Source organism: Buchnera aphidicola BCc, from assembly GCF_000090965.1.
GTDB classification, from domain to species: Bacteria; Pseudomonadota; Gammaproteobacteria; order Enterobacterales; family Enterobacteriaceae; genus Buchnera_F; species Buchnera_F aphidicola_F.
Genome location: NC_008513.1, coordinates 1 through 230,686 on the forward strand (window position 1 = coordinate 1; position 230,686 = coordinate 230,686).

Annotated in this window: 184 protein-coding genes, 11 tRNA genes, 1 rRNA gene, 2 other RNA genes and 2 pseudogenes (1 of these 200 cut by a window edge); 119 read left to right on the forward strand and 81 right to left on the reverse strand. The window is 20.4% G+C overall.

Translation table 11 applies throughout. The annotated features are described in order from the left end of the window. A complete protein-coding gene (gene mnmG / locus BCC_RS00040) occupies positions 1 to 1,905 on the forward strand; it encodes a tRNA uridine-5-carboxymethylaminomethyl(34) synthesis enzyme MnmG (protein ID WP_011672406.1) in 1,905 nt (634 codons plus the stop codon). Positions 1,906 to 1,980: 75 nt separating this feature from the next. Here the strand turns inward: mnmG and gyrB are convergent, their stop codons facing one another. The 3 genes from gyrB to dnaA all read right to left on the reverse strand — a co-directional run bounded on the left by gyrB (position 1,981) and on the right by dnaA (position 6,960). Then, positions 1,981 to 4,374, reverse strand: a complete 2,394-nt coding sequence (gyrB, locus tag BCC_RS00045; RefSeq protein WP_011672407.1) for a DNA topoisomerase (ATP-hydrolyzing) subunit B — start codon at positions 4,372 to 4,374, stop codon at positions 1,981 to 1,983. 160 nt (positions 4,375 to 4,534) lie between these two features. Next, positions 4,535 to 5,641: a DNA polymerase III subunit beta gene (dnaN, locus tag BCC_RS00050; RefSeq protein WP_011672408.1), complete on the reverse strand. Its 1,107-nt coding sequence runs from the start codon at positions 5,639 to 5,641 to the stop codon at positions 4,535 to 4,537. A 5-nt stretch (positions 5,642 to 5,646) separates the two neighbouring features. Next, positions 5,647 to 6,960 carry a chromosomal replication initiator protein DnaA gene (gene dnaA, locus BCC_RS00055; RefSeq protein WP_011672409.1) on the reverse strand — a complete coding sequence of 438 codons (1,314 nt, stop codon included), beginning with the start codon at positions 6,958 to 6,960 and terminating at the stop codon, positions 5,647 to 5,649. A gap of 259 nt (positions 6,961 to 7,219) precedes the next feature. On the opposite strand from dnaA, the gene rpmH reads away from it, so the two are divergent. The 4 genes from rpmH to mnmE all read left to right on the forward strand — a co-directional run bounded on the left by rpmH (position 7,220) and on the right by mnmE (position 10,425). Next, positions 7,220 to 7,354, forward strand: a complete 135-nt coding sequence (rpmH, locus tag BCC_RS00060) for a 50S ribosomal protein L34 (protein WP_011672410.1) — start codon at positions 7,220 to 7,222, stop codon at positions 7,352 to 7,354. A 22-nt stretch (positions 7,355 to 7,376) separates the two neighbouring features. Further along, positions 7,377 to 7,721: a ribonuclease P protein component gene (gene rnpA, locus BCC_RS00065; RefSeq protein ID WP_011672411.1), complete on the forward strand. Its 345-nt coding sequence runs from the start codon at positions 7,377 to 7,379 to the stop codon at positions 7,719 to 7,721. A 407-nt stretch (positions 7,722 to 8,128) separates the two neighbouring features. Beyond that, complete coding sequence (gene yidC, locus BCC_RS00070; protein WP_011672412.1) at positions 8,129 to 8,986, forward strand: membrane protein insertase YidC; 858 nt, start codon at positions 8,129 to 8,131, stop codon at positions 8,984 to 8,986. A gap of 74 nt (positions 8,987 to 9,060) precedes the next feature. Continuing rightward, complete coding sequence (gene mnmE / locus BCC_RS00075; protein ID WP_011672413.1) at positions 9,061 to 10,425, forward strand: tRNA uridine-5-carboxymethylaminomethyl(34) synthesis GTPase MnmE; 1,365 nt, start codon at positions 9,061 to 9,063, stop codon at positions 10,423 to 10,425. Positions 10,426 to 10,465: 40 nt separating this feature from the next. Here mnmE and BCC_RS00080 read toward each other — a convergent pair. After that, positions 10,466 to 10,538 (reverse strand) — tRNA-Phe (locus tag BCC_RS00080). 215 nt (positions 10,539 to 10,753) lie between these two features. Between BCC_RS00080 and BCC_RS00085 the strand changes: the two genes are divergently transcribed. From BCC_RS00085 to efp, 3 genes are all read left to right on the forward strand, one after another. After that, on the forward strand, positions 10,754 to 11,047 hold the full coding sequence (locus tag BCC_RS00085; RefSeq protein ID WP_011672414.1) for a co-chaperone GroES: 294 nt from the start codon (positions 10,754 to 10,756) through the stop codon (positions 11,045 to 11,047). 54 nt (positions 11,048 to 11,101) lie between these two features. Then, complete coding sequence (gene groL / locus BCC_RS00090; RefSeq protein ID WP_011672415.1) at positions 11,102 to 12,754, forward strand: chaperonin GroEL; 1,653 nt, start codon at positions 11,102 to 11,104, stop codon at positions 12,752 to 12,754. Between the two features lie 138 nt (positions 12,755 to 12,892). Further along, on the forward strand, positions 12,893 to 13,465 hold the full coding sequence (efp, locus tag BCC_RS00095; protein ID WP_011672416.1) for an elongation factor P: 573 nt from the start codon (positions 12,893 to 12,895) through the stop codon (positions 13,463 to 13,465). A gap of 18 nt (positions 13,466 to 13,483) precedes the next feature. On the opposite strand, the gene dnaC is transcribed toward efp, so the two are convergent. Both dnaC and rsmD read right to left on the reverse strand, forming a co-directional pair. Beyond that, entirely contained in the window at positions 13,484 to 14,221 is a 738-nt protein-coding gene (gene dnaC, locus BCC_RS00100) for a DNA replication protein DnaC (protein ID WP_011672417.1), read from the reverse strand. Between the two features lie 204 nt (positions 14,222 to 14,425). Next, the gene (gene rsmD, locus BCC_RS00105; protein WP_011672418.1) at positions 14,426 to 14,992 is read right to left on the reverse strand and encodes a 16S rRNA (guanine(966)-N(2))-methyltransferase RsmD; all 567 of its coding nucleotides are present in this window, start codon (positions 14,990 to 14,992) and stop codon (positions 14,426 to 14,428) included. A 75-nt stretch (positions 14,993 to 15,067) separates the two neighbouring features. On the opposite strand from rsmD, the gene ftsY reads away from it, so the two are divergent. The 3 genes from ftsY to metE all read left to right on the forward strand — a co-directional run bounded on the left by ftsY (position 15,068) and on the right by metE (position 19,610). After that, a complete protein-coding gene (ftsY, locus tag BCC_RS00110; RefSeq protein WP_011672419.1) occupies positions 15,068 to 16,108 on the forward strand; it encodes a signal recognition particle-docking protein FtsY in 1,041 nt (346 codons plus the stop codon). A gap of 99 nt (positions 16,109 to 16,207) precedes the next feature. After that, positions 16,208 to 17,056 (forward strand): RNA polymerase sigma factor RpoH, encoded by an 849-nt coding sequence (gene rpoH, locus BCC_RS00115; protein ID WP_041749147.1) that lies wholly within the window; start codon positions 16,208 to 16,210, stop codon positions 17,054 to 17,056. A gap of 271 nt (positions 17,057 to 17,327) precedes the next feature. Then, positions 17,328 to 19,610: a 5-methyltetrahydropteroyltriglutamate--homocysteine S-methyltransferase gene (gene metE / locus BCC_RS00120; protein WP_011672421.1), complete on the forward strand. Its 2,283-nt coding sequence runs from the start codon at positions 17,328 to 17,330 to the stop codon at positions 19,608 to 19,610. Positions 19,611 to 19,823: 213 nt separating this feature from the next. Here the strand turns inward: metE and rpoC are convergent, their stop codons facing one another. The 12 genes from rpoC to BCC_RS00180 form a co-directional block, all read right to left on the reverse strand. Further along, on the reverse strand, positions 19,824 to 24,056 hold the full coding sequence (rpoC, locus tag BCC_RS00125; RefSeq protein WP_011672422.1) for a DNA-directed RNA polymerase subunit beta': 4,233 nt from the start codon (positions 24,054 to 24,056) through the stop codon (positions 19,824 to 19,826). 81 nt (positions 24,057 to 24,137) lie between these two features. After that, entirely contained in the window at positions 24,138 to 28,169 is a 4,032-nt protein-coding gene (gene rpoB / locus BCC_RS00130) for a DNA-directed RNA polymerase subunit beta (protein ID WP_011672423.1), read from the reverse strand. 226 nt (positions 28,170 to 28,395) lie between these two features. Then, the gene (rplL, locus tag BCC_RS00135; protein WP_011672424.1) at positions 28,396 to 28,764 is read right to left on the reverse strand and encodes a 50S ribosomal protein L7/L12; all 369 of its coding nucleotides are present in this window, start codon (positions 28,762 to 28,764) and stop codon (positions 28,396 to 28,398) included. Between the two features lie 51 nt (positions 28,765 to 28,815). Further along, positions 28,816 to 29,301 carry a 50S ribosomal protein L10 gene (gene rplJ / locus BCC_RS00140; RefSeq protein ID WP_011672425.1) on the reverse strand — a complete coding sequence of 162 codons (486 nt, stop codon included), beginning with the start codon at positions 29,299 to 29,301 and terminating at the stop codon, positions 28,816 to 28,818. 171 nt (positions 29,302 to 29,472) lie between these two features. After that, positions 29,473 to 30,156 carry a 50S ribosomal protein L1 gene (gene rplA, locus BCC_RS00145; protein WP_419177184.1) on the reverse strand — a complete coding sequence of 228 codons (684 nt, stop codon included), beginning with the start codon at positions 30,154 to 30,156 and terminating at the stop codon, positions 29,473 to 29,475. Next, positions 30,156 to 30,590 (reverse strand): 50S ribosomal protein L11, encoded by a 435-nt coding sequence (gene rplK / locus BCC_RS00150; RefSeq protein WP_011672427.1) that lies wholly within the window; start codon positions 30,588 to 30,590, stop codon positions 30,156 to 30,158. The genes rplA and rplK overlap by 1 nt, the downstream gene beginning before the upstream one ends. Positions 30,591 to 30,640: 50 nt before the next feature. Beyond that, positions 30,641 to 31,183: a transcription termination/antitermination protein NusG gene (gene nusG, locus BCC_RS00155; protein WP_011672428.1), complete on the reverse strand. Its 543-nt coding sequence runs from the start codon at positions 31,181 to 31,183 to the stop codon at positions 30,641 to 30,643. Between the two features lie 2 nt (positions 31,184 to 31,185). Further along, positions 31,186 to 31,578, reverse strand: a complete 393-nt coding sequence (gene secE / locus BCC_RS00160) for a preprotein translocase subunit SecE (RefSeq protein ID WP_041749130.1) — start codon at positions 31,576 to 31,578, stop codon at positions 31,186 to 31,188. Positions 31,579 to 31,769: 191 nt separating this feature from the next. Further along, positions 31,770 to 31,843: transfer RNA gene (locus BCC_RS00165), tRNA-Thr, on the reverse strand. A gap of 53 nt (positions 31,844 to 31,896) precedes the next feature. Beyond that, positions 31,897 to 31,968 (reverse strand) — tRNA-Gly (locus BCC_RS00170). 12 nt (positions 31,969 to 31,980) lie between these two features. Continuing rightward, positions 31,981 to 32,062, reverse strand: a tRNA-Tyr gene (locus tag BCC_RS00175). A gap of 10 nt (positions 32,063 to 32,072) precedes the next feature. Next, a tRNA-Thr gene (locus BCC_RS00180) sits at positions 32,073 to 32,145 on the reverse strand. A 393-nt stretch (positions 32,146 to 32,538) separates the two neighbouring features. Between BCC_RS00180 and BCC_RS00185 the strand changes: the two genes are divergently transcribed. The 4 genes from BCC_RS00185 to argH all read left to right on the forward strand — a co-directional run bounded on the left by BCC_RS00185 (position 32,539) and on the right by argH (position 37,040). Next, positions 32,539 to 33,420 carry a methylenetetrahydrofolate reductase gene (locus tag BCC_RS00185; protein WP_011672430.1) on the forward strand — a complete coding sequence of 294 codons (882 nt, stop codon included), beginning with the start codon at positions 32,539 to 32,541 and terminating at the stop codon, positions 33,418 to 33,420. Positions 33,421 to 33,602: 182 nt separating this feature from the next. Further along, a complete protein-coding gene (locus tag BCC_RS02045; RefSeq protein ID WP_011672431.1) occupies positions 33,603 to 34,397 on the forward strand; it encodes a hypothetical protein in 795 nt (264 codons plus the stop codon). Between the two features lie 28 nt (positions 34,398 to 34,425). Beyond that, the gene (locus BCC_RS00195) at positions 34,426 to 35,625 is read left to right on the forward strand and encodes an argininosuccinate synthase (protein WP_011672432.1); all 1,200 of its coding nucleotides are present in this window, start codon (positions 34,426 to 34,428) and stop codon (positions 35,623 to 35,625) included. Between the two features lie 32 nt (positions 35,626 to 35,657). Next, on the forward strand, positions 35,658 to 37,040 hold the full coding sequence (argH, locus tag BCC_RS00200) for an argininosuccinate lyase (RefSeq protein WP_011672433.1): 1,383 nt from the start codon (positions 35,658 to 35,660) through the stop codon (positions 37,038 to 37,040). A 415-nt stretch (positions 37,041 to 37,455) separates the two neighbouring features. Here argH and rpoD read toward each other — a convergent pair whose 3' ends face one another. The 3 genes from rpoD to rpsU form a co-directional block, all read right to left on the reverse strand. Further along, positions 37,456 to 39,297 (reverse strand): RNA polymerase sigma factor RpoD, encoded by a 1,842-nt coding sequence (gene rpoD, locus BCC_RS00205; protein ID WP_011672434.1) that lies wholly within the window; start codon positions 39,295 to 39,297, stop codon positions 37,456 to 37,458. Between the two features lie 164 nt (positions 39,298 to 39,461). Further along, a complete protein-coding gene (gene dnaG, locus BCC_RS00210) occupies positions 39,462 to 41,234 on the reverse strand; it encodes a DNA primase (protein ID WP_011672435.1) in 1,773 nt (590 codons plus the stop codon). Positions 41,235 to 41,305: 71 nt separating this feature from the next. Next, complete coding sequence (rpsU, locus tag BCC_RS00215; protein ID WP_011672436.1) at positions 41,306 to 41,521, reverse strand: 30S ribosomal protein S21; 216 nt, start codon at positions 41,519 to 41,521, stop codon at positions 41,306 to 41,308. A 190-nt stretch (positions 41,522 to 41,711) separates the two neighbouring features. On the opposite strand from rpsU, the gene tsaD reads away from it, so the two are divergent. Further along, positions 41,712 to 42,743, forward strand: coding sequence for a tRNA (adenosine(37)-N6)-threonylcarbamoyltransferase complex transferase subunit TsaD (gene tsaD, locus BCC_RS00220; RefSeq protein ID WP_011672437.1), 1,032 nt, complete (start codon positions 41,712 to 41,714; stop codon positions 42,741 to 42,743). Positions 42,744 to 42,862: 119 nt separating this feature from the next. Further along, a complete protein-coding gene (locus BCC_RS00225) occupies positions 42,863 to 44,107 on the forward strand; it encodes a tRNA CCA-pyrophosphorylase (RefSeq protein ID WP_011672438.1) in 1,245 nt (414 codons plus the stop codon). Positions 44,108 to 44,145: 38 nt separating this feature from the next. Here the strand turns inward: BCC_RS00225 and BCC_RS00230 are convergent, their stop codons facing one another. Continuing rightward, positions 44,146 to 44,586, reverse strand: a complete 441-nt coding sequence (locus BCC_RS00230; RefSeq protein ID WP_041749131.1) for a hypothetical protein — start codon at positions 44,584 to 44,586, stop codon at positions 44,146 to 44,148. Between the two features lie 157 nt (positions 44,587 to 44,743). Between BCC_RS00230 and ligA the strand changes: the two genes are divergently transcribed. Beyond that, positions 44,744 to 46,507, forward strand: coding sequence for an NAD-dependent DNA ligase LigA (gene ligA, locus BCC_RS00235; protein WP_011672439.1), 1,764 nt, complete (start codon positions 44,744 to 44,746; stop codon positions 46,505 to 46,507). Positions 46,508 to 46,535: 28 nt separating this feature from the next. Here the strand turns inward: ligA and BCC_RS00240 are convergent. Next, a tRNA-Lys gene (locus tag BCC_RS00240) sits at positions 46,536 to 46,608 on the reverse strand. 17 nt (positions 46,609 to 46,625) lie between these two features. Beyond that, a tRNA-Val gene (locus BCC_RS00245) sits at positions 46,626 to 46,698 on the reverse strand. 159 nt (positions 46,699 to 46,857) lie between these two features. Here BCC_RS00245 and gltX point away from each other — a divergent pair. Then, the gene (gltX, locus tag BCC_RS00250; protein ID WP_011672440.1) at positions 46,858 to 48,282 is read left to right on the forward strand and encodes a glutamate--tRNA ligase; all 1,425 of its coding nucleotides are present in this window, start codon (positions 46,858 to 46,860) and stop codon (positions 48,280 to 48,282) included. A gap of 207 nt (positions 48,283 to 48,489) precedes the next feature. Here the strand turns inward: gltX and BCC_RS00255 are convergent, their stop codons facing one another. Continuing rightward, positions 48,490 to 48,774: a flagellar hook-basal body complex protein FliE gene (locus BCC_RS00255; RefSeq protein ID WP_041749132.1), complete on the reverse strand. Its 285-nt coding sequence runs from the start codon at positions 48,772 to 48,774 to the stop codon at positions 48,490 to 48,492. Between the two features lie 127 nt (positions 48,775 to 48,901). Here BCC_RS00255 and fliF point away from each other — a divergent pair, with 127 nt between their 5' ends. The 10 genes from fliF (at position 48,902) to BCC_RS00305 (ending at position 57,262) form a co-directional block, all read left to right on the forward strand. Further along, positions 48,902 to 50,371: a flagellar basal-body MS-ring/collar protein FliF gene (fliF, locus tag BCC_RS02050; protein WP_011672441.1), complete on the forward strand. Its 1,470-nt coding sequence runs from the start codon at positions 48,902 to 48,904 to the stop codon at positions 50,369 to 50,371. Next, positions 50,368 to 51,342, forward strand: coding sequence for a FliG C-terminal domain-containing protein (locus tag BCC_RS00265; protein WP_011672442.1), 975 nt, complete (start codon positions 50,368 to 50,370; stop codon positions 51,340 to 51,342). The genes fliF and BCC_RS00265 overlap by 4 nt, the downstream gene beginning before the upstream one ends. Positions 51,343 to 51,356: 14 nt before the next feature. After that, entirely contained in the window at positions 51,357 to 52,046 is a 690-nt protein-coding gene (locus tag BCC_RS00270; RefSeq protein WP_011672443.1) for a FliH/SctL family protein, read from the forward strand. Positions 52,047 to 52,051: 5 nt separating this feature from the next. After that, positions 52,052 to 53,425 (forward strand): FliI/YscN family ATPase, encoded by a 1,374-nt coding sequence (locus tag BCC_RS00275; RefSeq protein WP_011672444.1) that lies wholly within the window; start codon positions 52,052 to 52,054, stop codon positions 53,423 to 53,425. A 245-nt stretch (positions 53,426 to 53,670) separates the two neighbouring features. Next, positions 53,671 to 53,892, forward strand: a complete 222-nt coding sequence (locus tag BCC_RS00280) for a hypothetical protein (protein WP_041749134.1) — start codon at positions 53,671 to 53,673, stop codon at positions 53,890 to 53,892. Between the two features lie 139 nt (positions 53,893 to 54,031). Beyond that, positions 54,032 to 54,646, forward strand: a complete 615-nt coding sequence (locus BCC_RS00285) for a hypothetical protein (RefSeq protein WP_041749135.1) — start codon at positions 54,032 to 54,034, stop codon at positions 54,644 to 54,646. A gap of 200 nt (positions 54,647 to 54,846) precedes the next feature. Then, the gene (locus BCC_RS02055) at positions 54,847 to 55,251 is read left to right on the forward strand and encodes a FliM/FliN family flagellar motor switch protein (RefSeq protein ID WP_011672445.1); all 405 of its coding nucleotides are present in this window, start codon (positions 54,847 to 54,849) and stop codon (positions 55,249 to 55,251) included. A 164-nt stretch (positions 55,252 to 55,415) separates the two neighbouring features. Beyond that, entirely contained in the window at positions 55,416 to 56,150 is a 735-nt protein-coding gene (gene fliP, locus BCC_RS00295; protein WP_011672446.1) for a flagellar type III secretion system pore protein FliP, read from the forward strand. A gap of 39 nt (positions 56,151 to 56,189) precedes the next feature. Next, complete coding sequence (gene fliQ, locus BCC_RS00300) at positions 56,190 to 56,456, forward strand: flagellar biosynthesis protein FliQ (protein ID WP_011672447.1); 267 nt, start codon at positions 56,190 to 56,192, stop codon at positions 56,454 to 56,456. A gap of 65 nt (positions 56,457 to 56,521) precedes the next feature. Beyond that, positions 56,522 to 57,262 carry a flagellar biosynthetic protein FliR gene (locus BCC_RS00305; RefSeq protein WP_187284226.1) on the forward strand — a complete coding sequence of 247 codons (741 nt, stop codon included), beginning with the start codon at positions 56,522 to 56,524 and terminating at the stop codon, positions 57,260 to 57,262. Between the two features lie 124 nt (positions 57,263 to 57,386). Here BCC_RS00305 and rpmG read toward each other — a convergent pair whose 3' ends face one another. The 5 genes from rpmG to rsmI form a co-directional block, all read right to left on the reverse strand. Continuing rightward, positions 57,387 to 57,551, reverse strand: a complete 165-nt coding sequence (gene rpmG / locus BCC_RS00310; protein ID WP_011672449.1) for a 50S ribosomal protein L33 — start codon at positions 57,549 to 57,551, stop codon at positions 57,387 to 57,389. A gap of 11 nt (positions 57,552 to 57,562) precedes the next feature. Next, positions 57,563 to 57,784, reverse strand: coding sequence for a 50S ribosomal protein L28 (rpmB, locus tag BCC_RS00315; protein WP_011672450.1), 222 nt, complete (start codon positions 57,782 to 57,784; stop codon positions 57,563 to 57,565). A 114-nt stretch (positions 57,785 to 57,898) separates the two neighbouring features. Continuing rightward, on the reverse strand, positions 57,899 to 58,438 hold the full coding sequence (gene ppa / locus BCC_RS00320) for an inorganic diphosphatase (RefSeq protein ID WP_011672451.1): 540 nt from the start codon (positions 58,436 to 58,438) through the stop codon (positions 57,899 to 57,901). Between the two features lie 1,183 nt (positions 58,439 to 59,621). After that, positions 59,622 to 59,969, reverse strand: an RNA gene (gene rnpB / locus BCC_RS02080) — RNase P RNA component class A. After that, positions 59,958 to 60,785 carry a 16S rRNA (cytidine(1402)-2'-O)-methyltransferase gene (gene rsmI, locus BCC_RS00325; protein WP_011672452.1) on the reverse strand — a complete coding sequence of 276 codons (828 nt, stop codon included), beginning with the start codon at positions 60,783 to 60,785 and terminating at the stop codon, positions 59,958 to 59,960. Before rsmI ends, rnpB begins: the two co-directional genes overlap by 12 nt. Positions 60,786 to 61,083: 298 nt before the next feature. Here rsmI and BCC_RS00330 point away from each other — a divergent pair, with 298 nt between their 5' ends. From BCC_RS00330 to dapE, 4 genes are all read left to right on the forward strand, one after another. Beyond that, the gene (locus BCC_RS00330) at positions 61,084 to 62,307 is read left to right on the forward strand and encodes a beta-ketoacyl synthase N-terminal-like domain-containing protein (protein ID WP_011672453.1); all 1,224 of its coding nucleotides are present in this window, start codon (positions 61,084 to 61,086) and stop codon (positions 62,305 to 62,307) included. Positions 62,308 to 62,503: 196 nt separating this feature from the next. Beyond that, complete coding sequence (gene tal / locus BCC_RS00335; protein WP_011672454.1) at positions 62,504 to 63,460, forward strand: transaldolase; 957 nt, start codon at positions 62,504 to 62,506, stop codon at positions 63,458 to 63,460. Positions 63,461 to 63,506: 46 nt separating this feature from the next. Next, positions 63,507 to 65,504 (forward strand): transketolase, encoded by a 1,998-nt coding sequence (gene tkt / locus BCC_RS00340; RefSeq protein ID WP_011672455.1) that lies wholly within the window; start codon positions 63,507 to 63,509, stop codon positions 65,502 to 65,504. 89 nt (positions 65,505 to 65,593) lie between these two features. Next, on the forward strand, positions 65,594 to 66,724 hold the full coding sequence (dapE, locus tag BCC_RS00345) for a succinyl-diaminopimelate desuccinylase (RefSeq protein WP_011672456.1): 1,131 nt from the start codon (positions 65,594 to 65,596) through the stop codon (positions 66,722 to 66,724). Positions 66,725 to 66,877: 153 nt separating this feature from the next. Here the strand turns inward: dapE and dapA are convergent, their stop codons facing one another. Both dapA and aroC read right to left on the reverse strand, forming a co-directional pair. Beyond that, positions 66,878 to 67,771: a 4-hydroxy-tetrahydrodipicolinate synthase gene (gene dapA, locus BCC_RS00350; RefSeq protein WP_011672457.1), complete on the reverse strand. Its 894-nt coding sequence runs from the start codon at positions 67,769 to 67,771 to the stop codon at positions 66,878 to 66,880. 255 nt (positions 67,772 to 68,026) lie between these two features. After that, the gene (aroC, locus tag BCC_RS00355) at positions 68,027 to 69,088 is read right to left on the reverse strand and encodes a chorismate synthase (RefSeq protein ID WP_011672458.1); all 1,062 of its coding nucleotides are present in this window, start codon (positions 69,086 to 69,088) and stop codon (positions 68,027 to 68,029) included. A gap of 273 nt (positions 69,089 to 69,361) precedes the next feature. Between aroC and smrB the strand changes: the two genes are divergently transcribed. From smrB to metG, 11 genes are all read left to right on the forward strand, one after another. Next, positions 69,362 to 69,898 (forward strand): endonuclease SmrB, encoded by a 537-nt coding sequence (smrB, locus tag BCC_RS00360; protein WP_011672459.1) that lies wholly within the window; start codon positions 69,362 to 69,364, stop codon positions 69,896 to 69,898. 288 nt (positions 69,899 to 70,186) lie between these two features. Further along, a complete protein-coding gene (gene hisG, locus BCC_RS00365; protein ID WP_011672460.1) occupies positions 70,187 to 71,086 on the forward strand; it encodes an ATP phosphoribosyltransferase in 900 nt (299 codons plus the stop codon). 7 nt (positions 71,087 to 71,093) lie between these two features. Continuing rightward, positions 71,094 to 72,389: a histidinol dehydrogenase gene (gene hisD / locus BCC_RS00370; protein WP_011672461.1), complete on the forward strand. Its 1,296-nt coding sequence runs from the start codon at positions 71,094 to 71,096 to the stop codon at positions 72,387 to 72,389. 35 nt (positions 72,390 to 72,424) lie between these two features. Next, a complete protein-coding gene (gene hisC, locus BCC_RS00375; RefSeq protein WP_011672462.1) occupies positions 72,425 to 73,486 on the forward strand; it encodes a histidinol-phosphate transaminase in 1,062 nt (353 codons plus the stop codon). Between the two features lies 1 nt (position 73,487). Continuing rightward, positions 73,488 to 74,555, forward strand: coding sequence for a bifunctional histidinol-phosphatase/imidazoleglycerol-phosphate dehydratase HisB (gene hisB, locus BCC_RS00380; RefSeq protein WP_011672463.1), 1,068 nt, complete (start codon positions 73,488 to 73,490; stop codon positions 74,553 to 74,555). Continuing rightward, positions 74,556 to 75,146: an imidazole glycerol phosphate synthase subunit HisH gene (gene hisH, locus BCC_RS00385; protein ID WP_011672464.1), complete on the forward strand. Its 591-nt coding sequence runs from the start codon at positions 74,556 to 74,558 to the stop codon at positions 75,144 to 75,146. It abuts the gene before it with no gap. Positions 75,147 to 75,150: 4 nt separating this feature from the next. Next, positions 75,151 to 75,888, forward strand: coding sequence for a 1-(5-phosphoribosyl)-5-[(5-phosphoribosylamino)methylideneamino]imidazole-4-carboxamide isomerase (gene hisA, locus BCC_RS00390; protein ID WP_011672465.1), 738 nt, complete (start codon positions 75,151 to 75,153; stop codon positions 75,886 to 75,888). Beyond that, a complete protein-coding gene (hisF, locus tag BCC_RS00395; RefSeq protein WP_011672466.1) occupies positions 75,870 to 76,646 on the forward strand; it encodes an imidazole glycerol phosphate synthase subunit HisF in 777 nt (258 codons plus the stop codon). Before hisA ends, hisF begins: the two co-directional genes overlap by 19 nt. After that, the gene (gene hisIE, locus BCC_RS00400; protein ID WP_011672467.1) at positions 76,640 to 77,257 is read left to right on the forward strand and encodes a bifunctional phosphoribosyl-AMP cyclohydrolase/phosphoribosyl-ATP diphosphatase HisIE; all 618 of its coding nucleotides are present in this window, start codon (positions 76,640 to 76,642) and stop codon (positions 77,255 to 77,257) included. The genes hisF and hisIE overlap by 7 nt, the downstream gene beginning before the upstream one ends. Before the next feature lie 64 nt (positions 77,258 to 77,321). Next, entirely contained in the window at positions 77,322 to 78,734 is a 1,413-nt protein-coding gene (gene gnd / locus BCC_RS00405; protein WP_011672468.1) for a decarboxylating NADP(+)-dependent phosphogluconate dehydrogenase, read from the forward strand. A gap of 194 nt (positions 78,735 to 78,928) precedes the next feature. Continuing rightward, on the forward strand, positions 78,929 to 80,572 hold the full coding sequence (gene metG / locus BCC_RS00410; protein ID WP_011672469.1) for a methionine--tRNA ligase: 1,644 nt from the start codon (positions 78,929 to 78,931) through the stop codon (positions 80,570 to 80,572). Here the strand turns inward: metG and tilS are convergent, their stop codons facing one another. Together tilS and BCC_RS00420 are read right to left on the reverse strand one after the other, a co-directional pair. Then, positions 80,573 to 81,880, reverse strand: coding sequence for a tRNA lysidine(34) synthetase TilS (gene tilS, locus BCC_RS00415; protein WP_011672470.1), 1,308 nt, complete (start codon positions 81,878 to 81,880; stop codon positions 80,573 to 80,575). Between the two features lie 25 nt (positions 81,881 to 81,905). Further along, positions 81,906 to 81,978 (reverse strand) — tRNA-Val (locus tag BCC_RS00420). 160 nt (positions 81,979 to 82,138) lie between these two features. On the opposite strand from BCC_RS00420, the gene tyrS reads away from it, so the two are divergent. After that, a complete protein-coding gene (gene tyrS / locus BCC_RS00425) occupies positions 82,139 to 83,425 on the forward strand; it encodes a tyrosine--tRNA ligase (RefSeq protein WP_011672471.1) in 1,287 nt (428 codons plus the stop codon). 40 nt (positions 83,426 to 83,465) lie between these two features. Here tyrS and BCC_RS00430 read toward each other — a convergent pair whose 3' ends face one another. Beyond that, the gene (locus BCC_RS00430; protein WP_011672472.1) at positions 83,466 to 83,822 is read right to left on the reverse strand and encodes a HesB/IscA family protein; all 357 of its coding nucleotides are present in this window, start codon (positions 83,820 to 83,822) and stop codon (positions 83,466 to 83,468) included. Between the two features lie 490 nt (positions 83,823 to 84,312). Here BCC_RS00430 and BCC_RS00435 point away from each other — a divergent pair, with 490 nt between their 5' ends. From BCC_RS00435 to BCC_RS00470, 8 genes are all read left to right on the forward strand, one after another. After that, entirely contained in the window at positions 84,313 to 85,365 is a 1,053-nt protein-coding gene (locus BCC_RS00435) for a 3-deoxy-7-phosphoheptulonate synthase (RefSeq protein ID WP_011672473.1), read from the forward strand. Between the two features lie 140 nt (positions 85,366 to 85,505). After that, positions 85,506 to 87,434 (forward strand): threonine--tRNA ligase, encoded by a 1,929-nt coding sequence (gene thrS / locus BCC_RS00440; RefSeq protein WP_011672474.1) that lies wholly within the window; start codon positions 85,506 to 85,508, stop codon positions 87,432 to 87,434. Positions 87,435 to 87,437: 3 nt separating this feature from the next. Beyond that, positions 87,438 to 87,974 carry a translation initiation factor IF-3 gene (gene infC, locus BCC_RS00445; protein WP_011672475.1) on the forward strand — a complete coding sequence of 179 codons (537 nt, stop codon included), beginning with the start codon at positions 87,438 to 87,440 and terminating at the stop codon, positions 87,972 to 87,974. Between the two features lie 61 nt (positions 87,975 to 88,035). Then, positions 88,036 to 88,233, forward strand: coding sequence for a 50S ribosomal protein L35 (rpmI, locus tag BCC_RS00450; RefSeq protein ID WP_011672476.1), 198 nt, complete (start codon positions 88,036 to 88,038; stop codon positions 88,231 to 88,233). Between the two features lie 43 nt (positions 88,234 to 88,276). After that, complete coding sequence (gene rplT / locus BCC_RS00455; protein WP_011672477.1) at positions 88,277 to 88,636, forward strand: 50S ribosomal protein L20; 360 nt, start codon at positions 88,277 to 88,279, stop codon at positions 88,634 to 88,636. Positions 88,637 to 88,746: 110 nt separating this feature from the next. Next, positions 88,747 to 89,748 (forward strand): phenylalanine--tRNA ligase subunit alpha, encoded by a 1,002-nt coding sequence (gene pheS / locus BCC_RS00460; RefSeq protein WP_011672478.1) that lies wholly within the window; start codon positions 88,747 to 88,749, stop codon positions 89,746 to 89,748. Positions 89,749 to 89,763: 15 nt separating this feature from the next. Beyond that, positions 89,764 to 92,154 carry a phenylalanine--tRNA ligase subunit beta gene (gene pheT, locus BCC_RS00465; protein WP_011672479.1) on the forward strand — a complete coding sequence of 797 codons (2,391 nt, stop codon included), beginning with the start codon at positions 89,764 to 89,766 and terminating at the stop codon, positions 92,152 to 92,154. A 6-nt stretch (positions 92,155 to 92,160) separates the two neighbouring features. Continuing rightward, positions 92,161 to 92,475, forward strand: a complete 315-nt coding sequence (locus BCC_RS00470; RefSeq protein ID WP_011672480.1) for an integration host factor subunit alpha — start codon at positions 92,161 to 92,163, stop codon at positions 92,473 to 92,475. A gap of 407 nt (positions 92,476 to 92,882) precedes the next feature. On the opposite strand, the gene glyS is transcribed toward BCC_RS00470, so the two are convergent. Both glyS and BCC_RS00480 read right to left on the reverse strand, forming a co-directional pair. Continuing rightward, on the reverse strand, positions 92,883 to 94,823 hold the full coding sequence (glyS, locus tag BCC_RS00475) for a glycine--tRNA ligase subunit beta (RefSeq protein ID WP_011672481.1): 1,941 nt from the start codon (positions 94,821 to 94,823) through the stop codon (positions 92,883 to 92,885). A 3-nt stretch (positions 94,824 to 94,826) separates the two neighbouring features. Continuing rightward, on the reverse strand, positions 94,827 to 95,708 hold the full coding sequence (locus BCC_RS00480) for a glycine--tRNA ligase subunit alpha (protein WP_011672482.1): 882 nt from the start codon (positions 95,706 to 95,708) through the stop codon (positions 94,827 to 94,829). A gap of 196 nt (positions 95,709 to 95,904) precedes the next feature. Between BCC_RS00480 and nfo the strand changes: the two genes are divergently transcribed. The 3 genes from nfo (at position 95,905) to rsmA (ending at position 98,515) form a co-directional block, all read left to right on the forward strand. Continuing rightward, the gene (gene nfo / locus BCC_RS00485) at positions 95,905 to 96,774 is read left to right on the forward strand and encodes a deoxyribonuclease IV (RefSeq protein ID WP_041749155.1); all 870 of its coding nucleotides are present in this window, start codon (positions 95,905 to 95,907) and stop codon (positions 96,772 to 96,774) included. Positions 96,775 to 96,892: 118 nt separating this feature from the next. Then, positions 96,893 to 97,189, forward strand: a complete 297-nt coding sequence (gene rplY / locus BCC_RS00490; RefSeq protein ID WP_011672484.1) for a 50S ribosomal protein L25 — start codon at positions 96,893 to 96,895, stop codon at positions 97,187 to 97,189. 498 nt (positions 97,190 to 97,687) lie between these two features. Further along, on the forward strand, positions 97,688 to 98,515 hold the full coding sequence (rsmA, locus tag BCC_RS00495) for a 16S rRNA (adenine(1518)-N(6)/adenine(1519)-N(6))-dimethyltransferase RsmA (RefSeq protein WP_011672485.1): 828 nt from the start codon (positions 97,688 to 97,690) through the stop codon (positions 98,513 to 98,515). Positions 98,516 to 98,636: 121 nt separating this feature from the next. On the opposite strand, the gene carB is transcribed toward rsmA, so the two are convergent. From carB to ileS, 4 genes are all read right to left on the reverse strand, one after another. Beyond that, positions 98,637 to 101,855 carry a carbamoyl-phosphate synthase large subunit gene (gene carB, locus BCC_RS00500; protein ID WP_011672486.1) on the reverse strand — a complete coding sequence of 1,073 codons (3,219 nt, stop codon included), beginning with the start codon at positions 101,853 to 101,855 and terminating at the stop codon, positions 98,637 to 98,639. Next, positions 101,834 to 102,964, reverse strand: a complete 1,131-nt coding sequence (carA, locus tag BCC_RS00505) for a glutamine-hydrolyzing carbamoyl-phosphate synthase small subunit (protein ID WP_011672487.1) — start codon at positions 102,962 to 102,964, stop codon at positions 101,834 to 101,836. Before carA ends, carB begins: the two co-directional genes overlap by 22 nt. Positions 102,965 to 103,046: 82 nt before the next feature. Beyond that, positions 103,047 to 103,868, reverse strand: a complete 822-nt coding sequence (gene dapB, locus BCC_RS00510) for a 4-hydroxy-tetrahydrodipicolinate reductase (protein WP_011672488.1) — start codon at positions 103,866 to 103,868, stop codon at positions 103,047 to 103,049. A 150-nt stretch (positions 103,869 to 104,018) separates the two neighbouring features. Beyond that, on the reverse strand, positions 104,019 to 106,844 hold the full coding sequence (gene ileS / locus BCC_RS00515) for an isoleucine--tRNA ligase (protein ID WP_011672489.1): 2,826 nt from the start codon (positions 106,842 to 106,844) through the stop codon (positions 104,019 to 104,021). Between the two features lie 336 nt (positions 106,845 to 107,180). Here ileS and rpsT point away from each other — a divergent pair, with 336 nt between their 5' ends. Beyond that, positions 107,181 to 107,441, forward strand: coding sequence for a 30S ribosomal protein S20 (gene rpsT, locus BCC_RS00520; protein WP_011672490.1), 261 nt, complete (start codon positions 107,181 to 107,183; stop codon positions 107,439 to 107,441). Between the two features lie 76 nt (positions 107,442 to 107,517). On the opposite strand, the gene dnaJ is transcribed toward rpsT, so the two are convergent. Together dnaJ and dnaK are read right to left on the reverse strand one after the other, a co-directional pair. Next, positions 107,518 to 108,684, reverse strand: coding sequence for a molecular chaperone DnaJ (gene dnaJ, locus BCC_RS00525; protein ID WP_011672491.1), 1,167 nt, complete (start codon positions 108,682 to 108,684; stop codon positions 107,518 to 107,520). A 133-nt stretch (positions 108,685 to 108,817) separates the two neighbouring features. Continuing rightward, positions 108,818 to 110,734: a molecular chaperone DnaK gene (gene dnaK, locus BCC_RS00530; protein WP_011672492.1), complete on the reverse strand. Its 1,917-nt coding sequence runs from the start codon at positions 110,732 to 110,734 to the stop codon at positions 108,818 to 108,820. A gap of 387 nt (positions 110,735 to 111,121) precedes the next feature. On the opposite strand from dnaK, the gene BCC_RS00535 reads away from it, so the two are divergent. The 13 genes from BCC_RS00535 to BCC_RS00595 all read left to right on the forward strand — a co-directional run bounded on the left by BCC_RS00535 (position 111,122) and on the right by BCC_RS00595 (position 126,111). Then, complete coding sequence (locus tag BCC_RS00535; protein ID WP_011672493.1) at positions 111,122 to 111,493, forward strand: NADH-quinone oxidoreductase subunit A; 372 nt, start codon at positions 111,122 to 111,124, stop codon at positions 111,491 to 111,493. Positions 111,494 to 111,617: 124 nt separating this feature from the next. Continuing rightward, positions 111,618 to 112,295: a NuoB/complex I 20 kDa subunit family protein gene (locus BCC_RS00540; protein ID WP_011672494.1), complete on the forward strand. Its 678-nt coding sequence runs from the start codon at positions 111,618 to 111,620 to the stop codon at positions 112,293 to 112,295. Positions 112,296 to 112,366: 71 nt separating this feature from the next. Further along, entirely contained in the window at positions 112,367 to 114,202 is a 1,836-nt protein-coding gene (gene nuoC, locus BCC_RS00545; RefSeq protein WP_049760635.1) for an NADH-quinone oxidoreductase subunit C/D, read from the forward strand. Between the two features lie 4 nt (positions 114,203 to 114,206). Further along, on the forward strand, positions 114,207 to 114,704 hold the full coding sequence (nuoE, locus tag BCC_RS00550) for an NADH-quinone oxidoreductase subunit NuoE (RefSeq protein WP_041749136.1): 498 nt from the start codon (positions 114,207 to 114,209) through the stop codon (positions 114,702 to 114,704). Then, positions 114,701 to 116,017, forward strand: coding sequence for an NADH-quinone oxidoreductase subunit NuoF (gene nuoF / locus BCC_RS00555; RefSeq protein WP_011672497.1), 1,317 nt, complete (start codon positions 114,701 to 114,703; stop codon positions 116,015 to 116,017). The genes nuoE and nuoF overlap by 4 nt, the downstream gene beginning before the upstream one ends. Positions 116,018 to 116,139: 122 nt before the next feature. Continuing rightward, on the forward strand, positions 116,140 to 118,878 hold the full coding sequence (gene nuoG / locus BCC_RS00560; protein WP_011672498.1) for an NADH-quinone oxidoreductase subunit NuoG: 2,739 nt from the start codon (positions 116,140 to 116,142) through the stop codon (positions 118,876 to 118,878). 26 nt (positions 118,879 to 118,904) lie between these two features. Then, positions 118,905 to 119,843: an NADH-quinone oxidoreductase subunit NuoH gene (gene nuoH, locus BCC_RS00565; protein ID WP_011672499.1), complete on the forward strand. Its 939-nt coding sequence runs from the start codon at positions 118,905 to 118,907 to the stop codon at positions 119,841 to 119,843. A 15-nt stretch (positions 119,844 to 119,858) separates the two neighbouring features. Beyond that, positions 119,859 to 120,404: an NADH-quinone oxidoreductase subunit NuoI gene (gene nuoI, locus BCC_RS00570; RefSeq protein ID WP_011672500.1), complete on the forward strand. Its 546-nt coding sequence runs from the start codon at positions 119,859 to 119,861 to the stop codon at positions 120,402 to 120,404. Between the two features lie 16 nt (positions 120,405 to 120,420). Next, on the forward strand, positions 120,421 to 120,906 hold the full coding sequence (locus BCC_RS00575; RefSeq protein WP_011672501.1) for an NADH-quinone oxidoreductase subunit J: 486 nt from the start codon (positions 120,421 to 120,423) through the stop codon (positions 120,904 to 120,906). A gap of 35 nt (positions 120,907 to 120,941) precedes the next feature. Continuing rightward, the gene (gene nuoK, locus BCC_RS00580) at positions 120,942 to 121,244 is read left to right on the forward strand and encodes an NADH-quinone oxidoreductase subunit NuoK (RefSeq protein WP_011672502.1); all 303 of its coding nucleotides are present in this window, start codon (positions 120,942 to 120,944) and stop codon (positions 121,242 to 121,244) included. Next, positions 121,241 to 123,106, forward strand: a complete 1,866-nt coding sequence (locus BCC_RS00585; RefSeq protein ID WP_011672503.1) for an NADH-quinone oxidoreductase subunit L — start codon at positions 121,241 to 121,243, stop codon at positions 123,104 to 123,106. Before nuoK ends, BCC_RS00585 begins: the two co-directional genes overlap by 4 nt. A gap of 260 nt (positions 123,107 to 123,366) precedes the next feature. Beyond that, a complete protein-coding gene (locus tag BCC_RS00590) occupies positions 123,367 to 124,650 on the forward strand; it encodes a complex I subunit 4 family protein (RefSeq protein WP_268869293.1) in 1,284 nt (427 codons plus the stop codon). A gap of 15 nt (positions 124,651 to 124,665) precedes the next feature. After that, positions 124,666 to 126,111, forward strand: coding sequence for an NADH-quinone oxidoreductase subunit N (locus tag BCC_RS00595; protein WP_011672505.1), 1,446 nt, complete (start codon positions 124,666 to 124,668; stop codon positions 126,109 to 126,111). 87 nt (positions 126,112 to 126,198) lie between these two features. Here the strand turns inward: BCC_RS00595 and BCC_RS00600 are convergent, their stop codons facing one another. Beyond that, positions 126,199 to 127,143 carry a ribose-phosphate pyrophosphokinase gene (locus BCC_RS00600; protein WP_328283811.1) on the reverse strand — a complete coding sequence of 315 codons (945 nt, stop codon included), beginning with the start codon at positions 127,141 to 127,143 and terminating at the stop codon, positions 126,199 to 126,201. A gap of 276 nt (positions 127,144 to 127,419) precedes the next feature. Here BCC_RS00600 and prfA point away from each other — a divergent pair, with 276 nt between their 5' ends. The 5 genes from prfA to pta all read left to right on the forward strand — a co-directional run bounded on the left by prfA (position 127,420) and on the right by pta (position 132,594). Further along, positions 127,420 to 128,493 (forward strand): peptide chain release factor 1, encoded by a 1,074-nt coding sequence (gene prfA / locus BCC_RS00605; RefSeq protein WP_011672507.1) that lies wholly within the window; start codon positions 127,420 to 127,422, stop codon positions 128,491 to 128,493. 22 nt (positions 128,494 to 128,515) lie between these two features. Next, positions 128,516 to 129,349 carry a peptide chain release factor N(5)-glutamine methyltransferase gene (prmC, locus tag BCC_RS00610; RefSeq protein WP_011672508.1) on the forward strand — a complete coding sequence of 278 codons (834 nt, stop codon included), beginning with the start codon at positions 128,516 to 128,518 and terminating at the stop codon, positions 129,347 to 129,349. 38 nt (positions 129,350 to 129,387) lie between these two features. After that, positions 129,388 to 130,197 carry a tetratricopeptide repeat protein gene (locus tag BCC_RS00615; protein WP_011672509.1) on the forward strand — a complete coding sequence of 270 codons (810 nt, stop codon included), beginning with the start codon at positions 129,388 to 129,390 and terminating at the stop codon, positions 130,195 to 130,197. Between the two features lie 99 nt (positions 130,198 to 130,296). Further along, entirely contained in the window at positions 130,297 to 131,517 is a 1,221-nt protein-coding gene (locus tag BCC_RS00620; RefSeq protein WP_011672510.1) for an acetate/propionate family kinase, read from the forward strand. Between the two features lie 90 nt (positions 131,518 to 131,607). Beyond that, positions 131,608 to 132,594, forward strand: coding sequence for a phosphate acetyltransferase (gene pta / locus BCC_RS00625; protein ID WP_011672511.1), 987 nt, complete (start codon positions 131,608 to 131,610; stop codon positions 132,592 to 132,594). 106 nt (positions 132,595 to 132,700) lie between these two features. Here pta and gyrA read toward each other — a convergent pair whose 3' ends face one another. Together gyrA and BCC_RS00635 are read right to left on the reverse strand one after the other, a co-directional pair. After that, entirely contained in the window at positions 132,701 to 135,184 is a 2,484-nt protein-coding gene (gene gyrA / locus BCC_RS00630; RefSeq protein ID WP_011672512.1) for a DNA gyrase subunit A, read from the reverse strand. Between the two features lie 195 nt (positions 135,185 to 135,379). Further along, entirely contained in the window at positions 135,380 to 135,982 is a 603-nt protein-coding gene (locus BCC_RS00635) for a peroxiredoxin (protein WP_011672513.1), read from the reverse strand. Between the two features lie 143 nt (positions 135,983 to 136,125). Here BCC_RS00635 and ung point away from each other — a divergent pair, with 143 nt between their 5' ends. Continuing rightward, positions 136,126 to 136,809, forward strand: coding sequence for a uracil-DNA glycosylase (gene ung, locus BCC_RS00640; protein WP_011672514.1), 684 nt, complete (start codon positions 136,126 to 136,128; stop codon positions 136,807 to 136,809). 36 nt (positions 136,810 to 136,845) lie between these two features. Here the strand turns inward: ung and grpE are convergent, their stop codons facing one another. Together grpE and ssrA are read right to left on the reverse strand one after the other, a co-directional pair. After that, positions 136,846 to 137,358 (reverse strand): nucleotide exchange factor GrpE, encoded by a 513-nt coding sequence (grpE, locus tag BCC_RS00645; protein ID WP_011672515.1) that lies wholly within the window; start codon positions 137,356 to 137,358, stop codon positions 136,846 to 136,848. A 170-nt stretch (positions 137,359 to 137,528) separates the two neighbouring features. After that, positions 137,529 to 137,895, reverse strand: a transfer-messenger RNA (tmRNA) gene (gene ssrA, locus BCC_RS02085). 218 nt (positions 137,896 to 138,113) lie between these two features. Here ssrA and grxD point away from each other — a divergent pair. Continuing rightward, positions 138,114 to 138,425: a Grx4 family monothiol glutaredoxin gene (gene grxD, locus BCC_RS00650; protein WP_011672516.1), complete on the forward strand. Its 312-nt coding sequence runs from the start codon at positions 138,114 to 138,116 to the stop codon at positions 138,423 to 138,425. 45 nt (positions 138,426 to 138,470) lie between these two features. Here grxD and rnt read toward each other — a convergent pair whose 3' ends face one another. Continuing rightward, a complete protein-coding gene (gene rnt, locus BCC_RS00655; protein ID WP_011672517.1) occupies positions 138,471 to 139,136 on the reverse strand; it encodes a ribonuclease T in 666 nt (221 codons plus the stop codon). Between the two features lie 434 nt (positions 139,137 to 139,570). On the opposite strand from rnt, the gene pth reads away from it, so the two are divergent. Together pth and ychF are read left to right on the forward strand one after the other, a co-directional pair. After that, positions 139,571 to 140,149, forward strand: a complete 579-nt coding sequence (pth, locus tag BCC_RS00660; RefSeq protein ID WP_011672518.1) for an aminoacyl-tRNA hydrolase — start codon at positions 139,571 to 139,573, stop codon at positions 140,147 to 140,149. Between the two features lie 55 nt (positions 140,150 to 140,204). Then, on the forward strand, positions 140,205 to 141,248 hold the full coding sequence (ychF, locus tag BCC_RS00665; RefSeq protein WP_011672519.1) for a redox-regulated ATPase YchF: 1,044 nt from the start codon (positions 140,205 to 140,207) through the stop codon (positions 141,246 to 141,248). Between the two features lie 79 nt (positions 141,249 to 141,327). On the opposite strand, the gene thrC is transcribed toward ychF, so the two are convergent. From thrC to pcnB, 4 genes are all read right to left on the reverse strand, one after another. After that, entirely contained in the window at positions 141,328 to 142,620 is a 1,293-nt protein-coding gene (gene thrC, locus BCC_RS00670) for a threonine synthase (protein ID WP_011672520.1), read from the reverse strand. Beyond that, positions 142,607 to 143,554 carry a homoserine kinase gene (gene thrB, locus BCC_RS00675; RefSeq protein ID WP_011672521.1) on the reverse strand — a complete coding sequence of 316 codons (948 nt, stop codon included), beginning with the start codon at positions 143,552 to 143,554 and terminating at the stop codon, positions 142,607 to 142,609. The genes thrC and thrB overlap by 14 nt, the downstream gene beginning before the upstream one ends. A 19-nt stretch (positions 143,555 to 143,573) precedes the next feature. After that, complete coding sequence (gene thrA, locus BCC_RS00680; RefSeq protein ID WP_011672522.1) at positions 143,574 to 146,036, reverse strand: bifunctional aspartate kinase/homoserine dehydrogenase I; 2,463 nt, start codon at positions 146,034 to 146,036, stop codon at positions 143,574 to 143,576. Between the two features lie 401 nt (positions 146,037 to 146,437). Further along, positions 146,438 to 147,661 (reverse strand): polynucleotide adenylyltransferase PcnB, encoded by a 1,224-nt coding sequence (gene pcnB, locus BCC_RS00685; RefSeq protein WP_011672523.1) that lies wholly within the window; start codon positions 147,659 to 147,661, stop codon positions 146,438 to 146,440. A gap of 662 nt (positions 147,662 to 148,323) precedes the next feature. On the opposite strand from pcnB, the gene truA reads away from it, so the two are divergent. The 5 genes from truA to lpdA all read left to right on the forward strand — a co-directional run bounded on the left by truA (position 148,324) and on the right by lpdA (position 157,988). Continuing rightward, the gene (gene truA, locus BCC_RS00690; RefSeq protein ID WP_011672524.1) at positions 148,324 to 149,133 is read left to right on the forward strand and encodes a tRNA pseudouridine(38-40) synthase TruA; all 810 of its coding nucleotides are present in this window, start codon (positions 148,324 to 148,326) and stop codon (positions 149,131 to 149,133) included. Between the two features lie 336 nt (positions 149,134 to 149,469). Further along, positions 149,470 to 152,064 (forward strand): preprotein translocase subunit SecA, encoded by a 2,595-nt coding sequence (secA, locus tag BCC_RS00695; RefSeq protein ID WP_011672525.1) that lies wholly within the window; start codon positions 149,470 to 149,472, stop codon positions 152,062 to 152,064. 485 nt (positions 152,065 to 152,549) lie between these two features. Continuing rightward, positions 152,550 to 155,210: a pyruvate dehydrogenase (acetyl-transferring), homodimeric type gene (gene aceE / locus BCC_RS00700; protein WP_011672526.1), complete on the forward strand. Its 2,661-nt coding sequence runs from the start codon at positions 152,550 to 152,552 to the stop codon at positions 155,208 to 155,210. Between the two features lie 11 nt (positions 155,211 to 155,221). Continuing rightward, positions 155,222 to 156,475, forward strand: coding sequence for a 2-oxo acid dehydrogenase subunit E2 (locus BCC_RS00705; RefSeq protein ID WP_011672527.1), 1,254 nt, complete (start codon positions 155,222 to 155,224; stop codon positions 156,473 to 156,475). A gap of 85 nt (positions 156,476 to 156,560) precedes the next feature. Further along, the gene (lpdA, locus tag BCC_RS00710; protein ID WP_011672528.1) at positions 156,561 to 157,988 is read left to right on the forward strand and encodes a dihydrolipoyl dehydrogenase; all 1,428 of its coding nucleotides are present in this window, start codon (positions 156,561 to 156,563) and stop codon (positions 157,986 to 157,988) included. 303 nt (positions 157,989 to 158,291) lie between these two features. Here the strand turns inward: lpdA and erpA are convergent, their stop codons facing one another. From erpA to map, 8 genes are all read right to left on the reverse strand, one after another. Continuing rightward, positions 158,292 to 158,627 carry an iron-sulfur cluster insertion protein ErpA gene (gene erpA / locus BCC_RS00715; RefSeq protein WP_011672529.1) on the reverse strand — a complete coding sequence of 112 codons (336 nt, stop codon included), beginning with the start codon at positions 158,625 to 158,627 and terminating at the stop codon, positions 158,292 to 158,294. A gap of 188 nt (positions 158,628 to 158,815) precedes the next feature. Next, positions 158,816 to 159,976, reverse strand: a complete 1,161-nt coding sequence (gene ftsZ / locus BCC_RS00720; RefSeq protein ID WP_011672530.1) for a cell division protein FtsZ — start codon at positions 159,974 to 159,976, stop codon at positions 158,816 to 158,818. Positions 159,977 to 160,041: 65 nt separating this feature from the next. Continuing rightward, a complete protein-coding gene (gene ftsA / locus BCC_RS00725; RefSeq protein WP_011672531.1) occupies positions 160,042 to 161,292 on the reverse strand; it encodes a cell division protein FtsA in 1,251 nt (416 codons plus the stop codon). Between the two features lie 474 nt (positions 161,293 to 161,766). Beyond that, positions 161,767 to 162,690: a 16S rRNA (cytosine(1402)-N(4))-methyltransferase RsmH gene (gene rsmH, locus BCC_RS00730; RefSeq protein WP_011672532.1), complete on the reverse strand. Its 924-nt coding sequence runs from the start codon at positions 162,688 to 162,690 to the stop codon at positions 161,767 to 161,769. 148 nt (positions 162,691 to 162,838) lie between these two features. Continuing rightward, positions 162,839 to 163,321, reverse strand: a complete 483-nt coding sequence (gene ilvN, locus BCC_RS00735) for an acetolactate synthase small subunit (RefSeq protein ID WP_011672533.1) — start codon at positions 163,319 to 163,321, stop codon at positions 162,839 to 162,841. 9 nt (positions 163,322 to 163,330) lie between these two features. Continuing rightward, positions 163,331 to 165,055, reverse strand: a complete 1,725-nt coding sequence (gene ilvB, locus BCC_RS00740; protein ID WP_011672534.1) for a biosynthetic-type acetolactate synthase large subunit — start codon at positions 165,053 to 165,055, stop codon at positions 163,331 to 163,333. 158 nt (positions 165,056 to 165,213) lie between these two features. Continuing rightward, a complete protein-coding gene (dapD, locus tag BCC_RS00745) occupies positions 165,214 to 166,041 on the reverse strand; it encodes a 2,3,4,5-tetrahydropyridine-2,6-dicarboxylate N-succinyltransferase (protein ID WP_011672535.1) in 828 nt (275 codons plus the stop codon). Between the two features lie 140 nt (positions 166,042 to 166,181). Further along, positions 166,182 to 166,973 carry a type I methionyl aminopeptidase gene (map, locus tag BCC_RS00750; RefSeq protein ID WP_011672536.1) on the reverse strand — a complete coding sequence of 264 codons (792 nt, stop codon included), beginning with the start codon at positions 166,971 to 166,973 and terminating at the stop codon, positions 166,182 to 166,184. Positions 166,974 to 167,329: 356 nt separating this feature from the next. Between map and rpsB the strand changes: the two genes are divergently transcribed. The 7 genes from rpsB to dnaE all read left to right on the forward strand — a co-directional run bounded on the left by rpsB (position 167,330) and on the right by dnaE (position 176,424). Further along, positions 167,330 to 168,055, forward strand: coding sequence for a 30S ribosomal protein S2 (rpsB, locus tag BCC_RS00755; RefSeq protein ID WP_011672537.1), 726 nt, complete (start codon positions 167,330 to 167,332; stop codon positions 168,053 to 168,055). Positions 168,056 to 168,111: 56 nt separating this feature from the next. Continuing rightward, positions 168,112 to 168,942, forward strand: a complete 831-nt coding sequence (tsf, locus tag BCC_RS00760; RefSeq protein WP_011672538.1) for a translation elongation factor Ts — start codon at positions 168,112 to 168,114, stop codon at positions 168,940 to 168,942. 97 nt (positions 168,943 to 169,039) lie between these two features. Then, entirely contained in the window at positions 169,040 to 169,759 is a 720-nt protein-coding gene (pyrH, locus tag BCC_RS00765; RefSeq protein ID WP_011672539.1) for a UMP kinase, read from the forward strand. A 54-nt stretch (positions 169,760 to 169,813) separates the two neighbouring features. Next, positions 169,814 to 170,371 carry a ribosome recycling factor gene (gene frr, locus BCC_RS00770; protein ID WP_011672540.1) on the forward strand — a complete coding sequence of 186 codons (558 nt, stop codon included), beginning with the start codon at positions 169,814 to 169,816 and terminating at the stop codon, positions 170,369 to 170,371. A gap of 172 nt (positions 170,372 to 170,543) precedes the next feature. Further along, complete coding sequence (locus tag BCC_RS00775; protein WP_011672541.1) at positions 170,544 to 172,259, forward strand: BamA/TamA family outer membrane protein; 1,716 nt, start codon at positions 170,544 to 170,546, stop codon at positions 172,257 to 172,259. 69 nt (positions 172,260 to 172,328) lie between these two features. After that, the gene (fabZ, locus tag BCC_RS00780; protein ID WP_011672542.1) at positions 172,329 to 172,778 is read left to right on the forward strand and encodes a 3-hydroxyacyl-ACP dehydratase FabZ; all 450 of its coding nucleotides are present in this window, start codon (positions 172,329 to 172,331) and stop codon (positions 172,776 to 172,778) included. 127 nt (positions 172,779 to 172,905) lie between these two features. Further along, on the forward strand, positions 172,906 to 176,424 hold the full coding sequence (gene dnaE / locus BCC_RS00785) for a DNA polymerase III subunit alpha (RefSeq protein WP_011672543.1): 3,519 nt from the start codon (positions 172,906 to 172,908) through the stop codon (positions 176,422 to 176,424). A 17-nt stretch (positions 176,425 to 176,441) separates the two neighbouring features. On the opposite strand, the gene proS is transcribed toward dnaE, so the two are convergent. Then, a complete protein-coding gene (gene proS / locus BCC_RS00790) occupies positions 176,442 to 177,710 on the reverse strand; it encodes a proline--tRNA ligase (RefSeq protein WP_011672544.1) in 1,269 nt (422 codons plus the stop codon). A gap of 421 nt (positions 177,711 to 178,131) precedes the next feature. Here proS and BCC_RS00795 point away from each other — a divergent pair, with 421 nt between their 5' ends. Both BCC_RS00795 and BCC_RS00800 read left to right on the forward strand, forming a co-directional pair. Then, complete coding sequence (locus tag BCC_RS00795; RefSeq protein WP_011672545.1) at positions 178,132 to 179,247, forward strand: EscU/YscU/HrcU family type III secretion system export apparatus switch protein; 1,116 nt, start codon at positions 178,132 to 178,134, stop codon at positions 179,245 to 179,247. 81 nt (positions 179,248 to 179,328) lie between these two features. Then, positions 179,329 to 181,356 carry a flagellar biosynthesis protein FlhA gene (locus BCC_RS00800; protein WP_236607829.1) on the forward strand — a complete coding sequence of 676 codons (2,028 nt, stop codon included), beginning with the start codon at positions 179,329 to 179,331 and terminating at the stop codon, positions 181,354 to 181,356. An 11-nt stretch (positions 181,357 to 181,367) separates the two neighbouring features. On the opposite strand, the gene argS is transcribed toward BCC_RS00800, so the two are convergent. Then, positions 181,368 to 183,083 carry an arginine--tRNA ligase gene (gene argS, locus BCC_RS00805; protein WP_011672547.1) on the reverse strand — a complete coding sequence of 572 codons (1,716 nt, stop codon included), beginning with the start codon at positions 183,081 to 183,083 and terminating at the stop codon, positions 181,368 to 181,370. A gap of 404 nt (positions 183,084 to 183,487) precedes the next feature. On the opposite strand from argS, the gene BCC_RS00810 reads away from it, so the two are divergent. From BCC_RS00810 to tadA, 8 genes are all read left to right on the forward strand, one after another. Beyond that, a 16S ribosomal RNA gene (locus BCC_RS00810) occupies positions 183,488 to 185,039 on the forward strand. A gap of 56 nt (positions 185,040 to 185,095) precedes the next feature. Beyond that, a tRNA-Ile gene (locus BCC_RS00815) sits at positions 185,096 to 185,169 on the forward strand. Positions 185,170 to 185,182: 13 nt separating this feature from the next. Then, positions 185,183 to 185,255 (forward strand) — tRNA-Ala (locus BCC_RS00820). Positions 185,256 to 185,342: 87 nt separating this feature from the next. Next, positions 185,343 to 186,038, forward strand: coding sequence for a DNA polymerase III subunit epsilon (dnaQ, locus tag BCC_RS00825; RefSeq protein WP_011672548.1), 696 nt, complete (start codon positions 185,343 to 185,345; stop codon positions 186,036 to 186,038). A gap of 89 nt (positions 186,039 to 186,127) precedes the next feature. Further along, positions 186,128 to 186,202 (forward strand) — tRNA-Asp (locus tag BCC_RS00830). A 159-nt stretch (positions 186,203 to 186,361) separates the two neighbouring features. Then, positions 186,362 to 186,913: a nucleotide exchange factor GrpE gene (locus BCC_RS00835; protein WP_041749137.1), complete on the forward strand. Its 552-nt coding sequence runs from the start codon at positions 186,362 to 186,364 to the stop codon at positions 186,911 to 186,913. A 139-nt stretch (positions 186,914 to 187,052) separates the two neighbouring features. Continuing rightward, positions 187,053 to 187,448: an SsrA-binding protein SmpB gene (gene smpB, locus BCC_RS00840; RefSeq protein WP_419177183.1), complete on the forward strand. Its 396-nt coding sequence runs from the start codon at positions 187,053 to 187,055 to the stop codon at positions 187,446 to 187,448. A gap of 45 nt (positions 187,449 to 187,493) precedes the next feature. Next, positions 187,494 to 187,955 carry a tRNA adenosine(34) deaminase TadA gene (gene tadA, locus BCC_RS00845; protein WP_011672551.1) on the forward strand — a complete coding sequence of 154 codons (462 nt, stop codon included), beginning with the start codon at positions 187,494 to 187,496 and terminating at the stop codon, positions 187,953 to 187,955. Positions 187,956 to 187,970: 15 nt separating this feature from the next. On the opposite strand, the gene acpS is transcribed toward tadA, so the two are convergent. From acpS to lepA, 5 genes are all read right to left on the reverse strand, one after another. After that, complete coding sequence (gene acpS, locus BCC_RS02065; RefSeq protein WP_011672552.1) at positions 187,971 to 188,351, reverse strand: holo-ACP synthase; 381 nt, start codon at positions 188,349 to 188,351, stop codon at positions 187,971 to 187,973. Then, on the reverse strand, positions 188,326 to 189,219 hold the full coding sequence (gene era / locus BCC_RS00855) for a GTPase Era (RefSeq protein ID WP_011672553.1): 894 nt from the start codon (positions 189,217 to 189,219) through the stop codon (positions 188,326 to 188,328). The genes acpS and era overlap by 26 nt, the downstream gene beginning before the upstream one ends. Positions 189,220 to 189,224: 5 nt before the next feature. Then, complete coding sequence (gene rnc / locus BCC_RS00860; protein ID WP_011672554.1) at positions 189,225 to 189,905, reverse strand: ribonuclease III; 681 nt, start codon at positions 189,903 to 189,905, stop codon at positions 189,225 to 189,227. An 83-nt stretch (positions 189,906 to 189,988) separates the two neighbouring features. Further along, the gene (lepB, locus tag BCC_RS00865; RefSeq protein WP_011672555.1) at positions 189,989 to 190,846 is read right to left on the reverse strand and encodes a signal peptidase I; all 858 of its coding nucleotides are present in this window, start codon (positions 190,844 to 190,846) and stop codon (positions 189,989 to 189,991) included. A gap of 20 nt (positions 190,847 to 190,866) precedes the next feature. Beyond that, the gene (lepA, locus tag BCC_RS00870) at positions 190,867 to 192,657 is read right to left on the reverse strand and encodes a translation elongation factor 4 (RefSeq protein ID WP_011672556.1); all 1,791 of its coding nucleotides are present in this window, start codon (positions 192,655 to 192,657) and stop codon (positions 190,867 to 190,869) included. A gap of 306 nt (positions 192,658 to 192,963) precedes the next feature. On the opposite strand from lepA, the gene mnmA reads away from it, so the two are divergent. The 5 genes from mnmA (at position 192,964) to lipA (ending at position 198,948) form a co-directional block, all read left to right on the forward strand. Then, positions 192,964 to 194,085 (forward strand): tRNA 2-thiouridine(34) synthase MnmA, encoded by a 1,122-nt coding sequence (mnmA, locus tag BCC_RS00875; RefSeq protein ID WP_011672557.1) that lies wholly within the window; start codon positions 192,964 to 192,966, stop codon positions 194,083 to 194,085. Between the two features lie 231 nt (positions 194,086 to 194,316). Then, positions 194,317 to 195,081: an enoyl-ACP reductase FabI gene (locus BCC_RS00880; protein ID WP_011672558.1), complete on the forward strand. Its 765-nt coding sequence runs from the start codon at positions 194,317 to 194,319 to the stop codon at positions 195,079 to 195,081. Between the two features lie 210 nt (positions 195,082 to 195,291). Beyond that, positions 195,292 to 197,238 carry an exoribonuclease II gene (locus BCC_RS00885; RefSeq protein WP_011672559.1) on the forward strand — a complete coding sequence of 649 codons (1,947 nt, stop codon included), beginning with the start codon at positions 195,292 to 195,294 and terminating at the stop codon, positions 197,236 to 197,238. A gap of 83 nt (positions 197,239 to 197,321) precedes the next feature. Continuing rightward, positions 197,322 to 197,939: a lipoyl(octanoyl) transferase LipB gene (gene lipB / locus BCC_RS00890; protein WP_049760643.1), complete on the forward strand. Its 618-nt coding sequence runs from the start codon at positions 197,322 to 197,324 to the stop codon at positions 197,937 to 197,939. Between the two features lie 76 nt (positions 197,940 to 198,015). Then, the gene (gene lipA, locus BCC_RS00895; protein WP_011672561.1) at positions 198,016 to 198,948 is read left to right on the forward strand and encodes a lipoyl synthase; all 933 of its coding nucleotides are present in this window, start codon (positions 198,016 to 198,018) and stop codon (positions 198,946 to 198,948) included. A gap of 102 nt (positions 198,949 to 199,050) precedes the next feature. Here the strand turns inward: lipA and sppA are convergent, their stop codons facing one another. The 3 genes from sppA to BCC_RS02125 all read right to left on the reverse strand — a co-directional run bounded on the left by sppA (position 199,051) and on the right by BCC_RS02125 (position 202,375). Beyond that, positions 199,051 to 200,916: a signal peptide peptidase SppA gene (sppA, locus tag BCC_RS00900; RefSeq protein WP_011672562.1), complete on the reverse strand. Its 1,866-nt coding sequence runs from the start codon at positions 200,914 to 200,916 to the stop codon at positions 199,051 to 199,053. A gap of 176 nt (positions 200,917 to 201,092) precedes the next feature. Then, on the reverse strand, positions 201,093 to 201,521 hold the full coding sequence (gene yciA / locus BCC_RS00905) for an acyl-CoA thioester hydrolase YciA (protein WP_011672563.1): 429 nt from the start codon (positions 201,519 to 201,521) through the stop codon (positions 201,093 to 201,095). Between the two features lie 101 nt (positions 201,522 to 201,622). Further along, the gene (locus BCC_RS02125; RefSeq protein ID WP_011672564.1) at positions 201,623 to 202,375 is read right to left on the reverse strand and encodes a YciC family protein; all 753 of its coding nucleotides are present in this window, start codon (positions 202,373 to 202,375) and stop codon (positions 201,623 to 201,625) included. A 412-nt stretch (positions 202,376 to 202,787) separates the two neighbouring features. Between BCC_RS02125 and BCC_RS00915 the strand changes: the two are divergent. Next, positions 202,788 to 203,518: pseudogene (locus BCC_RS00915) on the forward strand (pseudouridine synthase). A gap of 86 nt (positions 203,519 to 203,604) precedes the next feature. On the opposite strand, the gene BCC_RS00920 reads toward BCC_RS00915, so the two are convergent. After that, positions 203,605 to 204,426: an inositol monophosphatase family protein gene (locus tag BCC_RS00920; RefSeq protein WP_011672566.1), complete on the reverse strand. Its 822-nt coding sequence runs from the start codon at positions 204,424 to 204,426 to the stop codon at positions 203,605 to 203,607. A gap of 145 nt (positions 204,427 to 204,571) precedes the next feature. On the opposite strand from BCC_RS00920, the gene BCC_RS00925 reads away from it, so the two are divergent. The 3 genes from BCC_RS00925 (at position 204,572) to glyA (ending at position 208,376) form a co-directional block, all read left to right on the forward strand. Then, positions 204,572 to 205,651: a bifunctional tRNA (adenosine(37)-C2)-methyltransferase TrmG/ribosomal RNA large subunit methyltransferase RlmN gene (locus tag BCC_RS00925; RefSeq protein WP_011672567.1), complete on the forward strand. Its 1,080-nt coding sequence runs from the start codon at positions 204,572 to 204,574 to the stop codon at positions 205,649 to 205,651. A gap of 81 nt (positions 205,652 to 205,732) precedes the next feature. Next, complete coding sequence (hisS, locus tag BCC_RS00930) at positions 205,733 to 207,010, forward strand: histidine--tRNA ligase (RefSeq protein WP_011672568.1); 1,278 nt, start codon at positions 205,733 to 205,735, stop codon at positions 207,008 to 207,010. Positions 207,011 to 207,122: 112 nt separating this feature from the next. Further along, positions 207,123 to 208,376, forward strand: coding sequence for a serine hydroxymethyltransferase (gene glyA, locus BCC_RS00935; RefSeq protein WP_011672569.1), 1,254 nt, complete (start codon positions 207,123 to 207,125; stop codon positions 208,374 to 208,376). A 176-nt stretch (positions 208,377 to 208,552) separates the two neighbouring features. On the opposite strand, the gene BCC_RS00940 is transcribed toward glyA, so the two are convergent. Next, positions 208,553 to 209,539, reverse strand: a complete 987-nt coding sequence (locus BCC_RS00940; RefSeq protein WP_011672570.1) for a beta-propeller fold lactonase family protein — start codon at positions 209,537 to 209,539, stop codon at positions 208,553 to 208,555. Positions 209,540 to 209,598: 59 nt separating this feature from the next. After that, positions 209,599 to 211,650: a transcription-repair coupling factor gene (gene mfd / locus BCC_RS00945; RefSeq protein WP_011672571.1), complete on the reverse strand. Its 2,052-nt coding sequence runs from the start codon at positions 211,648 to 211,650 to the stop codon at positions 209,599 to 209,601. 426 nt (positions 211,651 to 212,076) lie between these two features. Between mfd and gap the strand changes: the two genes are divergently transcribed. Continuing rightward, positions 212,077 to 213,084, forward strand: coding sequence for a type I glyceraldehyde-3-phosphate dehydrogenase (gene gap, locus BCC_RS00950; protein WP_187284228.1), 1,008 nt, complete (start codon positions 212,077 to 212,079; stop codon positions 213,082 to 213,084). A 140-nt stretch (positions 213,085 to 213,224) separates the two neighbouring features. Here gap and fldA read toward each other — a convergent pair whose 3' ends face one another. Further along, complete coding sequence (gene fldA, locus BCC_RS00955; RefSeq protein ID WP_011672573.1) at positions 213,225 to 213,764, reverse strand: flavodoxin FldA; 540 nt, start codon at positions 213,762 to 213,764, stop codon at positions 213,225 to 213,227. A 326-nt stretch (positions 213,765 to 214,090) separates the two neighbouring features. Between fldA and BCC_RS00960 the strand changes: the two are divergent. From BCC_RS00960 to pfkA, 5 genes and pseudogenes are all read left to right on the forward strand, one after another. After that, positions 214,091 to 214,839 (forward strand): annotated as a pseudogene (locus BCC_RS00960) (Nif3-like dinuclear metal center hexameric protein). 54 nt (positions 214,840 to 214,893) lie between these two features. Beyond that, on the forward strand, positions 214,894 to 217,695 hold the full coding sequence (locus BCC_RS00965; protein WP_011672575.1) for a 2-oxoglutarate dehydrogenase E1 component: 2,802 nt from the start codon (positions 214,894 to 214,896) through the stop codon (positions 217,693 to 217,695). Between the two features lie 5 nt (positions 217,696 to 217,700). Then, complete coding sequence (sucB, locus tag BCC_RS00970; RefSeq protein ID WP_011672576.1) at positions 217,701 to 218,897, forward strand: dihydrolipoyllysine-residue succinyltransferase; 1,197 nt, start codon at positions 217,701 to 217,703, stop codon at positions 218,895 to 218,897. 289 nt (positions 218,898 to 219,186) lie between these two features. Further along, the gene (gene gpmA, locus BCC_RS00975) at positions 219,187 to 219,879 is read left to right on the forward strand and encodes a 2,3-diphosphoglycerate-dependent phosphoglycerate mutase (protein ID WP_011672577.1); all 693 of its coding nucleotides are present in this window, start codon (positions 219,187 to 219,189) and stop codon (positions 219,877 to 219,879) included. Between the two features lie 121 nt (positions 219,880 to 220,000). After that, a complete protein-coding gene (gene pfkA / locus BCC_RS00980) occupies positions 220,001 to 220,963 on the forward strand; it encodes a 6-phosphofructokinase (protein ID WP_011672578.1) in 963 nt (320 codons plus the stop codon). Between the two features lie 163 nt (positions 220,964 to 221,126). Here the strand turns inward: pfkA and tpiA are convergent, their stop codons facing one another. The 6 genes from tpiA to serS all read right to left on the reverse strand — a co-directional run bounded on the left by tpiA (position 221,127) and on the right by serS (position 228,110). Further along, positions 221,127 to 221,891 carry a triose-phosphate isomerase gene (gene tpiA, locus BCC_RS00985; protein WP_011672579.1) on the reverse strand — a complete coding sequence of 255 codons (765 nt, stop codon included), beginning with the start codon at positions 221,889 to 221,891 and terminating at the stop codon, positions 221,127 to 221,129. A gap of 108 nt (positions 221,892 to 221,999) precedes the next feature. Next, positions 222,000 to 222,293, reverse strand: coding sequence for an integration host factor subunit beta (gene ihfB, locus BCC_RS00990; RefSeq protein ID WP_011672580.1), 294 nt, complete (start codon positions 222,291 to 222,293; stop codon positions 222,000 to 222,002). A 48-nt stretch (positions 222,294 to 222,341) separates the two neighbouring features. Further along, a complete protein-coding gene (gene rpsA, locus BCC_RS00995) occupies positions 222,342 to 224,012 on the reverse strand; it encodes a 30S ribosomal protein S1 (protein WP_011672581.1) in 1,671 nt (556 codons plus the stop codon). A gap of 239 nt (positions 224,013 to 224,251) precedes the next feature. After that, a complete protein-coding gene (aroA, locus tag BCC_RS01000; protein ID WP_011672582.1) occupies positions 224,252 to 225,559 on the reverse strand; it encodes a 3-phosphoshikimate 1-carboxyvinyltransferase in 1,308 nt (435 codons plus the stop codon). A 66-nt stretch (positions 225,560 to 225,625) separates the two neighbouring features. Further along, positions 225,626 to 226,714, reverse strand: a complete 1,089-nt coding sequence (gene serC / locus BCC_RS01005; RefSeq protein WP_011672583.1) for a 3-phosphoserine/phosphohydroxythreonine transaminase — start codon at positions 226,712 to 226,714, stop codon at positions 225,626 to 225,628. A gap of 94 nt (positions 226,715 to 226,808) precedes the next feature. Further along, complete coding sequence (serS, locus tag BCC_RS01010) at positions 226,809 to 228,110, reverse strand: serine--tRNA ligase (RefSeq protein ID WP_011672584.1); 1,302 nt, start codon at positions 228,108 to 228,110, stop codon at positions 226,809 to 226,811. A 286-nt stretch (positions 228,111 to 228,396) separates the two neighbouring features. On the opposite strand from serS, the gene trxB reads away from it, so the two are divergent. The 3 genes from trxB to aspS all read left to right on the forward strand — a co-directional run. Further along, positions 228,397 to 229,386, forward strand: coding sequence for a thioredoxin-disulfide reductase (trxB, locus tag BCC_RS01015; protein ID WP_011672585.1), 990 nt, complete (start codon positions 228,397 to 228,399; stop codon positions 229,384 to 229,386). Between the two features lie 14 nt (positions 229,387 to 229,400). Then, positions 229,401 to 229,616, forward strand: a complete 216-nt coding sequence (infA, locus tag BCC_RS01020; RefSeq protein ID WP_011672586.1) for a translation initiation factor IF-1 — start codon at positions 229,401 to 229,403, stop codon at positions 229,614 to 229,616. 61 nt (positions 229,617 to 229,677) lie between these two features. Next, positions 229,678 to 230,686: the 5' portion of an aspartate--tRNA ligase gene (gene aspS / locus BCC_RS01025; RefSeq protein WP_011672587.1), read on the forward strand. The gene runs 707 nt beyond the window's last position; 1,009 of the gene's 1,716 nt are visible here — the first part of the coding sequence; its start codon is at positions 229,678 to 229,680; its stop codon lies beyond the right edge, outside the window.

Here is a 230,686-nt window from a genome sequence, read left to right on the forward strand (position 1 = left end):
ATGTTTTTTTATGAAAAATTTGATATTATTGTTATCGGAGCTGGACACGCTGGTACAGAAGCGGCTTCAGCGTCTTCAAGAATGGGTCAGAAAACTTTATTAATTACACAAAAAAGAAGTACTATAGGAACACTTTCATGTAATCCAGCTATAGGAGGTTTAGGTAAAAGTCAATTAGTTAAAGAAATTGATGCATTAGGTGGTTTGATGGCAAAAGTTATTGATTATTCAGGTATTCAATTTAGAATACTAAATTCTAAGAAAGGATATGCTGTACGTTCTACACGAGCACAAGCAGATCGATTTTTGTATCAAAAAAATATGAATTATTTTTTAAATAATCAAAAAAATTTAACAATTTTTGAACAAGAAGTTTCAGATATAATAATTAAAAATTATCAAGTTCAAGGAATTATTACTAGTGATGGAAAAATTTTTAAAAGTTCTATTGTTATTTTAACTGCTGGGACATTTTTAAATGGAAAAATGTATATTGGTTCTGATGTTTTTGATGGTGGAAGAAGAAATGATGTATCAGCATCAATATTAGCAAATAATTTAAAAAAATATTTTTCAAAAATAGGTCGATTAAAAACTGGTACACCACCGAGATTAAAAAAAAAAAGTATAAATTTTGATATTTTAAAAAAACAATATGGAGATTATCCTACACCAGTTTTTTCTTTTTTAGGTAAAATAGAACAACATCCAAAACAAGTACCTTGTTATATTACATATACAAATGATCATACTCATTCAATTATTAAAAAAAACTTACATTTAAGTCCTTTATATAGTGGTTCTATTACAGGCATAGGTCCAAGATATTGTCCATCTATTGAAGATAAAATAATTAAATTTCCAGACAAAATTAGTCATCAAATATTTTTAGAACCTGAAGGTATTAATAGTGAAATTATTTATCCTAATGGAATATCTACTAGTTTACCAAAAGATATTCAAGTAGATCTGATACAATCAATTTCTGGATTAGAAAATGCTCATATTGTTCATTCTGGTTATGCCGTTGAATATGATTATTTTGATCCTCGTGATTTAAAAATGACTTTAGAATCAAAAAAAATTAAAAACTTATTTATGGCTGGACAAATTAATGGGACTACTGGATACGAAGAAGCAGCTGCACAGGGTTTAATTGCTGGTTTAAATGCAGCTTTAAAGATTCAATGCAAAGATACTTGGTATCCTAAAAGAAATGAGGCTTATATTGGAGTATTAATTGATGATTTATGTAGTAAAGGAACATCTGAACCATATCGTATGTTTACTTCTAGAGCAGAATATAGATTATTATTAAGAGAAAATAATGCTGATGAAAGATTAACTACTATTGGTTATAAATTAGGTTTAATAGATGATTTCCGTTGGAAAATTTTTTCTAAAAAACAAGATAGTATTTCAAGAGAACGTAATCGTTTAAAAAATATTATATTACAACCAAAAACTGTTTTTTTTTCTTCTAATAATAAAAAAACAATATATTTAAAAAAAAAATGTACTGCATTTGATCTTTTACGTAGACCAGAAATTTCATATAATGATTTAATTTTGTTTCTTAATTCTTTTTTAAAAAAAAAAATTGTTATTAAAAATAAAGAAATTACTGAAGAAATTGAAACTCAAAGTAAATATTTTGGATATATTCAACGACAAGAAAAAGAAATAAAAAAATATAAATATTATGAAAATAAAAAACTTTATTGTATAAAAGATTATAGAGAAATTTTAGGTTTATCTAATGAAGCAATTATTAAATTAAATAAATATCGTCCATCTTCAATTGGGCAAGCTTTGCGTATTTCAGGAATAACTCCAGTTACAATTTCAATATTATTAATATTTTTAAAAAAAAGAAAAAAAAAAAAGTTTTATTTTAAAAAATAAATATTTTATTTTTCGTTTTTTGGCAGGTTTAAAAACGTTAATACCTGCCGAAAGTAAATATTTTTAATGTTTTTTCTAAATATCTATATTTTTTGCATATAAAGCATTTTTTTTAATAAAATTTCTTCTTGGTTCTACTAAATCTCCCATTAATATACTAAATAATTGATCGGCGGATTTAGCATCATTCATAGTAACTTGTAGCATTTTTCTAGTTTTTGGATTCATTGTAGTCATCCATAATTGTTCAGGATTCATTTCTCCTAATCCTTTGTATCTTTGTATATTCAAAAAATCGTTTGTTTCTTTAATTAATAATGTAATAATTTTATCTATATTATTAAATATAAATTTTTTATTATTCAGTTTTATATACGCATTATGTTGAATTAAAAAATTAATTTTTAATATAAATTTAATAAATTTTTTATATTTTTTTGTTAATAAAAATTCATTTTTTAGATGATAAGAATAAAAATTATTATTACTACTAATATTTAATATTGGTTCATAGTTTTTTTGATTTTTTTTTATTTGATATGAATATATCTTTTTTTTTTCTTTTTTTTGTAAATTTTTTATTAATAATTTTATCCAATTTTTTACTTTGTTTTTTTTTTGTAAATTTTTTAATGGAATTATATAGATCATTATTTTAAAAATAAAACTTGGTATTATATATTTTTTTTTTAAAAATAATTTATTAATTTTATTATATTGAAAAATTATTTTAGAGAAAGTTTCTTCTTTTTTTTCTTGTTTTATTTTATATACTAAATAACATTTTTTTTGTATTAATTGATATTGATATTTATATAATTCATTAGTATCTGTTAAATATTTTTCTTTTTTTCCTTCTTTTATTTTATATAAAGGAGGTTGAGCAATATATATGTGTCCTTTTTTTATAATTTCAGGCATTTGTCGAAAAAAAAATGTTAATAATAAAGTTCTAATATGTAATCCATCTACATCAGCATCTGTCATAATTATTATATAATTATATCTTAATTTTTTAAGATCATATTCTTCTTTTCCAAATCCGCAACCTAATACAGTTATTAATGTTACTAATTCAGAAGAATTAATTATTTTTTCTAATCGTGCTTTTTCTATATTTAAAATTTTTCCTTTTAAAGGCAAAATTGCTTGGTTTCTTCTATTCCTTCCTTGTTTAGCAGACCCCCCAGCTGAATCTCCTTCAACTAAATATATTTCTGAAAATAAAGGATCTTTTTCTTGGCAATCTGATAATTTTCCTGAAAGGTTTGTGCTTTCAATTGTTCCCTTTTTTCTTGTTATTTCTCTAGCTTTTTTAGCTGCTTCTCTTGATCGAGCTGATTGTATGATTTTAGTAATTATAGGTTTAGATTCTTTTGGGTTTTCTAATAAAAAATTCATTAAATGTTCATTTAATAATGTTTCGACAACTGACTTTACTTCTGAAGATACTAATTTTTCTTTAGTTTGTGACGAAAATTTTGGATTAAACATTTTTATTGAAATTAATGCTATTAATCCTTCTCTTGTGTCATCTCCAGTAATTGTAATTTTGTTTTTTTTATTTGATTTTTCTCGATCAGAAAAGTTATTTAATGTTCTTGTTAATGCGGCACGAAAACCAGATAAATGACTACCTCCGTCTTGCTGGGGTATATTATTAGTAAAACATAAAATTTTTTCTTGAAATGTTGAATTCCATTGCATAGCAATATTTACTTCAATATTTTTTTTTTTTTTTTTAAAAATAAAAATTTTATTATGTATAGGTATTTTTGAATTATTTAAAAATTTTATAAAATTTTTTATACCACCTTTATTTAAGTATTGAAAATATATTTTATTTCTCATATCTGTTAATTTGATTAACAAATTAGAATTTAAAAATGATAATTCTTGTAATCTTTTTTGTAAAATTTCAGACTGAAAATTATTTTGATTTGTAAAAATTTTTTCGTTCGGCCAAAATCTAATTTTTGTACCTTGTTTTTTTGTTTTTCCTATACATAATAAAGATTCTTTAGGATTTCCATGGAAATATATTTGTCGAATTTTGCTATTTCTATAAATATAAAGTTTTAGTTTTTTTGATAATGCATTAACAACTGAGATTCCTACTCCATGCAATCCTCCTGAAACTTTATATGAATTTTCATCAAATTTTCCTCCTGCATGTAAAACTGTCATTATAACTTCTGCTGCTGATATTCCTGCTTCTGGATGTATATCTATCGGTATACCTCTTCCATTATCACTGATGGATACAGAATTATCAGAATGTATTTTTACATTTATTGTATTACAAAATCCAGCTAAAGCTTCATCTATTGAATTATCAACTACTTCAAAAACCATATGATGTAAACCGGTTCCATCATCTGTATCTCCAATATACATTCCAGGTCTTTTTCTAACTGCATCTAATCCTTTTAAAATTTTTATATTTGATGAAGTATATAAATCTGACATAAAATTTCCTTTTTTATAAAAAAATTTTTTGTTTTATAAGATTTTTATTTAAATCTCTTTTAAAAAAGAGATTTTTATAAATTAATAATTTTAAGATATGGTAATTAAAATTTAATATTTATTTAAAACATAATATTTTTATGTACTTAATATTTTTATATTATAATTTTAAAGGCATTATTATATATAATATTTCTTTTTTTTTATCTGATTGAATTTGAATGCTAGAAATAGGAATTCTAAATGATATAGTAATAACTTCAACATCTAATACATTAAGAATATCTAATAGATAAAACACATTTATATGAAAAGAGATTTTTATTTTTTTATTATCAATAATAAATGAATCATATGATTTTTCGTCTTCTTGATTTTTTGATGTAATTATTAATTTATTTTTTAAAAAATTTAAACAAACACCTTTAAATATAGTATTGCATAATATTGATGTTTTTGATAATGATTTTTTTAATGGTTTTGTAGGTATTAAAATAGAATATTTTTTTTTTTTTAAAATTACGTCGTTATAATTAGGAAAGTTTCCGTCTAATATTTTTGTTTTTAATAAAATTTCATTTATTTTAAATGCAACATAATTATTATTAATAATTACTTTTACTTTTTTGTTTGTGTAATTAATTAGTCTAAATAATTCTAGTATACTTTTTTTATTAATAATAATAGAAAAATTTTTTATATTTAAATTTATTGCAATTTTGTATACTGATAATCGATATCCGTCTGTTGTTACACCATATAAATTATTTTTTTTATATTCTATAAGTATTCCATTTAACACATTTCTAATATCATTATTTGCTATTGAAAAAAATATTAATGAAATAATTTCTTTTAATATTTTTTCAGAAATAAAAAATTCTTTTTTTTTTATAAAATCATTAAAAATAGGAAAATTAGTACAAATCATAGTATTTAATTCAAATAAACTATTTAGTATACAAATACGCATTTTTTTATTTATAATTTTAAAATGTAATATTGCATCTTTAGATATATTACGACAAATATTTAAAATTTTTTTTCCAGAAATTGCAACACATCCAGATTTATATAAAATAAAAAATTTTTTATCTATATACGCATTTAATTCTACTTCTAAATTTGAACTAGTTAATTTTAATTTTTTTTCGTTAATTTTAATAATTATGTTTTCTAATATTGGAAATATTGGATTTTTTGTAATAATTCTATTCATTTTTTTAAATGAGTTAAAAAAATCATTTTTTTTAATTTTAAATTCCATAAATTTTATGCATTTAATTGGTTAAAGAGATATATAAAATCAGAATAAATTTCTGTTTTTTTTTTTTTAAGTTGATTTATTTTTTTATAAGCATATAAAACAGTAGTATGATCTTTTTTTCCAAATGCTGTTCCAATTTCTGAAAAGCTATAATGTGTTAGTTTTTTAGCTAGTGTCATAGCTATTTGTCTAGGATGTACAATTGATTGAGATCTTTTTTGAGAGATCATATCAGATATTCTAATATTAAAATATTTAGCAACAATTTTTTGAATATATATAATATTTATGTTTTTTTTCTTTTTTTTTATTTTATTTAAAATTTTTTTTACTAAATTAATAGTTATCTTTTCTTTATTTAATATAGATAATATTTGTATTTTTTTTAAAATACCCTCTAACTCTCTTACATTAGAAAATATTTTTTTTGCAATATATTTAGCTACTTCATAAGATAGAAGAATTTTATTTTCATATGCTTTATGCAATAAAATTTTAATTCTAGTTTTTAATTCTGGAGGATTTATTGAAATTGTTAACCCCCATTTAAATCTTGATTTTAATTGTTCAGTAATACCAGAAATATATTCAGGATAACAATCAGCTGTTAATACAATTTTTTGTTGTTTATTAAATAAGGTATTAAATGTATTGAATAATTCTTCTTGTGATTTCTTTTTATTAGAAAAAAACTGAATATCATCTAATAAAAGTACATCAATAGATCGATAGTAATTTTTGAATTTATCTATAGAATTATTTTTTAATGAATTTACCATATTTTGAATAAAATTTTCTGAGTGTATATAAATTACTTTTTTTTTTTTATTTTTTATTAAAAATTTATTACCAATTGCGTGTAGTAAATGAGTTTTTCCAAGACCAGTATTACCATATAAAAATAATGGATTATAAAAATTTTTTAAATTTTTTGTAAATTTATAAGAAGAATAGTAAGCTAGTTGATTTGATTGACCTTGAATAAAATTATGAAATTGATATTTTTTATTGATTTCTGAATGTAAATATATTTGAATATTTTTTTTTTTGTATATACATTTTTTTTTTTCTAGTTTTTTTTTTTCTATATTAATAATAATTTTTGGTGGATTATTACTGCATATTTTATATAATATTTTTTTAAAAATATTTACATATTTTTTTTTAATCCACCTAAATATAAATAGATTAGGAGTGTATATATAAATTATATTATTTTTAATAGTTACTTTTAATGGTAAAATCCATAAACTAAATTCTACCGGTGATAACTTTATTTGTAATTGTATTAAACATTTTTTCCATATTGGAAATATCATATATTAAATATCCATAATATAATAAATTATTAATAATAATTAATAAACATATTAAATTTGATTTATTAATATTGTATTTTTAATAAATATAAATAATATAAAAATTTTTAGTTATATATTTTTTAATAAAAATTAAATTTTATTTATTTAAACAAAATTATTTTTTTTAAAAACAATTATTGATAATAAATTTTATAACTGATATTTTATATTATAAAATAATTTTTTATTTATTAAAAATTTAGAAGGGAAATATAGTATGAAACGTACTTTTCAACCATCTAATATTAGACGTAATCGTACACATGGTTTTCGTGCTCGCATGTCATCTAAAAGCGGTCGAAATATAATATCACATCGACGTTCAAAATTACGTTCAGTTTTATGTGTTTAGTTATTAAATAAATATTTTAAAAATGTCACAATTTTCTTTTCATAAAAAATTACGTTTTATATCAAATACTAAATTTTATTTTACATGTAATAAAAAAAATAAAATTTATACAAAAAATTTTGTTTTATTAGCTAATTTTAATTTTTTAAATTTTCCACGATTAAGTATTTCTATTTCTAAAAAAAATATCAAAAAATCACATGATCGTAATAGAATTAAACGTATTATTAGAGAAAGTTTTCGTTTGTTTCAAAATAATTTAAAATATATGGATTTTTTTTTTGATTGTAAAAAAAATGTACATTTATATGATAATAAAATTATTTTTTATTTTTTACGAAAATTATGGTTTATGAAAAAAAATTAAGTTAATTTAAATAAATTATATCATGTATTAATATATAATAGATATATTTTTTGTTTTATTTTTTAATTATAGTTGATAAAATTTTTATAATATATATATAATATTTTATTTTTTAAATATTTTAAATTTTTTTTATTTTTAAAAATGAAAAATTTTTTAAAATGTTTTTCTAATTTTAATTAGAATATTTATTATAAAATAGTAGTTTTATATAATTTTGATTGTAATTTTTAATAAATTATAAGAATTCATATTTTATTATATTTAAATAGTTTTTAAATAAATATTAAATAAAAAAAAATTTATATTTATATATTTTATAAACAATTATAAATAATTAGAAAATATAATTTTTAATATAATGATTATAAAAGAAAATAATAATAAATTAAAATAGGTAAATTACTATGTTACAAAAATATTTTTTCACTACTAGAATATTAAAATATCTAAAATTATATACTTTTTATTCACATCAATTAAATGATTTTTTTTCTTCTTTTAATTTTATTTCTAAGTTGTCTTATTTTAAATCGTATATTTTATATAATATATTTTCTAATTTTTTATGTAAATTAGAAATGCAAATAAATTTATCAAAAATTTCTGATAATTTATCATTAATAAATCGATATGGAAAATTACATATTATTGCTTATCCTTTATTTCACTTATTAAATTTTTTTTATAAATTTTTTAATAATTGGGGAATAGCAATTATTTTTGTTACTATTCTTATTAAAATTATTATATATCCTTTGACTAAATTACAATATACTTCAGTTTTACAAATGAAATTATTACAACCAAAAATTGATATATTAAAAAATAAATATGCTGATAATAAAGATAAAATGAATAAAAAAATTTTAGAATTATATTCTTCTAAAAAATTTAATCCATTTAATAGTTTTTTTTCATTTTTAATTCAAACTCCTATATTTTTAGCTTTTTATTCTGTTTTGTCTTCTTCTGTAGAATTAAAAAATGCACCTTTTTTTTTATGGATTAAAGACTTATCTAGTTATGATCCATATCATGTATTACCATTACTAATGGGTATTAGTATTTTATTAACACAAATAAGTGAGATTGATGATAAAACTACTAGAAAAAGAAAATTTTTAAGTTTTTTTTCTGTTTTTTTTGCAGCCTTTTTTTTATGGTTTCCGTCTGGATTAATTTTATATTATATTACAAGTAATATAGTTACATTAATACAGCATTGGTTTATACGTATACAGTTTTTCAAAAAAAATACTTAATTTTATTAAAATTTTTTTTTTATTTTATTAAATTATTTAAAAAAGAGTTTTATTATATATGGAATAAAATAGTTATGAAATTTTTTGATACTATAGTTTCTCCAGCTACTGTGATCGGTCGTTCAGGTATAGGAATTATAAGAATTTCTGGAATTTCAGTATTAAAAATAATAAAAAAATTTTTAAAAATTTCTATGAAAGAAAGATTCGCATATTTTTCATCTTTTTATGATGTTAAAAATAATTTATTAGATCAAGGAATAGCTTTATTTTTTTTAGCTCCTAAATCTTTTACAGGAGAAAATATTTTAGAATTTCATAGTCATGGAAACCCTATTATATTAGATTTATTAATTAAAAATATTTTAACAATTAAAAATGTTAGGATAGCGAATCCAGGTGAATTTTCAAAAAGAGCATTTTTAAATAATAAAATTGATTTAGTTCAAGCTGAAGCTATTAATGATATAATAAATGCTGAATCACATTTATCAGTTAAAGCGGCTTTGTCTTCATTAAGGGGTACTTTTTCTAAAAAAATAAATAAAATTTTATTTAATTTAAAAGATATATATTCTGAAATTGAAGCTATTATTAATTTTCCTGAAGAATTAAACGATTTAAATATACAAAAAAATATTAAAAAAAAATTATCTTTTATTATAAAAATGATAACTAATTTATTAGATGAAACACATAAAAATTATATATTTTCTAATACTATCAAAATAGTTATTGCTGGACCTCCAAATGTAGGTAAATCTAGTTTATTAAATTTTCTATCAAAAGAAAAAGTTTCTATAGTTACTAATATTCCAGGTACTACTCGTGATGTTATACATAAAAATATATGGTTTAATGGCGTATGTTGTGAATTTTTAGATACTGCGGGATTACAAAAAAGTCAAGATATTATTGAAGTAATAGGTATTAAATTAGCAAAAAAACATATTAAATCTTGTAATCATATTTTTTTAATGTTTGATGTTACAAAAAAAAAAATGATTAATAATAATTTTATAAAAAATATTGTTAATAACTTAAAAAAAAATCAAAATATTACTTTTATTTTTAACAAAATTGATTTAATTAATAAAAAACCATATATAAGTATTATTTATAAAAAATTTGAATGTATTTATTTATCTCTTAAAAAAAATATTGGTATAGAATATTTAAAAAATAAAATTTTAGAAATTACTACATTACATAATAATGTAGAAAGCACATTTTTAGCAAAAAAAAGACATATATCAGCATTAAAAAAATCATTGATGTATTTAATTAATGGTAAAAGAAATTGGATGAAAAATTTATATTTAGAATTATTATCTGATGATATTCGTTTATCTATAAAATATTTATTAAAAATAACAGGAAAATTTAATAGTGAAGATTTATTAGATAAAATTTTTTCTAAATTTTGTATTGGAAAATAATTTTGGTATTAAAAAAAATATTTAAAAAATATATAGATTTTGCCCGGAGGCGGAATTGAACCACCGACACGGGGATTTTCAGTCCCCTGCTCTACCGACTGAGCTATCCGGGCGTTAAAAATATTAAACATGAAATTAATAGTTTTGTCAATGTTTTTATATTATTTAATATATATATTAAAATAAAAAAATAAAATTTAAATTTCCCCTTGAAATTCTTTCTTAAGGTCCATATATTCTTAAAATATAAGAGTTGAATAAAATAAATTTCTCTTAGTAATTATTTAATAGATATTATTTAGATTTAAATTGAAAAAAGGATTATTATATGAAGCTTCGTCCATTGCATGATAGAGTAATTGTTAAACGCAATGAAGTAGAATTAAAATCTGCTGGAGGTATTGTTTTAACAGGTTCAGCAGCTGGAAAATCTACTCGTGGAGTTGTTTTATCAGTTGGTAAAGGTCGAATTTTAGATAATGGTAGTATAAAAAAATTAGATGTAAAAGTTGGAGATATTGTTATTTTTAATGAAGGTTATGGAGCAAAAACAGAAACGATTAATAATGAAGAAGTATTAATTCTTACAGAAAATGATATTTTAGCAATTGTTGAAAAATAAAATTATATAAAAATTTATTTTTAATTATTTATTAAATACTGTGAGGATATTAACATGGCTGCAAAAGATGTGAAATTTGGTAATGAAGCTCGAATTAAAATGTTACATGGAGTAAATGTTTTAGCAGATGCTGTAAAAGTAACATTAGGTCCTAAAGGAAGAAATGTAGTTTTAGATAAATCATTTGGACCACCAAGTATTACTAAGGATGGCGTATCAGTAGCTCGAGAAATTGAATTAGAAGATAAATTTGAAAATATGGGTGCGCAAATGGTCAAGGAAGTAGCTTCTAAGGCAAATGATGCCGCAGGTGATGGAACAACAACAGCTACATTATTAGCGCAATCTATTGTAAATGAAGGTTTAAAAGCAGTAGCTGCTGGAATGAATCCTATGGATTTAAAAAGAGGAATTGATAAAGCAGTAATAGATGCTGTAGATGAATTAAAAAAATTATCCGTACCTTGTGCAGATTCTAAAGCAATTACTCAGGTTGGTACTATTTCAGCTAATGCAGATGAAAAGGTTGGTTCATTAATTGCAGAAGCTATGGAAAAAGTAGGAAATGATGGTGTTATAACTGTTGAAGAAGGGACAGGATTACAAAATGAATTAGAAGTAGTAAAAGGTATGCAATTTGATAGAGGTTATTTATCTCCATACTTTATTAATCAACCTGAAACAGGATTAGTAGAATTAGAAAATCCGTATATTTTAATGGTAGATAAAAAAATTTCTAATATTCGTGAATTATTACCTATTTTAGAAGCTGTTGCTAAATCTAGTAAACCATTATTAATTATTTCAGAAGATTTAGAAGGTGAAGCTTTAGCTACTTTAGTAGTAAATTCTATGAGAGGAATAGTAAAAGTTGCAGCTGTTAAAGCTCCAGGTTTTGGAGATCGTAGAAAAGCAATGTTACAAGATATTTCTATTTTAACTGGTGGTTCTGTAATTTCTGAAGAATTAGCTATGGATTTAGAAAAATCTTCTTTAGAAGATTTAGGGCAAGCTAAACGTGTTGTCATTAATAAAGATACAACAACAATTATTGATGGTAATGGAAATAAAGAAGCTATTAAAAGTCGTATTAGTCAAATTAGACAAGAAATAAATGAAGCTACATCAGATTATGATAAAGAAAAATTAAATGAACGTTTAGCAAAATTATCTGGTGGTGTAGCAGTATTAAAAGTAGGTGCAGCAACTGAAGTAGAAATGAAAGAAAAAAAAGCTCGTGTTGAAGATGCTTTACATGCTACTAGAGCTGCAGTAGAAGAAGGTGTTGTTCCTGGTGGTGGTGTTGCTTTAGTTCGTGTTGCAGAAAAAATTTCCCGTATTAATGGTCAAAATGAAGATCAAAATGTTGGAATTCGTGTTGCTTTACGTGCTATGGAAGCTCCTTTACGTCAGATTGTAGCTAATTCTGGAGAAGAACCTTCAGTAGTAACAAATAATGTGAAAGATGGTCATGGTAATTATGGTTATAATGCAGCTACAGATGAGTATGGTGATATGATATCTTTTGGTATTTTAGATCCTACAAAAGTTACTAGATCTGCATTACAATATGCTGCTTCTGTTGCTGGATTAATGATAACAACAGAATGTATGGTAACAGATTTGCCTAAAGATGAAAAATCTTCATCTGAACTAAATTCAGCTCCTGGAAATGGAATGGGTGGCGGAATGGGTGGAATGATGTAATTTTTTGTTTTTATGTTATATGTCAATATATAAAAAGAGTTATTATACTTTATTTAGTATACTTCATAATTTCCTTGTTCTCTTTTTCGTTCTTTGAGAACAAGGGATTTCATATTTTATATGTGAGAGATAATTAATATGAAAGAATCTTATAGTGGCAATTCTTTAAAATCAGGTTTAAAAATTTTAATACAAAATCAACCTTATGAAATTCTTTTTAGTGAATTTATCAAACCAGGAAAAGGACAAGCTTTTGTTAGAATAAAGTTAAAACAATTATTAACTGGAAAATTGTTTCATCAAACAGTAAAAGCAACAGATATTTTTTATTCTGCTGATATTACAGAAATTAATGTATCTTATTTATATAATAATGGATTGAATTGGATTTTTATGTGTAAAAAAAATTTTGAACATATTTATGTTTTAAAAAAATTTTTATTTGGATGTGAAAAATGGTTAACAAATACTTCTAATTGCATAATTATGTTATGGAATAGTTCTCCTATTTCTGTATATATAGAAAATTTTATACAATTAAAAGTCATAGATTTTAATGTAGCAGTACAGGGAGATACAGTAAATTCATCTAGTAAATCAGTTACATTAGAAACCGGAGCTAAAGTACGAGTACCTTTATTTATTAAAAAAGGAGACTATATTAAAATAGATACTCGTATTGGAAAATATATATCACGTGTTAATAAATGATTTTTATCATTAACTATTTTAATATTCATTTCCAGATATATTTTTTCGATAGCTATCCCATTCAAATGTTAACCATAAGCTATTTCCTATGCACATTCTATCAATAACTCTTTCTCCAAGTAAATTTTTTATTCCTGCATGTGTTAAGTTTGATAACATTCCTGTAGATTTTTTGGATGAAGATCTTCGATCTATAATTTGATTTATAATTATTTTTTCATATTCAGATTTTAATTGTATACCAATTTCATCAATTATTAATAAATCAATTGTGCTAAAGTTATTTAATAGTTTTTCTTCTGTCATAGAATTTGTGTTTTTTTTATTAAATGTTTCTTTAATATATGACATAAGATCAGCTATAGTAATTATTAATACACTATTTCCTTGTAATATTAAATAATTTCCAATAGCTGCTGCTAAATGATTTTTTCCAGTTCCGGGTTTTCCAGAAAAAATGAAACTCGCAATACTATTTTTAAAATTTTCTGCATATTTACGAGATGCATTAAGCACTTTTTGATGTCCTTTATGATTAATATGATAATTTTCAAAAGAACAGTTCATATATAATTCTTTAATTCCAGATTTTCCTAAAGTTTTTTGTATTTTTATTGCTTTATTATTTTGAATAATTGATTGTGAATATTTTTTTCCTTGTTTTTGATTCCAAAGTAATAATTCTTTATCATTATAAAATTTTGGTTTTATATATTTAGGCATTATTTTTTTTAGTTTTTTTAAAAAATTATTCATTATAAATTATTTTTCCTATTATATTTCTAATTTAGATTAAATATTTTTTAATTTTTATTAAAAATATTATATATATGTTTTTTATAGTTAGTTTTATTATTTATTTAAATATATTTATTTATCTTTAAATAAATATATATATTTTTAAAAATTAAAATATTAATATTTATTATAAAATTTTTTAAAATATTAAATATTTAATTATTAATTTTTTTTGTAAAATAATGAAAATAATACATTTCCTATTTTTTTTTTTTTAATTAGTTTCCAATTTTTTGGATAATTAATATTGTTATCAATATGTTCAGTATATATAATTGAATTTTTATGTATCCATCTATATTTTTCTAAAAGTATAATTGATTGATTTAATAATTCTTTTTTTTTAAAAGGTGGATCTAGATAGATAATATCATATGGTTTTTCGAAATGTTGTAACCATTTTATAGTATTTACTCGTAGAACAAATACATTTTTTATTAAAAAATTTAATAATGTATGTCTTAATTTTTTTACTAATAGATAATTTTTTTCTAAAGCTGTAACTGATTTTGCTAATCTTGAAACTGATTCAATACTTAAATTACCACTTCCTGCAAAACAATCTAAACATACAGAATTTTTTATATATTTATCTAACCAACTAAAAACTGTTTCTTTAATTCGGCTTCTAGTAGGGCGAACATTTATTTTATTTTTTAAATCTATTATTCTACCTTTATATAAACCACTGATAATACGAATTTTCTTTCTTTTTATTTTTTTTTTCATTTTTATAATTTTACTATAAAAGTATTTTATTATTGATATAATAGAGTTATTATAATAAATAATTTTGAGGTTAATATGTGTGGTAAAAAAAATTTTTTTTCTCATTTAAATATTTTTTCTAAAAAAAAAAATGTTTTAAATAAAGATTTAAAAAGTAAAGATAAGATAGATAATATTAGTGATAATAAAAAATCAAAGATTGGTATTTTTTCTTTTTTAAAAAATTATTGGAATTCTACAAAAGATATTTTTACTAAAAAATTAAAAAATATATTTTTAAACAAAAATTTAGATAAAAAGTTTTTTAAAAAATTGGAAGATATATTATTATCTTCTGATTTTGGGGTTCAATCTACTAAAAAAATATTAAATTTATTTAAAGAAAAAATAAAAAAAAATAATATTACAGATACTAAAATAGCTAAAGTTTATTTTAAAGAAATATTATTAAAAATTTTAAAAAAATCAAGTAAATTTTCTGATAAGAATAATTATAGTAATCTATTAATTATTTTGGTTGTTGGAATTAATGGGGTGGGAAAAACTACTGCAGTAGTAAAATTAGCAAATTATTATAAAAATTTAGGAAAATCCGTTATTCTTTCTGCTTGTGATACTTTTAGATCTGCAGCAATAGATCAACTAATAGATTTAGGTAATTTATATAATATTGAAATATTTTATAAATCTATTGGTTCTGATCCTTCTTCTGTTGCTTTTGATTCAATAATATATGCTAAAAAAAAAAAAATTGATATAGTTATTATTGATACAGCTGGACGTATGCATAATAAAATGCATTTGATTCAAGAATTAAAAAAAATGAATAGAGTTATTAAAAAATGCTGTTCTACAGCTTTTTATAAAACTTATTTAGTTATTGATGCTGGAATTGGTCAAAATTCAATACAACAAGCAAAAATATTTTCTTCTGAAATAAATATTTCTGGTTCTATTATTACTAAATTAGATAGTACAGCTAAAGGTGGTATAATTTTTTCTATTATTAATGATTTAAAAATACCAATTTGTTATATCAGCGCAGGGGAAAAAATAACAGATTTTAATATTTTTGATTATAAATATTTCATTGAGAATTTTTATAATATTTTTTAAAAAATGATATAATTATTATCTTTTAGATAATTTTTTTTTTATTAAAATAAAATATTTTATATTTAGGAAAAAATGAAAAAATTAGAAAGTCAAATTAATATGATTGGTTTTTTTAATATTGGAAGTTTAGAAGCGTATATTCGATTAGCAAATTCTTTTTCTATTTTAACATCAGAAAAAGAAAAATCTCTTGCTAAAAAATTATTTTTTTATAGTGATATAGAATCAGCAAAATTATTAATTTTATCAAATTTACGATTTGTAATTCATGTAGCAAAAAATTATTCAGGATATGGTTTGCCACAAGCAGATTTAATTCAAGAAGGAAATATTGGATTAATGAAAGCTATTAGACGTTTTAACCCTAATATTAATGTTCGATTAGTTTCTTTTGCTGTACATTGGATAAAATCAGAAATTCATGAATATGTTTTGAGAAATTGGAGAATTGTAAAAATTGCAACAACTAAAGCTCAAAGAAAATTATTTTTTAATTTAAGAAAATCAAAAAAAAGATTAGGTTGGTTTAATCGTCATGAAATAGATACAGTTTCTCAGGAATTAGGAGTAAGTACTCAAGAAGTAAAAGAAATGGAAGCTCGAATGTCTGCTCAAGATATTACTTTTGATCTTTCTGCTAAAGATTCTCATCTTGATTCTATTACAAATAATTTACGTACTTCTTTTCATTTAGAAGATAAAAAATCTAATTTTTCTATAAAAATAGAAAAAGATAATTGGGCATTACATGCCACGAATAAACTTACTAACGCATTATTAATTTTAGATAAAAGAAGTCAACAAATTATTAAAAGACGATGGTTAGATGATGATAAACCTAAAATTACATTACAAGCAATTGCTAGAGATTATGGAATTTCTGCAGAAAGAGTAAGACAATTAGAAAAAAATGCTATGAAAAAATTAAAAATTGCTATTGAAGCATAGAATATGAATTATTTTAGTTAATAACATTAAATATTTCTAAATTTTTTTTAAAAAACACCAGAAATATTTTTAAATAAAAAACAAATAGGTTGAAATAATATTCAACTAATATAGTAAATCTTTATTGATTTTAAAGATTAAAGTCATGTATTATACATATTATATATCGTGTACATTATCACACTTTTAAAGTATAAATATATGATTATTATATTTAATATATCTTTTAAATAATTAATTATTATGAATACAAAAATAGGAAAAAATATATATGGCTATAAAAAATCATATACTAGGATTTCCTAGAATTGGTTTAAATCGTGAATTAAAATTTGCTTTAGAAAAATACTGGTCAAAAAAAAATACTTTAGAAGAATTACTTTTGATAGGTAAAAATATTAGAAAAGAAAATTGGAAAAATCAAATTGATAGTGGAATGGACTATGTTACTGTAGGTGATTTTGCATGGTATGATCATGTATTAAATATTAGCATGATGATAAATAATATACCAGAAAGACATAATCCTAATAATCATATTTTAAATATTGATACTTTATTTAAAGTAGCTAGAGGATCTAAAGGAGTAGATAATAATATTTGTTCAGCTTCAGAAATGACTAAGTGGTTTAATACAAATTATCATTATATAGTGCCTGAATTTACTTCTAATCAAAAATTTTATTTTGCTTGGAAACAAATTTTAGAAGAAACTGATGAAGCATTATCTTTAGGATATAAAGTAAAACCAGTTTTATTAGGTCCATTAACATATTTATGGTTAGGAAAAGTAAAAAATAGTAAAATAAATAAATTAGATTTATTAAAAAAAATATTACCTATTTATATCCAAGTATTTAAAGAATTATCTTCTAGAAATATTAATTGGATTCAAATTGATGAACCTATTTTAGTATTAGATATCCCTAAAAATTGGAAAAAAGAATTTCAATCGACTTATAAATTTTTAGATGGTAAAATAAAAATTTTATTAGCTACTTATTTTGGTGATATCACTCATAATTTAGATATTATTAATAAATTATCTATTCAAGGATTGCATATTGATTTAGTATCTAGTAAATATGATTTACTTAAATTGTCAAAATCAATTAATAATAATTTTTTATTATCATTAGGTATAATTAATGGAAGGAATATTTGGAAAACAAATCTTTTAGAATGGTTTTATAAGTTAAAAGATTTTATGAAAATAAATAATAATTTTTGGATAAGTTCTTCATGTTCTTTATTGCATGTTCCTTTAGATATCACTATTGAAGAAAATTTAACTGATTTTGTAAAATCATGGTTTTCTTTTGGTATTCAAAAATGTTTAGAAATTTCTTTATTATCTCAAGTTTTACAAAACAATTTAGATATCAAAGAATTAAAAAATTGGATTAAACCAATTCATGAATATAAATCTTCTAATATAGTTAATAATACTTCTGTACAAAAACGTACATTAAAAATTTCTTCAGAACAATTTATTAGAAAAAATGAATTTTCTGTTCGTTCTAAAATTCAAAAAGAAACATTATGTTTGCCTGTACTTCCTACTACTACTATTGGTTCTTTTCCTCAAACTTCAGAAATTAGAAAATTAAGATTAGATTATAAAAATAAAAAAATTAATCAATTAGACTATGAAAAACAAATTAAAATACACATAAAAAAAAATATTATTCAACAAGAACAATTAGGATTAGATGTTTTAGTTCATGGTGAACCTGAACGTAATGATATGGTAGAATATTTTAGTGAATATTTAGAAGGTTTTGTATTTACAACATATGGATGGGTACAAAGTTACGGTTCACGTTGTGTTAAACCGCCAATTATTGTAGGAGATATTAGTAGAATTACTCCTATGACAGTTATGTGGTCTAAATATGCTCAATCTTTAACTAAAAAACCAGTTAAAGCAATGTTAACAGGACCAGTAACAATTTTATGTTGGTCTTTTCCTAGAGAAGATATTTCTAAAGAAGATATATGTAATCAAATTGCAATATCTTTAAGAGATGAAGTGTTAGATTTAGAAAATTCTGGTATTAATATTATTCAAATTGATGAACCAGCATTACGAGAAGGTTTACCATTAAGAACTCATGAATGGAATAATTATTTACGATGGGCTGTAAAATCATTTAAGATATGCTCGTCTGGAGTTAAAAATAGTACTCAAATTCATACTCATATGTGTTATTGTGAGTTTAATGATATTATGCCGGCTATTGTAGATTTAGATGCAGATGTGATTACTATTGAAACATCTAGATCAGATATGGAATTATTAGAATTTTTTAAAACATTTAAATATCCAAATGCTATTGGTCCAGGAGTATATGATATTCATTCTCCAAATATACCATCTGTTCAATCGATAGAGAAATTACTAAAAAAAGCATTGAAATATATTTCAATTCAACAATTATGGGTAAATCCTGATTGTGGTTTAAAAACTCGTAATTGGACAGAGACATCTCTTGCATTACAAAATATGCTACAAGCAACTTTAAATATTAGAAAAGAATATTTTAAAAAATAAAAAATTTATTTTTTAATCCACTTTATGCAATCGAAAATTTTCTTGATTGTGTTTAGTGGTTATTAAAAATAAAATATTTTTTTATAAAAAATTAATAATTATAAAAATTTTATTTAATTTTTTAAAATTATTTTTGTATTTGATTTATAGTTTTATCAGAATTAATAAAAATATTCTCGAGCTGTTAATTAATTTCAGCTCGAATAGTAAATTTTATATTCTATTATTTATGTTTTCTGTTGAATTTAATAATTCAGATAAATTAGCCGCAGCTTCTTCTACACTAATAGAACTCATGTTGTTTTTTTTATTGACAGAATTTTTTATTCTATTTTTTAATCTTTTTTTATGATATTTATATCCAGTTCCCGCAGGAATTAATCTACCAACAATTACATTTTCTTTTAATCCTCTTAGCTTATCTTTTTTTCCAGCTACAGCTGCTTCTGTTAATACTCTAGTAGTTTCTTGAAATGATGCAGCAGAAATAAATGATTCTGTAGCTAATGATGCTTTAGTAATACCTAATAAATCACGAGAAAATGTTGCTGTTTCTTTTTTATTTTTTTTTAGTTTTTTATTTTCTGATGTGATTTTTGAATATTCTATTTGTTCTCCTTGTAAAAAATTAGAATCACCTGGATTTATTATTGTTGCTTTTCTTAACATTTGCCTGATAATAACTTCGATATGTTTATCATTAATTTTAACTCCTTGTAAACGATAAACTTCTTGAACTTCATTTACAATATAGTTTGTAACAGCTTGCACTCCTCTTAATCGTAAGATATCATGTGGTGATTCTGGTCCATCTGAAATTATATCTCCTTTTTCTACTCTTTCTCCTTCAAAAACATTTAATTGTCTCCATTTAGGAATCATTTCTTCATAAATGTTATTTCCATCTATTGGAGTTAGAATTAATCTTCTTTTTCCTTTTGTTTCTTTTCCAAAAGAAACTATACCATTTATTTCTGCTAGAATAGCCAATTCTTTTGGTTTTCGAGCTTCAAATAGATCTGCTACTCTAGGTAATCCTCCAGTAATGTCTTTTGTTCCTACTGATTCTTGTGGAACACGAGCTAAAATATCTCCAGAAGAAATTTTCATACCATCTTCTAATAAAATAATTGATTTTCCAGGAAGAAAATATTGTGCTGGCATATCTGTTCCAGGAATAAAGATATCTTCCTCATTTTTACCTATAATCTTTAATGCTGGTTTTAAATCTTTTCCTAGTATATTTCTCTCAGAAATATCTAATACAACAATAGAAGATAATCCTGTTAGTTCATCATTTTGTTTAGTAATACTTTTTCCATCAACCATATCAATAAATTTTATATATCCATTAACTTCAGTAATAACTGGAATAGTATGTGGATCCCATTTTGCAATTATTTCCCCTGCTTTAACTTTTTGACCTTCTCCTTTAGTTAATATTGATCCATATGGAATTTTATAACTTTCCTGTGTTTTTCCTGTTTTATCTAACATTTTTAATTCAACATTTCGTGAAATAATAACAATTTTTCCATTAGAATTTATTACTGATTTTGCTTGATTTAAATGAATAATTCCGTTTTTTCGAATTTGTATACTTGATTCTGATGCTACTTTTGAAGCTGCTCCTCCAATATGAAATGTTCGCATAGTTAATTGAGTTCCGGGTTCTCCAATCGATTGTGCAGCTATAACTCCCACAGCTTCACCTTTTTTAACTATTTTACCTCGTGCTAAATCACGTCCGTAACAATAAGCACAGACACCAAAACTTGTTTCACAATGTACTACAGATCTTACAATAATTGAATCAATAAAATTTTTTTCTAAAATATTGCACCATTTTTCATTTAATAATGTATTTTTTGGTATTATGATATTTTTAGAATTTAAATGATAAATATTTTCAACTGTAATTCTTCCTAAAACTCTTTCTTTTAACGTTTCTTTAATATCACCCCCTTCAATTAAAGAATTCATTAAAATTCCTTTTTTAGTTTTACAGTTAGTTTGTGTAATTACTAAATCTTGAGCAACATCTACTAATCTTCTAGTTAAGTATCCTGAATTAGCTGTTTTTAATGCTGTATCAGCTAATCCTTTTCTCGCCCCATGTGTTGAAATAAAATATTGTAAAACATTTAGTCCTTCTCTAAAATTCGCTGTTATTGGTGTTTCTATTATTGAACCATCTGGTTTTGCCATTAATCCACGCATACCCGCTAATTGTCTAATTTGAGCTGCCGATCCTCTTGCTCCAGAATCTGCCATAATAAAAATATTGTTAAAAGATTTTTGTGTTATTTTTTTTTTGTTTTTTTGAAAAATAATTTCATAAGATAAATTTTTCATCATAGCATCAGCAATATTTTCATTAGCTATTGCCCAGATATCAATAACTTTATTATATCTTTCACTAGAAGTTACTAGTCCAGTTTGAAACTGTTTATCTATTTCTAATACTTCTTTTTCAGCTTGAAATATAATTTTTTCTTTTTCTTTAGGAATTATTATGTCATTAATTCCAACTGATACTCCAGATTTAGCTGCATATGAAAATCCTATATACATCATTTGATCCGCTAATCGTACTGTTTTTTTAAGTCCTAATAATCTATAACATGTATTTAAAATTTCAGATATATGAGATTTTCTTAATGTTTTATTAAAAATTTTAAAAGGTAATCCCATTGGAACATGAATCCAAAGAATAGCTCTTCCAATAGTTGTTTTGATTATTTTTTTTTTTTCAGTTAAATTTTTTTTTTCATCCTTTTTATATTCTAATATGCGGATTTTAACAATAGAATGCAAATCTACGGCTCCGAGGGAGTACATATACTCAGCTTCTTTAGGACTTGATAGCAACATATTTTCGCCTTTTCCATTAATTTTTTTTCTTGTCATATAATATATTCCAAGAACTACGTCTTGAGATGGAACAATAATTGGTTCTCCATTAGCAGGAGAAAGTATATTTTTTGTTGACATCATTAAGGAACATGCTTCTTTTTGTGCTGTTTTAGTTAAAGGTATATGAATAGCCATTTGATCACCATCAAAATCCGCATTATAAGCTGCACATACTAAAGGATGTAGTTGTATAGCTTTTCCTTCAATTAGAATTGGTTCAAAAGCTTGTATTCCTAATCGATGTAATGTAGGAGCTCGATTTAATAATATTGGATGTTTATGAATTACTTCATCTAGTATATCCCACACTATAGGTTCTTCCTTCTCCACCATTTTTTTAGCAGATTTAATTGTTGTAGCTAAATTTCTTTGCTCTAATTTTCCATATATAAAAGGTTTAAATAATTCTAAAGCCATTTTTTTAGGTATTCCGCATTGATTTAAATGTAAATACGGACCTACAGTGATAACAGATCTTCCAGAATAATCTACTCTTTTTCCTAATAAATTTTGTCTAAATCTACCTTGTTTTCCTTTAATCATATCAGCTAAAGATTTTAACGGTCTTTTATTTGATCCCGTTATTGATCTGCCTCTTCGACCATTATCTAATAATGCATCAATAGCTTCTTGGAGCATTCTTTTTTCGTTTCTCACAATAATTTCAGGAGCAAATAATTCTAATAAACGTTTTAATCTGTTATTTCTATTTATAACTCTTCGATATAGATCATTTAAATCTGATGTTGCAAATCTTCCTCCGTCTAATGGTACTAATGGTCTTAAATCTGGTGGTAATATTGGTAATACTGTTAGAATCATCCATTCCGGTTTATTTTTTGAAGTTAATAGTGATTCTATTAATTTTATTCGTTTTGTTACTTTTTTTCTTTTTGTTTCTGAATTGACTTTTAACACTTCTTTTTTAAGAATTTTACATGTTTTTTTTAAATCCATATTTTTTAAAAGATTTTGTATAGCTTCAGCTCCCATTTTTGCTTCAAATTCATCTTCATTTTCTTCTAAAGCCTGAATATATTGATCTTCTGATAATACTTGATATTTTTCTAAATTAGTTATTCCTGGATCAGTTATAACATAAGATTCAAAATATAAAACTCTTTCAATATCTCTTAAAGGCATATCTAATAATAGTCCGATTCTTGAAGGTAATGATTTTAAAAACCAGATATGAGCTATTGGAGCAGCTAATTCAATATGACCCATCCTGTCTCTTCTAACTTTGCTTTGTGTAACTTCAACACCGCATTTTTCGCATATTACACCTCTATGTTTTAATCGTTTATATTTACCGCATAGGCATTCATAATCTTTTATTGGACCGAATATACGAGCGCAAAATAATCCATCACGTTCTGGGTTTAAAGTTCTATAGTTTATTGTTTCAGGTTTTTTAACTTCTCCAAAAGACCATGATCGTATAACTTCAGGTGATGCTAACGAAATTTTAATAGAATCAAATTCTTCTACTTTTTTATTTTTTTTAAAAAGTTTTAATATATCTTTCATAGATTATTTCTTATAAATATATAATAGTTAGCAAACAGGATAATGATAATGAATTATATTGTTATATTAAAAATAATTTTCTTAATTATTGTTTAATTCAATATTTATTCCTAAAGAACGTATTTCTTTTACTAAAACATTAAAAGATTCTGGCATACCTGGTTCCATATTATGTTTTCCACTAACAATGTTTTTATACATTTTAGTTCTTCCAGTTACATCATCTGATTTTACAGTTAACATTTCTTGTAAAGTATGTGACGCTCCGTATGCTTCTAAAGCCCATACTTCCATTTCTCCAAATCTTTGCCCACCAAACTGTGCTTTCCCACCCAGCGGTTGTTGTGTAATTAAACTATATGATCCAGTAGATCGAGCATGCATTTTATCATCTACTAAATGGTTTAGTTTTAACATATACATGTATCCAACGGTAACATTTCTTTCAAATTTTTCACCTGTTCTACCATCGAATAATGTAATCTGTCCAGAAGTAGAAAAATTACTCATTTTTAATAATTTTTTTATTTCTTTTTCATTAACACCATCAAAAACTGGTGTAGCAATAGGTAATCCTATACGTAAATTTTTTGCTAATTGTAATATTTCTATATCAGAAAAATTATCTAAATTAATTTTTTGATTTATATTTTCACCAAGATTATATACTTTTTGTAAAAATTTACGGATTTTATATATTTTTTTATTTGTTTTTAGCATTCTATTAATTATATTTCCAATACCTTTTGCTGCTAATCCTAAATGTGTTTCAAGAATTTGACCTAAATTCATACGTGAAGGTACACCTAGAGGATTTAATACAATATCAATAGGTTCACCATTATTATCATAAGGCATGTCTTCAACAGGATTTATTTTTGATACAACTCCTTTATTTCCGTGTCGACCAGCCATTTTATCACCTGGTTGTATTTTTCGTTTTACAGCTAGAAAAATTTTTACAATTTTTAAAATTCCTGGAGCTAATTCGTCACCTTGTATTATTTTTTTAGTTTTTTCTTTAATTTTTTTTTTAAATTTTTTTTGTAGTTGTTTATATTGTATTTTTAATGTATGAATTTTTTTTTTGATTTTTTTTGGATATTTTATTTTTTTTTTAAAATATTCATTTAAAGAATTAGCTACAATACAATTTATTTTTGTTTTTAATGTAAGTAATATTTTGTTTATTCGATTGATAATATTTAATTCAAAAATTTTTAATTCTTCTGTTAAATCTTTTTTTGCTTTTTTTAATAGCATTTCTTCTATTTCTATTGTGCGTTTGTCTTTTTTTACTCCATCTCTAGTAAATATTTGTACATCGATCACAGTTCCATTAGTTCCGTTTGGAACACGTAGAGAGGAATCTTTTACATCAGAAGCTTTTTCTCCAAAAATTGCTCTTAATAATTTTTCTTCAGGAGTTAACTGAGTTTCTCCTTTTGGGGTAACTTTTCCTACTAGAACATCACCACTAGATACGTCAGCACCTATATATATAATTCCCGAAGTATCTAATTTAGATAATGCTGATTCTCCAATATTAGGTATATCTGATGTAATTTCTTCTATTCCAAGTTTTGTATCTCTGCAAATACAAGATAATTCTTGAATATGAATTGTAGTAAATTTATCTTCTCTTTCTACTTTTTCTGAAATTAATATTGAATCTTCAAAATTGTATCCATTCCAAGGCATAAATGCAACGCGCATATTTTGTCCAAGTGCTAATTCTCCTAAATCAGTTGAAGGTCCGTCAGCTAAAACATCACCTTTTTTAATAGAATCATTTAAATTAATACATGGAATTTGATTAATACAAGTATTTTGATTAGATCTTGAATATTTTGTAAGATTATATATATCTATTCCTGATTCATAAGTACGAATTTTTTCATCTTTAATTCGTACAACAATACGTGAAGCATCAACATATTCAATTTTTCCACTTCTTTTAGCAATAATTGTTACACCAGAATCAATAGCTACAGATCTTTCCATTCCTGTACCTACTAATGGTTTTTCTGATTTTATTGTAGGAACTGCTTGTCTTTGCATATTTGCACCCATTAATGCTCTATTTGCATCATCATGTTCTAAAAATGGTATTAAAGATGCTCCTACTGAAACGATTTGTTGTGTCGATATATCCATATAATTTACTTTTTTATTTTTAAATAAACCAAATTCTCCATTATATCTACATGTAACAAATTTTTTATAAAATTTTCCAAATTTATTAATTTTAGTATTAGCTTGAGCAATAATATAATTACCTTCTTCAATAGCTGATAAATATTTAATTTTTGTTGTGACTGTACCATTTTTTACTTTTCTATATGGAGTTTCTAAAAAACCATACTGATTTGTTCTCGCATATATAGATAAAGAATTAATTAAACCAATATTTGGTCCTTCTGGTGTTTCTACTGGACATACTCTACCATAATGTGTAGGATGCACATCTCGTACTTCAAAACCTGCTCGTTCTCTAGTTAATCCTCCTATTCCTAATGCAGAAATTCTACGTTTATGTGTAATTTCTGCTAATGGATTGTTTTGATCCATAAATTGAGATAATTGACTAGATCCAAAAAATTCTTTTATAGCAGAAGAAATGGGTTTAGCATTAATAATATCTTGAGGCATTAGTGTGTCTAAATCACTCAGAGATAGTCTTTCACGTACAGCTCTTTCTACCCTAACTAATCCAATTCTAAATTGATTTTCAACCATTTCCCCAACTGATCTTACTCTTCTATTACTTAAGTGATCAATATCATCAATTTCTCCTTTTCCATTTTTAATATTAATTAATTTTTTAATTACATCTATAATATCTTCTTTATTTAATATTCCTGATCCTTTTTTTTCTTTTCTTTTAAGAGATTTATTAAATTTCATTCGTCCAACAGGAGAAAGATCATATCTTTCCTGAGAAAAAAAAAGATTATTAAATAAATTTTCTGCGGCTTCTTTAGTAGGTGGTTCTCCTGGTCGCATAATTTTATATATTTCAATTAATGCTGTTAATCGATCTTTAGTTGTATCAATTTTTAAGGTTTCTGAAATATACGCTCCGTTATCAATATTATTAGTAAATAATACATAAAATTTTTTGTTATTAAAATTTTTAATTTTATTAAATTCATCTTGTGTTAATGTTGTATTTGATTTTATTAATATTTCTTTTGTTTTTGGATGGTAATAATTTTTACTTATAGTTTTTCCATATAAATATTCTTCAGGAATTTGAATTGTTTTGATTTTTTTTTTCTTTAGTTTTTTTATATGTTCTGTTGTTATTCTTTCTCCTTTTTTTATATATCTTTTTTTGTTTTTTATAATTTCAAATGGAATGATTTCTCCTTTTAATCGTTTAGGAATTAAATACATATAAATATTTTTATTTTTAATATAAAAAATATCATGTTTAAAAAATATTTTTAAAATTTTTTCTGTACTAAAATTTAAAGCATGTAATAATACAGTAGCTGGTATTTTTCTACGACGATCTATTCGTATAAATAAATGATCTTTAGGATCAAATTCAACATCTAGCCAAGATCCTCGATAAGGAATAATTCTTGCGTTGTATAATATTTTTCCTGAAGAATGTGTTTTTCCTTTGTCACTATCAAAAAAAACACCCGGACTTCTATGTAATTGTGATACTACGACTCTTTCAGTACCATTAATAATAAATGTACCATTATGTGTCATTAATGGTAATTCACCCATATATACTTCTTGTTCTTTAATGTGTTTTACGTTTGTATTTTTTGAATCTTTTTCATAAATAATTAGTTGTAATTTTACTCTTAATGGAACAGAATATGTAGTTCCTCTAGTTTTTGATTCATACATATCAAATAATTTTTTTCCTAATGTATATGATACATATTGTAGTTCAGCACATCCGTTATAACTACGTATAGGAAAAATTGATTGAAAAGCAGATTCTAATCCTTGATAATTGTTTTTTTTTGGTTCAATAAATTTTTTAAATGAATCTATTTGAATAGATAATAAGTAAGGAATATCTAAAATTTTTGGTTGTTTTCCAAAATTTTCACGAATACGTTTTTTTTCAGTATAAGAATAAATCATTATTTCCTCAATATGTTAATAAAAATTAAAAATTTTTAGTTATAAATATAAATGTATATTTGGTATGATTTTGAATAGAAATAATATTTTTAATTTTAAATATATTTTATTAATACTAATGAGATTAATTATTTGTATTATATAAATATATATTTAACTAGTGACTTAATAATTATTAGTCACTAATTTTTATATATATATTGAAATAGATATGAATATTCTAATTTTATGTAATTTCAGCTTCAGCACCTGAATCTATAAGATTTTTTTTTAAAGATTCAGCATCTTGTTTATTGATGTTTTCTTTAATAATAGTAGGCGCTGATTCTACTAGATCTTTAGATTCTTTTAATCCTAATCCTGTTGTACTTCTTATAATTTTAATAATCGCTACTTTATTTGGTCCTATAGCATTTAATTTAACAGTAAAAGCTGTTTTCTCTTCTGGTACTTTTTCTTGAATAGTTTGTGTAGAATTTAATGAAATATTTGATGAAATATTAAATTTTTTTTCTATATTAGAAATTAATTTCATAATATTTTTTATTGACATTTCAGAAATTGCATCTAGAATCTCTTTTCTAGTAATTGACATAAATTTTATTCCTAAAATATTTAATAGTATATAGATAATGTAAATTTTATATTATTTTTTTGTAATATTTTGTAATACTCTAATAAATTTTCCTAAAGATATTTCCTTTAATAAAATAACAAATTTAGTAATTGATTCTATATGAGTTGGTAAATTTGCTAAATCTTTTATTTCATGAATATTTAATATTTTTTTTTCATAAATAGCATTTAAAATTTTAAAATTAATATTTTTTTTATTAAATTTTATAAATAATCTACTTGCACTGCCAGGATGTTTCATTGAAAATCCTACTAAAATCGGTCCTTTTATTATATTTATTAATTTAGAAAATATTGTTTTTTTTAAAGATTTTTTTAATAATGTATTTCTTATAACATATATTTTTATATTATTTATTTTAGCTTTTTTTCTTAATTTATTAATAATGTTTACAGTAATTTTTGAAGGATTTGCTGTAATGATAGATAATGATTTATTTGCTACATTATTAATTTTTTTTATTATTTTTTTTTTTTTATTACGATTTAATGCCATTTTTTTATCCTAATTATGATTATTTTTTATAATTTATAAAAAATAATTTATACTATGAATGTTCAGGATAGAAGGCTTACTTGTATATTTTATTAAATATTTAATATATATTTTATTGAAAAGAATATTTAACTAAGAATAATAACGAGTATTATTTTTAATATTATTATCTTACAAGGATAAATGATCTATTATAATTCCTGGACCCATAGTAGTAGAAATATTTATTTTTTTATAATAAATTCCTTTAAATTGATTGGGTTGAGATTTTTTTATATCTTGGTATAATGTTAAAAAATTTTCATATAATTCTTTTTCAGAAAAATTTATTTTTCCAAAATTACTATGTATAATTCCATTTTTATCATTTCTATAATTTATTTTTCCTTTTTTTGCTTCTTGTATTGCTTTTTTTATATCTTTAGTAATTGTTCCAAATTTTGGATTAGGCATAATTCCTTTTGGTCCTAATATAGGGCCTAATTTTCCAACAATATGCATAGTTTCTGGTGATGCAATTACTAAATCGATTTTTTTTTTTTGATTTGTTATTAGATTAGCTAAATCTTCTAGTCCCACATAATCAGCTCCTGCTAATTGAGCAATTTTTATATTTTTACCAGTAGTAAATACTGCAATTTTAATTGTATTACCAGTTCCGTGTGGTAATAATACTGATCCTCTAACATTTTGTTCTGATTTTTTAGGATCAATATTTAAATTAAATGCAGCATCAATGCTTTCAATAAATTTAGCAGATTTTTTGTTTTTTAATAGTTGAATTGCTTCTTTTATATTGTATATTTTTTTATTTTTTTTATTAAAAGTATAATTTTTTTTTTTTTTTTTCATAATTATTCCTGTATAACAGAAATGCCCATAGAACGTGCTGTTCCCTCAATAGTTTTTACTATTTTATCTATATTTGATCCAGTCATATCAATCATTTTTTGTTTAGCAATATCATATATTTGTTTTTTTGTAATTTTTCCAATAATTTCATGTTTTGGTTTTTTAGATCCGATTTTTATTCCTAAAGATTTTTTTAATAAAATTGAAGCTGGCGGAGTTTTAATAATAAAAGTAAAACTTTTATCAGAATAAACAGTTATAAGTACTGGTACTGGCATTCCTTTTTCTTTTTGTAATGTTTGTGAATTAAAATTCTTACAAAATTCCATAATATTAACTCCTTTTTGTCCTAAAGCTGGTCCTATTGGAGGACTAGGATTTGCCATTCCACATGGTATTTGTAATTTTATATATGATGTAATTTTTTTATTAATCATATAATTCCTTATTTTATGTGATTATAGAAATATTTTTTATTAGATAGAATTTAATATTTTTCAACTTGTCTAAAATCTAATTCAACAGGTGTTGAACGTCCAAATATTGATACAGAGACTTTGAGTCTGTTTTTTTCATAATCGATAGTTTCAACAATTCCGTTAAAATCTGAAAATGGACCATCATTTACTCGAACATTTTCTCCTGGTTCAAATATTTTTTTTGGTCTAGGTTTATCACCAATTTTTTTAAGTTTATCTAAAATTAAATTAATTTCATGGTTGTTAACTGGAGTTGGTTGTTCAGAAGAACTACCTATAAAACCTAATACTTTTGGTAAATTTTTAATTATATGCCAACTATAATTGTTCATTATCATATGAATTAAAATATATCCTGGAAAAAATTTATAATCACTTTTTTTTCTTTTTCCCTTTTTTATTTCTATTACTTCTTCAGAAGGTATAATAACTTTTCCGAAAATTTCTTTCATTTTTTTTATTTTTTCATTATTTATAATTGATTGTAATACTTGATTTTCAAATCCTGAAAATGTTTGAAGTACATACCATTTTTTTTTATTTATACACAATTTTATAACCTCGGAGTAAGTACCCAAGATATTATTCTAAGTATAATTCCATCTAATAGCCATAAAAATATAGATGTTAAAATAGTTAGTAATAAAATTATTCCTGTTATTTTTAAAGTTTCTTTATAATTTGGCCAAATAATATGAGACAATTCTATTTTTATAGAATGTATAAATTTTAGAGTATGTTGACCGATATTAGTATTTATAAAAATACTAACTATTAATATTAATAATGTACTAAAATATATTATCTTTGTTATTTTTAAAAATTTATAAACAAAAAAATAATAATTCACTATTATTGATAATATAATTAAAAATATGCACAACCATTTTATTTTTTCAGCATGATTTATGTATATTTTATGTATATTCTGAATATGCATAATCATAAGATCTCTTATAAAATTTAATTTTAAAAAACAATTGTATATAAAATTGTTTTTAAAAAAATAATATTATGAATTTTGAATTTTTATTTTTAGTTTATTTTAAATTAAAATATCAAAAATTGATTTTTTTTTTTTGATGTATGTGTGATTTTCCGAAAAGAATAAAAAATTATATTATTAAACGATTTTAATGCTGATACCTAGATTTGAACTAGGGACCTCATCCATACCAAGGATGTGCTCTACCTAACTAAGCTATATCAGCTAAAAACTAAAAATATCTATAAAATAAAATAAATATAATTTTAAAAATTATATAGCGGTCAGCGGGAATCGAACCCGCATCATTAGCTTGGAAGGCTAAGATAATATCCTTTATACGATGACCGCTTTAATTTGTATTGGTGGGAGAAGGATTCGAACCTTCGAAGTCAATGACGTCAGATTTACAGTCTGCTCCCTTTGGCCGCTCGGGAATCCCACCATTTTTTTTTTGCCGGCTACCGGAATTGAACTGGTGACCTACTGATTACAAGTCAGTTGCTCTACCTACTGAGCTAAGCCGGCATATTTGATTAATAAAAAAATTATAAAAGTAAAAGAAAAATTATTTAAACAAATAATTTTTTAATTAAACTTAATAAATAAGTAAAAAATTTTATAGCTTTTAAAAACATATATTATTATTATATAAATAATAGTTAAATTTTAAATAAAATTTAAATATTATTTAAATTCCTAATTTTATTTTAAATAAATATTTTTTATTTTTTCATTATAGCATATATTTAATAAATATAAAATATATAAATTAATAAATAAATACTTTTATATTTTTTTATAATAAAAAGTTATTTTTTTTAAAAAAATATAGATTTTTCATTTAAATGAAATATATTTTTTTATATTTTTTTCTTATATAATATTATTTATATTAATTAATATAATTTGGATATATATATGGTTACAGAAATAAAAAATATTAAAAAATTATATACTGATAAAATATATAATTTAAAAAATAAAATTAAAATATCTTTCGAAGTATTTCCTCCTGGAGATATATTTTTACAGAAGAAATTATTTAAATCTATTAAAATATTAAATCAATTTAATCCAGAATTTTTTTCAGTTACTAATAGTACAAAAATTAATAGTTTTGATCAGACATTTTTTATTGTTAAAAAAATACGTGAATTAATTCATTGTACTGTTTTTGCTCATTTTACTACTATAGGATGTAATGAATTAAAAATAGAAAAGATAGCACATCGATATTGGAATCATGGAATTAAAAATATTATTGCTTTAAGAGGTGATTTACCTGTATTATATTCTAGAAAAATAATATATGCAGTAGATCTAATTAAATTATTAAATTCAATAAATAAATTTAAAATATTTGTTGCTGCTTATCCTGAAGGACATCCAGAGTCAAAAAATATTCAAGAAGATTTAAATAATTTAAGAAATAAATTAGATTTAGGAGTGAAACAAGCTATTACTCAATTTTTTTTTAATATTGATAAATTTTTAAAATTTCGAGATACATGTTTTTCTTTAGGATTAAATGTAAATTTAATACCAGGTATTTTGCCTATTTTAAATTTTGAACAATTAAAAAAATTTTCTAATATGACAAATGTTGAAGTTCCAAAATGGATTTTAAATACTTTTCATAGACATAAAAATGATGAAAAAAAATGTATTTCTTGTAGTGTATATATTATTATTGATTTAATTATAAAATTATATAATGAAGGAATTACACATTTTCATTTATATACATTAAATCAGCCCCATCTAATTTCTTTAATTTGCCAACGATTAGGTTTAGTATAATTTTTAAAAATATATAATATATATTTTTAAAAATTAATAAAAATTAAAATAATATTTTAAAAAATTTCTTATTTTAATTGTTTTTTAATTTAATAATATTAATTTATAGTAAATAAATTTTTTAAATATTTTAGTAATAAATATTTTATAATTTAATATTATATATAATATAGGATTAAATAATGGGTGTTCCTTTAATTATAAAAATTGGTGGTATTTTTTTAAAAAATGATATTGCTATGAAACGTTTTTTTATAGAATTAAATAAGTATATTAAATTAAATGATCATCCTATTATACTTGTGAATGGTAAAAATAGTATTTTTACTAATGTTATTAAAAATAAGAATTTAAATAATAAAAAAAATAATTTTTTTTCAATTAAAAATATTAATACTACAAATCTTTTATCTATTTTATTACCTAATATTGTAAATATACAGTTATTAGCGCAATCAAAAAATTATGATGTTCATGGAAATTCTGTTTTATTACCAGATTTTTTTAATAATTTGATAAATATATCAAATTGTTATAGTGTAATTAAAAATTTTTTAAAATATAAAAAAGAAGAAATATTAAAATATATAAATTTTTTAAAAATGTTTTTTAAAAAGAAAATTATTCCTTTTATTTGTTCAATGGGTTTTGATAAAAAAGGTAATATTTTTAATATTAATTCTGATATAGTATCAATGATTTTAACTATTATATTAAAAGGAAAATTGATTTTTTTAACAGATGTAAGTTCAGTTTTAAATAACAAAGGTCAACAAATTAAAAAAATTTATTCTAAAGAAATAGATTATTTTATTAAATCTGGAATTATTACTGATGGTATGATAATAAAAGTTCAATCTGCTTCTATAACATCTAAATTTTTAAAAAAACCAGTTAAAATATCAGGTTGGCATTATTCAGAAGATTTATTTAATTTATTTAATAATAAGTCTATTGGTACAAAAATTTATGAGTAAAGATAATATACAGGATAGGTTTTAAAATATGAAAAAAACTATTGTTTTAGCTTATTCAGGTGGTTTAGATACATCTGCTATTATACCTTGGATAAAAGATAATTATAATTTTGATGTTGTAGCTTTTGTAGCAGATATTGGTCAATCAAAAAAAGATTTGTATAAAATTAAAGAAAAAGCAATTATTTCTGGTGCTTCTGATTGTTATATTTCGGACTTAAAAGATATTTTTGTAAAAAAATATGTTTTTCCTATGTTAAAAACTGGAGCTATTTATGAAGGAGAATATTTATTAGGCACAGCTATAGCACGTCCTTTAATTGCTAAAGCACAAGTAGATTATGCTAAAAAAATTAATGCAATAGGATTGTGTCATGGATCTACAGGAAAAGGGAATGATCAAGTTCGGTTTGAATTAGCTTATTCAGCATTAGCACCTTCTTTATTAGTAATTGCCCCTTGGAGAGAATGGAAATTTCAATCTAGAGAAGATTTATTAAAATATTTAAAAACAAAAAATATTGTTACAAATGTAAATAAGAAGAAAATTTATAGTAGAGATGAAAATATATTTCATGTATCTACGGAAGGTGGAATTTTAGAAGATCCTTGGAATCCTGCTAATGAAGATTGTTGGTTTTGGACAAAAAGTCCTTTAAACGCTCCTAATAAACCTAAAAAAATATCTTTAAAAATTGAAAAAGGTTGTGTTGTTTCTATAAACAATAAATTTTTTAATGAATTTAATTGTTTAAAGAGATTAAATAAAATAGGTGCAAAACATTCTATTGGTAGAATTGATATTGTTGAAAATCGTCTTATTGGAATGAAATCTAGGGGATGTTATGAAACACCAGGTGGAACAATTATTTACAAAGCTTTAAGATCTTTAGAGCAATTAGTATTTGATAGAGAATGTATGTATTGGAAAAATAAGATTGCTTTACAATTATCTTCGATTATTTATGATGGAAAATGGTTTACCCCAATTCGTAAATCTCTTCAAAAATCTTCTGATATATTATCAAGTAGTATATCTGGAAAAGTAGTAGTAGAATTGTATAAAGGATCGGTAAGAATATTACAAAAAAAATCATTAAATTCTTTATATTCAAAAAAATATGTTACTTTTGGAAAAGATAATGTATATAATCAAATAGACGCAAAAGGTTTTATTCGTTTGTTTTCTCTATCATCTCGTATTCGAGCATTAAAAAATAAAAAATAATACATAATTATATATTTTTTTGAGGTAAATATATGTCTTTATGGGGTGGAAGATTTACAAAAATCTCTAATACTGAATTTGATAGTTTTAATAATTCTTTACGTATAGATCATAGATTAATAAAAGATGATATTAAATCTTCAATTGCATGGTCAAAAATATTATTAGATGTACAAGTTTTAACTAAAAAAGAACAAAAAATTATAGAGAACACATTATTATCAATTTTAAAAAAAAATAAAAATAATTTTACTAAAATATTATCTTCAAATTCAGAGGATATTCATAGTTGGTTAGAAACTACTGTAATTAATACAATAGGTGATTTAGGAAAAAAATTATATACAGGTAGAAGTCGTAATGATCAAATTGCAACAGATTTAAAGCTATGGTGTAAGAGAAAATCAAAAAAAATTTGTAGGAGAATTATTCAATTACAAAATGATTTTTTGGATAATGCATATTTACATATAAATACTATTATTCCTGGATATACTCATTTGCAAAGAGCTCAACCTATTACATTTTCTTATTGGTGTTTAGCATATATTGAAATGTTAGAAAGAGATCGATTACGAATTTTAAACTTGACTCAATTTTTGAATTCTTCTCCATTAGGATCCGGCGCTATATCAGGTACATCATGGGAAATTGATAGAAAAAAATTAGCTTTTTTTATGGGATTTTCAGAGATTACAAAAAATGCTTTAGATAGTGTTTCAGATAGAGATTTTATTTTGGATATTTTATCTGCTGCTGCTATTAGTATGATGCATTTATCTAGATTTTCAGAAGATTTGATATTTTATAATTCAGGTGAAGCTAATTTTATTGAATTATCAGATTCTATTACATCTGGTTCATCATTAATGCCACAAAAAAAGAACCCTGATATTTTAGAACTTATTAGAGCTAAATGCAGTAGTGTTTATGGTTCTTTATTTTCTATGTTTTCATTATTAAAAGGTTTACCATTGTCTTATAATAAAGATTTTCAAGAAGATAAAAATCATTTATTTTCAGGATTAGATATTTGGGAAGATTGTTTAAAGATTAGTAGTTTAGTCTTAAAAAATATTAAATTAAAAAAATCTAATTGTAAAAAATCAGCACAATTAGGTTATAGTAATGCAACAGAATTAGCTGAATATTTAGTTAAAAAAGGAATATCTTTTAGAGATTCTCATCATATTACTGGAAAAATTGTTATAGCATCAATTAAAAAAAATAAGTGTTTAGAAGAATTAGATTTATTATTTTTAAAAAAATATTGTTCAAAAATTGAATCTGATGTATATCAACATCTTTCATTAGAATCCTGTTTAAATAAAAAAAATTCTATTGGTGGTGTTTCTAATAAACAAATTAAGATTTCTTTAGATCAAGTAAAAAAACGTTTGAGTACATTTAAATAAATAAAATATATATTTATATAAGTAAAAATATATTTTTAAATAAATATATATTTAATATCACGCGATATATTATTAATATCGTGTGATATTAAAATTATTAAATTTTGATAGAAAAAATTTATAAAGTAAAAATAAAAATATTTTTTGTGTTATACAAAAATTTTTAATAAATTTTTGTATGAAAAAAAAATTTTTTTTTTCATATTATTTTATATATATAATATATTTTATATATATAATATATTTTATATATATAAATTTTTTAGTTTAAATATGTTAAAATAAAAAGTGTATTTTTTTTATAAATTTTGTTAATTTTCATATTAAGGTTTTATTTGTATTAAAATTTTTTTTTATTAAATATTTTTGTAAGAATTTATATATTTTGATATGTTTTTTAATTTTTATTTTATTTTTACGAATTATCTAAAAAACTTTTTAAAATTTCTGATCGACTAGGATGTCGAAGTTTTCTTAAAGCTTTGGCTTCTATTTGTCGTATTCTTTCTCGTGTAACATCAAATTGTCTACCTACCTCTTCTAATGTATGATCAGTATTCATATCGATTCCGAATCTCATTCGAAGTACTTTTGCTTCTCTATCTGTTAAACCTGATAATACATCATTTGTTATTGTTTTTAAACTTTCTGAAGTTGCAGATTCTAATGGTAGTTCTAAATTTGTATCTTCAATAAAATCACCTAAATGTGTATCATCATCTTCTCCTATTGGAGTTTCCATAGATATAGGTTCTTTTGCTATTTTTAATACTTTTCTTATTTTTTCTTCAGAAATTAACATTTTTTCTGATAATTCTTCAGGAGTAGGTTCCCGCCCGATTTCTTGTAACATTTGTCTAGAAATTCTATTTAATTTATTAATTGTTTCAATCATATGTACTGGAATACGTATTGTTCTAGCCTGATCAGCAATAGATCGAGTAATAGCTTGTCGTATCCACCATGTTGCATAGGTAGAAAATTTATATCCTCTTCTATATTCAAATTTATCTACTGCTTTCATTAATCCAATATTTCCTTCTTGAATTAAATCTAAAAATTGTAATCCTCTATTTGTATATTTTTTTGCAATAGATATAACTAGTCTTAAGTTTGCTTCCACCATTTCTTTTTTTGCTCGTTTTGCTTTTTCTTCTCCTAATATGATACGTTTATTTATATCTTTAATTTGTGTGATTTTTAATTTTGTTTTTTTTTCTATTATTAATAATTTTTTTATTCTTTTTATAATTTCTTTTTTAATAAATTTTAATTTATATAACCATGATTTTTTTTTTTTTATAACAGAATAAAAATTTTTATAATTTTTTTTGTGTTTTTTAAAAAATTTCAAAAATTTTTTTTTAGGTATTTTACAAGTATGTACACATAAATTCATTATTTTTTTTTCTTGTAATGTTATTTTATGTATCTCATTTCTCATATTTGTTACTAAATAATCAAATTGTTTTGGAGCTAATCTAAATTGTTTGAATATTTTTGATAGTTTATGAATAGCATTAATTGAATCTTTATGATTTCTTGGTTTATTTTGTATAATATGATTTGTTATGTAATATTGTTTTTTTAATTGTGAAAATTTTTTTTTTGCTAAAATTGGATCAATATGATTATAATCATCTATTGTATCTTCATTTTTTTCTGCATTTAATGATTTTTTTTTATTATTATATAATTTTTTTGTTATAACTTCTTCTGTAAAAATTTTTTTTTTAGGCTTCTTTTTTTTATCTATAAAACCTATAATCAATTCTGATAATTTAATATTTCCAAGTTTTACATGATGATATTGTTCTAATAAATACAAAATTGAAGTCGGATATTCAGAAACTGAAGACTGTACTTGATTAATTCCTTCTTCTATTCTTTTAGCTATACCAATTTCTCCTTCTCTTGTTAATAATTCTACAGTACCCATTTCTCTCATATACATTCTTACCGGATCTGTTGTTCTACCAATTTCAGTTTCTACATTAGACAAAACTTGTGTAGCTGCTTCTACGGTATCTTCATCTGTATCAGTAGGAGCTTCATTAATTATTAGTTCTTCTATTTCACGAACTTCTTCTACTATTTGAATACCCAGATCTTTTATCATTTGTATAATATTTTTAATTTGATCAGCATCAACAATATCATTTGGTAAATGATCATGTACTTCTGAATATGTTAAATATCCTTGTTCTTTTCCATGAGAGACTAATAATTTTAATTGTGATTTTGGTTTTTTTTTCATAAGATAATATCCATTTTATTATTTAATCTATTTTATAAATTATGATATACATTTATTTAAAATTATAAAAGTAATTTTATTAAAAATTATAATATGTATATTTTTTATAAATAAATAATAATTCACCTTATTTTATGGATGTTAATGTATAAAATATAAATTTTTTAATTAAATTTTATATTTTTAATATAAATTAATTTTTTACTAATATTCCATATTTTTTTTTTTTCATTTACATCAAAACCTTTTTTTCTTTCTATGGTTATTAATTTATTATATTTATATTCTAAATGTTGTTGTTTAAAATTATTTAAAAATTCTTTAAATGTAAAAAATATTTTTTTTTTTAAAATTATATGATTCCAAGTGCTTAAATATTTAAAAATTTTTCCTAATTTAGAAAATCGAAAAAATTCGAGTAAATATCCAGTTTTAAAAATTTTTTTTTTTTTAATTAATTCAATTAATTTTATAAGTATTTTTTTTCCTTGTATATGTAATTTTTTTATTTTTTTTATGTTTTTTATTTTTTTTACTAATTTAGGATATTGTATTATTAAACTAATTAATAATCGCATAGTAGTAATTTTAACAGGTTTATTGATTTTTTTTTTTTTTTCTTTCTGAAATTGAATGAGTTTTTTTAATTGATAAGAATCTAATATTCCTATTTTATTACCTAAAATTTTTCTTAAATAAATTTTTATTATTTTACTTGGAATTTTTTTAATTAGCGGGATTGTTATTCGACTTAATTTAATGCAGTCATTAATACAACTTAAATTTATTTTATTAGTAACTTTTTTAAAAAAAAATGAATAAAATGATTCTGATTTTTTTATTCTTTTTTCAAATTTTTTTTTTCCTTCTTTAATAATTAAACTACTAGGATCTTCATTTTTAGGTAACAAAAGAAAATTTATAATATATTCATCATATAAGAAAGGTAATATTAAATTCAATGATTTCCAAGATGCTATTCTACCTGCTTTATCTCCATCAAAACAAAATATAATTTTTTTACTAATTTGAAAAATTTTTTTTATTTGATATGTAGTAATATTAGTTCCTAATAATGCAATAGAATAATTAATATTTTTTTGAGCTAGTGAAATAACATCAAAATATCCTTCTACAACTAATATTTTTTTTGGTTTAGGATTTTTTAAAATTAATTCATATATTCCATATAAATTTTTTTTTTTAAAAAATGTAATAGTTTCAGGAGAATTTAAATATTTTGGGTAGTTATATTGATTGATAATTCTTCCTCCGAAACCTTTTATAATGCCATATTTATTTTTAATTGGAAATATTATTCTTTCTTTAAATCGATCTTGTTTTATTTTGTTTTTTTCATATATACTTAAACCACAATCAATGATAGTAGATATATTAGTAGTTTTTTTTTTTATAAAATTTGTAATTTGATAATTATTTGATAATGCATATCCTAATGAAAAATTTTTCATTATTTTTGATGTAATGCCACGTTTAATAAGATAGTTATATGCTTGATTTGGTACTTTAAATAAATTTTTTATATAAATTTTTGATGTTTTTTTTAAAATTTTATAAATTTTTTTTTTATAAAAAAACTTTTTTTTAAATTGAGAATTATATTGTATATATGGAATTTTTATTCCATGTAAACTTGTTAATTCATTGATACTACTTAAAAAATCTAATTTTTCATATTGCATTAGAAAATCTATCACATTACCATGTATACCACATCCGAAACAATAAAAAAATTGTTTTTCTGAATTTACAGTAAATGAAGGTGTTTTTTCATAATGAAACGGACATAAAGTTTTATAATTATTTCCAGTTTTTTTTAAAGTGATGTATCTATTAATTATTTCAATAATATTTGTTTTTTCAATAATTTCATGAATAAATTCTTGAGGAATTTTTTTTTTTTTTTTTGTATTCATAACTTATTTTTTTTTGACCGTTATTATATAAATATACGGTCTTAATATTCTGGAATATAAAAAATTTTTATTTAGTACATTCGAATTCGTTTTAGATTTTCACGTGCTAATTTTTTAGAAAGACGTTTAATAGCTGATGCTTTAGCACGTTTTCGTTCAGTAGTGGGTTTTTCATAAAATTCTCTTCTTCTTATTTCTGATAATATTCCAGCTTTTTCACATGATCGTTTGAATCTTCTTAATGCTACATCAAATGGTTCATTATCTCTTATTTTAATAATTGGCATTATAATTCCTATCATAATTTGTAAAATTTATCTTTGAAAAACATTTATATTAAAATTTTTTTTAATAAAAATTTTTATTTTTTATTAAATATTTCTAAAAATATATAAAATATATTGTATCATATTTATAGAAAATATATTATTAGATATATCTTTGTTTATTTTAAAATAAATATATTTTTAGGTAAATATGAAAATATTAGGAATTGAAACTTCTTGTGATGATACTTCGGTAGCAATTTATGATAAAAAACTTGGTTTAATAGATCATCAGACTTTAAATCAAAATAGTGTTCATTCTAAATATCATGGTATTGTTCCTGAATTAGCAGCAAGATCACATTTAAATCAATTGAATTTTTTAATTAAAAATATTTTTTCTAAATATTTTTTATATAATTCTTCTAATTTTAAAAAAAAATTTTTTAAAGCTGTTGCGTATACGGTAGGTCCAGGTCTTTCAGGATCTATAGTAGTGCACAGTTGCAGATCTATTGCTTTATCTTTAGATATTCCATATATTTTGATTAATCATTTAGAAGGACATTTATTATCTGTAATGCTTTCTTATAAAAAAAATCTTTTTCCATTTCTTGCATTACTAGTCTCAGGCGCTAATACACAATTAATTTATGCTAAATATTTAGGTAAATACATAATATTAGGTCAAACTTTGGATGATGCTGTCGGAAATGTTTTTGATTATATAGCGAAGATTTTAGGTTTAGGATTTCCTGGAGGAAAAAATTTGTCTGATTTAGCTAAATATGGAATATCAGGAAAATATTTTTTTCCGAGACCTATGACTAAATATTCAAATTTGAATTTTAGTTTTTCGGGATTAAAAACACATGTAAAAAATGTTATTTTAAATAGTTCTGATTCTTTTCAAGAAAAATCTAATATTGCTAAATCTTTTGAAGAAGCTATAGTAGATACTTTAATTATTAAATGCAAATTAGCTATAAAAAAAATAAAAGTAAAAAATTTTTTAGTATGCGGCGGAGTAAGTTCTAATAGATTATTAAGAATAAAATTAAAAAAATTAATTTATAAAAATCAAAGAAAATTATATTTTTCTAAAAAAAAATTTTGTACAGATAATGCTGGTATGATTGCATATTTAGGATTTTTAAAATATCAACAAGGTATGTATTCATACAATAAATCTTTTTCAATATATCCTAATTTATTGATTAGTGATAATATTAATTATTTATAATAATAATTTTTTTAGAAATAATATTTTTAAATATATTATTATATTTTTAATGTTACATAAAATTTTTAAATATTTATTTTTAAAAAAAATTTTTATTTTTTTATTATTTAGGTATTATTTTGAAAATTTATTTAGTTGGTGGAGCTATTCGTGATCGATTATTGAATATTCCTGTTAGAGATCGTGATTGGGTTGTAGTTGGAATTCGAGATCCTAAAGAAATGTTAAAAAAAAATTATCAACAAGTAGGGAAGGGTTTTCCTGTTTTTATACATCCTAAAACACACGAAGAATATTCTTTAGCTAGAACTGAAAAAAAAAATGGAGTAGGTCATACAGGTTTTTTATTTGATTTTTCTTCTAGAATTACCTTAAAAGAAGATTTAAAGCGTAGAGATTTAACTATTAATGCAATAGCACAAGATTCTTCAGGAAAAATTATTGATTTTTTTAACGGAAAAAAAGATATTCAAAAAAAAATTTTAAGACATGTATCATATTCATTTCAAGAAGATCCTTTAAGAGTTTTGCGTATTGCAAGATTTGCAGCTTTATTATCACATTTAGGTTTTTATATTGCGAAAAAAACTCTTTCTTTAATGAAATTAATTTGTTCTCGTAAAGAATTATTATATTTAACTCCTGAAAGAATTTGGAAAGAAACGCAGAAAGGATTATCTACTCAAAATCCTCATGTTTATTTTCAAGTGTTATATTCCTGTAATGCATTGTTTTTTTTATTTCCAGAAATTAATTATTTTTATAAAAAAACATATTTTTTAAATTCTTTTATTAAACATATTAATTTAGTTCAATATAGTTTAATAGAATTATCAAAAATATCTAAAGTTACAAAAGATATTAATATTAGATTTTCTTATTTTTTACAATTTTTTTATTATGTTTATCCTATTCCAAATATTGGAACTAAAGATTATTTTTTTTATAAAAAACCTGCTTTTTTATTAAAAAAAATGTTAATTAGATTAAAAATTCCAAAAGAAACTAGTGAAATTATTTTTTTTTTATGTGGTTTTCACAATTTTTTACAAAATATTAATATACAAAGTTCAAAGTTAATAATAAAATTTTTTAATATTATTGATGTATGGAGAAAACCCAATAGATTAAATCAGTTAATATATTTAGATTTTTATAATTTTAATTCTTTGAAAAATAAAAAGAATGATTTTTTTTTAGGTAAGTTATTAAAATATATGTTTTCTTTAATTAAAGATATTTCTGTTTGTTCTTTCATAAAAGAAAAGAAATTTAAAGGTATTGAAATAAAAAATGATTTAAATCGTTTAAGAATACAATCTTTTAAAGAAATGAAGGAAAAAATAATATTAAATATATTTTAAAATATATTATAGATTAAATTTTAATTAATATAAATTCATTATAAATAAAATAATTTTGTTATTCCAGCTTTTATTTTATATTTTTTTTTATAAGTGTTAATTTTTTTTTTTGATGTTATAGTCATATTTGTTATTGATTTATTTAAATATATTTTATGAAATATATTTTTAATTAAAAAAATAATTTCTCCAATATATATTTTTTTTGAATTTTTTATTAATGAAATAAAATTAATGATTTTTTTTTCGTTATTATAAATTTTATTTTTTATAGTAATTAAAGTATTTATTTCATTTTGAATTATACAAGAATTTTTTTTAGGAAAAAAACTTTTAATAATTCCATTACATGGAGATACAATAATATTTTTTTCTGATTCAAAAATTATTTTTTTTTTAAAAAATTTTTTTTTTTTAATATTATAAATTTTTTTAATATATCCAGATATTTGTGAAACTATATATTTTTTTTTTTTCATTTTTATATTTAAATGTTAAAGAAATGTTTTAATTGAGAATATTTTATATTTAATAATAGATTATATTGTCTTTTTTATTTTCAATTATTAAAAATATTATTTATTATATTTAATAATTGTTTTTATTAAATTTAAATTATTAAATATGGTGTTTATTATGAAAGATATCTATAATCAAATTTTAAAATTACAATTACAAATTAAATATCATAATTACATGTATCATACATTAGATTCTCCTATTATTTCAGATATTTTATATGATGAATTATATAATAAATTACTTCAATTAGAAAAATTATATTTTAAAAAAAAATCTTTAGATAAAAAAATAAAATTATTAGATCAAGTAGGAGCGAAAAAATTACATATTTTTACTGAATTTTTTCATAAAATTCCTATGCTTTCTTTAAGAAGTATAAATAATATTTCTGATTTTGATTTATTTGATAAAAAAATAAAGGAATATTTTAAACATATTAATGTTATTACATATTTTTGTGATTTTAAATTTGATGGATTAGCTGTTAATTTATTTTATAAAAATGGAATTTTAATTTCTGCTTCTACTCGTGGAAATGGTAGTGTCGGGGAAAATATTACAAAAAATATTTTAATGATTTCTTCAATTCCAAAAAAAATTGCAGGAAGCAATATTCCTAAAAAAATAGAAATACGTGGAGAAATATTTATGAGAAAATCTGATTTTTTTATTTTAAATCAATCTTGTAAATTAAGTGGAAAAAAAGAATTTTCTAATCCTCGTAATGCTGCTGCAGGCTCTGTTCGTCAGTTAAATCCAGAAATTGTAAAAAAAAGAAAGTTAAATTTTTTCGTGTATGGATTTGGATTATTTGATTATAATAAAAAAATTGATAGTCATTATCAAAGATTATTACAAATAAAAAAATGGGGTTTTCCATTATATAAAAATTATTGTGTATGTAAAAATAAAAAAGAAGTAATTCATTTTTATCATTATGCAAATAAAATTAGATCACAATTAGATTTTGAAATTGACGGGATAGTTATTAAACTAGATTCTATTAAATTACAAAATAATTTAGGTTGTATAGAAAAATATCCTAAATGGGCAATTGCATTAAAGTTTTTTTCTTTAGATAAAGAAACTAAAATTTTTAAAATATCATTTAAAGTTGGAAGAACGGGTATTATTACTCCTGTTGCTTATTTTTTTCCAATTAATCTTTTTGGTGTTTCTATAAGTAAAGCTTCATTATATAATATAAAAACAATAAAATTATTAGATATACGTCTTCATGATTATGTTACTGTATACCGTGCTGGTGATGTAATTCCGAAAATTAGAAATGTTTTAATACATAAAAGAAATAAATATACACAGAAGATAATTATTCCAACATACTGTCCTTCTTGTTGTACTAAATTGATTTTTTCTGATGATTTAAAAACATGTTATTGTCCTGCTAGTTTTTCTTGTTTTTCACAAAATGTTAAAAGATTAATTTATTTTTCTTCAAAAAATGGTTTAAATTTTAAAGGTTTAGGAAAAAAAAATATTATTAAATTAATAAATTATGGTTATTTATATACTCCTATTGATTTTTTTTCTTTAACAGTAAAGAAATTAAAAAATATATTTCGTATGGGAGACAAATTATCTGAAAAAATTATTAAAAATATTGCTTTTTCTAAAAGAGTTTCTTTAGATAAATTTATTTGTTCGTTAGGAATTTTTGGTGTTGGAACATCAATTGCTAAACGTTTAGCATATTATTATCGATCTGTAGAAAAATTTTTTAATACTAATTATGATACATTATCTAAAATTGATCATATTGGATATAATATTTCTAATGCAATTATTAGTTTTTTAAAAAATAAAAGTAATAGATCAATTATTTTAAAATTAATTAGAATACTAAATATTTTTATTTAATTTTATAAAAATATATTATTAAAAGTTTTGGGTCGTGCAGGATTTGAACCTGCGACCAATTGATTAAAAGTCAACTGCTCTACCAACTGAGCTAACGACCCTTATTAAAATATTTTTTTGGGTGATGACGGTTTCGAACCGCCGACCTTCTCCGTGTAAAGGAGAAGCTCTACCAACTGAGCTAATCACCCTTTTTTTTTTCTTTATTATTCTATTGTAGAACAGATATATTATGAGTCAATATATATTTTACTTATATTTGTTTATTTGGTTAAAAAATATACAAATATTAATGAAAATTATATATTTAATTTTATTTTTAATAATTTCATTATTTAAATTGAGTATTTATGAAAATTAAAACAAGATTTTCTCCAAGTCCAACTGGTTTACTTCATATGGGAGGAGTTCGTACTGCATTGTATTCATGGCTTTTTGCCCGTAAAAATAATGGTTCTTTTATTTTACGAATTGAAGATACTGATAAAAATAGAGTTAAAAATAATTCAGTACAAGATATTTTATATGGATTAAGATATTTACAATTAAATTGGGATGAAGGGCCATTTTTTCAAAGTAATAGAATTAATATATATAAAAATATAATATTATTTATGTTAAAAAAAGGTATTGCATATAAATGTTATTGTTCTAAAAATCGTCTAGATAAATTACGAAAAAATCAAATTTTAAATAAAAAAAAACCTAAATATGATAATAAATGTCGAAATAAAAATTTTTTTTTAAAAAAATCTAATATTCCTTATGTAATTCGTTTTAAGAATCCTACAAAAGGATTAGTAGAATTTAGAGATATGATTAGAGGAAAAATTAGTATTTCAAATAAAGAATTAGATGATTTAGTAATTCAAAGATCTAATGGAATGCCAACATATAATTTTTGTGTTGTAGTAGATGATTGGCAAATGAATATTACACATATTATCAGAGGTGAAGATCATATTCATAATACACCAAGACAAATTAATTTATTATCTTCTTTAAACGCATATATTCCTCAATATGCACATACATCAATGATTTTAGATAAAAAAAGAAAAAAACTATCTAAACGTTGTTCTTCATATAGTATTATTAATTATATTAATAATGGTTTTATACCTGAGGCTATTTTAAATTATGCTCTTCAATTAGGTTGGTCTTATAAAAATCAAGAAATATTTTCAATTAACGAAATGAAAAATATATTTAATATTAAGTATATTAATAAATCACCAAGCATTATAGATAAAAAAAAATTTTTATGGTTTAATCATTATTATTTAAACAATATATCTTTTAATTTAAAATATAAATATTTTTTTTCTTATTGTAAAAAAAATAATATTTTTTTTGACAAGGATGTAAATATATCTGGAGTTATAAAAGATTTCTTAGGTCGTCATAGTACTTTTAAAGATTTTATTCAAACATATGATTATTTTTATAAAGAAATTAATATTTCTAATATAAAAAATATATATTTATATAATAAATTAATTAATATTACTATATTGAAATTTTTATATAAGAAATTCAATTTGTTAAATAATTGGGATTTAAAAAATATTTTATTAATAATTAAAGAATCAATTTTATATTTTAAAATTTCTTTTAAGGAAATAGCTATTTTAATTAGAATTGTTATTACAGGAAAAAAACAAACACCTAGTATTTCTTCTATAATTTTTTATATAGGAAAAAAAAAATTTTTATTAAGAATTAAAAATTTTTTGAAATATCTGCAATTAAATAATTCAAATTTTAGTAAATAATTTTAAAATTATTCAAAACTTTATATTTTGATTCAATATATTTTTAATTATTATTAACATATTATATGTTAAAATATAAAAAATTTTTATATTAAATATTTTTATTTATTTATATTTTACATATAATATGTATTATAAATTATTTTAATAATTATAAATTTTATAATTATTAAAATTTTTATATTTTAATACTTGGTAAATAATTTTTTATATCTGTATATTCATAATTTCTTTATAAGCATCAATTAATTTATTTCGTGTTTCTAACAATATTTTTTTTTCTTCTTTTTTTGGATTTTCTTTTGGTTCAATAGTTTTATTTTTTTTTGTTTTTTCTGTTTGTTTTGTTATTGTGTTAAAAGTATTTTCTATTTCTGGTATTTGTAAGATTTTTTTCCATATTTTAAAAAAATTTTGACATGTGTTTTCTTGATTTACTTCATTTTGTTCAAAAATTTTAAGATTATTATTATTTATATAATTTGTTTTCATTAAGATTTTTCCTTTTTAAATATTATATATTCATGATAATATTTTTATATTATTATATATAATAATGCAATATTTACTTGTTTTTTTTTTAAATTATTTTTTGTTTTATTATTTCTGGAAAAGAACTATGAATTTTATTAAAAAATTATTTTTTCAAATAAAAAAGAAATTGAATTATCTTTTTTTTTGTATTTTAAAAAAAATCAAATATATTTTTTTTGTTTCTTTAATTAGTATAATTTCTATTATTTCAATTTTTTTATGGTCAAAAAAAGTTCATTATGTAGTGTTATATAATAATCTTTCCCAAGAAGATAGTAAATGGATAATATCAAGATTAAAAATTTTGCATATTCCTTATCGTTGTAATAATTCTTTTAAAACATTATTAGTTCCTGAAGATAAAATTAATATATTAAATTTGTCATTATTAAAAAATAACAATATCTTAAAAAAGAATTTTGGTTTTGAATTATTAGATAAAGAAAAATTTGGTATTAGTCAATTTCATGAACACATTAATTATCATAGAGGTTTAGAAGGAGAATTATCTAAGACCTTAGAACAAATTTTTCCTATACAATGTGCTCGTGTACATTTAGTTTGTAAAAAAGATACTGATTTTTTTGAAAATAATCAAATTCCTTCAGCTTCAGTAATTATTACCTTATTTCCTAATATGCATTTAACATATGAGCAAATTAATGCAATTATTTTATTAATTTCAGGAAGTGTTCCTGATTTATCTTCAGATAATATTGTTTTAGTTGATCAATTTGGAAATATATTAAATAAATATGATTTAAATCATACAAAGTTTTTTAATAATAGTCAATATAAAAAAATTACTATATTAGAAGAATATTATTCTCAACGTATTAAAGATATTTTACTTCCAATTTTAGATTCAAAAGATTTTGTTGTTCAAGTTACTACTAAATTAAAAAAAGATAATCATGCTTCTACATTTTCTGATAAAAATTATAATGTAAATCAAAAAATAGATAATTCTTTTATATCTCCAAATTTTAAAGAATTAAATATTAAAAATATTAAAATTACTGTATTAATTAATTATAAAAAAAATAATTCTGGTAAAATGGTTCCATTATCAAAAAATGAATTAAATAATATAGAAAATTTAGTTAAATCAGTAATTAATTTATCAAAAAATAAATTAAATAATATAGAAAATTTAGTTAAATCAGTAATTAATTTATCAAAAAATAAAGGTGATCGTATAAATTTGATTAATTATATGTTTTTAGATACTCCTAGTGTTATTGATGCATCTTATTCTTTAAAAAATAAAAATTTAAATTTTTCTTTAATTTTGTTTTATTTTTTTGTTTTTTTTCTGTTTTTTTTAATTTTAAAAAATATTTTTGATAGTTATATATTTAATAAAAATAAAAAAAAAAATATTATAAATATACCTGTAAAAGATAATAAAAAAAAAAAAATAATTAATGATATTAATAATCAATTAAATAATCAAGAAAAAAATAAGAATTATTTTTTATCAAAAAAAAATATTATTTTAAAAAAATCTAATTTAATAAAAGATATTATACAATATTGGATAAAGAAAAAATGATATATTTAAATGGTATACAAAAAAGTGTATTATTATTATTTTGTATAGATACTAAAGAAATAATTCATGTTTTAAAAAATTTTAAGAAATCAGAAATTAGTATATTAATTAATGCTATAATATCTTTTGATATACAATTAATTCGATATTCTAATAATATAATTTATGAATATTATAATATTCTGAAAAAAAATAGAATGTATACTTTTAATTTTAAAAAATATATAATTTCTATTTTAGAAAATGTTAAAAATTTAGATATATCGAAAAAATTATTGAAAAATTTTTCTATAAAAAATATTTTTTTAAATAATATATCTTTATTGGAATTATTAGGATCAAAAAATATTTTTTTTTTAATTAAAAAAGAAAATTTTAGTATTATTTCTTCTTTATTATTATATATGAATAATAAAATATTTTTGTCGATTTTATTATTTTTTAATACACACGATCGTTTAAAGATTTTAACTCGAATGATAAATTTTACTGGTTTAAATTATTTTGGTTTTACAGAATTAAATAAAATTGTTATATTTTTTTTGTATAAGTGCAATTGTTCTTTTTTAGAAAAAAATAGAATAGATAAAATTATAAATATTCTATATTTTTTTAAAAAAAAAAATATTATTAAATATATTAAAAATATAAATACATTATATCCAAAATATTTATATCTAACTATTAGTAAATATTTTAAATTTGAAAATATTTTAAATTTTTCTAATAAAAATATTAAATTTATTATTAAAAATAATAATATAAAAAATTTATGTATAATATTAAATATTTCTAATAATTTTATAAAAAAAAAATTTATTAGCAATATGTCAAGTATAGAATATAATTATTTCAAAAAATATATACAAAAAAATAATTGTATTTCATTTGAAAAAATGTATTTTAAAAAAAATTTATTATTAGAAAATATAAAAAGATATATACGTAATGGAAAAATATTAATAATATAAAATAGGTATTTCATATGAAAAATACTATAGAAAAAAATTCTTGGAAGAAATGGAAACCTAAAAAAGATAAAATAAGATTCAATTTTATTAATAAAAAAAAAAATAATATATCTAAAAATATTTTTTTTAAAGAAAATAATTTATATAATAAAAAAAATAATTCTAAAGATTTATTAGACATGTACATAAAAGGATATGAAAAAGGAATTATAGACGGATATCAAAAAGGTTATCAAATTGGCTGGATTCAAGGTTATTCTTCATTTGAAAATTTTTTTTTAAAAAATTTTAAATCTTGTATATATTTTCAATATATAGATTTTTTAAATCAATTTAAATATGCTATTAAAATTTTTAATAATAATTTTTCTAAACGTTTAACAAAAATTATATTTTGTATATCAAAAATTTTAATTGATGATATTTATTTAAAAAAAAAAAAATTTATAATAACAAGAATAAAAAAATTGACTCTTAATCCTAAATATATATTAAAAAAATTACAATTACATATTCATCCTAATAATTATAATTTTATTAAAAAAGAATTTGGTAAATTATTTTATAAATATAATTGGACAATTGTATTAAATGATACATTAGATATTAATAGTTATCGTATTTTTACAGATGATGGAGAAATAGATGCAACAATTAAATCTTTTTGGAATCAAATTAAAAATGCAACTAATTTATTGGATTAATATATATGAATTTTTTATTAAATTCCTGGTTTTATAATACTAATATTTTTGAAAAAAATTTATTAAATATTTCAAACAGTATATATATTGGTAAAGTATTAAGTGTTCATAGTTTAATAATAGAAGTTACTGGAATTTATTCTTCTATTGGAGAATATTGTTGGGTAGAATGTTTTTATAAAGGAATACAATCTACTATAATATGTAAAGTAATGGGTTTTAAAAAAAAAATATTTTTTTTAATACCAATACAAAATTCATATGGTATTTTTCCTGGTGCTAAGGTTTTTTCAGAAAATTATATTTTTAATAAAGATATAAAATTTCAATATTTTCCTTTTGGATCAAAATTATTAGGTAGAGTTTTAAATGGTTTTGGACATCCATTAGATAATTTAGGAGATTTAAATTTAAAAAAGAAATTATTCAATTTTTTTAAAAAAAAACCTATCAACCCGTTAAATAGAAAGCCTATTACAGAAATTTTAGATACTGGTGTATGCGCGATAAATAGTTTACTAACTGTAGGTCGTGGTCAAAGAATGGGAATTTTTTCTCAAGCTGGAATAGGTAAAAGTATGTTGTTAGGTATGATATCAAGGCATACTGATGCCGATATTATTGTTGTTTCTTTAGTTGGTGAACGAGGTAGAGAAGTAAAAGATTTTATTGATAATATTTTAGGTAAAGATAGTTTAAAAAAATCTGTAGTTATTGTATCATCTGCTGATGTTTCTCCAATGTTTAAAATTCAATCTGTAGAATATGCAACAGCAGTTGCTGAATATTTTTGTAATAAAGGAAATAATGTATTACTAATAGTAGATTCGTTAACTAGATATGCAATGGCTTATCGAGAAGTTTCAAATTCTTTATATGAAATTCCTGTTAAAAGGTATCCAGCTTCTATTTTTTCTAATATTCCGTATTTAATTGAAAGAACAGGTAATATTGATAATAAATCAGGTTCAATTACTTCATTTTATACTATTTTAACTGAAGGAGATGAATATAATGATCCTATATTAGATATAACAAAATCAGTATTAGACGGTCATATTATATTATCTAATGTTTTATCAGAATCAGGACATTATCCAGCTATTAATATTGAAAAATCTATTAGTAGACTAATGTCATCTATTGTAGATCATGATCATTATCAGTATTCTATTTATATAAAAAAATTAATTTCATGTTATTATAAAAATTACGATATAATTAATTTAGGAGTGTATACATCTGGAAAAAATAAATTATTAGATCAAGCTATTACTCTTTGGCCTTTTTTAGAAAAATTTTTACAACAAAAATTTTTAGATTGTTGTACTTATAATCAATCTATTTTAAAGTTAAAAAATTTATTAAAAATTATTTAATTAAATAATGGTATTATTATGAAAAATAAAGTTTTTTATATTGATATATTTAAAAAAAAATAAAAATTAATATTAAAAAAAATACAAATATTATTTATAGTTATAAAAAAAAAAAGAAAAAATTAAAAAAAAATTTATTTCTTTTAAAAAAATATTATAAAAAATATAGTTTTTTTTTATATAAAAAAATTATAAATGGAGCAAAAAAATATATTATTCAAATATATTTAAATTTTTTATTAAATTTGCAAAAAATTATAATTAAACAAAAATATTGGATCAATTATTTTTGTGATAAAATTCAAAAAAAAAATATATTATTTAAAAAATTATTTATACAATTAGAAAAATGGAAAATATTAGAATTACGTGTGAAAAATCGTATAAAAAAAGAAAATATTTTATTAGAAGGGCGTCAAGATAATATTTTATCTTCAAATGTTTTTTGTTTTTTATTATTGAAATAAAAATTTTTTATTAATATAATTTTTTATATCATTAATATTAATTTTTATATAAAATTAATATGTTTAAAGAGAAACATTAAACTATGATTATTAAAGAAAAAAAAAAATATCAAAAATTTCTCAGAAATCAATTTTTTTTATGAAAATATTAAAAAAAAATACATCTAAAAATATAATTTTTAAAAATTATATTTTATATAAACAAAATTTTTTTTTTAAAAATTTGTTTAATGATTTTTGTTTTTTTTTTAATAAAATTTTTAAAAAATTGTTTTTTTTTCCAATTAATATACAATTTTTAAAAAGTATATATAAGTATAATTTTAATTTAAATTATTTATTATATTCTAAATATAGAAGTAGATATTTTTTTTTAAATAATATTAAAAATAAATGTATATTATTAATTACAAATGATTTTTTTTCTATTTTTATTAATTCTATATTTGGAAATGTACATTTTAAAAAATATAAAAATTATAATAATAAAAAATTAACATTTAATGAAAAATATATTTTAGAGTTAATATTTAAAAAAATTTTTATTATATTAAATTATACTTTTTTAAAAAATATTATTGATATTAATAATACTTATAAATATAAAAAATTAGACAATTTATTTAAAAAGTCTGTTAGTAAAAAAAAATATATATGTTTTGTTTTTAGAATTAGTTTAAATAAAACATATAATAAATTAAAAATATATATACCAAGTTTTTTAATAAATACTATAAAGGAAAATGATAAATAAATTTTTTTATATGAAATATATATTATTTTAATTTTATTAAATTTTAATATTTTAAAATTTTAAAATATGAAACTTTTTTAAAGTTCAAGTATTTAATCAATTAAATAAAATATTATTTAATATTTTAGTAAAATATTTATATTTTATATAAATATTTTTAATAATAAAAATTATTTATAAAATTTTTTAGGAATAATTATATGATAGAAAATAATAAAAAAAAAATACAAAATAATAGTTTTAAAAAAAAATCTCATATAAAGAATTTAGACAATAAAATAAATAATAATAATGTAAATAAAATTATTAAAGAAAAAATATATATCAATAATTCTTATAAAACTAATGCTAATAAAGTATTATTTGATTCCTCAGCTCTTTCTTCTATTCCTGTTTATTTAACTATTGAATTAAGTAAAAAAAAAATTACTATTCAAGAATTATTACAATTTAAAAAAGGTTCTATTTTAGAATTAGAAGATAATATTAATAAACCATTAAATATTTTTATAAATAATTATCTTATTGCTATTGGAGAATTAGTTGTAAATAATGATTGTTATGGTGTACAAATTACAAAATTATTAACAAATAATGTTAAATAAATTTTAAATTTATTAATTAATTTATAATAATTAATTATGTATATAATAAAATTTTATTTTTAATAAAATATTATTATAATTATTTATTATATATATTTTAAAAATATATTAGTGTTTTTTTTTGTTATTTTTAATGTTTTTTAAATAAATTTAGGTGAATAATAATGATATATAATTGGAATAATTTTTTTTTGTTTTTTCCTTCAGTTTTTTTATTTGAAAAATTTTCTAATAACAAAATATGTTCTTTTATTCCAGATGAATTTAATTTATTAAATTTTTCTGTTAAATCTTCAGCAATATTAACTATAATAAGTTTTCTTCCTGCATGTATATTAATGATGACTTGTTTTACTAGAATTATTATTGTATTAAGTTTGCTAAGAACTGCATTAGGAGTACCATATTCCCCTCCTAATCAAATATTAATTGGATTATCTTTATTTTTAACTTTTTTCATTATGTCTCCAACATTAAATAAAATTTATAATACAGCTTTAATTCCTTTATATAAACATGAAATTAATACAGAAGTCGCATTAAAAAAAATTATTAAACCTATACATATATTTATGTTAAAACAAACTAGAAAATCTGATATTTCTGTATTTTGGAAATTAGCTAAAATTTCTTTTCCTATGAAAAAAGATAATATTCCTTTTTATATTTTATTACCTTCATTTATAATTAGTGAATTGAAAACTGCTTTTCAAATTGGTTTCACTGTTTTATTACCATTTTTAATTATTGATTTAGTAATTGCTAGTATTTTGATGTCTTTAGGAATAATGATGATTTCTCCTTCAACTATTTCTTTACCATTAAAATTAATATTATTTGTTTTATCAGATGGTTGGAAATTGTTAGTTGTATCTCTTGCAAAAAGTTTTTTTATTTAAAGTTTAATTTAAACTATATTAATCATTAAAGGTTTTATTATGAATCAAGAATTTTTAATTACATTATTTCAAGATTCTATTAAATTTGTTTTTTTAATATCAGTACCATGTTTAATACCAATCTTATTAATTGGTATTTTAATTAGTTTTTTACAATCAATTACACAAATTCATGAACAAACATTATCATTTATACCAAAAATTTTATCTATTTTTCTTTCTCTCATTTTTTTTGGACCATGGATGTTACAGTTGACTATTCAATATATAAGAAATATTTTTTATATAATATCAACGGTTAATTAATCATTATGATAAATAATTTATTCAATAAATTTTATTTTTTAATTAATAATAATATTATTTTCATCATGGCTCGTGTTTTTTCGTTATTGTTTTATTTAAAAATATTTCAGAATATTAAAATTAATTATTTTACTAAAATAATAATTATTTATTTATTAAGTAGTCTATTAATACCATTTATTTCTGTATATAAAAATAATTTTTGTACAATTGATTTTTTTTTGATTTTTTTAAATCAAATATTTATAGGTATTGTTTTAGGTTTTTTAATTAAAAATGTATTATTTGGTTTATTTTTTATTGGTGAAATTTTTAGTTTACAAATTGGTTTATCATCTTTAAATTTTTTCTATTTTGATAAAAATACTTATTCTTTAATTTTTTCAAATTTATTTAGTATTTTTTTTTTATTTACATTTTTTATTTGTAATATGCATTTAAAATTATTGGTTCTTTTAATACACAGTTTTGAAATATATCCATTAAATAATTTTATTTTTTATAAAAAAATTTTTTTTTATATAGTAAATTTTTTAAATATTATATTTTTTCAAAGTGTGTCTTTTATATTACCAATTCTGTTTTTTTTTTTAATTTTATATATAACTTATATTTTTATAAATAAATTAATACCAAAAGTTTCTTTTTTTTCTTCTTTTATGATTATTGTTTTTTTTTTTGGAATGTTTATATTAAAATATTTTTTTTATAATTTTTATCTTTTTAATAAAATTTTAATGAATGTTTTTTTAAATTATTTTAAAAAAAATATTATAAAAAAATTTTATATTTCCTTAAAATATTAAATGAAATAAATAAAAAATTTATTTAAAAAAAAATACAATTTTTAATTAATATATATAATTATTTTTATATATTTAATTTATTGGAGATCTTTTATAGATCTCCAATAATAATTTGTATTTTATATTAAATTTTTTTTTCTTGATATATAACGTGTTTTTTAATTATAGGATCATATTTTTTAAGTGATAATTTGTTTATTTGATTTTTTTTGTTTTTTGTAGTTGTATAAAAATGTTTACTTCCACTTGATGAAATTAATTTTATTTTTATTCTATTTGTTTTAGCCATTTTTTCCTATTTTATATAATATATTTTTTATATATTTTTGAAATTCCAAATTTATTAATCATTCGAATTCCCTTTTTTGTTATTCTGATTCGTATTTTTTTTTTTTTTTCTGGTAGCCAGAAGGTATGGTATTGAATATTTAAAGAGAATTTTTTTTTTGTTGCATTCATTGCATGTGAGCGATTTTGTCCTAACATAGATTTTTTTTTAGTAATTTGACAGATTTTAGGCATAGATAATCCTATTTAAAATAAAATATTTGTATAAAGAATATATTTAATTTTTAAAAAATATATATTTAAATAATTCTTTGTATTTATTTAATGTAAGAAAATTTTTAATTAAAATTATTTATTACATAGATTATATCTATTTACAGAATCTATAATTGTTGATTTTGCCATTTTTGAATCTTCCCATCCATTTATTTTTACCCATTTATTTTTTTCTAAATTTTTGTAATTTTGAAAAAAATGAATTATTTTTTCTTTTATTGAATTAGATAGTTCATTAATATCATTGATTTTTTTATATTCATTGGTTATTTTTTTATGCGGTACCATTATTATTTTTTCATCTATTCCAGATTCATCTTCCATATTTAACATTCCAATTGGTTTACATCTAATAATTGATTTTGGTTGAATTGGATATAAAGTAGGTACTAAAATATCTAATGGATCTCCATCTAATGAAAGCGTTTGATTAATAAATCCATAATTACATGGATAAAACATAGTGGTTGGTATGAATCTATCAACATACAACATATTAAAAGATTTATTTAGTTCATATTTTATTGGTTTTGAGAAGGCTGAAATTTCAATAATTCCGTATATATCATAAGGTGGATTTTTTCCTGCAGGAACATTTATTATATTTTTCATTTTAAATATTATTTTTTATTATAAATAATAATTTGTAAATTTTTATGCATATAAATGTTTATTTAAATTATTATTTGTTTTTCAAAATCATAATTATAATTAATTTATAATTATGAATAATTTAGAAAAATATTTTAATTTTAAAATTTTTAAAAATAAAATATATTCAGAATAATAAACATATATTTTAACATAAATATATATAAATAATGTTATAAATAATATTCATATATTAAATTAAAAGATTAATATAGTAATTACTTTTTATAAAATATATAATGATATAGTTAATTTAGTATTACTTTTTTTTAAAAAAGTAATAATTTACTTTAATAAAAATCTTGTTAATAGAATTATTAAAATTTAAAAAAAATATTACTTAATATATTAAAGAAAATTAATAAATACGAATAGTATTAACTACTATAGTTATTTTAAATAGTTTAATAATTTATACATAAAAATTTTTATTTTTAGTATATTTAGTAATTTTTTATTAAAGAAATATATAAATTGATTAATTAATTGATTAATATTTTTAAAGATATAATGTCTAATTTAGTTTAATTTTATTAGATATAGAAAATTTATTTTATAATGAAAAAATAAATTTTTTTATTTATGTTAAACTTTTTAAACAAAAAAAATTTTTTTTGTTAAATATTTTAAAATTTTTTTTTTAGAAAAAAAATATTATTTAATTTATTTAATAGTAAAGGATTTTTTAAAGTAAAAAAAAAATATAGAAAAGGTATTTAAAAATTTAGTTATTAAATATATATTCTTTAAATTATGTCAACATGAAAAATACTAGATATTTTAGTAGAACTTATAATTAGTTTATTATAAGTAATAATTCTATAAAATTTTTTAATTTAATATTATTAATAATTAATATAAAATTATTATTAATTATAGAATTATTCTAATATAAATTAAATTTTTTAATAGATAATTATTCTAAAAGAAAAATGTAGTTTTTAAATAGGAAATTAAACTATATAATATCTTTTTAATAAAAGTATTTTTTTAGTAGTTTAATCAAATATATAGTTTATTTTTTTTTATATTATCAATTATTGTAATAAAAAATTGTATTTTATTTTTATTTTATTATAAGAAAAATTTAAATTATAGAATAATAATAATATATATATGAATATATATATTATTTTTTTAAAAAAAGATAAGTTAATTTATAAGCCGGGTTCTGTTTACACAGTCATTTATCCAGATTAATAATCACTTATTAATTCAAGCAGCTTACCCGAAGATAAGTACAGGCTATACTCTTCTTATTTAGCCTTGCTCCAGACGGATGTTTACCTAGCCAAAATTGTTACCAATTCTGCGGTACGCTTTTACCGAACCTTTTCACCTGTATCTATTAAATTATATAGATAGTTTATTTTCTGTGGCACTAGTCGTAAGATTTCTCTTCCCAGACGTTATCTGGCGTCTTGCCTTACGGAGCCCGGACTTTCCTCTATTTAATATAGAAATATTAAATAGCGACTGTTCAACTAACTTTATCATTTTTTTTTTTAATAATTTTATTATATAATATATTTTTATTAAATCTACATATTTTTGCAGTTATTTTAATTGCTTTTGATAAACTCATTTCTTTTTTTAATATTGATAATGTTTGTAATATTTTTGAAGAAATTTTTTTTTTTTTATTTTTAATACCATTAATTATTATTAAAATTTCTCCTTTTTTCCAATAATTATTTTTTTTTATTTTTTTTAAAAATTTTTGAGTTGTCCCGGTTTTTATTTTTTCCCATTTTTTTGTTAATTCTTTAGAGATTGATATTTTTTTTTTAGGACCCATAATTTTTTTTATTAATTTAATTGTATTAATTAATCTTTTAGGTGATTCATATAGAATAGTTGTACGTTTTTCATTATTTAAAGAGTATATTTTTTTTTTTAGTTTTTTTTTTTTTTTTGGTAAAAATCCTTCATAACAAAATCGATTAGTTTTTAAACCTGAAGAAATTAATGCAGAAATTGCAGCACATGCTCCCGGTAACGGAACAACTCTAATATTATTAGAATATGCTTGTTTGACTAATAAATATCCAGGATCATTAATCAAAGGAGTTCCAGCATTTGAAACTAGAGCAAGATTTTTTCCATCTTTTAACATTTTAATATATTTTTTTGTTTTTAATTTTTCATTAACTAAGTGATATGAAAACATTTTTTTTATAATAAAAAATTTTTTCAATAAAATAGAAGTATATTTTTTATTTTCAGAAATAATAAAATCTACTTTTTTTAAAATATTAATAGATCGATATGTTATATCTAATATATTGCCAATAGGTGTAGGTACAATGTATAATAATCCTAAATTATTTTTTTTTTATACATAATTTTATAAATCTTTATTATTGTTAAGAATATAATATGAGAATATTAATTAATAATTAATTCAAATGTTAATTTAAATATTAATTTAAATAAATAATTTTATTATAACATATTTAAAAAAACAAAAAATAATATATTATATAAATTATTAATATTTTATTAATTTAATATAAAAATTTTAAATTTAATTTCATATATTATTTTATAAAATGAATATTGTTTGTTTTATAAAAATTATGTATTAGTAAATAGGAAAATAATTTTTGAAAAGAATAGTTATTACGGGATTTGGTATTTTATCAAGTTTAGGTAGTTCTGAAAAAAATATTTTTAAATCATTAAAATATGGTCTTTCTGGAATAGAATTTTCTCAAGAAATGAAAAATTATGGTTTATATAGTACAGTTTGGGGAAATATATCAAAAAAAAAAATTAGTAAAATACCTAGAAAATATTTGAGATTTATGAATTTAGCATCGATATATTCATATCTTTCTATGAAAGATGCTATTACAAGTAGTAATTTAGATACTGAAATATTTATGAAAAATCCTAGAGTGGGAATTATTATTGGATCAGGAAGTGGATCTACTCAATTCTATAAATCAATTTTTAAAAGAATACATAATAATTCTAATTATTTAAGTCCTTATGCTGCAATTCAAAATATGTCATCTTCTATTTCTGCTTGTTTAGGATCTTTTTTTAAAATTTATGGAATGAGTTATTCTGTAAGTTCAGCTTGTGCAACTTCAGCCCACTGCATTGCTCATGCTTATGAACTTTTAACTACTGGAAAACAGGATATAATTTTTGCAGGTGGTGCGGAAGAATTAAGTGTAGAATTAGCATGTCAATTTGATGCAATGAAAATATTATCCTCTAAATTTAATAATACACCCGAATTATCTTCTAGAGCATTTGATAAATATAGAGATGGATTTGTGATTTCAGGTGGTAGTGGAATTTTAGTATTAGAAGAATTAAATTTTGCATTATCACGAAATGCTAATATATATGCAGAAATTATTGGATATGGTACATCTTGTGATGGAAATAGTATTACTTTACCATCTGGTGATGGTTTTATACGCTGCATGAGAAATGCATTAAAAAATATTACAGAATCAGTAGATTATATAAATGCTCATAGCACATCAACACAAATTGGTGATATTAAAGAATTAATGGCTATTAAAAAAGTTTTTAAAAAATATGATTATCTTCCATATATATCCTCTACTAAATCTATTACAGGTCATTCTTTAGGAGCATCAGGTGTACAAGAAATTATTTATACTATTTTAATGTTAAAATATGGTTTTATTGCTCCTAGTATTAATATAGAATGTTTAGATGAAAGAATTTATAATATGAATATTGTAAAGAATAGAATTAACAAAATTATTAATATTGCAATTTCAAATAGTTTTGGTTTTGGTGGTACAAATGTTTGTTTAGTGATTAAAAGATTTAATAGATATTAAAATAACTTTTATATTAAAAAAATTTTTTTTAAAAATATAAATAGTTTTTATTAAAAATTTTTTATTATAAAATTATATTTATAATATATAAATTATTTTATTAATAATAAAATAATTTAGGTTTTTATTGATTTTAAATGATTTTAAGAATTAAATATTATTTTTTTGTATATATTTATACTATAAGGTTAAACATATGAATCAATTAGAATATTTAAAGAAATATACTACAGTAGTAGTAGATAGTGGTGATATAAATTATATAAAAAAATATCAACCAAATGATGCAACAACAAATCCAACATTGATTTTAAAAAGTGTTTTATCTAATAAATATAATTATATAATTGATAATTCTATTCAATATGCTAAAGATATTGGAGGTAATAAATTAACACAAGTTAAAAATGCCAGTGATATGATTTCTGTAGGATTTGGTATTGAAATTTTAAAATATATTCCAGGATATATATCAACTGAAATTGATGCTCGATTATCATTTAATACTAAAAAATGTGTCTCAAAAGCTATTAAGTTAATAAAATTATATAACAATAATGGAATTGATACTTCAAGGGTATTAATTAAATTAGCTGCTACTTGGGAATGTATAGAAGCTGCACGTCAGTTAAAAAAAATAGGAATATTATGTAATTTGACATTATTGTTTTCTTTTGCTCAGGCTCGTGCATGTGCTGATGCGGATGTATTTTTGATATCTCCTTTTGTAGGTAGAATTTATGATTGGTATCAAAAATTTAATTTAAATTCTCCATATTGCTCTAATACTGATCCTGGTGTAATAGCATTAAAAAAAATATTTTTTTATTATAAAAAATATGGTTATAAAACTATTATTATGGGTGCTAGTTTTCGAAAATTAGAACAAATACAAGAATTAGTTGGTTGTGATCGTATAACTATTTCATTAGATTTATTAAAACAATTAAGTATGAAAAAAGATATTTTAATAAAAAAATTAGATGTAAAAAAGATTACTAAAGTTAATACTAAACCTAATGCATTATCAGAATCTGAATTTCGATTTTTACATAATGAAGACGCTATGGCGGTAGAAAAATTATCTGAAGGTATTCGTCAGTTTAGTAGTGATCAACAAGAATTAGAAAATTTTTTATTTGATAAATTATAATTACTTTATTATTTTAAAAAATTATTTTTATATATAAGGAAGGTATATGTTATCTAGAAAAGATTTATCAAATGCATTAAGATTTTTAAGTATAGATGCTATTCAACAAGCTCAATCTGGTCATCCAGGTGCTCCTATGGGAATGGCGGACATTGCTGAAGTATTATGGAGAGATTTTTTAAAACATAATCCGAATAATCCTGCTTGGTTTAATAGAGATAGATTTATTTTATCTAATGGACATGCTTCTATGCTTTTATATAGTTTATTACATCTTTCCGGATATAATATATCTATAGAAGATTTAAAAAATTTTAGAAATTGTTATTCTAAAACACCTGGTCACCCTGAAATTAATTGTACGCCTGGAGTAGAAATTACTACTGGACCATTAGGTCAAGGTTTAGCTTCAGGTATAGGAATGGCTATTTCAGAAAAATTATTAGCGCAATATTTTAATAGAGAAAATTTTAATATTATTGATCATTATACTTGGATTTTTGTAGGTGATGGATGTTTAATGGAAGGTATTTCTCATGAATCTTGTTCTTTAGCAGGTACTTTAAGTTTAGGTAAATTAATTGTTTTTTATGATAAAAATGGTATTTCTATTGATGGTGAAATTTCCGATTGGTTTACTGATGATACAAAAAAACGTTTTTTATCATATAATTGGCATGTAATAGAAATTAATGGTCATGATTCAGAAGAAATTTCAAAAGCTATAATAATTGCTAAAAAAAATATTTTACAACCTTCTCTAATTATTTGTAATACTATTATTGGATTTGGTTCACCAAATAAATCTGGAAAATCTTCTGTTCATGGAGCTCCTTTAGGGAGAAACAAGAAAGTATTGTTAACACGTAAAAAATTAAAATGGTCTTATGCTCCTTTTTTTATTCCAAAAAATATTTATAAATTATGGAATGCTTGTGATTCTGGAAATAAAGCAGAAGAAAAATGGAATAATCTGTTTAATAAATACAAAAAAAAATATTTAGATTTATCAAATGAATATATTCGTCGTATTAATAATATATTACCTAATAACTTTAATGAGATAATAAGGAAATTATTATTTAATTTTAATCATTCATTAACGAATTGTTCTACACGAGAAGCATCACAAAAAGTTTTAGAAAATATCGGAAAATTTTTACCTGAATTACTCGGAGGTTCAGCTGACTTAGCGCCTAGTAATTTAACTAAATGGTCTGGATCTAAGTCTATTAAAAAATATTTAAGAGGAAATTATATTCATTATGGAGTAAGAGAATTTGGAATGACGGCTATTGCTAATGGTATTTATCATCATGGTGGTTTTATTCCTTATACGGCTACATTTTTAGTATTTGTAGATTATGCACGTAATGCAATACGTATGTCTGCATTAATGAAAACAAAACAAATATTTATTTATACTCATGATTCTATTGGATTAGGAGAAGATGGTCCAACGCATCAACCTATAGAACATATTTCTTCTTTAAGAAATATACCGAATCTAAGTGTTTGGAGACCTTGTGATTCTGTAGAAACTGCTGTTTCTTGGTATTATGGAATAAAAAGAAAAGATGGTCCTACAGCTATAATATTATCTAGACAGAATATAAAACAATATTTAAAAACAAATGATCAAATCAAACTTGTTTTTAAAGGTGCTTATATTTTAAGAGAATATGGGACAAATATTGATTTAATTATTATCGCAACTGGATCAGAAATACCTTTAGCTATAAAAGTAGCAAAAAAATTATATGAGTTAAATTATAATATTCGAGTTGTATCCATGGTATCTACTGACTGTTTTGATAATCAAAATTTAAAATATCGTGAATTAGTTTTACCAGATTCAATATATAATCGAGTATCTATTGAAGCTGGCATTAGTGATTATTGGTATAAATATATAGGTTTTAAAGGTATTAGAATAGGAATTGATTCTTTTGGAGAATCTGGACCAGGAAATAAATTATTTAAATTGTTTGGTTTTTCAGTAAAGAAAATTGTTTTACGTATTATTAAAAAATTTTTTAGTTAAAAATTTTTTATAAGTTCAATAAAATAAAAATAGAATTTCTTTATTTTAAATATTTAAATTATATATAAATAACATTAGGATATATATTTATGCATACTAATGTTTTAAATCTTTCAAAAAAATTAATTAATATATCTTCAATTAGTCCTCGAGATTTAGGTTGTCAAGAGATTTTAATTAAACGTCTTCAATTATTGGGATTTTTTATAGAACGAATAAATTTAAAAGATACAAAAAATTTTTGGGCTTATAGAGGAAAGGGAAAGACAGTGACTTTTTTAGGTCATACTGATGTTGTTCCAGCTGGAAGTACTAGAAAGTGGAAAACTTCACCATTTGTAGCAACTATAAAAGATGGTAAGTTATTTGGTAGAGGTTCAGCTGATATGAAGGGTTCTATTGCAGCTATGTTAATTGCAGTAGAAAATTTTATTAAAAAATTTCCGAATCATAAAGGTCGAATATCATTTTTAATAACTTCTGATGAAGAAACTTCAGGAAAAAACGGAATTAGAAAAGTCGTTTCAATATTAAAAGAAAAAAAAGAAGTAATTGATTTTTGTTTAGTAGGAGAACCTACTAGTGAAAAAATTTTAGGAGATTGTGTTAAAAATGGTCGACGAGGATCTCTTTCAGCAGATTTAATGATTTATGGTACTCAAGGACATATAGCCTATCCAAAATTATTTTTAAATCCTATTCATAATTCTATTCCATTTTTATTAGATTTGTCTAATTTAATTTTTGATAAAGGTAATTTATTTTTTGAACCTACAAGTATTCAAATTTCTAAAATATTTTCTGAAAAAAATTGTACATTAAATATGATTCCAGGAGAATTAAGAGTTTTTTTTAATATTCGTTTTAATACTTTAGTAAATAAAAAAAAAATAATAAGAATTGTAGAAAATTTATTAAATAAATATTTAATAAAATATTCTATTTTTTGGACATATCATGCAAAACCATTTTTATCATCATCGAATTTTCTTTTAAATTTATTAACTAAATGTATATATAAACATACAAATATTATTCCAAAAATTAAAAATAATGGTGGTACTTCTGATGCACGATTTATTTTTAATTTAACTGATAAAATAATAGAATTTGGTTTACCGAATTTAACTATTCATAAAGTTAATGAATATGTGTATATTAATGATTTATTAAAATTACAAAATATTTATTATAGTTTTTTAGAAAAGTTATTATTATGATCTTCTTTTAGAAGATATTTTTAGAATTGATATTTTCATGCAATGATAAATTTTTATCATTGCATAAAATATATTTTTTTTAAAATAATAAATATTTTATATAGTATAATATACTCTATATAAATATAGATAATATGTTTTATTAAATTTATTTTATAAAAATTTATTTTTGTTTAATTGTAGTAAATTTATTATTTTTTTAAGATTTTTTTTATTTTTATCTAATAGTTGTGTCATAGGTAATCGAATTTTGTCGGTCTCTATAAGGCCTATATATTTAGCTGCCCACTTAATAGGTATTGGATTAGTTTCTTTAAATAAAAGATTATGTAAAATCTTCAATTTTTCATTTATTTTTCTAGCTTTATAAAAATTTCCAGCCAAAGCTAATTTACAGATTTTTGATATATGTCTAGCTGCAATATTTGCTGTTACTGAGATTACTCCATTTCCTCCGAGTTGGATAAAATCCAAAGCTGTTGTATCATCTCCACTAATTAATATAAAATTTTTATTAACTAATGATTTTATTTGATTAACTCTAGATAAATCACCAGACGCATCTTTTAATCCAATTATATTTTTAAATTTTGCTAATTTAGCTATTGTTTGAGGTAATAAATCACACCCTGTTCGATGTGGTACATTGTATAAAATTTGAGGTAAATCAGTACTTTCTGAAATAGATTTAAAATGTAAATATAAACCTTCTTGGGTTGGTTTATTATAATACGGAGTAATATTTAAACATCCTGAAATACCTGATAATTCAAGTTTTTTAGTTAGAAGAATACTTTCTGAAGTTGCATTAGATCCTGTACCAGCTATAATTGGTATTTTTTCATCTGCATATTCTAATGTATGCATAATAACATTTGTATGTTCATTTTTATTTAGAGTAGCTGATTCTCCTGTAGTACCTACTGAAATTATTGCATTTGTTTTATTTTTAATATGGTATTTAACTAATTTTTTTAAACTTTTTTTACAAATATTTCCTTTAATATCCATAGGTGTGATAAGAGCAACAATGCTACCTTTAAACATTTTTTTTTCCTTTTAAAATAAGAATTAATTAAATAATTTTATAATTTAAATTGTAAAATTATTTTTTTTCTATATTTTATAGATTTATTTTAGTATATAAAATGTTTGTATTTTAAATTTTATTAAATTTTTTATAAAAATATGTATTTAGTTTTTATAAGTATTTTTTATATATATAAAATATATTTTGGAGAATTTTTAAAAATAAAATATTTTTTTTAGTTGAAATAATGTAATTTATATTATATTAAAATTTTATTTTCCACATTGAGCTTTGAAACGTAAAACATGGTCCATTAATGTAATTGCTAACATTGCTTCTGCAATTGGAACAGCTCGAATTCCTACACAAGGATCATGTCTTCCTTTTGTTATAATAAATCTTTTTTTTCCAAATGTATCTATTGTTTTTCCCGGTATTTTAATACTAGATGTAGGTTTAAAAGCTGCATGTACAATAATTTCTTCCCCGTTACTAATACCACCTAATATTCCTCCGGAATGATTGCTAGAAAATCCGTTAGGTAGAATTTCATCTCTATGTTCAACTCCTGTTTGTTTAGCTACATGAATTCCATCTCCAATTTCAATAGATTTAGCAGCATTAATACTCATTATAGAATGTGCAATTTCAGCATTTAGTCTATCAAATACAGGTTCTCCTAATCCAATAGGAACATTTTTAGCAATAATAGTAATTTTTGCTCCTACTGAATTTCCACTTTTTTTTAATTTTTTGATAAAATGTATAATTTTTTTTATTTTTTCTGAATTACTACAAAAAAAAGGATTTTTTTCTACTTCTTCCCAAGATTGAAATGGACAATAAATTGATCCTATTTGTGACAAATATCCTCTAATTTTTATATTATGTTGTAATTTTAAATATTTTTTAGCAATAGCTCCAGCAGCTACTCGAATAGCTGTTTCTCTAGCTGAGGATCTTCCTCCACCTCTATAATCTCTGATTCCATATTTTTTTTCATATGTATAATCAGCATGATTAGGTCGATATAAATTTTTAATTTCTGAATAATCTTGTGATCTAATATCTATATTTTTTATTCTTATGCCTATACTTGTTCCAGTAGTTATTCCTTTAAATATTCCTGAAAATATTTCTACTTTATCTTTTTCTCTTCTTTGTGATGTAAATTTAGAAAAACCCGGTCTTCTTCTATTTAATTCATATTGAATATCTTTATTGTTTAAAGATAAACCAGGCGGAACTCCATCAATAATTCCTGCTAACATAGGTCCATGTGATTCCCCACATGTAGTAACTTTAAATATTTTTCCAATTGAATTTCCCGGCATTTTCTACCTCATAGTTTGCAAGAAATAAAGAAATATTATTTTATTATTATAATATTTTATTTATTTAAAATAAATAATTAATTAATTATATTAATCTATATATATTATTAAAATAATTTATATTTATACGAAAGATTTATAAAAAATATTTTTGATTTAATTATTAATAATTTCTAAAAATTTGTTTAATTATATTTCTTTTTTATTAAAATAAATTATTTTATATATTTTTATATTTTATAAAATTTAGTAAAAACTTTGGAAAATTTTTATATGAAAAAAAATAATTTAATTAATTCAAATGAAGCAGAAATTTTTTTATATCATATGAAAGGAGTTAAAAAAATTATTCAAGATAAAATTTATCATATTAATTCTAATAATAAAAATTATAGGTCATATTATAAAAATATTTTAGAACAAGAAGCACATAGTTATTATTTTAAAGATTTTGTAGATAGAAATTCTTTTTTTTTCACTAATAATCCTATTTGTTTTGTTCGTAATATGCGTTATAATATTGATCTTAAAAAATTGAAAAAAGGAGAGTACGTACCAGAAATTGTTTTAGATTTACATGGAATGAATTTGTATCAGGCTAAAAAAGAATTAGGAAATGATATGATTTGTCATAAAGAAAATTTTTTATGCGCAAGTATTCTTCATGGATACGGAAAAGGAATTTTACAAAAACATATTCCCTTTTGGTTGTCTAAACACCCTGATATTGTGGCTTTTCATCAAGCACCAAAAATATTTGGTAATGATGCAGCTATATTAATTTTTTTAAAAAATAATTATTCAGATTAAATATGGAAATTATTAATTTAATATATTATAATTATAATAACTTGATTAAATTTATTTAATATTTCAATTTATTAGATTTTTAATTATATTAAAAATTATTTTTTATAATCTAAGATTATAATAATTTTGTATTAAAAATAATATATAAAAATATATATTTTATTAAAAATAATATTTTTTAAATAAAATATTTATAGTGTAATAAATAATTTTTATTAATTTATTTATTATAAATATAATATTATTTCTGTATTAAATTTATTTTTTATAGTAAATAAGGTAATAAAATTGAATAAAAATCGTATACGTTTAGCAATACAAAAATCTGGTAGATTAAGTTATGATTCACAAAATTTATTAAAAAGTTGTGGAGTTAAAGTTAATTTACAAAAATCTAGTTTAATTGCATTTGCTGAAAATATGCCAATTGATGTTATGTTAGTTCGTGATGATGATATTCCTGGTTTAATTATGGATGGTGTAGTAGAATTAGGAATTATCGGTTTGAATGTTTTAGAAGAAAAACGTTTAACTAGATTATTTTCAGAAGAAACAGTTTCATATGCTATTTTACAAAATCTTGATTTTGGTATTTGTCGTTTATCATTATCAGTTCCTTTTGATATGAAATATTCTGGAATTTTATGTTTAAAAAATTCTCGTATTGCGACTTCATATCCAAATTTATTAAAAAGATATTTTGATAAAAAAAATATTCCTTTTAAACCTTTTGTATTAAATGGTTCTGTAGAAGTTGCTTATAATTCTGGTTTATCTGATGCTATTTGTGATTTAGTTTCCACTGGAGCAACATTAGAAGCTAATGGATTAAGAGAAGTAGAAACAATTTATAATTCTCGAGCATGTTTGATTTCTCGTGAAGAAAAATATATGATACCTGAAAAAAGACATTTTATTAAAAAATTATTAAATCGTATTCAAGGTGTTATTAAAGCTCGAGAATCAAAATATATTATGTTACATATTGAAAAGAGTAAGTTAAATAAAGTAACTGATTTATTAAAAGGTGCAGAAAGACCGACGATTTTAGAATTATTCGGTAATCCAGATAAAGTAGCATTACATATGGTTAGTAGTGAAATAATTTTCTGGGAAACTATGGAACAATTAAAATCTTTAGGAGCTAGTTCTATTTTGGTATTACCAATAGAAAAGATGATGGAATGAAATTATTATGTTGAATATAAATAAAAATATTTTTTACTGGAATATATTAACTAAAAAAGAAAAAATTCATGTATTATCTCGACCTCATATCAATAGTAATAAAAATATTAAAGAATTAGTTTTTAAAATTATAGATAATGTTAAAAAACATGGAGATTTAGCTTTACATTCATATAATTTAGAATTTGATAATTTTAAATGTAAAAGTTTTTATATTTCTAGAAAAAAAATTGACAATTCTTCTAATTTAGTATCTAAAAAATTTAAAGATGCTATTTCTATTGCTTTAAGTAATATTAATAATTTTCATTCTAAACAAATTCTTTCAGATTTAATTGTAGAAACATATCCCGGAGTATATTGTAAACATATATATAGACCAATTCAGTCAGTAGGATTATATGTACCTAAAGGAAATCATCCATTAGTTTCTACTGCGTTAATGTTATCTATTCCAGCAAAATTAGCTGGTTGTCATAATATTACATTATGTTCTCCGCCTCCTATTAGTAATGAAATTTTATATATTGCTAAGATATTAAAAATTTATACTGTTCTTCAATTGGGAGGAGCTCATTCTATTGCTGCATTAGCATTAGGTACTGAGACAGTAAAATTTGTAGATAAAATTTTTGGACCGGGTAATATTTTTGTTACAGAAGCTAAATTACAAGTTAGTCAATGTTCGTTAACATCTATTGATATGCCTGCAGGCCCTTCTGAAATGTTAGTAATTGCAGATGATTTATCAAATCCTGCTTTTATTGCTTCAGATTTGCTTTCTCAAGCTGAACACAGTCAAAATTCACAAGTAATCTTATTGTGTACAAAAAATTTTATAGTTAAAAATGTTATTAAAGAAATTCAAAAACAATTATTATTAATACCTAACAAAAACATTATTTTACATTCTTTAAAAAATAGTAGATTTATTGTTGTTAATTCTTTAAAAGAATGTTTTAAAATATCTAATTTATATTCCCCTGAACATCTTATTCTACATATTAAAAATTCAAAGAATTTTTTGAAATATATTAATAATGCGGGATCAGTATTTTTAGGAAAGTGGACACCTGGAGCTGCAGGTGATTATATTACAGGAGCCAATCATGTGTTACCCACATATGGATACGCTAACTCTTATTCTTCTTTACGTGTTTCCGACTTTCAGAAAATAATTACAGTACAAAAAATGACTAAAATAGCATTACAATCATTATCAAAGAGTATTGCAACTTTATCTCTTATGGAAGGAATGAATGCTCATAATCAATCAATAGTAACTAGAATAAAATTTTTATAAAAATAAAAATTTTATTATGTAAGAGTCACAATAATATGAAAAGATTAATTCCAAAACATATAAGTATTTTAAAACCATATCAATCAGCACGTCGTATCGGAATACAAGGGCGTATTTATTTAAATGCTAATGAATCTCCATGGATAAATAATATTCAATATAAATTTAATAATTTAAATCGATATCCAGAATTTCAACCATATAAATTATTAAAAAAATATTCTCTATATTCCGGAGTACCTATTAATCAAATTTTAATAACTAGAGGTGCTGATGAAGGAATTGAAATTATAACTCGTACTTTTTGTGAATCTAATATTGATAAGATTATGTTTTTTCCACCTACTTATGATATGTATAATGTAATTGCTAATATTTTTAATATTAAAAAAATTATTATTCCGATTTTATCTAATTTTCAATTAGATATAAAAAATATAAAAAAAAAAATTAATAATGTTAAAATTATTTATATTTGTTATCCGAATAATCCTACTGGTAATTTTTTTTCACGCAATAAAATTATCAGAATTATTAATTCAGTTTCTAAAACTACTTTAATCGTTATTGATGAAGCATATATTGATTTTTCTATTAAATATAGTTTTGTTTCCGAATTAAATAATTTTGATAATTTAATTATTTTAAGAACTTTATCTAAATCATTTGGTTTATCTGCTATTCGGTGCGGTTTTGTTTTATCTAATGTTAAAATTATTAAAATTTTAAAAAAAGTATTAGCTCCTTATCCTATATCTATACCTGTATCTGATATTGCTATACAATCTTTATGTTCTCAAAATATTTTTTTAATGCAAAAAAATATATTAAGAATTTTAAAAAATAAAAAATTTTTAATTGATCAATTAAAAAAAATTTCATATATAAAAAATATTTTTCATAGTGAAGCAAATTTTATTCTTATAAAATTTGCTGAATCTAAAACTATTTTTAAATATTTAATATCTAAAGGAATTATAGTCCGTGATCAATCACATAACTTAGGTTTAAAAAATTGTTTAAGAATATCTATAGGCACCATTCATGAATGTCAAGAATTAATTAATGTTTTATCTATATATAAAGGAAAAATATAAGATGAAAAAAAAATTTTTATTTATTGATCGTGATGGTACTTTAATTAAAGAGCCTAAAAAAACATTTCAAATTGATTCTTTAAACAAATTTTTTTTAGAAAGAAATGTTATTTCATCTCTTTTAAAATTAATTCATTTAGACTATCAATTAGTTATGATTACTAATCAGGATGGATTAGGTAGTTCGTCTTTTCCAATTAGTAAATTTAGTAAAATACAAAATTTAATGTTAAATATTTTTTCTTCTGAAAATATTTTTTTTAAAACTATTTTAATTTGCCCACATTTTCTTAATAATTATTGTAACTGTAGAAAACCAAATATTTCTTTAGTTCAAAATTTAATAAATGATATTGAATTTGATAAGAAAAATAGTTATGTAATTGGAGATAGAGATACTGATATACAACTAGCTAAAAATATAGGAATTAAAAGTTTTTTGTATCATTCAAAATATTTTACTTGGAAAGATATTGTTAAAAAATTGACTTACCCTAATCGTATATCAGAAATTTCAAGAAATACATTAGAAACAAAAATATTTGTTAAAATAAGTTTAGATTTCCCCATTAAGAATTATATTTTTACTGGAATTAATTTTTTAAATCATATGCTTGATCAAATTAGAATACATAGTGGAATTTTTATGTATATTAATGTTATTGGAGATTTATCAATTGATGATCATCATACAATAGAAGATCTTGGAATAACACTAGGTTTAGCTTTAAAAAAAGCTATTGGAAATAAAATTGGTATTGCAAGATATGGTTTTACTTTACCTATGGATGAAAGTATTTGTTCTTGTATTATTGATTTATCCGGTCGTTCATTTTTATCTTTTTATACAAACTTTAAATATAAATATATTGGTGATTTGAATGCATGTATGATTGAGCATTTTTTTTATTCTTTAAGTCAATCTATGAAAGCTACAATTCATTTACACGCTACTGGAAAAAATGATCATCATTGTGCAGAAAGTTTATTTAAAGCATTTGGACGTGCTTTAAAACAAGCTATTTTTTTAGAAGGAACTATTTTACCGACATCAAAAGGTTTATTTTAAATGTCTATTGTAATTATTAATACTGGTTGTTCTAATCTTTTTTCACTGTATAGTTCTATTAAAAGATTAGGTTATAATGTTAATGTTACTGATTCAATATGTGATATTAAAAAAGCTAAAAAAATATTTTTACCAGGTGTAGGTACAGCAGCTTATATTCTTTATATTTTAAAAAAAAAAAAAATATTTTCACTTATAAAATATACTAATCAGCCTATTTTAGGTATTTGTTTAGGTATGCAATTATTAGGTAAATATAGTTATGAGGGAGGTAAATATTCTTTATTAAATAAGCTTTCTTGTTCTATTAAAAAATTACCTTCTAAAGATTATTCAATACCACATATTGGATGGAATACAGTTTGTTATAAAAATTCACATATTTTATTTAAAAATATAGATAACAATTCTTATTTTTATTTTTTACATAGTTATTATATGGTAGAAAATAAATATTCAATTTCTTCTTCAACACATAGTATTAAATTTTGTTCTTCTATAGCAATAAATAATTTTTTTGGTGTACAATTTCATCCTGAAAAATCAGGAATTCCTGGAGAACAATTAATTAAAAATTTTTTAGAGATATAAATATATGATTATTCCATCATTAGATTTTATTCATGGCAAAATTGTACGATTATATCAGGGAAATTATAATAATAAAATATCTTATAAGAAAGATATATTTAAACAAATTGAGAAATATATATATCAGGGAGCTACATATATACATTTAGTTGACTTAGATGGATGTAATAATCCAGAAAATCGACAAAAAAGCATGTTTAATATTTTTTCTAATTTTAAGAATGTTTCTTTTCAAGTTGGTGGTGGTATTCGTTCAAAAAGAGATATAGAAAATTTATTTCATGCTGGAGTTTCTAAAATTGTTATTGGAACTTCTGCAATTTTATATCCTAATAAATTTAAAAAATGGTTAAAAAATTACGGTTCTAAAAATTTTGTTTTATCTGTTGATATTAATATCAATACAAAAAAAGAAAATAAAATAGCTATTCAAGGATGGAAAAAAACTACTGAAATTAATTTAGATGATGCAATTAAACAATTTATACCATATGGTTTAAAAAATATTTTATGTACTGATATTTCAAGAGATGGAACTTTTTCAGGTCCTAATATATCATTATATAAGTATTTAAAAAATAAATTTCCAAATATTGTTTTACAATCATCTGGAGGAATAAATTCTATTTCTGATATATATAATTTAAAAAAAAATAATGTTGAACATGTTATTGTTGGTCGAGCGTTATTAGAAAACAAATTTACTTTTTTGGAGGCAAGTAAATGTTGGCTAAAAGAATAATTGCATGTTTAGATGTTAAAAATGGAAAAGTGGTTAAAGGTATTAAATTTCGTAATCAAATTATTATAGGAGAAATTTTAGATTTAGCAGAATATTATTCTTTAAATGGTATTGATGAATTAGTTTTTTATGATATTTCAGCGTCTCCTAAGCATGAATTATTAGATATTAAATGGATTTCTAAGATTGCTGAAATCATTAATATTCCTTTTTCAGTTGCTGGAGGAATTTCTTCTGTTAAAGATGCTAAATTAATTTTATCATCAGGAGCAGATAAAATATCTATTAATTCTTCTGCATTAAAATATCCTAGGTTAATTAGTGATTTAGTAGATCGATTTGGCTCTCAATGTATTGTAGTTGGAGTAGATTCATGGTTTAATATAGATAAAAAAAAATATCAAGTTTATCAATATACTGGAGATGAACATAAGTCTATTAAGACATCATGGGATACTCTAGAATGGATAAGATATGTACAAAAATTAGGTGCTGGTGAAATCGTTGTTAATACTATGAATACTGATGGTACTAGAGAGGGGTATGATATTATTCAATTGAAAAAAATACGAAGAATTTGTACTGTACCTTTAATTGCTTCAGGTGGTGCGGGAAAAATAGATGATTTTTTAAATGTTTTTCAGATTGCTAAAGTTGATGGTGCTTTAGCTGCTTCTGTTTTTCATAAAAATATTATTTCTATTTCAAATTTAAAAAATTTTTTGTTTAATCACGGAATTAGGGTAAGAGTATGTTAATTGATCAAAATTTACAAAATTTAAATTGGACAAAAAATAATGGTTTAATTCCTGCTATTGCGCAACATTATATTTCTGGAGAAATATTGATGTTCGGTTATATGAATCAAAAAGCATTCGATAAAATGATTAGTAACAAATTGTTTACTTTATATTCTAGAAAAAAAAAAAGAATTTGGATTAAAGGAGAAACTTCTAAAAATTTTTTATATGTTAAAAATATTAGTACTGATTGTGATACAGACGTTATTCTTGTAAAAGTTAATCCTGCAGGAAATACATGTCATTTAAATCGATTTAGTTGTTTTGAATCTTCGCATCAATTACCATATACATTTTTATATAAATTAGAAAATAGAATTAGAAATAAAAAAGAGAATTTTTCTCGTTCTTCTTATGTATCTAATTTATTTTCTTCTGGAAATAATAGAATTGCTCAAAAAATTGGAGAAGAATCTGTTGAAGTGATTATAGCATTTTTAGAAAATAATCATGTTAATATAATTAATGAAACATCTGATTTAATATTTCATTTATTTATTTTATTACAATCTATGAATATTAATTTATATAAAATTATTAAAAATTTACAAAAACGTGTTAAAAAATAATATTTTATAAATTTTAATTAAATTTTTATTTATAAATAATATTTTTTTTTATAAGAGGTTATACATGAAAAATAAAGATATTGGAATTATTGGAATGGGTGTTATGGGAAAAAATTTAGCAGTTAATATTGCTAATCATGGATATAAAGTTTCTGTTTTTAATAGATCTTATAATTTTACTTTTAAAAAATTAGTAAATGAACCAATTAAAAATATTTTTCCGTATAGATCTGTCAAAGACTTCATTTCTTCTTTATGTATTCCGCGTTGTATTTTATTGATGATTCAATCCGGTACACCTATAGATGATATGATAAAAAAAATATTACCTTATTTAAATAAAAATGATGTAATTATTGATGGAGGTAATTCTTTTTATATTGATTCTATAAGAAGATATAATGTTCTTAAAGAAAAATCAATTCATTTTCTTGGTGTAGGAATTTCAGGAGGAGAAGAAGGTGCATTAAAAGGACCATCTATCATGCCTGGTGGTAATAAAGAAGCATATAAAATTGTTTCTCCTATATTTAAAAAAATTGCTGCAAAGTATAAAGATACTGCATGTGTTAAATATATTGGTTCAGATGGATCTGGTCATTATGTTAAAATGGTTCATAATGGTATTGAATATAGTGATATGCAATTAATTTCAGAATCATATACATTATTAAAATATTTAATAGGTATGGATAACTTAGAAATTTCAGATACATTTAAAAAATGGAATTCAGGAGAATTATCAAGTTATTTAATTGAAATTACAAGTAATATTTTTTGTAAAAAAGATGACAAAAATCATTTTATTATTGATAATATTTTAGATGTAGCTTCTAATAAAGGTACTGGTAAATGGACAGCACAAAATTCTTTAGAACTACAAATTCCTTGTTCTATATTAACAGAATCTGTTTTTTGTCGTTATCTTTCTTCTTTAAAAGCAAATCGTATGATTGCTTCTACAATATTATCTGGACCAAAATTATTTATTGTTAAAGATTCTAAAAAAGAAGAAATTATTGAAGATATTCGTAGAGCTTTGTATCTTGGAAAAATTATTTCATATGCGCAGGGTTTTTCTTTAATGAAAAAAGCTTCAGAATATTATAACTGGAAGTTAAAATTTTTTGATATTGCAAAAATTTTTCGTTCAGGATGTATTATCAGAGCAAAATTATTAAATGAAATTGTATTTTCTTATAGTGAAAATAATGATTTAGTGGATTTATTATTTACTTCTAATTTCAAGAAAATCATTAATTTATATACATCTTCTTTACGAAATATTGTTATACTTTCGATAAAAAATGGTATATCTATCCCAATATTTACTAATGTTTTATCATATTATGATGCATATCGTACTGTTAACTCCTCAGCAAATTTAATACAAGCTCAAAGAGATTATTTTGGTTCACATACATATGAAAGAATTGATCAGATTGGTTCTTTTCATACTAATTGGTTAGATAAATAATTTCTTATTATATTTTTTTTATTTATATAAAAGTATATTATAATTTTTATATAAAAATTAATTAATATATTTTTATTGTATAAATACATTTTTTTATTTTTATAACAAAATTTATATTACAGTTTTCATAAATAAAAATTTGGTTATTTAAATATAATTTATTAATTTAACTATTTATTTTTTTTGGTTATTATATGAATCATATTTCAGATAAAATATTAGTTACTTGTGCTTTTCCATATGCAAATGGTGATATACATTTAGGACATTTATTAGAACAAATACAAGCTGATATTTGGGTACGGTATCATCGTATGAAACATCGTTCTGTAGTCTTTATTTGTTCTGATGATACACATGGAACAGCTATTATGTTAAAATCAAAAAATATGAATATTAGTTCTGAAAAACTTATTCATGATATAGGTATTAAACATAAAAGTGATTTTTTAAAATTTTCTATTATTCATGATTATTATTCATCTACACATAGTCAAGTAAATAAAGATTTATGTTGTAATATATTTAAAATTTTAAAAAAAAAAAAATTTATTAAAGAAAAAATAATTTCTCAATTGTATGATAAAAAATTAAATATGTTTTTACCTGATAGATTTATTAAAGGTATTTGTCCTAAATGTAAATCAAATAATCAGTATGGTGATAACTGTGATTATTGTGGAGCTTTTTATAATGCTATAGAATTATTAAATCCTATTTCTGAATTATCAAAAACTAAACCAATTATAAAACAATCAAATCATCTTTTTTTTAAATTATCATATTTTAAAAAATTTTTAAAAACTTGGATAAATTCAGGTATTACACAAAAGTCTATATTAAATAAATTAAATGATTTATTATCTAAAAAATTATGTTCTTGGAATATATCAAGGGATAAACCTTATTTTGGTTTTGAGATTCCAGGATATATTGATAAATTTTTTTATGTTTGGATGGATGCGCCTATTGGTTATATTAGTTGTATTCAAGAATTTTGTAATATTAATAAAACAGTAAATTTTAATGATTTTTGGTCTAAACATTCTAAATATCAATTATTTCATTTTATAGGTAAAGATATTATTTATTTTCATTGTTTATTTTGGCCTGCTATTCTTGAAGGATGTGAATATAGAAAACCTACTAATATTTTTGTACACGGATATGTAACTTTAAATAAATTAAAATTATCTAAATCTAAAGGTTCAATAATAACTGCTAATCAATGGTTATCGTATTTTGATTCAGATTCTTTAAGATATTATTTTGCTTCTAAATTATCAAATAATATTGAAGATATAGAAATTAATTTATATGATTACGCATATAGAATTAATTCAGATATTGTAAATAATGTAATTAATTTAGCATCCCGAAGTTATTTTTTTCTAAAAAAATATTTTTTTAGTATTTTATCTAATAATTTGTTAAAAGAAAAATTGTATAAGAAATTTGTTAGTTCTATTAAAGATATTGAAAATTTTTTTGAAAAAAGAAAATTTTCTTTAATTATACAAAAAATTAGATTTTTATCTCAAAAAGCTAATAAATATTTTAATGATCAAAAACCATGGGTGTTAATAAAAAATATTATTTATAAAAGTAAAGTTCATGATATTTGTTCTTTATCAATTAATTTATTTAGAATTTTAATGACTTTTCTTAAACCTATTATGCCTACATTAGTTAAAAAATCTGAATTTTTTTTAAATAAAAAATTATTATGGGAAAAAATTAAAATTCCACTAACTAATCATAAACTGAATAATTTTTCTTGTTTTTATAAACGTATTAATATTAATGATATAGATAAATTTTTAAAGAAAGTAATATAATTAATTTATTTTGTTTATCCATTTAATTGATATATATTTTTTTTTTTCTTTTTTTTTTTCTTTTTCTATAAATATACCAATACATGATATTAATTTTTTATTATAAAATAATAATGGTATATTATTTCTTAACCATGGTGGTATATTATATTTTTGCCAAATTTTTTTTATTTTTGTTTTTTTTTTTTTTATATGAAAACATACTGTTATAAGTGTGTTTTTTTTAGGAAAAGGTATATAAGAAATATTTTTTTTTGTTTTTTTTTTTTTTTTTATATGTGCAATTAAATAACCTAATTTATTTGGCAGTTTTATTTTTTGAAAAATATTTTTCCAATATAGAACAATTTTTTTTTCTTTTTTTTCTGGATTTATATAATAAATGTTTTTTTTGTATCTTCTTATTTCTTTTTTTTGAAAAAGAATTTTTTTATTAAAATAGTTTTCGTTATCTATTAATTCATTATATATTCTTTTGATTATATAATATGTAGGAATAATTTGACTATTGTTATATAACCACATTTTTAAAATAGAAAATTTTGCTTCTAATATTAGATTATCAAAATTTATTAAAGATAATGTTTTATCTAAATAAATATTTTTTTTAAGAAACTTTGATAAAAAATAATTTAATATTTTTTTATCTTTTTTTAATAAATTAATACTTTTAATAGAATTTTTTAAAAAATATGGCCATTTAAGATATATTTTTGATAAAATTTTATTTCTAATAAAATTTCTATCATATTGATTATTTTTATTTGATTGATCTTCTATCCATTTGATTTTTTTTTTTTTTGCCCAAAATAAAATATTTTCTTTTTTTATATTAATTAATGGTCGTATAATTTTGATATTATCATATTTTGAATAAAAATTCATTCCTGATATTCCGTTAATTCCACTTTTTCGTTTAAGAGATAAAAAAATATTTTCACACAGATCATTCATATTATGACCTGTTAATAATATTTCTTCAGGTAATATATTTTTTTTAAATATTTTTAATCTTTCTAGTCTAGAATAACCTTCTATTCCATATTTGTTTTTTTTTGGAATGATAATATCAAAAATTTTTATCTCAATTTTGTTTTTTTTACAAATATTTATACAATGTTTTTGAGCTAATTTTGCATGTGAATGTAAATGATGATTAATATGTATAGTTCTAAAATTTATTTCTTGAAATTTTTTTTTCCATATAATTAATTGATAGAATAAGACAGTAGAATCAACGCCACCACTAAGGGCTAATAAAAATTTTTTTTTTGTAGGATATTTTTTAAATAATTTTTTTATAAACATAATGTATAAATATAAGATATATTGATACGTTCGAGTGGATTTGAACCACTAACTTTTACCATGTCATAGTAACACTCTAACCATTGAGTTACGAACGTATATTATTTTAGTATAATATAAAATATTTTATAAATTTTATCAATAAAATATTTTTTTTAAAAAAATCTTTTTTTATATAAAAATTAAGATTTTATTTTAGGTAAAATATACTAATTTTCTGAGTATTTTTAAAAATTTTATATATAAGTAGGTTATATTATGAGAAATAAAACGAATATTTTAGATTTTTTAAATAAAAAAAATTTTTTTTCAAAAATTTTTAATCAATTTGAATTAAATAATTATTTAAAAAATAAAAATGTTTTTTTATATTGTGGATTTGATCCAACTGAAAATAGTTTGCATATAGGTCATTTACTTCCAATTATATGTTTAAAGCATTTTCAAAATTTCGGATATACACCGATAATTTTAATTGGTGGAGCAACTAGTATAGTTGGTGATCCAAGTTTTAAAATATATGAAAGGAAAAAACAATCATTAGATTTATTAAGATTTAATCAAATTTGTTTAGAAAAACAATTATTATTTTTTTTTAATAATCAAGAGTGTTTGAATAATAAAGTTATTATATTAAATAATTATTCTTGGTTTAAAAATTTTTCAATTTTATCTTTTTTAAGAAAAATAGGAATTTATTTTTCTGTTAATTATATGATTCATAAAGAGTCTGTAAAAAAAAGATTAATTAAAGAAAAAACAGGTATGTCTTTTACCGAGTTTTCTTATAGTTTATTACAAGCTTATGATTTTTTAAAATTATATGAAAAATATGGAGTTAAATTACAAATTGGTGGATCAGATCAATGGGGAAATATTTTATCTGGTATTCGATTAATTAAAAAATTGTATAAAGATGATGTATTTGGTGCAACAAACTCTTTATTAGTTAAATCTAATGGAGAAAAATTTGGAAAAACAGAAACTGATACTATATGGTTAGATGCTAAAAAAACAAGTCCTTTTAAGTTTTATCAATTTTGGGTAAATATTTCAGATGAAGATATTGATAATTTTTTACAATGGTTTACTTTTATAGATGAAAAAAAAATAAATATTTTATTTCATGATAACAATTTTATAAAAAATATAATTAATAAAAAAATTTTTTTAGCAGAATTTTTAACGAAATTAGTACATGGAAAAGATGTTTTAATTTCTGTTAAACGTATTATATTTTTTTTATTTGGAAATGGTTCAATTACAAATATTAAAGAAGAAGATTGTATACAATTATTAAAAGATGGCATTCCTTCTATAATTTGTAATAGTTTTTTAGATTTACCACATATTTTAGTAAAAACTTTATTAGTAAATTCTTTAAATAAAGCACGAAATATGATTATTTCTGGAGCTATCAAAATTAATGGTATTGTGCAAACTCAAAAAGATTATAATTTTTCAAAATCAGATTTATTATTTAATAAATATACTTTTATATCTAAAGGTAAAAAAAATTATTTTTTAATTTATTGGAAAATATAAATATATATAAAATATTTTTAATGTTATTAAATAGTAATTTTTATATATTAAAACTTTCACCACATCCACAAATTGTAGAATGATTAGAATTAATGAATTTAAAAGAATAATTTAAGCCTATTTTTAAAAAATCTATTTTAGTATTATTTATTAAAGGAATATCACATTTAGAAATAAAAAATTTTATGTTTTTTATTTCTAAAAGAAATTCATTTTTTTTTATTTTGTTAGATAATTTTAATTTGTATTTAAATCCAGCACATCCGGATTTTTTTATTTTTATTTTTATTCCTGTTTTATTTCTGTTTTTATTTAATAGCCAGATAATTTGTTTTTTTGCTGTTTTAGTTAATTTAATTTGAATAGATATTTTTTTTTTTTTTGATTTATTTTTCATTTTATTCCAGATATTTTTATTAAAAGAAAATATATTTATATAAATAATTTTATTTATTAAAATTATATTATTTTTTTGTTTTTATGTAAATAAATATTATTTTTTGAAGAATAGTATTTTTTTATTAAAAATTAATTTTTAAATTTTTATATATTAAATTTAAATATATATAGAAAAATTTTTTATTTGTTTTTTATATAGAAAATGTATTTTAAAAATTGTTTAATTATTTATATAATAGATAAATATATGTTACTATTTTATAGTACATATCTTATAAAATAATTTTATTAAATATTAGTTACATGATTTAAATAAAGTATTATAATTTATAAAATAAATTAGAAATTTTTTATTTTAAATTAAATTAAATTTTTTTTTTAATACTTATTTTGAAAATATTAAGTAAATAAATATATAATATTTATATTTTTATAAGTTTAAATTTTTCATGTATAATTTAATTTTTATAAATTTGGTAGAGAGAAAAATGAAAAAAAATAATGAATTTAAAAATTTTAGAAAACAAAAAGATTTGTTAATTACTCCAGATGTTTTATTTAAAAAATATACTTCAAATTCTAATATATCTAATTTAGTTAAATTAACAAGAAATAATATAAAAAATATTTTATTAGGTAAAGATAAAAGATTATTAGTAATAATTGGACCATGTTCTATTCATGATACGAGAGCAACTATAGAATATGCAAAAAAAATTAAAGTTTTTCGTAAAAAATATTCTTCTCGTTTAGAAATTGTCATGAGGACTTATTTTGAAAAACCACGTACTGTATTAGGTTGGACTGGATTAATTTCTGATCCTGATTTAGATGGTACACTAAATATTAATAAAGGATTATCTTTGGCTAGAAAATTATTATTAAAAATTAATAAATTAGGTGTTCCGACTGCAACTGAATTTTTAGACCCTTTAATTAGTTTTTTTATTTCTGATTTAATTAGCTGGGGAGCTATAGGAGCTAGAACTACGGAAAGTCAAATTCATAGAGAATTAGCTTCTCATTTGTCTTGTCCTGTTGGTTTTAAAAATGGTACTGATGGTAATGTTTTAATTGCTATTGATGCAATTCGATCAGCACAAGCAAGTCATTTATTTTTATCGTCTGATAAATTTGGAAAAGTTATAATTAATCATACTTTAGGAAATTCATGTGCACATATTATTATGCGGGGAGGAAAATTACCAAACTATTATAAAAAAGATATTGATGATGTAATAAAAAAATTAAAGATTTTTAATCTTCCAGAACATTTAATTATTGATTTTAGTCATTCTAATTCTTTTAAAAATCATAAAAAACAATTAGATGTTGCTGCTTCTGTCTGTAAACAAATTTTTGAAGGATCGACTGCTATCTCTGGAGTTATGATTGAAAGTTTTTTAAAAGAAGGTACACAGATAGTACATAATAAAACAGATTTAATATATGGTCAGTCTATTACTGATTCTTGTATAAATTTAAAAGATAGCTCAGATATATTAAAACAATTATTTAATGCTGTAAAAATACGTTTTTAATTTTTTAATTTTAATAAAAAATAATTTTTTATATAATAAATAATTTTATAAAAAAAATATTTTTTATAAATTTCATTTATTATAAAAGATATTATATGTATTACTTTTAATATAAATATTTTTAGGGATTAAATACACCTATGATTATATTATGTAATGGAATTAAAAAAATATATGCAAAACCTACTATTTTGAAAATACTTTTGCAAGATTTTTATCCTAATCATAATTCTTGTTTTATTGCTGGATTTATAAATAATCAATTATCTGATTTAAATACACTTGTTTCTCATAATTCTACTATTGAATTAATTGATGAAAATAATAAAAATTTTTTGTATATGTTAAGATATTCATGTATGCAATTATTGAATTATACATTAAAAATTATTTGGCCTAATATAAAAATTGCAGGAGGAAATATAACAGAATCAGGATTTTATTGTGATTTTGATATGCCACATATATTAACAAAAAAAGATTTTAATAAAATTTCTCAGAATATGTTAAAAAAAATTTTTAGTTCATATAATATTTTTTTTAAAAAAATTACTAAAAAAAAAATTTTAGATATTTTAAAAAAAAGAAAAGAAATTTATCAAATTGAAATTTTAAAAAAATTTTTTTTTGATACAGATATTATTAATATTTGTTATCATGAGAAATATTATGAATTATCAGTTCATCCGCAATTATCTAATATTAGTTTTTGCAAACATTTTTTATTAAATAATGTATCTGGAGCATATTGGAATAATAATAAAAATAATAAAATGTTACAAAGAATTCATGTAATTTCTTGGATTTCAAGAAAACAATTATTAGAATTCTTGAAAAAAAAAGAAAAATTAAAATTGTGTGATCATCGAAAAATTTCAAAATTATTAAGTTTATATCATATTCAAAAAGAATCTCCTGGTATGATTTTTTGGCATAAGAATGGATATATTATTTTTAAACAATTAGAAAATTTTCTTCGTAATAAATTATTTCAAAATAATTATATTGAAGTAAAAAGTCCTATTATTATTGATAAATCATTATGGAAAAAAAGTGGTCATTGGAAACATTATAATCAATCAATTTTTACTACAAAATCTGAAAATAATCAATATTGTATTAAACCTATGAATTGTCCTGCACACGTTCAAATATTTAAATATGGTTTAAAATCTTATAAAGATTTACCAATACGTATGGCTGAATTTGGAAGTTGTCATAGACAAGAAACATCAGGTTCTTTACATGGATTATTTCGTGTAAGAGGATTTACACAAGATGATGCTCATATTTTTTGTACGAAGAAACAAATTAAATCTGAATTAAACCATTGTATACGTTTATTATTTGATTTGTATCATACTTTTGGTTTTAAGAAAATTTTTATAAAATTTTCTACTAGACCTGAAAATAGAATTGGAAAAGATGATATTTGGGATCAAGCAGAGAAAGATTTAGAATTAGTTTTAAAAAAAAATAATTTATTTTTTGAGTATCAAATTGGAGAAGGTGCATTTTATGGTCCTAAAATTGAAATTGCTTTAGAAGATAATTTAAAGCGTATATGGCAATGTGGTACAATTCAATTAGATTTTTATTTATCAAAACAGTTAGATGCTTTTTATATTAACAAAAATAATATTAAAAAAAATCCTATTATTATTCATAGAGCATTTTTAGGTTCAATTGAACGGTTTATTGGAATTTTAATTGAAGAATATAATGGTAAATTACCAATATGGCTATGTCCAATTCAGGTTGCAATTATTAATGTTTCTGAAAAACATATTTTTTTTATAAAAAATATAGAAAAAAAATTTTTAAAAAATAATATTCGTTTTATTTCTGATATTAGTAATAATAGTATTAGTTTTAAAATTCGTTTTTATCTTGAGCAAAAAGTACCATATATAATAATTATTGGAGATAAAGAAGTAAAAAATAATTACATAACAATAAGAAATAGATTTAATAATATTCAATATAAACAAAATATCAATTTTTTTATTAAAAAAATTATTAATAATGTTAATAGTTTTAGTATACAAGATTGTAATATGGAGGATTAGAGTATTAAAGGCAGAAAAAAAAATCAATTATTACGTTCTCATCGTATTAATAATGAGATTCGTTCTACAGAAGTTCGATTAATGGGTTTAAAAGGTGAACAATTAGGTATTATTAATATTCATAAAGCTTTAGAAGAAGCTAAAATTTGTGGATTTGATTTAGTTGAAATTAGTCCAAATTCTAAGCCTCCTGTATGTCGTATTATGAATTATGGTAAATTTTTGTATGAAAAAAGTAAGGCTCTTAAAAAACAAAAGAAAAAACAAAAGATTATTCAAATTAAGGAAGTGAAATTTAGACCTAATACAGATAAAGGTGATTATCAAGTTAAATTAAGAAATTTAATACGTTTTTTAAAATGTGGTAATAAAGTAAAAATTACTTTAAGATTTAGAGGTAGAGAAATGGCACATCAAAATATTGGAATAAATATGTTACATCGACTAGAACATGATTTATCTTATTTAGCTATAATAGAATCATTCCCAAAAAGAATTGAAGGACGTCAAATGACAATGATTTTATCTCCAAAAAAATAAATTTATTTATTTTTTAATATATATTTTGATATAAAAATTTTTTTAATATTATGGAATATTTATGCCTAAAATTAAAACATTACGTAGTGCTTCTAAAAGATTTAAGAAAACTGCTTCTGGATTATTTAAAAGAAAAAAAGCAAATTTACGTCATATTTTAACAAAAAAAAATACGAATTATAAACGTTGTCTTCGTAAGAAAATTATTCTCTCTTTATCTGATTATAAAAAAGTATTATTATTTCTTCCTTATCTTTAAAATTTTGTATTTAAATTTTTGTATTCAGCTATAGGAGATTTTTGTGGCTCGTGTAAAACGGGGTGTTATAGCACATGCTCGTCATAAAAAAGTTATTAAATTAGCTAAAGGATATTATGGAGCACGTTCTAGAGTATATCGTGTAGCAAATCAAGCAGTTATTAAATCTGGGCAATATTCTTATAGAGATAGACGTAATAAAAAGAGAGATTTTCGAAAATTATGGATAATTAGAATTAATGCTGCTGTTAAAAATTATAATTTATCATATAGTAAATTTATATATGGATTAAAATTATCATCTATTAATATTAATCGAAAGATTTTATCTGAAATAGCTATTTTTGATAAAATTTCTTTTAAAAAATTAGTAGATTATTCAAAAAATGCTTTATCTATTTAATAAATTAAAAGAATTTTATAAATTTTATTAGTGGGAGTAACCAATCTCCCCTTTTAATTTTTTAAAATTAAAATATATTTTTATTTTTATACATAAATATTGGTAAATTCGTGAAAAAAAAAAAAGAAATATTCATTGTTTTTAAAAACATTTTTGTCTCTTTTAAAAAAGAGATTAAAAAAGTTAATAGTATAATATTATTAAATAATTTTTGTTCTAAATTTTTAGGTAAAAAAAGTGTTTTATCTTTTTATTTTAAAAAAATAAAAAAATTTGATATTATTAAACGTAAAAAATATAGTATTATTTTAAATGATTTTAAAAAAAAGATTAATAATATTATTTTAGAGAAAAAAAAACAAATATATAATAATTCACAAAATCTTAAAAAAAAAAAAGTTTTTTTAGATTTTTCATTATCTGGTAGAAAGACTAAAATAGGTAGTTTACATCCTATTACTATAGTTATTAATGAAATAAAAAAAATTTTTTATCATTATGGTTTTGAAATTTTTTACGGTCCTGAATTAGAACATATATATTATAATTTTGATTCTTTAAATGTTCCAATTAATCATCCATCTAGAAGTAAAAATGATACTTTTTGGTTTAATCCTGATTATGTATTACGTACACAAACATCAAGTATGCAAATTAGAGTTTTAGAAAAATTTTCTTATCCTATTAAAGTTATTGTTCCTGGAAAAGTATATCGTCATGATTATGATCATACACACACTCCTATGTTTCATCAGATTGAAGGTTTAATAGTTAATAAATTAATTTCTTTTTCAAATTTAAAATGGATTTTGAAAGATTTTATTAAAAAAATTTTTAAAAAGAAAATTAAAGTACGTTTTCGAAATTCTTATTTTCCATTTACATGTCCATCTGCTGAAATGGATATTCAAAACAAATTTGGAGAATGGATAGAAATATTAGGATGTGGTATGGTACTCCAATGTTTTAAAAATTTTGATATTGATTGTAATATCTATTCAGCATGTGCTTTTGGTATTGGTGTAGAAAGAATAGCTATGTTAAAATATTCTGTATCTGACATTCGTTATTTTTTTGAAAATGATATACGATTTTTACAACAATTTTCTTAACAACAGGAATATTTAATGAAGTTTGGAGAAGAATGGTTACGTGAATGGATTAATCCATCTATTTCAGTTCCGGATTTATGTGAACAGTTAACAAATTTTGGTTGTGAAGTAGAATATTTTAAAAAAAAATATAAAACTATTTCTAGTGTAGTTATAGGTCAAATTATTTCAAAAGAAAAATATTTTTTAAATAAAAAATTTTTAATATATAATATACTTATTAATAAAAATAAAAAAATTTATGTTGTATATTTTAAAAAAAAATATTTATCTATAGGAAATAAAATACCTATTATTTTAGGTAAAAATTGTATTAAGAAAAATATAAAAAACTTATCATTAAATAATATAAATAATAATTTTTGTCATCATTTTGGTTCATATCATTTATTAGATATTCAAAAAAATAATCATAAAATAATAGTTTTATCAAAATATGTTACCGTAGGTTTAAATTTTAATGATTTTTTTTATAAAAATGATTATTTAATGAAATTTTTTGTTCCTTTTAATCGTATTGATTTACGTTCTTTATGGGGTTTATCAAGAGAAATAGCGATATTAAATAAATTAAAAATACCTAAATTAATACGTATAGATAATATACAAAATAAAAAAAAAAAACAAATAAATTGTAATATTAATATTGAAAATATTCCTATACAATATTTTTTTTGTGAATTATATAAAATAAATTTAGATTCAATTTTACCTTTTAAAATGCAAATAAGATTACTTCAATCAAATTTATTGACAGATAATATCATAGAAAATATTATTAATTATATTTTTATTGAAACTGGATATTGGTTTCATGTTTTTGATTTAGATCATATATCTAAAAATTTATATATTAAAAGTATTAAAAAAAAAACATATATTTTTGATACAAATAAAAAAAAATTTTTTTTAAGAAAAGGAACAATAATATTAACAGATTTAAAAAATATTTTATCATTTGAAGATATGGAATATTCCTGTTATTCAAGGATTAGTAGTACTACTAAAAATTTATTTTTAGGTTCAATTTGTTTTTGTCCAAATTTTATTCAAAAAAGAAATTTATTAATTCCATTTTTTTCTAGAAAAATAGAGTATTCTAAATATAATTTTTATCCTAAAATACAAAAGAATATATTTAAATATATACAAAAATTGATATTAAATATATGTGGTGGAAGATCTTCAAATATTAAAAAATATAATTTAATAAAAAATTTTATTATTACTAATAAAATATTTTTTACTATTAGAAAATTAAATAAAATTTCTGGAATTATTTTTTTAAAAAAAGATATAATTACTATTTTAAAATCATGTTATTTTTCATATATAGAAAATAATGATTCATTTTATGTCACTCCTCCATATTGGCGTCTTGATATTCAGATTGAAGAAGATGTAATTAGTGAAATTATTAGAATGTATGGTTACGAAAAAATTAAATCTTGTCCACCTCAAGAACATATCAATAGTAATATTTCTAATAAAAAATCTGAAGAAATGTCTTTATCTAGAATTAAATTTTTTCTTATTGATCAAGGATATAATGAAATTATATCATATAGTTTTGTAAATTTAAAAATGCAAAGATCTTTTATATCTAAAAATCATTTTATAAAAATTCAAAATCCTATATCAAATGATATGTCAATTATGAGAACATCTCTATGGATTGGATTATTGCAATGTATTTCATATCATCAAAATCGTCAATATGAATCAATTCGTGTTTTTGAATTTGGTTTGTGTTTTTATTTAAAAAATAAAAATAAATTTTCGATTATTCAAGATGAATATTTATCTGCAGCGATTAGTGGTTTTTCTAATCGTAGAGAGTGGTATTATAGAAAAAGAAAATTTGATTTTTATGATTTAAAAGGTGATGTTGAATCAATTTTAAATATTTTAGGAAAATTTGATAATATTGAATTTGTTTCTGAAAAATTTTTAGGATTATGTTTAGGAAAAAGTGCAGGAATTTATTTACACGGTGAATTAATTGGTTTTTTAGATAGTTCATTGCATCGTTTATTTAATTTAAAAAATTCAGTTATTTTATTTGAAATTAAATGGAAAAAAATTTGTAGTCATCAAATTAAAAAAATTAAATCTATATCTACTCTTCCAATTAGTAAAAGAGATATTTCTATTATTATTTCTGATAAAATTATTGTTAAAGACATAATTGATTTATGTAATAAAAATATTTATATTAAAAATTCTGAAATATATGTATATGATATTTATACAGGATCTAATGTTCCATCTGGAAAAAAAAGCATATCAATTTGTTTTCTTTTTAATAGTTTACAATCTATGTTAAAAGAATCTGATATTAATATAAATATTCTTCAATGTATTTCTGCATTAAAAGATAAATTTGGAGCTATTTTAAGAGAGTAAATTACTATGGTATTAACTAAAGCTGAAATTTCAGATTATTTATTTCATAAATTAGAATTAAGCAAACAAAATATTAAAGATTTAGTAGAAATTTTTTTTGAAGAAGTTCGAAAATCATTAGAATTAGGAGAATCTGTTAAATTATCAGGTTTTGGAAATTTTTATCTACGAGATAAAAAACAAAGACCAGGTAGAAATCCTAAAACTGGAGAATATATTCCTATTTCTGCACGTAGAGTAGTTGTTTTTAAACCAGGTCAAAAATTAAGAAGTAGGGTAGAATCTTTTAAAGATATTAAAAAAGAAAAAGATATTGTTTAATCTATTTAAAAATAAGAATAAATATTTTTTTAAAAATAAAGAAACATTTTTTTAAGAAAAGATTTTTAAATATTTTAGTTATTAAATAATATTAATTATGTAATTCATATTTATACTGTATTTTTATTAAACGATATATAAAATTTGATTATAAAAATAATATTTTTATATAAATATTAAATTTTATTTCATGAAATAATTTGATATGGAATAAAAAATAATTTTTTATTAATTTTATTAATTTTATAAATTTTATTTTTTATATCGTAGAAAATTATAAATACAGTATAATATCAATTATATTTAATTTTATAAAGATTTTAATATTTATAGAAAATATTTAATTTAATTAAAAATATTTAAAATTATTTAAAAATAAAAGTATTTATAATATTTATTTTATTAATTTATAAATAAGAAAAGTTTGTTATATATAAAAATATTTTTTTGATTTCTTGTAATATAGATATACGATACAAACGTTTTTCAGTATTTTTATCATTTATTAATATATTTTGGAAAAATTCTTTTATTGGTGTACATAATTCTTCAATTTTTTTCAATAAATTAAAATAATCATTTTTTTCTTTTTTTATATTATTTTCTATAATAGATTTTATTAATATAATTATTTTTTTTTCATATATTGAAAATTTATATATAGGATTTGAATAAAAAATGTTTATTTTTGTTTTTTTTTCTTTTTTTTGTTTTAATATATTCGTTATTCTTTTATAAATATTAAGTATATTTTTCATATTATTAATTTTTTGAAAATTATATAATGCGTGTATGCGATTATTAATATCTAATAAATCATTTAATTTCAGTGAAAGAACAGAAGAAATAATTTTTTTATTATATTTTTTTTTTAAATATAATGATTGAAATTTTGAATATATAAAATTTAAAATTAATTTTTGAATTAATATTTTATTTTTTATATGTGTATATAAATTTATTGAATATTTAATTAATTTAATAATATCAATATATATTTTTTTTTTAATAATTATTTTAATAATACCTATAGTAGATCTACGTAATGCAAATGGATCTTTATTATTTTTAGGTACTTTACTAATACTAAAAATTCCAGTTATAGTATCGATTTTATCAGAAATACTTAATATACAAGATATTAATTGAGTAGGTAAATTAGATTGAGAAAAATTAGGTAAATAATGTTCTTTTATAGCTAAAGCTATTTCTCTATCTTCATGATTATATAAAGCATAATACATACCAATAATACCTTGAAGCGTTGTACTTCGTATTATATTTGTTGTTAAATCACATTTTGATAAAATAGCAGCACGTTTAATTGATTTTTTTTTTACTTTTAGAATTTTTGAAATATATTGACTGATTTTTTTTATTCGTATTGTTTTTTCGTACATAGATCCTAGTTTTTTTTGAAAAGAAATATTTTTTAATAAATCTAATCTGTTAGAAAACTTTATAAGTAAATCCTTTTTTAAAAAAAAATTTATATTTTTTAGTTTAGAAGATAATACTTGTTCATTTTCTTGAATAATTTTTTTAAAATTTGGGGTTTCAATGTTACTAATAAAAATAAAGTAATTTGTAATTGTATTCTTCTTAGTATTAAAGATAGAAAAATATTTTTGATTATTTTCAATAATATATATTAATATTTCCTGAGGTATATTTAAATATTTTTTTTTAAATTTTCCTATATGAGCAATAGGCCATTCGATTGATACACTTATTTCTTTTAACAAATTTTTATTTATATAAATTTTTTTATTATGTTTTTTTGTTAGATTTTTTATTTGTTTTATTATTTTTTTTTTTCTTTCTTGATAATCTAATATAATTTTTTTTTTCTTAAAAAATTTTTTTGTATATTGATTTGCATGATGAAAAATAATTTTTTTAGGAGACATTAAAAAATGTCCATAAGAAATACTATTAGAAGTAATTCCTTCAATTTTAGCTTTAATGATTTTTTTGTTTAGTAAAATCATTATATTACGTATGGGTCTAGAAAATCGAATAGATTTTTCATCCCACAACATAGATCTTTTTAATGGTATTTTTTTAATTGTTTCAAATACTATTTTTTTTATTTTTTCTTTTAAAGAAATAGTTTTTTTTTTATGTATATAAATTAGATGATTTTTTTTTTTTTTTATGTTTTTTAAAGAAAAGACCTTTAATACTAATTTTTTAGAGGTAAAAAATAAAGAAATTTTTTTGTATTGAATTTTATTTTCTTTGATTTTTTTTTTAAAAATATAATAAAAAAAATTTGCTATGTTTTTTAATTCTTTACTAGGTAAATCTTCTGTTTGTATTTCGATTAATAATATTTTTTGATTCATTTTTTACTCTTTAACGTTTATATTAATATATTTTTCAGCAATTTTTTTGATTATTTTCCGTATACATAGAATATAATTTGTTCGTTCAGTAGTAGATAACGTTTTTTTACAGTCTAGTAAATTAAAATAATGAATTGAATATAACATTTGTTCATATGCCGGTATAGATAAAGATTTAGATAAATTTATAAGTCTTTTTGCTTCTTCTATATGCATTTTAAATAATTTTAATAAAAAAATAATATTTGAATGTTCAAAATTGTATAATGAATTTTCTTTTTCATGTAACAAAAATATATCAGAATATTGAATTTTTTTTTCTGATTTTTTATTCCAAATAATATTATAAATATTATTTATATTTTGTATATGCATAGCAATTCTTTCTAATCCGTAAGTAATTTCAATTGCTGGTTGTATATTATTAATACCTCCCATTTGTTGAAAATATGTAATTTGAGTAATTTCTACACCATTTAACCAAATTTCCCATCCTAAACCAGAAGCTCCTATAGTAGGATTTTCCCAATTGTCTTCTAAAAATCTAATATCATTATTGTATATATCTATTCCTATATTTTTTAGAGATGATAAAAACAATTTTTGTACGTTTTTAGGAATTGGTTTAATAATTACTTGAAATTGATAATAATGTTGTAATCTATTTGGATTTTTTGTATATCTTCCATCGGATGGTCTTCTTGATGGTTGTACATACGCGATATGTATCGGTTCTCTTTTTAGAATATTAAAGAATGTATGATGATGAAATGTTCCAGCACCTATAGATATATCTAATGGTTGCATAATTGTACATTTTTTTTTATACCAAAAATTTTGTAGTTTTTGAATTATTTCATAAAATGAATATTTAAATTTTTTCATTTTTCTTCTTTTAATAGGTATATTTAAAGTATTTTTTAAAAAAAATTAAAATTTTAATATTATTAAATTAATATAATTTTTTTTTAAAATTTTGGAATATTTATATTTTTTAATTATATTAAAATTAATTTATGTATACTATATTTATTTTTTATTATTATAATATATGTATTAAAAAGAGGACAATGAAATTTTGATAAAGTATATAGGAGTTCACTGTAATACATCTGGAGGATTAGAAAAATCTGTTTTACAAGCTAATAAATTAAATGCTACAGCTTTTTCTTTTTTTGTAAAAAATCCTTTGAGATGGAATACTTTGCCATTACAACAAAGTACAATTAAGAGTTTTCGTAAGTTTTGTAATAAATATAATTATTCAACATTACAAATATTGCCTCATAGTAGTTATTTAATTAATTTAGGACATCCAGATAAAGAAAAAAAAAAAAAATCATGTAAAACTTTAATTGAAGAAATAAATTTTTGTAATTTATTAGGTTTAGTGATGATAAATATTCATCCGGGGAGTTCTTTAAAAAAAATAACAGAAAAAAAATGTTTAGAAAATATTTCGAATTCTATTAATTATATATTAAAAAAAACTAATAATATTATTATTGTTTTAGAAAATACATCCGGTCAAGGTGGAAATATGGGGTATTGTTTTGAACATTTAGCTTTTATTATCAATAAAGTTCGAAACAAATCAAGAATTGGAGTATGTCTTGATACATGTCATTTATTTGCTTCTGGATATCAATTAAATAATAAAAATAGTTTTTTAAATATTTTTTATAGATTTCATGAATTAATAGGATTGAAATATTTACGTGGAATTCATTTAAATGATTCTAAAGGAAAATTTAATAGTAAATTAGATCGACATGAAAATTTAGGTTATGGAAATATTAAAACAAGTGTTTTCTCAAAAATTGTACGAGTAATTGAGTTTAACAATATTCCTATAATTTTAGAAACAAAAGACGCAAGTATTTGGAAAAAAGAAATTCAATGGTTAAAAAAACAATCATTATTACCCAAAATTAGTATTTTAAATTTCTAAATTCTAATTTATATATAAAATATTAAGAACATTTTTAAAATTTTAATATTTTAAATATATCATTTAATATTTATAGAAATTTTTGATAAAAACAAATTTTTTTAAGGTGTATATAAATATGATAAAATTACAAGCTATTTATCGCAATAAATTAGGAACTAATAATAGTCGTTATTTTAGAAATTTTGATAAAAAAATACCTGCGATTATTTATGGAAAAAAATTTTTAGAAAAGGAATTATTTATTTTATTAGATCATAATATAATATTTAATTTGCAAAAAGAAAAAAATTTTTTTTCAAATAATTTTTTAATTAAATTAAAAAATAAAAGTTTTTTTTCTATATTACAAGATATTCAATTTCATGTTTTTAAACCAATTATATTGCATATAGATTTTTTATGTATTAAATAATTTAAATATATAAAATATATATAAATATATATTTTAATAATTTTTTTAAAAATATATTTTTTAGTATAAAGTTTATTAATAAATAAAATTTTTAAATATTTTTAATATTATTTTTAATGAATTACTTAAATATAAAATATTATACGAAATATTACTATTAGAATCATTAATAAAAAGTAATGATTTTAGTAGTAAAATTATAACGAATAAAAATGATTTTTTATAGTATAAATATTTAATATATTTTCTATTATATGTATAAATTGAATTTAATTAATTTAAAAATTAAAAATAAATTTTTTTTTTGATTATTTTTTTAAAAATATATTTTTTTATAAAAATTAATTTTATTTTTAAATATTTAGTATATAATTCTTTTATTAAATAAATTATTAAAATTATATTTAAAATTTTTAAAATTAGAAATATACATATTTTTAAAAACAAATTTTTTATATAGTTTTTTTTTTTAAAAAAATAAATATTTAAAATAATTTTATGAGATCATTAATATATAAAAATCATGTTCCAATTAAAAAATTAGGACAAAATTTTTTACAGAATAAAGAAATTATTAATCAGATAATTAATTTAATAAATATTAATAAAAATGATAATATTATTGAAATAGGATCAGGATTAGGAGCGTTAACTTTTCCTATTTGTAGAATCATTAAAAAAATGATAGTATTAGAAATTGATGAAGATCTTGTGTTTTTTTTAACTCAAAGTTTATTTATTAAAAAATTACAAATTATAATTGCTGATATTATAAAATTTGATTTTTGTTGTTTTTTTTCTTTACAGAAATATAAAAAATATAGGTTTATTGGTAATTTACCATATAATATTGCTACTATATTTTTTTTAAAAACAATTAAATTTCTTTATAATATAATTGATATGCATTTTATGTTTCAAAAAGAAGTAGCAAAGAGATTATTAGCTACTCCTGGTACTAAAGAATATGGTAGATTAAGTATTATTGCACAATATTTTTATAAGATAGAAACTGTTATTAATGTTAATAAATTTAATTTTTTTCCTACTCCTAAAGTAGATTCTACTTTTTTACGATTTACTCCTAAATATTTTAATAGTAAATATAAAATAGATAAACATTTTTCTGTTTTAGAATTAATTACTAGATTTTCTTTTCAACATAGAAGAAAATTTTTAAATAATAATTTAATATCTTTATTTTCTACAAAAGAATTAATTTCTTTAGATATTGATCCATATTCAAGAGCAGAAAATGTTTCTTTAATTCAATATTGTAAATTAATGAAATATTATTTGAAAAGAAAAATTTTATGTTTAGATTAATCAAAATAATTATGATATATTTTTAAATTAATTAACTAATGTATATGTAGTATATTTAAACTTCCTTGTTATTATAATATTTTTATATGCGAAATATGTTTTCGTTGTTTTCTTTTTCTTTTTACATTTCTTGTAAACACAGTATTGGATATTTATTTACATTTTTATAAGCATTAATTGTAGCAAATGCTCCATTTAATGTAGAATCATAATGTATTTTATATTTTAACGCATTTTTTCGTATTTTATGAGTATCTTGATTGGGATTATTATTTTCTGATGTATTAATTATATAAGTATATTTTTTATTTTTTATATTATCAATTATATTTGGTTTTCCTTCATTAATTTTGTTTACTAATGTTGTTTTTATTCCTATAGATTTTAATTTTAAATATGTACCTAAAGTTGCATCAATATTAAAATATAATTTTTTTAATTGTATAGCAAGATTAATAACAGAATTTTTATCATTTTTTTGCACAGATAATAACACAGTTCCATATTTTTTAATATTAATAGATATTCCTAACATTGCTTTATAAAATGCTAAAGAAAAATTTTTTCCAATTCCCATAACTTCACCAGTAGATTGCATTTCTGGTCCTAAAAAAGGATTAATTTCAGGAAATTTATTAAATGGTAGCACGACTTCTTTTACGAAAAAATGTTTTGGTGTAATAGTTTTTATATAATTTTGTTCAGATAAGTTTTTTCCATAAATTACTCTCATAGCTACTTTAGCTAATGGTACTTGAATAGCTTTAGAAATGAATGGTATAGTTCGAGATGCTCTAGGATTTGCTTCTAAAATATATAATTTTTTATTTTTAATAGCAAATTGAATATTTATTAAACCTTGTACATTTAATTTAATTGATAAAATTTTTGTTTGTTTTTTAATTTTTTTTAGTAATTGTTGACTAACTGTGTATACCGGTAAAGTGCATGCAGAATCTCCAGAATGAATTCCAGCTGGCTCAACATGTTCCATGATTCCGCCAATAAAGACATTTTTTAAATCACATACAGCATCTACGTCTATTTCTGTTGCATTATCTAAATATTGATCTATAAGTATTGTTTTTTTTTTTGATTGTATATTAAGATTTAAAAAATATTTAATTAATTCTTTATCATTTTTTATAATCTTCATTTCACGTCCGCCTAATACATAGGATGGACGAACAATTATTGGGTATCCTATATAGTTTGATTTTATTAAAGCTTCTTTAATATTAGTTGCTATATCATTTTTTGGTTGTTTAATTTTTAATTTATGAATAATTTTTTGAAATTTCTTTCTATTTTCAGCTTGATCAATAAATTTTGGTTGAGTTCCTAAAATTTTAATACCTTCTTTTTTAAAATATTTAGCTAATTTTAGTGGTGTTTGACCTCCAAATTGAATTACAATTCCTAATGGTTTTTCTATTCGTACAATTTCTAATATTTCTTCTAAAGAAATAGGTTCAAAATATAATCTATCGGAAATATCGTAATCTGTTGAAACTGTTTCTGGATTACAATTGATCATTATTGTTTCATATTTATCCTTTTTTGATATTTGAGAAGCATGAACACAACAATAATCAAATTCAATACCTTGTCCAATTCTATTCGGCCCACTACCTAAAATAATTATTTTTTTTTTGTTTTTTGTAGGAATTGATTCACATTCATCTTCCCAAGTAGAATACATATATGCTGTTTTTGTAGAAAATTCTGCAGAGCATGTATCAATTCTTTTATATACTGGGTGTAAATTTAATTGATATCTTTTTTTTCTTATTTTTTCTTCTTTAGTTTTTAATAATTGAGCAATTCTTAAATCTGAAAACCCTTTAGATTTTAATTTTTTAAATTGTATAAAATCTAAATTAGATATTTTTTTTTTTTTAATTTTTTCTTCTATAGAAATTAATTCTTGTATATGAAATAAAAACCAATAATCAATATTAGTATATTTTTGAATTTTTTTCATAGAAAAATGTAATCGAAATGCTTCTCCAATATACCATAATCTGTTAGGTCCAGCTTCTTTAAGCTCATATTTTATTTTTTTTTCTTGAAATATTTTGTTGTTTTTATTATTTTTTTTTTCTAAAATATCAAATCCTGTAGATCCTATTTCTAAACTTCTTATAGCTTTTTGTAATGATTCTTGAAAAGTTCTTCCGATTGACATTACTTCTCCTACTGATTTCATTTGTGTAGTCAATCTATCATTACATCCTGGAAATTTTTTAAAATCAAATCTAGGAATTTTGGTAACTATATAATCAATTGAAGGTTCAAATGCCGCAGGAGTATTTTTTCCTGTAATATTATTTGTTAATTCATCTAGTGTATACCCTATTGATAATTTTGTAGAAATTTTTGCAATAGGAAAACCTGTAGCTTTAGAGGCTAATGCAGATGAACGTGATACTCTAGGATTCATTTCTATAACTATCATTTTTCCATTTTTAGGATTTATTGCAAATTGTACATTTGATCCTCCATTAGTTACACCAATTTCTTTTAAAATATTTATTGCAGCATTACGCATTTTTTGATACTCTTTATCACTTAGAGTTTGTGCGGGAGCTACAGTAATTGAATCTCCAGTATGTATTCCCATAGGATCTATGTTTTCAATTGTACATACAACAATAAAATTTCCTGATTGGTCTGTAATAACTTCTAATTCATATTCTTTCCATCCAATTAATGATTCATCAATTAATAATTCTGATATAGGTGAAGATTCTAATCCTAATATACAAATATTTTGAAAATCTTCTTTATTATATGCGATTCCCCCTCCACTTCCTCCCATAGTAAAAGAAGGTCTAACAATACATGGAAAACCAATAGATTTAATAATTGAATTAGCTTCTTCTATATTATGCGCTATACCACATTTTGCTGTTTTTAATTTTATTTTTTTCATAGATTTTTCAAATAAAGATCTATTTTCAGCTTTTTTAATACACTTTATAGTAGTTCCTATTATTTCAATATTATATTTATCTAAAATACCTTTCTTGTATAATTGTAATGTACAATTTAAAGCTGTTTGCCCTCCCATAGTAGGTAATATAGCATTTGGTTTTTCTTTTTTAATAATTTTTAAAATTATTTTTGTATTAATAGGTTCAATATAAGTAAAATCAGCTATTTCTGGATCCGTCATAATTGTAGCCGGATTCGAATTTATTAATATTACTTGATAACCTTCTTCTTTTAAAGCTTTACAAGCTTGAGCTCCTGAATAATCAAATTCACATGCTTGTCCAATGATTATTGGGCCAGCACCAATTATTAATATTTTTTTTATATCTTCTCTTTTTGGCATTTTTTTTCCTTATATTTCATATTTTTAATAAATTTATTAAATAATTTTTTAATATCATGAGTTCCAGGATTTGATTCTGGATGTCCTTGGAAACTAAAAGATAAGTGATTTTTTAATGAAATTCCTTGAATAGTTTTATCAAATAAAGATATATGTGTTACTGACATATTTTTTTTTATAGTTTTAGGATCTATAGTAAAATTATGATTTTGAGAAGTAATAAATACACGTTTTGTTAATATATTTTGTACTGGATGATTAGACCCGTGATGTCCAAATTTCATTTTTATTATTTTAGATCCTAATGATAAAGCTAAAATTTGATGTCCTAAACAAATTCCAAATATAGGAATAGAAAAATTTAATAATTTTTTAACGTTTTTAATAGCTACAATGTATGATCGGGGATCGCCTGGTCCGTTGGATAATAGAATTCCAGAAGGATTTAATGATATAATTTTTTTTATATTAATGTTATATGATACTAGAGTAATTTTACATCCCATTTTATCTAATATTTTTAATATACTTTTTTTTACACCAAAGTTATATACAACAACATGAAAAGTTTTTTTTTTTGAAAAATAATTTTTATTATTCCATATTTTTATTTTTTTTGTTGTTAGATATTTTATTTTTTTTTCTTTGCTTTTTTTTTTATATTTTTTGATTTTTTTAAAAGCATATCTAATATTAATATATTTTCCAGATTGAATACATCCATACTGTGATCCATTATTTCGGATGATATGTGTTAATTTTCTAGTATCAATATCAGATATAGCAATAATTTTATTTTTTTTAATATATTGAAGTATATTCTTTGTACTGCGAAAATTACTATCTATTTTTGATATAGATCTCATAATAATTCCATTAGCATGAATTTTTTTGGATTCCTCGTCTTGTGTATTAGTACCAACATTTCCTATATGTGGATATGTAAATACGATAATTTGTCCTAAATATGATGGATCAGTTAATATTTCTTGATATCCGGTTATAGCTGTATTAAATACAATTTCTCCAACTATTTCTCCTTCAATTCCAACATTAATACCTGAGAAAATAGTACCATTTTCTAAAATTAAATTCGCTAATTTTGTCAAAATTTTTTCCTAATTTATTTTATAAAAAATTATTAATATTAAGAATGTATATTATTTTATAATATAGAATATGTATTCTTTTTTATATTTTAATTTTTTTTAGCATATCTGACATATTATATAAACCATTTTTTTTTCTTGATATCCAAATTGCTGCTTTTAAAGCTCCTTTAGCAAATACAGAACGATGTATAGCTTTATGAAATATTGAAATTTTTTCATATTTATTAGAGAAAAGAACTGTGTGTTCGCCTATAGTATTACCTTCTCGAATAGTTGAAAATCCAATTCTTTTTTTTTTTCTTATTCCAATATTTCCATACCTTGAAAAAATAGCTGATTTTTTAAAATTCCATTTCATGGATTTAGAAATTATTTTTCCTAATTGTAAAGCTGTTCCTGAAGGAGCATCTATTTTATTTCTATGATGAGATTCAATAATTTCAATATCCGAATTTTTTCCTAAAATTTTTGAAATATTTTTTAGTATTTTATAGATAATATTAATTCCTATGCTGAAATTAGGTGAATATATAATTGGTATTTTTTTAGAAGCATTATTTATTATTTTAATTTGTTCGGTATTAAAACCTGTAGTTCCTAATACTATTTTTTTATTGTTTTTTAAACAATATTTTATTATTTTTATAGAATATTTAGGTGAACTAAAATCAATTATAGTATCAAATTTTAATATTTTTTTTTTTTTTTTAAGATTATTTAGTGTTATAAATTTTTTTTTTTCTTTAACTTTATAAAATTGATTATGATTTTTAATATCTATATTATTATTAATTAATGCATATACTAATTTAATTAATTTATTTTTTTTTGTTTCTTTTATTAGTATTTTTCCCATTCTGCCTAAAGCACCTGATATTATAATTTTAGTTTTATTTTTCATAGAATATATTTTCTCAAATAATTTTAATATTGTTTATATACAAATTTTTAAAGAATATAATATTTTAAGTTATTATAAATATAATACAAATTATATTATATTTATAAAAAAAAAATTATATATATAAATATGCATTAATGTTATTTATTTTTATAAAAAAATATGTTTTTTATTAGTTTGATTAATGTTTTTAATACATTTATTACAAATTGAATTTTTATTTTTTAAAAAATTATTTTTTTTTGTATAATTCCAACATCTTGGACATTTTATTTTTTTGCTTTTTTTTATTAGAATTTTAAATTTTTTTATTTTTTTACTTTTAATCGCTAATGAAGGAGCTGAAGAATATTTATGTAATTGAGTTTCAGAAACTAAAAAGATAAATTTTAATTCATTATTAAACAATAATAGAAAATTAAATAATTTTTTATTTATATATAATAACAATATTATTTCTAATGAATTTTTAATAAATTTATTTTTTTTTTCTGTTTCAATAAACAGATTTATTTCTTTTCTTATAGCAAAGATTTTTTTCCAAAAAAATAAATTATATGTAGATTTTTTTTTTATTAATTGTTTATTTTTATACCATTGAGTCATGAAAATTGATTTTTCTTTTTTTTCTTGTAATTGACTCCATATTTCTTCTGCTGTAAAAGAGAGTATTGGTGCTATCCATCTTACTAAAAATTGTAATATATAAAAAATAGCTGTTTGACTACTACGTCTTTCTATACTATTTTTATGCATAGTGTATTGACGATCTTTAATTAATTCTAAATAACAAGATCCTAATTCTATAGAACAAAAATTAATAATTTTTTTTATTACTTTATGAAATTGATATTGAGAATATTTTTTAATAATTTTTCTTTGATAATTATATGTTTTTTCTATTATCCATTGATCTAAAAATAACATTTTTTCATATTTAATAATATGAATATTAGCTTTAAAATCAAAAATATTAGAAAATAAGAATCGTATTGTATTTCTTATTCTTCTATAGTTATCTGAGATTTGTTCTAATATTTCATTTGAAATTGATATATCATTTGTATAATTAGTATAAGCTACCCATAATCTTAAAATATCAGCTCCTTTTTTTTGAATAATTTTTTTTGGTGAAATATTATTATTTAATGATTTTGACATTTTTTGTCCATTTTTATCCAGAACAAATCCATGAGTAATTACTGATAAATATGGAGGAATAGTTTTTGTAATCATAGATATTATTAGTGATGACATAAACCATCCTCTATGTTGATCTGATCCTTCTAAATATAAATCAGCAACATAATTTTTTTTATTTTTTATATTATGTTTATATATTTTAAGTTGATGATTTGCTCCAGATTCAAACCATACATCAAGTACATCATTAACTTTTCGATAGGTTTCTGAATCTTTTTTTATCCATGTATTAACATTAGATTCCCACCATATTTTATATCCATGATTTCTTATTTTTTTAACTATTTTTTTCATTATCATAACTGTATTTGGATGTAATTCTCCTGTATTTTTATGAATAAAGAATGGTAATGGAATCCCCCAAATTCTTTGTCTAGAAATACACCAATCTGGTCTAATTTTTAGCATTTTTTTCATTTTATTTTTTCCCCAACTAGGAATCCATAAAATTTTTTTTATTTTATTAAAAGTATCTTCTTTAAAATTTTTCTTTGAAAGATTAATAAACCATTGTGGTGTAGCTCTGAATATAATAGGTTTTTTATGACGCCAGCAATGTGGGTAATTATGATTAATAGTTTGAAAAAAAAATAGTTTTTTGTTTTTTTTTAAAATATATATTATTTTATTTTCTTTATTAAAAATATGTATATTATTTAATTGAGAATATTTTTTAATTTTATAAAAACCATGTGAATCAACAATTTGTTTAGGTATTATTTTATATTTTTTACATGCAATAAAATCTTCATATCCATGATCAGGAGACATATGTACAGCTCCTGTACCTAATTGATTTGAAACATGTTTTGATAAAATAATAGGAATTTGAGTATTTAAAAATGGATGAAAACACTTAATGTGTTCTATTTCTTTTCCTTTAAAAGATAAAATTATTTTCCATTTTTTTATATTGTTTTTTTTAAAAATTTTTTTTGTTAATTCTTCTATACAAATATAATATTTTTTATTTATTTTTATAATCTGATAATATAATTTTGGATTGATAGCAATAGCTTGACAGGTCGGAATAGTCCAGGGTGTGGTTGTAAATATTAATATTGAAATGTTATTAAAAATTTTTTTATTATAATTTTTAAAAAAATTATTTTTTAATATAGAATTTTCAATTAATTTATATTCTATATATATAGAAATTGATTTTTTAAATTTATATTCTATTTCAGCTTCAGCAAGAGCAGATTGACAATCAAAACACCAATAAACAGGTTTAAGATCACGGTATATTAATCCTTTTTCAACAATTTTAGTTAATACTTTAATTGTATTGGATTGATTAATATAATCAGTACTTAAATTAATATTATCCCAATTTGCAATAATTCCTAATCGTATAAAATCATTTTTTTGTTTTTCTACTTGTTTTAAAACATATTTAAAACATATTTTTCGAAATTCTTTTTTATTAATTTTTTTTTTAGAAAGTTTTTTTTCTATAATATGTTCAATAGGTAATCCATGGCAATCCCAACATGGAATATATGGAGAAAAAAATCCAGACATACGTTTAAATTTTAAAATTATATCTTTTAAAATTTTATTTACTGCATGACCAATGTGAATATTTCCATTTGCATACGGAGGACCATCTTGTAAAAAAAATTGTTTATTTTTTTTTTTGTTTTTATGTAATTTATTATATAAATTTATTTTTTTCCATGTTTCTAATATCTCGTTTTCTTTATATGCTAAATTAGCTTTCATAGGAAATTTTGTTTTTGGTAAATTTAAAGATTTTTTTATGTTTATCATTCGATTAACTCTATATTAAAGTAGAAATTTTATTTATAAAAATATTGATAGTAATATTTATATTATAAAAATAATTATTTATTTATATAAAAATTTTTTTTTATATTTAATAAAAAATTATTTTTTAAATTTTTTTTTTTATATTTTTATATACTTTATCATTATATAATATTAATATTATTAGCATTTTAGATATTGAATAATTAGTATATCTATTTTAGATTAAAAGTTTATTTTTTTAAAAAAATATATTTATACTAATAAATATGTAATGTAATTTTTATACAAGTATTTAATAGTTCATTAAATTAATTTAATTTGGAGGTTATAATTATTTTGGCTAATATTAAATCATCTAAAAAACATATAAGTATTTCTGAAAAACGTAGAAAATATAATTGTAGTAAACGTTCAATGATAAAAACATTTATGAAAAAAGTACTTTTTTTTATTAAAGAAAAAAATAGAATAAAAGCTATTAAGTTTTTTTATATATTTCAATCATTAGTAGATAGATATTCCTTAAAAAAAATTATACATATTAATAAAGCATCAAGATATAAATCAGTATTAATGAATAATATTAAAAAAATTTAATATCATATTTTTTATACTTTTTTACTAGTATTGCTTCTATTATTTATAGATAGCAATACCCTATTTCTATTAGATTTTATTTAGTAAAATTATTAAAAAATTTTTTTACACTATTAAAAAATCTTTTAGATTTAGGGCTATTATTTTCTCCTTTATAATTTTTAAAACTTTCTCCTAATTGATATAATATTTTTTTTTGAAATGAATTTAAATTTACAGGGGTTTCTACTATAATTTTACAGAATAAATCTCCTTGAAATCCTTTTCTAACTGATTTCACACCTTTACCTCGTATACGGAATATTTTACCTGATTGTGTTTCAGAAGGTATTTTTAAGTTTATTTTTCCTTCTAATGTCGGAACAGTTATTTCGCCCCTAAAGCTGCTATACAAAATTATAGATCCCCCTGCTATTACAAAATTTATAGGAATTTTACAATGCAAATTATTTTCATCTCGTTTAAAAATTGGGTGTTTTTTTACTTTTATTTGTATATATAAATCTCCAGATTTAGCTCCATATTTTCCTGCTTCACCTTCATTATTTAAACGAATTTGGTCATTTGTATCAATACCAGCAGGTATTGTAATAGATAATTTTTTAGATTTTTTGATTCTTCCTTGTCCAAAACAAATTTTACATGGGTTTTTTATCATTGTCCCAGTACCTCTACATGTAGAACATGTTTGTTGCACACTAAAAAATCCTTTTCTCATATGTATTTGCCCGTGTCCATTACAACTCGTACATGTACTAGGTTTAGATCCATATGCAGAACCATAACCATAACAAGATTGACATTTATCTAATTTTGGAATTCTAATTTCTTTCTTAATTCCTTTTACAGCTTCTTCTAATGTTAGAATAATATTATATTGTAAATCAGATCCTTTTTCTTTTCTGTTTTTTTTATTACTACCAAAAATATCACCAAAAACATCACCAAATATATCATTAAAATCAGATGTAGAAGTAGTAAAACTGCTATGAAATTCATTATTAGAGTTATTGTTTTGTTCGAATGCTGAATGTCCATATTGATCATATAAATTTCTTTTTTTAGTATCACTTAAAATTTCATATGCTTGTTTAATTTTTTTAAATTTTTCTTCTGCTGTTTTATTACCTTGATTTCGATCAGGATGATATTTAATAGCAAGTTTTTTATAAGCTCTTTTAATATCAAGTTGACTTGCAGTATTGGAAATGTTTAAAGTTGTATAATAATCTTGTTTTGTCATGATATTTTTTATTTTCCATATTATGCGTATAATATGGGTGTAGATAATTTCTACACCCTATGTATTACATAAAAGATTAAGTAAGAATAATTTTATTATATATATAATAAATATTTTTAATATAAAAATTATTTTATTTTTTATTTTTATCTTTAATTTCTTCAAATTCAGCATCTACTACATTTTTTTTATCGTTTTCTTTGTTTTCTTTTTCTTGTACTGTTTCTTCTGGTTTTTGATTTTTTAATATTTCTGTTAATTTTAAATTTAATTCTATTATTTTTTGTATATTATCTTCGATTTCTTTTTTGTTTTCTCCTTTTAATGATATATCTAATTCTTGTAATGATTTTTCAATATCTGATTTAATTGTTGGATCAATTTTTTCTTTACATTCATCTAATTGTTTTTTAGTATTATGTAAAATTTGATCTCCTTGATTTTTTGTCTTTATTAGTTCTTCAAATTGTAGATCTTTTTCAGAATTTTCTTGAGCATCTAAAATCATTTTTTTAATTTCATCATCATTTAATCCAGATGAAGATTGTATAGTAATTTTTTGTTCTTTTCCTGTATTTTTATCTTTTGCTGAAACATGTAATATTCCGTCAGCATCAATATCAAATGTTACTTCTATTTGCGGTACTCCCCTTGGAGCAGCTTGTATTCCATCTAGATTAAATTGTCCTAATGATTTATTATCTAGAGCTCTTTTTCTTTCTCCTTGTAATATATGTATAGTAACTGCAGATTGATTATCTTCAGCTGTAGAAAAAGTTTGACTATGTTTTGTTGGAATTGTTGTGTTTTTATTAATTAATGATGTCATTACTCCACCCATAGTTTCAATTCCAAGAGATAATGGAGTTACATCTAATAATAATACATCTTTTACTGTTCCAGATAAAACTCCTCCTTGTACCGCAGCTCCAATAGCAACTGCTTCATCAGGATTTACATCTTTTCTAGGTTTTTTTCCAAAAAAATCAGCTACTTTTTTTTGTACTAACGGCATACGTGTTTGTCCGCCAACTAAAATAATATCATTAATATCTGATATTTTTAATTTTGCATCTTTTAATGCTGTTTCTAATGGTTTTATAGATTGTAAGACTAAATCTTCTACTAGTGATTCTAATTTTGATCTTGTAATTTTTATATTTAGATGTTTTGGTCCAGTAGCATCTGCTGTAATATATGGAAGATTTATATCAGTCTGTTGTGTAGTTGACAACTCTATTTTTGCTTTTTCAGCTGCTTCTTTTAATCTTTGCATTGCTAAAGAATCATTATTTAAATTAATTCCTTGTTCTTTTTGAAATTCAGCAACTAAAAAATGTATTAGTCGATTATCAAAATCTTCTCCGCCTAAGTGTGTATCACCGTTAGTTGATAATACTTCAAATGTTTTTTCTTTTTCTACATCATCAATTTCAATAATTGAAATGTCAAATGTTCCTCCTCCTAAATCATATACTGCTATTGTTCGATTCCCTTTTCCTTTATCTAATCCATATGCTAATGCTGCTGCTGTTGGTTCATTTATTATTCTTTTTACTTGAAGTCCTGCTATTTTACCAGCATCTTTAGTTGCTTGTCTTTGTGCATCATTGAAATATGCGGGAACAGTAATAACAGCTTCAGTAATACTTTCACCTAAAAACTCTTCAGCAGTTTTTTTCATTTTTTTTAGAATTTCAGCTGATATTTGAGGTGGAGCTATTTTTTCTTTTTTTATTTTTAACCATGCGTCTCCATTTACAGATTGAATGATTTCATATGGCATTATTTTAATATCACGTTGTACTTCTTCGTCTTGAAATTTTCTTCCCATTAATCTTTTAATAGCAAATAATGTATTTTTTGGATTTGTGATTGATTGTCTTTTTGCTGGTTGTCCTACTAGAATTTCATTATTTTCAGTATATGCAATAATAGATGGTGTAGTACGTTCTCCTTCAGAATTTTCTAGAACTTTTGCTTTATTATTGTCCATAACTGCTACACAAGAATTTGTAGTTCCTAAATCTATTCCAATAATTTTTCCCATAAATGTATTCCTTCTAAATATATAGTAATAAATGATTTTTAAATTTATTATTTAAAAATTAAATATCTTATATTAACAATTTTTTTTTGAAAAAAAATTATCTATAAAATAGATAATACTAATTAAATGGGGTCAGTTTGTTCTGCATCAAGGGTAAAAAAAAAATATAATTATATTTTTAATAAATTTTAAGATTAAAAATATTTAAATGTTTTTTTTTGGAAAAAAATTAATTAGTTTAATTAAAAATATCACTTTTTTTTTTGATAAAATGATATAATAAATTTTATTGATATTAATCAAATATTATTTATATATTATATTTTTTTAATTAATTTTTAATTAAATGAATATAATTTATATTATATTTTAAGCTTAAATATATTTATGAATGTTAATTATGAATTTTTTGGTTTTTATTTTTTTATTTTTTGTAGTTTTTTTTTATGTTTTTTTATGTTATTTTTAGGTTATTTTTTCGGAAGTAAATCATATTTTAGAGATGTACCTGAACCTTTTGAATCTGGAATAATTTCTTTTGGAAACACAAAATTACCGGTACCAATTAAATTTTCTTTGATTGCTATTTTGTTTGTTATATTTGATGTAGAAATTTTGTATTTATATTCTTGGTCGGTTTGTATAAATAAGTTAGAATGGATAATTTTTTTTGAAATGTACATTTTCATTGCTTTTTTATTTTTGACATGGTTTTATTTAATTAAAAAAAAAATATTTAAAAAAAATTTGTTTAAATAAATAATTATTTATTTATTATGTAATGATAAATTTAAAATTGATAAATAATTTTATAAATTTTTTTATAAATAAATTTATTTATTAAATACAAGAATATAAAAAAATAATCATAGGATTTTTTAAAATGAAATATACTTTAACTCGTGTTAATACAAAAAATAGTATTTCGAAAAAATATCCTTTACGTTCTTTAAAAAAAACATCAGATCCAATAAAAAAACAAATAAAAAATAATATTTTTTTTGGAACAATATCAAAATATATGCAATATATTATGAATTGGGGAAGAAAGAATTCTTTATGGCCGTATAATTTTGGTTTATCTTGTTGTTATGTTGAAATGGTTAGTGCTTTTACATCTATTCATGATATTTCTCGTTTTGGTTCCGAAGTTTTACGGACCTCTCCTAGACAAGCAGATTTTATGGTTATTGCTGGTACTCCATTTATTAAAATGGCTCCAGTAATACAACGATTATATGATCTAATGTTAGAACCAAAATGGGTTATTTCGATGGGTTCTTGTGCAAATTCAGGTGGTATGTATGACATATATTCTGTTGTTCAAGGAGTTGATAAATTTCTTCCAGTTGATATTTATATACCTGGCTGTCCTCCAAGACCAGAAGCATATATTCATGCAATTACTTTATTACAAAAAGCTATTTCTAAAGAACGCAGACCATTATCTTGGATAGTAGGTGAGCAAGGGGTGTATAAATATAATATGTTATCTGAGAAAGAAGAAAAAAATAAAAAAAGAATTTCTATTATTAATATTGATTCAGAAGATTCTTTTTGATTTTGTAAAAAAAATTGTTTTGTTTTTTATAAATATATATTTTATATATATAACTATTATATTTTGATTATATTGCTTATTATAAGGATAATAAATATGTCTCATATGGATTTAAAAAAAAAAAAAATTTTTTAGATGATAGAAAAAATAAATTTTTTAAAAATAACCCTATTATTTTAAGTTTATTTAAATTATTCGGAAAAGAAAATTTTTTTATACAAGATTCTTATTTAGAATCTCCTATTTTATGGATTGATAGTACTATACTAATTCAAGTAATTGGTTTTTTAAAAAAAAATAATACTTGTTCTTATGAAATTTTATTTGATTTATTTGGAATAGATGAACGTACAAGAAAAAATGTTAAAAGTTTTCCGAATGCTGATTTTACAGTATCTTATTATTTTTTTTCAATTTCTAATAATTCTGATTTAATATTAAAAGTTGCTTTGTTAAAAGAACATTTACAATTACCAACAATTTCATCAATTTTTTTAAATGCTAATTGGTATGAACGTGAGATTTGGGATATGTTTGGAATTGTCTTTAATAATCATCCATATTTAACTCGTATTTTGATGCCTAAAAATTGGGTAGGACATCCTTTACGAAAAGATTATTCTTCTCATGCAACAGAATTTGATGAATTTTATTTCACTAAACAAAAAGAAGATTTAGCAATGGAATCTTTAAAATTCTGCCCTAAATCATGGGGTTTAGAAAATAATGATTCTAATAATTCAGAATATATGTTTTTAAATTTCGGACCTAATCATCCTTCTTCTCATGGAGCTTTTCGTATAGTTCTGCAATTACATGGGGAAAAAATTATAAATTGTATTCCAGATATTGGTTATCATCATCGTGGAGCTGAAAAAATTGCTGAAAGACAAACATGGCATAGTTATATTCCATATACCGATCGTATAGAATATTTAGGTGGATGTGTTAATGAAATGCCTTATATATTAGCTGTAGAAAAGTTAGCAGGAATTGTTGTGCCTGAAAAAGTTCAAGTAATTAGAATATTATTATCTGAATTATTTAGAATTAATAGTCATTTATTATTTTTATCTACTTTTATTCAAGATATAGGAAGTATGAGTACTGTTTTTTTAGCATTTACAGATCGTCAAAAAATTTATGATTTAATCGAATCTATTACTGGAGCTCGTATGCATCCAGCATGGTTTAGAATTGGAGGAGTAGCAAAAGATTTACCGAAGAATTGGAATTCTTTATTAAAGAAATTTTTAATTTGGATGCCTAAACGATTAGATTATTATGTTAATATTGCAATAAAAAATAAGATTTTAATATCACGTTCAAAAGGTATTGCGGCTTATGGAAAAAAAGAAGCTTTATCATGGGGAATTACTGGAGCAGGTTTACGTGCAACTGGAGTGAATTTTGATGTAAGAAAAAATAGACCATATTCTGGTTATCAAAATTTTGATTTTGAAGTTCCAATTGGAAATAATATTAGTGATGCATATACGCGAGTATTATTAAAAATTGAAGAGATTAGACAAAGTTTAAAAATATTAAATCAATGTTTATTACATATGCCTTTAGGTTCATATAAATCTGATCATCCGTTAAGTACACCTCAAAAAAAAAATAAATCTTTATTTCATATTGAAAGAATGATTACACATTTTTTGCAAATGTCTTGGGGACCAATAATTCCTAGTAATGAAAGTTTTCAGATGATTGAAGCAACAAAAGGAATCAATAGTTATTATTTAATAAGTGATGGATTAACTACAAGTTATAGAACAAGAATTCGGACTCCTAGTTTTGCTCATTTACAACAAATTCCTTCTGTTATAAGAGGTTATGTAATATCAGATTTGATTGTTTATTTAGGTAGTATTGATTTTGTGATGTCAGATGTAGATAGATAAATTTATTTGTATAAAAATTAGGAAAAATAAAGTGTTTGAATTAAGTAAATTAGAGATTTCTAAAATTTTAAAAAAAAAAAAATGTTATGTTAATTCACAAGCAGCGTGTATTGAAGCTTTAAAAATTGTACAAGAACATAGAAAGTGGATTTGTAAAGACTCTATTATAGCAATTTCTAAAATATTATCTATTCCAGCATGTGAAGTAGAAAGTATAGCAACTTTTTATTGTCATATTTTTCGGAAACCAGTAGGTCGTAATATAATTCGTTATTGTGATAGTGTTGTATGTTTTATTAATAATTTTAAAAGTATTAAAAAAAAATTAAAATATATTTTAAATATTTCTCCAGGAGAAACAACTTCTGATTGTAGATATACTTTGTTACCAACCTGTTGTTTAGGAGCTTGTGATAAAGGTCCTGTAATGCTAGTTAATAAAACTTTATATACTAGACTTACTTCAAAAATGTTAATTAATATATTGGATAAATATAAATGATATATATGTTAAAAACATCTGAAACTCATCCTTTAACATGGAGAATAGATAAATATTCTTCTAATAAATCTATTGGAATACATGAGTACTGTCACACTGGCGGTTATCAATCTTTAAAAAAATCTTTAAAAAAATTATGTCCAGAAGATATAATATTATTAATTAAAGAATCAGGTTTAAGAGGAAGAGGAGGAGCTGGATTTCCTACCGGAATAAAATGGAATTTAATGTTAAAAAGTAATATTAAAGAAAAAATAAGATACTTAATTTGTAATGCGGATGAAATGGAGCCTGGAACATATAAAGATAGATTTTTAATGGAAAGATTACCACATCAATTAATTGAAGGTATTATTATATGTGCTTTTACATTACATATTAGTTGTGCTTACATTTTTTTACGTGGTGATTATTATGTAGCAGAAAAAATTTTAAATAAATCAATTGATGAAGCATATCAATTAGGTTATTTAGGAAAAAATATATTAAATAGTGGATTTAATTTTAATTTGTTTCTACATACAGGAGCTGGTCGTTATATTTGTGGTGAAGAAACAGCTTTAATTAATTCATTAGAAGGATTAAGAGCTAATCCACGATTTAAACCACCATTTCCTGCTAATTATGGTCTTTGGGGTAAACCTACATGTATTAATAATGTTGAAACATTATCAAATATTCCTGCAATTATTCAACATGGTTCAGAATGGTATAAGAATTTATCTAAAGGAAAAGATTCTGGAACTAAATTATTAGGATTTTCAGGTAAAGTAAAAAATCCTGGTTTATGGGAGTTACCATTAGGAATTACTGCAAGAGAAGTATTAGAAGATTATGCTGGAGGAATGAAAAAAAATTTATTTTTAAAAGCTTGGCAACCAGGTGGTGCTGGAACTGATATATTATCACATAAAGATATTGATATAAAAATGGATTTTACTAGTTTTCAAGAAATAGGTAGTCGATTAGGAACTGGAATTTCTATGGCGATTGATAATAATATCAATATTATTTCTTTACTTATTAATATTGAAATTTTTTTTTCTCGAGAATCATGTGGATTTTGTACTCCGTGTCGAGAAGGATTACCATGGATTGTTAAGTTATTAAAAAATTTAGAAAAAAAAAATGGAAAAAAAGAAGATATTAAAATATTAGATGAATTGTGTATATCTTTAGGTCCTGGAAAAACTTTTTGTGCTCATGCTCCAGGAGCAATATCTCCATTAAAAAGTGCTTTAAAATTATTTCGTAATGAGTTTGAAAATAGCATTTATAAAAATAAAAAAAATATAAATATTGTTTCTTTATAAGAAATAATAAAAATATATATTTTAATTTAATTAAATATAATAATTTGTATGTTAATATTATTTTTTTTAAAAAAATTTTAATATAATAAAATATTAGTAATTTATTAAATAGGTTATTTACTATGGTAAAAATTTTTATTGATGGAAAAATTTTTTTTGTTAAATCGTCATATAATTTGTTACAAGCTTGTTTATCTAAAGGCTTTAATGTACCTTTTTTTTGCTGGCACCCAGCTTTAGGAAGTATAGGTGCATGTAGACAATGTGCGGTTAAAGTATATCAAAATAAGGAAGATGATGTAGGTTCTATTGTAATGTCTTGTATGTCTGTTGTTCAAAAAAATATGCGAATTTCATTAATAGATTCAGATGTAAAAAAATTTCAAAAAGATATAATTGAACTAATGATGTTAAATCATCCTCATGATTGTCCTGTTTGTGCTGAAGGAGGAAGTTGTCATTTACAAGATATGACAGTTTTAAATAAACATCATATACGCCGTTATATATTTAAGAAACGTATCTTTAAGAATCAATATTTAGGTCCATTAATATCACATAATATGAATAGGTGTATTACATGTTATCGTTGTATAAGATATTATAAAGATTATTCAGGAGGAAAAGATTTTGGAGTATATGGATCAAATAATAAAATTTATTTTGGTCGATTAGAAGACGGATTTTTAGAAAGTGAATATTCAGGAAATTTAATTGATATTTGTCCTACAGGCGTATTTACTGATAAAACAAATATTAATAATTTTCATCGAAAATGGGATTTACAATATACTCCAAGTATTTGTCATAATTGTAGTATCGGTTGTAATATTAGCATTGGTGAACGTTTGGGAAAAGTGTGTCGTATAGATAATAGATATAATTTATCTATAAATAAGTATTTTTTATGCGATTTAGGACGTTTTGGTTATAATTATATAAATTATAATAAAGTATATCAACCATTTGAAAAAAAAAACAATATAATAAAATTTCTTAAATATTCTAAGATTATTTCTTTGATTATTAATATTTTTCGAAATTCTTCTAATAAAATATTAGGTATCGGCTCTGATAGAGCAAGTATTGAAAGTAATACACTGTTATGTCAATTAGTAGGAGAAAAAAATTTTTCTAATGGTATGTTACCACAATTAAATCAATGTATCAGTATTATTACAAAAATATTAAAGAGTAATGAATTTATTATTCCATCTATTTCAGAAATTAAAAATTATGATGTTATTTTAATTATTAGTGAAGATATTACTCAAACAGCATCTTTAGCAGCTTTAGCAGTTAGACAAGCAATTAATGGTTTTCATTCTTTTATTTTAAAAGATACAAGTATTCCTAGTTGGAATAGCAATGCAATAAAAAATATTTTACAAAATAAAAAAAATTATTTATTTATTATTCAAGGTGATAAATCTAAATTGGATGATATTTCTAATATTAATTATTATGGATCAATTGAAGAACAGTTACAATTTTGTTTGTTATTATTAGATAGAATAAATAACTCTTCAAATTTATTTTCTTATCAAAATCATAAAATATGTAAGAAAATTAAATTTATAGCAAAAATATTATGTCAAGCGAAAAAACCATTAATTATTTCTGGTACTTCATATAATAATCTTAATATATTGAAGATATCGTGTAATATTGCTAGATCTTTAAAAAAAAGAGGTTTGCCTGTCGGTTTAATGTTATTTCCACCAGCAGCTAATAGTATTGGTATATCTCTTATACCAAGTATTTCTTTAGATTCTATGTTTAATATTATAAATTCAAATAAAGTTGATATATTAATTATATTAGAAAATAATTTACATAAATTATATGAAGCAACCGTAATTAATAAAATTTTTGAAAAAGTAAATAAAATTATTGTACTAGATCATTATAATACTAAAATAGTTAATAAATCAGATTTTTTTTTGCCTACGACAAATTTTGCTGAAAGTTCAGGAAATATTTTAAATTATGAAGGTCGATTACAAAGATTTTTTAAAGTATATAATCCGAATTTTTATAAAAAAAAGATTTATAAATTAGAAGGTTGGAGATGGATTTATGCAATTTTAAATAATATTAAATCATTTAAATTAATTCAATCTATTTCTATAGATAAAATAATTAAATTTTGTTCTAAAAAAAATTCTTATTTTAAATATTTAAAAAATTCTTCTCCTTCTGCAAAATTTAGAATTAATAATCAAAAAATTGCTAGATCTTCTCTTCGATACAGTGGTCGAACTGCAATGTTTGCAGATATAAATATGCATGAACCTAAATCACCTATTGATGTAGATAGTATGTTTTCTTTTTCAATAGAAGGTTCTCAACAAACTGAGAAAAGTTTTTCTTTTTCTCCATTTTTATGGTCACCTAATTGGAATTCTCAACAATCATTATATAAATTATCTATACAATCAAAAAATCAGTTTTTTTTATATAATGAAGGTATTTTAATTTTTAAAAAATATAAAGAAAAACATCTTTCAAATTTTTTTATTAAAAAGAATATTTTAAATAAAAAAATTTCTGTGAATTCTTTTAAAATAATTCCTTATTATAAATTATTAGGTAGTGAAGAAATAAGTCATAATTATTTCGTAAATATTTTAAAAATAAAGTTTTTTTATGCAGTATTAAATCGTACTGATGCTAAGAAAATGAATATATATAATAATGATATATTACAATTTCAAATAAATGATAATATATTTAAATTTCCAGTAAAATTATCTAGTTATATAAATTCATGTCATATTGGTTTACCTGTTGGTATTGGTAATATACCGATGATTTTTTTAAATAAAATTGCTATAAAATTAATGAAATATAATATATAAATGAGATATTTTAATTAGGTATATACATGAAAGAGAAAATTTTTTTTGTTATTAAATTTTTATTTTTTATTATTTTTGGTGCGAGTTTTTTAAGTGTAATAGAACGTAGAATATTAGGAATATTACAAAATCGATATGGTCCTAATAGAGTAGGTTGGCAAGGTTGTATGCAATTATTTGCAGATATGATAAAATTAATATTTAAAGAAGATTGGATACCTCCTTTTAGTGAAAAAATTTTATTTATTACTGCTCCTATTATTTCTTTTATTTCTCTTTTATTAGTATTTTCTATTATTCCTATTACTTCAAAGTGTTTTATTATAAATTTAGATATTGGAATTTTATTTTTTATAATGATGTCTTCATTATCAGTGTACGGGGTTTTATTAGCAGGATGGTCAAGTAACAATAAATATGCTTTATTAGGATCTATTAGATCTGTCGCTCAAATGTTAAGTTATGAAATTTTTTTAGGATTATCAGCAATGGGTGCTGTTATGCAATGCGGATCTTTTAATTTAATTGATATTGTATATTCTCAAAAAAAAATTTGGAATATTTTTCCTCAATTTTTTGGTTTTATTTTATTTTTTATTGCTGGTATTGCTGTTTGTCATAGACATCCATTTGATCACCTGAGTCTGACAGAATTAGCAGATGGATATCATATTGAATATTCAGGAATGAAATTTGGAATGTTTTTTATTGCTGAATATATTTCAATTATTACTGTTTCATCATTAATTGTATGTTTATTTTTTGGTGGTTGGTTAGGTCCTTTTTTTTCTCCTCTTTTTTGGTTCTTATTAAAAACTTTATTTTTTATTTTTTTATTTATTTTGTTTCGAGCTTCATTACCTAGACCAAAATATGAACATGTTATGTTATTTGCATGGAAATTTTTTTTTCCTTTATCATTATTAAATATAATTTATACATCTTTTAAAATTTTATTAAAATAGGAAATACATAAATTTATGAATATGAAAAATATATTTCTTGGTTTTTTAAGTCAAATTCGTAGTATATTAATGATTTTTAGCAACATTTTTTCTTTTCGTGAAACTCGTTTATATCCTGATGAACCTTTAAATTTATCATTAAGATATCGTGGTCGCATTATTTTAACTCGTAATTCAAATGGTTCCGAACGTTGTGTTGCATGCAATCTTTGTTCCGCGGTATGCCCGGTAAATTGTATTTCATTAAAAAAATCAGAAGAAAAGAATGGTCGTTGGTATGCTAAATCTTTTCAAATAAATTTGTCTAGATGTATTTTTTGTGGATTATGTGAGGAAGCTTGTCCAACTATGGCGATACAATTGACTCCTGATATAGAATTAAGTGAATTTAAAAGAAAAGAATTGTTATATAAAAAAAAAAATTTACTATTTTCTGGTCCGGGAAAATTTTCAAAATATGATTTTTATTCTATTTCAGGGGTTAATACAACGTATGATTTAAAAAAAAATCTTTCAAAAAAAATATCAAATTGTGTTGATGTAACTGATTTATTACCATAATTAAGGATAATTTTTCATGGCAATCTCTTTTTGGTTATTTTCATTTTTAGCAGTTTTTTTTTCTATTTTAATAATGATTAGTATAAATTTAATTTATTCTTTAATATATTTAATATTATTAATATTTTCTATTGCTAGTATTTTTTGTGTATTAGGTCTTTCATTTATAGGTGTATTAGAGGTTATTATTTATGCTGGAGCGATTACGGTTTTGTTTATTTTAATAGCAATTTTAATGCGACCTAAAAGATTTAGTAGGAATTTTTTTTTTAATAATTTAAAAAATTTTTTTTATTTTTCTTCTCTTTTTTTTACTATATTAATTTTTTTTATATTTTTTATACAAATTAATAGTAATAAAGATAAATTTTTCTTTTATAAAAAATTTTTAATTCAAGATATTTGTTTATGTTTATTTAATAAATATTTGTTTTTAATAGAATTTTCTTCATTATTATTATTATCTTCTGTATTATTAGTTTGTTTTTTTTTAAGAAAATAATTTTTATATAATATTTAATAGGATAATATACAATTATGTTGTCATTAAATTATGGATTTACCATATCAATTATTTTATTTTTTATAGGTATTATTTCTTTATTAATACATAAAAATTTAATATTTATATTAGTTAGTTTAGAAGTATTAATAAATTCGATTATATTAGGATTTATATTAATAGGAAAATATTGGAAACAAATTGATTGTTGCGTTTTATATATTTTCATTGTTACCATAGCTACAGTAGAAGTTAGTGTAATGCTAGCAATTTTTTTAAGAATATATCAACGTTATCATACATTAGATATATATAAATTAAGAGAGATTTCTAAATGAATTTAATTTTTTATATTGTTTTATTTCCATTATTAAGTTTTTTTTTATTGTTTTTTTTTCAGAATTTTTTTTCAAAAAAAAATATTTCAATGATTTGTATTTTTTCTCTTATAGTTTCGTTTGTTTTTTATTTATATGTTTTTTATAATTATTATAAAAATAATGTTTTTAAAGTTTTTTTTATTTCAGTATGTAATTGGATTACTTTAAATAATTATAATATTAAATTAAAATTCTTAATAGATATTTTTTCTTTAACTATGTTAGGAATATTACAATTAATAAGTTTATGTGTTTTTATTTTTTCATTATGGTATATGAAAAAATCTCAAGAATATAAAAAATATTTTTTATATATGAATCTATTTGTTTTTTTTATGATGATATTTTTATTAACTTCAAATTTTTTAAGTATGTTTTTTGTTTGGGAATTAGTCGGACTTTGTTCTTATTTATTAATTGGTTTTTATTATAAAAAAAAAAAAAATGGATATGCAGCTATTAAATCATTTTTAATGACTAGAATAAGTGATTTATTTTTTTTGATTGCTATTTTTTTAATTTTTTTAAAATTTAATACACTAGATTTTTTTGTATTAAAATATTATTTAAAAGAAATTATTTTTTTAAATAATTATACTAATGATTTGTTTTGGATTACTTTTTTTTTAACAATTGCAGTAATAGGTAAATCAGCACAAGTTCCTCTTCATACTTGGTTAACAGGAGCTATGGTAGGTCCAACTCCAGCTTCAGCATTAATTCATGCAGCTACTATGGTAACTATGGGTATTTATTTAATTATTCGTGTAAATTTTTTATTTTTTTCTTGCATAGAAATAATGAAATTATTTCTTATAATAGGTAGTATTACAATTTTAATATCAAGTATTTCAGCTATTTATGAAAAAAATATTAAATGTATTTTAGCATATTCTACTATGAGTCAAATTGGTTATATGTTATTAGCATTAGGAACAAAAAATATTTTTGGTGCTTTTTTTCATTTAATTATTCATGCATTTTTTAAATCTTTATTATTTTTATCTGCTGGATCTATTATAAAGTATACAAATAATGAATTTAATATTTTTAAGATGGGTTGTAGATATCAAGAAGTACCTTTTTTATATATCTTATTTTTAATATGTTGTTTTTCTTTAATGTCTTTTCCTTTAATTACTTCGGGTTATTATAGTAAAAAAAACATTTTATTTTATATTTATAATCAAAAAAATTATTTAGTTTTATTCATGTTTTTTTTAGGAGTATTTTTTACATCAATATATTCTATGAGAATGATATTTGTTATTTTTCATAATATTAATAAAAAAAAATATTTATATATAAAAAAAAATTTTTTTTATAATTTTTCTTTATTTGTATTGTTTTTAGGATGTACTCCACTTACTTGGTATTTATTTTATAATATTTTTTCTAAGTATTTTATTTTATCTAACCATATTTGTGCTGAATCTTTATATATTGAATATATTTCTTTTTGTTGTTCGTTATTAGGATTAATCTATTCATATTTTATGTATTATAAAAAAGATTTTTCTTCAAAGAATAATTTCTTTAAAAGTATTTTTTATCCAATATATATTTTAATAAATAATTCTTGGTATTTTGATATTTTTTATTTTTATATTTTTATTCAATCATACTGTAATATATCTCAATATATAAATAATAAAAATTTTTTTTATATAGAAAATTTCTTTTTAAATAAAAAAAAATTTTTTAAAAAAAAAATATTTAAAATTAATATTGTTGATATTGTATATCATATTAGATGGTATATTTTTTGTTTATTTTCAGTTTTATTAATTATTTTTATAAATATAAATTATTATTATTAATATTTTATTAATTATATTTAATAAGGATTATATATTATATGATATTACTTATATTAGTTTTAATACCTATTTTTGGTGCGATATTATCATGTTTAATGTTTTTTATAGACAAAAAATTTCCTCGTTATATAGCTAGTATTACTATGATTATTTGCCTATCGATTTCATTGTTTTTTTGCTGGTATTTTTATAATAATTTAGATAAAAGTTTTGTAATTTCGTCATTTTTTTTTTATTTTTCACAAAATGTGGTTTTCTAAATATGGAATTTCTATCTATTTAGGTTAGATAGATTATCATTATTAATGATTGTTTTAACTTCTATATTTGGTCTATTTTCAGTTTTTTGTGAATGGCATTCTAAACAAAAAAATTCTGGAATTTTTTATTCTTTTTTATTATTAATAATTTCAGGTATGTTTGGAATTTTTTTATCTTTAGATTTATTTTTATTTTTTTTATTCTGGGAAATGATTTTAATTCCATTATATTTTTTAATTGTTTTCTGGGGAAATATTAATAAAAATAAAAAAAATAATATTTTTATTGCTCATAAATTTTTTATATATTCTCAATTATCAGGATGTATGTTATTATTTTTTATTATTAATTTAGTTTGCTGTCATTATAATTATTCAAAAATTTGGACATTTGATTATTTTCTTTTAAAAAATACTCCTGTTTCTTTATTTACAGAATTTTTTTTGATGTTTTTTTTATTATTGTCTTTTATTATAAAAATTCCATTAATTCCATTTCACAGTTGGTTACCTGATGTTCAAGAATGTTTACCTACTACTAATTCTATTGATTTAATTGGAATTTTATTAAAACCAGCAATATATGGAATATTAAGATTTAATTTAATTTTTTTTCCTCATTCATCTTATTTATTTTCTCGTTTTTTTATGATATTCGGTTTATTATCTACATTATATGGTTCAATAATGGCTTTTTCTCAAAAAAATATAAAAAAATTTATTGCTTATTCTTCTATTTCAAGCATGGGTATTATTTTTTCCTCTATATATAGTTTTAATTTTTTTTCACATCAAGGTATTATTTTATACTTATTTTCTTATTGTATTTCTACTGCAGCATTATTAATAATTATTGGAAAAATTTTTAGTCATATTTATACACAAAAAATTTTTAAAATGGGAGGATTATGGAATTATATGAGATTTATCCCATCATTTTTTTTGTTTTTTATTTTTTCAAATTTAAATATTCCTATGTCAGGAAATTTTGGTGGTGAATTTATGATGTTATTTGGAATTTTTTCATCATTTCCTTTTTTAGGTTATTTTTTTATTTTGAATTTATTTTTTTCTTCTATTTATTCATTAGTAACGATACAGAAAGTATGTTATGGTTTAAATAATAATTTTTTTATTAAACATGAATTAAGTTTTTTTGATTTTTTTATCTTGTTTTTTTTAGTTTTTATGATTTTTTTTCTAGGTTTATATCCTAGTTTAATTTTAAATTTTTCTTTTAATATTCAAAAAAATATATTTCAACATTATATATTTATAAAATAATTAGGTAATAAAAATATGATTAGATTATTTAATGATATTATTCCTATTTTTCCTATTTTAATGTTAATTTTTTCAATTATAATTCTGTTTTTTATTCTTAATAATAAGAATAAGGTAAAATCTGGTTGTATTGTTACTACAATAAGTATTTTTTTTTCAATAATATATATTTTATATATAAAAAGGTTTTTTTTTAATTATTCTTCAGATTTAATTCGAATTGATCAATATTCTTTTTATTTTATGATTTTATTATTAATTTCTAGTTTTTTTACATGTATATTTTCATATTCTTGGTTATTACTAGAAGATAACTATTCGATTGAATTTTATTTTTTTGTTTTATTATCTACAATAGGTGGTATGTTAATAATTATATCCAATCATTTTCTTTCTTTATTTTTAGGAATAGAGTTATTATTTCTTCCAATTTTAGGAATATTAAATTTTTTTTCTAATTCAAGAAAAAATTTGTTTTCTATTGTAAATTATATGATTTTATCTGTTTTTTCATCAGCTTTATTATTATTAGGTGTTTCTTTTATATATTTTGTTTCTGGAAGATTATCATTTTCTTTTTTTCCTTTAATATTTATGTATTATCCGTCAATTATTTTGAATAGTATGATGATATTTGGTATATGTATGATATTATTATCTCTTTTTTTTAAATTATCACTTTTTCCTTTACATACTTGGTCTCCAAATATTTATCAGTATTCTAATCCTTGCTCTCTTATTTTTTTTTCAACTGCTGTTAAAATTTCTATTTTTTCTTTTTTATTACGTTTTTTAAATTTTTTTCCTTATATTTATAAAATAAAATCTATATATTATATTATATATCTTATATCTATGTTTTCTGTTTTTTTTGGAAATATTATTGGAATTATACAAAATAATGTACAAAGATTGATTGGATATTTATCTATTTCTAATATTGGATTCTTATTAATTATTATAATTACTCAATCATATTCATTTGTTTTTTTAAATAAATTATTTATAATTTATTTATTTATTTATATATTTGGATTAATTGGTTTTTTTAGTATTAAAAGTATTATTGATATAAATTTTATTGAACGAAAAAATAATTTATTAAAAGAAAACTCTTTAATTGGTTTGTTTTGGTATAATCCTATATTAGGCATTTTAATGTCTATAATTTTGTTATCTTTATCAGGTTTTCCTATTACCTTAGGTTTTTGGGGAAAATTTTTTATTTTTAAACATTTAATTCAAAAAAAATTTTTTATAACAACTTTATTAATTATGTTAAGTAATATAGTTGGTATGCAAAATTATTTATATATTATTAGAAGTTTATATATCAAACCTATTAAATTTTCGAATACGAGTTTAGTAAATAATTTATATATTTCAATATTACAAAAATTTTTACTAATTAGTATCGGTTTTTTATTTGTAATATTAGGATTTTTTCCATATATTTTTTAAATATTTATTAAATTTTAAAATTATCTTTATAATATAATGTTGGAATATTTTCCAACATTTATTATTTAACATTTTGAAATGATGTTATTATAACAATAAATTAAACATCTCAGAAATAGATTCTTCGTTATTAATTCTTCTAATTGCTTCAGCTAATATTTTGGAAACTGATATTATATATATTTTTTTAAGATTTTGAATCTTATTTGATAAAGGAATAGTATCACAAATGATAATATTATCAATATATGATTTTTTAAGATTTTTTTCTGCCTGTCCTGAAAAAATTGGATGTGTAGCATATGCAAAAATTCGATTTGCTCCATTTTTTTTAAGTGCTTTTGCTGCATTATATAAAGTAGTTCCTGTATCAATAATATCATCTATTAGAATACAATCTCGGTTTTTTACTTTTCCAATAATATTCATAACTTGAGATTTATTTGCACTAGGTCGACGTTTATCAATAATTGCTATTTCTGAATCAAATAATAATTTTGCTATTTCTCTTGTTCTAATAATTCCTCCAATATCTGGAGATACAAAAATAGGATTAAAAAATTTATATTCTAATAAATTTTTTAATAATATTGTACTACTAGAAATATTATCTATAGGAATATTAAAAAAACCTTGAATTTGTTCAGAATGTAAATCAATAGTTAAAATACGATTTACTCCTACATTTGATAAAAAGTCAGCAATTACTTTAGCTGTAATTGGTACTCTTGATGATCGTATTCTTCTATCTTGTCTAGCATAACCAAAATATGGAATTACCGCAGTAATTCTTCCTGCAGATGCTCTTCTAAGTGCATCTATCATGATAATTAATTCCATAAAATTATCATTTGTTGGAGAACAAGTAGATTGAATTAAAAATACATCAGATCCTCTAATGTTTTCATTAATTTGTACACTAATTTCACCATCACTAAATTTGCTAACTGTTGCATTCCCTAAATCAATTTTTAATTGATTAGCAATTTTTTTCGCTAAAGTTAATACAGAATTTCCAGAGAATAACTTAATTTTTTCCATTTTTACCTTTTAATAAAATATATGAGATTAATTTATTAAGATATATTTTATTATATAGAAAATATAAATATTTCAAATAATTTTATAAAAAAAGTTTTTTAATAATTTAAATAAAAGAAAAACTTTTTTTTTATATATTTAATATTTTATTAAAAAATAAATTTTTATGTATATTTTTAATAGTTTATTTTTTTTTTTATTTTTTGATTATAATATAATTTAATGAATTTTAAATAATATTTTAAAGTAATAAATAGGTTTATTTTTATGAAAAAATCAATAGTTAATAAGTTAAAATCTTTAAAAAAGAGATATATTCAATTAGAAAAATTATTGTCTAATAATTATTCAAAATTTGATAAGAGAGAATTTTCTAAACTTTCTAAAGAAAAAGCAAATTTATATGATTTATATAAAGAATTTATGTCTTGGTTATCTATTAAATCTGAGATTAAAGATATTCAGTTATTATTAAATGATTTAGATCTTTCTACTTTAGCTCAGGAAGAATTATTAATTGCTTTAAAAAGAAAGAAAGAAATAGAGAAGAAAATTAAAATGTTATTAATTCCTATTGATCCTTATGATAAAAATAGTTGTTTTATTGAAATTCGAGCAGCAACTGGTGGACATGAAGCAGCTATTTTTTCTGGAGATTTATGTAAAATGTATATGAAATACGCTGATTTCAAATCTTGGAAAGTAGATATTATTAATATGCATGAAGGTGAAAAAGGTGGATATAAAGAAATTATTTTAAAAGTAATTGGAATTGGTGCTTGTGGAAGATTAAAATTTGAATCTGGTGGTCATAGAGTACAGCGTGTTCCTCAAACAGAATCTCAAGGTCGTGTACATACTTCAGCATGTACAGTCGCAATTATGCCAGAAGTTCCTAAATCAAAAAGAATTATTTTAAATACTTCTGATTTAAAAATTGATACTTTTCGTTCATCTGGAGCTGGTGGTCAACATGTTAATACAACAGATTCAGCAGTGCGAATTACACATTTACCAACAGGTTGTGTAGTAGAATGTCAAGATGAAAGATCACAGCATAAAAATAAAGAAAAAGCTTTATCAGTATTATCAGCAAAGATTTATTCTAAAATGAATGCAGAAAAAAAATTAAAAAATTCTTTAATGAGAAAAAGTTTACTTGGAACTGGAGAAAGATCTGATAGAAATAGAACATATAATTTTTCACAAAATAGAGTTACTGATCATCGTATTAATTTAACTATATATCGTTTAAATGAAGTTTTGTTAGGAAAATTAGATTTATTAATTGAACCATTATTACAAGAGCATCAAGCAGATTTATTATCAATAATAGATTAAAATAATAGTGATATATAAAACAATGAATATTATAACTTGGTTATCATATGCTAGAAAAAAATTATCTAATAGTTTAACAGCTAAATTAGATTCTGAAGTATTATTATGTTTTGTATTAAAAATTTCAAAAAAAGATTTATTTTATAAAAATAAGAAAAAAATAAAAATAAAATATTTATTAATTTTAAATAATTTTTTATTTCGTAGAGTTTTAGGAGAACCTATAGCATATATTATAAAAAAAAAAGAATTTTGGTCATTATCTTTATTTGTTTCTTCTTATGTATTAATTCCCAGACCAGAAACAGAAATTTTAGTAGAACAAGTGTTATTGAAAGTTTCTTCTACTAAAAATTCTATTTTAGAATTAGGTACCGGAAGTGGCGCTATATCTTTAGCATTAGCTTCTGAAAATTCTCAATTAAAAATAATTGGAACAGATATTAGCTTATATGCATTATTAATAGCTAAATATAATGCTGATAAATTAAATTTAAATAATGTTAAGTTTATTTATAGTAATTGGTTTCAAAATATACCAATAAAAAAATTTCATATTATTGTATGTAATCCACCTTATTTGTCAAGAAAAGATTTTAAAAATTCTTGTTCTAACATTTCTTTTGAACCGTATTCAGCATTAGTTTCTGGAAACAGTGGAATTGAATGTATTGAATATATTATAAAAAATTCGTTTCAATATTTTGTTTCTTCAGGATGGTTGTATATTGAACATTGTTACAAGCAAACTAAATTAGTACATAATATTTTTAAAAACAATTTTTTTATTAACATTGTATCTGTAAAAGATTATTCTAATAGAAATAGAATTACTTATGGTTATTTAAATAAATAAGAATAATGTTATTTATATTAATTTTTTAAGGATTATTTATGATGGATTTAAAAGATATTGTTTCATCTGATTTACCATTATTTGAAATTTTTATAAAGATAATGGAAAAAATTCGTTTTGATTTTTTAGGAGAAAAAATAATTAGTTTATGTAAAAAAAAAATACAAGAATTTTCATTAATTATTTCTAATAAATTATCTAAAATAGATCAATTAAAAAAATTGTTGTTTTTATTTTATAAACAATGGAATTTTGGTATTTTAAATAAAAAATATAAATTATCTAATATGTTATGGTTAGATAAAGTTTTTATTCATAAAATAGGATGTTCTTTTTCTTTAGGGATTATTTTAATGTATATTGCTAATCAATTAAAATTATTTATGTTACCAATAATTTTTCCTACTCAATTAATTTTGAAATTTGTTGATTTAGAAAAGAAAATTTTTTATATTAATCCTACAAATGGAGAATTTTTAAATAAAAATATTTTGAAGAAATGGTTACAAGGTAATATTAGTCCGATGTCTAAATTAGATAAAAAAGATTTGTATGAAGCTAATTCTTTAGAAATTATAAAAAAAGTTTTAGACTTATTAAAAATTTCTTTAATTGAAGAAAAAAATATAGAATTAGCTTTAAATGTTAGTAATATTTTATTAAAATTAAAGCCTAAAGATCCTTATGAAATAAGAGATAGAGGATTAATTTTTTCTCAATTAAATTGTTTTCATATAGCTATTCCAGATTTAATATATTTTGTTGAACAATGTCCTGAAGATCCTATTAGTGATATTATTAAAATGCAAATTCATACAATTAAACAAAAAAAAATTGTTTTTCATTAATATTTATTAATATGATTTTATTTTAAAATATTAATATAATATTTATTATAAATTTTATTTACTATTTTTCTACTTCCTTCTATATTTTTAGAGATATTTATGAAAAAAAAATTGATTTTAGTATTAAATTGTGGAAGTTCTTCAGTAAAATTTTCTATCATTGATGTAATTGAAGGAGTTTTATATATTTCAGGAATTGCAAATACTATAAATAATGTATCTTTTTTAAAGATTTATGATATTAAAAAAAAAATAAAAATTGTAAAAAAAAATATATCTACTGATTCATATAAAAAATTAATATTATTAATTTGTGATCTTTTGTTTATTCACTTTAATAAATATTTAAAATTAATTATAGGTATTGGTCATAGAATTGTACATGGAGGAAAAGACATAAAAAAATCTATGATTATTAATAAAAAAATTTTATTAAAAATTAAAAAATCAGCTATTTTTGCACCTCTTCATAATCCATATCATTTAATTGCAATAAAAATAATTTTAAATAAATTTGTAAAGTTAAAAAATAGAAATGTTGCTGTGTTTGATACTTCTTTTCATCAAACAATGCCTAAAAAATCTTTTTTATATGGTATTCCATATTCTTTTTATAAAAAATATTCTATCCGTAAATATGGTGCTCATGGAATTAATCACTTTTATATAACACACGAATGTTCTTTATTTTTAAAAAAATCTACTAATAATTTAAATATTATTAGTTGTCATTTAGGTAGTGGTTCTTCTATTACTGCTATAGTAAATGGTAAATCTATTGATACTTCTATGGGTCTAACTCCTTTAGAAGGATTAGTAATGGGAACAAGATGTGGTGACATTGATCCGTATATCATAATATATATGATTAAAAAATTAAATTTTTCAATAACTCAAATACAAAAAATATTAACTAAAAGTTCTGGAGTATTAGGAATTAGTAGTATAACAAGTGATTTCAGAGAATTAGAAAAAAAATATTATAGCCATAAAAAAGCAAAATTAGCAATTGATATTTTTTGTCGTCGAGTATCAAAGTATATTGCTGGATATTCATCATTAATGCCTAAAGGAAAATTAGATGCTATTGTATTTACTGGTGGTATTGGAGAAAATTCTAGTTTTATTCGAAAAAAAATCATAAAAAATTTATCTATTATAGGATTTTTTTTAGATATTGAAAAAAATTTAATTAAAACAGGAAATAATAATAGATTTATACATACTATAAATAGTAAACCTATATTAGTAATACCAGCAGATGAAAATAAAATTATCGCTAAAGAAACATATAATATTTTAATAAAAAATAATTTTTAATTTTATTAATATATAAATATTTAATAATTATAGTAAAAATTTTTTTACACAAAATTATTTATACTAATTTAACTTTATGAAACTACTTTTATGAAAAAATATTCAGAAAATTTTAAATTATTTTTACAAGAAAAAGCACGTTCATGTGTAAAAACAATTATTTTTCCAGAAGGAAATAATTTAAAAATTATTAAATCTGCATTAATTTGTAGTAAATTAAAAATATCTAAATGTATTTTATTAGGAATATATAAAGATATTCAAGAATTAATGAAAAAAAATAATTTATCTTTAAATGAAGATATAGAAATTATTAATCCTAATAAGATTCGTCATAATTATTCTTATGATTTATTTCAATTAAGAAAAAATAAGGATATAGATAGTGAACTTACTGCTTTAAATTTATTAAAAAATAATATAATTTTATCTCTTATGATGTTACATAATGGAGATGTAGATGGTGTTATAGCAGGAATAACTTGTCCTACAGCAGCAGTAATTAGACCTACATTTCAAATAATTCAAAATAATTCTATAAATTCTTTTGTTTCTTCTGTTTTTTTTATGTTATTTTCTAATAAAATATTAGTTTATGGAGATTGTGCTATTAATCGATATCCAAATTCTAAAATGTTAGCTGAAATCGCTATTCAATCTGCAAATACAGCTAAATCTATAGGAATATTACCTAAAATTGCAATGTTATCATATTCTACTGGAAATTCGGGATTTGGAAAATCAGTTAATAGAATTAATAATGCTATAAAAATTGTGAAAAAAAAACAACCAAATTTTTTAATAGATGGTCCGCTACAATATGATGCTGCTGTTTCTAAGAAAGTAGCAAAAATAAAATTATCTAATTCAGTAGTTTCAGGTCGAGCAAATGTATTAATTTTTCCAGATTTAAATGCTGGTAATATTACTTATAAAGCTGTTCAAAGATCTTCTAACGTCATTTCTATCGGACCTATTTTGCAAGGTTTGAATAAACCAGTAAATGATTTATCAAGAGGTGCATCAATTGATGATATTGTATATACTACAGCCATGACTGTTATTCAGTCTTTATAAGTAATACATATATTTACTTTTATAATATAAAAGTAAATATTTTTTAAAAATATTTAAAATTCATAAAATTTCTATAATAAATGATTTTTTATTTAATATAGTTATTTTATGATATAATAGGTTTATTAGATAATTTTTGTAATCCTACTACTTTTTCTTTTTTAATCGTTCTTATTAAAATAACACCTTGTGTATTTCTTTTTAATATTGCAATTTCAGACACTCTAGTTCGTACTAATGTACCCGCGTTTGTAATGATCATAATTTGATCATTCTGTTTTACTTGAATGGCTCCAATTACAACACCATTTTTTTGTGTTACCCTTATAGAGAGAACACCTTTAGTTGCACGTGATTTAATAGGAAATTGGTTAATATTAGTTCTTTTTCCATATCCATTTGCAGTAACTATTAAAATATCATCTTTTTTATTTGGTACTAATAATGAAACTAATCGATCATTATTTGTAATTTTCATTCCTCGAATTCCAGATGCAGTTCGGCCCATTTTTCGTATTGTTTTTTCAGAAAACTGAACAACTTTTCCTTTTGAAGTAAACATACAGATATTATTGTTTCCAGTAGTTAATGAAACACCTATTAGTTTATCATTTTTTCTTAAATTAATAGCAATAATACCTGAATTTCTTGGTTTTTTAAATTGTATTAATGATGTTTTTTTAACGAATCCTAAAGCTGTAGCCATAAAAATATTTATAGAAGATTTATATTTTGAAATAGGTAAAATTGTAGTAATTCTTTCTTTTGATGTTAAAGGTAATAAATTAACTATTGGTTTTCCACGTGCATTTCGACTAGTTTCAGGTAATTGGTATACTTTCATCCAATATAGTAGTCCTCTACTAGAAAAACACAATATTGTATCATGAGAATTAGCAACTAACAAATTCGTTATATAGTCTTCTTCTTTTGTTTTTGCAGCTGATTTTCCTCTTCCCCCTCTTTTTTGTGCATTATAATCAGATATAGGTTGATATTTAACATATCCTGAATATGATAAGGTAACTACTACTGTTTCTTTTACAATCATATCTTCTATATTAATTTCTGACATTTTACTAATTATTTTTGTTTTTCTGGTATCAGAAAATTTTTTTTTTATTTCATTTAATTCTTTTTCAATTTTTTTTTCTAGAATATTTTTATTTGATAATATTTTTTTTAGTTTAATTGTTTTTTTAATTAATTTGTTGTATTCAAGATTAATTTTTTTTTTTTCTAATGAAGTTAGTTTATTTAATTTTATATTTAATATTGCTAATGATTGTTTATTACTAAAATAAAAATATTTTTTATTTTTTTTTGAACTATTATTTTCTTTTTTCCAATTGATTTTTTTTAATTTTTTTTTAGCAATAGTATGATTTTCTGAATTTTTTATTAAATGAATTATAGTATTAATATTATTTAGCGCAATAGCAAATCCTTCTAAAAGATGCATTTTTTTATTTGATTTTTTTAATTTAAATAAACATTTTCTTTTAATTATTTTTTTTCTATGTTTTATAAATTCTTTTAGAATTTTTTTTAAATTCATTGTTTTTGGTTTGCCAGATGATAATGCAACCATATTAATTCCAAAAGATGTTTGTAAAGATGTCAGAGTATATAATTGGTTTAGAATTATTTGACTAATAAAATCTTTTTTTATATCAATAACAATTCTCATACCATCTTTATCTGATTCATCACGAATGTTTGTTATTCCATTAATTTTTTTTTCTTTTACTAAAATTGCAATTTTTTCAATTAATTTAGATTTATTTACTTGATATGGTAATTCATAAATAATTAGTGATTCTTTTTTATTTTTTTTATTAATTTCTATATTATATTTTGATCTTACTATTATTTTCCCCTTTCCAGTTTTATAGGCTTCTTTAATTCCATTTTTTCCATAAATAATTCCAGATGTTGGAAAATCTGGTCCAGGTATATATAGCATAAGTTCTTTTAAAGAAATAGAAGGATTATAAAGATATGCAATACATCCATTTATTACTTCTTTTAAATTATGTGGTGGTATATTAGTAGCCATACCAACTGCAATTCCTGAAGAACCATTAATAAGTAAATTAGGAATTTTTGTAGGTAAAATTTCTGGTATTTTTTCAGTTCCATCATAATTTAAGACAAAATCAATTGTATTTTTTTCTAATTCACTTAACATTTCATGAGCAATTCTAGACATACGGATTTCTGTATATCTCATAGCAGCAGCTGGATCTCCATCAATTGATCCAAAGTTTCCTTGTCCATCAATTAAAGTATATCTTAAAGAAAATTTCTGAGCCATTCTAACAATAGAATCATATACTGCAGAGTCACCATGTGGATGATATTTACCAATTACATCACCTACAATTCGAGCGGATTTTTTATATGGTTTATTCCATTCATTATTTAATATATACATAGCAAAAAGTATTCTTCTATGTACTGGTTTTAAACCATCGCGTACATCAGGTAAAGCTCGGCCAATTATTACAGACATAGCATAATCAAGATAAGATCTTTTTAACTCTTCTTCAATATTGACCTGTTTGATTTCTTTTGCAATGTCTTTCATTAATTTTAATCTCAATAAAATGATTTTTATTTAAAATTTATAATTATAATATAAATAATAATATGATAATTTAGTTTTTAATTTGTTATTAATTAATTGTATTTTTTTAAAGTTTTTATTTTATTAAAACCATTTTAATATATAAATGGTTTTAAGATTTTTTATAAAATTTAAATAATACTTGTATATTAAAAATTATAGTTTTTTAGAATTTTTTGATAAATATTTTTTTATTCCTACATCAGTTGCTTGTATTGCTTCTTTTCCTATATTCCAATTCGCAGGACATACTTCGCCAAATTTTTCATAATAGTGTAATGCATCAATAATTCGAAGTATTTCTTTTATATTTCTTCCAATTGGTAAATCATTTACAGATTGATGTCTAATTATATTAGATTTATCAATAATAAATGATGCTCTTAATGCAATAGTTAGTATATCATGTTCAATATTATAAGATTTTTGTATAGATTTAGTAATGTCAGATATCATTGGAAATTTAATCGGACCTATTCCTCCTTCATTTATTTTTGTATTTCTCCATGCGTTATGTGTATATACTGAATCAATAGATATTCCTATAATACATGCATTTCTATCTTTAAATTCATGATATGAATTATTAAATGCTATAATCTCAGAAGGACATACGAAAGTAAAATCCATAGGCCAGAAAAATAATACAGTAGTTTTATTTTTAGAAAAATTTTTAAAGTTAAAATTTTGAATTATTTGTCCATTTTTTAAAATAGCTGGAGCAATAAAATTTGGTGCTTTTTTAGATACTAAAGTCATTTTTGTTAATACCTTTTTTTCAATTTTTATTGTGTATTTTATATATTTTTTAAAAAAATTTATTATACTATAACATATTTTTTGTTTTTTTTTTTTTCATTTTTTATTTGAATTAAATATATTTAATTATTAAGGTTTATTTTATGAAAAATATTTATAAAATTTCATGGTTGGATTTTTTTTTAATAGAAAAAAAAAAAGAATATTTTTTATATTTATTAAATAAAATTAAAAATATTAGAAGAAATACAATTGTGTATCCAAAAAAAAATATGGTTTTTAATGCATTTTTATTCACTCCTTTATCAAGTATTAAAGTTGTTATTTTAGGTCAAGATCCTTATCATAGTGCAGGTCAAGCACATGGATTATCGTTTTCAGTTCCAAAAGGGGTATTTTTACCTCCTTCTTTAAAAAATATTTTTATAGAATTAAAGAATAATTTTTCCTTTTATAAAAAGAACATTCATGGTTGTTTAGAATCTTGGGCAAAACAAGGAGTTTTTTTATTAAATTCTATATTAACAGTTTCAAAAGGTATTCCAAATTCACATAAAAATTTAGGATGGGAAATTTTTACCGATCAAGTAATTAAATTTATTAGTGATATTTGTAAAGGTGTTGTATTTTTATTATGGGGAAATATTTCTCAAAAAAAGTATTATTTAATTGATTCAAAAAAACATTTTATATTAAGATCTACACATCCATCACCTTTATCATGTTATAAAGGTTTTTTCGGATGTAATCATTTCTTTAAAACAAATGTTTTATTACAAAATCAGAAAAAAAAACCAATTAATTGGTTTTTAGATTTATTTGAATAAAAATTTTATGAAACATTTTAACTAAAAATTTTATTTTTACAATAAAACAATTGCTTTTTTTATAACTTTATTTTTTAAAATATATCCAGGTTTTATAATATTTTTTATTTTTTTGTTTTTTGATATAGAATTTTTTTTTTCATTTTTTTTAATTTTATGTATTTTTTCATTAAATGGTATATTTATTTTGTTTATTTTTTTAATTTTCCAATTTTTTAAATTTTTTTCAAATATATTTTTTGTTAATTTTATTCCTTCAAATAAAGATTTTTGTGTAGAAGACATATTTTTTAAATTTATTGTTAATAGATCAATTTTATTAATTATTGAAAATATAGAATTTAAAAAATTTTCAAACATATTAGTTTTAATAAACTTTATTTCAGATGCATTTTTTTTTATAATATTTTCTATATTAGCATAATGTCTTAAACGAATATTTTTTTTTTCTTTTATTAAAAGAGAAATTTTTTTTTCTATTTTTTTTATAGTAATTTTTTTTTTTTTATCTTTTTTTAAAATCTTTTTTTTTTCATTTTTTTCTATCATTTTTAAATCCTATATAGAATTTTATAAATTAAAAAATAATTAAAATTTTTTTTAAAATGATTTTTTTAGAAAAATTTTTCGATAATTACAATAACATTATAATTATTGATCACATAGAATATAAATTCTATTTATATATAGATGAATAATTTATTTTATTAAAAATATTTTTGGAGTTGGCGGGATTCGAACCCGCGTCCAAAACAACTTATTTTATTATTCTACATGTTTAGTTTATTTTTAAAAAAATTGAATAACACTCAATAAACAAAGTATTATTTTTTCTCTTGATAAATTATATCTATTTTATTTCAAGAGTAATAAAAGTAGATATCTCTTTTTTCTTACCTTTCAAATTTTTCGTCAATATTAAAAGAGAATAAAATAAATCTGTGAAAGGGCTATATACAGTTTTTTAAGCTGCTAAAGCGTATTTTCTGATCTGCGTTTATTTTATTTGGTTTTTTAACGAGGCAAACCAATCCTCGACATGCAATAATAATTTTTGTATATTTTGTCAAATCCATAATCAACCCCAATATTTATTATATTATAAATGATTTTTTTATTTTAAACAATATTATCTATATTTAATTTTTTTTAGTTTTTTAATAATTTTTTATCTATAATAAATAAATTATAATTAATTAATTAAAATAATAATTTTTATTATTATATAAAAATTTATATTTTCAAATATAAATAAAAAAAATTTTTTATTTATATCTTTAATATTTTTAAATGAGTATTTTAATATGATTAAAACTATCAAAAAAATAGAAAAACAATTACAAAATAACAATATTGTTTTATATATGAAAGGTTCTCCAGAACATCCTCATTGTGGTTTTTCAGCTCAAGCGGTTCAAGCTTTGTCATCTTGCACTTCAAATTTTTTTTATGTTGATGTTTTAAAAAATCCTGATATTAGATCAGTATTACCTCAATATTCTAAATGGCCTACTTTCCCTCAATTATGGATTAATAAAAAATTAATTGGAGGTTGTGATATTATATTAGAAAAGTTTTACAATAAAGAATTGCTTGATTTAATTAAAAAAAAATAATATTTTTAAAAATAATTATAATTATTAATTTTAAAAAAAAATATTTTATATCTCATCGGTTTTTTTACGGTGAGATGAATTTGGCGGCCATCCTCCTAATCTTTTCCAACGATTTACTAATTCACAAAAAAGATATGCTGTTTGTATAGTATCATATAAAGCTGAATGAGCTTGATTTGTATCAAATGGAATTCCAGCAAGTTTGCATGCTTTTGCTAAAACTGTTTGCCCAAAAATTAAACCGCTAAGTGCTGCAGTATCAAATGTAGTAAATGGATGAAATGGATTGTTAAGATTACCAACTCTTTTTGATGCAGCCATTAAAAAATTATGATCAAAATTTGCATTATGAGCTACTAAAATTCCTTTTCTACATTTATTTATATTAATTTTTTTTCTAACCAATTTAAAAATATTTTTTAATGCATTTTTTTCACTTACAGCTCCTCTAAGAGGATTAAATGGATCAATTTTATTAAAAGCAACAGATTCAGCTTTTATAATAGATCCTTTAAATGGTATAATATGAAAATGTAATCTATCATCTATTTTAAGCCAACCTGATTTATTCATTTTTAAAGTTACAATTGCAATTTCTAAAAGTGCATCTGTATCTGCTTGAAATCCTGCGCTTTCTATATCTATAACAACTGGATAAAAACCTCTAAATCTATTATTTATTGCATAATTTATATCTTTATATATAAACATATGAATCTCAATTTCGGTATATAATATAGTATGAAGTATATTTTATGATATTTTAATACTTTGAAATTATAAACATCTTATTTAAATAACTCAATCAATTTAAATATAATTATTTTTATTTGTCTTTATTATTTATTTTTAATTTATTTAATAAATTTGATTTTCATAAAAATAAATAAATTTTAATTAATTTTTTTTTTTATTTAAGATATTATTGTTTATAGAAAATATTTTTTAAAAAAATTTTTAATAATATTGATTATATTATTTTAAATTTTAATTAATTATTAATAATTTTTTTAAATGAAATTATTTAATAAGTAAAAATAATGAAATTATTTTTTATTTTTTTAAAAATTGTTTGTTTAATGAACAATATTTTTATTAAATATAATATTTTTATTTTTTGCTTTTTATAATGAGAAGAAGATTTTATGAATAAAATAAAGATGATTGTTGGGTTAGGAAATTCAGTATATAAATATAATCAAACAAGACATAATGTTGGTTTTTGGTATATAAATATGTTATCAAGTTTTTATAAAACTTCTTTGAAATTTAAAAAAAAATTTTCTGGTTATGTTTCTTCTTTTTTTTTAAATAATAACAAAATATTTTTATTAAAACCTGATTTATTTATGAATTTAAATGGTTATTCTGTTTTTGCATTGTCATCTTTTTATAAAATTAAATTATCTGAAATTTTAGTTGTACGTGATGAATTAGATTTGTCTCCAGGTATTTTAAAGGTGAAATATGGTATAGGTCATAATGGACATAATGGGGTCAAAAGTATTATTAATACTTTTGAAAAAAAAAAACCTTTTATTCAATTATGTATAGGTATTGGTCGACCAGAATTTAAAAAGAATGTATCTAATTTTGTTTTAGAATGTCCAAGTAAAATAGATACAATAAATATAAAAAAAGCAATTTTAAAGTTTATTTTTTTAACTAAAGATTATATCTATAAGAAAGAATTTTTAAAAAATAAAAAAATTATTTTAATTTAATTTTTTTTTAATTTAAAAGTTTTATTTTTTTAAAATTATACAGGTAAATATTATCGTGGTATATAAATTTGGTATTATCGGATTACCTAATGTAGGAAAATCAGCTTTATTCAATAAAATAACAAAATTAAATGTTCCGTCAAAAAATTTTCCATTTTGTACAATTAAACCAAATATTGGTATTATATCAATTTTTGATAATCGGTTAATAAATATTTCTAATAATTTATCTTCTAAAAATATTATATATAGTTGTGTTAAAATTATTGATATTGCAGGTTTAGTAAAAGGAGCTTCTTTAGGTGAAGGTTTAGGAAATAAGTTTTTGGAAAATATAAGAGATTGTCATGCTATTATTCATGTAGTTCGTTGTTTTAAAAACAATAATATTATTCATATATATAATGATATTAATCCTATACGAGATATTGATATTATTAATACAGAATTATTGTTTTCAGATCTTAATTTATGTGAAAAAATTTTTAAAAAAAAATCAATTAATAATAAAATTAAAAATTCTAATCAGTATGTTTTTTTAAATTTAATAAAATATTGTATAAAAAAATTACAACAAGGTTATATTTTAAGAGATTTAAATTTTACTCAAAATGAATTAAAAATTTTAAAACAATATAGATTTTTAACTTTAAAACCAATGATTTATGTTTTTAATATTTCTAATGATATTACTCATAATATTAATTTAAATATTTTTTTAAAAAATAATAATTTTATTAAATCTAATTTTATTTCAATTTCTATAGAAAATTTAGATACATCTAAAATTTATCATGTATATTATAATAAAATAATTCGGAAATTATGTTCGATGCTAGATCTCTGTACTTTTTTTACAGCTGGATCTAAAGAAGCTAGATCATGGATTTTTAAGAAAGAAAGTACAGCAAAACAAGTTGCAAAATTAATTCATACAGATTTTTTTAGAGGATTTATTAGGGCTCAGGTAATTTCATATGATGAATTTATTAAATATGGTAATTTAAATATAATTAGAAAATTAGGGAGGATTCGTAGTGAAGGAAAAAATTATATTGTAAAAGATGGAGATATAATAAATTTTTTATTTAACATATAAGTTTTTTCTTTTTTAATAATAAAATTTTTTATAATTTTAGAGAGGAAATAATAAATTCCTCTCTGAATATATATATGCATTAAATTTTTTTTAATAAAAATTCTTTTAATTTTAAAAAATCAGGTTTCATATGGTATGATAAATTTTTTAAATTTACTCTGGATTTTAAGGATATTGGTAATTTTAATGAAATTTTTAATATTTTTTCTACAGTATCTTGAAATTTAGATGGATGCGCTGTTCCTAAAAATAAACCAAAATCTTCTTTTTTAATATTTTTCTTTAGTATTGTATATGCTATAGCTGCATGCGGTTCTGATAAATATCCAATTTTATATAATTTTTTTATCGCTCTCTCTGTTTCTTTATCTGACACACTATAAGATTTTAGTGTTTTTAAATTCCATTTTTTTCTTTTAAATAATTCTTCAACTCTTGGCCAATTATTAGGTTGACTAATATCCATAGCATTAGAAATAGTTGATATTGTTTTATTTGGTTTCCATTTTCCATTTTTTAAAAATCTTGGAACAGTATCGTTAGCATTAGTAGCTGCGATAAAAGATTTTATTGGTAATCCAAGAGATTTTGCTATTAATCCAGCTGTTAAATTACCAAAATTACCACATGGAATTGAAATAACAATATTTTTATGAAAGTCTGTTGGTATTAATGCAAATGCTTCAAAATAATAACATATTTGAGCTAATAATCTACTAATATTAATAGAATTAGCTGAATTTAAGCCAATATTTTTTTTTAGTTTTTTATCATTAAAAGATTTTTTTACCAAATATTGACAATCATCAAAACTACCATCAATTGCAATGGTATGTATATTTTCTCCTAATGTACAAAATAGTTTTTCTTGTAATGTACTAATTCTTCCTTTAGGATATAAAATAACTACACGAATATTATTCATACGATAAAATGCATGCGCAACAGCAGCACCGGTATCTCCAGAAGTAGCAGTTAATATAGTCATAATAGAATTTTCTTTTTTCCAATATGAAAGCATTTGAGCCATAAATCTAGCTCCAAAATCTTTAAATGCTAATGTTGGTCCGTGAAATAATTCTAAACATGAAATATTTTTTTTAACATGAACAATTATAGGTTTAGTAAATGAAAAAGCTTTTTTTATTTGTTTTTTTAAGTCAACAAATGATATTTCATCGGAGATAAAATGTGATAGTATATGAGTACTTCTAGTAATAAAATCCATTTGAATTAATTTCTTTAATGTTTCAGGTGTAAATTTTGGTAAATATTTTGGAAAAAATAATCCTTGTTTTTTTCCTAATCCGTATTTTATTGCATTTAAAAAATTTACTTCTTCATTTATATCTTTTAAATTATATAATTTCATTTTTTTTTTCCATTTTTCTAGCACCTGATTGATCAATTTTACAAATATGAACGAATCCTGTTTGATTCTCCATATAGTTTTTTTTTAACCATATCTTTACTTTTTTTGCTATAGAAATGTTCGGACATACAGAAAATAAAGTAGGTCCTGAACCTGAAATATTACATGTTAAGGCTCCTAGTTCTATTATTTTTTTTTTTGATATTAAAAATTTTGGTATTAATGGAATTCTATATGGTTCAGCAATTATATCTTTCATATATCGAATTGCTAATTCTGATTGTTTAGTATATAAAGCATGAATAAATGTAGCTAAATTTCGACTATTATGAATACATGTTTTTTTTTTATATTTTAATGGAAGAATATTTCTTGCTTGAGAAGTAGATAAGGTGACTCCTGGCCAAGCAATAACCCATAACCAATCAGTAAAAATGGGTAGTTTTTGTGTGATGTTTTTTTGATCGTTAGTAATTAATTGTAGACCACCTAAATAACATGGAGCAACATTGTCATAATGAACTTCTCCGGATATTATTCCTTCTAATTTTCCCATTATTTTTAGTAATTTTGTTTTTGATAGTTTAGTTTTATAGAATTTATTTAATGCAATAACACAAGCTACTATAGAAGAAGCACTAGATCCTAGTCCTGAACCAATTGGCATATTTTTTTCTAGAACAATTTTAACTGTTTTTTTTTTTTTTGCTTTTTTATTAAAATATTTCCATGCTTTCCATATAATATTTTCTTTTATATTTACAGGTAATTGTTTAGAAAAATTTCCATGATTTTTTAATTGAAATTTTTTTGATGGTTTTATTGAGATACAATCTCCTAACAACGTTTTATCAATTGGTTTGATAGCTATTCCTAAAATATCAAAACCAACACCTACATTTCCAATAGAAGCAGGAGCATAAATTTTTATCATTATTTTTAAACTCATAAGATTATAATACAATGCGTAATAAATCAGAGAAAATTCCTGATGCTGTAACTTTATTCCCTGCTCCATAACCACGTATTATTAAAGGAATCGGTTGATAATATTTAGTATAAAAAACAAATATGTTTTCTCCATTTTTTACATGATAAAGTGGATTTTTATAGTTTACGGAATGTATTTTAACACAACAATTTCCATTTTTATTTATTGTTCCTATACATCTAAGTACTTTTTTTTCTTTTTTTGCTTGAATAATTTTTTGAAGAAATAAATTATCTAATTCTTTAAGTTTTTTAAGAAATATTTTTTTATTTTTTATTTTTTTAAATGAATTTGGAAGAATTTTTTCTATTTTTATATCAGGTAATTCTATTGAATATCCTGCTTCTCGTGCTAAAATTAATAATTTTCTTGCAATATCAATTCCAGAAAGATCATCTTTTGGATGTGGTTCTGTAAATCCTAATTTTTGAGCTTTTTTAATAGCATGTGATAATGTAATATTATTATTATCTAATTCTCCGAAAATATATGACATAGAACCAGAAAGGATACCTTGAAATTTGATTAATTTATCTCCTGATTCTATTAAATGTTTAAAATTTTGAAGAATGGGTAATCCCGCACCGACATGAGTTTCATAAAAAAATTTTTTATTATTTTTTTTTGCTGTTTTTCTAATTTCTGTATATTGTAATGTTAATGACGAATTAGATTTTTTATTAGCTGTTATGATATGACATCCGGATTTAATTATTTTTTTATAATTGTTAGAAATTTCTTGACTAGCTGTACAATCTATAAAAATAGGATTTAAATAACCATTATTTTCAATAATTTGGAGAATTTTTTTTAATAAAAATTTTTTTTTAGAATTTTTAAATTTTTTTTCCCATTTTTTATAATTAATATTTTTTTTACTAATAATATATTTTTTTGAATTTGCAATAAGATTAATATTTAATTTAATAAATTTTTTTTTTATTCTTTCTCTTTGTTTAAAAAATATTTTTAAAAATTCTAGACCAACTCCACCTATACCAATTAAAAAAATATTAATGGATACATGATAATTTATAATTGTGTTATGTATTTTTTTCATAATTGATATAACATTTTTATCATAAATTACAATTGATAAAGATATATTTGATATATTATGTGAAATATTAAATATTTTATTATTAAATCTATAGATAATTAAATGGATTTTTTCTAAAATTTTAGTAGTATATTTTTTTAAAAAAGATCCTACAATTGTTATAATACTTAATTTTTTTATTTTGATAATTGATAATAATCTTTTTCTTTTTATATTTAGAGTTAATAGTTTTTTTATTTTTTTGATATAAATTAAGTTTTTTTTTTGTATATAAAAACTAATTATATTTTGTGATAGAGATTGATTTAATAAATATAATGGTATATTTTTCTTAAAAAAATATGAAAGTATTTTTTTAAGAACTTTTTTTATTTGTAAATTTTTTTTACAAAATATTTTTATAAAAATAATGTTTTTTAGATATGTAATTCCTTTTATTTGATTTTTTTTTTCTTTTTTTGTCTTTTTTCTATTTATTATTTTAGTTCCTGGATACTCTGGATTATTTGTATTTTTAATAATACAACAAATATTATTTTTTTTTAATGGTTCTATAGTAGACGGATGAATTACTTTAGCACCAAAATAAGCTAATTCTAATGCTTCTTGATAAGAAATCTTTGATACTAATTGAGCTTTTTTTATAATATTTGGATCACCTGTATAAATTCCATTTACATCAGTCCAAATTTCACATATATTAGAATTTGTACAAATAGATAAAATGCTTGCAGAATAATCAGATCCGTTTCTTCCTAAAACTACTAATTCTTTTTTATTATTTCCGGCTATAAATCCAGGCATAAGAATAATTTTTTTTTTTGAAATTTTTAATTTTTCAAAGTTTTTTTTGGATTTTTTAATATTTACATTTGCATTTAAATAATTATTATTTGCTAAAAAATATTTTATAGGATTAATAATGATTGTGTTAAATCCTTTTATTTGTAATAATTCTTTCATTAGTAAAACAGAAACATTTTCTCCTGTACTAATTATTCGTGCTTGTTTTTTTTCTGAACATTTTTGTAAAATTTTAATTTTTTTAAATATTTTTTTTAGTTTTTTGTGTTTTTTAATGATTTTTTTATTTAGTTTTTTTATTGGGTATTCTTTTTCTTTTTTATAAATATTTAAAATTATATTTAAAAAAAAATTTTTAATTATTCTTAAGATTTTACTAGGAATAATTTTTTTTTTAACAAAGAGTTTAATAGAATCTTCTAAATAATTTGTAATAGTAGCAGGTGCAGATAATACAACAGATATTTGATCATGATTTAATTTTTGAATTATAATTGAAGATACTTGTATAAATTTTTTTGCGTTTGCAAGTGAAGTACCTCCAAATTTTAATGTTTTCATAAAAATAATCTCATTTTTAAATTATTGTTTAAATTTTTTTTATATATCGTATTTATAGTAGTTTTATAATGTATATTTTTTATAGTATTATGATTATTATGTATGAATGATATGAAAAATAAAATTTAATATTTAATTTTATTTAAAAAAATAATATTTTATTTTTATATAAATATTTTTTGAATAATTTAATTAATTGTATCATATCTTTATATTTTTTTCTTTTATTTCAATAATAATTATTATTATTTTGCTAAATTTTAAAAAAATATTTTTATAGATTTTTTTATAAATGATTATCTTTGATAAGGAGGTATAATTATTTTTTAAAAAATAAATTTTAAAAAAAATAAGTATTTTAAAGAAACGTATGTTGTTTTATGTTTTTTATTTTTAGTAAATTATTTTTTTTTTAAAAAAAAATTTTGTTTATTCCAAAAAATAAAGATTTTTTTTAATTTAATATGATTTTCGATTTCAACTCGTAATGAAAATAATTCTATAGCTTGAATAAAATTATTATGATTTATTATTTTTTTAATTGTGTTTTTTTTTCTTTTTTCAATATCTTTTTGCAATTTCCATATTTTTTTGATTATTAATAAAATATTTTTAGGTATACCTATTGATATTGAATTTTTTTTTAAAATATAATTAATAGAAATTAAAAATGCTTTAGAAAATTTTATTTTTTTTTTAATTGATAATATTTGTGTTTTTTCAATTAAAAGATACCATAATAATGATGCAAATAAAAAAGATGGACAACTGATTTTTTTATTTTTTCCTTTTTTATCTATTTTTTTTAAACAATTTATTGTAATTTTTTTTAAAAAAAATGTGTTTTTTTGACTTAACTGATTAAATAAAAATGGTAATAATGGATAAATTAATGAATATTTTCTTAATCGTATATAAGTTAAATAACCATATCCAAAACAAAATAATTTTATTGATTCATTAAATAATCTTGCTGATGGTATTTCTTTTAATAAATTTGATAATTTTATTATCGGTTTTTCAGTTTTTTTATCAATATGCATATTCAATTGTACTGAAAATCGTATTACTCTTAACATTCGTACAGGATCTTCTCTATATCGTGTTTCAGCATTTCCAATTAAACGTATTTTTTTTAATTTTATATCTTTTATTCCTCCTATATAGTCTCTAATTCCAAAATCTTTTATACTATAATATAATGCATTTATTGTTATATCACGTCTATAAGCATCTTCTTCAATTTTTCCAAATGTATTATCTGATAATAATATTCCTTTTTTTGTTTTTATTTTTTTGTAATATAAATTATTTTTTTTCAAATGATTATTTTTTGCTCGAAATGTTGATACTTCAATAATTTCATTTTTGAATATTAAATGCGCAATTATAAATCTTCTTCCTATTAATCGGCAATTTTTAAATAGTTTTCTGATTTCATCAGGTTTTGCGTTAGTAGCAATATCAAAATCTTTAGGTTTTTTTCCTAATAATAAATCTCTTACCCCTCCTCCCACTAAATATGCTTCATAGCCTAATTTATTTAATCTATATAATACTTTCATAGAATTTCTACTAATTTTTTTTTTAGAAATGTTATGATTTTTATTTATAATTAGCTTCATATGCGAATATCGATTTTTTTTTATGTTTTTAATTTTTAGTTAACTAATGCTATGTTGTTAAATAAAAAAATTTTTTTTATTTATTATTTATAAATATATATAAGATATATATAATGAATTTATAAAAAAAAGATTTTTAATAGATAAAGAATTTTTTGAATATTTCTTTATAAGAAACAATTTAGTGTTATTTAAAAAAAATTTTTAATTAATTTTTTATGAATTTAAATTATTTAATTTAAAATTATTAATTATTATAAATTTTATTAATTAATTATAATTTTTTTTTTATTTTTATTTTGAGTATTTTAATTTAAATCATATAAATAAATTTTTTATTTTTGAATGTATTTAATATATTTTTTTGATTCATTTATATATTTGAAAAATTTTAATTTTATAAAATATTTATATAAATTAAAAATTAATTATAATGATTTTTTATATTAAAAATTAATATAATATATTAATATAATTGAAAAATAAAATAAAAATTAATAGAATTTTTTTTTTCTTATTATATAGAAAATGCCATATTATACTATCTCATGTCAAGCAACATTGTTATAATGAAAATATTTATTTTTAATAAATATTGTTTTTAAAGATTTTTTTATTTTTTTTTTATCAATTTTTTTAAATATTTTTATTAGGAAATATAAATGAAGTTCGTTTTTGGTGTAGAATATGATGGTAGTATATATCACGGGTGGCAAAAACAAAAATCAGTATTAACAATACAAGAATGTATTGAACATGCTTTATCTAAAATTGCTAATTCTAAAATAGAAGTAATATGTGCTGGAAGAACAGATAAAGGTGTACATGCAATTACTCAAATAGTCCATTTTTCTTCTCTTATAATTCGTAATGAAGAAGTTTGGTTTACAGGATTAAATTCATTATTGCCAAAAAATATAACTGTTTTATGGTTAAAAAAAGTTTCATCAAATTTTCATGCTAGATTTTCTGCATTGTCTAGATCATATAGATATATAATTTTTAATAGAAAAAATCGATCAAGTTTTTTAAAAAACTATTATTTTCATGTAAGAAATTTTTTAGATATTTATAAAATGAAAACTAGTTCTCAATTTTTAATTGGAAATCATGATTTTTCTTCTTTTAAAAGTAGTGGTTGTCAATCATTTTCTTCAAGAAAAAATATATTTTCTTTAATAATATATCGGATAAATGATTTTATAATTATTGATATTACTGCAAATTCTTTTTTATATCATATGGTAAGAAATATTGTAGGTTGTTTAATTTTAGTAGGTTTATCTAAAAAAAAACCAGAATGGGTGCAATATATATTACAAAAAAAAGATATTAAAAAAACATATTCTACTGTTCCTGCACAGGGATTATATTTTTTATTTGCTTCATATCCAGATTGTTTTTCTATATTAAATCAATCTTTTTTATTAAAAAAAAATAATTTATTTACTCATTTTTTTAGTAACTTTTAATTATTATAAAATTTTTAAAAATATTTAAATATTTATTTAAATGTTTATTTAAATATTAATAATTTATTAAAATATAAATATTTTTATAATATAATTACAATATTAGGTATATTTAATTATTACTACTATATAAAAATATATATTGTTTTATAAAATAAAATAAATTTTTTTATTTTAATACTTTTTTTTTTTAAAATAATTAAATATTATTATTTTAATAAGTATAATTTATTTTTATTGTTATATAATTTTTTAAAGTTATTTTTTTTATAAAACACTTTTTCTAATTTTATATAAATTTTTTACATGTTGTATTAACGAATATGAGATTGTAGTATGTTAGGTAAACTAATTAATAAATTTTTTCTTAGTCGTAATGAACGTATTTTAAAAAATTTAAATGATCTTGTGATCAAAATTAATATTTTAGAAAAAGATCTTTTAAAATTATCTGATAAAGAACTAAAAAAAAAAACAAATGAGTTTAAATTAAGATTAAAGTACGGTGATTCTTTAGATTCTTTATTACCAGAAGCTTTTTCTGTAATTCGTGAAGCTAGTAAAAGAATTTTTGGTATGAGACATTTTGATGTACAAATTTTAGGAGGGATAATTTTACATAAACAGTGTATTGCCGAAATGCGAACTGGTGAAGGAAAAACTTTAACTGCGACATTACCTGCATATTTAAATGCATTAACAGGTAAAGGTGTACATATTGTTACAATGAATGATTATTTAGCTCAGAGAGATGCTAATAAAAATCGTATTTTATTTGAATTTTTAGGATTGACTGTTGGTATAAATGTATCTGGAATGTCTAGATTAGATAAAAAAAATGCTTATTTAGCAGATATTACTTATGGTACGAATCATGAATATGGTTTTGATTATTTACGCGATAATATGGTTTTTAATAGCGAAAAAAAAGTTCAAAGAAAGTTATATTTTGCTTTGATTGATGAAGTTGATTCAATTTTAATAGATGAAGCTCGAACACCTCTTGTTATTTCCGGACCGATAGAAAATAGTAATATACTATATGATCGAATTAATTCTTTAGTATCTGATTTAATACCACAAAATAAAAAATATGATAATTCTTTTAATGAAATAGGAGATTTTTGTATTGATTATAAGCAACGTCAAGTAAATTTAACTGAAATGGGTTTAAAAAAAATAGAGAAATTATTGGTTAAGTATAAATTTATATCAAAAGAAGAGTCATTATATTTATCTAAAAATATTTTTTTTATTCATCATATTCTTTTAGCGCTTAAAGCGCATTATTTATTTTTAAAAAATGTAGATTATATTATAAAAGATGATCAAATAATTATTGTTGATGAACATACTGGAAGAATTATGTCTAGTAGAAGATGGTCTGATGGTTTACATCAAGCTATTGAAGCTAAAGAAAATGTTTTTATACAAAATGATAATCAGACTTTAGCTACTATGACTTTACAAAATTATTTTCGTTTATATAAAAAATTATCTGGAATGACTGGAACTGCTTCTACAGAAGCATTTGAGTTTAATTCAATTTATAATTTAGATACTGTAATTATCCCAACAAATAAACCTATGATTCGTAATGATCTTCCAGATTTAGTTTTTGTATCTAAATCTGACAAAATGAATGCTATTATTTCTGATATAAAAAATTGTGTATTTCGTCAACAACCTGTTTTAGTTGGTACTGTTTCTATTGAAAAATCTGAAAAAATTTCAAGATTATTAAATAAATTAAATATTAAACATAATGTTTTAAATGCTAAATTTCATTCTCAAGAAGCTGATATTATAGCTAAAGCTGGAGAACCTAATGCTGTAACTATAGCTACTAATATGGCTGGTAGAGGTACAGATATTGTATTAGGAGGGATTTTAAAAAAAGAAAATAATGAAAAATTTTTTACTACTAAAAATAGTGTTAAATTATTAAATATATGGAAAAAAAAAAATAGATTAGTTATTAAATCGGGTGGTTTACATATTATTGGTACTGAAAGACATGAATCACGTAGAATTGATAATCAATTACGTGGAAGATCAGGAAGACAAGGTGATCCTGGTTCTTCAAGATTTTATTTATCTTTAGAAGATACATTAATGAAGTTTTTCGCTTCAGAAAATGTTATTAAAATTATAAAAACTCTTGGATTAAAATCTAATCAATCAATTGAACATCCATGGTTAAATAGTGCTATTGAAAGAGCTCAAAAAAAAGTAGAGAATTGTAATTTTGATATTAGAAAACAGTTATTAGAATATGATAATGTTATTAATGAACAACGTTCAGTAATATACAATGAAAGAAACAAATTAATTAATAAATTAGATATTCATGATCATATTTTATTTATTTTAAAAGATCGTATAAATTTTTGTATTAAACAATATATTTCTGGTAATTCAATGAATGTCGATAGTTTTTTTGCTCTAGAAAAAGAACTGAAAAATAATTTTTATTTTATAAAATCGATAAATAAATTTTTAGAACATGATACTACATTATACGAAAATGTAGATAAATTAATTGATTTAATTGTTACTACAATACAATTTAGTTATAATAAAAATACAGCAATAGTATCAAAAAAATACTCTAATATGATTGAAAAATCTGTTATGTTACAGATATTAGATATTTTTTGGATAGAACATTTAAATGCTGTAGATTTTTTAAAACAAAGCATTCATTTACGAGGATATGCGCAACAAGATCCTCAGCAAGAATATAAACGTGAATCTTTTTTTATGTTTCAATCTATGTTAGAAGCTATAAAAAATAATGTTATTAAGAGTTTAATTAATATTTTTTTTGTAGATTTTAAAAAAAATAAAAATATTTATATAAATTTTATTGATCAAAAAGATTATGATTCATTTCATTTTTTAATTATGAAATCAATAAATATTACATAATAAATTATTAAATAATTCTTTAATTACTTTTATTTTACAATAAAAATTGTATATTAAAAATTTTAATATATTTTTTATTTTAATATTACAATTTTTATTGTAATAAATATATATTAAAATTTTTTAATAGTATATTATTTAATATAATAAAATATTTTTATTTAAATTTTAAATATTTTAATATATCTTTAAAAATCATATAAATTTAATTATTTTATAAATTATTTTATATATATGGTATCACAATATTATTATATGTATACAGTATAAAGTATAAAATTTTAATAATTTTAATTGAAAATAAAAAATAATTTTTCTTAAATTTTTTTTTAAGAATTTATAAATTTAATATTTTATTAAATTTTTATTTTTATTTTAAATATATAAATCATTTTTAATATTTAATATTTTTAAAGAAATAAGTAATAAACTATTTAAAATTAATTTATAAAATTTTAAGTTTAATATTTAAAGGATTATGAAATATGTCAAAAGATATTTTTAAAGATACTGATATTCTTGAAACTAATGAATGGATAGAATCAATTAATTCTGTAATTTCTAGATGTGGTAAGAAAAGAGCTTGTTTTTTAATAAATAAATTATTAAATTTAGATGTATTACAAGATTATCATTTATATAAAAAAAATTTTACTCATTATATTAATACTATTCATGTTAATGATGAATTTAAATATCCTGGTAATATTTATTTAGAAGAAAAAATTTGTTCAGCTGTTCGTTGGAATGCTATTATGATAGTATTACATGCTTCGAGAAAAAATTTAGATTTAGGTGGACATATTTCTTCTTTTCAATCTTCCGCTATGATTTATGAAGTGTGTTTTAATCATTTTTTTCGCGCTTCTAATAATTATGATGGAGGTGATTTAATTTATTTTCAAGGGCATTCAGCTCCAGGTATTTATGCTAGAGCATTTTTAGAAAATCGTTTAACAGATAAACAAATGTATAATTTTAGACAAGAAACTAATAATTTAGGTTTATCTTCGTATCCTCATCCTAAATTAATGTCTAATTTTTGGCAATTTCCAACTGTTTCTATGGGTTTAAGTGCAATTTCTGCAATCTATCAAGCAAAATTTTTAAAATATTTAATGAATAGAAATTTGAAAGATACATCTAAACAAAAAGTTTATGCTTTTTTAGGTGATGGAGAAATGGATGAATCAGAATCAAAAGGAGCTATAACAATAGCAGCAAGGGAAAAATTAGATAATTTAATCTTTGTAGTGAATTGTAATTTACAACGTTTAGATGGTCCGGTGTTAGGAAACGGGAAAATTATTAATGAATTAAATGATATTTTTTCTGGTGCAGGTTGGTATGTTATTAAGGTAATTTGGGGAAGTGAATGGGATTATTTATTAAAAAAAGATTATTCAGGACATTTAAAAAAATTAATGAATGAAACATTAGATGGAGATTATCAAACTTTTAGTTCAAAAAATGGTGCTTATATTCGTAAACATTTTTTTGGTAGATATAAAGAAACTAAAAAATTAGTAGAAAATATGACAGACAATGATATTGAAAATTTAAAAAAGGGTGGGCATGATTTTAAAAAAATTTATTCAGCTTTTTGTTTAGCACAATCAATAAAAAATAAACCAGTTATTATATTAATACATACTATTAAGGGATATGGTTTAGGGAAAATTGCTGAAGGAAAAAATATTGCTCATCAAATAAAGAATTTAGATATACAAGATTTAGAACATTTAAAAAAACATTTAAAAATAGAATTAGATTCTAAATCCACAAAACAATTATCTTTTATAAAATTTTCTTCTAATTCTGAAGAATATAAATATATATGTAATCAAAGAAAAAAATTATATGGATATGTTCCTAAAAGATTAGAAAATTTTACTGAAAAATTAGTTATACCAGAATTAAATGATTTTTCTTCTTTATTTAAAGAACAAAAAAGACCAATTTCAACAACTGTTATTTTTATTCGAATATTAAATATTTTATTAAAAAATATTCATTTAAAAAATAGAATTGTTCCAATTATTGCAGATGAAGCTCGTACTTTCGGTATGGAAGGTTTTTTTCGTCAGATTGGAATTTATAATTATCAAGGACAAAAATATATACCAGCTGATAAAGATCAGTTTTTTTATTATAAAGAAGATTATACGGGACAAATTTTACAAGAAGGTATAAATGAATTAGGTGCTTGTTCTTCTTGGTTAGCTGCAGCTACTTCTTATAGTACTAATAATTTTCCAATGATACCTTTTTATATTTATTATTCCATGTTTGGTTTTCAAAGAATAGGAGATTTTTTATGGTCTTGTGGAGATCAAAAAGCTAGGGGTTTTTTAATAGGTGCTACTGCAGGTAAAACTACTTTAAATGGAGAAGGATTACAACATGCTGATGGTCATAGTCATATTTTATCATCTACTATTCCTAATTGTGTATCGTATGATCCAACATATAGTTATGAACTTGCAGTAATTATACAATCTGGATTAACTAGAATGTATGGAGAAAAACAAGAAGATATTTTTTATTATATTACTACATATAATGAAAATTATGTAATGCCTAAAATGTCTGAAGATATGGTTTATGGTATTTGTAAAGGAGCATATAAATTAGATACTTTAAAAGGAAATAATGGTCATATTCAATTTTTAGGGTCAGGTTCTATTTTATGTGTTATAAGAAATGCAGCTGATATCTTATTGTCAGATTATAATATTGGTTCTGATATTTATAGTGTTACTTCATTTACAGAAATTGCTCGTGATGGTCAAGATTGTTTTCGTTGGAATATGCGAAATCCTTTGAGTAAAAAAAGAACACCGTATATTACTAGTATTATGAATAATTCTCCTGCTATTGCAGTTACAGATTATATGAAAATTTTTTCAGAACAAATTCGTGCATATATACCTGCAAAAGTATTTAATGTTTTAGGAACAGATGGATATGGTAGATCAGATAGTCGTGAAAAATTACGTTGTTTTTTTGAAATTGACGAAACAAATATTATTTGTTCTGCATTACATGCATTAGTAGTACAAGGTGATATAGATTCTAGTATATTTTTAGATGCATTAAAAAAATTTAATATTTTTTCAAATAAATTGAATCCACGTTTAGCATAAGAGGTGATATAGTGGACGTAGAAGTTCGTGTACCAGATATTGGAATTAAAGATGTTGAAGTAATTGAAATTTTCGTAAAAAAAGGAGATATAGTTAGTAAAGAAGATAGTTTAATTTCTGTTGAAGGACATAAATCAGTTCTTGAAATTCCATCTCCTATTTCTGGTATAATAAAAAAAATATGTACACAAGTAGGAGATAAATTATCTATTGATAAATTAATTTTAATAATTAATAATAATCAAGAGAATAATATTTCTAAAAAAAATAATAAAGATTATATTCAAAATAGTATTGATTATTTAAATCATACAAATAATAATAATAAAGACATAAAATATTTAAACGAAAAAAATAATAAAAATATTCATGCATCTCCTTATATTCGTCGTTTTGCAAGAATTTTAGATATTAATTTGTTATATATAAATGGAAGTGGAAAAAAAGGAAGAATTGTAAAAAAAGATATAGAAAAATATGATTTTTTAAATAAAAATATAAATAATAATTTTATAGAAAAGAATAACTGTTTAACAGAATTGAATACAAAGAATATAGATAATAAATCTATAAATCAACCATTAACTAGGATTCAAAGAATTTCTGGTAAAAATTTATTAAATAATTGGAATAATATTCCACATGTTACTCAATTCGATGAAGCAGATATAACTGAATTAGAAGATTTTAGAAAATCATATAATTTAAATCAATTAAATAAAAATAAATCTTTTCAAAAGGTTTCGTTATTATCGTTTTTAGTTAAATCTGTAATACATGCTTTATTAAAATATCCTAGATTTAATAGTATTTTAGATAAAAGTAAAAAAAATATAATTATTAAAAAAGATATTAATATTGGTATAGCTGTTGATACTCATGATGGTTTATTAGTACCAGTTTTAAAAAGTTTAAAAAATAAAACTATTTATGAAATATCAAATAATATTTTTAATGTAGTTACAAAAACTAAAAATAATCAATTATGCACCTCGGAAATGACTGATGGTAGTTTTACTATTTCTAGTTTAGGAGGAATTGGTGGTATTGGATTTACACCAATTATTAATGCTCCAGAAGTTTGTATATTAGGTATCTCAAAAGCAGATATAAAACCTGTTTGGAATAAAAAAAAATTTTATCCTCGTTTAATTCTTCCTTTTTCTATATCATATGATCATCGTGTAATAGATGGTGCTGACGGCGTTCGTTTTACTACTTTTTTAAAAGATATATTATCTGATATTAGGATATTGTTAATGTAGTAATAAAGATTTTTATGTTAAATTATAAATATTTAATTTTATTAAAAAAAAATAAAATATTTCTATATAAAGAGAAATTTAATTTATGAATAAAAATATTAATGTTAATGTAGTTGTTATTGGCGGAGGTCCGGCTGGATATTCCGCAGCATTTAGATGTTCTGATTTAGGATTTTCTACTTTAATAATAGAAAAATATGGAATTTTAGGAGGAACTTGTTTAAATGTAGGATGTATTCCATCTAAATCTTTTTTATATTTAGCTACTTTAATAAAAGAAATAAAAGAATTTTCTAAATATGGTATTGATTTATGTGCTAATAATAAAATTGATATATCAAAAATTATGAAATGGAAAGATAATATTGTTTTAGAGTTAAGTAATGGATTAAAAAATATGGCAGAATATAGAAAAATTGATATATTAAAAGGAGTAGCTAAATTTTTTAAAAAAAATCAATTAAAAGTAATTTTAAATAATGGAAAAATATCTTATATAAAATATGATTATGCTATTATTGCTACAGGTTCTAAACCTATTACTTTATCAAATTTTTTTAGTAAAGATTCTCGTATTTGGAATTCTACACATGCTTTAAATTCTGATTTTATTCCTAAAAAATTGTTAATTATAGGTGCAGGTATCATTGGTTTAGAAATGGCAACTATTTATAGTACTTTAGGATCTGAAGTAGATATAATTGATAATTCTGAAAAATTTTTTCCGTTAATTGATAAAGATGTTAGTGATGTTTTTTTAAAATACATTCAGAAATATTTTTCTATATCATTAAATACATCAATACTTAGTTCTATTTCTGATAAAGATGGTATTTTAGTAAACACTAAAATAAATCATAATACTTATAATAGTAAAATGTATCATGCAATTTTAATAGCAGTTGGTAGAACTGCGAATACAGATTGTTTAGATATTAACATACCTGGTATAAAAGTAGATAAATATGGTTTTATTCAAGTAGATAATCAAATGCGTACTAATATTTCTAATATTTTTGCTATAGGAGATGTAGTTGGTCAACCTATGTTAGCGCATAAAGGTATGCATGAAGCACATATAGCAGCTGAAGTTATTGCTGGAAAAAAACATTTTTTTGATCCTAAAGTAATTCCATGTGTAGCTTATTGTGATCCTGAAATTGCTTGGACAGGAATTATGGAAGAAGAAGCTAAAAATAAAGGAATTAACTGTCGTTCAATAATTTTTCCTTGGAAATTTTTAGGAAAAGCAATAAGTTCTAATTGTTCTATTCCTGGTCTAACAAAATTAATTGTTGATACAAATAGTAATAGAATTATTGGAGGGGTTATTATTGGTAAACATGCAGGAGAATTATTATCACAAATTAACTTATCTATTGAAATGGGATGTGATATAGAAGATATAGCTTTAACAATCCATCCTCATCCTTCTTTATCTGAATCAATTAATATATCAGCACAATTATTTAATGGAACTGCTACTGATATGATTAATAAAAATATTATATAAATTAAAAATTTTTAAGATATTAATTTTATTAATATATTTCTAAGATTTTTTTTTAATAAAATTAAAATTTATTAATATATTTATATTTAGATATTTATAAGATTTTATTAAATATTTTTATTATAAAATTGTTTATTGAATTTTTTAAAAAATATTTTTAAAGATATATATATTTTATATTTGTATATAGTATTTAAGAGCAGGTCATTTTCCTGCTCTAAAACGAATTTAGTATATAATATATTTTGTATATCATATAAATTTTATCTATATAAATTATAGAATTTAGATTAATTCTTTAAATTATATACTAAATGATAATCCGCACCCGCAAGTTCTTTTAGCATTTGGATTACTAATAACAAATTTAGATCCTTCTAAATTTTCAATATAATCTATTTTTCCTCCTAATAAGTATTGTATACTAATAGGATCAATAATAATTTCTATTCCTGATTGTATAATAGATATATCATTTTTTTTTGTTATTTTTTCTAATTCAAAACCATATTGAAAACCACTACATCCTCCACCAGTAATAAATATTCTTAATTTCAATTTAAAATTTTTTTTTTTTAATAATAATTTTTTGATTTTTTTTATTGCATTAATAGTAATTTTTATTTGATGTTTTAACATGTTTATATAAACTCTATTTTTATTAATTTTTATTTAATATTATTTTGAAAGAAAAAGATGATTTATATTATTAAATGGTTTGTATAAAAATTTTATATAAAAACAGATGATTTTTGTATATTTATGTATATTAAATTAATAATTTAATATTTTTAAAATTTATGTCTTTTGTTTGAAAAGGTTTTTAGTTATTTATCTATTTTTTTTCTTAAAAATGCTGGAATATCTAAAAAATTTTTTTTTTCTTTTTTTATTGAATTAATATTATTATTTATATTTTTTTTTATAGTATTTGAATTATCTAGTATTCCATTTCTTCTTAAATTATTATTTCGATAATCTACAAATGCTTCTTTAGAAGATTTATTACGTATAAAGGAAATTTCAGATCTTTTTTCCATTCCAATTCCTGTAGCTACTACTGTCACTCGTAATGAGTGATCCATTTGAGGGTCTAATGATGTTCCAATTACAACTGTAGCATTATCAGAGGAAAACGCTCTAATTGTATTACCTACTGTTTCAAATTCATCAAGTCGTAAATCAAAACCTGCGGTAATATTTACTAATACTCCTCTTGCTCCCGATAGATCTATATCTTCTAGTAACGGACTTGATATTGCTATTTCTGAAGCTTCTTCTGCTCTATTTTCTCCGGAGGCTGATCCTGTTCCCATCATTGCATATCCCATTTCTGACATAACTGTTCGAACATCTGCAAAATCCACATTCATTAGTCCAGGTCGCGTTATTAGTTCTGCAATTCCTTGAACAGCTCCTTTTAAAACATCATTTGCTGCCCCAAAAGCATCTAATAATGATATTCCACGTGTTAATACTTTTAATAATTTATCATTAGGTATAGTTATTAATGAGTCAACATATTTCGATAATTCATTTAATCCTTGTTCAGCAAAGTTCATTCTTTTTTTTCCCTCAAAAGTAAAAGGTTTTGTAACTACAGCAACAGTTAATATACCTAATTCTTTTGCAACTTCTGCTACTACTGGAGCAGCTCCTGTTCCTGTACCACCTCCCATTCCTGCAGCTATAAACACCATATCAGCTCCTTCTAATGCTGATTTTAATGTTTCTTTATCTTCTTCTGCAGAATTTTTACCTACATCAGGATTTGCTCCAGCTCCTAAACCTTTTGTAATATTATTTCCAATTTGGATTGTTTGTCCAACAGCTATTTTTCTTAATGCCTGTGCATCTGTATTAATTGCAAAAAATTCGACACCTTCAATTTTTTCACGGACCATATGTTCTACTGCATTACTTCCACCGCCACCAACACCAATTACTTTAATAACCGCATCATTACTTAATTCTGAAGGTTCAAACATACAATAAACTCCGTAAAATTGGAATAGTTCAAATTGTTATATTAATTTTTTATTATATTTTATATTTAATGTGTTAACCAATATTTAATATTTTTTATAAAATATTTAAAAATTCCATTTTTCTTTTTTTTTTTAAAAGAATTTTTTTGATAATTTTTTCCATATTGAAGTAATCCAATAATTGTTGCATATTCTGGTTTAGACAAATATTTAGGTATTTCAGATATATTACAAGGTTTTTTTATTTCAATATTAGTATTAAATATTTTTTTAGCACATAATAATAGATATTTTATTTTTGAGGATCCTCCTGTAAATATTATATTTTTTAATATATTGTTATTAATATTTTTAAAATTATATTGAGAATATAATTTTATTATTTCGTTATTTACTAAATTTAATAATTCTATATATCTAGGTTCAATTACTTCTATTAAAGAATGATAATGACAATTTTTTATTTTTATTCCTTTTTTATTAAAAATTTCTATGTTTTTACAAGCAATTGCAATATCTTCTACTGCATATCCATATTTTTTTTTAATAAATTCAGCATCAGAATATGATAATGAAAAAGCATATGCAATATCACGTGTTACAATATTCCCAGCATATGGAATAACAGCATTATGATATAATGATCCTTTAAAAAATATGCTTACATGCATTACTTCTCCGCCAATATCTACTAAGCACACTCCAGAATTTTTTTCTTCTTCTGTTAAAACAGACAAACTAGAAGCTAATCCTACAAATATATTTTTTTTCACATAAATTCCACATTTTTCAATAGCTTTAATTATGTTATTAGAAATGTTTTTATTACAAGTAATTAGATGTACATTAGCTTGCATTCTTATACCTGATAATCCTATTGGGTTGCGTATTCCTTTTTTTTTATCTATAGAAAATTCTTGTGGAATCATATGTAAAATTTTGTGATCATTATTTATTTTTATTGATTTAGCTATTTTAATAACTTTTTTTACATCTCTTTTTGTAATTTCATTTTTTTTAATTGGAGTCATACCAATTTCATTGTAACAATTAATTTCATCATGTGAAATAGATAAATATACAGTGTATATTTTACAATTTGCCATTATTTCTGCATCATGAATAGATTTTTTTATACAATTTATTAATAAATTTAAATTATTAATATTACCTTTTTCTATACCTTGAGATTTATTTTTACCAAAACCTATGATATTAATCACTTCATTTTTTAGAATTTCACCTATTAATACAACTATTTTAGTAGTTCCAATTTCTAACGCAGCGATTATGTTTTTTTTTATTGAAAGATTCATATTTTTTGGATTATATAAAAATTTTATTAAAAATATTTTTATATTTTTTATAATATAAAATATAATTAATAAAATGAATGTGATTATATTTAAAAGATAAAATATTTTAATATTAATGATATAATTAATACATTCATATTTTTATAATAAAAAAATTATTGTTTTAGATTATAAAATATTAAGTAATATTTTATATTAAAAATAATTGTTATTTATATAATAAAAATGTTTTTTTTTAAAAAATATTTTATGAATGTAAAAAAATTTGTTACATTAAATGTAACAGAATTACTTTATGAATATGTTTTTATATAGTTAAAAATTTTTATTTTTTTTTTTGATAATAATATTATATCATATTTATTAGATTCAGAAAAAATAAATTATATATCTTAATTAAGATAAAAATATATTTTTTTTTAATTTATTTACAATATAAATATTGTCTAATATTTTTTTTAAAAAAAATATTTATTATAACATTTCTGCAATTCTTAATATTGCACTTCTAGATCTTTTATTTTTTTGAATTTCAGTTTTTTTAGGTTTAATTTTTTTGATAATTTTTATTTTTTTATTTTCAATTTTTTTGATTTTTTTTTCGGTAATAGGTAATCCTCTTGGTATAAAAAAAGTTTTACCATGTTTTTTAAAAAAATTTTTTACTATTCTATTTTCAAGAGAATGAAAACAAATAATAACTAATCTTCTTTTTTTTTTTAATATCTTTATTGATATTTTTAATGTTTTTTTTAATTCTTTAATTTCATTATTTATATGAATACGTATAGCTTGAAAAGTTCTTGTTGCCGGATGTTTATATTTATCTATTTTTGGAATTGCTTTTTTTATAATTTGTACTAAATCTAATGTTTGAGTTATTGTTTTTTTTTTATTTCTATTATAGATAGCATAAGAAATTTTTTTAGAATATCTTTCTTCTCCATATTTTCTTAGCACTTTCTCTATTTCTTTTTGACTAGATTTTTTAAGCCATTTCCAAGCTGGTATACCTGTTGTATTGTTCATACGCATATCTAATAGTCCGTTTTTCATAAATGAAAAACCTCTATCATTTTGATTAATTTGATTTGATGAAATTCCTAAATCTAATAAAATTCCATCAATTTTTTTTTTTTTATTTTTTTTATATATATAAGGTATTTTTTTAGAAAATTTTCCAAATATTATAGAAAATCTCTTGTCTTTTATTTTTTTTCCTTTATTTACTGATTTAATATCTTGATCAATAGAATATAGTTTACCAGATTGTCCTAAATACTTTAATATTTCTTTTGTATGTCCTCCGTTTCCAAATGTTCCATCAATATATATGCCATTTTTCTTAATATTTAAAGCATTAATTGTTTCTTTAAGTAATACAGGTATATGTGACATAATTTTATATTTATTAGAATTTAATTCTATACATTCTCTAAAGAAATTATTTTAAAAAATAATTTTTAAAATTTAATAGAAAATGTATAAAAGTTTTGTTTATTAATTTTTAAAAATTTAATTTTTAATTTATTAAAAAATATTTTTCTTATTGATAACAACTGATACCTATAACACCAGATCTTGATAATTCAATAATTTTAAAAGATTTTTTTGCAATATTTAAAAAAGAATCAATATTTCTATTTGTATCTGATATTTGAATAATATATTGTTCTGAAGAACAATCAATAATATTACCTTTATATATTTCTATAATTTGATTTATTTTATGCAATTTTTTTAGATTATTTATCTGAATTTTTATTAATAGAATTTCTCTTTCAATATAATTTTTATTTGTTATTTCCAATACTTGGTATACATCAATTAATTTATGAAGTTGTTTTTCAATTTGTTCAATAGTTTTTTTATTTCCAAAAGTTTGAATTGTTAATTTTGATATATTTTTTTTATTAGTCGGAGCAACTGATAGACTATCTATATTATATCCTCTTTGTGAAAAAAGTCCTACTACTCGTGATAATGCACCTGATTCATTTTCTAATAATATTGATAAAATTCTGCGCATATATTTAAATTATCCTGTTTTTTTTAATAACATTTCGTTCATACCACCGTTTTTTATTTGCATAGGATAAACATGTTCATATGGATCAATATTAATATCAACAAAAACTAGTGATCCAGATTGAACCTGTTTAATCGCTAATATTAATTTAGAGATTATTTCTTTTGGTTTTTTTATTTTTATTCCAATATGTCCATATGCTTTAGCTAGTTTTATAAAGTTAGGTAATGATTGCATGTATGAATGAGAGTGTCTACCTGAATAAATCATGTCTTGCCATTGTTTTACCATTCCTAGTGATTGATTATTTAAATTAATAATTAATATTGCTAAATTATATTGTTTTGCTGTTGATAATTCTTGTATGTTCATTTGTATACTACCATCTCCAGTAACACATATTACAAATTTTTTAGGATGTGCAATTTTTACTCCTAGAGCAGCCGGTAATCCAAATCCCATTGTACCTAACCCTCCTGAGTTAATCCAATGACGGGGTTTATTAAAACCATAATATAATGCAGCAAACATTTGATGTTGCCCTACGTCTGATGTAATATATGCTTTTCCTTCTGTTAATTTATGTAGTATTTGAAGGATATATTGTGGTTTAATTATTTTATTAGAATTTTTATATTTATTAAATTTATAATTTTTCCATTTTTGTATTTTTTTCCACCAATTATTTAAATAAGAGTTTGATCTTTTTTTTTCTTTTTTTTCTAATAATAATAACATTTTTTTTAGTATTTTTTTAGCATCTCCAATAATAGGAATATCTGCTGTTATTGTTTTAGAAATTGATGTAGGATCAATATCAATATGTATTATTTTTGCATTTGGACAATATTTATCTACATTATTTGTAGTTCTATCATCAAATCTAACTCCAATAGCTAGAATTATATCAGAATGATGCATAGCCATATTAGCTTCATAAGTTCCGTGCATACCTAACATAGATAAATTTTGTGGATGATTACTAGGAAAAGAACCTAATGACATAAGAGACATTGTTACTGGTATATTTAATTTTGTTGCTAAATTATATAATTCTGAGTGACTATTAGAGCTTATAATTCCTCCTCCAGCATATATAATTGGTTTTTTAGATTTTAATAAAAAATTTAATGCATTTTTTATATTTTTTTTATTTTTTTTTATGTTGTTTTTATAAGATTTAATATTAATTGTATTTTCCCAAATATATTTTTTTTTTATTTTATGATCTAAAATATTTTTTGGTAAATCAATTACTATTGGTCCAGGCCTTCCGTTAGTTGCTAAAAAATACGATTTTTGAAAAATTAAAGGAATATTCTCAGATTTTTTTACTAAAAAACTATGTTTTACAATAGGTCGAGAAATACCTATCATGTCACATTCTTGAAATGCATCAAAACCAATTAATTTTGAAGATACTTGTCCTGATATTATTAATAATGGTATAGAATCCATGTATGCAGTAGCAATTCCAGTAATTGCATTTGTAGCTCCAGGACCTGAAGTAACTAAAACAACTCCGATTTTTCCAGTACATCGTGCGTATCCATCTGCCATATGTACAGCTGCTTGTTCATGACGTACTAAAATATGCTGTATTTTTTTTTTACCTAATGTATGAATTGCGTCATAAATATCTAAAACAGCCCCTCCTGGATAACCAAATATTTTTTTTATTTTTAAGTTCATTAATGATTGAACAACCATTTCGGCACCAGATAATAATGTCATATTGTATGTAATCCCTATATAATTAGTATTTATTTAATAATTTAATATATATATTTATAATTAATATATTTTTTATAATTTAATTATAAATAAAAAATTTTTTTTTTTAATTAAAACATTATCTGTAAAATTATACAGATAATATTTTATTATATATTTTAATATTTAATAGCACGAAGTAATTTATTTAATTCTGTTTTATCTAATGTTTTTTTATCAACTTTTTTTACAATAACTGCGCAATATAAATTTATATTTCCTATTTTTGAAGGTAAAGTTCCTGGTACTACAACAGATCCTTTAGGAACTCGTCCATAAAATATTTTTTTTGTTTCTCGATCATAAATTTTAGTGCTTTGCCCTATATATACTCCCATAGAAATTACTGAATTTTTTTCAATAATAACTCCTTCAACGATTTCAGATCTAGCTCCAATAAAACAGTTATCTTCTATAATTGTTGGATTGTTCTGTAATGGTTCTAATACTCCACCTATTCCTACTCCTCCAGATATATGAACATTACGACCAATTTGAGCACATGATCCAATAGTAGCCCAAGTATCAATCATAGTATTTTTCCCAATATACGCGCCGATATTAATAAAACTAGGCATTATTATGACATTTTTATCAATAAAAGAACCAAATCTGACTGTTGCATTAGGAACTACACGTATAGCATCATTAATAAAATCGATTTTATTATAATTTTTATATTTTAACGATATTTTATCATAAAAAGAATTATTTGATATTTTAATAATTTTATTATCTTGTGAATATAAATATAATAATACAGCTTTTTTTATCCATTGATATGTAATCCAAGTATTATTATTTTTTTTTGAAATTCTTATTTCACCAGAATTTAATAGTTTTATTGTTTTTTTTATTATTTTTTTTTCTTCTTTTGATATCTTATAATTTTCTTTTTTTGTTTTTTTTAAAAAAATTTTTTCTATTTTTTTTTTTATTTGTATCATTTTTAATTAATAACCTATATAATTATTTTTTATTATTGAATATGTATTAATAGTTATATTTTAATAAAATTTAATAAGTTTAATTGTAGTATTATTAAAATTATGAATATTAATATTTAATTAGAGAAAATTAGAGATATTTATATATTTATAAAAATTTTTGGAATTTTTTCATTTCTTTGATAAGTTAAGATTTCACATCCTGTATTAGTAACTAAAATTGTATGTTCATACTGTGCGGAAAAACCCCCATCTCTTGTCTTTACTGTCCAACCATCTTTCATATATTTAATATTTGATGATCTAATATTTACTATAGGTTCAATAGTAAAAGTCATTCCAGAATACATTTTAATATTATTATTTTTATTATAAAAATGTAAAATATATGGATTTTCGTGAAAATTTTTACCTATACCATGTCCACAATATTCTTTAACTATAGAAAATTTATTTTTTTCTATATATTTTTGTATCACTTTACCAATTTTATTTATCTTTTTTTTATTTTTAATATATTTTAATGATTTATATAAGCTATTTCTTGTAATTTTACATAGTTTTTTGTTTTTTTTATTTATTTTTCCTACAAAAAACATTCTAGATGCATCGGTATAATAGTCATTTTTAATTACCGCTACATCAATATTTACAATATCTCCATTTTTTAAAAATGTTTTTTTATTTGGTATACCATGACATACAGTATCATTAACAGAAATACATATAGATTTAGGAAAATTTTTATATCCTAAACATGCAGGAATTGCTTTTTTTTTTTGAGTTATATAATGATGACAAATTTGGTTTATTTCTTCAGTTGATATATCAGTAACAATATAAGATTTAATCATTTCAAGTACATTTGCAGTAATTTTTCCAGATTCTCGCATTTGTTTAATTTCATATTTGTTTTTTAAAATTCTTTTCATTGTTGTGTATAAATAATTAGTTATTATTGTCTAAATTTTTGTTTTTAAAAAGATTTTTTGTTTACAAAAATAAATATTATAATTAAAAATTTATTTTTATTTACTTAGAAATATTAAAGAACGTTATAAACTATTGTAATATAATATGTTATAATATATAAATATAGATAAAAAATTTAAAATTAAATATTTTTTTTAAAAAATAATTATTATAAATATTATTTTAAAATTTATAACATAATTTTATTTCTAAATAAATTTAATTTTTATTTTAATATTATTTAAACTATAATGTTAATAGTAATTTGTTATAATAGCATATTTTTTTTTTTAAATAAAATTATAGGAGAATAGTTATGGATATCGCTTTAATGAAAAATATGATTAAAGCCGGAGTCCATTTTGGACATCAAACACGATATTGGAATCCAAAAATGAAACCTTTTATTTTTGGAATAAAAAATAAAGTGCATATTATTAATTTAGAAAAAACATTACCATTATTTAGATTAGCTATTAATGAATTAAAAAAAACTATTAAATTTAACGGAAAAATTTTATTTGTAGGAACTAAACGTTCAGCAAGTGCAGCTATAAAATCTATTGCTTTATCTTGTAATCAATTTTATGTTAATCATCGCTGGTTAGGTGGAATGTTGACAAATTGGAAAACTGTAAGGCAATCTATTAATAAATTAAAAGATTTAGAAAAACAATCACTTGATGGAACTTTTGATAAATTAACTAAAAAAGAAGTTCTTCTTAGAATTCGTCTACTTAATAAATTAGAAAATAGTTTAGGTGGCATTAAAAATATGGGAGGGTTACCAGATGCAATTTTTATTATCGATACTGCTTATGAACATATAGCTATTAGAGAAGCAAATCATTTAGGTATACCGGTTTTTGCTATTGTTGATACTAATTCTAGTCCTGATGGTGTAAATTATATTATTCCGGGAAATGATGATGCAATTCGATCAATTAATTTATATTTAAATATATTATCTGATGAATTATCAAAGTGTTATAAAGAAAAAAAAGAATCAATTATTTTAAAAAATAGATTAAAAGAACAATAATTTTAAAATTTTTCTATATTATCAATTAATAATATTAATATTAGGTAAGAAATAATATGAAAATTTCTGTAAAACTTATTAAAGAATTGCGTATAAAAACTGGATCAGGATATTTGGAATGTAAAAGAGCTTTACAAAAATCTAATGGAAATATTATTAACGCAATTAATTATTTAAGAATTGTAGGTACTGATATTGCTCAAAGGAAAGTATTACGAAAAACAAAATTTGGTCGTATTTTTTCATATTGTAGTAAAAATTTAGGTGTTTTATTAGAATTAACTTCAGAAACAGATTTTGTTTCAAAAAATGAAGAATTTAAAAATTTTGGAGAAAAAATTGTTAATTTTTCTGGTAATAATAAAATTTTTGATTTAACAGAAATTAATGAAATTTTTAATTCAAAAAAAATAAATTTTATTTCTAGAGTTCGTGAAAATATAGAAATTAATAAAATTAAGTATATTACTGGAAATATTATAGAATCATATCAACATTTAGGTAAAATTGGAGTAATTATTTCTGGAAAAATGTTATCACCTAATACTCACTTAAATACAACTAAATGTTTTAAAAATATTGCTATGCATGTAGCAGCTGCTGCTCCATTATATTTATCAGAATTAGATATTCCTAATAACGTTCTTCAAAAAGAAACTGATATTCAAAAGAGTATAGCTAAAAAAACTGGTAAAAGTTCAAAAATATTACAAGCAATTATTAAGGGTCGTTTAAAAAAATTTATTAGTGAAATTACTTTGATTAATCAAAATTTTATTATAAATCCTAAAATTACTATACATGATTATTTAAAAGAAAATCAAGTTTGGATAAATAATTTTATACGTTTACAAGTAGGAGAAAATATTGATAATCTTAATACATAATTAATAATATTAATATTTAAGAAAATATAATTATTTTTTATATTTTTTTAAATAAATTTTTTATATAGTTATGTACATTTGATATATTTTGATATTTATGAAAAAAAAAATTAAATATAATAGAATTTTATTAAAAATTAGTGGGGAATTTTTAAGTAGTAAAAAAACATTTAATATAAATACTATTTTTATTACTAAATTAATTAAACAAATAAAATTATTAACAAATTTAGGAGTTCAAATTGGTTTAGTAATAGGAGGAGGTAATTTATTTAGAGGGTCAGATTTAGAAAAAATAGGTATGAGACGTTCAATATCAGATAAAATTGGAATGTTATCTACAGTCATGAATGGATTGTTATTACATGAATTTATGCAAACAGCTAATATAAAATCAAAAATTTTTTCATCAACTTTACTTGAAGGTATTTGTGAACGATATCATATTGATAAAGCTATTAAATGTTTAGAAAAAAAATCAGTTGCAATTTTTTGTTTTGGTCTAGGTATTCCTTTTTTTACAACAGATTCAGCTGCATGTATTTATGGAACTGAAATAAAAGCAAATATCTTACTAAAAGCAACTAAAGTAGATGGTGTTTATTCATCTGATCCTATACTTAATAAATCAGCTATATTATATAAAAATTTATCATATAAAGATATTTTAAGAAAAGAATTAAAGGTAATGGATTACACATCATTAATTTTAGCTTATGAAAATAAATTACCTATATTAGTTTTTAATATGTATGATCCAGAAATTTTATATAAAATTATTATAGAAAAAAGTAATATTGGAACTTTAATTAAATAATAATTTTTAATGATTTTTCATCAATTATAATTATAATAAGAATGAGATTATTTTATGATTAACGTTTTACAAGAAAAAACTTATATTAAAATGAATAAATGTGTTTTAAATTTTAAAAATGATTTAAATAAAATTCGAGCAAATAGAGCAACTCCAGAATTATTAGATAATATTTTTATAGATTATTATGGTACACATACGGCTTTATCAAAATTATCAAATATAATAATAGAAAATAATTCTACATTAAAAATTTCTTTATTTGATATTTCTATTAAAAATTCTGTTGAAAAATCAATTATTAATTCTAATTTAGGTTTAAATCCTATTTCTTCTGATTCTAATATAAGAATTAAAATACCTGCATTAACTGAGCAAAGAAGAAAAGATATCGTAAAAATAATTAAAAATGATGCAGAAAATACTCGTATTTCTATAAGAAATATAAGAAGAGAAGCTAATATTCAAATAAAAACTTTATTAAAAGAAAAAGAAATAAATCAAGATATAGAAAAACAAGTAAAATTAGAAATTCAAAGATATACAAATTTATTTATTAAAAAAATAAATGATATTTTATCTATTAAAGAAAAAGAGTTATTAACAATATAATATATAAATATTATATAAATAATGTATACATTTTTCTAATTATATTTATTTTAATAAATATTTTTGTTTATTTAATTTTATTAATAATAATATTTTAATTTTTAAGAAATAAACATGTTTATTAATATTAATAATTAGTAATTATTATTTTATATAGGAATATGGTTTAAATATGTTATTAAAAAAAATTTTCTTTATATTTTTTTTGTTATTTTCTACTTCTGTTTCAGCAGGAAATATTAGTAATGGGAAGAATATTTATATAAAAAAAAATAAAAATTTTTATTGTTTAAATATATTAAAATCAATTAAATTAAATTTTTTAAATTATTCTAAAAATTTTCACTTATATAAAAATAAAAAAAAAATATTAAAATTAAATAATTATATAAATTTTTCTAAAAATAATTTTTTTAGTTTGAATAAATTTAATTTTTTAAAATTTTTCAATAATAAAAAAATAGTTAATGAAATTTTTTTTTTAAATTATTTTAAAAATTTTTATATTAAAAATAATATTAATAATACTATTTTTTTAAAAAAGATTATTTCTTTACATAAATTATTTTTTTTTCATAAAAATCATAATAAGAAATATTTATCTAATTCTTTTTTTTTAAAAAATAAATTTAATAATATTTGTAATATTAATTTTTTAAATTATAAAAATAATTATATACAAAAAAAATTGAATATTTTTAAAAATTTTAATTTTAAAAATATATTTAATAGAAGAAATATTAAAAATTTTCATATATCAACTAGTTATGATAAAGATAAGGGATTGTTTTTGCAATTGTTATTGCTAGAAAAAAATATTTTTAATACAAATAATGAATTATATTTCAGAATTTTAAAAAATTTTATTGATACAAAAATTAATATTTATTTAATAAAATCATTAACATCATTTAAAGATTTTTTTTTAAAATCAGATGCTTTTATAAATCATTTTAAAGAAAATAATTATTCTAAAAAAAATTATATAAATAAATTATTTGGTTTTTGTTCATTATTATCTTCTCCGATTAAAAATAATAAGAAATTTTCTATGTCTCTTGGTTATCAAAATATAAAACTTTCATATATTTCTCCACATATTAATTTATTTCAGTATTTATCATCAATTTCAAAAAAATTTTCTTTGAAAACAAAAAGAAATACTTTTTTTATTAATGATTTTTTTGTTAAATATATGTTTGATTTTAATAACATAAAAGAAAAAAATTTTTTTAAGAATGGAGTACATGCAAAAATTTTAGGTAAATTATCATTACCTTTGTTTGATAATTTTTATAATAAAATTTTTTTAAAAATTCATCAATATACATCATTTAAAAATTTATTTAATTTAGTTATACATAATGTTTTAGAATTGGGGTTTGGTTCTTCTTTAGGTAAAAATGTTTATCCTTTTTACGAAAATTATAAATTTTCTAAAAAAAATTTAAGAAGTGGTTTTAAAGATAATTCTATTGGTCCTACAGCTATATATTATAAATTAAATTATAATAATATTCAGAATAAAGAAATGTTACGTACATCTAAATTTTATCCTTCTACTGATTATTTAGGCGGAAATGAAATAATACATTTAAATACAGAATTATTATTCCCTAAAGTAAAAGTTTTATATAATTTTTTTAAATGTTTTCAAATTGGATTTTTTTCTGATATTATTAGAATTGTAGATCATCAATGGGATAATAGAATGTTATTATATTCAATTAATAAAAAAATGAACTTCATTAATCCTAATAAACTTTATTTTTCAGTTGGCTCATTTGCTAGACTTATTACTTCTTTAGGACCAATATCAGTAACATTTTCTTTACCTATATGTCCTAATGATTTTTCTGATAGTTGTTTTAAAAAATTTATGTATTGATTTTTTTTAATTTTATTTAAATATTAAATATTTAAAAAATTTATTAAAATTAAATAAAAAGAGTTATTTATGAAAAATATAAAAAAAAAAATAAGCTTAAAAAATATTTTAAAAATTTTACCTCATCGATTTCCATTTTTATTAGTTGATAAAGTATTAGATTTTAAGAAAAATATTTTTTTAAGTACATTAAAAAGTATTTCTGCAAATGATTTTTTTTTTTTAGGACATTTTCCTAAAAAATTTATTTTTCCAGGTGTTTTAATAATTGAATCAATTGCTCAGTCTTGTTGTTTACTTCTTTTTTATATACACAAATCTTTGTCAGTAAAGAATAAAACGTATTGTTTAGCTAGTATCAAAGATACTAGTTTTTTTCGTCCTGTATATCCAGGAGATCAAATGATTATTAAAGTATATTTTAAAAGAAGAATATGTAAGATGTATTTTTTTTATGGAATAGTTTTTGTTAAGAATATAATTATTTGTAAATCAACATTATTATTATCATATTTATAGTATAGGTAATAAAACATAAATTATTTTTAATAATAAAATTTTGTGTAAAAATTAGATAAACATTTTTATAAATTTTTAAAAATATTTTAATATTTTAAAAATATTTATATTTTTTATTAGGATATATATGTATATAACAGATTTTGTTCATATTCGTATACATAGTGATTATTCTATGATTGATGGAATTATAAAACCTAAAAAATTAGTAGAATATGCTAAATTAATGAATATGAAAGTTTTAGGAATTACTGATATTAGTAATTTACACGGTGTTATTAAATTCTATTCTTCAGCATGTAAACTAGGAATAAAACCAATTATTGGAGTAGATATTATTGTTTCATCAAAATTTGAACAGAATGTTTTTAGTAACCTAACTTTGTTAGCAAGAAATAATATTGGTTATAATAATATAATTAAATTATTATCTGAATCATATCAATCTGGATATGATAATAATATTGGTTTAGTAATTAAAATAGACGATTTATTAAAATATAGAAAAGGATTATTAGTTTTATCAGGAGGTATTAAAGGGAATATAGGAAAATGTATTTTCAATAATAAAAAAAAATTATTATATAAATATCTTTTATTTTATAAAAAATATTTTTTAAACAAATTTTATTTAGAAATTTCTCGGTTAGGTTATGAAAAAGAAGAAGAATATATAATATATATAAAATATATTTCTTATAAATTTTCTTTACCTATTGTTGCTACTAATGAAGTTTTATTTCTTAAAAAAAAAGATTTTCAAGTACATAAAATTAAAGTAGCAATATATAAAAAAAAAACTATTTCAGATTCTAATTTTGTGTATAAATATACAGAAAATCAATTTTTAAGAAAAAATGATGAAATGATTAAAATTTTTCATGATTGCCCGGAAGCAATAATAAATAGTTTTGAAATATCAAAACGTTGCAATGTTATTATACCCTCAGGTTCTTATTTTTTACCTTTATTTCCTACTGGTTCAATTAATTTATATGATTTTTTTGTAAAAAAATCTAAAGAAGGTTTAAAAAAACGTTTAAAAACGATTTATTTAAATAAAAATAAAAGAGAAAAAAAAAAAGATATATATTTTTCTCGATTAGAGTATGAATTATTAATTATTAAAAAAATGGGTTTTATAAGTTATTTTTTAATAGTTATGGAATTTATTCAGTGGGCTAAGAAAAATAATATTCCTGTAGGTCCTGGAAGAGGATCAGGTTCTGGTTCATTAGTATCATTTGCTTTAAATATTACAGAAATAGATCCTTTAAAATTTAATTTATTATTTGAAAGATTTTTAAATCCTAATCGCATATCTTTACCAGATTTTGATATTGATTTTTGTATGAATAAAAGAGATTTAGTTATTGATCATGTTTCTAAAAAATATGGTCGTAATTCTGTTGCTCAAATTATTACTTTTGGAACTATGGCAGCTAAAGCGGTGGTAAGAGATGTTGGAAGAGTTTTAGGATATCCATATGGATTAATAAATAAAATTTCAAAATTAATTCCTTTAGATTCTAATATGAATTTAAAAAAAGCTTTTTCTATAAAAAAAGAATTAATTGATTTATATCATCATAATAATGATATTAAAAAATTAATTAATATATCCAAAAAATTAGAAGGTGTTATAAAAAATATAGGAAAACATGCTGGTGGGGTAGTTATCTCTCCTACAAAAATTTCAGATTTTATACCTATAATATGTGATCATTTAGGTAATAATCAAGTTACACAATTTGATAAGAATGATGTAGAATTTGTAGGATTAGTTAAGTTTGATTTTTTAGGTTTAAAAACTTTAACAATGATTGATATGATTATTAAAAGAATTAATAAAAAAGATAAAATAAAAAAAAAGTTTTTTCTTAATAAAATTAGTTTAAAAAATAAAAAAAGTTTTTTACTATTAAAAAAATCTGAAACTACTTCAGTATTTCAATTAGAATCAATAGGAATGAGAAATTTAATTAAGCGTCTAAAACCCGATTCTTTTGAAGACATTGTTTCTCTTGTTGCTTTATATCGACCGGGTCCTTTACAATCTGGTATGGTAGATAACTTTATAAATCGTAAACATGGAAAAGAAAAAATTTCTTATCCAGATTCTAAATGGCAACATAAATGGTTAAAACCTATATTAAAATCAACATATGGAATTATTTTATATCAAGAACAAGTAATGCAAATTGCTCAAATATTATCAAACTTTACTCCTAGTGAAGCAGATATTTTAAGAAGAGCTATGGCTAAAAAAAATCCTAAGGAAATGATGCGACAAAAAAAATTGTTTCAATCCGGTGCTAAAGAAAATTTGATTGATGTAAATTTATCAAAAAAAATTTTTTATTTATTGGAGAAATTTTCTTCTTATGGATTTAATAAATCTCATTCTGTAACATATGCTTTATTAGCATATCAAACTTTATGGTTAAAAGCGAATTATCCATCTGAATTTATGGTATCAGCTATGACTTTAGACATGACAAATACTAATAAAATTGTTAATTTAATTTATGATGCTCGTCGTATGAAATTAAAAATAATTCCACCTAATGTTAATATTAGTAATTATTCATTTTCAATTAATAAATACGGAGATATAATTTATGGTTTAGGTGCAATTAAAGGATTAGGAAAATCTTCAATTGATATAATTATTGAAGAAAGAAAAAAGAAAAACAATGCTTTTTTTAGTTTTTTAGATTTTTGTGTTTGTTTGTTATTAAAAAAGATAACTCGTCATGTTTTTGAAATTTTAATTATGTCAGGAGCTTGTGATTGCTTTAATATATGTAGAGTTGAATTATTTAATAAAATAGAATATTTACTAAAACTTGCAAAACAAAAAATTTCTAATATTCAGTTACAGCAAAATAATTTATTTAATTTTAATAATGATTTTTTTCAAAAAATTTCTATAAAAAATTATAAAAAAGAAAAAAATTTTTATAATTTTGAATTATATAATATTTTTTTAAAGAAATTACAATGGGAAAAAGAAATTTTAGGTTTATATTTAAGTAATCATCCTATTAAAAATTTTTTAAATGAAATAAATTATTATACAAAAGGTATGAAATTAAATGATTATTTATTAGATAATAAAAAAAAAAATGTAATTTTATCAGGAATGATTTTTTCTATAAAAACTATGTTTACAAAAAAAAAAAAAAAATTTTATATAATAACGTTAGATGATTCTTATAGTCGATTAGATGTTTTATATTTTAATAATATGAATATTCAAAAAGATTCTATTTTTTATAAAAAAAATATTATTGTAGTTATTTATGGAATATTATCATTTGATTTTTTTACTAATAGATCGAGAATAATAATTAAAAAAATTCAAAATATTGAACAATTTCGTTTAAAAAAAATTAAATGTATAAAAATTTATATTAAGAATAATTCTAAAAATGATATTAAATTATTTGATTTATTATATGATTTTTTAATTAATAAAACAAATAAAGGAAAAATATCAGTGTTTTTTTTTCTTCCTGCTGATTATTTTATTAAACATAAATTATTTTATTATTCATATAAAATTTTTCCAGATAATGATTTTTTAAATTATTTAAAATTTTTTAAAAAACAAATAATTATTAAATTAAATTTTTTTAAATAGATTTTTTATTTAGTGAATTATATTATTTTATTTTTTATAATTGATATTATTTTGGAGTATAATACTTTTTTTTTAGAGTTTTTTTTTCTTGAATATAATTCTACTTTTTTAGATGTAATTGTATTTTTACTAATTAAAATACCAAATGGTATTCCAATTAAATTCATATCTGCAAACATTTTTCCTAAACTTTCATTTCTGTTATCAAATAAAACATCAATATTTTTATTTATTAATTTTTTATAAAGTTTTTTTGCTATTTTTTTTATTTTTTTGTTTTTATACATATTAATTGGAAGTATAAATACTTGAAAAGGTGCTATACAATTAGGCCAAATAATTCCGTATTTATCATGATTTTGTTCTATAATTGAAGATATTATTCTATTTATTCCGATTCCATAACAACCCATGTTAAGTAATTTTTTTTTGTTTTTTTTATCCTGAATATAAAAATTTGTATTTTTAGAATATTTTTTTTCAATTTGGAAAATATGTCCAATTTCTATACTGTTTTTTTTTATTAGTTTTTTTTCTTTTTGTAGTAAATAATTTTTAAATTTTTTTTTTTTTTCATTAAATTCATTATAATTAAAAGCATAATTAGATTTTTTCAAAAATATAATTTTGTTTTCACCCATTTCAGAAATAGCATGAAATTCATCTGATATTGATCCTCCCATAATTTTTGAATGAGCTTTAACTATTTTAAAATTTAATTTTAATTTTTTAAATATTTTTATATATATATTTTTCATATTTTCATATGTTTTTTTTAATGAATCTTTGTTAATATGAAATGAATATGCATCTTTCATGAGAAATTCTATTGTTCGTATTACACCAAATCTTGGTCGAATTTCATCTCTAAATTTTTTTTGTATTTGATAAAAAGTAATTGGTAATTGTTTATAGGAATGTATTTCTTGTTGACAAATATAATTTATAGCTTCTTCATGCGTAGGACTTAATACATATTTTTTGTTTCTTCGATCAGTTATTTTAATTAATTCTTCTCCATATAATTTTTTTCTTCCGCTTTTTTTCCATAAATTTTCCGGTTGTATGATAGGCATACAAATTTCCATGCATCCATGATTATTTAATATACTAGAAATAATCTTTGTTATTTTCTTAATTATACGATAACCAGTAGGAAGCCAGGTGTATATACCAGATGATAACATTCTAATCATTCCTGATCGAAGCATAAGTTGATGACTAATAGATTCTATATTTTTTGGTTTTTCTTTTAAAGTTGATAATAAATATTTTTTTGTATACATTATTTTTATCCTGAATATTAATAAATTTATAAAATAATTAAGATATTTTCAACATAAATTAATTAATTTTTTTTTTTAATAAAATACTTTTATTTATTAAAAATTTTTATTACATTAAATATATTTAAAATTTTATTTCTAAAATAAAACTTATTCTTTAAATAAAATTAATTATATTTTTTAAATAAAGAATTTAATTTATTAAGTAATTAATTTTATAATTTATATTATAAATATAATATACTGTATTTTATACAAATAAAAATTTTTTATTTTTAAAAATTAAATTTTTTATTTTTTCTTATATATTATTGTTATAATATATATAAGAAATTTTATATTTTTAATAAAATATATATATTTATTATATATAAGATTTATATGTTTTTTAAAATTTATTTAATAATATGGTATATTATATATGAATTATACTTCTCAAGAAAATAAAACTGAAGAAGCAACTCCTAATAAAATTAAAAAATTTAAAAAAAATGGAATTTTTCAAAGTTCACATGATTTAAATTCTTTTTTTATTTTGTTGTTTTTTTTTTCTTTTTTTTATATAAATAAAAAATTTATTTTTTTTTATTTTTTAAAATTATTTATACTAAGTTTTAGTTTTCAAACTAATATAATTAATCAACCGCATTTTTTTTTTGATTCATTTTTTCAAAATATTAAATTTTTACTTATTTTTTTCTTAATTTTATTTATTGGTATTTTTTTTATATTAATAATTTCTCCTGTTTTGATATATAAAGAAATAACAAAAATAAAATTTTTAAATTTTAATTTAAATTTTTTAAATATTTTAAATAATGTAAAAAAAAAAAGTCTATTTGATTTAATTATAGAATTTTTTTTTTCTTTTTTTAAAATTATATTAGTTTTTTTTGTTTCTTTTATTTTTGTAAAGACAATGTATTTTAAAAAAAAATATTTTTACTCTTATTCATTTTTTAGTAATATATTTTTAGGTTACAAGTTTGTTTATAGATTTATATCATTATTATTAATGATTTTCTTAATTATTGCAATTATAGATTCTAGTATTAAATATTTTAAACATTTTAATAATCTTAAAATGACTATTCAAGAAATAAAAGATGAACAAAAAGAATTAGATGGTAATCCTATAATCAAACAAAGAATTAGATTTTTAATGAAACAAACATTACGAAAATCTGTTTTTTCACAAGTAATAAAATCTAATGTAATTATTTATGATTCCGTAAATTTTGCTGTTGCTATTCAATATAATATACATTTAAATTCTACTCCTATAATATCTGCAAAAGGTTCAGGAAAAGTAGCATTACGAATAATAAAAATTGCAGAAGAAAATAATATTCCTATTTTTTTTTCTAATTCTATAGCAAAATATTTATATAATAATTTTTTTATTGGAAATAATATATCAGTAAATTTACATTATTCAATAGCAAAAATTTTGGCATGGGCGTGGAAATTAAAATATTGGAAACAACATGGTGGAATTTATCCAACACAACCTACTATATTTTTTAATAATTCATAATTTATATTTTTGGAGAATAATTCATTGATAAAAAATATATCTCTTTTATTTAATTACTTTAAAAAAATTATTTATAAAAATTTGAATTCTTTATTTTTTCCCTTTTTAATTTTAAGTATTCTCTGTTTACTTATACTTCCCTTACCAACTTTTGTTTTAGATTTATTTTTTACATTTAATATTATTTTTTCTATTATTATTTTAATTGTTTCTATTTTTGTTGTTAAAATTCTTGATTTTTCTTCTTTTCCTACAATTTTATTATTTTCAACTTTATTTCGTTTATCACTAAATATTTCTTCTACACGAATAATTTTATTAAATGGACATACAGGATCTTGTTCTGCGGGGCATGTTATAGAATCATTTGGTTTTTTTTTAATTCGTGGAAATTTTTTTATTGGTATTATTATATTTATAATGCTAGTAATTATAAATTTTTCGGTTATTTCAAATGGTTCTAGTAGAATTGCTGAAGTAGGAGCAAGATTTATTCTTGATGCTATGCCTGGTAAACAAATGGCCATAGATGCAGATTTAAATTCTGGATTAATTTCAGAAAAACAAGCGAAAAAAAGAAGGTTAGAAATTCATAAAGAAGCTGAGTTTTATGGTTCTATGGATGGAGCTAGTAAATTTATTAGAGGAGATGCAATTGCTGGAATTATTATAATGATAGTAAATGTTATAGGAGGATTATTAATTGGTATAGTTCAATATAAAATGTCTTTATTAAAAGCTATAAAGATATATAGTATATTAACTATTGGTGATGGTTTAGTTTCACAAATTCCTTCTTTAATTATATCTATTGCTTCCGGAATAATTTTAACACGATCAAATTCTGATAAAATTAATATTGGTGAAAAAATAATTTATCAAGTTTTTAATAATTCTAAAGTTATTTTCTTTAGTAGTATTATTTTTTGTTTTTTTGGTTTAATTCCAGGTATGCCTAATTTTATTTTTTTGTTTTTTTCTGTTTTATTTTTTATACTGTCATGGTATATAAATTATCGAAAAAATATAAATAAAAATTTTTCTAAAATATTAAAATTTAAAAAAAGAAAAAAAATAGATATATCTTGGAATGATATTGAATTTGAAGATTTATTAAGAATAGAATTGAGTTCTATATTTTTTAAACTATGTTATCAAAAAGAATATAATAATTTAATAAAAAAATTACAATTTTTAAGAAAAAATATTGCTCAAGATTATGGTTTTTTATTACCTGAAATTAATATAATTCATAATTCTAAATTAGATAGAGGACAATATAAAATTTTTATTAAAGGGGTAGAATTATTTAGTGGATTTATTTTTTTTGATAAATTATTAATAATTAATAAAGAAAGAGATTTAATTAATATTTCTGGTATAAAAATAACTGATTCTTTTTTTAGTTTTCCTGTTTTTTGGATTAATCCTGTAATTAAAGATACGCTTTTAAATAAAAAAATTGTTTTTTTAGATTCTAATGTTTTAATTATAAAAAATTTTAATAAAATTATTAGAAATAATTTATATAATTTATTTGGATTTCAAGAAACACAGCAATTATTAGATCGTATATCACAGCATTATCCTAAATTAATTGATTATTTAATACCTAATTTAATGTCAATAATTACTTTTCAGAACATTTTACAAAATCTATTAAAAGATGATATATCAATAAAAGATATAAGAACAATTGTAGAAACTTTAATAAAATATAGTAGTCAATTTAAAAATAATATTGAAGAATTAACGAATATAATTCGAATTGCATTAAAAGAATTTATTACACAAAAATTTTTTTTTAAAAATAAATATATTAATGTTATTGGATTGAGCACTAATTTTGAAAACATATTATTAAAATTTGTTGGTAATAATAAAAATCAAATTGAACCAATTTTTTCAGAAAAATTAATTGAAAAAACTAAATCTGCAATAATTTTACAAAAAAAAAATAATCTTCCTGTTGTTTTATTAGTTAATCCTAAAATAAGAGTTTTACTATCAAATTTTTTTTTAAATTGTAATATTATACTTCCAGTTTTATCTTTTTCAGAGATTTCTGAAAATCGTGTAATTAAAATTACACAATTTATCGATAAGTAAGTTATTTATTTTTACATTTTTGATACTGTTTTTATTCCTAAAAAGTATAAACATTTTTTAATTATTTTAGAAGTTAAAATAGATAATTTAATTCTACTTATTTTGATGTGTTTTTCTTTTGCGTTTAATATAGAACAATTTTCATAAAATTTTGAAAATTTTCCAGAAAGATCGTATAAGTAATTACACATCAAATGTGGTGTTCCTTTTTTTTCTAAAATATGTATTATTTCTTCAAATTGAAAAATAGAAAATATTAATTGTCGTTCAAAACTAGTAAAAATATTTATTTTATATTTATCATTTTGAAATATTGTAGTATTTTTTTTAATTATAGATTTTATTCTTATATATGCATACTGTATATAAGGTGCTGTATTTCCTTCTAAAGATAACATTTTATCCCAATCAAAAATATAATCTAATTTTCTTTTTTTTGATAAATCAAAATATTTAATTGCTCCAATACCGATATTATGAGCAATTTTTTTTAATTCTTTTTTTTTTATTTTTCTATTTTTTTTTTTTATTTTTTCTTTTGCTTTTGTAACTCCTTTATTTAATAATTTAATTAATTTAATTGTGTCTCCATTTCTTGTTTTAAATGGTTTTTTGTTTTTATGTAAAATCATTCCAAATGAATGATGTTCTAATAAAATTTTTTTTGTAAAATATTTAGCTTTTTTTGCTATATTCCAAATTTGTAAAAGATGTTGTTTTTGTCTATTATCAATATAATAAATTATTCGATCTGCTTTTAAAGTTTTACAACGATATTTTAAACAGGCAATATCTGTTGTAGTATATAAAAACGCTCCATCTTTTTTTTGTATAACGACTCCCATTTTTTTTCCTAGTCTGTTTTTAAAATTTTTTAAATAAACAATTACACATCCTTGATAATTTACTGCAATTTTTTTTTTTTTTAAATCAGATATAATACCTGGTAACATAAAGTTATAAAAGCTTTCTCCACGTATATCTTTTTTTTTTAGAGAAACATTTAATTTTTTATAAACTTTATTATTTTTTTTAATTGATTTTTTAACTATTTTTTTCCAAATATATATACATTTTTTATCTTTTTTTTGTAATTTAACAACATTTTTTTTTGTTTTTTTAAAAAAAATTGGATTTTTTTTATAATTTAAATAAGATTTTTTATAGATTTTTTCTATATTTTTAAAAGATATTTTAGATTCTAATTTTAATTGAGTAATTAACATTCCAAATTGAATTCCCCAATCTCCAATATGATTTTGTTTAATAACATTATGACCTAAAAATTTTAATATACGTGCTGTAGTATCACCTAATATAGTTGATCTTAAATGTCCAACATGCATTTCTTTTGCTATATTTGGAGATGAATAGTCAATAATAATTTTTTTTGGTTTTTTAAAAGAAATATTAAAATTTTTTGCAATAAACATATTATTTATATTAGTACATATCCAATTAGAATCTAAAGTAATATTAATAAATCCAGGTTTTGAAATAGATATTTTTTTATATATTTTAGATTTATTCATATAGTATGAAATTTTTTTTGCTAGTTTATAATGATAGTTAGATTTTTTTTTTTTTAATTTTATTATTCCGTTAATTTGATAATCAATATTTTTTTTTTTTATATTTTTTTGAATAATTGGATTAAAATTTTCTGGTAATCCTAATTTTATACAAATTTTTTTTATTTTTTTTTTTAAGAATTTTTGAATATTCATGAATAAACCCATATTTATATTTAATTTTTATATTAAAGATTAATTATAATAATTATTATTTAAAATAATAGAAATATTTTAAAATATAATTTTTTAATTGTTTTTATAAAAAAAATATATGAAATATTTGTTTATAAAAAATATATATTTTATATCTTTTGTATAAATTAATTGTATTAATATATAAATTATATATATAAAATAATGTTTTATTTATATTTAATTTAAAAAATATGTTGACTTTTTTTTAAAAAAATATAATATAGATCTTGTAATAAAAATGTTCTTTAAAAAAATATTTCAGAAAATTTATGCGGGCACATGAAGATTAAATATTCAGATGTAAATTATTCATTATTAATTTTAATTAAAAAAAAATTAGTTTTGTAATAAATAGTTATACTTAACTGAAGAGTTTGATCATGGCTCAGATTGAACGCTGGCGGCAAGCCTAACACATGCAAGTCGTGCGGCAACGGAAAAATATTTATATTTTTGCCGGCGAGCGGCGAACGGGTGAGTAATATCTGGGGATCTACCTAAGAGAGGGGGATAACTATTGGAAACGATAGCTAATACCGCATAATGTTGAGAAACTAAAGTAGGGGATTCCTTTTGGAACCTTGCACTTTTAGATGAACCCAGACGAGATTAGCTTGATGGTAAGGTAAAGGCTTACCATGGCAACGATCTCTAGCTGGTCTGAGAGGATGGCCAGCCACACTGGAACTGAGACACGGTCCAGACTCCTACGGGAGGCAGCAGTGGGGAATATTGCACAATGGGCGCAAGCCTGATGCAGCTATGCCGCGTGTATGAAGAAGGCCTTAGGGTTGTAAAGTACTTTCGTCAGGAAAGAAGGTAATAATGCTAATATCATTGTTAATTGACGTTACCTGAAAAAGAAGCACCGGCTAACTCCGTGCCAGCAGCCGCGGTAATACGGGGGGTGCGAGCGTTAATCGGAATTACTGGGCGTAAAGAGCGCGTAGGTGGTTATTTAAGTCAGATGTGAAATCCCTGGGCTTAACCTAGGAACTGCATTTGAAACTAAATAACTAGAGTTTCGTAGAGGGAGGTAGAATTCTAGGTGTAGCGGTGAAATGCGTAGATATCTGGAGGAATACCAGTGGCGAAAGCGACCTCCTGGACGATAACTGACACTGAGGTGCGAAAGCGTGGGGAGCAAACAGGATTAGATACCCTGGTAGTCCATGCTGTAAACGATGTCGACTTGGAGGTTGTATCCATAGAGAAATGGCTTCCGAAGTTAACGCATTAAGTCGACCGCCTGGGGAGTACGGTCGCAAGGCTAAAACTCAAATGAATTGACGGGGGCCCGCACAAGCGGTGGAGCATGTGGTTTAATTCGATGCAACGCGAAAAACCTTACCTGGTCTTGACATCCATAGAATTTTATAGAAATATTAAAGTGCCTTCGGGAACTATGAGACAGGTGCTGCATGGCTGTCGTCAGCTCGTGTTGTGAAATGTTGGGTTAAGTCCCGCAACGAGCGCAACCCTTATCTTTTGTTACCATCGGTTCGGCCGGGGACTCAAGGGAGACTGCCGGTTATAAACCGGAGGAAGGTGGGGACGACGTCAAGTCATCATGGCCCTTACGACCAGGGCTACACACGTGCTACAATGGTATATACAAAGAGAAGCAATTCTGCGAAGATAAGCAAACCTCATAAAGTATATCGTAGTCCGGACTGGAGTCTGCAACTCGACTCCACGAAGTCGGAATCGCTAGTAATCGTGGATCAGAATGCCACGGTGAATACGTTCCCGGGCCTTGTACACACCGCCCGTCACACCATGGGAGTGAGTTGCAAAAGAAGCAGGTTTCCTAACCTGATGTTTAGGAGGGCACCTACCACTTTGTGGTTCATAACTGGGGTGAAGTCGTAACAAGGTAACCGTAGGGGAACCTGCGGTTGGATCACCTCCTTAAAATTTAAATATTTAGTTGGATTGTGCCCGCATAAATTTTTTGATTTATAAAAAACAGGCTTGTAGCTCAGCCGGTTAGAGCACACCCCTGATAAGGGTGAGGTCGGTGGTTCAAATCCACTCAGGCCTATATGCACTATAAAGGGGCTATAGCTCAGCTGGGAGAGCGCCTGCTTTGCACGCAGGAGGTCAGCGGTTCAATCCCGCTTAGCTCCAATGTTTTTTAGTTTTTTGTCTTAGTATATTAAGCATTACGTTAATTTTTATAATTTATTTAACATATATATTTTATATAATAAAAATATGATTAAAAAAAATCTTAGACAAGTATTTCTAGATATAGAAACTACTGGTATGAATAAGTATGGTTGTATATATTTAAATCATAAAATTATAGAAATAGGGATTATAGAAACAATTAATAGAAAATATACTGGTAGATATATACATTATTATTTATACCCTCAACGATCAATTGAATCATCAGCATATAAAATTCATGGAATATCTGAAAGTTTTTTATCAAATAAACCAACTTTTAAAGATATATATAAAGAAATTTTTAATTTTATTAAAAATTCTGAAATTATTGTTCATAATTCTAATTTTGATATTAGTTTTTTAGATTATGAATTTTTTTTATTAAATATTGGTATTAATAAAATTAAAACTTTTTCTACTATTACAGATACTTTATTTATTGCTAGAAAATTATTTCCTGGAAAAAAAAATAATTTAGATGCATTATGTGCTCGTTATAAAATAACTAATATAAATAGAAATTTTCATAGTGCTTTATTAGATGCAAAAATATTAATGAAATTATATATGTATATGACTAGTATACAAAAGGAAATAAATTTCAGTAGAAACTACATTAAAAAAATTAAAATACCAAAAAATTTTTTTAAATATTATAAAAAACCATTAAAAATTATTTTTGCAACTAAAAAAGAAAATCAAACTCATCTAGAGTATATGAAAAAAATTATAAAATAATTATATATAAAGTATATATTTTAAAAACTATTTTATTCTTAGTTCATTTATATAAATATATTATTTATATTTAATTATTTTAAATAGAAGGTGTGGTAGTTCAGTTGGTTAGAATACCGGCCTGTCACGCCGGGGGGTCGCGGGTTCGAATCCCGTCCACACCGTAAATTTTTCTATATATAGAATATTTACTTTTTCTAAATGTATTTTATTTTTTTAATAAAAATTATATATAAAAATATAATTATAAGTATTTTTATTTAAAATAATTTATTTATATATTAGTGCTATTTTCTTTAAAATATACTTTTGGAAATATAATTATGAATAATACTGATAATATCAATTCTATATCTTCAGATAAAAAAAAAAATATAATTAATAAAAATATTATTTTAGAAAAAAAAATTTTATTAGAAAAAAAAACAGAATTACAAAATTTAGAAGAATATATTAATAAAAAAAAAAATATATATGAAAAAAATATATATAAATTAAAAAAAAGATTACAAAAAAAAATAGATAATACCTATAATTTTTTTTTAGAAAAACATTTTTTATCATTATTACCTATCATTGATAGTATTGATTCTTCAATTAATTTATTAGATAATTCGAATAATAATTATTCAGATATATATACACAATTAAAAGAAATCAATAAAAATTTTATTTCTATCTTTCATAAATATAAAATTTCTGTAATTAATTCTATTAATGTAATTTTTAATCCAGATGTTCATCAGGCTATATCAATTGATTTTTCTGGAAAATATAAAAATAATTTTGTATCTTCAATTATTCAAAAAGGTTATTTATTAAATAATAGATTGTTACGACCAGCTTTAGTTTCAGTATCTAAAATATATCAATAAATCATATTTAAAAATTTATTTTTAAAAACTATATTTTGTTTTTTATTTTATTTAAGGGAAAAATTTTGAATATTTCTAAAAAAAAAAAACTTTTTTAAATAAGAAAGTTAAATATAATTTTTATATAAAAAAAAAATTTATTTCTGGTATAGAATTACAAGGATGGGAAGTAAAATCAATTCGAGCAGGACATGTTCAAATTAGTGATGGACATGTAATTATAAAAAATAATGAAGTTTATTTAACTAATGTACAGTTTCAACCATTAATCTATACTTCAGATTTAAAATTTTGTTTGTCAAATCGTGTTAGAAAATTGTTATTAAAAAAAAAAGAAATTTTTTTTTTAAAAATGTATAGTATTAAAAAAGGATATACTATTGTCCCAATAAAATTGTTTTGGATTAAATCTTGGTGTAAAATAAAAATAGCATTAGTTAAAGGAAAATCAAAAATGGATAAACGTCAAGATAAAAGAAATAATTCTTGGAAAATAGAAAGAGATACAATTTTTAAAAGAATATTAATTAAATAAATTAAATTAAATAGTATTATATGTACTTATTAGGATTATATTAATATGCTATCTATAGATAATTATTGGATGAAATATGCTTTAAAACAAGCATATTTAGGAAAAAAAAATGGTGAAGTTCCTATAGGTTCATTATTAATTAAAAACAATAATCTTATTAGTTCAGCATGGAATTCTTGTATTAATTTATTTGATGCTAGTGCTCATGCAGAAATATTAGTTATTAGAAATGGAGGAAAAATACTTAAAAATTATCGATTAAAAAATACAATTTTATATGTTACTCATGAACCATGTTTTATGTGTTCCGAAGCTATTATTAATGCTAGAATTAATAAAGTTGTATATGGTTCTTATAGTTTTAAAAAAAACTGTTTTTCTTATTATATAAATTTTTTATATATTAATAATATTAAGCATCATATAAAAGAAATAAAATCAGGTATCCTATTATATGAATGCTCAAATTTATTAAAAAATTTTTTTAGAAGAAAAAGATATACATAAGAAAATTTTTTTGTATTATTTTTCTAAAATAGCTATTGCATATGTATGTTTATTTGAATCTGTTACACTCAAAAAAATTTTTTTAACTTGTGATTTTTTAAATATTTTTTTTATATATCCTAATGTTGTTAATTGTATTTTTTTTTTTTTATTGTAAAAAATTTCACAGTTATTTAAGAAATTATTTTTAAATATACTTATTCCTATTGCTTTTGCTATAGCTTCTTTAATTGAAAATCTTATAGCTAAAAATTTTTCTTTTTTATGTGTATAAGAATATTCAATTAATTCCTTTTTTGATAAAATTTTTTTAGGGATTTTGATTCCATAATTAATAATTAATTTTTTAAATCTAAAAATATTAATAACATCAATTCCAATTCCTATAATTGCCATTTTCTTCCTTTTTAAATTTATTTTTTTTAATTTTAATTTTTATTTTTAATAATGTTTTTTTTTTAAATGTTTTTTCTATTTTTTTTATTGAATAAAGTATACATTTTTGAATTTTTTCTCCATGTTTTCCGATAATAATTTTTTTATGTCTTTTATTATTAACAATAATTATACAAAAAATAATATATTTATTTTTAATATTCTTATTTAAGATAACATCTGATATTATAAATGAATATACTAATTCTTTATATAATAAATGCATTAAAGTTTTTCTAATTATTTCTGTAATCAAAAATTTTTCTTTATAAATAGTTTTTTTTGTAGAGATATATTTATGATTAGCTATAGGTAATTTTTTTTTAATATTAGTTAATAAAATATCTAAAAATTTCTTTTTTTTCGCTGAAATTAAAATAATTTCACTATTAGGCGCGAATTTACTTATTTTTAATATAAAAGGTAATAATTTTTTTTTTTCAGTAATTAAATCAATTTTATTAATTACAATAATATATTTTTTTTTTTTTTTTTGAATAAAATTAAGTATTTTAATTTCTATATTTTTCCAAATAAAGTTTGTAATTAAAAAAATTATTATATCTGATTCATTAATTAAATTAAATGTATCACGTATTTTTTTTTTTTCGATAATATTATGATATTTATCTTGTAATCCTGGAGAATCAAAAATTTCAAATTGAAACAATTTATATGTATAAATTCCTATAATATGTTTCTGAGTAGTATTTGGTTTACGTGATATAATTGATATATTAGACTTAATTAATTTATTTAATAATGTAGATTTTCCAACATTAGTCCTTCCGACTATGATAATTTTTCCAAAAAAAGTTTTTTTTTGCATTATTTTTATTCTACCTCTAATCTAATTAATGCATTTTGTGCTGCATCTTGTTCTGCTTTTCTTCTACTTGCACCTATTCCAATTAATAATTCTGATAATCCATCAATTTTACAATAAATAGTAAAAATTTGATTATGAGCTTCTCCATATATTTGTCCAATACTATATATTGGTAAAGAAAAATGTTTTGATTGTAGATATTCTTGTAATCTAGTTTTTGGATCTTTTTTTGTTCCTGTTGGATTCATTTTTTTGAAACGATTTTTATACCAATATAAAATTATTCTTTCTACAGTATAAATATTACTGTCTAAAAATATACTTGCTATTATTGCTTCTATAGCATTAGCTAATATAGATTCACGTTTAAAACCACCACTTTTTTTTTCTCCTTGCCCTAATTGTAAATATTTTCCTAAAGAAAATTCAGTAGCAATCTCAGCCAGTGTATTACCTCTAACTAATGTAGCTCTCATTCTACTCATTCCACCTTCATTCATTTTAGGAAAATGATGATATAATGCTTTAGCAATAATAAAACTAAGAATTGAATCTCCTAAAAATTCCAATCGTTCATTATGTTGAGAGCTTGCACTTCTATGTGTTAATGCATGTTTTAATAATGTTATATTTGTAAATGTATAACCGATAAATTTTTGTAATTTTTTCATCACTATTGGATTCATTTTATATTAATTAAAAATTAAAATTATTAATACATTTTTTATATAAAATATTTTAAATCAATAATTTGCTAAATATAATATTTTTATTTTATTTTTTTTGAAATTCTATAAAAACGTATTTTTTTAAACCAATTTTTACTTTTATAATTAATACTTAACCATATATATTTTACTTTACCTAAAATATTTTTTTTAGATATTAATCCCCAAAATCTACTATCTAAACTATAATCTCTATTATCTCCTAGAACAAAATATTTATTTTTTGGAATTTTCCATATCCAATTTTCTTTATTATTATATTTTTTACTAAAAAGATGTAAACAATTTTTTATGCCGGTTGAAATTACAATATTATGAATGTTATTTTGAATTTTTTCTATATATATTTTTTTTATTGGTGATAAATATACATTTTTATTTGTTTTAAATTTCCTTTTTTTATTAATTAATTTATTAATTTTGATTTTATTTTTTATGATTTTAAAAATGTTTTTTTTTTCTCTTGTATGTTTGTTTTTTTTTATAATATATAATTTTTTATTGTATGGATTATATATAATTACTTCTCCAGGTAAACCTATAATACGTTTAACAAAATTTAATTTATTGTTTTTTGGATATTTAAAAACAATAATATCATTTCTTTCAGGTTTAAATTTTTTAAAAAAAATATTATTAATGAAATTGTTATTATAGAAAAATTTTTGTACTAATATAAAATCTCCTGTTAATAATGTTGGATTCATTGAATTAGAAGAGATTATAAATGATTCATAAACAAAAAATCGAATAAAAATAATTATAAGTATAATATAAAAACTTTTATTTTTTTTTTTCTTCTTTACTTCATTTTTTTTTTTTTTTATAAAATTTATAATTAATAAAAATATTATTATTAATGATAATAATAATAATATTTTTCTTATTATAATTTTCATTATATTATTCCTAATATTGATTAATTTATTTTTAATATTGTAAAAAAAACTTCTTGAGGGATTTTAATATTTCCAATTATCTTCATTCTTTTTTTTCCTTTTTTTTGTTTTTGTAATAATTTTTTTTTTCGGCTAATATCACCTCCGTAACATTTAGATAATACATTTTTTCTTAATTGTGTAATATTTACTCTAGAAATAATATTATTTTCAATAGCTGCTTGAATAGGAACATGAAATTGATGTCTTGGTATTATTTTTTTTATTTTTTCAATAATCCTTTTAGCTATTTTTTGAGAATCATTTTTATGACATATATATGAAAGTGCATCAATTTTTGTAAAATTAATTAAAATATCAATTTTTACTAAATTACTTGTTTTAAATCCAATAAAATAATAATCTAACGAAGCATATCCACTAGATATAGATTTTAATTTATCAAAAAAATTTGAAATTACTTCAGATAACGGAATTTCATATATTAAAATAGTTTTTTTTTCATGATATATTAAATTTTTTTGTATACCTCTTTTTTTAATACATAACTTTATAATTTCTCCAATATATTTATTTGGAGTTAAAATATTACAACGTGCTATGGGTTCTTTAATTTTTTTAATTAAATTATTTTTTGGAAATTTTGTTGGATTATTAAAATAAATTTTTTTTTTGTTTTTTTTTAAAACAACTTCATAAACAACGGTAGGTGATGTTAAGATTATTTCTATATTATATTCTCTTTCTAAACGAGATTGAATAATCTCCATATGTAATGTTCCTAGAAATCCACATCGAAAACCAAATCCTAAAGCTTGTGAATTTTCTGGTTCATAAAATAAAGAAGAATCATTTAATTGAAGTTTATTTAAAGCATTTTTAAAATTATTATATTGATTGTTTTTTAATGGAAATAAACCCGCATAAATTTTAGGTGTAATTTTTTTAAAATGAGATAATTTTTTTTTTGAAGAATTAATAAACGTAGTAATTGTTTCACCTACTGATATTGAATAAATGTTTTTGATTCCACATATTACCCAACCTACTTCTTCGCAATATAATTTTTTTTTTTTGATTTTTTTAGGTGTAAATATTCCTAGTTGTTCAACTATATATATATTTTTTTTTCCTATTATTTTTATCTTATCTTTTATTTTTATTAATCCGTTTTTAATTCTTATTAATAATACTACACCTGAATATTTATCAAACCAAGAATCTATAACTAATGCTTGTAAAGAATTATTAATATCACCTGTAGGCGAAGGTATAACCTGAATTATTTTTTCTAATAATTCAGTTATTCCCTTACCTGTTTTTGCAGAACATAAGGCAATATTTTTTGTTGATATACCTATGATTTTTTTAATATCTCTACATACTTTTTCTGGTTGAGAATTTGGTAAATCAATTTTATTTAAAACAGGTAAAATGGATAATTTCATTTTTATAGCACTATGGCAATTTGCAACTGTTTGAGCTTGTACCCCTTTAACTGAATCAATTACTAATAAAGCACCTTCACATGCTGATAAAGATCGTGATACTTCATATGCAAAATTTACGTGTCCAGGAGTGTCAATAAAATTTAAACTATATTTTTTTCCTTTTTTAGAAATATATGAAATTGTTACACTTTGAGCTTTAATTGTAATTCCACGTTCCTTTTCTAAATCCATAGTATCTAATACTTGTTCTGACATTTCTCTTTCAGATAAACCTCCACATTTTTGTATTAATCGATCAGATAAAGTAGATTTTCCATGATCTATGTGTGCAATAATAGAAAAATTTCTTATATGTTTCATTGTGTAATTTTTTCACCATTTAATTTAATTTTAATTTAAAAAAAATTTTTTTTATAAAAAATAAATATTTTTAATATTAATATTAATATATTAATTAAGAATTTTAATATTAATATTTTTGTTATTTTAATATGAAATTTATATTTTATACATATATTTTTGATATTTATCAAATATAAAATTTTTTTTTTATTTTTGTATATAAAATATTTTATTTTAAATAATAAATTATTTTTTAGTAAAAATTCATTTTTATAAAATATATTTTTTATTTATACTAATAATAATTATAAATATTTTTAAAAAATGGTAAAAATAATGAAAAAAAAAAAAATTATTGTAGCAATGTCCGGAGGAGTAGATTCTTCTGTATCTGCTTGGTTATTATTAAAGCAAGGATATCAAGTAGAAGGTTTATTTATGAAAAATTGGGATGAAGATGATTCTAATGATTATTGTTCATCAAAAATTGATTTTAATGATGTAAAAAAAGTATGTAAAACATTAAATATACCTTTACATACAATTAATTTTTCTGAAGAATATTGGGAAAATGTATTTTTAAATTTTCTTAAAGAACATAAAAAGGGAAATACTCCAAATCCAGATATTTTATGTAATAAAATAATTAAATTTAATATATGTTTAAAATTCTCATTAAAATATTTAAAATCTGATTATTTTGCTACTGGACATTATGCTAAAATTAAAAAAACAAAAAAAAATTTTTATTTATATAGAGCACATGATAAAAAAAAAGATCAAAGTTATTTTTTATATACTTTAAAATCTAAAATTTTATCTAAAATAATTTTTCCATTAGCTTATTTTAAAAAAAAAAAAATTAGAAAAATAGCAAAAAAAATAAAATTATCTGTTTATAAAAAAAAAGATTCTACAGGAATTTGTTTTATTCAACCTAAAAAGTTCAATTCTTTTTTAAAACAATATATTCCTCAAAAAATTGGAAAAATTTTAACTATGTCTAAAGAATTTTTAGGATTACATTTAGGTTATGAATTTTATACTATTGGTCAAAGAAAAGGATTAAATATTGGAGGAAAAAAAAAAAAAAAAAATGCTTATCCTTGGTATGTAGTAAAAAAAGATATTTATTTAAATATTATTTTTGTAGTACAAGGATTAAGAAATCCTTATTTATTATCTTATGGATTTTTAACAAAAAAAATTCATTATATAAATGATAATATTTTTTATTTTAAAAAAAAATGTGTTGTACAAATAAAATACAGACAAGAACCAATTATTTGTGAATTTTTTAAGATTTCTAAGAAAAATAATTATATAAAAGTAATTTTTAAAAAACCTATTTTATATGTTACTCCGGGTCAATCTGCAGTTTTTTATTTAAAAAATAAATGTTTAGGAGGATCAATCATAAAAAAAAATATACCTTATTTACCATAAGATTTTTATATTATATAATAACAAAATATATTTTTAATATTTTTAAATAAAAATTTAGTTTAATTTAAAAGACTATTTTTAACATTTATTAAATTTAAATACACTAATTATTATTATAAAATAATTATAAATTTAATATTTTTTAAAATTTTTTATTTATATTAGAAATATTTTTTTAGTTTTAATATATTATTTTTTTAAAAAAATAATATTTTATAGGTTAATTTGTTTATGGCTTTTTTAAAAAAAAAAAAAATTTTAATTTTTGGTATAAAAAATCATTTTTCTATTGCCTGGGGAATAGCACTAGCAATGTATAAACAAAATGCTAAATTAGCATTTGTATATCACAGTAAAAAATCAAAAAAAAATATTAAAATTTTAGCAAAAAAAGTAAAATCTAAAATTATTTTATATTGTGATATTAATTCAGACGATTCAATACAAACATTATTTAAAATTTTATTTAAAAAATGGGGTATGTTTGATGGAATTGTACATTCAATAGCAAATATTTCTAAAATTCAATTAACTAATGATTATATTAAAGTAATTAATCGTTTAGATTTTTTATATGCTCATGAAGTTAATTCTTTTAGTTTAGTAGCAATTATAAAAGCTTCTAAAAATATTTTAAATAAAAATTCTTCTATTTTAACTTTATCATATATAGGTGCTATAAAATATATCCCTTATTATAATATTATGGGTATTCCTAAAGCATCGTTAGAATCTAATGTACGATATTTAGCAGTTTCTTTAGGAAAGAAAAATATTAAGATCAATGCTATTTCTTCTGGTCCTATTAAAACAGTATCATCATATGGTATCAAAAATTTTAGCAAAATTTTTGATATTTCTAAAAATAATTCTTTATTTAATAAAAATGTTACTATTAAAGAAATTGGAAATGTAGCAGCATTTTTGTGCTCAAATTTATCACTTGGAATTACAGGACAAGTAATATATGTAGATTATGGGTTAAATATTATTTAAATAATATTTAATACATTTCATATATATTAAATAAGTAATAAATATATTACTATGATAATTATTATTATTAATTATAATTATATTTTTTTATATTTTTAAAAAAACTAATAAAAATATATTTTTATATATAAATATTTTATATATCATTTTTTTCTAAAAGTAAAAAATTATTTTTCTTTAAAAATCATACTAAAATTAGGTTATCATATTATGTTTTATAATAATCCTTTACTTATAAAATTAAAAAATAAATTATATAAAAAAAAAAAAATAGAAGGAATAGTTAAAAGTACTACAAAAGGATTTGGATTTTTAGAAGTCGATTCTAAAAAAACATATTTTATTCCTTCAAAAAATATGAAGAAAGTTATTCATGGAGACCGTATTATAGGTCTAATTAAATTAGAAAATAACAAAGAAATAGTATATCCAAAAATATTAATTGAACCCTTTTTAAAAAAATTTATTGGATCAATATTAAAAAAAAATAATATTATATATATACAAGCAAATTATCCGTATATTAAAGATTTAATTTTTTATCGATATAAAACATCAGTTTTCAGATCTTGGAAAAATGGAGATTGGGTAATAGCAGAATTAGATACACATAGTTTACGAGATAATAATCATTTTAGTATTAATATACTAAAATTTATTTCTGAAAAAAATGATCCATTAACTCCATGGAATGTAATTTTATCAAAATATAATTTAGAAAAAAAATCTCCAAAAATTAATTTTAATTATATATTAAATAATAATAATTTAAAAGATAAACGAATAGATTTAACATATTTAGATTTTATTACTATTGATAATAGTAATACGCAAGATATTGATGATGCTCTTTTTGTAAAGAAAACAAAAAAAAATAAATTAACATTAATTGTTGCTATCGCAGATCCAACTGAATATATATTAATTAATACTAAAGTTGACGATATAGCAAAAAAAAGAGTTTTTACAAATTATTTACCTGGCTTTAATATATCTATGTTACCTAAAGAATTTTCTGAAGATCTTTGTTCATTAAAACCACATGTAAAGCGACCTGTATTAGCATGTAAGATAATCATTGATAATGAAGGAAAAATTTTAATGAAAAAAACAAAATTTTTTTTAGCATGGATTGAATCAAAAGGTAAATTATCGTATCAAAATGTATCAAATTGGTTAGAAAAATTAGGAAATTGGCAACCAGATAACAAAAAAATTAAAAAACAAATTTTATTACTATATAAAATGTATAAAATTAGAAATATGTGGAGAAAAAAAAATGCATTAATATTTCCAGATAATATTGAATATAAATTTCATTTATCAAAAACATGGGAAATTTTAAATATTTCAGTAGAAAAAAGAAGTATTGCACATAAAATTGTTGAAGAGTCTATGATTTCAGCTAATATTTGTGCTGCTAGTTTCTTAAAAAAAAAATTAGGTTTTGGATTATATAATTCACATTCTGGTTTTGATACTTTTAACGCAAAAAATGCTATTAATTTTTTAAAAAAATATAATATTATTTTTACTTTAGAAGAAATTATGACATTATCTGGATTTTGTAAATTAAAACGAAAATTAAATAAATTATCTAATAAATATATTAATTATAGAATTCAAAAATTTCAGTCTTTTGGAGAAATAAGTTTAATACCTAAACCACATTTTTCTCTTGGACTTCCATATTATGCTACTTGGACATCTCCAATTAGAAAATATAGTGATATGATTAATCATAGATTAATTAAATCTATAATTATAGGAAAAAAAAAAATTTCTCCTCCTGATACAAATATTATTCCTCAAATAATACATCGTAAATATAAAATTCGTATGGCTTTAAAAGAAATAGAGGAATGGTTATATTTTAAATACTATAATAAAAAAAAAAGTGACAAAAAAAAATATCAAGCTAATATTATTGATATTTCTAAAGGAGGAATTAAAGCTCGTTTATTGAAAACTGGTGCTTATATTTTTATTCCAGTTACTTATATTCATAAAATTCGTCATGAATTAAATCTTAATTCTGAAAAAGGAATAATATATATAAAAAATAAGATTTATTATAAAGTATCTGATATTATTATAGTATCTTTGTTAAAGATAAATAATGGTAATAAAAAAATTATAGCAACTATGATAAATTAACATTTTATTAAAAATTTTTTATCTAATTAAATATTAAATTTAATAAATAATTATTTTTATTAATTTATTCAATAAATATATAAATTTTTAAAATGAATATTATAATTCGAAATTTAGGTATATGTAACTGGTTAGGTATAGAAGAAAAAATGATAAAATTTACTAAGAATAGAAGCTTTAATACTTCTGATGAATTATGGTGTTTAGAACATTATCCAGTTTTTACTTATGGAGTATTAGAAAAAAAAAAATATGCACCATTTATACATAAAATACCAGTATTTAAATCAAATAGAGGAGGAAAAATTACATTTCATGGACCAGGACAATTAATTATTTATTTATTAATTGATTTGCGAAGAAAAAAAATTAAATTTTATGAATTAGTAAATAGAATAGAAATATTAATTATACATATATTAAAAATTTTAAAAATATCATCCTATACAAAAAAAAAACATCCTGGAATTTATGTTAAAAAAAAAAAAATTTGTTCGTTAGGTTTTCGAATAATTAATGGTTGTTCACTACATGGTATTTCTTTAAATGTAAATATGGACTTAAAACCATTTAATTTTATTTCTCCTTGTGGAAATAAAAAAATAAAGATGACTCAAATCAAAAATTTTAAAAAAAATATCACAATAAAAAATGTTCAAGAAATTTTTATAAAAAATTTTTATATTTTATTTAATTATTAAATTATAAAAACAATTATATATTTAAAAAATATATAATTAATTTTAATAATAAAATATAAATTAGAGAAAAATTATAATGTTAAAAGAAAAAAAAGATAAAGAAAAAAATATATACATGATACCAAAAATTTTAAAATCTAGTAAATCGAAATCAATTTTAAAAAAACCAAAATGGTTAAAAATTAAACTTCCTTCTAATTTAAAAAAAATTAACAAGATAAAAAAAATATTAAAAAAAAATTTTTTACATTCTGTCTGTGAGGAAGCCAATTGTCCAAATTTGCCTGAATGTTTTAATAATGGTACAGCAACATTTATGATTTTAGGATCTATATGTACTCGTAAATGTCCTTTTTGCGCTGTTACTAAAGGAAGGGCTCAAAAAATAGATAAAAATGAACCAAAAAAAATACTTGATATTGTTATTAAATTAAAATTAACATATGTTGTTTTAACATCAGTAGCAAGAGATGATTTAAAAGATGGCGGAGCTAAACATTTTTCTAAGTGTATTTATGAAATTCGTAAAAAAAAAAATATAAAAGTAGAAATTTTAGTTCCAGATTTTAGAGGAAAAGAAAAAATAGCATTAAAAATATTTAATAAATTTCCTCCAGATATATTTAATCATAATATTGAAAATGTTCCTAGACTTTATTCTTTAATTAGACCTGGAGCAGATTATATTAAATCTTTAAATTTATTATATCAATTTAAAAAAATTTGCCCGAATATACCAACAAAATCCGGTTTAATGTTGGGTTTAGGTGAAAAAAAAAAAGAAATTATATCAGTGTTAAAAGATTTAAAATCTGTAGGTGTATCAATTGTTACTATCGGTCAATATTTGCAACCAAGTAAAAATCATTTATTAGTTCAAAAATATATTACACCTAAAGAATTTAAAAATTTTGAATATATAGCTTTATCTTTAGGATTTTCTAAAGTTTTCTGTGGTCCTCTTGTTCGTTCTTCTTATCACGCTGATAGACAATATTTATCTTTTTAAAATTTTTATTAAAAAAAACATATTGATATAAACAAAAAATATATAAGAACACCAAAAAATATTATTAATTTTTTGTTGGTGTTTTATGTATTTTAATTATTTTTATTTAAAAACAAAATTCTCTAAACAAAGAGAAAATATTTTTTTAGAAAAAATTATTTTATAAAAAAGATATAAATTATCTTGTTCAAATAAATTTTTATTTATAAAAAATCTTTTAATAAGCATGTTCAAAATATTTTTTTGTTTAATATTTATTGAATTATTCATGTTACTTGTAACATTTGCTGTTGATTTTTTTTCTAATTTAGACCAGATAACACAATAATTTTTAATATTTGCTAATTGAGCAGCTTTTTTAATTGCATGATCCAAATCTCCTATTTCATCTACTAATCCTATTTTTTGAGCTTGATAACCTGTCCAGACTCTTCCTTGTGAAATACTATGTGTTTTTTTATATGATAATTTTCGAGATTGTGCTACTATTGTAATAAATTTTTTATATTCTCTAATAATATTATCACCAATACTTTTTTTACTTTGTTCAGATAATTCATGAAAAATACTGAAATCTTCATAATATTTTGTTTTTATTTGATATTGTTTAATTCCTATAGTTGATAATATTTTTTCAATTGTAGGTATTACAGCAAATATTCCAATAGATCCAGTTAATGTAGTATCATGAGCAATTATATAATCTCCTGCTGTTGATATCCAATATCCTCCAGAGGCACATACATCACCCATAGAAATAATCAATGGTTTATTACATTTATGTAATTCTAATAATTTTTTTCTTATAATTTCTGAATATTTAACAGTTCCACCTGGACTATTTATACGTAATATTACAGCTTTAACGCTAGAATCATTTTTTGCTTCATCAATTTCATTTAATAAATTTTCAATATTTAAATTAGCGGATCTCTTACAATTATTTTCAATAATTCCATTAGAAATTATAACTTTGATTTTATTCGAATTTAAAGTTATTTTCTTTTTATTAATATAATAATTATTTATATTAATAAAATTATAATTATAATTTTTATCTTTATTTTTAAAAAAATTATTTAAATATTTTTTAATACTATTTTTTTTAAGAATTTTATCTACTAAATTGTGATATAAGGCATATTTTGTATAATTATTATTTTTTTTTTTAAAAAATTTTGTAAAAATATTAGGATTAGGACATATTTCTGTTAGAACAGTATTTCTATTACTAGCAATTTTTTGTAAATATTTTTTCCATTTAAAACGAATGATTAATTGATCAATTTTCTTATTTATTTTAGAAGGAGAATTTCTTAAAACAGATTCTACAGCATTTTTATATTTTCCGATTCTAAAAACATGTAAATGAATTTTTAATGTATCTATAATTTTTTTCAAAAATATTTTGGTATTTGCAATACCATTAATATGTACAGAACCATCGGGTAATAAAAAAATTTTATTTGAAAAACTAGCTAAATAATATCCGCTTTGTGAATAATTTTTACCTATTGATATAATTGGTTTGTTGGATTGTTTAAATTCATATAATTTTTTTCCAAAATATTCTAATATAACTTGATTACTAGTAAATGAATCTGAAAAATTTAATTGTATTCCTTTTATTTTAGGGTCTTCTTTAGCCTGTTCAATTTTTTTAGTAATTTCATAAACAGAAGAATTATTACTCCAATTAAAAAAATTTAAAAAATAATTATGATGTTTATATAAAGATATATTTCTAATTGGTTCTTCTTTGAGAGTCTGATTTAAATCAATAACTAGAATTCCTGATTTATTGTTTTTTGAAAAAAATATATTTTTTTTTTTAATTTCATATATTAAAAGAACAAAAATACTTAAAAATAATAATATAAAAATATTTAAAAATATTTTTTTTATTAAATTATATGTTATTGATATAAATTTAAATATTTTTAATATTATTAAAAAAAAAATTTTCATATTGATATTAACCCTTTTTAATTTGCTTTTTATAATATTTATTAATTTTTTTTATAAAAAATTTTATAAATATTTTATTATATTTTAATATTAAAATTATATTTTTATTAATTTTTATTAATTAATACATTTTTAATATTTATTGAATAATATTTCATAATTATTAAATATTTTTTTTATTTTAATTTTGATTTTTTATTTTTAATAGAAAACATTCTTGGTTTGCCATATTTGTCAATAGCAACATAAATAAATGTTGCTGTTGTAGAACAGTATGAAATTCCAAATAATTTTGAATGTATTTTTTTAATCCAAATTTCTATTTTTGTTGTAATAGAAGTATTTCCTATTTTTTTACATTTAGCATAACAAAAAACTAAATCTCCAGCAGAAATAGGTTTTAAAAAATTTATATTTTTAACACATACTGTCGATACTCTTCCTTTTGAAATTTCTTTAGCTAAAATTCCTCCTGCAATATCCATTTTTGACATAATCCATCCTCCGAAAATATTTCCATTTATATTTTTATGTAACGGCATTGCAATAGTTTTTAACATTAAATTTTTATTACTTACCATATCTGTATCTTGATTTTTTGACATTTTTATTCACTAATTTGGTCATAAAAATATTTTTTAAATATTTTAATTTATAAATAAATCTTATATAAAAAATATTTATTTAAATTCATTTATATTTTATTTTACAAAATATTATTTATTTTTACAAACATATAAAATCTAAATAAACATATAATTAAAAAAGAAAAAATTATATTATTACATATATTTAAAAATATAATATTTTTATATATTGAAAATATAAGTATTTTTTTAAAAAAAATCATAATTAAATATTTTAGTATAAACCATATTAAAATAATTGGAATAATAATTAATTTATATTTTTTAATTATTAATATACTATCTTTAAATGCAATAAAAATATTTTTTTTTTCTGTTAAAAAAATTATAGGAGTAAAAGAAAACAAAATATATGATAATATTTCAGAAATTTTAAAGTTATAAAAATTATTTTTTATTGAAAAAAATTGAAAAAAAATTATTAAAAATAAAAATAATAAAATTTGTAAAATTTTAGTAAGAATAATATATAAATTTTTTTTTATGGAAAATGAAATAGATTGTATTAAATAAATAGTAAATATATATAAAAAAAAAATAGAAATTAAAAAACTAATTATTTTTATACTTTTTATGTAAAAAATAATATTTTTTTGATTATTATTCATACTGTTAATTATATTTAAATAAGATAATTTTTTAAAATAATTAATATTATATAAAATTAATAATTTTTTTTTTTTTATGTTAAAAAAAATTAATATGATGAAATTTATTAATGTACTAAAAATAGATAGTAATAAAATATTTATTTTATTATTTTTTAAAAATCTATAGGCATCATAAATTATAGTATATATTTCAAAAATCATGTATTTCCCTTATATAAATTTTTAATTTTTACTTTAAATTAATTATTAATTATTTTTTATGAAATATTATTAAATATTATTATTAATAAATTTTTTAGCATCAAAAAATTTATAAAATTTATAATATATTTTTATTTAATATATAAAAATTTAATAATTTTATTTTAAAATTAGTATTTAAAATAGCTTATTACAAGAAATATTTATTTTTAAAAAATATTATTTTTTATAAAATTAAGATATTATAATAATTTTTATTATAAAAAACATCTATATATTATATATTTTATTAATAAATTTTAAATTTCTGTTATTTATGATATATTTTTTATTATTTGAAAAATTTTTTAATATCTATTATGATATAATTTTTATTTATATAAATAATAAAAATAAGAAATAGGTATTTAATATGGCAGAGAAAATTCAAAAAATATTATCAAATTGTGGTGTAGATTCACGTCGTAATATTGAAAAACATATTTTAAATAAATCATTAAAAATAAATGGAAAAATTGTACATATAGGGGAAAGATTTTTAAAAAAAAATATTAAATCGATATTTTTAAAAAAAAAAAAATTTTTATAAAAAATGAAAAAACAAAAATACTTATATATCATAAGCCAGTTGGAGAAATATGTACTAAAAAAGATCAATATAATAGAATTACAGTTTTTAAAAAATTACCAAAATTATTTTTTTCAAAATGGATTAGTATTGGTAGATTAGATATTAATACATCAGGTTTATTATTATTTACTAATTTTGGAGAATTAGCACATAGATTAATGCATCCTAGTTATAGAATAAAAAGAGAATATCTTGTTTGTGTTCTTGGAAAAATTTTAAAAAAAAAAATACTTTTACTAAAAAAAGGAATTTTGATTAATAATTCTATTTCTAAATTTCACGAAATTATTTTTTTAAAAAAAAAAAAAAAAAATCAATGGTTTAAGGTATCTTTGTTTCAAGGAAAAAATAGAGAAGTTCGTTTATTATGGAATGCTATTAATATCAAAGTTAATCGATTAATTCGAATTAAATTTGGAATAATAACATTACCTAAATTTTTGAAATCTGGTTGTTTTTTTGAATTATCTTATCAAAAAACAAAAAATATATTAAGTTTAGTAAATTTATAAATAAAAAATTTTTAAAATTTCTATAAAAATAATTTTTTTTTTATTTACTAATTTAATAAAATCAATTAATAAAATTACTATTATTATTAATTTTTATAAAACAATTTTTTTTTATAAATTTTGCTTAAAAAACGTGTTTTTTTTAATATAAATTTTAATATATTTGAATAACCTACACATATAGTTTTATTTTTAATATAATTATGTCCACCTAAAATATCTGTTATAAGAGCTCCAGATTCTTTTATCTGTAATTCCCCGAAAAAAAAATTTGATTTTTTTTCATTAAAACTAACATATGCATTAATTTTTCCAGAAGATAAATATGCTAAATCTAATATTGAACAACCAGATTGTCTTATTGAAATTTTTTCCTTTAATAATTGTTGCATTAATGAAATATATAAATTGATATTTTTTTCATGTTTATTTTTATAATACAATGTTATAATTGTATTATAAATATTTTTATTATATTTGTAACATCTAGTTCTAAAACCATTTAATTGAGCTCCTTGACCTTTAATTGCAGTAAATAAATCATTTTTTATTGGATCATAAATAACTGATATATATGTTTGATTTTTTTCTTGTATAATAATAGATAAACAAAAATGAGGAATTTTTTGAATAAAATTTTTTTTTCCATTTAATGTATTAATTATCCAAATATTTTTGTTTGTTTGGATTTTTTCTTTAGAATCTATATTTAAAATATAATGTCTAGGGTATGATTGTTTAATCAAATTATTTATAATAGAAAAAGTTTTTCTTTTTATTCTTTTAATATACTTAAAATTTTTTTTTTTTTCTATATCACAAGAAATATTTTTTAAATCATAATTTTGTGCAATAATTTTTCCACCTGCTCTAATAGCTCTAATAGCAATATTTAATATAGGATTCATATAAAAATACTCTCTTGTTATGTTAATATTTACTGTTATAAGATAATTTTTATAAATAAAAGTTTACCTTTATTTTAAAAGATAAATTTTATATCTATTTTTATAAAACTATTTCTAAAGATAATTATATATATTGGAAATAAATATGTGTAAAAAAAATATTTTATCAAATATTAAAAAAAAAAAAATTAATTTATTAAATTTTAATTTAAAAAAAATGATAAATTTTTTTATAAAAATAGGAGAAAAAAAATTTCGAGCTATTCAAATCACTGATTGGATTTACAAAAAACAAAATATAAAATTTGATCAAATGAGTAATTTAAATTTTTTTTTAAAAAAAAAATTAAATAATATAGCTGTTATTAAAATTCCAAAATGTATAAAAAAAATAAAATCGATAGATGGCACTATTAAATGGAAATTTTTATGTAATAAAGAATTTATTGAAACTATATATATTCCAGAAAAAAAACGTGCTACTTTGTGTATTTCTTCACAAGTAGGATGTCAATTAAAATGTAATTTTTGCGCTACTGGTCAATTAGGATATAAAAGAAATTTATTGGTTTCAGAAATTATTGGTCAAATTTGGTATGTTATAAATAAAATAAAAAAATATAATAGCAAAAAAAAAAATTTTCCTCCTATTAAAAATATTGTTATGATGGGTATGGGAGAACCGTTATTAAATTTAAAAAATATAATAATAGCAATAGATATTATATTAGGAAATTATGGTTTTAATTTTTCTAAAAATAAAGTAACTTTATCGACTTCTGGTATTGTTCCCGCTATTAATAAAATAGCTGGAAAAATTGATATTTCTTTAGCAGTTTCTTTACATGCATCTAATAATACTATACGTAATAAAATTATGCCAATAAATAAAATTTATAATATTCAATTATTATTAGAATCTATAAAAAATTATTTAAAAAAATCTTCTGCAAATAAAGGAATAGTAACTATAGAATATGTTATGTTATCAAAAATTAATGATTTTCAACATCATGCAATTGAATTATCAAATTTATTAAAAAATATACCATGTAAAATTAATTTAATTCCATGGAATCCTATTAAAAATTCTTCTTATATTTGTAGTAGTAGTAAAAATATTATAAATTTTGCTAATTTTTTAAGAAAAAAAGGTTTTATTGTGATTATTAGAAAAAATAGAGGTTCTGATATTCAAGCAGCATGTGGGCAATTAATAGCTTAATATTATTTTAAATAAGTAATATTTATTTATAAATATTAAGTACACAAATAATAATAGTATTAATATAGGAAATTATAAAATATGAATGTGTCATATCGATCAATTCGCGGAATGCACGATCTTTTTTTTTTAGATACTTACGAATTAAATCGAATAGAAGTAATAATTAAAAATATAGTACATTCCTATGCATTTTCAGAAATTAGATTACCAATAGTTGAAGAAACAAGATTATTTACTAAAGCTATTGGAAATGATACTGATATTATTAATAAAGAAATGTATAATTTTTATGATAAAAAAAAAAAAAAAATTTCTTTACGACCAGAAGGAACAGTAGGTTGTATTCGTGCATGTATACAAAATAACATTTTTTATCAATCTCAAATTCAAAAATTTTGGTATCACGGTCCCATGTTTCGTTATGAACGACCTCAAAAAGGACGTTTTAGACAATTTCATCAATTTGGAATAGAATTATTCGGCTCAAAAAATATAATTTCTGATTATGAACTTATTATATTAACAATAAATATTTGGAAAAAATTAAATATATTAAAATATTTAACTTTAGAAATAAATTCAATTGGTTCTATAGAAGATAGAGTAAAATACTCTTTGGATTTAAATAGTTTTTTAAAAAAAAATATACATAAAATAAAAAAAAATAAAAAAAAAATATTATTAAATAATTCTATTAGATTATTAGATAATAAGGATATTTATATAAAAAAACTATTAAAATCTGCTCCAATATTAAAAAATTATTTAAATTTACAATCATGTATTCGTTTTAAAAAACTATGTAATTTATTACATTATTTTAAAATAAAATTTATTATAAATAAAAAACTAGTTAGAGGATTAGATTATTATAATGATACAGTATTTGAATGGAAATCTAATCTTTTAGGATCAAAAAATACTATTTGTGCAGGCGGTCGTTATGATCATTTAGTAAAATTTTTAGGAGGAAAAGACAATCCAGCAATTGGTGTAGCTATAGGAATGGATAGATTATTACTTTTAATAAAATCTATTTATTTAAATAAATATAATTTTTTTCTTATAGATGTTAATATTATTTTTTTAGAATCAATATATTTAAAATTAGCTATAAAAATATCAGAAGAATTGCGTGTTCTTTGGCCTGTTTTAAAAATTAATACATGTTTAAATATTATTAAAAAAAAAAATTTTTTTAAATATTCTAAAACATCAAAATCAAAATATTTATTAATTTTATCATCTACATTTTTAAAAAATAATAAAATTCATTTAATAAATATTTCAAAAAAAGAAAAAAAAACAATAAATTTTACTAGAATTTTTCAAAATCCGTGTATTTTTAATCATTAATTATGATATATAGTTATTTTTATATTTTTAAAAATTTTAATATTATTAAATAAATATATATTAAATAATATAAATTTATTATCATTTTTAAAATAAATATAAGAAAATTCTTATGATAAACACAAATTTAAAAAATTATGATCCAAAAATTTGGAAACTAATTATAAAAGAAAAAAAAAGGCAAGAATCATATATTAATTTAATTGCATCAGAAAATTATGTTAGTTCTTCTATTCTTGAAGCTCAGGGATCATGTTTAACAAATAAGTATGCTGAGGGATATATTGGAAATCGTTTCTATAACGGATGTAATATCATTGATAAAATTGAAAAAATTGCAATTAAAAGAGCTAAAAAATTATTTAATGTTGAATATGTAAACGTTCAACCTCATTCAGGATCACAAGCTAATTTTTCGGTATTTAATGCTTTATTAAAACCTAATGATATAATTTTAGGAATGAACTTAAATCATGGAGGACATTTAACTCATGGATCAACAGTAAATTTTTCAGGAAAACTATATAAATCATTTTCTTACGGAGTAAATAAATGTGGTGAAATTGATTATGACGCATTAAAATATTTATCACATTTGCATCGTCCTAAAATGATTATTGGAGGATTCTCTGCTTATTCAGGAATTTGTGATTGGAAATATATGAGAAAAATAGCAGATGAAATTAATGCATATTTTTTTGTTGATATTTCACATATTGTAGGTTTAATTGTTGCAGGTATTTATCCTAATCCATTAAAATATGCACATGTTGTAAGTACTACAACACATAAAACTTTAGGAGGTCCAAGAGGGGGTTTAATTATTTCAAATTGTGGTAATAAAAAAATTTATTCTAAATTAGATTCATCAGTATTTCCTGGAAGCCAAGGTGGACCTTTAATGCATGTTATTGCTGCTAAAGCAATTTCTTTTAAAGAAGCTTTAGAACCAAAATTTTTTTTATTACAAAAAAATATTTTATTTTTTTCTAAAAAAATGGTTAAAATATTTTTAAAAAGAAATTTTTCTGTTATTTCTGGAAAAACTAATAATCATTTATTTTTAATCGATTTGTCTGAAAAAAAAATTTCGGGTAAAGAGGCTAGTAATATTTTAGCTTTAGCACGAATTATAGTAAATAAAAATACCATTCCTAATGATTCTCAAAGTCCGTATATTACTTCAGGTATTCGTATTGGTACTCCTGCTATAGTTAAACGAGGCATAAGTATTAAGTATGTTATTAAAATTACTAATTGGATTTGTGATATCTTAAATGAACCTAATAATTTAATAAAAATAAAAAAAATTAGTAAAAAGATAAAAAAAATTTGTTATAAATATCCCATATATAACAAGATTTAAAAATTTAAATATTTAATTTATATTAAAAATTTTTATTCATATAAATATAAATTTTATATATATATTATACTATAAAAAATTTTATTTATATTTTTTATTTAAAATAAATAATTATGTTACATGGTTTTTGTAACATAATTATTGTTATTTTAATTTAAAATTTTTTATAAAAAACATTATTCTATTAAAATCCATAATGGATTTTTTCCGATTAATTGTTTTTTTTTAAATATTAAATATCCATTTTTAATTGCATAAATTGTCATAGAATTTGATAATTCTCCTAAAACTATTAAGATTTTTCCATCTTTACTAATATTAAATGATCGTGGTTGTATTTCCGTTTTATAAGATTTTATGTAAGATAGATGTCCAGTATTTTTATTAATAATAAAGAATGTAATAATATTATTAGATCGATCGCAAGCATATAAATATTTTTCGTTAGGATGTATATGAATTTCAGAAGACCAGGGAATATTTGTATATTTTTTTGGTATTAAGGAAATTGATTGTTGTAGAATGAGTAAATATGAAGAATTATTAATATTCCATACATCAATTGTTCCATTTAATTCATTAATAGAATATAAATAATTTTTAATAGGATGAAATATAATATGTCTAGGACCGCTATTCTTAGTAGTATAAATAATATTTTTTAAAAATAAATATATTTTATTTTTTATATTTTTAATTTTATATATATAGATTTTATCTTCTTTTAATGCAGTAATATAAATTAATTTATATTTATAAAATATTTTAATAGAATGACATCCTATAATTTTTTTAAAAATATAAATTTTTTTTTTAATTAATCCATTTTTATTTAAAATAAATACAATAAATCCATTTCCATGATAAGAAGCACAAAATAATATTTTTTTTTTTTTATATAATGTAATATAATTTGGTGTATTAAATATATTTATTTCATTTTTTTTTTTAAAAATATTATTATTAGATAATTTATATGTAATTATTTTATTTGGATTTTTTATCCCTATATATAATAATTTTTTATTTTTATTAAATTTTAAGGGTTGTGGTGTACCTTTTACTGAAATAATTTGTTTTTTTAATAAAGAATAATTTTTTTTTAAAATCCAATACTCTACTTCTTTACTATTAGAACATGAAATAAGAATTTTTTTTTTCATATCTACCTTAATTAAAAATATTTTATTTGATAAATAATATTAAAAATTAATAGTTAAAATTATTTATTTTTATTAATAATTTTTTTTAAAAAATTTTTAATCCAATATAATAACTCTTTGTCATTTGAAAATTTTTTATAATAATATATTTTATATTTTAATATTTTCCAATAAAAAAGATTTCTAATGATTTTTTTATATAACCATTGTATATTTAAAATATTTTTTTTTGAAAAAATTAAACATATTTTTTTAATATGAAAAAAAATTTTTTTAATACCAATTTTTTTAGAAAGAATTTTTATTTGTGTTAATAAAAATAAATTTTTTGTATATTTTGGTAATTTTCCAAATATATTAAACATTGCATGTTTTATTTTTTTTAGTTTTTTGTTTTTCTTAACAGATGATATTTTTTTATAATACATTAATCTTATATTAATATCTTTAATATAGTTATTTGGTAGTATTGCAGATACATTTAATTGAATATCAATATTTTGATTAAAATTTTTTATTTCATTAATTGTTTGTAAATTTTTTTTTTGCTTTATTTTTAAAATTGATTCTTTAAGAAATTTTTTATATAGTTTAAAACCAATTGTTTTAATATGACCGCTTTGATTTGTTCCTAATAATTCACCAACTCCTCTTATTTCTAGATCATGTTTTGATAATATTAAACCAGATCCTAAATCTGTATAATTTTTTATTATATTTAATCGTTTTTTTGCTTTTTTATTAATTTTATTTAAATTTGGTATTAAAAAAAATGCATATGCTTGTCTTTTAGAACGACCTATTCTACCACGTAATTGATGTAATTGTGATAATCCAAATTTATCAGCATTTTCTATAATCATAGTATTAACATTACTAATATTTATTTCAGTATCTATAATTGTAGTACAGATTAAAATATCAAATTTTTTATTAAAAAAATCATACATAATTTTATATAAATCTTTACTATTCATTTTTCCATGACTAATTTCAATACGAGCTTCTGGGATTAAATATAATAAATATTTTTTTTTTTCTTCTATATTTTTAACTCTATTAAATAAATAATATACTTGTCCTTTTCTTTTTAATTCTCTTAATATTACTTTTCGTATAATTTTAGGATGAAAATTTTTGATAAATGTTTTTATTTTTAAACGTTTTTTTGGCGGAGTAGATATAATAGATAAATCTTTGATTCCAAGAATAGACATATTTAATGTTCTAGGAATCGGTGTAGCTGTTAAAGTAAGTATATCAATATTAATATATAATTTTTTTATTTTTTCTTTATGAAATACACCAAAACGATGTTCTTCATCAATAATTAATAATCCTAAATTTTTCCAAATTAAATATTTTGATAAAATTTTATGTGTACCAATAAGAATATTTATTTTTCCATTTTTGATTTTTTTTTTAATTATTTTTTCTTTTTTACTTGATGTAAAACGTGAATATACATTAATTTTATACTTATACTCAGAAAATCGATTTTTAAATGTATTATAATGTTGTTGAGCTAATAAAGTCGTTGGAACAAGAATAGCAACTTGTTTTTTATTATCTAAAGCTATAAAAGTAGCTCTCATAGCTATTTCAGTTTTTCCAAATCCTACATCTCCACATAATAAACGATCCATAGGAACTGATTTTTTCATATCTTGTATAATTTCTTTTATAGAGTTTTTTTGATCAAGTGTTATATGATACAAACACTTATTACAAAAATTTTTGTATTTCAAAATATTTTTTTTAAAGGAAAATCCTTTTCTACAATATCGATGTGCTTTAATATCAATTAATTCAACAGCTGCATCATAAATTTTTTTTTTTACTTTTTTACATGTTTCTAACCATGTTTTAGTTCCTAAAGTATTTAAAGATATTTTTGAAGTATTTGAAGTTTTATAAATATTTATTAAATTAAGAGATGTAATAGGTACGTAAAGTTTAACTTTATTTGCATACATGATTACAAAATAATCTGTTAATTTTCCTTTATTTTTTAATGTACATAAATCAATATATCTACCAATGCCGTATTGAGTATGAATTACAAGTTGATTTTTTTGAAATGTTTTTTTTTTTGTGTTTTTTTTTTTCATTAAAAAAATTTATTCCGATTCATTATATATAATAAATATATAGTTGATATAAAAAGATATTATTATTTTTACTTAAAAAGAACAATATTCTTATTTTTATTTGTATAAAATTAAATTAGTTTATATTTTTATTAGATAATTCTATAATATTAAAATTTAATTAAATATTTATATTTTTAAAAAATAAATAATTTATATTAAAAAATTATAATATATAATTATTATTGAGAATAATTCTTTAATCATTTAAAATATACTAAATTTTTTAAAAAAGTATTTTATAAATATCTAAATTTATTTTTTTATTAAAAATAAATTATTTATTTAAAAATTAAATAATTAATAAAAATAAATAAAAATTAAAATTTTAACATTATTATATACATAACATATTAAATATTTTTAATATACTGTAATTTTTGGTAAATAACATATATGAAAATTAGAATTGCCATAAATGGTTTTGGTCGTATAGGTCGAATGATTTTTAGAATAGCTCAAAATAGACCAAATATTCGAATTGTAGCTATTAATGATTTATTAGAATCTAAATATATAGCATATATGTTAAAATATGATTCAACACATGGTTTATTTTCAAAATCTGTACAAGAAAAAGATGGAAACATAGTAGTAAATAATAAAAAAGTTTATATTTTTTCAGAAAGAAAACCTGAAAATATAGACTGGAAATTACATAAAATTGATATAGTAATTGAATCTACTGGAATATTTTTAACAAGTCAATCTGCTTCAAAACATATAGACGCAGGAGCTAAAAAAGTTATATTAACAGGACCTTCAAAAGATGATACTCCAATGTTTGTTAGAGGAGTAAATTTTAGTCAATATAATAATCAAAAAATAATTTCTAATGCGTCATGTACTACTAATTGTTTAGCACCTTTAGCAAAAGTATTACATGATGAATTTGAAATTATTGAAGGATTGATGACTACTGTACACGCAACAACAGCTACTCAAAAAACAGTAGATGGAGTTTCATTAAAAGATTGGAGAGGTGGTAGAGGTTCATTACAAAATATTATTCCCGCTTCTACTGGAGCAGCTCAAGCTGTAGGAAAAATTTTACCAGAATTAAATAAAAAAATTACAGGTATTGCATTTAGAGTTCCAGTTGCTAATGTATCAGTAGTAGATTTTACTGTAAAATTAAATAAAAAAACAACTTATAAAAATATATGTTCAGTTATTAAATCAGCATCTGAAACATATATGAAAGATGTAATCGGATATACAAATGATGATGTAGTTTCTAGTGATTTTAACGGTTCTTCTTTAACATCTATATTTGATGAAAAAGCTGGATTATCACTAAATAAAAACTTTGTAAAATTAGTATCTTGGTATGATAATGAAATTGGATATTCAAATAAAGTTTTAGATTTAGCAGAATGGATAGCATTAAAATAATTGACAATTAATTTTAATAATAAATATTAAATTTATATATTATGACAGTATTCAAGATAATTTATTTTGATACTGTCAAGTATCAATATTTTTATATAAATAAAAATATTTATTTTTATTATTTTAAAAACTAATGATTATTACTTATGTAAAAAATTATTTTTTAAAATATTATTAATTTCTTGAATTACTAATTGTAACCATTTTTTAATTCTTTTATTAGTTAGTTTTGATTGATTATCTTCATCAATTGGTAATCCAAAAAAATATGATTTATTTTTTTGTGCTTTAGAGTATTCATATTTATAATTTTTTGTAGACCATTTTCCTACTAATTTTGCATTTTTTTTTTTTAAAATATCATACATAATTCCAATAGAATCACAAAAATATTCAGAATAATCTTTTTGATCTCCACAACCAAATAAAGCAATAATTTTATTTTTTAAATCTATTTTTTTTAAAATAGATAAAGAATCTGGCCAATCACATTGTAATTCTCCATAATACCATGTAGGTATACCAAAAAATAAAATATTAAATTTTTTAATTTTTTTTAAAGAAGAATCTGAAATATCGAATATTTTAGAATTATTTTTTCCCAATTGTTTATGTATTTTATAAGCAATTTTTTCTGTGTTTCCTGTATCACTTCCGTAAAAAATACCTATTTTTTTCATTTTAAACCTATTAAATTTTAAAAAATTTATCAATAAATAATTAATATTACTTTTAAAATATTAAAATATTTATTATTATTTTATAATAAATTATTCTAATACATAGAAATATATTAAAAAACAATAAAAATATTTTGTTTATATATTTTTTGTATTATATTATAATATAATTTTTATTGTATAATTTTTATTTTTATAAAAATTTTTTAAAGATTAAATTAATTAAAATAAAATTTATTTTTAATTAAATTTTATTTAATAAAAATTTTACAAAAATAAAAATATTTTTATAAATATAAATATATATTAAGGTTATAATATAAAATATGAATAATTTTTTTCTTGAAAAAATAATTAATAAAAAATTAAATTGTAATAAATATACAAATGATTATTTACCTAATGGTCTTCAAATAGAAGGAAAATCTGAAATAAATGTTATTATTTTAGGTGTAACAGCTAATGAAAACCTTTTAAATATAGCTATAAAAAAAAAAGCTGATGCAGTTATCGTACATCATGGATATTTTTGGAATAATGAAGAAAAAAAAGTTCTAGGAATGAAAAGAAATAGATTAAAGAAAATATTAACAAATAATATAAATTTATATTGTTGGCATTTACCTTTGGATATACATAAAAAATTAGGTAATAATGTTCAATTAGGAAAATTATTAAATATTTCAATTAAAAAATATATATCTCCATATATTATTCAAGGTTATTTTAAAAAAAAATATACAAGTACTGAATTAATTTATTTTATAGAAAAAAAATTAAATAGATCTCCTTTCCATTATGGACCTACAGGATCAAAATATATTCAAAATGTTTCATGGTGTACCGGAAGAGGACAAATTTTTTTAATAAAGTTGTTAATTTAAATATTGATGCATATTTTACAGGAGAAATTTCTGAAGAAACAATACATATTGCTGAAGAAAATAATAAACATTTTTTTTCTTTAGGACATCATGCTACAGAAAAATTTGGTATACAAAAATTAGGAAAATGGTTATTAAAGAAAGATAAAAATTTAAAAATAAAATTTATAGATATTAATAATCCTATTTAAAAATAAAATATTTTATCATTTAAAATTTTTTATAAAAATAATCAATATAAAAAAATGAAAAATAAAAAAAAAATTCTTTTATCAAAAAATGGATGGTTATATTCAAATAATCAATTATATTTAGAAAATATTTATAAAAAATTCTTGTTAAATTCTAAAAAAATAGATAAATCTTGGATATATATTTTTAACAAAATATTTAAAAAAAAAAATAATAATTTAAATCAAATAAACTCTGTAAATATAAAAATAAATAATGATTTTATAGAGAAAAAAAAAAATAACAATCAAAAATTTTTAAAACAAAAATTTTTAATTTTTATTAATTCATATAGAAAATATGGACATTTTATATCACAATTAAATCCACTAAAATTAAGAAAAAAAAAAAATAGTATTCCAGAATTATTATATTCTTATCATAATATTAAAAAAGAAGAATTAAATTTATTGATAAAATCTGATTTTTTATTTTTTAAGAAGAATATTAATTCTTTTCAAGATATATATTTATTTTTTAAAAAAAAATATTGTGGTTATATTGGTTTTGAATATATGCATATAAGTAATACAAAAGAAAAATTATGGTTACAAAAAAATATTGAATCTAAAAAATTTGAAAAATTATTTTCTAAAAGAAAAAAAAAAAATATATTAAAGAATTTAATTAAATCTACTGTTTATGAAAATTTTATTAATAAAAAATTTCCAGGAACTAAACGTTTTTCACTAGAAGGATGTGATTCTTTACTTCCTATGATAAAAGAAATTATTAATTTTTGTTTAAATAAAAAAATTACTAAAATATTTTTAGGAATGGCTCATAGAGGAAGACTTAATGTAATGCATAATATATTAAAACATAATACATTAAATATGTTTTTAAATATTCAAGATAAATTATGTCATTCACATAGAACCGGGGATGTAAAATACCATATAGGATTAAAAAAAAAAATTTTTGTAAATAATCAAGAAGTTGAAATTAATTTGTTAAATAATCCTTCTCATTTAGAAATTATTACTCCAGTTGTAATTGGTTGTTGTAAATTTTTTATAGAAAATAAAAAAACAATAATTTCACCATTACCTGTCATTATACATGGTGATGCTGCTTTTACTGGACAAGGAGTTATACAAGAAACTCTAAATATGTCACAAGTACCTGCATATAATGTTTTTGGTAGTATACATATTGTTATAAATAATAAAATTGCTTTTACTACTTCTAAAAAAAAATATTTACGTACTAGTAAATATTGTACTGATATTGCTAAAATGATTGATTCTCCTGTTTTTCATGTTAATGCTGATAAACCTGAATCAGTAATTTCCGTAATTAATATTGCATTAAAATTTAGATATAAATTTAAAAAAGATGTTTTTATAGATTTAGTTGGTTATAGAAGATTAGGTCATAATGAAGTAGATGATCCTAAAATTACACAACCTATAATGTATTCTTTAATAAAAAAACATAAGCCAATATGTATACTATATTCTAAAAAAATTAATAAATCAAAAAAAAATGCAAAAAATCAATATAAAAAATTTTATAAATATTATTTTAAAAAACTTAATATACTCTTAAAAAATAAAAATTTATACTCAAATAATTCAAATTTATTTCATAACAAAAATATTAAAAACAAAAATTTATTGAAAAGAAAAATTATTTATAAAAAATTTAAAAAAAAAATATATCAATTATTTAATGTACCAAAAAATTTTGTTTTACATTATCAAGTTAAAAAAATTTTTTTAAATCGTATTAAAATGATAAAAAATAAAATTATGTTAGATTGGGGATTAGCTGAAAATTTAGCATATGCCGTTTTAATGTACAAAGGTATTACATGTCGATTAACAGGGGAAGATGTGAGAAGAGGAACATTTTCACATAGACATGCAAGTGTAATTTGTCAAAAAACCAATAAAACAATTATACCATTTAAAAATGTTGATAAATTTATTGGATCATTTCATATTTGGGATTCTGTATTATCTGAAGAATCTGTTTTAGCATTTGAATATGGTTATTCAATTGTATCAAGTAATTTACTAAATATTTGGGAGGCTCAATTTGGTGATTTTTCTAACGGAGCACAAATTGTTATTGATCAATTTATTACTTCTGGTTTACAAAAATGGGGTGTTTCTTCATCACTAGTTATAATGCTTCCTCATGGTTATGAAGGTCAAGGACCTGAACATTCTTCAGGACGATTAGAAAGATATTTACAATTATGTGCACAGAAAAATATTCAAATTTGTATTCCTACAACAGCATCACAAATATATCATTTATTATTAAAACAAGGTCAAAAATTTTTAAAAACACCATTAATAATATTTACTCCAAAATCATTATTACGACATCCTTTAACATTCATTTCAATTAAAAAATTATTTATTGAAAAATTTCATAAAATATTATTATTTAAAAAAAAAAATATTTCATTAGATTTAATTAGTCGTGTTATTTTTTGTAATGGTAAAATTTATTATGAATTATTAGATTTTTATGAAAAAAATAATATCATTAATTCAATAATTATACGTATTGAACAATTATATCCTTTTCCTTTTTATAAAATTAATAAAATTTTAAATAAATATATTAATATTAAATATTTTATATGGTCTCAAGAGGAGCCAGAGAATCAAGGTAGTTGGAAACATATTTATTTCTATTTTAAAAAATATATTTTTAACAATAATGAAAAAAAAAAATTACAATATGTTGGTCGATCAAAATTAGCTTCTACAGCTGAAGGAAACTTTGAAAATCATCAAAAAAAACAAAAAAAAATTATTAAATTATCTTTTACATATAAATCATTTTATAAAAAGTAAAAATTATGGAAAAAAAAACTAAAATATTAGCTCCCAATTTACCTGAATCAGTAAATCATGCAATTATGTTAAAATGGAATAAAAAAATAGGAGATTATGTAAAAGAAGATGAAATAATTGCTGAAATTGAAACTGATAAAATTATACTTGAAATTTCATCTCCTAAAAATGGTATATTAATTTCACAGAATATATTAGTTGGAGAAAAAATAAAATCTCAATCTGTTATAGGTTTTATTAATAATAAAAATATTAAAAAAGAAAAAAAAATTAAAAATAATAAAAAAACAAAAAAAAAAAATGTTCATAGTGAAAATTCATTATTTTTGTTTACACCAAAAATGCGTAGGTTAATACTAAATTATAATATAGATATATCAAAAATAAAAGGAATTGATGTACATGGAAAAATTAATATAAATAATTTTATTATTAAAAATAAAAAAAATAGCAAAAAGAAAAAAAAAGATAAACTAATTAATATACATAAAAAAAATAATAAACGAATTTTTCGAAAAATTGCTATGAGTCCGTTACGAAAAACGATTTCAAAAAGATTATTATATACAGTAAAAAATACAGCTATGTTAACAACATTTAATGAAGTTAATATGCAGCCAATTATATCAATTAGAAACAAATATAAAGATATTTTTGAAAATAAATATAAATCAAAATTGGGATTTATGTCGTTTTATGTAAAATCTGTTACACAAGCATTAAAAAAATTTCCAGAAATAAATGCTTCAATTGAAAAAAAAAATATTATATATCATGATTATTATGATATTAATATTGCTATATCTACTCCAAGAGGATTAATAACTCCAATTTTAAAAAATACAGATAATTTATCTATATATGAAATTGAAAAAAAAATTAAATCTTTTGTTTTATTAGGTGAACAAGGAAAATTAAAATTTGAAGATTTAGAAGCTGGAACTTTTACTATTACAAATGGAGGAGTTTTTGGATCTTTAATGTCTACTCCTATTATTAATCCTCCTCAAGTAGCTATTTTAGGTATGCATCATATTAAAAAAAGACCTATTGTAGTTAATAAAAAAATAAAAATTTTACCTATGATGTATCTTGCATTGTCATATGATCACCAATTAATTGATGGAAAACAAGCAATACAATTTTTGAATTATATTAAAGATATTTTAGAAGATATTTCACGTTTTATACTTGAAATATAAATTTTTATATAAAAATTATATATTAATTGAAAAAAATTTTTACTAAATATTAAAATATGTATAATATATTTTTATTGCATATTAAAATATACAATAATAAAATATATAAATTATACAAATCAAATATTTATTTTTTTTGATTAATTGAAATTGAAATAAAAAAATATATAAATATATAAATTATTAATATTAATAAATAATAATTCTTTATATAAATTAATACTTAATTTTATATAAAAAATATATTTTTATAATCAATAATATTTTTATTAAAAATCAGGAAAAAAAAATGAAAAAAAAAAAAATAATATTAATGAGACATGGTGAAAGTAAATGGAATAAGTTAAATAAATTTACTGGATGGCAAGATATAGGTTTAACTAAAAATGGAAAAAAAGAAGCAAAACTTGCTGCAAAATTAATAAAAAAAAATAATTTTATATTTGATATTGCATATACATCAATTTTAAAAAGAGCTATATATACTTTATGGATAATACTTAAAAAAACAAATCAAATATGGATACCAGTATATAAATCATGGAAATTAAACGAACGAAATTATGGAGCATTAGAAGGATTAAATAAAGAAAAAATAAAAAAAAAATATGGAGATGAACAAGTACAATTATGGAGGAGAAGTTTTACAGTATGTCCACCAAATTTAAATATATCTAATAAATATCATCCTATTTATGACATAAAATATAAAAAATTAAAAAAACATGAACTTCCTACATCTGAAAGTTTAGAAATGACATTTAATAGAGTTATTCCATTCTGGGAATTTAAAATTTTACCTCAATTAGAGAAAAATAAAAATATTCTTATTGTTGCTCACGGAAATTCCTTGCGAGCTTTAATAAAATATTTGGGAAACATAAGTGATTCCGATATAATTGATTTAGATATTTCTACTGGAAAACCGCTTGTATATGAATTTTCTAATACAAATAAACCATTAAAATATTATTATTTATAACTTTCTAAAACAAAAATTTTGTATATAAATTTATTAGTTTATATATTTTTAAAAATTGAAAATATCAAAAATTTTAATAATTTAATAAATGTAAATAAAATTAGAGTGTTTAAACTATTACATGATTAAAAAAATAGGAATTTTAACTAGTGGTGGTGATTCTCCAGGAATGAATGCTATTATTCGATCTGTTGTATGTACTGCTTTAAATCATAATATAGAAGTTAAAGGTATATATAACGGATTTTTAGGATTATATAATAATGATATGAAATTATTAAAATATAGTCATGTTGCTAATTTATTAAATCAAGGTGGAACAATTTTAGGATCTTCTCGATTTTTAGAATTTAAATTAGAAAAAACAAGAAAAATAGCTATAAAAAACATTTATAAAAGAAAAATTGATTGTTTAATCATTATTGGAGGAGATGGATCTTATAAAGCAGCAAATTTTTTAACAAATATGGGTGTTCCATGTATTGGTATTCCCGGAACTATAGATAATGATGTTTCTGGAACTGATTATACTGTTGGATATTTTACTGCTTTAGAAACAGTAGTAGATGCTATTGATAAATTAAGAGATACTTCTGCATCACATCATAGAATTTCAATAATAGAAATTATGGGTCGTTATTGTGGAGATTTAACATTATCAGCTGCTATTGCCGGTGGTTGTGAATTTATAGTTATTCCAGAAATAATTTATCAAAAAGAATTATTATTACTAGAAATACAAAAAAGTATTAAAAAAGGTAATAAACATTCTATTGTAGCTATTACTGAACATATATGTGATGTAAATAAATTAGCAAAATATATTCAAAAAAAAACTTTTAAAGAAACAAGAGCAACCATATTAGGTCATATTCAAAGAGGAGGGAAACCTGTTGCATATGATAGAATTTTAGCATCTCGTATGGGTATTTATGCAATTCAATTACTTCTAAAAGGATATAAAGGACAATGTATAGGAGTAATTAATAATAAAATAGTTCATCATAATATCAATTATGCTTTAAAAAATATGAAAAAAATATTTAAAAAAGATTTATTAAATTCTATAAAAAAAATATACTAAATTATTTTTTTAAAAAAAATATAAGTGCCGGAATACCGGCGCTTAAATATAATTAAATTATTTGTAATAAATTAAATAAAAATTTTTAAATATATTTAATATTTTTAAAATTTTATTCATATTAATTTTATTAAATTTTAAAGAAAATATAAATTTTATAATTTTAAATATTTGTTATTTCTATAATTTTAGAAAATTCTTCTAATTGTAAAGATGCTCCACCTACTAAAAAACCATCAATGTCTTTTTGATAAATTAGTTCTTTTGCATTATTTTTTGTAACAGATCCTCCATATTGAATAAAAAAATTTTCAATATTATGATTTGATTTACTTTTTACATAATTACGTATAAAATGTGCAATACATTGAACTTCTTTTGGTGCTGCTGAATTACCTGAACCAATCGACCAAATAGGTTCATATGCGATAATAGAATTATCAAATGCATTAGAACCATACATATTAAATATAATATCAATTTGTTTTTTACATATATCTTTAGTTTTTTTATCAATTTTTTCTTTTTTTGTTTCTCCAATACATAATATAGGAACTAAATTTTCTTCTTTTAACATACAAAATTTTTTTGCAATTATTTCATTTGTTTCTTTATGATTTAATCGTCTTTCTGAATGACCAATAATAACATATTTTATTCCAATATCTTTTAACATAATAGGAGAAATTTCTCCGGTAAATGGTCCAGAAAAATGAATATCAATATTTTGGGCGCCTAAAAAAAAATTTTTTTTATCAGAAGAAAACATATTTTGAATTAAATGAGAATATAAAACAGGCGGCGCAATAACAACAGTACATATTTTGTAATATTTAATTAAAAATTGATTTAATTGTTTTAAAAAACTTTCAATTAATTTTTTACTTCCATTTAATTTCCAATTCCCTACAATTATTGGTTTTATCATTTATATCACCTTTTTGAGCAATTATTGGAGTACAATATACTCTAATAATTGCTGAATTATAAAAATTTACCGAATAGTGATACTCGTATATATTAAAAATTAATTATACTAAATTTTTTTATATATATTATTTATTCGATCCCTTAATTGTTTTCCTGGTTTAAAATGTGGAACATATTTTTCTTTTAAATAAACTTTTTCACCTGTTTTTGGATTTCTTCCTATTCTAGCAAATCTATAATGCAAAGAAAAACTTCCAAAACCTCTAATTTCTATTCTATTACCTTTTTCTAACGATAATGACATATATTCTAAAATATTTTTTACTACATATTCAATAATTTTTGCTGGAATATAAGTTTTTTTTTCAGTAATTCGTTCAAATAATTCTGATTTTATCATATACCCTCTAAATAAAAATATTATAAAATATTGTAATATTTTAGTCTTTTAATTTTTAGCTTCTTCAAAAGCTTTCGTCATAATTGTATCAATATTATTGATATTTTCTATATTTTCAACTAATAATTTTTTTTTTATGTTTTTTAAATATATTTCATCTGTTACACATAAATAAACAATTCTATTTTTTTTATCAAATCCTGAAATTTGTATTAATATTTCTTTTTTAACTAGTATTTTTGACATAAATTCTTTTTTGTAATTAGAACAAATATCGGTAATTTTTAAACATCCAAAAATTCCTTTTTGAATATTTATAGATATTGATTTTTCTTCAATTGATTGAATTTTTCCTAAAATAATAGTATTTTTTTGATTTTTTAAAATATATTGATGAAAAGGATCTTCTTGAAGTTGTTTAATTCCTAATGATATTCGTTCTCTTTCTGAATCTACTTGTAATACCATAGCTTCTATATCTTGACCTTTTTTATATTTTTTTACAGCTTTTTCTCCTTTTTTAAACCATGATAAATCAGACAAATGTACTAAACCATCAATTCCACCTTCTAATCCTATAAATATTCCAAAATCTGTAATTGATTTAATTTTTCCAAAAACTTTAGTTCCTTTAACATTTTTTTCTGAAAATTCTTTCCAAGGATTTATTTTACATTGTTTAATTCCTAAAGAAATACGTCTTCTTTCTTCATCAATATTTAAAATTGAAACATATATTTGATCTCCTGAAGAAACAACTTTAGTTGGTTGAATATTTTTATTAGTCCAATCCATTTCAGAAACATGTACTAATCCTTCTATTCCTTCTTCTATTTCTACAAAACAACCATAGTCTGTTAAATTTGTTACACGACCTAAATACTTATTTCCTTCTGGATAACGTTTTGAAAGATTTATCCATGGATCTGTTCCTAACTGTTTTAAACCTAAAGATACACGAATTTTTTCTTCATCAAATTTTAATATTTTAACTTTAATTTTATCACTAATATTTACTATTTCACTAGGATGTTTTACTCGCTTCCAAGCCATATCAGTGATATGTAATAATCCATCTACGCCTCCTAAATCAATAAAAGCACCATAATCTGTTAAATTTTTTACTGTTCCTTCAACGATAGTATCTTCTTGTAAATTTTTTAATAATCTTTTTCTTTCAGCATTATTTTCTAATTCAATAACTGCTTTACGTGAAACAACAACATTGTTTCTTTTTTGGTCTAATTTTATAACTTTAAATTTTAGTTTTTTACCTTCTAAATGCTGGGTTTCTCTAATAGGACGGATGTCCACTAGAGAACCGGGTAAAAAAGCTCTTATGTCATTTAATTCTACAGTAAAACCACCTTTTACCTTACCATTTATAATACCAGTTATATTTGTTAATTTTTTATGAGCAGTTTCTAATTTTATCCATGATTCATGTCTTTTTGCTTTTTCACGTGATAAAATTGTTTCACCAAAACCATCTTCAATTGCATCTAATGAAACGTCTACAATATCACCAATTTTTATTTCTACTTCTCCTTGAGAATTTTTAAATTGTTCTAATGGAATTGAAGATTCTGATTTTAATCCAGCATCTACTAATACTATATCATTATTTATAGATATAATTTTCCCTTTAATAATAGATCCTGGACGTGTTTCTACTTTTTTTAATGATTCTTTAAATAATTCTTCAAACGATGTTATCATATTAAATAATCTATTGTAATAATATTACAATATTTAAATAATTTTTAAAATTATTTAAATAAAATGTAATATAATAAAAAAACCATTTATATTTTAAATGGACTGAATAATAATTTTTAAATTTTATTTTAAAAATAAAATTTTTTTAAAAAAATATAAGAACATTAATATATTTATTAGTAAACAAATATTAAAATTTTTATAATTACAATATTAATTATTATTATTATTATAATGTATTATATATTTTTATTTATATTAGAATAATGACAAATAGAATAAAAGTTTTTAAAAAATGATGGAAATGTTTTATTAACACATTTTGGATTTAGTAAAGTTACAGAAGTTCCAGACAGTGAAATTAAAGAAAAACACATAGCTATTCTATGATCATTATAAGTATTTATTTTAGCATGTATAAAATTTTTTACTGGATAGACTTTTATATAATCTTTACCTGTAATTACTCGAGCTCCGATTTTTTTTAATTCTGTACTCATAGCATATATTCGATCAGTTTCTTTAACTCTCCAATTATATATATTTTTAATATATACTTTTTTTTTAGAAAATACTCCAAGAATAGCTATAGTCATAGCTGCATCAGGTATATGATTGCAATCTACTGTAATACCTAATAACTTATTTTTTTTACAAATAACTGAATTTTTTTTCCATTGAATTGATACACCCATTTGTTTTAAAATTTTAATAAAATTTATGTCTCCTTGAATACTTTTTTTTTGTATTCCATTTATTTGAATTGATCCACCTTTTATTGCAGCCGCAGCTAAAAAATAAGTAGCAGAAGAAAGATCACTTTCAATATAATATTTTTTAGGAGAAATATATTTCTGGTTTCCTTTTATATAGAAATGTTTATAATCATTTAAAATACTTACTGATATACCAAATTTTTCCATTAAATTTATTGTTAAATTAATATAAGGTTTAGATACTAATTGATTTTTTACTATAATTTCAGTATCTAATTCTGCTAAAGGAGCGGCCATTAATAAAGAACTTAAAAATTGACTAGAAATAGATCCATCTATAAAAATTTTTCCACCTTTAAAACCACCTTTAATATATAATGGAGGAAATTTTTTTTTATTTTTATAAGTTATATTTGCTCCACCCTGACGTAAAGAGTCTACTAAATGATGAATAGGTCTTTCTTTCATTCTTTTTTCACCAGTAAGTATAATTTTATTTTTTTTTAATGATAAAATTGCTAATAGTGGACGCATAGCGGTACCAGCATTACCTAAAAATAATTTAATTTTATTTTTTACAGAAAATGCATCAGATATTCCATAAATAGTACACTTAGATTTTTTTTTGTCTAATTTATAAAAAATACCTAATTTTAATAAAGCTTTTAACATATATTTAATATCATCACTATATAACAAATTTTTTAAAATTGTTTTTCCATTAGATAAAGCTGATAATAAAAGAACACGATTAGAAATACTTTTTGAACCTGGAATATTAATTTTTCCTTGAATATAATCTACTGGTTTTAAAGTTAAACTATCTTGCATTATTTAAATAATCCTATAAATAAAAATTTATAAAAATCAAAAATGTAGTTATTTTTTTACATAATTTTAACCAAATTTTTTTTCAAAATTTTTCATAAATTGAATAAGTTTTTTTACACCTTCTATCGGCATTGCGTTATATATAGATGCTCTTAAGCCTCCAATTATTGAATGTCCTTTTAAACCATATAATCCAGATTTTTCAGATTCTTGAATAAAAAAATTAGTTAATTCATTCTTGTATAAATTAAATGTTACATTCATTCGTGATTGATTAGAAGGTAGAATACAGTTATAATAAAAATTTGTAGAGTTTAAATATTTATATAAAATTTTTGCTTTTTTTATATTTTTTTTCTCAATAACATTTAAACCACCTAAATTTTTTATCCATTTAAATACTAATCCTGAAACATACCATGAAAAAATACTAGGAGTATTTAACATAGATTTTGATTTAAATAATAATTGATAATCTAAAATAGATGGAATTTTTTTTTTACAAGATATTAATAAATCGTTTCGAATAATAATTATTGTAATTCCTGCAGGACCAATATTTTTTTGTGCACATGCATAAATCATACCATATTTTTTTATATTGATTTTTCTAGATAAAATTGTAGAAGAAAAATCTCCTATAATAATTTTGTTCAATAAAATTGGTTCTTCAAAAATTTCTATTCCTTCAATAGTTTCATTTGGACAATAATGCAAATATGTATGTTTTGATGTTATTTTCCAATTTATAGGTGATTCAATATATTTCTGTTTATTTTTTGTATATCTTTTTACATTAATAATATTTGGTTCACAATATTTTTTAGCTTCTTTAGCAGCACATTTCGACCAATAACCACTATTGATATAGTCTGGTTTTTTAAATTTTTTAATTAAATTCATAGGTATAGCAGAAAATTGTCCTCTAGCACCTCCATGAGAAAATAAAATATTATAATTTTCTGGAATATGTAATAAATTACGTAAATCTTTTTCTACTTGAATGGTAAATTCAATAAAACTAGAACTACGATGACTAATTTCAGTAATTGAAAATCCAGAATTATTCCAATTAAGAAAATTTTTCTTTATTTCTAATAAAACTTCTTTTGGCAGCATTGCTGGACCAGGATTAAAATTATAAATTTTTGACATATTAATTACCAATATTAATATTTATATATTAAATATGATTAATAATTCATCATATAAATAATATTATTTTTTAAAAAAATATTTATAAATATTATTATAAAAATTTCATTCCATTCATATATGGATTTCGTAATACTTTGGGTATTTTAACTGTTCCATTAGAACACTGAAAATTTTCTAAAATAGCTGCTAATGTTCTTCCTACTGCTAATCCAGAACCATTTAATGTATGTAAAAAAAAATTTTTATTTTTTTTCTTATCTTTATATTTAGCATTTATCCTTCTAGATTGAAAATCTCCAATCATGGAACATGATGATATTTCTCTATATAATTTTTGCGATGGTAACCATACTTCTAAATCATATGTTTTTTTAGATGAAAAACCAAGTTCTCCTTCACATAATAACATTTTTCTATAAGGTAATTTTAATAGCTGTAAAATTTTTTCAGCATGATTAGTTAATTCTTCTAAAGTTTTTTCAGAATCTTTAGGATGAACAATTTGAACAATTTCTACTTTATCAAATTGATGATTTCGAATTAGACCTTGTGCATCTTTACCATAAGTATTAGGTTCTGCTCTAAAACAGGCACTTAATGCTGTAAACTTTAAGGGTAATTCATGAGATAATAATATTTTATTTTGTACTAAATTAATTAAAGATACTTCTGAAGTTGGTATTAAAAAAAAATTATCATAATTGTTTTTTTTATTTAAATGATGCATATTTTGTATATGAAATAGATCGTTTTTAAATTTTGGTAATTGTCCTGTTCCATACATACATTTTTTTTTTACAATAAAAGGTACATAAATTTCTTTATATCCATGAATTTTAGTATGAATATTTAACATAAATTGACCTAATGCACGATGTAAATATGCAATTGAACCTTTCATTATAGAAAATCCTGACCCAGAAATGTTTGATGAAACTTTCCAATCAAATCCTTGTAATTTATTTCCAATTTCTATATGATTCAGAATAGGAAAATTATATTTTTTTATTTTTCCCCATCGAAAAATTTCTTTATTGTTTTTTTCTTTATTACCTAAAGGTACATCATCATATGGTATATTAGGAATTAATATTAACATATTGTGTATTTTTTTTTTTATTTTTTCTAATTTTTTTTTTAATAAAAATATTTTATTTCTAGAATTAATTAATTTATTTTTCAATAAATATGTATTAGTATAGATTTTTTTATAAAAAATCATATATTTAGATAATTTTTTATGTTCTGAAATTTTGATCTCAGTATTAATTTGTAAATTTTTACGTATATAATCTAATTTTTTAAATTTTTTTATATTTAAGAAATAATTTTTTTTTTCTAGTTTTTTTTTAAAAAAAGAATAGTTATTTTTAATATCTTTGAAATTTAACATAATTTTTTAATTTTTGAGTATATAAATTTTTAGAATATTAATATTTAATAAATAAATATTATAATATTAAAGATTTTTTTAATTTATTTTATAAATAAAAATATTTATAAATTTAGAATATATTATTTAAATAATTTTAAAAAATTTTATAGAAAATTATTTATTTTTATAAATATTATTAATTAATTATTTTATTGTTATAAAATAATAATACTAGTATTATACACATATCTTCTTTTTAAAGATATTAACTATTTTAAGATATCATGTAATCAAATGGAAAAATATGATTAAAAAAACAAAAAAAAAAATTGTACAATTAATAATTATTGGATCTGGACCCGCAGGATATACAGCAGCAATTTATGCAGCGCGATCAAATATAAAAACAATATTAATAACAGGACCTCAACCCGGAGGGCAATTAATACAAACTAATGAAATAGAAAATTGGCCTGGAAATTATAATAGTATTAGCGGAATAAAACTTATGGAACGTATGTTATTACATGTAAAAAAATTTTCTATAAATATTATAGATGATATAATTCAATCAGTAAATTTTTCAAGAAGTTTTTTTGAAATAACTGGAAAAATAAATCAATATTTCAGTCAATCTATTATTATTGCAACAGGATCATATACAAAATTTTTAAATTTACCTAAAGAAAATTTATATATAGGAAAAGGTATTTCAACATGTGCTATATGTGATGGATTTTTTTATAAAAATCAAATAGTAGCTGTAGTTGGTGGTGGAAATTCAGCAATTGAAGAAGTAATTTATTTATCTAATATTGTAAAAAAAATTTATCTAATTCATCGCCGTAATAAATTTAAAGCAGATAAAATTCTTATTGATCGATTATATAAAAAAATGAAAGAAAAAAATATAATAATATATTTTGATTCTATTATAACTGAAATATTAGATTATAATAATAATATTAATGGAATAATAATACAATCGAAAATAGATAATACATTACTTAATTTAAAAATTACAGGATTATTTATAGCAATAGGTCATATACCAAATTCACAAATTTTTTCTAAATATATTGACATTAAAAATAATTATGTAAAAATTAATTACAAAAATACTAATATGAAGACACAAACAAATATTCCAGGAATATTTGCAGCTGGAGATGTTTCTGATAGTATATATCAACAAGCTATTACTGCATCTGCTAGTGGATGTATGGCAGCAATAGATGCTGAAAAATATTTAAATAATATTTCAAAAAAAAAAACGCTCTTTAATATTAATTAAAGGAAAGTATTTATATGAAAGAAAAAAATATAGAAATGCAAGGAACAGTAATCGATACTCTTCCTAATACAACATTTAAAGTAGAATTAGAAAATAAACATATTGTTATAGCGCATATATCAGGAAAAATGAGAAAAAATTATATACGAATTTTAACAGGTGATAAAGTTACTTTAGAATTAACACCTTATGATTTGAGTAAAGGTCGAATAATTTTTCGTAGTAGATAGTATTTAAAATATTTTTAATATTAAATTAATAAATTTAAAATTAATTGAAATTAGGATTTTTATGCGAACTAAATATTGTGGAGAAATAAAAAAAAAAGATATTAACAAAATAATAACTATATGTGGTTGGGTACATAAAATAAGAAGTCTTAAAAATATAATTTTTATTGATATTAAAGATATAACTGGAATAATACAAGTTATTTTTCTTAAAAAATATAATTCTAATTTTTCTTTAGTAAAAACAATAAGAAATGATTATTGTATAAAAATTAAAGGATTAGTTATTTTAAAAAAAAAATTAACTTATTTTAATACACAAGAAAAAGAAAATTTTTTTGAAATTATTGCATTTAAATTAAAAATATTTAATCCCTCACTACCTATACCTTTTGATTATAAAAAAGAAAATAAAGAAGATATTAGATTTAAATTTCGTTATTTAGATTTACGTCGATTTTATATGTTTCATAAATTACAAACAAGAAGTAAAATTACAACAATTATTAGAAATTTTTTTATAAAAAAAAAATTTTTAGAAATTGAAACACCTATTTTAACACGTTCTACTCCTGAAGGAGCAAAAGACTATTTAGTATATAGTAGATTATATCCTGGTAAATATTTTGCATTACCACAATCACCTCAATTATTTAAACAATTATTAATGATATCTGGAATAGATCGTTATTTTCAAATTGCTAAATGTTTTCGTGATGAGGATTTAAGATCAGATAGACAGCCAGAATTTACACAAATTGATATTGAAATAGCTTTTAAAAAAAAGAAATTTTTACAAAAATTAATTAATAAATTAATAAAAAAATTATGGTTAAAAATTAATAATTATACTATTAAAAAAATTAAAAATATTACTTATAAAGAAAGTATTTTAAAATACGGAACAGATAAACCAGATTTAAGAAATCCTATACAATTTGTTGAGTTATATGATATTTTTAATAATTTTTATAAAAAATTTTTTCCATGGTTATTAATAAAAAATATTAATAGAATAATTTCTATAAAAATACCTGAAGGAATTAAAAAAATACGTGATAATAAAATTT

Coding starts and splice junctions, on each gene's coding strand:
- mnmG (WP_011672406.1), top strand. CDS start 1: ATGTTTTTTTATGAAAAATTTGATATTATTGTTATCGGAGCTGGACAC.
- gyrB (WP_011672407.1), bottom strand. CDS start 4,374: ATGTCAGATTTATATACTTCATCAAATATAAAAATTTTAAAAGGATTA.
- dnaN (WP_011672408.1), bottom strand. CDS start 5,641: ATGGAATTTAAAATTAAAAAAAATGATTTTTTTAACTCATTTAAAAAA.
- dnaA (WP_011672409.1), bottom strand. CDS start 6,960: ATGATATTTCCAATATGGAAAAAATGTTTAATACAATTACAAATAAAG.
- rpmH (WP_011672410.1), top strand. CDS start 7,220: ATGAAACGTACTTTTCAACCATCTAATATTAGACGTAATCGTACACAT.
- rnpA (WP_011672411.1), top strand. CDS start 7,377: ATGTCACAATTTTCTTTTCATAAAAAATTACGTTTTATATCAAATACT.
- yidC (WP_011672412.1), top strand. CDS start 8,129: ATGTTACAAAAATATTTTTTCACTACTAGAATATTAAAATATCTAAAA.
- mnmE (WP_011672413.1), top strand. CDS start 9,061: ATGAAATTTTTTGATACTATAGTTTCTCCAGCTACTGTGATCGGTCGT.
- BCC_RS00085 (WP_011672414.1), top strand. CDS start 10,754: ATGAAGCTTCGTCCATTGCATGATAGAGTAATTGTTAAACGCAATGAA.
- groL (WP_011672415.1), top strand. CDS start 11,102: ATGGCTGCAAAAGATGTGAAATTTGGTAATGAAGCTCGAATTAAAATG.
- efp (WP_011672416.1), top strand. CDS start 12,893: ATGAAAGAATCTTATAGTGGCAATTCTTTAAAATCAGGTTTAAAAATT.
- dnaC (WP_011672417.1), bottom strand. CDS start 14,221: ATGAATAATTTTTTAAAAAAACTAAAAAAAATAATGCCTAAATATATA.
- rsmD (WP_011672418.1), bottom strand. CDS start 14,992: ATGAAAAAAAAAATAAAAAGAAAGAAAATTCGTATTATCAGTGGTTTA.
- ftsY (WP_011672419.1), top strand. CDS start 15,068: ATGTGTGGTAAAAAAAATTTTTTTTCTCATTTAAATATTTTTTCTAAA.
- rpoH (WP_041749147.1), top strand. CDS start 16,208: ATGATTGGTTTTTTTAATATTGGAAGTTTAGAAGCGTATATTCGATTA.
- metE (WP_011672421.1), top strand. CDS start 17,328: ATGGCTATAAAAAATCATATACTAGGATTTCCTAGAATTGGTTTAAAT.
- rpoC (WP_011672422.1), bottom strand. CDS start 24,056: ATGAAAGATATATTAAAACTTTTTAAAAAAAATAAAAAAGTAGAAGAA.
- rpoB (WP_011672423.1), bottom strand. CDS start 28,169: ATGATTTATTCTTATACTGAAAAAAAACGTATTCGTGAAAATTTTGGA.
- rplL (WP_011672424.1), bottom strand. CDS start 28,764: ATGTCAATTACTAGAAAAGAGATTCTAGATGCAATTTCTGAAATGTCA.
- rplJ (WP_011672425.1), bottom strand. CDS start 29,301: ATGGCATTAAATCGTAATAAAAAAAAAAAAATAATAAAAAAAATTAAT.
- rplK (WP_011672427.1), bottom strand. CDS start 30,590: ATGATTAATAAAAAAATTACATCATATATAAAATTACAAATACCATGT.
- secE (WP_041749130.1), bottom strand. CDS start 31,578: ATGATTATGCATATTCAGAATATACATAAAATATACATAAATCATGCT.
- BCC_RS00185 (WP_011672430.1), top strand. CDS start 32,539: ATGGTTACAGAAATAAAAAATATTAAAAAATTATATACTGATAAAATA.
- BCC_RS02045 (WP_011672431.1), top strand. CDS start 33,603: ATGGGTGTTCCTTTAATTATAAAAATTGGTGGTATTTTTTTAAAAAAT.
- BCC_RS00195 (WP_011672432.1), top strand. CDS start 34,426: ATGAAAAAAACTATTGTTTTAGCTTATTCAGGTGGTTTAGATACATCT.
- argH (WP_011672433.1), top strand. CDS start 35,658: ATGTCTTTATGGGGTGGAAGATTTACAAAAATCTCTAATACTGAATTT.
- rpoD (WP_011672434.1), bottom strand. CDS start 39,297: ATGAAAAAAAAACCAAAATCACAATTAAAATTATTAGTCTCTCATGGA.
- dnaG (WP_011672435.1), bottom strand. CDS start 41,234: ATGAATACAAAAAAAAAAAAAAAAATTCCTCAAGAATTTATTCATGAA.
- rpsU (WP_011672436.1), bottom strand. CDS start 41,521: ATGCCAATTATTAAAATAAGAGATAATGAACCATTTGATGTAGCATTA.
- tsaD (WP_011672437.1), top strand. CDS start 41,712: ATGAAAATATTAGGAATTGAAACTTCTTGTGATGATACTTCGGTAGCA.
- BCC_RS00230 (WP_041749131.1), bottom strand. CDS start 44,586: ATGAAAAAAAAAAAATATATAGTTTCACAAATATCTGGATATATTAAA.
- ligA (WP_011672439.1), top strand. CDS start 44,744: ATGAAAGATATCTATAATCAAATTTTAAAATTACAATTACAAATTAAA.
- gltX (WP_011672440.1), top strand. CDS start 46,858: ATGAAAATTAAAACAAGATTTTCTCCAAGTCCAACTGGTTTACTTCAT.
- BCC_RS00255 (WP_041749132.1), bottom strand. CDS start 48,774: ATGAAAACAAATTATATAAATAATAATAATCTTAAAATTTTTGAACAA.
- fliF (WP_011672441.1), top strand. CDS start 48,902: ATGAATTTTATTAAAAAATTATTTTTTCAAATAAAAAAGAAATTGAAT.
- BCC_RS00265 (WP_011672442.1), top strand. CDS start 50,368: ATGATATATTTAAATGGTATACAAAAAAGTGTATTATTATTATTTTGT.
- BCC_RS00270 (WP_011672443.1), top strand. CDS start 51,357: ATGAAAAATACTATAGAAAAAAATTCTTGGAAGAAATGGAAACCTAAA.
- BCC_RS00275 (WP_011672444.1), top strand. CDS start 52,052: ATGAATTTTTTATTAAATTCCTGGTTTTATAATACTAATATTTTTGAA.
- BCC_RS00285 (WP_041749135.1), top strand. CDS start 54,032: ATGAAAATATTAAAAAAAAATACATCTAAAAATATAATTTTTAAAAAT.
- BCC_RS02055 (WP_011672445.1), top strand. CDS start 54,847: ATGATAGAAAATAATAAAAAAAAAATACAAAATAATAGTTTTAAAAAA.
- fliP (WP_011672446.1), top strand. CDS start 55,416: ATGATATATAATTGGAATAATTTTTTTTTGTTTTTTCCTTCAGTTTTT.
- fliQ (WP_011672447.1), top strand. CDS start 56,190: ATGAATCAAGAATTTTTAATTACATTATTTCAAGATTCTATTAAATTT.
- BCC_RS00305 (WP_187284226.1), top strand. CDS start 56,522: ATGGCTCGTGTTTTTTCGTTATTGTTTTATTTAAAAATATTTCAGAAT.
- rpmG (WP_011672449.1), bottom strand. CDS start 57,551: ATGGCTAAAACAAATAGAATAAAAATAAAATTAATTTCATCAAGTGGA.
- rpmB (WP_011672450.1), bottom strand. CDS start 57,784: ATGCCTAAAATCTGTCAAATTACTAAAAAAAAATCTATGTTAGGACAA.
- ppa (WP_011672451.1), bottom strand. CDS start 58,438: ATGAAAAATATAATAAATGTTCCTGCAGGAAAAAATCCACCTTATGAT.
- tal (WP_011672454.1), top strand. CDS start 62,504: ATGAATCAATTAGAATATTTAAAGAAATATACTACAGTAGTAGTAGAT.
- tkt (WP_011672455.1), top strand. CDS start 63,507: ATGTTATCTAGAAAAGATTTATCAAATGCATTAAGATTTTTAAGTATA.
- dapE (WP_011672456.1), top strand. CDS start 65,594: ATGCATACTAATGTTTTAAATCTTTCAAAAAAATTAATTAATATATCT.
- dapA (WP_011672457.1), bottom strand. CDS start 67,771: ATGTTTAAAGGTAGCATTGTTGCTCTTATCACACCTATGGATATTAAA.
- aroC (WP_011672458.1), bottom strand. CDS start 69,088: ATGCCGGGAAATTCAATTGGAAAAATATTTAAAGTTACTACATGTGGG.
- smrB (WP_011672459.1), top strand. CDS start 69,362: ATGAAAAAAAATAATTTAATTAATTCAAATGAAGCAGAAATTTTTTTA.
- hisD (WP_011672461.1), top strand. CDS start 71,094: ATGTTGAATATAAATAAAAATATTTTTTACTGGAATATATTAACTAAA.
- hisC (WP_011672462.1), top strand. CDS start 72,425: ATGAAAAGATTAATTCCAAAACATATAAGTATTTTAAAACCATATCAA.
- hisB (WP_011672463.1), top strand. CDS start 73,488: ATGAAAAAAAAATTTTTATTTATTGATCGTGATGGTACTTTAATTAAA.
- hisH (WP_011672464.1), top strand. CDS start 74,556: ATGTCTATTGTAATTATTAATACTGGTTGTTCTAATCTTTTTTCACTG.
- hisA (WP_011672465.1), top strand. CDS start 75,151: ATGATTATTCCATCATTAGATTTTATTCATGGCAAAATTGTACGATTA.
- hisF (WP_011672466.1), top strand. CDS start 75,870: ATGTTGGCTAAAAGAATAATTGCATGTTTAGATGTTAAAAATGGAAAA.
- hisIE (WP_011672467.1), top strand. CDS start 76,640: ATGTTAATTGATCAAAATTTACAAAATTTAAATTGGACAAAAAATAAT.
- gnd (WP_011672468.1), top strand. CDS start 77,322: ATGAAAAATAAAGATATTGGAATTATTGGAATGGGTGTTATGGGAAAA.
- metG (WP_011672469.1), top strand. CDS start 78,929: ATGAATCATATTTCAGATAAAATATTAGTTACTTGTGCTTTTCCATAT.
- tilS (WP_011672470.1), bottom strand. CDS start 81,880: ATGTTTATAAAAAAATTATTTAAAAAATATCCTACAAAAAAAAAATTT.
- tyrS (WP_011672471.1), top strand. CDS start 82,139: ATGAGAAATAAAACGAATATTTTAGATTTTTTAAATAAAAAAAATTTT.
- BCC_RS00430 (WP_011672472.1), bottom strand. CDS start 83,822: ATGAAAAATAAATCAAAAAAAAAAAAAATATCTATTCAAATTAAATTA.
- BCC_RS00435 (WP_011672473.1), top strand. CDS start 84,313: ATGAAAAAAAATAATGAATTTAAAAATTTTAGAAAACAAAAAGATTTG.
- thrS (WP_011672474.1), top strand. CDS start 85,506: ATGATTATATTATGTAATGGAATTAAAAAAATATATGCAAAACCTACT.
- rpmI (WP_011672476.1), top strand. CDS start 88,036: ATGCCTAAAATTAAAACATTACGTAGTGCTTCTAAAAGATTTAAGAAA.
- pheT (WP_011672479.1), top strand. CDS start 89,764: ATGAAGTTTGGAGAAGAATGGTTACGTGAATGGATTAATCCATCTATT.
- BCC_RS00470 (WP_011672480.1), top strand. CDS start 92,161: ATGGTATTAACTAAAGCTGAAATTTCAGATTATTTATTTCATAAATTA.
- glyS (WP_011672481.1), bottom strand. CDS start 94,823: ATGAATCAAAAAATATTATTAATCGAAATACAAACAGAAGATTTACCT.
- BCC_RS00480 (WP_011672482.1), bottom strand. CDS start 95,708: ATGAAAAAATTTAAATATTCATTTTATGAAATAATTCAAAAACTACAA.
- rplY (WP_011672484.1), top strand. CDS start 96,893: ATGATAAAATTACAAGCTATTTATCGCAATAAATTAGGAACTAATAAT.
- rsmA (WP_011672485.1), top strand. CDS start 97,688: ATGAGATCATTAATATATAAAAATCATGTTCCAATTAAAAAATTAGGA.
- carB (WP_011672486.1), bottom strand. CDS start 101,855: ATGCCAAAAAGAGAAGATATAAAAAAAATATTAATAATTGGTGCTGGC.
- dapB (WP_011672488.1), bottom strand. CDS start 103,868: ATGAAAAATAAAACTAAAATTATAATATCAGGTGCTTTAGGCAGAATG.
- ileS (WP_011672489.1), bottom strand. CDS start 106,844: ATGATAAACATAAAAAAATCTTTAAATTTACCAAAAACAAAATTTCCT.
- dnaJ (WP_011672491.1), bottom strand. CDS start 108,684: ATGACAAAACAAGATTATTATACAACTTTAAACATTTCCAATACTGCA.
- dnaK (WP_011672492.1), bottom strand. CDS start 110,734: ATGGGAAAAATTATTGGAATAGATTTAGGAACTACAAATTCTTGTGTA.
- BCC_RS00535 (WP_011672493.1), top strand. CDS start 111,122: ATGAATGTTAATTATGAATTTTTTGGTTTTTATTTTTTTATTTTTTGT.
- BCC_RS00540 (WP_011672494.1), top strand. CDS start 111,618: ATGAAATATACTTTAACTCGTGTTAATACAAAAAATAGTATTTCGAAA.
- nuoF (WP_011672497.1), top strand. CDS start 114,701: ATGATATATATGTTAAAAACATCTGAAACTCATCCTTTAACATGGAGA.
- nuoG (WP_011672498.1), top strand. CDS start 116,140: ATGGTAAAAATTTTTATTGATGGAAAAATTTTTTTTGTTAAATCGTCA.
- nuoH (WP_011672499.1), top strand. CDS start 118,905: ATGAAAGAGAAAATTTTTTTTGTTATTAAATTTTTATTTTTTATTATT.
- nuoI (WP_011672500.1), top strand. CDS start 119,859: ATGAATATGAAAAATATATTTCTTGGTTTTTTAAGTCAAATTCGTAGT.
- BCC_RS00575 (WP_011672501.1), top strand. CDS start 120,421: ATGGCAATCTCTTTTTGGTTATTTTCATTTTTAGCAGTTTTTTTTTCT.
- nuoK (WP_011672502.1), top strand. CDS start 120,942: ATGTTGTCATTAAATTATGGATTTACCATATCAATTATTTTATTTTTT.
- BCC_RS00585 (WP_011672503.1), top strand. CDS start 121,241: ATGAATTTAATTTTTTATATTGTTTTATTTCCATTATTAAGTTTTTTT.
- BCC_RS00595 (WP_011672505.1), top strand. CDS start 124,666: ATGATTAGATTATTTAATGATATTATTCCTATTTTTCCTATTTTAATG.
- prfA (WP_011672507.1), top strand. CDS start 127,420: ATGAAAAAATCAATAGTTAATAAGTTAAAATCTTTAAAAAAGAGATAT.
- prmC (WP_011672508.1), top strand. CDS start 128,516: ATGAATATTATAACTTGGTTATCATATGCTAGAAAAAAATTATCTAAT.
- BCC_RS00615 (WP_011672509.1), top strand. CDS start 129,388: ATGATGGATTTAAAAGATATTGTTTCATCTGATTTACCATTATTTGAA.
- BCC_RS00620 (WP_011672510.1), top strand. CDS start 130,297: ATGAAAAAAAAATTGATTTTAGTATTAAATTGTGGAAGTTCTTCAGTA.
- pta (WP_011672511.1), top strand. CDS start 131,608: ATGAAAAAATATTCAGAAAATTTTAAATTATTTTTACAAGAAAAAGCA.
- gyrA (WP_011672512.1), bottom strand. CDS start 135,184: ATGAAAGACATTGCAAAAGAAATCAAACAGGTCAATATTGAAGAAGAG.
- BCC_RS00635 (WP_011672513.1), bottom strand. CDS start 135,982: ATGACTTTAGTATCTAAAAAAGCACCAAATTTTATTGCTCCAGCTATT.
- ung (WP_011672514.1), top strand. CDS start 136,126: ATGAAAAATATTTATAAAATTTCATGGTTGGATTTTTTTTTAATAGAA.
- grpE (WP_011672515.1), bottom strand. CDS start 137,358: ATGATAGAAAAAAATGAAAAAAAAAAGATTTTAAAAAAAGATAAAAAA.
- grxD (WP_011672516.1), top strand. CDS start 138,114: ATGATTAAAACTATCAAAAAAATAGAAAAACAATTACAAAATAACAAT.
- rnt (WP_011672517.1), bottom strand. CDS start 139,136: ATGTTTATATATAAAGATATAAATTATGCAATAAATAATAGATTTAGA.
- pth (WP_011672518.1), top strand. CDS start 139,571: ATGAATAAAATAAAGATGATTGTTGGGTTAGGAAATTCAGTATATAAA.
- thrC (WP_011672520.1), bottom strand. CDS start 142,620: ATGAAATTATATAATTTAAAAGATATAAATGAAGAAGTAAATTTTTTA.
- thrB (WP_011672521.1), bottom strand. CDS start 143,554: ATGATAAAAATTTATGCTCCTGCTTCTATTGGAAATGTAGGTGTTGGT.
- thrA (WP_011672522.1), bottom strand. CDS start 146,036: ATGAAAACATTAAAATTTGGAGGTACTTCACTTGCAAACGCAAAAAAA.
- pcnB (WP_011672523.1), bottom strand. CDS start 147,661: ATGAAGCTAATTATAAATAAAAATCATAACATTTCTAAAAAAAAAATT.
- truA (WP_011672524.1), top strand. CDS start 148,324: ATGAAGTTCGTTTTTGGTGTAGAATATGATGGTAGTATATATCACGGG.
- secA (WP_011672525.1), top strand. CDS start 149,470: ATGTTAGGTAAACTAATTAATAAATTTTTTCTTAGTCGTAATGAACGT.
- aceE (WP_011672526.1), top strand. CDS start 152,550: ATGTCAAAAGATATTTTTAAAGATACTGATATTCTTGAAACTAATGAA.
- lpdA (WP_011672528.1), top strand. CDS start 156,561: ATGAATAAAAATATTAATGTTAATGTAGTTGTTATTGGCGGAGGTCCG.
- erpA (WP_011672529.1), bottom strand. CDS start 158,627: ATGTTAAAACATCAAATAAAAATTACTATTAATGCAATAAAAAAAATC.
- ftsZ (WP_011672530.1), bottom strand. CDS start 159,976: ATGTTTGAACCTTCAGAATTAAGTAATGATGCGGTTATTAAAGTAATT.
- ftsA (WP_011672531.1), bottom strand. CDS start 161,292: ATGAATCTTTCAATAAAAAAAAACATAATCGCTGCGTTAGAAATTGGA.
- rsmH (WP_011672532.1), bottom strand. CDS start 162,690: ATGTCACATATACCTGTATTACTTAAAGAAACAATTAATGCTTTAAAT.
- ilvN (WP_011672533.1), bottom strand. CDS start 163,321: ATGCGCAGAATTTTATCAATATTATTAGAAAATGAATCAGGTGCATTA.
- ilvB (WP_011672534.1), bottom strand. CDS start 165,055: ATGACATTATTATCTGGTGCCGAAATGGTTGTTCAATCATTAATGAAC.
- dapD (WP_011672535.1), bottom strand. CDS start 166,041: ATGATACAAATAAAAAAAAAAATAGAAAAAATTTTTTTAAAAAAAACA.
- map (WP_011672536.1), bottom strand. CDS start 166,973: ATGAAAAGAATTTTAAAAAACAAATATGAAATTAAACAAATGCGAGAA.
- rpsB (WP_011672537.1), top strand. CDS start 167,330: ATGGATATCGCTTTAATGAAAAATATGATTAAAGCCGGAGTCCATTTT.
- tsf (WP_011672538.1), top strand. CDS start 168,112: ATGAAAATTTCTGTAAAACTTATTAAAGAATTGCGTATAAAAACTGGA.
- pyrH (WP_011672539.1), top strand. CDS start 169,040: ATGAAAAAAAAAATTAAATATAATAGAATTTTATTAAAAATTAGTGGG.
- frr (WP_011672540.1), top strand. CDS start 169,814: ATGATTAACGTTTTACAAGAAAAAACTTATATTAAAATGAATAAATGT.
- BCC_RS00775 (WP_011672541.1), top strand. CDS start 170,544: ATGTTATTAAAAAAAATTTTCTTTATATTTTTTTTGTTATTTTCTACT.
- fabZ (WP_011672542.1), top strand. CDS start 172,329: ATGAAAAATATAAAAAAAAAAATAAGCTTAAAAAATATTTTAAAAATT.
- dnaE (WP_011672543.1), top strand. CDS start 172,906: ATGTATATAACAGATTTTGTTCATATTCGTATACATAGTGATTATTCT.
- proS (WP_011672544.1), bottom strand. CDS start 177,710: ATGTATACAAAAAAATATTTATTATCAACTTTAAAAGAAAAACCAAAA.
- BCC_RS00795 (WP_011672545.1), top strand. CDS start 178,132: ATGAATTATACTTCTCAAGAAAATAAAACTGAAGAAGCAACTCCTAAT.
- argS (WP_011672547.1), bottom strand. CDS start 183,083: ATGAATATTCAAAAATTCTTAAAAAAAAAAATAAAAAAAATTTGTATA.
- dnaQ (WP_011672548.1), top strand. CDS start 185,343: ATGATTAAAAAAAATCTTAGACAAGTATTTCTAGATATAGAAACTACT.
- BCC_RS00835 (WP_041749137.1), top strand. CDS start 186,362: ATGAATAATACTGATAATATCAATTCTATATCTTCAGATAAAAAAAAA.
- tadA (WP_011672551.1), top strand. CDS start 187,494: ATGCTATCTATAGATAATTATTGGATGAAATATGCTTTAAAACAAGCA.
- acpS (WP_011672552.1), bottom strand. CDS start 188,351: ATGGCAATTATAGGAATTGGAATTGATGTTATTAATATTTTTAGATTT.
- era (WP_011672553.1), bottom strand. CDS start 189,219: ATGCAAAAAAAAACTTTTTTTGGAAAAATTATCATAGTCGGAAGGACT.
- rnc (WP_011672554.1), bottom strand. CDS start 189,905: ATGAATCCAATAGTGATGAAAAAATTACAAAAATTTATCGGTTATACA.
- lepB (WP_011672555.1), bottom strand. CDS start 190,846: ATGAAAATTATAATAAGAAAAATATTATTATTATTATCATTAATAATA.
- lepA (WP_011672556.1), bottom strand. CDS start 192,657: ATGAAACATATAAGAAATTTTTCTATTATTGCACACATAGATCATGGA.
- mnmA (WP_011672557.1), top strand. CDS start 192,964: ATGGTAAAAATAATGAAAAAAAAAAAAATTATTGTAGCAATGTCCGGA.
- BCC_RS00880 (WP_011672558.1), top strand. CDS start 194,317: ATGGCTTTTTTAAAAAAAAAAAAAATTTTAATTTTTGGTATAAAAAAT.
- BCC_RS00885 (WP_011672559.1), top strand. CDS start 195,292: ATGTTTTATAATAATCCTTTACTTATAAAATTAAAAAATAAATTATAT.
- lipA (WP_011672561.1), top strand. CDS start 198,016: ATGTTAAAAGAAAAAAAAGATAAAGAAAAAAATATATACATGATACCA.
- sppA (WP_011672562.1), bottom strand. CDS start 200,916: ATGAAAATTTTTTTTTTAATAATATTAAAAATATTTAAATTTATATCA.
- yciA (WP_011672563.1), bottom strand. CDS start 201,521: ATGTCAAAAAATCAAGATACAGATATGGTAAGTAATAAAAATTTAATG.
- BCC_RS02125 (WP_011672564.1), bottom strand. CDS start 202,375: ATGATTTTTGAAATATATACTATAATTTATGATGCCTATAGATTTTTA.
- BCC_RS00920 (WP_011672566.1), bottom strand. CDS start 204,426: ATGAATCCTATATTAAATATTGCTATTAGAGCTATTAGAGCAGGTGGA.
- BCC_RS00925 (WP_011672567.1), top strand. CDS start 204,572: ATGTGTAAAAAAAATATTTTATCAAATATTAAAAAAAAAAAAATTAAT.
- hisS (WP_011672568.1), top strand. CDS start 205,733: ATGAATGTGTCATATCGATCAATTCGCGGAATGCACGATCTTTTTTTT.
- glyA (WP_011672569.1), top strand. CDS start 207,123: ATGATAAACACAAATTTAAAAAATTATGATCCAAAAATTTGGAAACTA.
- BCC_RS00940 (WP_011672570.1), bottom strand. CDS start 209,539: ATGAAAAAAAAAATTCTTATTTCATGTTCTAATAGTAAAGAAGTAGAG.
- mfd (WP_011672571.1), bottom strand. CDS start 211,650: ATGAAAAAAAAAAACACAAAAAAAAAAACATTTCAAAAAAATCAACTT.
- fldA (WP_011672573.1), bottom strand. CDS start 213,764: ATGAAAAAAATAGGTATTTTTTACGGAAGTGATACAGGAAACACAGAA.
- BCC_RS00965 (WP_011672575.1), top strand. CDS start 214,894: ATGAAAAATAAAAAAAAAATTCTTTTATCAAAAAATGGATGGTTATAT.
- sucB (WP_011672576.1), top strand. CDS start 217,701: ATGGAAAAAAAAACTAAAATATTAGCTCCCAATTTACCTGAATCAGTA.
- gpmA (WP_011672577.1), top strand. CDS start 219,187: ATGAAAAAAAAAAAAATAATATTAATGAGACATGGTGAAAGTAAATGG.
- pfkA (WP_011672578.1), top strand. CDS start 220,001: ATGATTAAAAAAATAGGAATTTTAACTAGTGGTGGTGATTCTCCAGGA.
- tpiA (WP_011672579.1), bottom strand. CDS start 221,891: ATGATAAAACCAATAATTGTAGGGAATTGGAAATTAAATGGAAGTAAA.
- ihfB (WP_011672580.1), bottom strand. CDS start 222,293: ATGATAAAATCAGAATTATTTGAACGAATTACTGAAAAAAAAACTTAT.
- rpsA (WP_011672581.1), bottom strand. CDS start 224,012: ATGATAACATCGTTTGAAGAATTATTTAAAGAATCATTAAAAAAAGTA.
- aroA (WP_011672582.1), bottom strand. CDS start 225,559: ATGCAAGATAGTTTAACTTTAAAACCAGTAGATTATATTCAAGGAAAA.
- serC (WP_011672583.1), bottom strand. CDS start 226,714: ATGTCAAAAATTTATAATTTTAATCCTGGTCCAGCAATGCTGCCAAAA.
- serS (WP_011672584.1), bottom strand. CDS start 228,110: ATGTTAAATTTCAAAGATATTAAAAATAACTATTCTTTTTTTAAAAAA.
- trxB (WP_011672585.1), top strand. CDS start 228,397: ATGATTAAAAAAACAAAAAAAAAAATTGTACAATTAATAATTATTGGA.
- infA (WP_011672586.1), top strand. CDS start 229,401: ATGAAAGAAAAAAATATAGAAATGCAAGGAACAGTAATCGATACTCTT.